Here is a 230,686-nt window from a genome sequence, read left to right on the forward strand (position 1 = left end):
AAAATAAAAAAACCAACGGCCAATATATTAAAGCCGCTGTTTGTTTTGTATTATTTAAGCTACTCGGGTCGCCTCCGATAAAAAGTTTTAGTGGCGGTGGGACTGGCCCCGCTATTGCGCGGGGTAAAGATTCTTACCTTATTTATTCCCAGAGCGGAGAGGACTAGCCCGCCTGCGGCGGATTTTCGAGACTCTCACTTTAAAAGTAATGGCGGTGGGACTGGGATTCGAACCCAGGATACCCGTAAAGGTATACATGCACTCCAAGCATGCGCCTTCGACCACTCGGCCATCCCACCTCAATAAGCGATAAACCAACAGCCATAAGCGACAAGCCATAAGCTAACAATATTATACCATAGCAAATTAAAGGCAAAAAGAAAAGCCTTTTTTGCTTTTTAAAAAAGACTTTTCTTGAATTTTTTATTTTTTGTTTTTAAGCTTTTTTTCTGTTTTCAATATATCCAAGGTTGTTTTAATCACTGTATCCGGATTCAGCGACATCGAGTCAATACCTTCCTTGACTAAAAAACGAGCAAATTCGGGGTAGTCTGAAGGCGCCTGGCCACAGATACCAATTTTACACTTATTCTTCTTGGCTATTTTAATTACCTGACTAACCATTCTTTTGACGGCTTCGTTTCTTTCATCATAAATATGAGCCACTAAGGATGAGTCACGGTCTACTCCTAAAGTCAATTGAGTTAAATCATTAGAGCCGATAGAAAAGCCGTCAAATATCTTAGCAAACTCTTCAGCCATAATTACATTAGAAGGGATTTCGCACATGACATAAACTTCTAAACCATCTTGACCTTGTTTCAGGCCATATTTTTTCATAATCTTAATCACATTTTTTCCCTCTTCCACTGTCCGGCAAAAGGGCACCATAACTTTGAGATTTTTCAGCCCCATCTCTTTTCTTACTTTTTTTAAGGCCTGGCACTCCAGTTTAAAAGCGGCTTCATAATTTTTATCGTAATAACGTGAAGCACCGCGCCAGCCGATCATGGGATTGGACTCTTCCGGCTCAAATTCTGAGCCGCCGATTAAGTTAGCGTATTCATTGGATTTAAAGTCAGACAAACGGACAATTACGTCCTTGGGATAAAAAGCGGCCGCAATCATAGCCACACCCATAGCTAATTTGTCTATAAAAAATTCACTTTTATTTTTATAGTCCCGGGTAATTTTTTCAATTTCCTTCTTAGCCTTTTTATCTTTTAATTTTTTATAATTCAGCAAAGCCAAGGGATGAATTTGAATAAACGAATTAATAATAAATTCTTCCCGGGCTAGCCCGACACCATCGTTAGGAATAAAAGAAGAGTCAAAAGCAATATCCGGACTACCAATATTCATCATAATTTTGGTTTTTGGTCTTTTTATTTTTTTAAGCCTAGTTTTTTTAACTTTAAAATCAGCCCGACCTTGATAAACAAAGCCTTTCTCGCCTTCAGCACAGGAAACAGTCACCGTCTGGCCGTTTTTTATTTTTTTAGTGGCTCGACCAGCCCCAACAATACAGGGAATACCCAATTCTCGGGAAACAATAGCCGCGTGACAGGTACGTCCGCCCTGATCAGTAACAATAGCACTGGCTATTTTCATAATTGGCTCCCAGTCCGGATCAGTCATATCAGTGACCAGAATTTGGCCTTTTTTAAAGCTGTGAATATCCTTAGTATTTAAAATTACATTAGCCTCACCTGAAGCAACTTTAGTACCGACCGGTGCTCCCTCAATAATTTTTTTACCTTTTTTCTTAATTACATAAGTTTCCAGAATATTTTTGTCTTTTTGTGACTGCACTGTTTCCGGCCGAGCCTGGACTATAAAAAGTTCATTAGTCTGGCCGTCTTTAGCCCACTCAATATCCATTGGTTTTTGATAATGTTTTTCAATAGCCACAGTCCATTTAGCTAAAGTTAATATTTCTTGATCTTCTATAGAATATTTTCTTCTCTTAGCCGTGCTCACATTAACATTTTTAGTGGATTTGCCCTGACCAGAGGTATAAATCATTTTTAAGGCCTTGGTGCCCCGCTGGCGAGAAATAATAGCCTTATAGCCTTGCTCTAAAGTTGGTTTAAAAACATAAAATTCATCCGGATTAACATTACCCTGGACTACATTTTCTCCCAAACCATAAGCACTGGTAATATAAACCGCGTTTTCAAAACCACTTTCAGTATCAATACTAAATATCACTCCCGAAGAAGCTTTGTCCGAGCGCACCATTTTCTGGACGCCAATAGATAAAGCAATTTCAAAATGGTCAAAGCCTTTGTCTTCACGGTAGGAAATGGCTCGGTTGGTAAAAAGAGAAGCAATACATTTTTTACAATATTTTAATAAATCTTTTTGGCCCCGGATATTTAAATAAGTGTCCTGCTGACCGGCAAAAGAGGCGTCTGGCAGATCTTCAGCTGTAGCTGATGAACGCACGGCCACGTCAACATTCTTTTTATATTCTTTTTCCATTTTTTTATAGGCTTTGATAATAGCCTCGTTAAGCTCGGCTGGAAAATCAGACTTTAGAATTAATTGGCGCACTTTTTTACCCCGAGCCATTAAGTTTCTCACATTATGAGTATTTAAATCAGACAGAATCTCTTTTATCTCATCTCTAATACCGCTTTCTTTAAGAAAAAAGCGATAGGCTTCAGCCGTGACCGCAAAACCATTAGGCACATTAATGCCCCTCTTAGTTAGAGTGGCGTACATCTCCCCTAAAGAAGCGTTTTTACCACCCACCAAAGGTACGTCCTTATTACGCAAATCTTTAAACCATAAAATTAACTCTTTATTTTTCTTTTTTTTCATAAAATTTGATAATTATAATATTTAATTTGCTAAAACCAATCCTATAACTTTACGAGCAGCTATAACAAAACCCTATACCCGACAATAATCATATACAACATCAGTACCCCTTTCTTATAAAAAGAAAAGAGTACCTTGTACTATATACAATGATTGGATTTAAAAGTTTATTTTTTGGGCAATACCATGCACTAAAGGCACTCGCCAGTATTCTCCGGACAAAGCCTTAATAAAGCCAAGCACCACCACTACAATAATCAAAAGATTTAACAACCAGCCGAGAATTGGAATAAACAAGAAAATAACAGAGGCAATAAAAATAATAAATCCTTGCTTAGCATGAAACTGGACAAACTTGCTGTCTTTTTTTACTACCAAAATAATTATACTGATAATCCAGAGATAGGAAACAGCTGCTAGCAGTTTATTTTCTTGGCTTTCCCCCATTTTTGGTTTCTCTTCCATCAGATCCACCTCCTTTCTTTTTATTTAATTTAAAGGGTAAAATACTATGATTTTTATAGTCTTTAGTTATAATCATAAAAGTAGCGGCTGAGATTAAAACTCCGAAGAAAAGTGTAATAAATGATTCAGTAATTAGATTAAAAATAAGATAACCTTTTCGAGTCCAAATTAATTTAAACAGAGCCATTAAAAATCCTAGGATAAATCCGGACAATCCGTTCAAAACTACTATATGGGCTAGTCTAACCTTATAGATATATTTAATCCATAAAGTTAATCCGACAAAAAATATTAAGTTTACAAACCAAAGGTAAATTAACTTCTGATCTAAAACAATAAGGACAATTTCAACTAACAAAACTCCTAAAAGCGGCCAGCGGAAAATTTTAAAGTAAAAATTAAATGTTTGACCAGCCAAATCACTGGAAACGCTTTTATTTTCTTGAATTTCTTGACTCGGCCCCTTCTCTTTCATAGTATTTATTATACTAAAATTTAGCTTTCCTGACAAACAAAAAGCCCCTTGCCAAGCAAGGAGCTTTTTTATATTTGGTTATAATCGATAAACTATAAATAACAAGCGATAAGCCAAAAACTACATACCCATGGGCATACCGCCAGGCATACCGCCAGGAGCCCCACCCGGAGCTGGAACTTTTTTATCGTTTTCTTCCGGCTTATCAGCAATAGCCGTTTCAGTGGTCAAAAGCATAGCTGCCACTGAAGCAGCGTTTTGCAAAGCACTACGCGTAACTTTAGTCGGATCAACAATACCAGCTTCCACTAAATCTTCAAATTTATCTTCTTCCGCATTATAGCCGTGACTCTCTTTTGACTCTTTTACTTTATTTAATATTACTTCTCCGGACTGACCGGCATTTTTAGCAATTTGTTCCAAAGGAGTTTCCACAGCTCTCCTTAATATATTAAGACCGGTTTTTTCGATATTATTTTTTACCTCAAGACTATCTAGAACCTCTGAAGCTCTGATTAAAGCAATACCACCGCCCGGGACAATACCTTCTTCCATAGCCGCTCGGGTGGCTTCTTTAGCGTCTTCCACACGGTGTTTCTTTTCTTTCATTTCAGTTTCAGTAGCTGCTCCGACTTTTATGACAGCTACGCCGCCGGCTAATTTAGCCAGTCTTTCCTGAAGTTTTTCCTGATCAAAATCTGAATCAGAATTTTCTAATTCGGTTCTAATTTGCTTAACTCGATCTTTAATAGCCGGCTCTTCACCTTTACCTTCAACAATAGTAGTTTCTTCTTTGGTAGCAATAACTTTATGGGCCTGGCCCAGGTCAGCCACTTCAGTGTTTTCCAGTTTCAAGCCCACTTCTTCAGAAATAACCTTACCACCGGTCAAGACCGCGATATCATGCAACATTTCTTTCCGTCGGTCACCAAAGCCTGGAGCCTTTACCCCCAGAACATTAAAGGTACCTTTCAGCTTATTAACCACAAAAGTAGCCAAGGCTTCACCTTCAATTTCTTCAGCAATAATAACTAATTCTTTTTTGCCAGACTGGGCCAACTTTTCCAAAAGAGGTAAAACTTCCTGAAGCGAAGAAATCTTTTTATCAGTAATTAAAATATTAGGATCCTCAAATTCAGCTTTCATATGTTCAGAATCAGTAATCATATAAGGAGAAATATAGCCGTTATCAAACTGCATACCTTCAACTATGTCTAGTTCCAAGCCAAAAGATTGTGATTCTTCTACAGTAATCACTCCATCTTTCTTCACTTTATCATAAGCTTTAGCTATAACCTGTCCAATTTCTTTATCGTTAGCTGAAATTGAGGCTACCTGGGCAATTTCCTCATTGGTTTTAACTGGCTTGGAAATTTCTTTGAGTTTTTCGACCACTGCTTTGGCCGCTATATCAATACCTCTTTTTAATATCATCGGGTTAGCCCCGGCCGCTACATTTTTTAAACCCTCATTAACCATGTTCTGAGTTAAAATAGTAGCCGTGGTAGTACCGTCACCAGCCACATCATTAGTTTTGGAAGCTACTTCTTTAATTAGTTCAGCTCCCATGTTTTCGAATTTATCTTCCAATTCAATTTCTTTGGCGATAGTTACTCCGTCATTAGTAATAGTCGGAGCGCCAAAACCTTTGTCCAAAACAACATTCCGTCCTTTAGGACCTAAGGTTACACGTACTGCGTCTGCTAATTTATTGACGCCTTCGTTTAAAGAAGTGCGTGCTTCTTCATTAAATAAAATTTGTTTAGCCATAAGTATAGTTAATTAGTTTATTAGTTAAATAGTTAATTATTTTTTAATCCATTTCAGCACCTTCAACATTTTCAGCACTTTCAACGCTTTAAACGTTTACTCAATTACCGCCACAATATCTTCTTCAGAAACCACTAAAAAATCCTCGCCATCAACTTTGACTTCATCTGGACTGTATTTTTTGAATAAAACTTTTTGTCCGGTCTTTATAGAGATCGGCGCGTGCCGGCCGTTATCTAAGATTTTGCCGGGACCAACCGCTATTACTTCACCTTTTTCTGGTTTTTCTTTTTCCGCTGTGTCCGGTAGAACAATACCAGACTGGGTTACTTCCTCCTCTTCTAAGGGTTTGATAATGACTTTGTCACCTAAGGGTTTAAGATTCATATTTTTTTTGCTTAATTATTAGCAGTATTTAATGATATCTAATTAGCACTCATTCGTCAAGAGTGCTAATTATTATCTTGTTAGCTTATTTTAAGGCAATTTTTAGTCTTTGTCAAGGAAATTCAAGTTATCCACAATTATTCAAATAAACCTTTAATTTTGTCATAAAATCGTTTTCGATACTCCTCTCTTCTATCATTTTCATGAAATTTTAAAACTGAATCAGAAATAACTACCTTATTATTATCTTGATACATCACGCTATTTTTATTTTTTTCCATTTTTTTTCTTTGGCCATCCCTAATAAAATTATTCAGCCAGGGGCCTAAGTTAGGAATTAAAAATAAAGTTTCAAAGACACTCTTAACTAACGAGGTAAGACTGTCTTTTTTAATTATTTTTTTATTTTCAGATAAAAAAGCATTAGGCAAAAATTCTTTTACCCATTTGTTTTCTTTTTGGATTTTTTTATGAAAATTAGCAGCATCGTAAAGAGGTGTTAATTGATCAACCCAAAAAGTAAAATAGGGGTCTTTATCTTGCAAAAGCAAAGGTTTAAAATCAAGGGCTTCACTACTTAGATAAAAACTCAAACAAATCTTGTTTTTTATTTTATCTTTATACCGTCTTAAGCCCAACATATGAACCAACCAAGTAACAAAAAAACGGGCTGTAAACAGATGGCCAGGTTCAGTGACTATAAAAAAATCAATATCACTTTCTTTTTTGGCGTTATCAAGAGCTAAATTATTGCAAACCGCTATATAATTAACAAAAGGGGCCATTTTTAAATAATTAACCGCTGTTTTGGCTTTTTCCCATTTCTTTTTATCATAATCCCTTCTCTCTTTCCTGGTCTCTACAATCTCTCTTCGTCCTTTTAGAAAATAATAGCCTTCATCTTCTTCAATTATATTTTTCAATTTTTCACTCATTTCCAAAACTTCAAGAACATCATTTAAATCTTTTTTAAAATCTTTTTCCTCTTTGTCAATATAAAGCCACCGCCAAATTTCTTCAGCGGTCAAAGGATAATCAAAAATATCATACCAACAGATAGTTTTGAGAATAGATTTTTCTATTTGACTAAATTTGTTATCTTCCATATTATTATCCTTAAATAAGCACCTTTGATTGACTAGTACCTTTTATTATACTTTTTCTGCTCTCAAAACACAAAAAAGGAGGTTTTTATGAGTAATAGAAAAGCGGCAGCAAAAAATTCAATAAAAATAATAGAGTTAATAGACGAACATCTGGATCAAGAAAAAGCAAAAATTTTTATTGAACGCAGAAATTTATTTACTGAAAAACAAGTAAATCACATAAATAATTGTTCTATCTGCCAAGAAAGAATAAAAAGAGCCAAAGAAGATATTGCTTGGCACGAAAAATAAATTATTTTTTCAAACTTTAATCAGCGCTGGTTTAACCTCCAGCGCTATTTTTTTTATTTAAATATTTTTTTAAATACTGCCCCGTGTAGCTTTTTTTATTTTTAGCTACTTGTTTAGGTGTACCAATGGCTACAATTTCACCGCCCTGGTCACCGCCCTCAGGCCCTAAATCTACAATCCAATCAGCTGACTTAATAACATCCAGGTTATGTTCAATAATTAAGACCGTATTGCCTTTATCAACCAGTTTATTAATTACTCCTAATAATCTCTTAATATCATCAAAGTGAAGGCCGGTAGTCGGCTCATCTAAAATATAAAGAGTCTTGCCAGTAGCCCTTCTGGAGAGTTCAGTAGCCAGTTTCACCCGCTGGGCTTCACCACCGGACAAAGTAGTGGCTGACTGACCCAAGTGAATATAGCCCAAACCAACATCAAATAAAGTTTTCAGTTTTTTCTTGATAGCTGGTATTTTATTAAAAAATTCCAGAGCCTCTTCCACAGTCATATCCAAAACATCAGCAATATTCTGGCCATGATAATGAATTTCCAGAGCCTGCTGATTATAACGCCGGCCCTTGCATTCCTCACACTCAACATAAACATCCGGCAAAAAATTCATCTCAATCTTTTTCATGCCGTCACCCTGGCAAGCTTCACAGCGACCACCTTTAACATTAAAACTAAACCGACCTGGAGTATAACCTCTTATTTTAGCTTCCGGTAATTTAGAAAAAAGATCTCTAATATAGGTAAAAACACCGGTATAAGTGGCCGGATTAGAGCGTGGCGTCCGGCCGATCGGCGACTGATCAATATGGATAACTTTGTTAAGATGGCCCAATCCCTTGATCTCTTTATACTTACCAGGTAGATCCTTAGCTCTATAAAAATGCTGAGATAAAGCCTTAGCTAAAATATCAATCATTAGAGTTGATTTACCTGAACCAGAAACACCGGTAATACAGACAAATTTACCCAGCGGTATGTCCACATCTATTTCTTTTAAATTAAACTCCTCGGCTCCTTTGATAGTAATTTTCTTGCCATTGCCTTGATGGTATTTCTTAGGAATTTTAATTTCTTTTTTGCCGGATAAATACTGCCCCGTTAAAGACTTAGCTGATTTTTTTATTTGAGCCGGCGTACCACTACCTACAATTTTTCCGCCGTGATCACCAGCCCCGGGGCCAATATCAACTAAATGGTCCGCTTCCAGCATGGTAGTTTCATCATGCTCAACAATAATCACGGTATTTCCGAGGTCTCTTAATTTTTTTAGAGTTTTAATTAACTTTTTATTATCCCGCTGATGTAAGCCAATAGAAGGCTCATCTAATATATAAATAACCCCGACCAAAGAAGAGCCAATTTGAGTGGCTAGTCTGATACGTTGAGCTTCCCCACCAGCTAGAGTCGATGAAGAACGATCTAGAGTCAAATAATCCAAACCAACATTATGTAAAAAGGCCAGTCTTTCTCTTATTTCTTTTAATATTTGTTTGGCAATTTTATTTTGTTTTTTACTTAATTTTAATTCTTTATTTTTGACTCCCTTTTTACCTAACTTATCAAAAAACTTCCGGCTCTTTTCAATAGGCATGGAAACAATATCATAAATATTCTTGCCACCAACACTCACCGCTAAACTGGCTGGTTTAAGGCGTTTACCCTGACAAGTGGGACAGGGATAGATACGCATATACTTTTCAATTTCCCGACGCACATAATCAGAATCTGTTTCTTTGTGCCGGCGCATCAGATTGGGTATCACACCCTCATAAGTAGTATAATAGTCACCGTCAAAACGTCTAGAAGAATAACTAGACTTGTATTTTTTATCACCCGTGCCGGATAAAATTATATCCAGCTGTTTTTTGGTTAAATCCTGCACCGGAGTATCAGTGGAAAAATTATTTTCCTCAGCTACTGTTCTTAAAATTTGAGTGTACCAACCCTTGTTGGAAGCCGTTCTGGACCAGGGACGAATAGCTCCCTGACTAATAGTTAGTCTTTTATTGGGAATAACCAGCTCCGAGTCAACCACCAGCTTAGTACCCAATCCGGTACACTCCGGGCAAGCCCCGTGGGGACTGTTAAAAGAGAAATTCCTCGGCTCTAAATCTTTTAAATTTATATTACAGTGGGGACAAGCCAGATGTTCAGAAAAAATTATATCTTCATTTTCTTCCACTTTATGAATAATAACTAGACCCTCACCTAAATCCAGAGCTGTTTCTAAAGAATCGGCCATTCTTAATTTGGTTTCTTTTTCATCTTCAATTTTTTCCTCGCCTTCTTTTACTTTAAGCCGGTCAACCACTACTTCTAAATTATGTTTTTTATTCTTATCAACCTCTAGATCTTCTGCTTCTTCAATTGGATAAATATCTCCGTCAAAACGCACCCGCACATATCCGGATTTTCTGATATCTTTCATTATATTTTTATGCTCTCCTTTTTTATCCTGAATCAAGGGAGCTAAAATCATTATCTTAGTTTCTTTAGGTAATTCAAATATTTTTTCAACTATCTGATCAATAGTCTGTTGGGTAACCACCCGGCCACATTGAGGGCAATGAGGAATACCGACTCGGGCAAATAAAAGACGGAGATAATCATAAATCTCCGTGACCGTACCGACAGTAGAGCGAGGGTTATGGGAAGATGATTTCTGATCAATAGAAATAGCCGGCGACAAACCTTCAATCTGGTCAACATCAGGTTTATCCATTAATTCTAAAAACTGCCGGGCGTAAGCTGATAATGACTCAACATATCTTCTTTGACCTTCGGCATAAATAGTATCAAAAGCCAGAGAAGATTTACCAGAACCAGATATACCAGTAATCACTACCATTTTATCCCGAGGCAGCTCTAAACTGACATTTTTAAGGTTGTGAACCCGGGCTCCCCTGATTGTAATTTTATCAGACATTATTTTTCCACAAAATTATGATATAAGGCTTTTGCCATTATACACCATGTGTCAATATAGGTCAAGACAACTAAACAACAACCTCAAAATAAACTAAATCAGTAAACACTAATATTCAGCCGAGTCCTGTTCCGCCTTAGCTTCGAGCAGCAAGGCGAGGAGCCATGGCGGGTCAATATAGGTCAAGATAACTATACATAAACCTAAAGATAATAAAAAACAGGGTTGGTTTACAAAAGTAAACCAACCCTTATCTTAAGAACTTTTTATTACCTCCCCTTTCCATTATACTTGTCTGCCAGATTTTTAAGCTTGGCTTTCATATTAATCATGGTTTCACTCAAGGGCAGATCCTTGATTTTTTTAATAAAAGGTACCCAATTGAAATTTGGGTGGTACTGAAGAGCTAGCTTAACAGCTTCTTCAATCCGAGCTAAGGGAACACCAGTTGGATCAACCGGCATATTTCTAGTGCCATTAAATATCCACCCCGGCCTGGTATCATACTGCCAGCCATGATGAAAACCATTACAAATTAGGTTTGGTAAATAATCATCAGGCTCTGAAATACCATTGGCCTTCTGTTCATTAAACCGATTAATGGCAGCTGCAACGCCGAGATTAACTCGTACCTTGTTAAAAAATTTTCTGTTTCTGCAAGGAAAACGAAAAATCTGTACGTTACCGCTAGTGCGTCGGCAAATTATCACTTCTGCTTTGTATAGATAATTAGCTAACCGATGTATATCTTCATCATCACAGCCATTAATCGTTATTACAGGAATCTTCTCTTTTCCCTTTTCAACTACCCAGACTCGACTCTTTTCTTTTAAAGCTCTTTTCTTCGCTTCAGAAAAAAACTCTTTTTGTGCCTCAATCAGTAAATCTATGTGTACTTTTAGCCAAGATAAAGCTTTTTCTAATTTATCTTTATCACTAATATCCATAAATCTTAATGTCTCAGCTAGTACGCCATATTCACCTCCACCATTAAGGTCGTTGGAGCGAATCCTTTTGAGAAGCATCTGATATTCAGGTTTATCATAAATATCCAGAAATACGACTACTTGGTCAGCCGTACAGATCTCCGGATATTTTTTTGGTGGATGATGATTAAAGGGTCCATCACCGCCACAACCCAAAATATAAGTGCCTTCATTAAGATGTTGCCAACCATCTTTTCCTTCAAAAGGAACATTTACATTATCGGTTTGAAAAATTATTGGCAATTCATTAACCTTGGTTTCAGGAAATAATCTTTTTAGTTCCTGGCGGAGAATGTCGATCGACCAAAGCTCATCAATGTGAGGACCAAGATGTGTAACAAAACGCTTTGGTCTTACTGGTTTTTTATTCTCCAATCTGGAATAAACTTCCTTTCTTCTTTTTCTTTTTTGGGCCTCAATTCTATTTCTATTATTTTTACTACCGCTGCTTCTTTTATTCCTCTGTCTTTTCATAAGGAAAACCTCCTTCTTAAGGGACACTAGATCCAACAAATTAAAAGTAAATAAATTCTTAAGTTGTCAAAAGTACAAACAAAGTAAAGTGTCAATGAACAAATTTTTACCCCTGAATTTATCACAAATTTACATTTATGTCAAGCTTAAAAAAACTTTGAAAAGCTCAGCCACGGTCTCCGCGCCTGCGCTGAGGCAAGAATATTAATAAGTTTATAAATCCTCCAATACTGCTATAATAAAACTATGGCTAATTTAAAGAAAAAATTAAACAATTTACCCCAAAAACCCGGTTGTTATCTTTTTAAGCACAGCCGGGAGATTATTTACGTGGGCAAAGCCAAAAATTTGAAAAAAAGAGTGGCTTCATATTTTAGTAAAAAAACCAGCCATAAACCAATCATGGTTAATAAAATAACCAATTTAGAATACATTATCACCTCCAGTGAAAAAGAAGCACTTTTCTTGGAAGTTAATCTGATAAAAAAACACCAACCTAAATATAATGTCACTTTAAAAGGCGGCCAAAAATTTGTTTATATAAAAATAACCCAAGAAGATTTTCCCCGTTTAACAGTTACCAGACACAAAATAAAGGACAAAGCCAGATATTTTGGTCCTTATTTGTCAGCTAAAAACGCCAAAAGTGTTTTAAAAACTTTAAGAAAAATTATCCCTTTTCGTATCTGCCGCCGACTGCCTAAAAAGCCTTGCTTGATCTATCATTTAGGTTATTGCCCGGCTCCCTGTGATAACAAAATTTCTAAAAAAGAATACCAGAAAAACATTAAAAAAATTATTAAATTTTTGCGGGGAAATCTGGAAGAAGTTTTAAGTCAATTAAAAAAAGAAATGCTTAAGTTTTCCCAAGAGCAAAAGTTTGAAGCGGCCGGCAAAATTAGAGATAAAATATATGGACTGGAAAATATCATCGAGAGACAAAAAATTGTCTATCCCCAAGATATCAATCAAGATATTATCAGCTTGTCCGGCACCAAGCAAAAAGCTGTTAACATATTTATAATCAGAAAAGGTAAAATCACTGGCAAAAAGAATTTTATATTAAAAAATACTGAAAACCAGAAAAATAAAGACATACTTTATTCCTTTATTAACCAGTATTATTCAGAAATTTCTGAAAAACCAAAAGCAGTTATTACCAGTGAAAAGATTTCAGACCAGAAAATCTTAGAAAAAGTTTATGGCTTTAAAATAAAAAAAGCTCAAAGAGGCAAAAAATTTCACTTAGTAAAACTGGGCCGGATTAATGCTAAAGAATTTTTGAAAAATATTTCTATTAAAGATAAAACTCGGCAAGAAAAGAAAAAACTCTTAAAAAAACTTAAGATAAAATTAAATCTACCCCAAATCCCCCAGAGAATCGAAGCCTATGACATTTCTAATATTCAAGGAATTAGCCCAGTCGGTTCAATGATCGTTTTTGAAAAAGGAAAGTCAAAAAAATCAGACTATCGCAAATTTAAAATAAAAACTGTTAAAGGCATTAATGATCCGGCCATGATCAATGAAATACTAAGTAGAAGACTAAAAAATAAAAACTGGCCAAAACCAGATTTGATTATTATTGACGGCGGGCGAGCCCAGCTTAACGCGGCTTTAAAAGTCTTGAAAAAAATTAATAAAAAAATTCCCATTATTTCCCTGGCCAAAAGACTGGAAGAAATATATCAACCTGATAAAAAAAGAACCTTAATACTAAAAAAAGATTCACCTCTACTCTATCTTTTACAAAATATTCGTGACGAAGCTCATCGCTTCGCTATAAATTACTTTCGAAAAAAGCATCAAAAGAAAAACTACCGTTCTTTATTGGATGAAATTCCGGGTCTTGGTCCAAAAACAAAAAAGAAGCTCCTACAAAAATTTGGCTCGGTTAAAAAAATGCGTCAAGCTAAAAAGAAAAATATTGCCAAATTAATTGGCTCTCACAAGACAAATATTTTATTAAAATACTTATGAAAAATTACCAAGATCTGGAAAAAGAAGTAGAAGAAAAGACTAAAAAAAGAGCCAAGAAAAGAAAGAAAAATATGAAAGTCAGCGGCAAAAGTGTTTTTGAAATTCAAAAAATTCTAGCCAAAAAAAAAGAAGGAACATAAAAAGAATTGACAAATAACAATATTGCTGTTATAATTGAATTCAGTTTATTAATTTTCTTAACTTTTAGAATTTATGGAATTTGCCCTAAAAATTATACAAATGGTGCTTTCGGTTATTTTAATTACTCTTGTCTTGCTGCAAAATCGCGGCAGTGGTCTGGGTGGTATATTTGGCGGCGAAGGCAATGTTTACCGCACCAAGCGAGGCTTTGATAAGTTTTTATTTATTGGCACTATTATAACAGCCGCTCTCTTTTTAGGAGTAGCGCTATTTAATTTTATATATTAATAAAAAAAGAGTTAAAATTGAAACTTTCTTTTGCTAAAATTTTAGATAAGCTAAAATCCCTTTTTAGTTTTAAAAAGAGTAAGACTAAGCTTCACGTTCATGATTACCAAGGTCGAAAAGAGCTGGATAAAAAGCTTGTTTTTGGCATGGCTAAATCTCGCATCCCCTCCTGGCAACAGTGGAAATATTTAAGAAAATCATTCACTGAAAAAGAATCTTTTATTTTTAATACAGCGGTTATACTTTTGGTGCTTTCTCTTTTGTTTCTAGGCGTAAGGCTCTATCAAGAGCATGTTTACCTAGTGCCCAAAGAAGGTGGTCAATATGTCGAAGCGGCTATTGGTGCTCCTAAATATATTAATCCTATTTTTTCCCAGACTAATGATGTTGATGGCGATCTTTCCCAGCTTATTTATTCCAGTCTTATTAAATACAACAAAGAAAGCGAAATAGCTTACGATCTTTTAGAGGATTATGAATTGTCAGAAGACCAAAAAGTTTATACTTTTCACATTAAAAAGAATATTAAATGGCATGACGGAGAGGAATTAACTGTTAATGATATACTCTTTACTATTGAGCTGGCCCAAAACGCAGAAATAGGCAGCCCTCTCTATCTTAATCTAGCTGGCGTAGAAACCGAAAAAGTAGATGATTATACTTTTAAACTTACTTTGAGTGAACCTTTTGCTCCTTTTCTTTCTACTTTAAATTTTGGTATCCTACCTCAACATCTTTATAAAGATGTACCTTATGAAAATATTCGTTTGGTTGAATATAATTTAAAACCAATTGGTTCCGGACCTTTTAAATTTAAAACTTTAACCCGAGGCAGTTTTGGAGAGATTAAAAAATTTACTATGGAAAAAAACGAGAATTATTACGCTAAAAAGCCTTATCTTGACAAAATCGTCTTTCGCTTTTACCCGGATCTACCTAGTGCTGTTGGGGCTTTAAAAAACAAAAATGTTGAAGGTATTAGCTATATTTCTAAAGAGTATGAGGAAGAATTACCACAGAAATTAAATATTAATTATTATCACTTAAATTTACCGCAATATACAGCTGTTTTTTATAACACAAAAAATGAAATCTTAGAAAATAAAAAAATCAGAGAAGCCCTTTCCTTTGCTACTAACAAAAATGAAATTATTAATGACGTTCTAAACGGCATTGGAGAAACGGTTCACGGGCCCATTCTAAAAGGTTTCTTTGGCTATACCGAAGAGGTAAAAGATTTTATTTACAATCCTGGGGAAGCCCAAAATCTTCTAGATGATGCCGGCTGGACTATGGATGAAGAAAAGGGTGTGCGCACTAAAGATGATAAAGAGCTAAAATTTAATCTCACTACCCTTAATCAGCCGGAATATATGAAAGTAGCCGAAAAATTAAAGGAATACTGGAATAAAATCGGTTGTCAGGTGGAAACTATTTTTGTAGAGAGCGATCGTATTGAGCAAGCTGTTATTAAAAACCGCGAATATGACTCAATACTTTATGGAGAAATTATCGGTTATGATCCTGATCCTTATCCTTTTTGGCATTCTTCTCAACAGCAGCATCCAGGCCTCAATCTTTCTATTTATTATAATAAGAAGATTGATAAAATACTGGAGGAAGCCAGAAAAATTCCTGACCCCCAAAAAAGAGCCGAGAAATACGCTGAATTTTCTAAAATTATAGCAGAAGAACAACCAGCCCTTTTCCTTTACAGTCCTTACTATACCTATGGACTCTCAAAAAACGTTAAAGGCTTTGACTTAAGCAGAATTGTCAGCCCTCAGGACCGGTTTAACCAAATTCAAGAGTGGTATATCAATACCAAAAGAGCCTGGCAATAGACCAGCTCTTACTTTTAGTTAAATATTGACCTAAAATAACCCGTTATACAGCGGGGCCAGCACACTGATTATAAAATTAATCAACTAAATATAAATAGGCCGGAGTGGCGGAATTAGTAGACCGGCCCGCCTCTGCCTTTGCCGAGATGGCGGAACTGGTAGACGCGCACGGTTCAGGACCGTGTGGGGAAACCCGTGGGAGTTCAACTCTCCCTCTCGGCAGAGGTAATGGCGGGCGCGCATGGTTTTAGGAACTTGTGGTTCAAGACTCGCCTTCGGCACCATTAAATAAAAAATTATGAATAAAAAACAAAAGAAAAAATCTCCTTCGGCCTCGAGCTCAGAGCCGAAAGGCAAAACAAATCCTAAACAAAATTTTTCTTCTCAAAAAAAACTACGGATTATACCGCTGGGCGGACAGGAAGAAGTCGGTCGCAATATGAATGTTTTTGAATACAATCAGGACATCGTCATTATTGATATGGGTATGCAATTTCCAGAAGAAGAAATGCCTGGTATTGATTATATTATACCCAATATAAAATATTTAAAAGGTCAAGAAAAAAATATCCGGGGGGTAATTTTTACCCATGGACATCTTGATCATATTGGCGCCGCCCCGATACTACTAGAAAAGCTGGGTTACCCGCCGGTTATCGGCCGCCCTTTAACCCTAGCTATGATTAAAAGTCGGCTGGAAGATTATAAAAAGGGCTCCAGCAAAAGACTAAAAACTATTGAAATAAAAAATATTAAGCAAAAAATAAAACTGGCTTCTTTTGAAGCTTCCTTTTTTCCAGTTGACCATTCTACTATGGACGCTATGGGTATTGTTTTAAAAACTCCTCAAGCAAACATTATTCATCCAGGCGACTGGACTTATGAAGAAAATCCGGTAAAAAGAAAATCTATAAATTACCATCATCTTTCGCGTCTTAAAAAACCAACCGTACTTATGCTAGAAAGCCTAGCTTCAACCAGTAATAGGCCCCGTGTACCAGAAAAAACTATGTACCAAAATATTGAAAAACTAATTAAGGAAGCTTCCGGTCGTATTATTCTGGCTACCTTTTCCTCACAAATTGAAAGAATAAAAAATATTATTCCCCTGGCTGAAAAATTTGGCCGCAAAGTAGCTTTTGACGGTTACAGCATGCGTTTGAATATGGAGATTGCTAAAAAACTGGGTTATATAAAATTCAAAAAATCAAATATAATCCCTATCAAAAAAATTAATAAATATCCGGATAATAAAGTTCTCATTTTCTGCACCGGCGCTCAGGGTGAACCCAGAGCCGTACTTTCCCGTATGGTTGAAGGTAGTCATAAATACGTTCAGATAAAAAAGAAGGATACCGTCATCTTTTCTTCTTCAGTTATCCCGGGTAACGAAAGATCAATCCAAAAATTGAAAGATTCTCTCTACCGTTTGTCTGATAATGTTATACATAACGATATTATGGACGTACACAGCTCTGGTCACGCTACCGCTCAAGATATGATTAAAGTAGTCAGACAAATTAAGCCCACCTATTTTATGCCCGTTTACGCTCATTACTACTTTTTAAAAGAAGCTGAAAAATTAATCGCTCGTGATAACTTTGCCAAGAAAAATATTTTTGTTCTGGAAAATGGACAAACCCTAGAATTTAAAAATAAAAAACCCAGGAAAATAAAAAAGAAAGTCCCCACTAACTATATTATGGTCGACGGACTGGGCGTCGGTGATGTCGGTGAAATAGTACTACGTGATCGTAATGTTTTAGCTAAGGACGGTATGGTAGTTATAATATTAAAAGTAGATGACAAAAATAAAAAAATAATTGGCGAGCCTGATATAATCTCACGAGGTTTTGTCTATATGAAAAAATCAAATAAACTAATCAAAGATACTAAGCAAAAGGTAAAAGATATATTTAACTCCGCTCCCAGAAGAAAAACAAACTACTGGGATCCCCTTAAATCAAAAATAAGGGATGATATTGGCCAGTATCTTTTTAATAAAACCGAGAGAAGGCCGATGATCCTGCCAGTTTTGATTGAAGTCTGATTGCTTATAACCAGTTGCGAATCGCCAATCATAGTATAGACGACAAGTAACAAACGATTAACGATTTGCTAACAACAACTACAATATTTTTGACTTACATGTTAAAATAAAAACATGAATAAAATCGTATTATCGGGTTATCAACCGACTGGAAAAGTTCACATTGGTAATTACCTGGGCTCACTTAAAAATTTCGTCCAACTACAACATAAATACCAATGTTTCTTTTTTATTGCTGATTATCACTCGATCACTGAAAATTATAAGATTGAAGAAAAACAAAAACAGATTATTAATACGGCTAAATCATTTTTGGCCGCCGGTCTTGATCCTAAAAAATGCACTATTTACGTTCAGTCACATATTCCAGAAGTTTTTGAATTAACCTGGATATTTAATTGTTTGACTTCATTTTCTGAACTAAAAAGAATGACCCAGTTTAAAGATAAATCTTCTAGACAGCCCGAGAATATTAATATCGGCCTTTTTGATTATCCGGTTTTGCAAGCGGCTGATATTCTTCTTTATAAAACTAATCTGGTACCAGTGGGCGAAGATCAGGTACAGCATCTGGAGTTGACCCGAAAAATAGCCCGTAATTTTAACCAGCGCTTTGGCCAGTATTTTGAAGAGCCCAACGAACTTTTGACAAAAACTGCCCGTGTTATGAGCTTAAACAAACCTCAGGAAAAAATGAGTAAAAGTCTGGGTGAAAAAAGTTATATTGCCTTAACTGACAGTCCGGAAATTGTAAAGAAAAAAATATCCTCGGCGATCACAGCCACTTCTGGCGGAGAAAAATCTCCCGGAGTAAAAAATCTTTTTACTTTACTCAATGAGTTTTCTGAAAAAAATATCTATAAAGAATTTAAAAAAGAAGAGAAACAAGGTACTATTAAATATTCAAAATTAAAAGAAAAGCTCTCAAAAAATATAGCTGATTATTTTGAAGATTTTAGAAATAAATTTAATTCTCTAAAAGATAAAGAAGTCCTTAAAATCCTTGACCAAGGCGCTAAAAAAGCCCGTCCCCTGGCTCAAAAAACCTTAAAAGAAGTCAAAGAAAAAATGGGATTAATATAAAATTATTAAAAAATCTTAAAATTCTGTTAAGTTAACCCATTTAATAATAAAGATTAAAATGACTAAATGGATTATAATAATTATATTAATAATAATTGCTTGGTTTATACTCTTATTACTTGGTTCCTTATTTAATTGGCATACTTTAGACTTTGATATTAAGCAAAAAGATGTTTTGACTAGATTAACTAAAAATAAAAAATACTTTCTCATCAATAATAAAGATATAAACTCTAGGGCTAAGCCAGATAAAAAAATTTCTCTAAATTATTAGTAAAAATTAATAAAAAAATATCTTGAATTAAAAGATAAAAATAAATATCAAAGATTAGAATTAAAAAATATTTTAATCTAAGAAATAAGGAAATATTCTAAATATTCAATTAAAATAGGATTAATCTAATATATATGTTTGAAAATCAAAACCAACCAAAAAAACCTCAAAGCCCGCCTGCTAGTTTACCTAACCAAGGCCAGCCAGACAATAAGCCAAAATCTAATCTACAAAAACCGGCTGATCTAAAACAGTCTCAAAGCCATACAAAGTCAGAAAAAAACAGCCAAAACACTGATAATAGTGATATATCGGCCAAAATTGCTGAATTAAATAAAATAAGCCACGGCGGAAAAAAGAAAATAACTATTATTACTGTAGCTATAATAGTTATTATTGGTTTAATCATTGGTGCTATTTATCTTTTTCAAAACTTAAACAGTCCAGAAAAGGAAGAAATAGTGGTTACAGGCTCCAATAATATTAATAATAATGGTAATTTAAGTGTTAATAAAGACCTTAATCTAAATACCAACGCTAATACCAATAATAATTCAAATAATACTAACACTTATATCAACACTAGCAATCCCAATAGCGACTCAGATAACGACGGCCTTATAAACAAAAAAGAATTATATTATGGCACCTCACCAACAAAAAAAGACACTGACGGAGATGGCTACAGCGATTTAAATGAAATAGAAAATAAATTTAATCCTTTGGGAAGCGGTAAATTAACGGCCGAAGATTTTTATATTTATTGTGTTAATAATTTAAATGATAATTTAGAAGAAAAATACCAGGACTTAATCGGCAGGAATAATATCAATACTTTTTGTCAGGCCGGACAGGAGCTTATTTCTGAATATGGCTTAGGTAAAAATACTATCAGCCATACCGCTTATTTAACCAAGTGCCAGGAAAAATTTACTGAAGAGAATTCTAACACCAGTAATTCCATTTTAATCAATAACTGCCAGAATGAATTAAGTCCGATAATTATTGATTTTTTAAGCCCGGGTAATTAATATAAATATAAAAAAATAAGGTGTACCTATTGTTGATACACCTTTTTTTATAAGATAAGTTCAAGATAAGATACCCGCCAATTTATTGCGCGAGATTTGATAGCCAAGGAAAAGTAAACAAACAAAGACGAATACAATGTTGACTATCGGGGCTAGAAAAACGTGTTTTATTATTAAGATTAGTAAATTATCTTCCATATCAATATCTCCTTTCCTATTCTAATTTATCCAGTTATTGCCTAAATTAAATTCTCGCAAATAAATAAACCTGATTATTAATGATATAGTGCAATAAAAAATAATCCATTTTAGCCAAGCCATAGTTTCAAAGCCATAATACATACTTAAAAGCCATATACCCCCGGTTAGAAAAATCAATATAATTTTTATCCGGGTGAAAGCAATTAGTAATGCTGCTAAACAAAAAATAAAAAAGCAGATGATTAATAAAAAGATAAGAACCGGCGAAATGGCTAAAAGATCATCATCAATATTCTGATCATCTTCACAAATTACATTATTACTCACAATAAAACCTCCTTAAAATTCAAAATTTAAAGAACAATCTTTTCTAAATTCCTATATTACTTTATACTACATAGATCTAATTGTGTCAATAAAAAATAAGGCCTCTTACAAGGGTAAGAAGCCTTTTATTTTCGCTGATAATCATTATAATTATTCTTAAAAGGAACTAAGGTTCTTAAAAAAGCAGTAATAAAAATGCCTAACAAGAGTCCTAAAATAAAAATTCTGCCGAAAATAAAAATAAGTATAATAATGATCAGAGTCATCAGACCCAATGCCTTGGGGCCAAGAGTAAAAATAAATAAAACTAAAAGAACTAAAAAAGCTAATAATTTTCTGATTATTTTAAAAGGGCTGTTTTTCATAAACCCTCCTTCCCTCTTCTATATAAAGAAAATACTTTAGCTCAAATTATAATACTCTAACTTGACTTTATTGTCAAACCATTTGCTGACTAAGCCTTGAGCTTGCGGCGTTAAATCAGAAACAAAAAACTGGTGTTTTTGAGATTTAATTTTTTTAAATATTTCCGGATTAGCTTCTAAATATTTTTTAATTTCTTTAACTATCTCGCTAGCTGAATCAATCAAGGCCACGTTTTTACCCGTTTTTTGCTTAATAATATTTTTCAAAAAAGGATAATGAGTACAGCCTAAAATTAAAGTATCAACTTGCTTTTGCTTTAAGGGCCATAAATATTTTTTTAGTATTTTTTTGGTTTCCGGTCTTTTCAGCCAATTCTCTTCCACTAGAGGGACTAACAAGGGCGCTGGCTGGGAAAAAACTTTAATTTCATTATCTTTTGATTTAATTAATTTTTTATAGATACCGCTATTAATAGTAGCCCGAGTGCCAATAACGCCAATTCTTTTATTTTTAGTTTTTTTTACGGCCGCTTTAACCGCCGGGCTAATAACTTCAAAAATTGGTAAAGAGGGATATTTTTTTTTCAAACCCGGAAAAGCCACGGCTGAAGCAGTATTGCAAGCAATAACAATTATATCCGCTCCCTGATTAATTAAAAAACGAGTGTCTTCATGCGCATACCCTTCTATTATTTCCGGCCCCTTGTTACCGTAAGGTGTACGAGCCGTGTCACCAAAATAAACAATACCGGCTTGAGGCAATTGTTTAAAAAATTCATGAATCACTGTAAGCCCCCCTAAGCCTGAATCAAATATGCCAATCATTTGTTTTGCTTGATAAAATTTACTAATTCCTCCCTTTTTTCCTCCATAATTTCTTTAGTGTCAGCTTCCACGGTAATTCTCAGTAAGGGTTCAGTATTTGAAGGCCGGACATTAAACCACCAATCTTTATATTCCACAGTAATACCGTCTAAATCATCTTGGCGGCCGTCTTGATATTTTTCTTTTATTTTATTAATTATTTCTTCAGCATTTTCTATCTCTACATTTGTCTCCGGACTTTTTACATATTTGGCAAATGGTTTAATAATTTCAGATAATGGTTGATTATGTTTCGATAAAACTTCCAATAAAATAAGAAATGAAATAAAACCCGAGTCAGCAAAAGCATTTCTCCGAAAAGAATAATGAGCCGAAAGCTCGCCACCCATTATGCCTTTTTCTTCCCGCATCTTTTTGGAAATATTAACGTAGCCGGTTTTTGCGCGAATCGGCCGCCCCCCCCATTTTTTAATATATTCCGGCACTGAGCGAGAGCAAATTAAATTGTAAACAATACCGGCTCCTTTTTCTTTTTCCAGAAAAAACTTAGCCAGGATTAATAAAGTAATATCAGCGGCAATAAAATTACCTTTCTCATCAACAAAGAAAAGCCGGTCGGTATCGCCGTCAAAAATAGCGCCAAAATCTGCCTCTTCTTTTTTAACTGCTTCGGTAATCTGTTTTTGGCTTTCCGGCATCAAAGGATTAGAGGGATGAGCCGGAAAATTACCATCTAGTTTAAAATTTAAAGGCCTGACTTTAATTGGTAATTCTTTTTCTAATTCCGGAATAATACGGCCGGCTAAACCATTGCCGGCATCAACCACTACTTTAAAAGGTTTTATTTTATCTTTATCCACAAAACTCATGACATGGTTAATATATTTATCCATAATATCTTCCTGCCTGACTTGTCCTTTATTTTTGGCTGTTTGTTCCGGTAAATTTTTAACATCCTCCAGAAGCTCTTCACCTCTGATCCACTTCATATCTTTCAATACCATTTTAAAGCCATTATATTCAGATGGATTATGAGAAGCAGTAATCATAATACCAGCCTGATCACCAAAAATACCAACCGAGGCATAAACCGCGTCAATGGGCATCAATCCTATATCCTTAACATTTACCCCTTCATCAATAATGCCTTTGATTAAAGCTTTTTTCAGAGCTGGTCCGGATAATCTCATATCATGCCCTAAAGTCACTTCTTCGGCTTTTGACCGACAAGCAAAAGCCCGGCCAATCAAATAAGCTATTTCCTCATTAAGCTGGTCCGGATAAGTCCCTCGAATATCATAGGACTTAAATATTTTTTCATTTATTTTCGGCATTTATTTTTTTGTTATTTTTTTAAGCCCCTCTTTTTTTTGGCCAAAGTAAAACATAGCTCCTAAAGCCCAAACTAAAGTGACAAATTTAACCAAACCACTAAAAATTCCCAAAAAAGAACCTGACCACAAAATTAAGTCAACAATAACCGTATAAATTAATAAACCTAAAATTAAAGACCAGAAAAGTGAAACTTCTTCTATTTTTTTCTTTTGTAAATAAGATAAAATCTTACGACCCAAAACAACACCAATAAAAGCCGTGCTAATATAAATAGCTATACCATAAAGTAAAAGCATAATTATACCCAAAGGCAAGCCAATTATAGTAATCATTAATATTATAGAAACAATAGGAGTAATAATTAAAATAGCTAGGCCATAAAGCATAGACTGGCCTGGTTTTATTAGCATACGTTTTGACACTTTTTTCACTTTATCTTCAAAAATCCAGATTAGAATCAAACCGACAATTATCAGGCCAAAAAAGCTGGTTAGGTTAGTAAACCACCAAAATGAATTAATAAACTTTCTGGTTGTTTTACCGACACCGGTTGGCTCATGTCTGGTTACCTCTCCGCTAATACTGGCTTCGTCATCAATCTGGGCTTTGCGCTGACTGTAGTAATCCAAATTGCCACCAATACTAGCTCCGGAAACAATGGTTAAAGTCGGCGCATTTTTACCTTCTCCGTCAAAACGCAGCTCAACATTTTCCCCTATTTGTCCGCTGACCGCTACACTACCGGCTCCGCCGTGCAAGTCGCCATCAATTTTTCCTTTGATATTACCAGTGCCACTGTAAAGACTAACATCGCCTAAAACATGGCTGTCCAAACCAAAATCAGCACTGCCAGCAAAAATATTCACGTTCCCCTTTACTAAACCGTCAATAAGGACTGTGCCGCCGGCTACTCGTACGTCACCAGTCACTTCACCGCTGATTTTAATCGAACTGGCTGCGGCCAAAACATCGCCTGAGACCTGGCCTGAAATATCAATACTGGCTCCAGCAATAATAACATCACCTTTAATCTTCCCTCGAATATCAAAAGTATTAGCCCCGCGCACAAAATTATCATCAATAGTCTGGTTAGCCGGAATATAAACATTTAATACTTTCTGGCTACTGCCGGCTCCCTGAGCTGTTACTGGCAATAATAGTAAAGTCAAAAAACTTAAAGTCAATAGTAATTTTTTCATATTTTTTCCTTCTTAACTATTAAGTAAATCGTTTTTTATATTAGCATTTTAAAGCCATAAAATCAATTTTTTTTGGCTACAGTTATTATATTATAGCCTTCTTTTTTATTAGTTTTTTTACCCCGAAAAGAAAAATAATTTTCTAGCATTTTGAAACCATTTTCTCTTAATAATTTTTCAATCTCTTTTAACTTATAAGCATGGAGATAACGCAAAGCTAAAATGTCCTGATCCGGAGATTTCCAGGGTTTTAAAATATCATTAAAATCCATCTTATTAAGACCGAATATTTTTTTTAGATTATACTCAAATCTTAATAAACGAAATCTGGGCTGCCAGAGATTCCAATTGGTCATTATGAAAATTCCTTCTTTTTTTAAAACACGGTTAATTTCCCTAAGTGATTTTTCCCGAAAATCTTTGGCCGGAATATGCTGCCAAACAGCTACAGCTAAAACTACGTCAAAAATATTGTCACCAAAAGGCATATTCATAATATCGCCAACCACAAATTTTTCATCAGGATGACGCTGTCGAGCCAGTTTAATCAAGGCCAATGAAGAGTCAAGACCAGTGTAATTAATTCCGCTTTCAATATTATTTTTCTTGGAATTTTTAGCCGGGTTAACCTTGATTTTTTGCAAAAATTCCGATAACCTACCATTACCGCAGCCAGCGTCTAAAACTTTGTCGTCTGATTTAATATATTTTTTAAAAAATTTAAAATCCTCCCAGAGATAATTCCTGGTTTCCGAAAAATGACCGGCAATCAGATTATAATCATGGCGGCCTTTATTAATTAATTCTCTGGCTAGTTTCTTTTTCATATGAAAGATATTAAAATTGCTCAAAAATTAATCAGAAAGCTGATCAGAAAAAAATATTATTCTCCCAAAAAGCTTTCGCTTTTAAAACGGGAATTTTCCAAAAAATACGGCTGTTCCCTTCTTTCTAATATTACCTTAATTAAAGCTTACCGGCAACTTTTAAAAAATAAAAAAATAACTAAAAATCACAAGGTTTTAAAATTACTAAGAAGAAGAGATGTGCGTACTCTTTCTGGAGTCAGTATTATTACGGTTTTAACCAAGCCCTATCAGTGCCCGGGTAATTGCATTTACTGCCCGAGTGAAAAAGATATGCCTAAAAGTTATCTAAAAAAAGAGCCGGCCGCTCAAAGAGCTTATCTTAATAAATTTGACCCTTATAAACAGGTTCAAACTCGTATTAAATCTTTAATTCTGACCGGCCATCCAGTGGATAAAATAGAAATGATTGTTCTGGGCGGTTCCTGGACCGCTTATCCCAAAAAATACAAAACTTGGTTTATTAAGAGATGTTTTGACGCTTGTAATCATTCGACTAGTAAAACCTTAGAGCAAGCGCAAAAGAAAAACGAAAAAGCCAAGCACCGTATCATCGGACTGTCTTTGGAAACTCGGCCGGATTTAATTGATGAAAAAGAAGCTCTGGCTATGAGAAAACTTGGCTGTACCCGAGTGGAGCTAGGCGTGCAAACTATTTATCCAAAAATATTAAAAAAAATAAATCGCCAGGCTACTGTCGAAGACACGGTTAAGGCTACAAAAATTCTCAAAGATTTTGGTTTTAAAATTGTTTATCACCTAATGCCTAACTTACCCGGCTCCACTCCGGTTAAGGATTTAAAAATATTTAAAACTATCTTTTCTGATCCTCGCTTTCAACCAGATATGCTCAAGATTTACCCCTGTGTGGTTTTGAAAACGGCTAAGCTTTACCAACAATGGCAAAAGAAATTATATAAACCTTATTCTCAAAAAACTCTTAATAAATTACTGATCAATATAAAAAAAACCATTCCTCCTTACGTCCGTATTAATCGCCTTATCCGTGACATACCCTCTGACTGCATTGAAGCCGGCAATAAAGTAACTAATCTGCGTCAGATTATCCAAAAAGAATATTCGCATTGCCAGTGTATCCGTTGCCGCGAAGCCCGTGAAAAACCGGTTGAAAAAGATATAAAATTTATTAAAAGAGTATATCAGGCTTCCAAGGCAACCGAATATTTTTTAAGTTTTGAATCAAAAGATAAAAAAACCCTTTACGCTTTTCTGCGTTTACGCTTGCCAAACTCTTTATCCGCGCAGACTGGAAAGTCTGCGCGGGCCAGTCATATTGCTATGATTCGTGAACTACATACCTATGGCCAATCCCTATCCCTCCCAAAAAGATCTTCCCAAAGAAGCTCGGCTGTTCAAACCCGACTAAAAGCTGTCCAGCATTTGGGGTTGGGTAAAAAATTGATGAAAAAAGCCGAGAAAATAGCTAAGCAAAAAAGTTTTCAAAAAATTGCCGTTATCTCTGGTATTGGCGTACGCCAATATTATCGTAAACTAGACTACCGTTTAAGTCAGACTTATATGGTTAAGAAAATTAAATAAATATCTCATTCTCCCCAAGGCATTAAATAGTCTTTAAAATTATAGGGTAATTTGCTATCGCCCGGTACTTTTTTAGTTATTAAAGATATGCTAAAATAACCACACCTATGAAATATTTAAACAAAACTGATAATAAAGTGGCTCGGGCTATTGCCCAGGAGATAAAAAGACAGCAGACTGGACTGGAATTAATCCCTTCAGAAAACTTTGTTTCTATGTCAGTCCTGGAAGCCTTGGGTAGTGTTTTAACTAATAAGTATTCAGAAGGCTACCCCGGTAAGCGATATTACGGCGGTACCCAGAATGTTGATACTACCGAGCAACTAGCTATTGACCGAGCTAAAAAACTTTTCGGGGCCGAGCATGTTAATGTCCAGCCTTTGTCTGGCGCTCCGGCCAATGTAGCTGTTTATTTTGCCTTGCTTGAGCCAGGTGATACAGTTCTAGGCATGGATCTCTCGCACGGCGGGCATCTCACTCACGGCCATCCGGTTACTTATATGTCTAAGCTTTATAACTTTGTCAGATATAAAACTACTCCGGCCGGCGAAATTGATTATCAGGAAGTAGAAAAACTGGCTAAAGAACACAAGCCAAAAATAATTCTCTGCGGCTATTCAGCTTACTCTCGGGAAATTGATTATCAAAAATTTAAATATATTGCTGATCAGGTTAATGCTATTACCATGGCTGATATCGCTCATATCGCCGGCTTGATCGCGGCTGGCCAGATGAATAATCCAGTACCTCTTTTTGATATAGTAACCACTACCACTCATAAAACTCTGCGTGGCCCCCGCGGCGGTATGATTATGTGCCAGGAAAAATGGGCTGAGAAAATTGATAAGGCAGTTTTTCCCGGTTTCCAGGGCGGGCCGCATGAGCATAATATTGCCGCCAAAGCGGTCGCTTTTGGTGAAGCTTTATTGCCCTCTTTCAAAGAATACGCCCGGCAAATTAAGAAAAATGCTAAAGTGCTTTGCCAAACTCTTAAAAACGAGGGGTTAAAAATTTGTTTTAACAAAACTGAAAATCACCTTATTTTATCGGACCTGACTCCCCTTGGCCTAGCCGGTAAAGAAGCACAAAATGTTTTGGACGAAGTTAAGATTACCTTGAATAAAAATATGATTCCGGATGACCCCAGAAAACCCATGGACCCCTCTGGCATCCGTTTGGGTACGCCGGCTCTGACTACCCGCGGTTTTAAAGAAAAAGACATGAAAATTGTCGGCGAAACTTTAGCCCAAGTGCTTAAAAATCCAAAAAGCGATTCCATTAAAAAACAAGCCTTAACCGTAGTGGCTGATTTAACTAAAAAGCACCCGCTTTATCCAGAACTATAAAAGCCGATTGTTAATTTTTGATAAATAATATTATGCCCAATAAAATAATTGACGGTCAAGCCTTAGCTGAAAAAATTAAGAAAAATTTAAAAAATAAAATATCAAAAACTTCCTTCACACCGGGTTTAGCCGTTATTTTAGTCGGTGATGATAAAGCTTCGCATCTTTATGTCAGTTTAAAAGAAAAAGCCTGTCAAAAAGTAGGCTTTCATTTTGAAAAACATCTTTTTAACGCTCAAACCCAGGAAAAAGAAATTATTGAAAAAGTAGAAAACCTAAATAAAAATTCTAGTATAGCCGGCATTATCGTTCAATTGCCTCTGCCGCGCCACTTGGACCAGGATAAAATAATCAAGAAAATAGACTGGCGTAAAGACGTAGACGGTTTTCATCCTTTTAATATTAAAAAAATTCTAGAAGGACAGGATGTTATTTTACCTGGTTTGATTAAGAGTGTCTTAGCTTTGTTAAAAAAAGCCCGGGTTTCACCGAAAAAAAAGAAAATCGCTCTTTTAGCCAATAGTGATGTTTTAATTAAACCGCTTAAATATATTCTGGAAAAAAGAGGCGGGCAAGTAGAAATTAAAAAACAGGGTGATTACTTTCAAGATACTACCCGCCAATCTGATATTATAATTATCGCCTATGGCCGGCCTAATTTGATAAAAGAGAGTATGATTAAAGAAGGGGCCACTATTATTGACATTGGTTTTAACCGTCTTGATGATAAAAAATCAGTCGGTGATGTTGATTTTGAAGATGTCAAGGATAAAGTTAAAAAAATCTCGCCGGTACCCGGCGGGGTCGGGCCTTTAACCGTGGCCTTTTTACTGGAAAACACTTACTTATCGGCTCAATATCTTAATAAAGTAAAATAAAATACTATGAAGAATATAAAACAACTGGGCTTAGCTTTAACTACTATTATTTTAATTATTAGCTGCGTTCTAGCTATGAGTACATTAACTTATATTTTTATTCAAAGAATTAACAATTCTAACCAATCGGTTTCTTTAAGCAATATAGCTAACCAGTTCAGAGAAGATTGGCGCGGAGTTTTAAAAGTGTCAGCTTTTGAAGCAGATCCCTTAGAACAATATCTTTATAATTTAAAAATTGAGAAAAAAACAAATTCTAACGCAAACATAAAAAATAATATTAACACAAATATCTCTAATAATAACTCTAATACTAATGAAGAAATAAATATTAATAGCAATAATAAAAATGTGAATAATAATATAAATTATAATAGCAACGCAAATATTAATTCAAATAATAATCTTAATCAAAATATTAATAATAATACTAACTTAAATCAGAATCTAAATACAAACACCAACCAAAATATAAATGCTAACATTAACTATAATGTAAATGTTAATAGTAATAATAATATTAATCTAAACCAAAACTTAAACATAAATACTAATCAGAATACAAATCTAAACCAAAATGTAAATTTTAATAATAATGTAAATATAAATCTTAATTCTAATTTTAATCAAAACATAAATAAAAACAATAATATAAACTCTAATCTTAATAATAATATTAATAAAAATTTAAACAATAATATAAATACAAATCTTAATGAAAATACCAACAAATCAGAAACGCCAGAAAGGCCAAATTCAATTACTAAAAAAGAGTGGTATAAAAATGTGAAAAATGGTACTTTAGTCTTTCAAGTCAATTGGTATTGCTCAGCTGCTGGTATGAAAATTTATTTTGATCAATCAATAAATCAAAATAGGGATATTGGTCTTTATCATGGCGATTGCACAAATCCTAGTGTTCAGGTAAAAGGTAATTTTAAGCCAGTTAAATTAGAAGAGTATAAAAAAGGAAAACAAATTTCTTTCCGCTTAGAAAGCGATTTATACTCAACCAACAAAACTGTTCATACAAACATTGAGGATAAATGTCATATTGACTATTTTCCTTTTTCCGGAAGAAAAGATGTCCCAGCTATCCAATTTACCTGCGACGACGGATATAATATGGGCCTTTGGGATGATATACAATTTACTGTATATGTTTTTCCTAAAGGTAAAAAAATTGATATCCCAGAAGTTATCACTCAAAAAGATATAGATACTGACGGAGATGGAATAACAGACTTAGAAGAGATTAAAATCGGCACTAAAAGAAGTCATTTTGATACTGATAATGATGGTTATTCAGATAAAACGGAAATAGATAAAGGTTATAGCCCCTTAATTCCAGCTACTAAACCAAATCCAAACCCCGAAACATATGAAAAAAAATATTACGACGAAATCCCTGAAACAGAAATAAAAAGAGATGATATGGATTTAAAATATCCAAAAAAAGCTACTCCTACCACCCTTTATACAATAGAAGATCTATAAAATAATACTTATTAAAAATAAAAATGTATAAATATTGCCCTCAGTGTAAAACTAAATTAGTCAAGAAAAATTTGCATACCAGCGATCCGGTCAGACTTTGCTGCCCTAGGTGCGGCTATGTTCAATACAATAATCCGGCTCCCACAGTCACCGGTCTTTTTAAAAAAGATAATAAATACTTATTTAGTCAGAGAGCTATTGAACCCTTAAAAAATTATTGGGATTTCCCAGGCGGTTTTATTGAGTCTTTTGAACCCCCTAAAAAGGCTCTAAAAAGAGAAATGAAAGAAGAATTAACCGTGGCCATAACTAAGGCTGATTTTTTCGGAGTTTATATAGATAAATATTTTTATAACGAAAAAGACCAATCAACACTTAACCTTTATTATTTAGTAAAATATCAGGGCCACTTAAAACCCAAAGACGACGTTAAAGCCATTGAATGGTTTACTTTAGATAATCTGCCAGAAAAAATCGCTTTTAAACATATCTATCAAGTAATTAAGGATTTAAAAAAATATGAATCAAAAACAATCAAAAAAAATAACTGATTTCTTTTTTGAGCTTGGTATGCTCAAAAGGCAAAAACATTGTGGTTTTGCTTTAGCCGGCGTTAGTAACAATCTGCGTAGTTTAGCTGATCATACAGCTCGAGCAGCGGTCATGGCTTATATCTTGGCTGAACTGGAAGGAGTTAACCCAGAAAAAACAGCCACTATCTGCCTTATCCATGATTTTCCGGAAATGAGAATTGGTGACCATCATAAAATAGCTTCCCGCTACCTAAAAACTAAACCAGCCGAAAAACAAGCTTTTCTGGAACAGACCAAAGATTTACCGGAAAAGGTAAAAAAAACCTGGCGAAAATACCATCAGGAACTGGAAAAAAGAAACACACTAGAAGGAGTAGTGGCTAAAGACGCTGACTGGCTGGAGCAGGCTGTTTCAGCCCGTGAATACATAGCCGAAGGCCACAAAGCCGCCCAAAACTGGATTGATAACGTCAGAAAAGCCTTGGAAACCCAATCAGCTAAAAAATTGCTTAAAGAAATTGAAAAAATCGATCCGAGTAATTGGTGGCAAGGACTAAAAAAGATGACTTATAAAAAGTTAAAGAAACGTTGAAGTCGTTGAAATTATATAGCACTAGCAAAGCCATAGAATTTATTAGAAAAAATAAAAAAATATTGAATCAAAATTTAAGATTAATAATTTTTCTGAAATTAAAAAAAATCTCAGAAAAAATAAAACAGCCAAAAAATTAAATCAGGTTGACACTTATTTTATAGTCAAAAAGGGTCTTTTAAAAATTAGGGAAATTAATAAAAAATTTTTTGAATTAATTTTTTACCGACGCCCCGACAAAAAAATGGCTAAAACATCAAATTATAAAGTTATTAGCCTAAATAAAAATCAGGCTTAGAAATTAAAAAAATCTTAAAATTTAGTCTGGGAATTAAAAATATTATTAAAAAAATACGTTTTCTTTATCTTTATAAATATACCCGAATTCACTTAGATAATGTTACTGGCTTAGGAAAATTTATAGAACTGGAAACCGTGATAAAAAATATAACCGGCCAAAAGGCGAAAACTGAACATAAAGAAATAACAAAAATTCTAGAATTAAACCAAGAAAAAAGAATCAGCAAATCTTACTGCGAATTAAAAAAATAATACCATCCTTAAAAAAATTACTAACTCAATTAACTAATCAACTTCCGCCAAAGCTTTGCCTCGCGGCCTAGTAAGCGGATCGCCCTCTGGGCGAAATTAACCAATCAACTAATTTGTCTTTTTCCATCGGTATTGTCGGCCTGCCCAATGTCGGTAAATCAACCCTTTTCAAGGCGCTGACTGAACAAACCATTGATATCCAAAACTATCCCTTTTGCACCATTGATCCCAATGTTGGTATTGTTAGCGTCCCTGATAAAAGGCTTAATAAATTAGCCCATATATACAAACCAGAAAAAGTTATTCCGGCTGTGGTTGAATTTGTCGATATTGCCGGTTTGGTTAAAGGGGCTTCCAAAGGAGAAGGGCTGGGCAATAAATTTTTAGAAAACATCCGCCAAGTCAGAGTCATCGCCCATGTGATCCGCTGTTTTGAAAATGATGATATTGTCCATGTCAGCGGCAAAATTGATCCAAAGGAAGATATTGAAATTATCGAAACTGAGCTGGCCTTGGCTGATTTAGAAACCGTGCAAAAAAGAAAAGAATCTCTGGAAAAACAAATCAAATCTCAAGATAAAGAATTAGTTAAAAAGGTAAAAATTCTTGCTCCTTTGCTTGAGCGCCTGGAAAAAAGCCTTAGTCAGGGAGAACCAGCCAGAAGCATAACTTTTGATAAAGAGGCGGAAGAAGCGCTTCAAGAGCTTCAACTAATTACCCAAAAGAAACAGCTTTATTGCTGTAATGTTGATGAAAATAATATTCAAGAAGAAAATGAATATGTAAAAATCGTGAGAAAATTAGCCAAAAAAAATGACTCTGAAGTCATAATTATTTCAGCTAAACTAGAAGCCGAAATCGCTGATTTATCATCAGAAAAAGAAAAAATTGATTTTCTTAAACAACTAGGAATTAATGAATCCGGCCTCGATAAGCTAATTAAAACCGGTTATCATCTGCTTAATTTCAGAACCTTTCTAACTGGCGGAGAAAAAGAAGTAAGAGCCTGGACATTTAAAAAAGGCTCTACGGCTCCACAAGCAGCCGGTATTATTCATACTGATTTTCAAACCGGTTTTATTAAGGCCGAAGTTATAAGTTATCAGGATTTAATATCAGTCGGCTCTGAACTCAAGGCCAAAGAAAAGGGATTAATAAAAATAGTCGGCAAAGAGTACGAGGTTCAGGACGGCGACGTGATGCATTTTCTTTTTCAATAAAATTATCTTGACTTAATAAATACAATTTTATATATTTAACCTTGGTGGCTTTTAAAAAAGCCGCTTTTTTTATTTGTTTTTGAAAAAATCACAAGATCGCACGCTTTCGCGTGGACACCACTTACTATTATTAAATCTACAGCTCAGATAAAAAAAGGTTTGCGGAGCCCAGACGAAAGTCTGGCTATTAAATAATCAATTTTATGTTAATATCTTACCAAAATCGACCCCCACATATTTATTCGGATAATTCATTTTATTTTTTAACTGCCAGAACTTTAAAAGGAATATATTTTTTTAATACTGATAGCAAGAAAAAAATACTACTAAATGTAATTAGAAAAGCTCTTGAAAGATATAATTGTGATTTATACGCCTGGGTAATTCTTTCAAATCATTATCATCTTTTATTAAAAATTAAATTAGGTAAAGAATTATCAAGCTTAATTAAAAATATCCATGCTAACAGTTCTCGTATATTAAATATATATCAAGCTTGTCCGAGTAGAAAGATTTGGTGGAATTATTGGGATAAATGCATTGAAACACCAAAAAGTTATTACACTCATCTTAATTATATCCACCATAATCCAGTCAAACACGGCTATACAAAAAATATGAAAGATTATAAATTTTCCAGTTACAGACATTATTTAAAAACCCAAGGTAAGGAATGGCTTGAGGATTCATTTTGTGCTTACCCAGTTATTACAAAAAATTGAATAATAAATCTATAAATGCTAACATAAAATTACTTGAACCTTTTAACTCTCAAGGGAGGTGAAGTTTATTGGTTAGACCACGTCACGCTCTGCAAAGGCTCTGGTGGCGCCGGATAATCGCTATCAAAGCCAGATACGGCTGGAAATAAAGGAGGCAAAATGACATTTATTACTGAAGTAATCAAAAAATGCCCATTCTTTAGAATAGATCTACCGCCCCCTCTTCATATCTAAAGCCCTTCCGGTTCCCTGCCCTTCTTTGCGGCAGGGATTTTTTTATTATAACTCTATAGCCTACAGCTTTACGGCTCCTAGGGCTTTTATGGCTTTCTACTCAAAATAACAGTTGCTTCCTCAAGTCCCATATTACTTAAAATTTCCTTGGACTCTTCCTGACTGGCCCAATCCGGCTGGTTATAATCGTAAATATGAACTGGTTTAAATTCTAAAGATTTTAATTTATTTTCTGAAATAATAGCCTTAACCACCGCCCCTTGCTGAGTCTCTTCTGACCACATTTGGTCAAAAACTAAATTACCTAAGCTATAAATAATATAACCGTCATTATATTTCTCGGTGGTTTGTACTACATGCGGATGATGACCAACTACTAAATCTGCTCCGGCCTCAATAGCCGTGTGAGCAAAATTAATTTGAAAACGGCCTGGGTTATGCGTATACTCAGCCCCGGCGTGCATGGAAACAATAATAATATCAGCTGAATTATTTAACTGGGTAAGATCTTTTTTCATCTGGTCTATTTCCATATTAGCGACGCCCGGTGAATTTTCTGTGGCTACATATAAACTTTCCGGATAGGCATAAGCGAAAAATCCGATCTTTATGCCTTTTACTGCTATAATTTTACTCTCGTGCGCTTGTTCAAAATTATTACCGGCCCCGCAATATTCGATCTCGTTATTAGTCAAGTGTTCAAAAGTAAACTTTTCTCCGGCTACACCCTGGTTACCAAAATGATTATTGGCCAGAGAGACAATATCAATACCGGCTAATTTTAAACCTTCAATAGTTTCAGACAAGGCCCGAAAAACCACGCTGCCGTTGGGTGTGGCCGAGCCACCGTCAAAAAAAGGAGATTCTAAATTTATAAAAGTTAAGTCAGCTTCTTTAAATTCATCGGCAATTTTTTGAAAAGGCAAACTGTAATCATTGGCGGCTAATATTTTTTGTTCCACAGTTCTAGCCAGCATGACATCACCACCAAAGATAAGAGTAGTTTCTGTTTGAGCCTTGGCCTGTTTGACAATAAAATTTTCATTAATTTCAGTCTCTCGATCTATAGCTACTGCTCCCTGATAAGCCACTATTAAAATACTTAGTGTAGAAACAAAAATAGCCGTAAATACCCAGATGTATTCTATTTTTTTGTTTAAGATTTTATCAAGCATGACCATTTTTTTTGTTTGTAATTTGTTTATTGTTTACTGATTATTAAAAACAAATATTTCTCTTAAAATGTTTTGGCCTTGGCGTGAGTAAATAACTGAACCACGCCGGGTTATTTCCGAAAAAGATTTATTTTTTAATTCATCCGGTAATATTTTTTCCTGTCTAAATCCCATTTTAATTACTTCTTCTAAAATCGGCAAGTTTTGAAAACCCTTATATGTCTTAAAAACCGGCCAAATAATCACTATCTTACCTCTTTTTCTTAAAACTTTTTTTATTTCTTTAAAAAAGTTACGATAGAGATTAATTAATTGATCAGTAATTTTCCTAGTTTCCTTTTGGTTTAATTTATTTTTTAAAACTGGACCCAAATAAGGTTCAGTAATAACTAGATCAATTAAATTAGACTTTAAATTTTTACCTAAATATGAAATATCTAATTTAAAAATTCTTACTTTTCTGTTTTCAAGATTATATTTATTTTCTAGCCACTTGATATTTTTTTTAGTTTTACTAATGGCCTTAGCACTGACATCAGAGCCAATGACTTCGGCAAAACCTAAAAGCAAGGCTTCCTGTAAAATAGTGCCACAACCACAAAAAGGATCCAGCAAGACATCATTTTTATCGCCTCCGGAAATATTTATCATCATCCGAGCCAGTTTAGGCGGCATCATACCGATATCCATGTCCCGAGCTGGCCTTTTATAATCACGAAAACTATAATCTTCAAAATCCTGCACTGTTTCGGTCCGGCCAAGCATTATCTTAGAACCAAAAATAAAAATATTTATTTCTGAGCCCTGACTCAAAAGCTTATTTTTTTTAACCACTACTGAAGAAAGACGTCGACTGCGTGAAGAAACTACTCGACTTTTAATCTCTCTTTCTTTGAATTTATTTTTAGCTGAAATTAACAAATCTTTTATTTGAGCTTTAGTCTGATTAAAAATTTTATTTTTCTGCACATACAGGCTAAAGCCCACGTAAATCTTTTTATCCGTTTTAGATACAAAATTATTTAATATATTTTCCGGATTGAAGATATTTTTTAAAGTTTCTGATAAATCATGGCCTTTTTCTTCTTCTATTTTTATAGGACCACTTTTGACTATACCACCTAATTTTTTATTTAACTTTTCTAAGTCTATTTTTTTATCACTTTCAATAATTAAAACTCCTTTTTTTAAATGCAAGAGTTTTATTTCGAGCTGCTTTTTTCTAAAATAAGAAAAAATTTCAGCTAAAGACAGAACTTGATGACTACCGAGAATGAAAAAATATTTAGGCATAATTAACTATATTATAAGGTTTTTCTGCTAAAAAATAAAGCTCTTTAATTTTTTTTCTTTTATAAAAATAATTTAAAAATGCCTTGCCAAAGTATAATTTTTATGTTAATATGTCTTTAAGCTTGGATTAGCTTGTTTTTTATCTTTAATGAAGAATAATTAACAAAATGAAACATTACGAACTACTTTATATAGTCTCCGGTAAAATCGCCGAGGATGAGCAAAAAAATATCACCAATCAGGTAGAAAGCCTAATTAAAAAATTAGAGGGAAATTTAACTCTTTCTGAAAGTTTGGGCAAGAAAAAATTAGCCTATCCTATAAAAAAGAATGATCATGGTTCTTATTATGTTAATGAATTTGATATGGAGGAAAATAAATTAAAAGAGTTAGAGAAAAATCTTAAATTAATTAATGAAATCATAAGATTTTTAATAATTGTAAAAGTACCAACAAAAGAAAAAGAGGAAAAAATAAAAGAAGGTAAAAAAGTAGAAAAAAGAGTCTACAAACCAGAAAGCAAACCCGAAATAAAGAAAGAAAGTGATAAGAAAGAGGAAAAAACTAAAAAGGCTTCTTTAGCCAAAAAAACTCCCAAAAAAGAAAAAAAAGAAAAGGTAAGTATTGAAGAGCTTGATAAAAAATTGGATGAAATTTTAGAAGATGATATTACCAATCAATAATAAATAATAATATAATAACTATGGATTTAAACAAAGCTCAAATTATTGGCAACTTAACCCGCGATCCTGAAGTCAGAAGTACTACTTCTGGTCAAAGTGTAGCTTCTTTTGGTGTGGCTACTAATCGTGTCTGGAAAGATAAAGCCAGCGGTGAAAGAAAGTCTTCGGCTGAATTTCATAATATAGTCGCCTGGGGTCGTTTAGCGGAAATATGTCAGCAATATTTAAAAAAAGGCAGTAAAGTTTATTTTGAAGGACGTTTACAAACAAGGTCATGGGAAGACCCATCCGGAGTAAAAAAATATCGCACCGAGATAGTAGCTCAAAATATGATTATGTTAGATAAAAAAGGTGAAGGTCCTTCCGGAGCTGGCGCTAATCAAGGTCAAAATCAAAAAAATAAGCCCGAGGAAGAAGAAATAAATGTTGATGACATACCTTTTTAATTAAACTTATGAGAAAAAGAAAAAGAAAAGCCTGCTATTTTTGCAGGAATCAAATTGAACAAATAGATTACAAAGATGTACAGATTTTACAGCGTCATGTTTCTGGTTACCAAAAAATTGTACCCCGTAAACGCAGTGGTGTTTGTATGAAGCATCAGAGAAAACTAGCCAAGGCCATTAAAAGAGCCCGCTATATGGGCCTTATGCCTTATACCCATTAATTATGCTTGGTATAAATAATTTAAAAATAGGCACCACCTTTAAATATAAGGGGGAGCCTTATGAAATAGTAAAAGCTCAGCACGTTAAGATGGGACGCGGTGGAGCTGTTTTGCAGACCAAAATAAAAAACTTAAAAACCGGTCAGTTACTGGAAAAAAACTTTAAATCTTCAGACAAATTTGAAGAACCAGATCTTTCTCGTTCTCGGGTTAATTTTCTTTATCAAGAAGATGACAAATATTATTTTATGGATGAAAAAAGCTATGAGCAATTTAGTCTGACAAAAGATCAAATTGGAGAAAAAACAAATTTTATCAAAGAAGGAGCTAGTGTTAATTTATTAAATTTTGAAGATAAAGCGATCAATATTGAATTGCCTATTAAAGTTGATCTAAAAGTTAAAGAAACTCCCCCGGGTGTGCGTGGTGACACGGCGCAAGGCTCAGCCACCAAAGAGGCAAAGCTGGAAACTGGCTACAAAATAAAAGTACCGCTTTTTATAAAGACCGACGATATTATCCGTGTTAACACAGAAACTGGCCAATACGTAGAGAGAGTTTAGTATCTATTTTAATATGTTATCTAAATACTCAAATATAGCCTTATTTATCCGGATAACAGAAATTAAAGCTGAATCTAGGCCTGTTATCCCTTTTTTTGACTAACATTATTCTATAATCTTTGACTTAAGAAAGAAGGAGAATTATTGTTTTCAATCTGTTTTCAATCTTTACAGAGCTTACCCGATTGTTCTGTTATATTACAAGCTGGGTCACCCAGAAATTCAAAAAAGAAAAAATCTACTTTAGTATGAAAATTCGTGCTAATCGTTGGCAACAATGGATTCTTTTCATGTAAAAGAGTAGGATCTCGACCAAAGAATAAAATTAAAGAATAAATCTAAAAAATAATTTGTTTGATCCTTAATAGGAATTAGTCTAATTCCTATTTTTTATTTGCGAAAAATATTTTTTGATTATTTTAATAAAAGATCATCATTTGATTTTCTTATCTTGCTAATAAATAATATTTATGCTAAGATAATTTATTGATCTTTGTCATTGTCATTCTTAGTCAACAAAAAAAGGGAGTAATAATGAAATTGATTTACCGAAAGTTGTTTCATATTCTCTGTTCATTAATCGCCTTAGCTATTGTTTATTTTGTTTCCTGGCCGGCCCGCAGTATCATCGCCGGCATTTTCTTTATGGCTATGCTCTGGCTAGATTTTAAGCGTTTATCCGAGCCTCAAAATCAGACTTTCAAGCGAGGAATTTGGAAAAAATGCCTTCGGGAGGTAGAAAAAAGACGATTTTCAGGTTCACTTTGGCTGAGTTTAGGTTTTCTAGTTATCAGCTTTTTTCAAAGTTGGGAAATTATTATCTTGAGTATAATTTATGTTGGTTTTGCCGATCCCATGGCTGAAATATTCGGCCATTTCAGTTTCACCCGTCGTTATTCTGAAAAAAATCAAAAAACAATCGGTGGCAGCTTAGGATTTTTTCTGACAGCCTTAACTCTAAGCTTATCTACACTTTATTACTTTTTTCATGAACCGCATTGGCTAACTATTGGCCTAGCAAGCAGTTTTTTTGCTGCTGTTGTTGAATCCCTTGAAATTGAAATAGAAGGCTACTATCTCAATGATAATTTCCTGATACCAGTAGCTACTGGTTTTTTTCTAAAATGCTTTTTCTTTTAAAACCCGCTATCAACATAAGGCGGGTTTTTCTTTAACTTAAAAATATTTATTAAAAACTCAGCGCAGACTGACAAGTCTGCGCTGGTAAATTTAATTAAAAATTTTTTTTACTACTCTTCTTCACTCTCTTTAACTGCTTTTAGAATTTCTTTTTGAATTTCTTTTAATACTTTTGGATTTTCTTTAAGAAGCTGGCGGCTTTTTTCTCGGCCCACTCCCAACTTAGTCTCGCCAAAACTCAAAGTATTACCTGATTTTTTAACTACTCCGTATTTCAAGCCAGTATCAATAGCATCCGTTTCTTCAGAAATTCCCTCATTATACATAATATCAAATTCTGTTTGTTTAAAAGGAGCCGCCACTTTATTTTTAACTACTTTGGCTCTTGTACGGTTACCAATCACTTGCTCGCCTTTTTTAATTTGACCGATTCTTCTGGTTTCTATCCTAACTGAAGAATAAAATTTTAAAGCCGTACCACCGGTTGTTGTTCTAGGGTTTCCAAAAAAAACACCAATTCTCATACGTGTTTGGTTGATAAAAATTACCATTGTTTTGGTTTTAGCCACAATAGAAGTAAGTTTTCGCAAAGCTTGACTCATTAATCTAGCCTGCAAAGCCATATGTTTATCACCCATTTCTCCTTCAATTTCTGCCTTAGGCGTTAAAGCAGCCACCGAATCAATTACTACTAAATCAATACCTTTTGAACGAACCAGAGTTTCTAAAATCTCCAAGGCTTGTTCTCCGGTATCCGGTTGTGAGATAAGTAGATCATCAACATTTACACCTATTTTTTTAGCATAGGAAGGATCTAAAGCGTGTTCAGCGTCTATAAAAGCAGCAATACCGCCTTTTTTTTGGGCTTCAGCCGCTATATGCTGGGCTAAAGTAGTTTTACCTGAAGCTTCGGGTCCAAATATTTCTACCACACGTCCCCGAGGCAAACCGTCAACTCCTAAGGCAATGTCTAAAGAAAGACAGCCAGTTGGCACCGAAGGGACATCGGTCTTTCGGGTTTCACCAAACTTCATAATAGAGCCGTCACCAAAGCGCTCTTTAATTTGATCAATAGCTTCTTTGGCTGCCTCAGCTCGGCTGTTTTTATTTTTCTTTTTTGATTTTTTTGATTTTTTAACCATATTTTATCCTTTCTTTTCCACCAAAATTTATAAATATTATTATCAATTATTCAACATTTTTAAGCATAACTCTTCTAATCACTTTGTTTTCTTCACCTTGTTTTTTATGAGCTGTAATTTCAATCACATTTACTCCTTCTTTTAATATTATTTCTTCTTTAAAACTGCCGTTTCTCTCTACATCTACCTTCTCACCATTGACTAAAACACTAATTTCTGGTTCAGTTTGACCTTCTAAAAGTAAACTCTTTTCTGTAGTAATAAATTCCTCAGGTGGGTAATTTATTTTCAGCTTGGGGGGAGCTATAATATGAGTTAACTCCCATCCTAAGTATAATAGAATAGCTAAAATAAATAAAATTATTATTAGGTTACGTAAATTCTTAGGATTTAAAAAAGGGAATTTTACCTTGCCCTTAGGCGGCAAATACTGATTACTATCATAGCTGTCAAGTTTCTGATATATCTTTTTTTCATTTTCATAAAGAGCCAATACTTTTTCTTTATTTACTGAAAGAAAATCAGCATATTTTTTTAAGAAACTTTTTATATAAACTTCACCGGGTAATTTTTCATAATGACCCTCTTCTAAATATCGAATATACTTTTCAGAAACATTAATATTTTCTTCTACTTTTTTTTGACTGTAGCCAGATTCTTGGCGAATTTCCCTTAACTTTTCTCCTAGAGTTTTATCAGCAAAATTCCTTTTTCTAAATTCGGCCATTTTCTTCTTCCTCCTCTTCTTCAAAATCTTCTTGATTTTCTTCTTCCTGATTTTCATCAGAGTTCTCTACTGTTTCCTCGCCGGATAAAGTTTTATCTTCCTTGTTTATTAAAACCTCGCGAGGCTTAGATCCATTTTGTGGTCCAATTATTCCTTTTTTCTCCAGAGAATCAAGTATTCGAGCAGCCCGAGCGTAGCCAATACGCAGACGCCTTTGTAAAAGCGAAGCCGAAGCTTTATTAGCCCTTAAAATCACTTCCTGAGCCTGAGGTAAAAGTTCATCATCACCTAAGTCCTCCATACTCGAACCTAAGGGAGCGGCCTGGGGTTTTTCCACTATTTCATCTTTGTAATCAACTTCTTTAATATTTTCTTTAACAAAATCAACTACTTTTTTAACCTCTTTTTCAGAAACATGAGAGCCTTGCAGACGCTTGGGCTGGGAAAGTTCTGAAGAGAGAAAAAGCATGTCCCCTTTACCCAATAATTTCTCAGCTCCAGACATATCAATAATAGTTCGAGAATCCACCCCCGAAGCCACATTAAAAGCAATACGAGCGGTAATATTAGCTTTAATTAAACCGGTCAAAACATTAACTGACGGTCTTTGCGTAGCTAAAACCAGATGAATACCCACCGCTCGGGCCATCTGGGCCAAGCGGATAATAGCCGCTTCTACTTCTGAAGCTGCCACAGCCATCAGATCTGCTAATTCATCAATAATTAAAACTATAAAAGGCATGCCATCATCTACTTCCCGATGATAAACATGAATATCCCGCTTACCGCTTTTGGAAAGGGTTTGAAAACGTTTTTCCATCTCCGCTACTAGCCAACGTAAAGCATTGATAGTTTTTTTAGTATCTGTAATCACAGGGGTTAATAAATAAGGGTTATCGTTATAAACATTTAACTCCACTCTTTTAGGATCGACTAAAATAAGTTTAAGGTCATCAGGAGAATTCTGATACATTAAGCTTAATATAATTGAATTAATACAAACACTCTTGCCTGATCCTGTAGCTCCAGCAATTAAAAGATGAGGCATCGGATCAAGACTAGGAATAACCGGCTTACCGGAAACATCCCGACCTAAAGCAAAACTGAGGTTTGACTTTGATTTTTTGAAATCTTTAGTATCAATTACATCACCCAAATTAACTAGAGCTACCGCCTGGTTAGGTACTTCAATACCAACTAATGATTTACCTGGAATAGGCGCTTCAATTCTAATCGGATGGGCTGCCAAAGCCAAAGCAATGTCATTTTGCAGACTAGTTATCTGCGAAAGTTTAACTCCCTCGGTCGGCTTTAAGGTAAATTGCGTCACTGTCGGACCAACATTTACTTCCGCCATTTCCACTTCAATACCAAAGTTATCCAAAGTTTTTTTAATCTTTGTTTTGTTAAGCTCTATATCACCACTTTTTGGCCGATTTGAAAAATTTTCAAGAAGACTGGTCGGAATTTTAATTTTCTGGCCATATTTTTTAACTTTTTTCTTAAACAACCCACCTTGTTCTTTTTCTTCCTCTTTCTTGTCTGTTTTATCTTTTTCTTTATCATCAGATTCATCAGAAACAGATTCTTTTTCAGATTCCTCTTTGTCTTCTTCATCTTTTAACTTTTTTTTCGAAAAACTAGGATGATCATAAACTTCTTTTTCTTTTTTAAAACGGGAGAAAAATGAATTTAGGCGATAAAACCAGGAGGATAATTTATTTTTTTTCTCTGACAAATTCTTTAAAGAAGTATTAAACATTAAAAGTAAAGAGATAATAAAAGCAGCCAGAAGAACAATTAAGCTGGCCCAAAAACCCATAATTTTTTGTAAAGGATAGCTAAGAAGTAAGCCGGCATAGCCGCCACCAGCGCCCTCTGATATTCTTTCTACAGCCGTTTCAAGATCCAGAAAAATGTGTAAGAGCCCGGAATAGCTTAAAATAAAGAAAAATAAACCTAAATAATTAATACTGCGAATAATATACTTTTCGGGTTTTAAAAGTAAAAATCCTAAAACCAGTAAAATTATGGGAAAGAAGTATTTACCCCAACCAAAAAAGTAACTTAAAACAGTATCAATAAAACCGCCAAAACTCCCGGCCACATTAAATAAACTGAGAATACTTAAAACGGCCACTGTAAATAAAACCACCACTACAATGCCGTGTCTGGCTTCTGGTTTTAAAAAGGAATCTGTCTTTTCTTCCTTTTGTTTTTTTTCTTTTTTCTGGGATTTTTTCTTTTTTCTAGCCATATGGTTCTTATATTTTACCACTTTTTGTCCCTCTTGGCAATAAAAAAAGGTGTGGAAGTCATTTCTTCCACACCAAATTCTTTTGACCAGATCATTGAGTCAAAAGACTAATCACCCCAGTCAAGCGGATCCCAAAGTTCGAAGGCCAACATCATAAGACATTGTGTTGCCAAACCAGGGTTCCAGAGTACATATTTACATGACTCCGGCATTTCGAACGCCTGGGCAATTGGTCGCTTTGTAGCAATTGTAGTAATACTGAGAAGCAAAGCTACAATTACTAACATGAGAATCAACTTTTTCATCGGCTACTCACCTCCTTTGAATTTGAGCGAACATTCACCGGTAAACATTTTAACAACCTTTCCGGTTCATTTCCTTTAAAATCGAATTCAGCAAAAAGTATTGGATTTCCCTTGCTGGTTTTCCAAAGATCAAGAGAAGGATTAGGAATATAAAAATAATTTTCCAAATCCAACCCAAATATTAATTTATTAGGCGACCTAACAGCAAAGAAATATTCATAGCTTCTAGCTTGAAGCGTATCACCATCACAAGTGTATTCTAGTATGACAGCACAGCTTTTATTCCAGTAAGTTACTATACTCGATGGAATAATTAATGAAAATCCATAGAAATTGCTAGGGCCAGAAAAAAATATATATTTCTGATGCTCTGGTATTCGACTATCTGGAATTTTAGAAAGAAGTCCCATACTTTTGATTCTTTCATATTTTTCCACAATTTTTGTACCAGGTAAAGCACTTATTATCTCCCAACCAGAATCATCTACATATAAGGGGCGATTGTCTTCCTTTTTACTCCAAGACCAGGAAAAAGCCATAACTGAAGTGTTAAAAACCATTGCCATAATTATTACTACTATCAAAACACGACTGAACTTCATAACTAAACTCCTTTTCTCAAAAGATGAAAAATGAACTTTTCAAAGAACTAATTTATAAAAAAGCCTCCAAAAGTGAGGCTTTCAATAATAATCCAAATTATGATGTGTCGGTTGCGCTACTTGCTTCTTGTAACCAATACTCTCTTTAGATAAGAAAGAAAAGCGCCCAAATTTTGATTACAATTCAAAGCCTCACTAGCTTTATTCTAACAATTTATTTTATTTCTTTTAAATTATTTTGTCAAATAAAAAGTATCATTAACCTAAAAATAGGGCTAATATTAGCCCTATTTTATATATAAATATATTTTTTATTTAAGTTTTACGATAGCCAGTACCAGCCGGGATTAATTTACCAATAATTACATTTTCTTTCAGGCCTCTGAGTTTATCAACCTTGCCAGTTATAGCTGCGTCAATTAATACCCGAGCTGTTTCCTGAAAAGAGGCTGCTGACAAAAAGCTTTCCGTACTCAAAGAAGCTTTGGTAATACCCAGTAATAAAGGTTTAACTTTTGCTGGTTGTTTATTTTCTTTTTTCTAGCCATATGGTTCTTATATTTTACCACTTTTGTCCCTCTTGGCAATAAAAAAAGGTAATGTGCACAGACATATGGCGGTTTTCTAGGGTAAGTATTACCCTAGATAATATGTGTATAAATATGTTAAAAACAATTAAAGAGAAAAATTAAAACGTCTAAAACCTATTATTAAAAAGTTTAGGAAGATAAATAGCTAATTATTGAAATAGAAGTTAAAAATTTAATAATAATCAAATTAAGTTAATATACTAGAAAAATTAAGATACAAAATTAGCTTATAAAATATATATTATAATAATCTATTACATTATATTTTAAATAAAAAAGTCCTGCTAGCAAATCTAGCAGGACTTATAACTACTACACTTGTTGCTTCTTTTTTATATAAAACAAACAAGTGGAAAAAATGATTAAGGAAAGCAAATAATAAGGTGACAATTGAGAATATGCAAATGTTACCCCAATAGCCACACCTAGAAAAGTAACGATAAATTTTTTGCCAGCTATTCGCTGGCTTATATAGATACCCAATATAATACATACTATTAATAATATAATATTTGGCATCTTATCTCCTTTCTAATTTTAATAAAAAATACTAAAACTATACAGAAAAAATTATTAATCGCCAAATATTATATCATCAGCCGCATGGGAACAGAGGCCACCGACTACTCCGGCAACAATAAGATTACCACCTGTTCCACTACCAGCTGCTGCTCCACTAGCCCCATCAACAACAACAGTAACGGTAAATCTAAGTAATCTCTTACCCCATCCTCTTAATAGATTACGACTATCAATTTTTATATTGGGGATTTCTTCAGCTGAATGACGAGTAAGCCAAAATTCAGCTGAGTGAATACTTATATCACATAAACTGTATAATATTGTGCCTGGCTTAGGAGCTCCATACTTAGCACACATATTTTTGTAGATTAGATCTAAATTTACTGCTGTAGCCTCATTACTAAATCTATCCCACCACTTATACTCTTCTGGAGATAGAATAGATTTTACTAATTCTATAGGGTCTTGTTTGGCCATATTACGTCCTCGCTCAAGAGCTTCTCGCACTTGCTCACGAGTCAAGGGATCCTGATTATACTTATCCGTAATTTTTTTAGCCTCTTGGTAAAGTATCTCCTCCTCCTCTAAGGCTGTGGTCTTCATAAGATTTGAAGAATTTTCATCAAGCTCATTATATACATTGGTAAGAAATTCATTATGAATTTCACCAATACCCCTGTTTGTAACATCAGCTTCCGGAGAAATTACATTTTCTCCTTCACATCCAAAAAGAAAAAATAAACTGAAAATTACAAAAACTAGACTAAGATGTTTCATTTTTTACCTCCATAAAAAATGAATAATTAAACGAATTCATAATTAAGAGATTCTCAGATATAAATCTCTATATCTAGAAAAATTTACCTCCTTCCTTTTTCAAAGTTCAATGTTATAAAAAAGCCTCCAAAAGTGAGACTTTGAGCTGTAGTCAAGTATTTGAACTGGGTGTCGGTTGCGCTACTTGCTTCTTGTAACCAATACTCTCTTTAAATAAGAAAGAAAAGCGCCCAAATTTTGATTACAATTCAAAGCCTCACTAGCTTTATTCTAACAATTTATTATATTCCTCTAAACTAAAATTGTCAAATAGTTAATACACATTAAATAAAAATAGGGCTAATATTAGCCCTATTTTATATATAAATATATTTTTTATTTAAGTTTTACGATAGCCGGTACCAGCCGGAATTAATTTACCAATAATTACATTTTCTTTCAGGCCTCTGAGTTTATCAACCTTGCCAGTTATGGCTGCGTCAATTAATACCCGGGCTGTTTCCTGAAAAGAGGCTGCTGACAAAAAGCTTTCCGTACTCAAAGAAGCTTTGGTAATACCCAGTAATAAAGGTTTAACTTTTGCTGGTTGTTTATTTTCTTTTTCGGCTTTTTCATTTTCTTTACGTACGATATTTAAATCAGTTACTTCGCCAATCAACCGCTCCGTATCACCCGGATCTCTAACCAAAACACGGGAAAACATTTGTTTAACAATTACTTCCACATGTTTATTATTAAGTTTCTGACCTTGAGAAGAATATATATACTGAATTTCTTTCATAATATATTTTTGGGCCGCTTCACTTCCGGAAAGTCTATAATAATCTTTAAGATCAAGACTACCTTCAGTTAACTGCTGTCCTGGAGTAACTAAATCTCCCTCTTTTATCCAAAGACCATGACCAACTGGCGGTACATACTCTTTAACTGAATCTTCTTCATATTGTAAAATTATTTTTTTATCATCTTCAATTTTAATTACTCCATCATGCGAAGACTTTATTTTCTTTTTATTTTTTTCATATATTAAATCTTTAACTTTTACTTTATCACCGTCTTTTACTTTAAGATTATCCTTGTCAATCTTTTTTCTTTTCTTAAGCAATACTTCTTCTTTTTCTTCAGTATAATCAATTTTTATTATTTTATTATCACCTTCCTCAGTTATATGAGCTACTCCTTTAACTTCTGAAATTACGGCCGCCTTTTTCACATGCCTAGCTTCAAATAATTCTTCCACCCGAGGCAGCCCCTGAGTAATATCCTGACCGGCTACACCGCCAGTGTGAAAAGTTCTCATAGTTAGCTGGGTACCTGGTTCACCAATACTTTGTGCCGCTATAATACCGACAGCCGTACCAATTTCAACCAACTTATTATAAGACAAATCATAACCATAGCATTTCTGACAGACACCTCTTTGCGCCTTACAAGTTAGAAGGCTACGAATATGTATTTTTTCGGGATCAGCTTTTTTAATTTTTTCTGCTTCTTTTTCATTAATCAAAGTATTTTTCTTTACTACTACTTTTTTTGTCTTGGGATTTTTAACATCCTTCAGCAAATAACGTCCTAAAGCTCTTTCAGATAAATTTCCTCCCATTTCTTCCGCTTCTTCTTTGGTTATTATTAAACCTTCCTTATCTTTACAATCTTTTTCATTAACCACAATCTCCTGCGCTACATCAATTAAACGACGGGTCAAATAACCCGCATTAGCTGTCCGAAGAGCTGTATCTGATAGTCCCTTCCTAGCCCCATGAGTAGAAATAAAATATTCCAAAACATCAAAGCCCACTTTAAAATTACCCTTAACTGGTAATTCAATAGTTTCACCAGCCGGATTAGTCACCAGACCTTTCATACCCATCATCTGGGTTATCTGCCCCCAGGAACCGCGAGAACCAGATTCAATCATAGCATAAACTGGACCAAATTTATCCAAAGATTCCTTACAAACTTCCTGTATATTTTCTTTGGTTTTAGCCCAATTTTCAATCACTTTTATCTGCCTTTCTCTATCTGTTAAAAGACCAGCTTTATAATGTTCTTCAATGCCTTTGACTTTATCTTCCGCTTCTTCAATCAATTCCTGCTTTTTTTCAGCTTCAACTAAATCATCCATACCCCAAGAAATACCAGAACGAGTAAGATATTCAAAAGAAAACTCTTTAATATTATCTAAAAGCACAACTGTCTTTTCACGACCTAATATAGATATAGCCTCTGAAATTAAATTAGAAAGCTTCTTTTTGTTCATAACTTCATTAATGTATTGAAGTTTTTTCGGCAAAATAGAATTAAATATAACACGACCAACCGTGGTTTCTACTAATTTAGTGTTTATAAGTACTTTGATTGTTTCATGAAAATGAATTTTATCAATTTCATAAGCTAACAAAGCTTCTTCTTTTGAAGAATAATGGTTAATTTTCTTCTTGGCTTTCTTTTTTATAGTAAGATAGTAACAGCCCAAAACAATATCCTGGGAAGGAGTAGTTACTGGTGAGCCAGTAGCCGGTTTTAATAAATTATTAGTAGAGAGCATTATATTTTTTGCTTCCTTTTTGGCTTGTTCGGTTAAAGGCAGATGAACAGCCATTTGATCACCGTCAAAATCAGCATTAAAAGCGGCACAAACTAAAGGATGTATTTGAATAGCTTTACCTTCTATTAATATTGGCTGAAAGGCCTGAATACCTAAACGGTGAAGAGTTGGAGCACGATTTAATAAAACATAAGCATCTTTTATTACTTCTTCTAAAATATCCCAAACCTCCGGACGATCAGCTTCAATAAAGCGTCCAGCTGAACGAACATTATGCACATATTCTCTTTTTATCAATTGAGAAATAACAAAAGGCCTAAATAATTCCAAAGCCATATGCTTGGGAATACCACATTGGTTTAATTTTAAGTGTGGTCCAATAACAATAACAGAACGGCCGGAATAATCAACACGTTTACCTAATAAGTTTTGGCGAAAACGACCTTGCTTACCTTTTAGAACATCGGCAATTGATTTAAGAGTTCTTTTCTGTCCAGTAGAAGCAGTTACCGTTTTACCTTTTCTAGCTCCGTTATCAATCAGAGCATCAACGGCTTCCTGTAGCATTCTTTTTTCGTTACGACGTATCACTTCCGGAGCATTTAATTCAATTAATTTTTTCAGACGATTATTACGATTTATCACCCTTCGATATAAGTCATTTAGGTCAGAAGTAGCAAAGCGACCACCGTCAAGCTGTACCATTGGTCTTAAGTCCGGCGGAATAATGGGAACAACGGTTAATATCATCCATTCTGGTTTTATATTATTTTCTTTTAAATTTTTAAATAATCTTAACCTTCTAGAAATTTTCTTTTTCTTATTTTTAGCTGCTCCTTCAAATTCATCTTCTAACTCTTTTATCAGTTTATCTAAATCTATTTCTTTAAGAAGTTTTTGTAGAGCTTCAGCACCAATACCCGCCTCAAAAACATGGCCATATTTTATAGATAAATCCTGATATTTATTTTCCGAAATTATAAGTTTTGGCTCTAATTCTTTTAATTCTTTTTTCGCTAAATCGACAGTTTCTTCCAAGCTTCTTAATTCTTCTTTTTTGGCTTCAGCGTTAGCCTTTAATTCTTCAGAGGTTTTTTCTTCAAGTTGTTTCTTTTTTTCTTCATCATCCGTTTTTGTAATTTCTTCATTATTAGTTTGTTTAATTTTTTGGCGGCGTCTTTTGAATTCTTCTTCAATTTTCTTAAGCTTGCCCTGATATTCCTTATCAATTTGTTCCAGGGTTTCCTCTCTGGCATTTTCGTCCACAGAAGTAATAATAAAATTAGCAAAATAAACTACTTTTTCCAGATTCTGTATAGAAAGATTAAGGACTAGACCAATCTTTGAAGGTACACCACGTAAAAACCAAATATGTGAAGTCGGAGCCGCTAATTTAATATGACCCATTCTCTCTCTTCTTACTATTGATCGAGTTACTTCCACTCCGCACTTATCACAGACTATACCTTTGTAACGAATTTTTTTATATTTTCCGCAATAACATTGCCAATCTTTGGTTGGTCCAAAAATTCTTTCACAGAAAAGACCGTCTTTTTCTGGTTTTTGAGTCCGGTAATTAATAGTTTCTGGCCGTGTAACTTCCCCATGAGACCAGCCTAAAATTTCTTCTGGTGAAGCCAGTTTTAATCTTATTGCTTTAAAGTTTAAATTTTTTGCTTCCGGTATCATATATTAATCAATTATTTTTTGCTTTTTTTATCGGCTTCTTTTTCATCAGCTTTACCTATCTTTCCTGTTTTTGTCCCTGATCTATTATCTTCTGATTTTCTCTCTTCTTTAATCAATTCAACATCCAAAGCTAGGCCCTTAAGCTCTCTGACTAAAACATTAAATGATTCTGGTACATTAATTTTGTTTATTGATTCACCCTTAATTACTGCCTCATAAGCTTTGGAACGTCCCGGCACATCATCTGATTTAATAGTCAGAATTTCCTGCAAGGTATAAGCGGCCCCATAGGCTTCTAGAGCCCAGACTTCCATTTCCCCAAAGCGCTGACCGCCAAATTGTGCTTTACCGCCAAGAGGTTGTTGGGTGACTAAAGAATAGGGACCAATTGAACGCTGATGAATTTTATCTTCAACCATATGATTTAGTTTCAACATATAAATATAACCAACCATAATATCCTGATCAAATTTTTTGCCAGTACGTCCATCAATAAGCTTTAATTTACCACTTTCAGAATAACCGGCCTTTTTTAATTCTTTTTTGATATATTTTTCCGGAATTCCGTCTAAAGCCGGGCTGGCTACCTTATAACCCAGTTTTTTGGCTGCTAATCCAATATGAGTTTCCAAAACCTGCCCCAAATTCATACGCGAAGCAATACCTAAGGGATTTAAAATAATATCTACGGGCGTGCCATCTTCAAGAAAAGGTAAATCTTCCTGAGCTACCACGCGGGAAATAACACCTTTATTACCGTGGCGGCCGGCCATTTTATCTCCTACTTGAATTTTACGTTGCTGAGCTACTGAAACTTCTATTTGTTTAATCACACCGGCCGGCAGTTTGTCACCTTTATCCCGAGAAAATATTTTTATATTAACAACCTTGCCCTGCTCACCATGTTCCAAATAAAGTGACGAATCCTTAACGTCTTTAGCTTTTTCACCAAAAATTGCTCTTAATAATTTTTCTTCGGCTGACAATTCAGTTTCACCTTTGGGAGTAATTTTACCGACTAGAATATCACCCGAGGAAACTTTAGCCCCGATGCGAATTACCCCTTCTTCATCTAAATCTTTTAGTTTTTCTTCACTGACATTAGGAATATCACGGGTAACTACTTCCGGCCCAATTTTGGTATCACGTACATCTACTGAATAATTTTCTATATGAATAGAAGTATAATAATCTTCACGCACCAAGCGCTCTGATATCAAAATAGCATCCTCATAATTTCCACCTTCCCAAGACATAAAAGCGACCAGTACATTTTGTCCCAGAGATAATTCACCGTTTTCAGTAGCTGCTCCATCAGCAATGATATCTCCTTTTTTTATTTTATCCTTTCGGTTAACTATTGGTTTTTGATTAATACAAGTGGAAGCATTTGATCGGGAAAATTTTCTTAAAGGGTATTCAACTAAATTATCTTTTTCTTCTTCCAAGATAGTAATTTTATCGCCGGTCACATTTTCTACTTTTCCGCTTACCTCACTAACTACCACCTGGCCAGAGTCTTTAGCCGCTCTCATTTCTACTCCAGTGGCCACTACTGGCGCCTTGGGATTAATCAAAGGAACAGCCTGACGTTGCATATTTGAACCCATTAAAGCCCTAACCGCATCATCATTTTCTAAAAAAGGAATTAAAGAAGTGGAGACTGAAACAATCTGTTTGGGCGAAACATCCATTAAATCAATAACATTAACCGAATCCATAACCGGTTTACCGTATTTTCGGACCTCTGCTCTGTCATTAATAAAATAACCATCTTCATCATAAGGGGTAGTAGCCGCCGTAGTCACATAATGTTCTTCCTCAAAAGCATCCAAGCTGACTATTTCATCAGTTACCCGAGATTTAACCGGTATTTTTTTCAAACTAGTTTTGACTATTTCTTTAGCTTTTTCTTGAGTTATTTTATCACCTGATTTTACTATTATTTCCTTAGCTTCAGGATCTTTAATATCTTCTCGGGCTATTTCCCCTTCTATCTCTGTTACTTTATTAATTGGATCATGTTTAACCTTCCTGAAAGAAGTTTCAATAAAGCCAAAATCATTAATATGAGCATAACTGGCTAGATGACCCACCAGACCGATATTGGGACCTTCCGGCGTAGCAATCGGACAAATACGGCCGTAGTGAGTACGATGTACATCGCGCACATCAAAACCAGCTCTTTCCCGAGAAAGACCTCCCGGCCCCATAGCAGACAGACGACGTTTATGTTCTAGTTCAGCCAAAGGATTAGTCTGGTCCATAAACTGTGAAAGCTGAGAAGACATAAAAAATTCTTTGACTACACCAATAATTGGACGAGCGTTAACTAATTGATTGGGCGTTAAACTGCTAATATCTTTGGTGCTCATTCTATCCTTAACTATTCTTTCCATTCTAGCTAAGCCCACCCGGAATTTATTCTGTACCAATTCGCCAATAGCTCTTACCCGACGGTTACCTAAATGATCAATATCATCAGAGCCTTTTTGAGAATTATTCAAACGAATAATTTCTTTTATAATATTTATTAGATCTTTCTTTTTTAAAACACGGTGTTCTTTAGTTAGGGGATATTTAGTATCAAATCTTTGATTTAATTTATAACGTCCAACCTTGGCAAAGTCGTAACGGTCAAAAGAAAAAAACATTTTAAAAATTAAGTCACGGGCGTTATCAACCGTAGCCAAGTCACCCGGGCGTATTCTTTTATAAACTTCTTTCAATCCTTCACTTTCGTTACGTGAAACATCTTTTTCTATAGTCGCTTCAATATATTTATCTGATGGATGATTATCAACATCCTTAAATAAATCTATAATTTCTTCATTAGAAGAATAGCCAAAAGCCCGAAACAAAGCACTAATCGGCACTTTTCTTTTGCGGTCTATTTTTACATTAATTATATTTTTTTTATCCGTTTCAATTTCCAGCCAAGCTCCGCGATTAGGAATTATCTTAGCCCCATAAAAATTTCTTCCCTTTTCAAAGTTAGAAGTAAAAAAAACGCCAGCCGAACGGATAAGCTGACTAACAATGGCTCTTTCAATACCATTAATAATGAAGGTGCCTCGGTTTGTCATTAATGGAAAATCACCCAGAAAAATTTCTTGTTCTTTAATTTCACCAGTTTTCTTATTATGTAGGCGGGTCTGTACACGCAGAGGTGCTTCATAAGTTACATTTTTATTCTTAGCTTTAACTTCATCAAATTTTGGTTCGTCAATATAATAATCAAAAAAATCGAGCTCAAGATCACGGCCAATAAAATCTTTTATTGGCGAAATTTCCTCAAAAAGCTCTTTTAAACCTTCACGAAAAAACCAGTCATAAGATTTTTTTTGGATTTCAATTAGATGAGGCAGCTCTATGGCTTCGTGAAGTTTGGTAAATACTTTTCTTCCTTGATATTTATCTGACATCAGCCAATGTACTTTCTTCCCTCTTTATTATAAAATTTATTATAAAAGAGGTGCCTGGACTTTACTCAAAGTCCTTAAATTTAAAATACCTACACTAAATAGGTTTTTTACTTAAACTTGTTATTTAATTGTCTAAAATAGTATTTAAAACCAGTTTTTTGACAATATTTTAGGTAAAGCTGTTAGATAATATAACTTAATATTACTTAAATGTCAAATTTATTGAGGAAAAAAACCAAAATAATTAATTTTTACTTTTATTTACCTAATATTAGGTATTTTTAACTGAGATAATAAAAACTCATTTATTAAAATAACTCATCTATCACCAGTTTTTCCACAATTTTACCTCTTTTTGGTTAATATTTCTTTAATTACTTTTCTGTCGTCCCATGGTATTTTTTGGCCTTTATCCACACATATAGCCTGCTCAGCCCCTTTCCCCGTAATAATAACTAAATCACCAGCCTGAGCTTTATTGAGCGCTGTTTCTATGGCTTTTTTACGGTTAACAATTTTAAATAAATCAAGATCCTCCTTTTTTCCTGATTTTTCGGCTCCTTTAGCCACCTGATCAATAATTGATTCAGGTTTCTCATCATAAGGGTCTTCATTAGTCACTATCACCAAGCTAGCTTTTTTCCCCGCTATTTGACCTAAAACAGGCCGGCGTGATTTATCTCGGCCACCACCGCAAGAACCAAGAACATGAATAATTCTTTTTTTATCTATTAAATCAATTACTTCATACATCTTTCTTAAAGAAACCGGCTCAGGAGCATAATCCACTATGACTTTAAAATCCTGACCCTCTCTGATAAATTCCATACGACCTGGCAATGTTTCCACTCGTTCCAGGGCGGTTTTAATTTTTTCTAAAGCTATAGACTGACTTAAGCCTACAGCTACTGCTGCTAAAGCATTATAAATATTAAATTTACCTAGAAGTTTTAAATTAAATTCCTTTCCTTTAACAACAAAACGACTGCCTTCCTTTTCTGCTACATAATTTTCTGGAATAACAGAAATATTCTTAGCTGCTTTATTTTCTAAACCATAAACATATTTTTTATCAGCTTCAAAAGAAAGAAAATAGGAAGAAGCTTTATCATCTAAATTAACAATACTTGTTTTTTCTATTTCTTTACCTTTGATATTTTTTTTATAACTTTTACTTAAACTTTTAAATAATTCCCCTTTAGCTTTTTTATAATTTTCAAAAGAACCATGAGACTCAATATGCTCTGGGGTTAAATTAGTAAACACTACCAGGTCATAATCAAGGCCTAAATGACGAAACTGTTTAATCCCTTCTGATGAGGTTTCAATAACAGCGTATTGGCATTTTTCCTGATACATTTTCTGTAATAATTTCTGCAGCTGAAAACGACCAAGCATAGTCATCTTTTTTTTATTGGGCCATTTTTTTTTACCAATTTTAAAATTATAGCTAGAAGTCAAACCGACTAAATAACCTTCCTCCTCTAAAACCCGAGCTATTAAATTAACTACTGTTGATTTGCCGTTAGTGCCGGTTACTCCAATAACAACCATCTTTCTAGAAGGATAATGGTAAAAAAAAGCAGCCAGTTTAGCTAAACTTAAGTGGTAAAGAGATATTAAAAATTCTGGAACAAATTTTTTAATAAAATTTTTCATCGAAATTCCATTACTGCTTTTTTATCCTCGCTGGTTAAGCGATTCAAAGTATAAGTAATATCCTCATTTCTGATTATTTCATAATCATCACCATCCCACTCAAAAGTCGCCCGACCGTAATTTTTAGCAAAAAAGAAAAGCCCTTCTACCCATTCCGGATCAGAATTCTGTAAATATTCAATAGCCGAGATATCACCTTTTATCTGATGTACTCCAATAAGCATCGGTTTTTCAGTTATTTTTTCACGCTTAAAAAATGCCATAAAAATAATAAATTTAGAGTTTTATTTTAACAAAATATTAAATAATAATCTAGTTCTTGCTCTTTGTTTTAAAAAATAGCCAGGCCTTTTTACCAAAAGAGCTGCCTTTAGGCTTTACCAAGACATATTCACCCTTTAATTTATTTCCTTTTAAAATAAATTTAAATTCATTTTTCTTTTTTTCTTCCATTTTGTATCGGCCCTTATCCCATATTTCTACTTGCCCGGCGCCATAATTGCCTTGGGGAATTTCGCCGGCAAAATTAATATAATCAATTGGATGATCCTCAACCTGCATAGCCAGACGTTTGATCCCGGCCTTTTGGGGCGGTTTTTTGGGAATAGCCCAGGATTTTAAAACACCATCCATTTCCAGGCGAAAATCATAATGAAGATTAGTAGCGGCGTGTTTTTGGATAACAAAACGATTTTCTTTTTTCTTCTCCTTTTTACCTTTCGGCTCCGGACTTTGTCTAAAATCCCTTTTTTGCTTGTATTTTTTTAAAGACATCTAATACTTTTATATTTTATAAACAATATAACCTTCTCTTACCGGTTCATCCACTTTCGTACCAACACTATGGCCCTTTTTAGCTGACTCAATTTCTTCATGCTCAACCTGCATTGATTCAACCTTTTGTTCAAACTCCCGATCACCGCCTTGAATGCGTATTTTTTCTCCTTTTTTTAAGCCCTCTTCAGTTAACTCAATCACGGCTACATTAATTTTATTAAAGTAGTGAGTGACTTTGCCAATTAATTCTCCTTTATTATTTTTCTCTTCAGACATTTATTATCACCTCCCTTCTTTATAAAAATATTAAACAAAAAATATAATCCTAGCCTTCTATAATCTTTAAGATCACTCTCCTCTCTGACCTGGGTCCATCTAACTCCACTAAAAATATATCCTGCCAAGTGCCCCGCACCAGCATAGCTTGGGTAATCGGAAAAAATATTTCCGGCCCTAAAATAGAAGCCATAATATGAGCCCGGGCGTTATTATCAATCTGGTCGTGCTTGTACTTAATGTTATCCGGAGCTAAAGCTAAAATTCTTGTTAAAATATCCTCTTTCACTCCTGACTCATTTTCATTGGCTATTAAGGCCGCTGTGGCATGCGGTACAAAAATATAACAAACTCCTTCTTCTATTCCTGAATTTCTAACAAACTCATCCACTTCACTGGAAATATTAACCAGGCCAAATTGTCCCTTGGTTGAAAGTTTTAATTCTTTATATTTTGCCATACTCTTATTTTAGCTAAAATATATTTAATTTTCAAATAAAAATGCCCCGCTTAATTTATCTGCGGGGCAAAAATAATTTTAGCCTGCTTGGGCCGAATAAAGGTCTTCGTATTAAGAAATTTGTTTCAAAGGCAATTTCATACATTCCGGATCATAATAATCTTCAATATCTTTTCTTTTCAGAATAATTATCGGAATTTCTCGTTCCTCGAGCAAAATTCTTGATTTTCTCCTAGCACCTGACATCTTATTTCTTTTAACTTCAATACCAATAATTACCGAGCCATTACAAGGGCCGCCAATCCATCTTTGAGCACAAGCAAAAACAAAATCAGGACGCCAAATTCTCCTAGGTTTACCCTTTTTATTTATAGAGTAAGAAAAAGTTACGTGATGTAAAAAAGGTATATTCATACAAGTAAGCATTTTTGCTATCATTAATTCTTCTATCGTATCATAATAAGTTCTTTTATAATAAAAATCAGTTGTTTTATTTTCTTCTTTTAATGGATAATATTTTTGTCCATTTATTTCAATATATTCATCTTCTTTAAAATTTACTTTTAGCGGTTGCCGACCATTCAAATAAAACATACTTTCTCCTCTCACTCTATCTTTTTAAAGAACAAGTAAACAAAAAAGGCGCCAGGCACGGCGCACTTCCCCCTTTTTAAATCCCCTTATTTTTGCTTGGGAAAAATAATCTCATGTTTTTATGATAGCATATTAGTATAAATTTAACAATTTCTTATCTTAAGCAATTTATAATTTTTTTACCACATTTATCACATATCTTATCAGGGTCATGATTATATTCAATTTTCTTTGATTGAATTACCATAATTAATTATTAAACATTTTTTTATGTCGACCCGATTCTACCAATCTTAAAGAAAAGCCAGCTAGAACATACCACCATATTATTAAATCAAGTTTATCTTTTGAAAACAACTTACCATTTTTTATATTATGTTTTTTAAAAATATCTTTTAACTTAGTAATACTTTTTTCGGCAAGATTAGCTAATGTATTTTGTAATTTATCTCTCATTTCAGATGGATCAGATGCATAAATGCCTGTAATCCACTCTTTACTTAGTTTTTCCTTGGTCATTGTATTGTCAAATTTGGGCTCTTCTTCCATAAGAAAAGAATAACTTAAATAACCTAATAATAAAATATCTTGAATATAAATGTATATTTTATCAATATCTTCTTGAGATAATTTGTAAAATTGGGATCTATAACATGCTCCTAATCGAGGAACAAATGTTGAAGCCCTGCCAATACCTCTCATGCCTTCTGTTTTAAAATCTAATTCCGAATCTATATATTTGTGGATACAATAATTTATTTTTTTAATATCAATATTATTTTTCAATACATTATATTTTTCTTCCATTACTTGTAAAATATCTTGTTGTATTTCACATATTTTAAAATTATCTAATATTTCTTTTTTTATTTTTTCAATTTGATCTAAGTTTAAATCTATCATAGTTTTTAATTATTTATATTCATTAAATTATAAAAGCTTTTTTTCTTTAAATTTATCAATATCTTTTTTCTGTAATAAAACTGATAAATCAGCGTATTTTTGCATACCCAATGAAGGTGCGTGGGAAAAGCCAATGTATTCAAGTTTTTTCTTTTTGTATTTGACATACTTTACAGCAGGAATAAGATCAGTATCTGAACTAATAAGGATAGCTGTGTCATAATAATTATCAATAGCACCTATTATTAGATCAACAGCGATTTTTACATCCGTACCCTTTTCCCTAATTTTGCCTCCATCATACATAACTTTTCCTCTTTTAACAATAAATCCGTCATTTTGTATCTTTGATAAAAATTTCTGCTGACCTTTAACAATTCTTCTACTTTTATCTGAACCATCAATATTTCTAGCAATGCCAACATAATATCTTTTCGATATTAATTTTCTATTTTCTACAATAAAATTAACAAATTTTTTTAAGTCAAATTTGATTCCTCTCGGTAAGGCAATTTCTTTATCCTTAAGATAGCCAAAAAAATTATTACCATCTATATAAACTGATACTCTTTCTTGATTATTTTTATTAGTCATATATACAAATTATAATACTTTTTCCAATAAAAAACTACCCTTGCCCGAAGGCAGAGGTAGTGATCATAGTAATTACATTATACATAATCTAAATTTGATGTCAAGAGATAAATTGTGGATTATTTTAACAAAAATTTGCTAAAAAAAATAATAAATAACTCTACAATTATAACTAGCTTTGACCAAATATAACAACTAATCTCTAATAATAGATTGCACCCACTACATGAAATTCGCCTCTGGTGCAGAACCTTTATCTTGAGCTTGTCTTAACCAAATTCATGCCCCTTAGAGGATTTTTTCCCTACGGGGGATTCGCCTCTGGCGAAGAACCTCTATCTCAAGCTCCGTTAAATTCATATCCCCACGAGGAATTGAACCTCGATCCTAGGTTCCGGAAACCTATGCTTTATCCATTAAGCTATGGGGACAAGAATTTAGAGAAGTTATATCTTGTTGAAAAAATAAACCAAAAAACTAATCATCAAACCATAGACAAACAACAAATAACAATTTACTTCTCCCTAAGATGCTTAGCCAGTTTTTCAATATCCTCGGGCCGGCCAAAATCAAGCCAAAAATCTTCCAGCTCAATTAATTTTACTTTTCTTTCTTCGGCTAAGTAAGTAATTGCTTCTGTTATTTCATATTCTTCCCGTGGTGACAAACCAATCCGGTCAATGGCCCCAAAAATTTCCGGGGTAAATTTATAAAGTGAACAATTAATAATCCTTTCTCCCGGACTAATATTCTCGGGTTTTTCTTTTATATCTTGAAGAAATCCGCGTCCGTCCACCTCTAAATGTCCGAAACGACCGCCATCATTTACTTTAAGCCCGCCGATATAATTCAGTTTATCCTCTTTTTGAGACTTTTTAAGATCGCGTACTGAATAGAGGTTATCACCGGCCACTGATACAAAATTTTCCTGACCAATTAAATTTTTAACCGCTTTAATCGGTATAGCCGTACCATAATCATCACCACACATTTCATGCTGATCTACTATTTTTAGATTAAAAGGATATTTTTTAATAAAATCATTAAAGGCTTCTTTTTTATAACCGACTACCATTATCATTTCCGAAAAACCAGCTGCTTCCAAGCGATGGAGTAAATAATATAAAAATGGCTGGCCGGCTATCTCTAAAAGATGCTTGGGTTTGTCATCGGTTAATTTGCCCATGCGGGTGCCGCGTCCGGCGGCGGAGATAACTACTTTTTTAATCATATTTTTTTGTGCTAAATAAATAATTAAATAAACTATCTAAATTTTTTCCCTAAAGAATATAACTGATAAAGAAAAGGTTTAAAAACTAAGTCATAACCGCCAACATAATTAACTACGTCCTTAGAAAAGCCTTTTTTAAAACGAGTTAAACCAGCCCACTTGTGTTTAGGATCATCTGAGGGAGCAATACCACGTAGGTCATAAAATTTTAGACCTCTTTTTTTAGCTTTTTTAATAGTTTCCCAATGAGCTAAGTGTGGGGCCATAACATTTCTATATTTGTTAGAAGAAGCCCCATGATTATAAACGGCCGTGTCACCATAAAAAATTATCAAGTTCATCACTATTACCTCACCCTTATAAAGCCCCTTAGCCAATAAAATATTATTATCTTTTAAAAAAACCTCAAACATTTTTTTGTAATATTCCAAAGAAAAACTACTAATACCTTCCCTTTGATTAACTACTTTGACTAATTTATAAAATTTTTCAATATCTTTTTGATTAGTGGAAAATTCAACCCTAACTCCTTTGCGAATAGCCAAACGAATATTATAACGAGTTTTGCTGTGCATTTGTTTTAAGATTTCTTCTTCTGATTTTTCTAAATTTAATATAACTGTGTCCGGCGGCTGGACTGATTCTCCACTCGATAAACCTAATTTATCAAAATTTATATTTTCTTCATTTCTTATCAACGGTGGTTCAATTTTTAAAAAAACTGAATTATCTTTTTGAGCCCACTCTTTTATTTTTTCTATAAACTCATCGATTATTTCAGTCTTTTCATCAGGTAACAAATCTTCGGCTAATACTGGTCCCCGGGGACAATATAAATAATTATTACCAAAAGATAATTCTTTTTTTATAACTAAAGCAGCCATTTTTATTTTATTATCTTCAATAAAAATAAAACGCTTGACTACTCGGCCCAAGTTTTTTTTGAATTCTCCCCAGGAAAATGATTGCAAAAATTGGCTTCCTTTTCTGGAAGCCACAAACTCGTCCCAAATCTCTTTGTTATCAATCTCTTTAATGGGCATATTATTTATTCTGTCCTAATATTTTTAAGGCTTCTTTAATTCTTTTTTCAACATCAACTATTTCCTTATCAACCTCCCTTAAAGCTTCCCGAGCTTCAGTAGCTGAGTAACCCAAACCGACCAGAGCGTCAATAGCTGAGTTGTCGCCAATTTCTGAAGGTTTAACTTTAGATTGATCAATATCAGCCACGTCGATTTTATTTTTTAATTCCATAACTACTCGCTCAGCTGTTTTTTTACCCACTCCGGAAACTTTGGTTAAAATATCAGGATCACCATGTATAATTGCCTTTTTAATCGTATCCAAAGAGGCTACATTAAGAATCCCCAAAGCACCCTTGGGGCCAACCTTAGAAATGCCAATCAATTGTTCAAAAAACTCTTTTTCATCATAATTTAAAAAACCATAAAGATCATGAGCGTCCTCCCGAATATAGGTAAAAGTGTATAATTCAAGTTCATCCTCACTCTTTATTTTTTCTAAAGCCGCATTAGTTACATAAACCTGATAACCGACTCCCGCTACATCCAGTATAAGATAGCGGTCATTTTTATATTTAACTTTTCCCCTTAAATAGGCAATCATCTTAACCTTATTATAACATTTATTTAGTATCCCGTCACCCGAATACCATGACCATACAAAGGGTCATAAGCATAGAAAAATTCTTCTTCAGTAAAGGCATTATTCTCAAAATCAAAAACTTTAACTCCAGGCACTCCTTGAGACCAAGTACCAGTAATTATTTCGTCGGCTCCATCCAAATCATAATCCATAGCGGTAACATCAACCCCGCCACGGAAACGGGTGGAAGCAGCAAAAAAATCATTTTTATAATGCCCCTGATGATCAAAAATTCTAATATGCGGTCCGCCACTAGGTCCGGCTCCGGTAATAATTTCCTTAAGACCGTCGTTATCAATATCACCGGTAGCTAGACTAACACCGCCGCGAAAACCAAAAGCATAGGCAAAAAATTGTTTTTTCATAACGAAATTTCTTTTTATTGGACTGTATTCATAAATTCTAATATGTGGCCCGCCCACTGTTCGTGGCGCTACTATAATTTCGGCTAAACCGTTGTTATTTAAATCAGCCCCGGTAATATTCAAGCCCATTCTGAAGTTCTGTGGATAGGCAAAAAATTGTTTATAAACTTCAAATTTGTCTTCTTCCCGGTTATAACTAATTATACGCACATGCGGTCCACCGCCTTCCTGCGGGGCGACAATAATTTCATTTATACCGTTGCCATTAACATCGGCCGTTGCCACTGACAAACCAACGCGAAAATCAGATGAATAAGCATAAAACTGATATTCTAAATTTCCCCGGTTGTCAAAAATCCTGACATGCGGAGCGCTACCCGGTCCGGTACCGGTAATTACTTCTATTTGACCATCACCGTCAATATCCCCCAGAGCGCTGGTTACTCCTTTTCTAAAACTCGTGGCATAAGTAAAAAATTGCGAATAAAGGTTAAGGTTTTGATCATATAATTTTAAATGGGGTCCGCCATGAGCTGAAGGAGTAACCGCTAAATAATGTTCATTACTGGTTTCTTCCAAACCGCCCCCCATACCGCATTCTACTATTTCATCCGGTTTATCTTTTTCGGTACCGCAATTATTTAGATCAAGACAGGAACGGGTTTGTGTGCCGCCTAAACAAGCTGACCAAGCGGTACAGGACCAGTTTTCAATACACTCAATATCCTCTTCCTCATCAGGCAGACTACAGACAATCCTTTCATCCGGTTTATCTTCATTGGTAGTACAATTATTTTTATCAATACAAGTTCGGCTCTTATATCCATCATTACATTCTGACCAGTCCGTACAAGACCAATCCGGCTGGCAAAGATCAGCACTGGCAGTTTTTTTACTGGCCACATTAGAAATTCCTGACCAATTATTATTTTCATCAGCTGTTTTTATAGCAAAATAATAAAGAGTGTTGGCTGAAAGCCCGCTCACTGTAAAATTCTCCCCAGTGCCGGCTATTGACGGTTGAGGTGAATTATTTATTGGTGTAGCTTGGTCCCAATTTTCTTCAGTAATTGACGAGAGAGCGTAACGGATATCATAAGTAGTGGCCTGGCCAATAGCTCCGTCATCACCCGGTGCTGTCCATTTTAGAGTAACCGAGTTCGAACTCTGGCTGACAATATAATTTTGGGTATCGGCCGGTAAAGCCACAAAACCAGCCACATAAAAAATGACTGACGATATTACTGCTATCACTCCGACTGAATAACAAGTGCCCTGAAATATTTTTTGATAAGTCTTTACCTCTAAACCCAGATTGATTTTTATTTTGGTCAATAGTTTTAATGATTTTTGGTTGTCTTTTTCAAAATAAATTGGTTTCATATTTAGGTGGCGTTTAAGTCATTAATATTATCAGGTGGAGTTTCATCGGCTGGCACTTCAGTATTAATATAAATATTATTCTGATACCGTTCAAAATCAATAGAATTATTTTCATTATCCAAAACTGAAGTTACATATGGACCGTAAATTATGGATTCAGCTAAAGCATCACTAATCGTTACTGTTGAGCCATCACTGGCAACACTAATAGATTCAGCATTGGTTTGTACTAAATCAATATCATTAACCAATAAAGAATTACCCTGATAAAGACCAAATTTAGATAAAGTATTATTATTTTTTCTCACTAAAGTAAATTTTCCATTACTAACTATATTATCATAGGAAATATTATTATTGGTATAAAACAAATAATCATCAATATTATTGTCCCAGGTTAATTTCACGCCGTAACCATTATTTACTGGCAGATTAGTAAAATCGGGTGAATCAGAATTAGCTAGATAAGGATACATAATTGTAAAAAATTGAGGATTAACTGTATTATTAGTCACTACCAGCCGCTGATTATCACCATCCTTATTGCCGGTATCATAAACACCCTGCGATAAACTAAGGTTAGAAAAATCAGGATTGGCAAAATAAATATCCAGTTTATTGCCCTTGTATTTACCAGTAATAGTAATTGGGTTTTGGCTGGTATCAATCGTATTATTTAAAGTGGAATGTAATAACCAATCGTATTTATGACTATTAGCATCTTTTTTAATATCATCGAATACTACAAAATATTCTCCGACTTCTGACTTTTTTACCGCTAAAACATAGCGATTGGCTTTTTCCACTGTATTGGGTTCACAACGCCAACCGCTCCAATCAGAATATCCTAGATTACAGTCAGGGCATTCAGCTGGGAAGGGATAGCCATCAGCATTAAACTCGCTGTGTCCATTATAAGCTGGAGAGAGATCAGCTTGGAGATAATCACTAAAAGGGTTAATTAAATGATTGGCGATATTACCATCTGTTCCAAGCGAACTGCCGGCATTATTTTGCCCAACATCGTCAATAGCTATAGTATTGTGGTCTTGCCAATCGCCGGCCCCATAGCCGGAATCAACCACAAAATCTTCGCCTTTTGACCAAAGAGTAAAATTACCTTGATCTTCTTGAGCATGGCCTCCGTAAAACTTACCCGCATAGAGAGAAAAAACTGAATCGTTTGTCTCGGTTTGATTAACTCTCGGCCAGCCAGTACGGTAATAATAAAGACCGCGATGTGAAAAAAGTTTTGAATTTGGCAATATTTGATTGGGATCCGCTGGTTCGATGTCTTGACTCCACAAAACCGTAGCTACATTATCAATGTACGACAACCATAAATTCCGTCCCTGTGAAGCTTCCTTATCCCAAAGCCATTTGGCAAGACTGCTGTTATATCTATATTGCGGCCAGTCCATAATTCCGTTATACAAAGACAAAGGATAAGTTGTCCATAAGGCATCATTAAGATTATTTATTTGTGACCAAGAATTAGGACGAATATTATAAGCTAACCAATTTGACATTTCACTAAGCTGTGGCAAAGTGCTGTAATCATAGCCATCATATTTTTTTCTAGCCTCTACGTAAGGAGCAAAAAATCTCATAGCAAAGCCGGCATAAAGAACACCTTCATTAAAAGCGCCATCCGTGCCAAAAATACTGTTAAGATTAATATTAATTACTGCCTCTGACCAAGCAAGTGCTTTATCTAAAAGTGTATCATCTATGCCCTCTCCTCGGAAAACAATAGAAGCCAGGCCCACAGCACTACCACTCATCACTCCGCCATTATTAACATAAGGGCGATACTTTTTAGCTTCCCAGTCCCAAATCGGCCAATCACCACGATCACTAATATAAGTCAAAAGGCTTTGCATTTCGTTAACCATAATATTTTTTTCTTCCTGACTAGCTCCATCAAAACACATATCAAAACCTAAAGACATGGCAAAAATTCTTTGTGAACAAGCATGGGGGTCCTGACTATTATCATAATTATTAGCTAGATACAAAACTGCTTGTTTGCATTTATCCCGATATTCATATTTATTAGCATTAGATTGACTAGAAAGTTGATAAGCCGTGCCCAGAAGCGGAATATTAATAAAGCCATATTCTAAACCTATCCAGGAATTAGGCGAAGAATAACCAACTATGGTATCCGCCCGGTTAATCAGACGATTATAAGCTGCGTCATCATCGCCTAAACTATCACTAATCTTTTCTCTTAAAGACAGAATTTCTTCTTCCGTAAAAAGTAAGCGTGGATGAAAAGCACCTTCCTGCGCCTTAACTGAAAAGATCCCAGGCTTAACTATTAATCCAGAAATAGTCAAAAAAGCAAGAAATAAGCTTAATATAATTATTTTTTTGTTTCGTTTATTCATTATTTTTATTATAAACCTAAATCAAAATTACTTTAAGTAGCTTTTAAATCATCAATAGTCCCTGGAACAATAGTATCGACTTCCAATAATATGGCTCCCTCCCAGTTTCTCAAAGAAATTTCGGTTATTTTCGGCCCCAAATTTGCATCGGCATCAAGTGATTTGAAAGTACCGGGTAATAAATGAGTGGTTCGTGAATTTTCACTAAGGTTATAACCAACATGAGGCGGTTTAATTAAAACCATCGCTTTTGTAAAATTTCTTGCAAATATTTTATAATTATAATTATTTCCATCTATTCCTTCAGCAAAAACATAATAGTCACCCTCTGGCTGACCAATATCGTAGCCAATGGCATCATACCAAGCATTATAAGGATCAATGTCGAGACTATTAACTACCGGATAAGAAAAAAAGTAAGTATTTTCATTTTTTGAAAGATAGTAGGTAGCTAAACCAGCAATTCTTGAGATGTCAGCAATTGAAGCATTTCCGTCTTCTAATCTATGCTGCCTTAAAACAATATGTCCTTCGTTTGAAGCATCTAAACAAGCTTTGAGTTCATTTTCAAATGAATTAATATTCATGCCTGAATGAATTGATCCTTCGCGGATATAAATATCAACATTATCCTTAAAAGTAAAGGTTGGTTCTTCATAACTATTATCCAAATGTCTCCAAGTATTAGCAGCTAAATATTTACCCAGATAAGTCTCGTGTAATTTATTTTGAATAATTTCTGTTAAATTAGCTAAATAAGTATTATACTCTTCTCTAGAAGAAAATTCTCTTAAATTTTGAAATTCTTCTTCAGTAGAAAAATGAGCATAACCATCCCAGGACAACACATCTAGAAAATAGCCGTCAACATTTTCTTCATATTTTATTATTAGCTGCTCGGTATAATAATCCTGCCAAAAATCAATATAAACCGGTGATTTAATATTAGTATACCAACTAGAAGCATCCCAAGCTCCGGGTACTCTTGAGCGAGTCGGATCAGCCGGATCATAAGGGGTTATGGTAATTTCCGTGGTGCCATAACGATCTTCCCGGCCACCAAAAGTAAAAGTAATTGGATCAGAAGTCTCTGATAGATGCAACCAACAATCTTCAAAAGCTTCATCAACTGAATTAAAACCCCAGCCGTTATAATTATCAAAATTATTTTCTATCCAATTATATAAATCAGTCCACTGACCTTCCCAATAATAAGTATTAGAAGAGTAATCATAAAAACCAGCCCCTGTATTGGCATCACCGCCAAGAATTAATCGGTTTGCTTCTTGTTCTTTATAATCCTGTGGCGAATAGCCAGTAACAATAAGATCGTGCTTACTTAACCAGAAATCTTTAACATCTTCAGCCGAATAATCCGGAAATTTACCTTCCCCATATTCCCCAAATCGAGTATAGGGCATTAAATAATAGCCATAACTTTTCACTGATGAAAGGGGAACTTGATAGTTAGTTTCTTGTCCAACCGCTTCTTTTGTTTTATCTGCCCAGAAACTTATTTTTGATAAATAAAAAATACCCGATAAAACTAAAATTAGTGTAAAAAATCCGTAAGTTAAGTATTTTAAATATTTATTTATCATCATCTTTATTATACCAAGCTGTAAACAATTTGATAAATCCTGTATAATACATCAGCTTTATGAAATTTAAACTACGAACAAAATTTAAACCAACTGGCGATCAGCCGCAGGCTATAAAAAAAATTACCAGGGGTCTTAATAATAGTTTAAAAAACCAAACCTTGCTTGGCGTCACCGGCTCTGGCAAAACTTTTACTATGGCTAACATTATTGAAAAAGTACAAAGGCCAACTTTAATTATTTCACATAATAAAACTTTGGCCGCTCAACTAGCCAGTGAATTTAAACAGTTTTTTCCTAAAAACGCGGTTAATTATTTTGTCTCTTATTATGATTATTACCAACCAGAGGTTTATATTCCCCGCTCAGATACTTATATTGCTAAAGAAACCCAAATTAATCAAGAAATAGACCGCCTGCGTCATGCTTCCACGGCTGATCTTTTAACTAGAAAAGATGTTATTATTGTGGCTTCAGTTTCCTGTATTTATTCGCTAGGCTCGCCAAGTACTTATCAAAAACAAAAAGTAAATATAAAAAAATCTGAAAAAAAATCAAGAACTAAATTATTTAAAGAATTAACCCGTATTCAGTATAAAAGAAATGATATTGATTTCCATCGGGGAGTTTTTCGAGCTAAAGGTGATACGGTTGACATTTATCCCGCTTCGGCCCGGGAGGAAGGTTTTAAAATAGAATTTTTTGGTGATGAAATTGAAAACATAAGCCGTTTTGATCCTTTGACCGGAGAAAGACTGGAAGACTTAAAAAAAATTGATATTTACCCGGCCAGCCATTATTTAACTACTCAAGAAAATCTCGATCATATTTTCCAACAAATTAGAAAAGATTTGCGCCAAAGATTAAAAAATTTGAAAAAACAAAATAAACTTTTGGAAGCCCAAAGACTAGAACAAAGAACTAATTATGACCTGGAAATGATAAAAACCACCGGCTTTTGTTCGGGTATTGAAAATTATTCCCGTTATTTTGACGGCCGTTCGCCAGGAGATCCTGCTTTTACTCTCTTTGATTATTATCCAAATAACTTTCTGGTTTTTATTGATGAATCACACATGACTATTCCGCAAATTGGCGCTATGTATAAAGGCGACCGTTCCCGTAAAAAAACTCTAATTAAGCATGGTTTTCGCCTGCCTTCAGCTCTGGATAACCGACCGCTTAAGTTTAAGGAATACGAAAAAAGGGTTAATCAAGCCGTTTATGTCTCGGCTACTCCCTCTTCTTATGAAAAAAGGGTTTCAGATCAAGTGGTTGAGCAACTGCTTAGACCAACCGGTTTGCTAGACCCGACTATTAAAGTCAAGCCGACCAAAAACCAGATTGATGATCTTATTCACCAAATTAAAGAAAGAATAAAGAAAAAACAAAGAGTTCTGGTAACTACTTTAACCAAAAGAATGGCTGAAGAACTGGCTGAATATTTAAGTGAAGTTAATATCAAAGTTCATTACCTACATTCAGAAATTGATACCCTGAAACGCCTGGAAATACTCAGGGATTTACGAATAGGCACCTATGAAGTATTAGTAGGCATAAATCTTCTTCGCGAGGGTCTAGATTTACCAGAAGTTTCATTAATCATCATACTAGACGCTGATAAAGAGGGTTACTTAAGAACCTCCACCGCTTTAATCCAAACTATGGGCCGGGCCGCTCGGCACCAGGAAGGCCATATTATTATGTACGCGGACAAAATCACTAAATCTATGAAGCAAGCGATTGATGAAACTAAACGCCGCCGCCAATACCAAAAAAAATACAATAAAAAATATAAAATTACTCCGACTTCTATCAAAAAAGCGATACAAAAAGATCGTTTGGCCGGAGTTAAAATAGCTGAAACTGAAATTGAGCATCCTGATATTAAAAAAATACCCAAAGGTGAAATTAACCATCTAATTAAAGACTTAAAAGACCAGATGGAGCTAGCGGCTCAAAATCTTGAATTTGAAAAAGCGGCCGCTTTGCGCGATGAGATTAAAAGTATCAGAAAACAAAGCCAATAAAAAAAGGCTGCCATTTTTTTAAAAATTAGCAGCCTTAGTTAATAATCAGGATGAATGCCTTCTAGAAAACAAGCTCGACTGGGATGTCTTAATTTTTTTAAAGCTTTTTCTTCAATCTGCCGCACTCTTTCACGGGTAACCCCTAAGATTTTACCTACTTCTTCTAAGGTTCTGTCTTGGCCGTCTCCCAGACCAAATCTTAAACGGATCACTTTTTCCTCACGGCGACTGAGAGTAGCCAAAACTTTTTCGGCCTTGTCACTAAGCAGTGAATGCCTGGCTACCTCGGCCGGTGAGACAGCCTTTTTATCTTCAATAAAATTACCAAAAAAAGAATCTTCCTCATCACTGACCTTTTTATCCAGAGATTGGGGATTTTTAGCAAACTCTAAGGCCTTTTCTATTTTTGCTACTGGTAAATTTAATTTATTGGCTATATCTTCTGGCTTTGGTGACCGTTTTATTTCCTGATATAACTCTTGCCTAGCCCGTACTACTTTATTAATAATCTCAACCATATGTACCGGCACTCTGATGGTTCGAGATTGGTCAGCTAAAGCGTGGGTAATAGCATGGCGAATCCACCAGACCGCATAAGTAGAAAACTTATAGCCTTTACAATAATCAAATTTTTCCACGGCTCGTATTAAGCCGGCATTGCCTTCTTGAATAAGATCTAAAAAATCCATTCCTCGGTAAGTGTAACGCTTGGCCACAGCCACCACTAAACGCACATTGGCTTCAGTCATTTCATGCTTGGCTTTTTCTATAATTATTAAGCCTTTTTCTAATTGTTGTCTGACTTCTCCTAAAAAGCGACTATTTAACTCCTCTTCGTCATCACTTTTTATATTCCTAGCTTTTTCAATCAATTTTTTCAAGTATTTAGGCTGAAATCTAAACTTAAGACAAAGATCACTGTATCTCTTTTTCTTCTGATCATACTCTTTTTGCCAGGAATCTACTTTACTCTGATTTTTTTTCAGATAAAATAATTTTCTTCTAAGCAGCAGGATTTCTTCCAGAAGACGAATACATTTTTTGCTATTGGCGGCCCAAGGATTATTGTGATGAAGTTCTCCACGAATTTCAAAAAACTTAATAGGCTTATATTTCTTTTCTTGCAAAACTCTGATAACTTTATGCATTTCTAATGAAATAGGCTCAAGTCTAAACAAAGCTTGATGTGTTTTTTGATAACCCCTTTCTATCTTCCGAAATATTTCAATCTCTTCTTGCCATGTAAGCAGCTGGCTTTTTGATATTTCATGAAGATAGAAGCCCAATGAATTATGTTTTCTTTTTCTTCTCCCTAATGTCTTTTTCTTAGTTTTGACAGAACTGGGAGAAGAAAGTTGAAGACCAAGATTTTTATAAGCCTTTTTGAGAATAGATTTTTTTAAGCCGTTAACTTTAAGCTGTGCAAATATTTTATCCAGATCTCCCTGGTAATTCTGATGAGCTTGACGCAAAGCCTGATCAATGTCCAAGCCAGTCTTTTTTTCAATCCTTCGGCCCAGTTCTGTCTGTGCTGCCATTTATGAATTCACCTCCTTCTTCTAAACAAGTCTACTTTATAACCCAGACTCTGATTTTGAAATCATTGCTTTTATACTTTTATGTTTTTTATATTGATAAAAATCCGCATCGTTTATTTGAAAGCCCGGCTTTGCAGATTTTTCCAGAGCCTTTTTCATTTTTCTTTTCCAGTCTCCTAAGCCTTCTGCTTGGTTAAATGAACGAACTAGAGCTTCCTTTAAGCTCTCACCTTCTTTGTCAGAAAAAGCACGGCGGTACATTTCCGCGTACTCTTTCATCTTACCGGTCATTTCCTTACCTAGGCTGGCAGACTTCTTTTCAGAACTGCTCTTTACTTTAGAATCTTTTTGATCCTCTTCTTCCGCAGGTTCTTCTTCCTGGGAGCTTTCCTCTTCTCCATCCCATTCAATCTCATTACTATAAATCTTAAGAGCCGCGATTACTGCGTGCCTGGCTTTTGTTATCTTTTCAATATTATCTTCTGGAATATCAAAGTCTAAGAGCTTTTCTAGCTCAAGGGGTTTAAGCTCTTTTTCTTTAAAGTCAGTAGCCAAACACATAAGATCAAATTCAGGCGGCAGATGTTCTATCCAGTTTTCATTGATTTCATCCGGGTGTTTGAGTAAAAATTGCAGCCGTCTGAAAAGTACTTCTGAAAATAAAGTTGAATTCATTATTATCCTCCTTTTTTAAGTTTAAAAACTTTAAAACTCCGGCTAATTTAGATCCTGTCCATAAATAATCTCCTTTACTACATAATCCTGATTTAAATAAAAAATAAATGTCAAAGATCAAATACCCTCCACATTTTGATTTATTGTTATACCTTAGCCATATTTGTATAAATTGTCAATTAACAATTTTGTTGATAATTTTTTATTAAAAAAAATAACCCGTAGATGCTAGTCGCGACTAACGCCTACTAGACAATAAAAACCAGTAAATATGCTATTATAAAAAGAGATAAAACTAGAATTTATGAAAAAAGAAAAAAAAGTCCTGGTTTTCGGCACTTTTGACCATCTTCACCCCGGTCACCAGTATTTTTTAAAAAAAGCCAAAAGTTTAGGAAATAGGTTAATGGTAGTATTGGCTCGAGATAAAAATGTCAAGAAAATCAAAGGGCAAAAGCCGAGCCAAAATGAAAAGCAAAGACTAATAAAAATTAAAAATCTTGATTTTGTTGATCAGGTCTTTTTAGGTCAAGATAATTTAAATCATAAATATGATATTATCAAAAAAATTAAGCCGGATATTATTGCTTTAGGTTATGATCAGAAAAATTTTACTCAGGATTTACCAAAATATATAAACAATAAAACAAAAATAATTAGACTTAAGGCATTTGAGCCTGGTAAATATAAATCATCAATTATTAAACAAAGAAAAAACGGCGACTTATAAAATCGCCGTTTGGTTAAAGTTCAAAATTAATAACTAGACCCGAGGCTCAACCTCAGTGGGATATCTATCTGTAAAACAAGCATTACAGAAATTCCTCTCCTGATTAAAAGGTCTGGCAAAATTATCCAAGGTTTCATTTAAACCTTTAATAGAAAGGTAACGAACACTGGCTGCTCCCAGTATCTGGGCTATTTCTTTTTCACTATGATTGGCCGCAATAAGCTCATCATAAGTCGGAGTGTCAATACCGTAATAGCAGGGAGCCTTGATCATGGGAGAGGGAATACGAGTGTGTATTTCTAGGTCCTTTTTTTGACCGCCCAAATTAGACCATTCTTCTATAACCATACTGACCAGAACTTTTAATGTCGTCAACCGCACGATAGAATCATCAACAATAATGATTTTCACTGGGGTTTTAATCTGTCTTGTCTGGATTTTGCCAATCAAAGAAGAGAGGAGAGAGGGCATCAGGCTGTATTTGAGCCGGGATTTACGTTCGCGGTGACCTTCTTTTTCAATAAAAGTTCGGGTTATATAAGGTGTATGTACGAACAAAACTTTATCATTGAGGTTTCCTCCTCGAGCAAAACCTTTAGCGGCCGGGATGCCTGAGTTTGGCACTCCAACTACAATTCCCTCTTCAAGGGGTTGCTCTTGATAAAGTTTTCTTCCCAACTCATAGCGAAAAGCGAAAAACTCTTTTTCGCCTATACCAAAAAGGCGGCTGTCTGGACGAGAAAAATAAATCCATTCAAAGGGACATCTTTGCCCTGGTCGTTTAGGCTCTACTAATTGATGTTTTTTTATTTTACCGTCCAAGGTAAAAATAATCAGCTCTCCCGGCTTTACTTCACCTTCTACTTTAGCTTCTGATTCATGAAAAGCACAACTCTCGGAAGCAAAAACCCAGCTATTTTTCCAATACCCATAGACTAAGGGGCGAAAACCATAAGGATCGCGAAAAAGATAAAGTTTATCATGAAAGGTTAAGGCTGTTGAATAAGCTCCTTTAGTAGTCAGCATAAAATCTCTTATCGCTTTAGTAAAATTCCTTCCATTTTCTTCTGCTAAAAGACTTATTTTTTTGAGAATAATTTCTGCATCATTAGGCATTACTATTTCACCTTGTCGATTGCGGCTACTTAAAAGAAAAACTTCTTTATCTTCTAAACATTTTCTCTCCTGATCAAGCAAAGGTAAATCTCCGTTTGAACAAACAACTCTTCTTCCTTCTAAAAAATCCATCCATTGAGGCTGAGCACAACGCATACTTTTGCTGCCGGCTGTAGCGTAGCGTGTATGTCCAGTGGCAATTAAAGGCTGAAAATCTCTGAAAGATTTCAAAAATTTATCATTAAAAACAGTGCTTACTAAGCCATATCCTTTAATAATATCTTCAATATAATCTCCATTCGAAAAAGCAGCGCCACAGTTTTCCTGTCCCCGGTGCTGCAGGAAAAAACCCATCAAAGCAAAAAAGGACGCCAGTTCTTCATTCCATTTTTTAGCCACATAGCCAAATACTCCACACATCTTACTTCCTCCTTTTCAAAAAATAAAAAATTCAACTTTCAAAGTTCAAAAGAGCTTTTTATTTTATAATCCCTACCCATCCTTGTCAAATACAAAAAGCCATGTTATAATGCTTTTACTTTATCAATCACTAATAAAAATAATTATGCCGATTAAAAAAGCAGCCATTAAAGCCATTAAACAAGACAAGAAAAGAAAAAAAAGAAACCAGAAAGTAAAAAATAATATAAAAGAATTGCGCACAGCTTTTCGCAAAGCCATAGAATCAAAAAATAAAAAAGAATCTGAAAAGATTTCCAAAAAACTCATTAAAGCTTATGATAAAGCCAGTCAGCATAAAAGTATCAAAAAAAATACAGCTGCTCGGAAAAAATCACGGCTAATGAAGAAGTTGAACAAACTTAAATCTTAAATAATAAATATTTATTTAAATAAAAAGTGGGTTATTTAATTATAAGCCACTTTTTAGTTATTGGGCCAAGCGACGAGTAAGAGCGTGATTTTTTGAGCCTAGAATATAAACTAAAACACTGCCCAATGACCATACCAACCGCTCCGCCCGACATCTTTTTAAGGCTAATAGTGCGGCGATTCAAAAACTTTATTCCATTTCGACCCCCTCGACTCTCTCACTTTATTCGTTCGCTCGGGGCAGGCTGAGTGGAGAAATCTCACTAAAATATTCATAAGGATCTCTCCTTTGTATAGTGGCGTAAAGAAAATAAACCGGACTAAAGTCCGTATGAAAATAATATTTTCTTTTTTCTTAGCCACTTCAGATGTGTACTAATAAAATAGAAAATAAGGTTATGCTGACGCTTTCCTCCTTTTACCACTTCGTCCGATCATTAAAGAGTAGATGTCAGTCGCGACTGACATCTACGGATAGCAGGCCGCATGGAGAAATCCTGTTAAATTAACCATAAGGTTCTCTCCACTGCATCGCGCTCAGCGCGACTGCGGTCGAGATGGTTTGAGTGATTATAATAGCGTAGGCTCGCGTCCCTTGCGCCTTGCAAAACTAGACAGCCAAGTCTGCCCTTTTCTTTTTAAATACAAGAACAAACCCTATTAACCTAAGAATTACACACCTTAAAAATAAACAAGTCAAAAAGCACTCTCGGTTCAGCCTGGCTTGTTTTTATTTTCAGGTCAATATCTAGAAGCTGCTGGTAAATATTTTTTAATTCTTTAAATTTAAAATTTCTGGTTTGAACTAAAGATTTTTTAGCTACGAAAGGGTGTAAATTTAAACGATTGGCAATGGTATAATAATTGCTTTCTTCTTGGGAAACTTCTTTAACCTGAACTAAAATTCTAAAAAGACGGCTAAGCATAGCCAGTAGATAAAGCTCATTTTCACCGCTCATAATCTGATCCCTGATTAGTTTTAAAGCTAATTTTTTCTTTTTTTCAGCCAAGGCATCAGTCAATTTAAAAATATCCGTGTCATACTTAGTTTTTACAAATAAACTAACATCATCTTTATTAATAACTTTTCCTTTTTTATAATTAATTAATTTTTCAATTTCATTATTCATCTGCCATAAATCCTGGCCAACTAAAGCCAGTAATAAATCCAGAGCTACTGGTTCAATTCGTCCGCCCCTTTTTCTAATTTCTTTTTCAGTCCAGTTTTTTAGCCTGTACCCTTTGAGTAAACCAAAATCTTCAACTTTAGCTTCTTTAGCCAGATATTTTTGTAGAGGCGAAACTTTCTTACGGCCTCTTTTTTTCTTACCGCGGCCCTGATTTTCGATATCACCTTCCCAAAAAATTAAAACTTCATCCTGGCTTAATTTATTTTCTTTTAAATATTTAACTACTTCTTTTTGTATTTTCTCTTTTTTATTTTTGCCCATCAAATCTTCTATAACCACTAACTTCTTTTTTGAAAGCAGTCCTTTATTGCCTAATTTATTTCTTAAATCTTCCAACTTTAATTTTTCACCGGCTAAAACTTCAATATTAAAACCTTGAGGGTCGTATTTTTTCTTAAACCCTTCTCTGTAAAATTTTAGTTTTTGCCGGGAGCGAAAAGTATCGGCTCCGTAAAGAAAAATTATCATAGGTACTTATTATCTTGACACAATTAATATAATTTGTTAAGTTTCACAGTCTGTATTAGAATGAAAATTAGTTCTTTTAACTAAAAACAAGGAAAGTGAAAAATGAAAAAAAAGTAGAATATTTTTGTACATTTTTTAAATTTAAATTATCGAAAAGTAAATTCTGTAATTTTGCCCAAGTCCTTAAAGCCAAGGAGTTCTTATAAAAGATCTTACCTTAAACTTCTACTAGATTTTAAAAGACTTTCATTTACCACCTAAAAGAAAGGAAAGAAAAATGAATGATAATCTCTTTGATCTAAGGAAAAATCCTAATAAAACCAGTTCTGATGGTAAAACAAACAAGCCTGGAGATTTGTTCGGTTTATCTGCTATTGATCCAAGCTATGATCCCACCAAAGACATTAATCTTCAAGAATATAATGGTGATTTCCAAGAAGAAGATCCAGACGAACCTCAGGATGGTTTTCCTGATAATAAAATTTTCCACGTTTTCTAATTATCCCTACCCCCAGTCTTTTAAGGCTCGGGGGTTTTTTATATTATAAAAGAACGCCTAAAAAAAGACGCCCTATTATATTAATTTTACTATTTTGATAACTGAGCCGTTATTTTATTAGAATAAAAACCGCACTAACATCATTGCTATAATTAAAGCACTTCTCCTTCTTTTATTTCTACCGTATTACTACAGGTAACCTGATAAGCTGTGTCCACCACACAAATAGAATAATAATGTGTACCCTGGGTTAAGTTTACTTCAGTTTTTCTGGCACTGCCGGCCTTTTTGCCTGTATCAACATAACTGACAGTACTGGCATTGGAGATCGCTTGCAAATAATCATCGGCTGGATAGGTAGGAGTAGCCTCGGTTTGTGACCAAACAAGCTTATAGTATTTAAAATCTGATTCAATCGATTTATTCCAAGAGAGAGTGACTCTATCGGCACTAATAGACCCCGAAAGTGTAACCGCGCTAGGAGCATCATTTTCATTGATAGCCGTGATCTGGACCACATTACTACAAATAGTTTCGTCGCCAACGGCGCAAATTCGATAGTAATAGCTAGTACCATTTACAGCTAATTTATCTCGATAACTAGTATTACTTTTGCCTAGGGCCGTTATATATCCGTCATCGGGGTATCTGAGATCAGCATTTGTTTTTGAGCGAACCACTTTGTAATACTTAAATCCGGCCATAGATGAAAGATCAGTCCACCAGAGGCCCACTCCGGTACTTTCCGCTTTAGCCGACATAGTGAGAGAGATTTCGCTGGTTGAAGATGTTTCTGGTGCGGTTACGATAATATCATTAGAATAAACCCCGCATTCAGAACCTAAATACTGGCAAACCCGAAAATGCCAAGTTTTACCATCTTTTAATTCCCATTGGTAGCTTTTATTTTCTCCCTTATTTAAGTAGACATAATACGAGCCCGGGTAAACTGGATTTTCTTCCAGACTTCTCACAACTTTAAATCCGTGACTAACATCTAGCCCCGTAGCTGTCCAAGAAAGACTGACACCATTATCGCTGGCTGAACCGGTTAAAACAATACTACCTGTTTCTTCGGTAGAAGTATTGGTATTTGAATTTGTGTTAGTATCGTCACCCGTATCATCTTCCTCCGCTTTATTATTTTCTTCTTCTTTTTTAAAATCTAAAAATCCCAGTTCTTTTTTTTCTGACTGGTCTTTTTCCTTGTTCCACATGACAAAAGCGTCATTTTTTACTTCCTCTTGATCAATTTCTTTAACTACTTTAACTTCTTCCGGTTTATCTTTTTTTTCAATATAATATTTCTCACCCTCAGCCACCACCGTTTCATTGCCTTCGCCAATAACTTTAACACTGCTCTCAAAAACCTCAACTCCTTTTTCACCTTCATTATTAACCGTGCTAAAAGCCGTGCCTAATGATTGATAGACTACATCCATAGCTTTAATCTGATAGGTTCTCTCAAGCTTGGCTACCCGAGAGTAAATTTCTCCTTTATCATTAGTAATAATAATATTATTCGGATCCATACTAGTCAGAGTAATACCAGCATTACTGTTTAAACGCACAGCACTGCCGTCATCAAGATTAATAATGGCTTTTCCTTCACCGACAATTTCTACTGAATAACTCTCAAATAAGTTATCATTTAAACTAGCTCGAGCCCACTGGCCATTAGGTTCTTTATATTCCACCACTCCTTCTAAATAGGAAAAGGTAGCCCCAATCTCAGTTTTTTCTTCCACTTCTTCGGCCACAGTATTAGTATTAGTCACTTCTTCTTCAGTAAAATAAAGCTGGTAAGCCATGTATCCGCCAATAATTACCAAAATGAAAACTAAAGTTAGAACATAAGGTAAATAACTCGATTTTTTATTTTCTTCACTCATAATTTTTTATTTAATTGATAAAAGGAGATTAATAAATAAACCTCCTTAATTTAATTTTATAACAAATTTATTGATTAAACAAGCTAATCACACTCTCCCCAGCTTTGACCTGATTCAATATCGACCACTATCGGCACCTTTAATTTATGAATATTCTCCATGGTTTCTTTAACAAACTTTGATACTTTTGAAAGCTCTTTTTCCGGCACCTCAAAGACCAGCTCGTCATGAACTTGCATAATCATTTTTGACTTAGAGCTAATCCGGGGTAACTCTTTGTCTATTTTGATCATGGCTAATTTTATAATATCAGCGGCTGTGCCCTGAACCGGATGATTAATAGCCGCTCTTTCGGCCGCTGCTTTTAAACCCTTATTACCGGACTGAATTTCCGGGTAATAACGGCGCCGGCCAAACAGGGTTTCATTATAACCCTCTTCAAAAGCCTGATCCCGACTGGTTTCCAAAAAGTCAGCTACTCCTTCATACAAAGAAAAATATCTTTCAATAAAATCGCGGGCTTTATCTAAAGAAATACCCGCATTGCTTGAAAGCCCATACACTCCCAGACCGTAAATAATACCAAAGTTAGTCGCTTTAGCGGCGTAACGCATTTTTTTCGTCACTTTGTCTAAAGGCACTTCATTAATAATAGCCGCTGTGCGGGTATGAATATCCTCTCCTTTTTTAAACGAATTAATCATTTTCTCGTCCCCAGACAGAGAAGCCACTACTCTTAGCTCTATTTGAGAATAATCAGCCTTTAAAATCTTATATCCTTTTTCCGGTATAAAAGCATTTCTAATCTTGGCTCCAAGCTTGGTGCGAACGGGAATATTCTGTAAATTAGGTTTAGAAGAGGAAAGCCGTCCAGTGGCTACTATAGTCTGATTATAACTAGTGTGTACCCGTCCAGTTTTTTTATTTACTAATTTAGGCAAAGCCTCTAGATAAGTTGATTTTAACTTGCTTAATTCGCGGTGTTCTGAAATAAGATTAATAATCGGGTGACGATCTTTCATTTTTTCCAGTTCAGAAGCAGCTGTGGAAATACCAGTCTTGGTCCGGCTAATACCCTCGGCTGAAATTTTTAATTCTTCAAACAAAATTTTTCTTAATTGAAGCGGTGAATTTATATTAAACTCACACCCTGCTAGTTTATAAATCTCTTTTCTTATTTTAGATAAACGTGCCCTAACTTCCTGGCTCATTTCAGCTAAATAATCACTGTCAATTTTTACTCCCACTTCTTCCATTTCCGCCAAAACTCTGACTAGGGGCATTTCCATTTCATGAAAAAGTTTATCTAAATTCTTTTTATCCAGTTCTGGGTCCAGCTTTTTAGACAATTTAAAAGTAAAGTCAGCGTCTTCGCAGGAATACCAGCTTAATTTTTCCAGGGGAATTTTCTCTATCAGCAATTGGTTTTTCCCTTTCTTTCCGATTAGGGCCGTCATCGGCTGCATTTCATAACCGAGCTCAGAAAAAACCAAACTATCCAAATTATACTGCCTTACTCCCGGGTTAATTAAATAAGCAGCAATCATTGAGTCAAACCAAAGCGGTTTAACCTCCACCCCGGCTTGCTTCATAACAGAATAATCATATTTAATATTATGGGCGTATTTTAATATTTTTTCGTTTTCTAAGATTGGTTTTAACTTTTCTATAGCTTTCGGCAATTTTACAACAGAGACAAAATAAGCCTCATTCCCTTTAAAACTAAAACTAATACCCAAAAGACGGGCCTTTAAGGGCTCAAAGCTGGTGGTCTCAGTATCAAAACAAACTTCTTTTTGTCTTTTTAAAGCCTCAATTAACTTAATTAAATCCTTTTCTTTATCAATTAACTTATATTCCAGCCCCAAATCCTTGGCTTTTTCTTTTCTTTTTTCTTGATTATTTTCGCTACCTAATGGCATTTTACCCTGAAATCCCTTTCCCTTTTCTACTTCCGGCAATCTGTTTAACATACTTTTAAACTCTAGCTTTTGAAAAAGCTCCACCACTTCTCTCCGGTCATAATCATGGATTTTAGCTTTTTTCAAATTAAATTTAAGTGGTACATTACAATTTATAGTAGCCAGCTTTTTGGAAAGCTCGGCTTCTTTTTTATTTTCTTTTAAAAGCTTTTGCCAACGCTCTTTGATTTTGTCGATATTTTTATAAATTTTTTCCAAGCAGCCGTATTCTTTAATCAGCTTAGTGGCTGTTTTCTGGCCCACTCCTTTTACTCCTGGAATATTATCTGAGGGGTCGCCTCGCAGGGCTTTGTAGTCAACCACTTTTTTAGGCCCAAAACCAAATCTTTGTTTAACCGCTTTTTCATCATAAATTACCTCATCACTCACTCCTTTTTTTAAGGTAAAAACCTTGGTACTTTTATTAACTAATTGCAAAGTATCTAAATCACCAGTAACAACAATACTCTCAATTTGTGATTTGTGATTTGTGATTTGTGATACGATTGTGCCGATTAGGTCATCGGCTTCAAAACCTTTTTTTTCAAAAATGGGAATATTAAAAGCCTTAACCACTTCTTTAACCCGCGGAATCTGATCATAAAGCGACTGGTCCGCTTTAACCCGCGTGGCCTTGTATTCTTTATACATCTTGTCGCGAAAAGTCGGGCCGGCTAAATCAAAAGTAGCCGCTACATAGTCAGGCTTTAAGTCATTCAAAACTTTAAGTAAAACCGAGGTAAAACCATAAACAGCGTTAACTAGTTCACCTTTTTTGGTGGTCAAAGTCGGAGGCAAGGCGTGAAAAGCCCGGTGAATCAAAGCATTGCCGTCTATAATTACTAGTTTTTCTTTTTTTGTCATATTCTTATTTTAACAAAAAATAAGCTTTTCGTCTTGCTAAAATTTATACTACTAATTTAAATCTACTAACCTTAATAAAAATATTGACATAATAAAAAACCTATGTTTAAATACCCTGTTATAGTACTTTAAATTTAAGATTTGTTTTTTTTACAAGAAGGGAGTATCAAATGAGTGGTAAAAAGAGAAACAGTATAGAAGATTTAGGTCTAATTAAATGCAAAAATGTGAAAGGATTTTGTTCTATTTGTAAAACTAAATGGAGAGAAGGAAAAGACTGTCCAAATGGTCACAAAAAAGGTGTTACATATTTTGTACAAGAAAGAAAAAGTAATAATCTAAAAAGAAGAAGATTAATTAAATGTAAACTTTTTGGAAATCGATGTAATATTTGTGGCTCATCTGTTGATGAATGCGGGATATGCAATAATCAACATGTCCTGGGTCAATTTTATCCTGTTTAATTTTCTTTTTTCATTTAGAATATATGGGGGAGTAAAAAAATCTTTATCTATTACTTGGCGAATCAATTATGATTCGCCTTTTTTATATCACTTGATTTTTACTTATCTTTTTATATTTACCTAGGTCAAGATCATCAATTTCTAACTTACCAATTCTTACTCTACTTAATTCATCAGTCTTATAACCAATTTCCTCAAACATACGCCGGATTTGTCTTTTCCAGCCCTGATGGATAATAATTTTGTATTTTTTATCATCAATTTTTTTAATTTTATCAAACCTAGCCAAACCTTCCTCTAATTTAACACCTTTTTTCAATTTTAATAAATTTTCTGAAGATAATTTATCACTTAATTCAACTTGATACTCTTTTTCGTGTTTAAACTTGGGATGAGTCAGCCTGTAAATAAAGTCTCCGTCATTGGATAAAATTAAAAGACCTTCGGAATTTTTATCCAGCCGTCCGGCTATTTTTAAATGATGATATTTTTCGGGCAAAAGTTTATAAACTGATTTTTCTCCTTTAAAATCAGCTCGGGTGCAAACATAAGCCCGGGGCTTATTCAAAGCCAGATAAGCATACTCTTTTACCTGGCAAGGTTTATTATTGACTAAAACCTCATCTTTTTCCGGATTAATTTTTATTCCCAACTCTTTAACCACTTGGCTATTTATTTTAACCCGGCCTTGTTTTATTATTTGGTCAGCTTTTCGCCTGGAAGCCACTCCACATAATGATAAATATTTATTCAGTCTCATATTTTTAGTATAACATACTCAAGAATCTAATTTTCTAGCTTTAAACCATTTAATCAATAAGGTGCCCCCGGTAATAATTACGCCAGCTAAACAAACCCACAAATATTTATAAATATTACTTTTATTATCCTCTCCTTCAATCATAATTTCTTTTTCGCTAGTAGCCCCTAAAACTTCACCTTCTTCATCTTCAGCTGCTTCTGATATTTTTTCTTCCCCTAGAACCCGGGCTTCATCTAACACTCTTATATCACTGTTTACTCTTGGCAATAATCTAAACCCCAAATCATTATCATAAGAAATTAAAATACCTAAAACTTCTACTTGGCTGCCTTCTTTATAATCATGGCCATTTATATTAGTGCCTCTTTTATAATAAATTTCAATTTCTTCTGTTTCTTCACTTAAAAGCATTTTTGTTTTTGAGTTTTCTAAAACACTGCCATTAACTATAACCAAACTGCCGAAATAAGTTTCATCAATTTCTCCTAAACTTAACCTGATCGCTTCCGGAAAAATATCTTGATCGCTCAATATCTTAACATCCTCCTCACTGCCAATATTAATTTTCTTTTCCCCGCTACTCTCTGAAATCTTGCCGGTTATTTTTACATAATCACCAATTTTCAAGTCCGGAAAATCTTTTTTATATGAATATATTTTAATACCGTTTTGCCCATCAAAAAGATAAAAGTACTGAACCCCAAAAACAGCCGGTTCCACCGCTACAAAACCTTTGACTATTACTTCCTGGCCTTTTTCTAATTCTTTAGCCCGATTGATTGATACTTCGGATATTTTTGCTGCTTCTGATACTTCTAACTCCTTTACCTCTGCTTCATCCTTTATCCCTAAGACTTTCTCTGAATTTTCCACCTCCTCTAAATCCTCTGTTTCTCTTTTCTTTTTTACATCTCCTAAAATCTCATTTTCACTGCCCGGGCTGACCAAAGAAGTCCAAGCCCAACTATTAGTGCCGGCTTTTCTGGCAAAAGAAGAGCCTTTTATTGCTTCGGGATATTCTACTCCATTAACCACTTTTTGCTTGGGGTCTAAAAGTTGTAAGGTCATACCTGAATTTTTTAGATATATCTTTGTTTGCTGATAACCAAGAACTAGAAAGCTTTCTGTTTCTATTAAAGTATCTTTTTCAAAAGTAAAGTATTTTTTACCATTATAAATCTGCCAGCCTCTTAGATTAACCGGTTGATTGTCTTTATTGATTAATTCAATAAATTCGTTTTCCAGATCACTGCCTTCAGGATTAGGAAAAACTTCATTAATTAAAATTTTATCAGAAAAATCATACTCGATATTTTTGGCTTTATCTTCAGTATTTTCATCTTCTAAATCTAAATTTTCATTTTCTTCCTCCTGATTATCTTCCTCTTCATTTACTTCATCAAAAACAAACTCTTCCTCCTCTTCTTCTTTTTCTTTAACTACTACACTTAAGCTGGCAGTGACTTTATTATAACCGTCACTAATGGTTAAAGTAACACCATAATCACCAACTGTCTGAAAAACATGATGCGGAGTAATGCCTTCTCCCTGCTGGCCATCTCCAAAATCCCAGGAAAAGCTTAATTCATCCTCTTCCGGGTCAAAAGAGTCAGAAGCGTCGAAATAAACTTTTTCACCGACTAATACTTCCCTATCTTCTCCGGCCTCAATCACCGGCGGCTGGTTTGAATTTTCCTGACCCGGGGTACCAAATTCTTGGTCAGTTTTAAAGCCTGTTTTCTGGCTGGCAATATGCCAGGAACTTTCTAAACTTCCCTCTTCAATTTTTGTGTTTCTTTCCATTGACTGCCAGACCTCACCGGAAGAATATTCGCCTGATAAAGGCTGCCCTGAACCATCATCAGCTGTGTCAATTAAATTTCCCTTATCATCATAAAGTTTTATCTCAAGCTGGCTGTTGGACAAAGAGACTGACGTATCCACCAAATTGCTTTCTACATTTAGAGCTGACTTTTCTGATTCTGATGAATAATTAGAAATAATATAAAAATTATCTAACACTTCACCTTCTGGAATCTCTAGCATTAATTTTTCTTCCCCGGAAGATTTCTTGCTTAAATACCAGTTTGATAAATCAACCCGGGAATCAGATAAATTTTTCAGCTCCAACCATTCATCATAAGAAGAAATACTTGACCCCATCCACATCAATTCGTTAATAACTACCATGGGCCTTTCATAAGACTGGACTTTTTTAGCTTTAATAAAAAGACCATTACTCACTAATAAAATAATGAGTAAACTAATAATAATTTTTTTAGTCATTAGTTTAATCCTCGTTAAGCCACCGTATTTATTTTTTAGTTGTGGTTATTGCAGCTAGTAAGGTTTTAGGTTTTAGTTTTTGTAATTCTTTTATTATTAAAATTATCCCAAGCCTTGGCCAAGGTAAATGTTTGCCGAGCAATTTTATCATATTCTTCGATTAAATTATTACATAAATTTTTATCAAAATTATAAAAATCTTTAAGCTGTGATAAGCCAACAATAGTCTCATTAATTTCAGCTAAGGCATCATCAAGATATTTCTGAAAACCGGCCTTTTGGTGTTTTTTAGCATAACCTTCGGCAATAAGACGTGGTATAGCTTTACAAGATCTTCTTAACTGAGATGACAAATCATTTCTCTCTATCGAAGGAATTAATGGCAATATTTTATCAAATACAATAACACAAGTTTTATAACTTGATCTATAAATTTCTAAATCATTGAAACTTTTTATTTTTCTATAAACCATAACTACAACCTTACTAGCCGCCATAACTAAAACTAAATTCAATAAAAAAATTTGGTGACTCCTTTAGCGGAGCCACCAAAATCTGTCTACAAGTATAGAATATATTTTTCGGCTAAATATGTCAAGTTGTAAATCCACAAATTATCAACTTCTATTATAGTATGACCTTAAGCTCCGTCAAAGGACACAAGTTTTGCCCTTATAAAAAAGGGGCTCGTTTGAGCCCCATGGGAATTACCATTTTAAATTGGCCTTCATGGCCTTCAGGCTATCAAGATAACCTTCAAGCTCAAAAAGCTTAGTAATGCTTTTATCATGGTGGAGGTGCCAGATAGCTAAAGCTAAAAGCCTAGAGATAGAAATAACTTCCAGTTTTTCTCCCAGTATTTCCCTGGCTTCCTCAAAAATTGGCAGAGAATCGGTGGTAATAATCTTTTCTATAGGACTATCAGCTAAGCTTCGGCAGACATCCAGATTAGCTAGCACTGGATGGATAAGAATAGCATTAATGCTCTTAGCATTTTTACTCTTGGCTGCCTCAGCCGCTCTGATTATAGTAGCCCCACTTGAAGTCATATCATCAATAAAATAAATGGGCCGATCCTTAAAATCACCAATTAGACTTATCTTGTCTATTCCTTCATCGCTTGATCCAGTTTTATGACCAATACCAAATCTAATATCATCCATTACTTCATTCAATCTTTTGTAAAAAGATTCTACTAGTTTGGCTCCGCCGGCATCAGTAGAAGAAAGAGTGATTTTATTCAGCTTATTTTCAATTATCCAGTCCAAAATAACTGGGCGGGCGTTAAGGTGGTCTACCTTAATTTTATTATCAGCCATTTCTGTCACAGTAGTAATAACCGGATTGTGAAGATTAAGAAAAACTATACGGTCACAACCTGTACCCACTAAATTTCTAATCTTCACTTTCATAGAAATCGGCACTCTTGATTCTCCACGCCTGTCCTGACGAGCATAGCCGAAATAAGGAATTACGGCCGTTACTCTTTCCGCTGATCTTTCCACCGCGTCAATAAGAAGTTCTACTTCCGTTTGATTCCGATCGGGCTGATTAGTTGGTTGGATAATAAAAACATCCATGCCCCGGGTATTACCCAAATCAACAATTTTGGCTTCGCCATCAAGAAACCTACCAACTTCTCCTGATAATAAGTCCTTATGAAGACAAGCGGCGATTTCATGAGCCAAATCACGATGAGCATTACCGGTTAAAAGAGCTAGATTGTTTGTATTTTTATCCATCTCCTTCTCCTCTCGCCAAAAATTTAAAAGAAATTAAAGGTACGTTCATAATTAGCTTTTTATCTTATCAAGACTAATAAATCTGTCAAATTAATAATAACTATTTTTTTCTTTCTTTGTCTGATTTTTTAATATATTTATCCAAGCCTTTGGAAATTTTAGCTAGATTAAACCCGATAACTTGAAAAAGTTTTCTGTTAGTTGGTTCTTTTTTTGGCTCTGGGTGATTCAATTTTTGCCAAATTTTTTCGTTAAATTCATTAAGACTATTTAATTTAAATTCTGCCAGAGAAAAAACCTTATCATCTCTATCTTCAGAAGCCGGTACGGCTACTACCTTAATCCTGGCCGCCCGAGCTGCGATTAGACCGTTTTCTGAATCTTCAAAACAAAAACAATTAACCGAATCAACTTCTAATTCTTTTAAAGTTTTTAAATAAATTTCCGGATGAGGTTTGCCATAATTATCTTCTTCTGATGAATGAATAACCTGGAAATATTTTTTAAGACCAAACTTTTCTAACACAGCCATGACTACTTTTTTATAGGAAGAAGAAGCCAAAGCTATTTTTAGTTCTTTTTTTTCCAAAAAATCCAATATCTTTCTTGCTCCTTTTTTTAATTCTCCTTTTTGTCTTATTCTTTCTACCACTTTATTAACTATTTCTTCTTCAGCTTTTTTTAGAGAAATATTTTTCAAGGGTATAACCTTATGCCAGGAACTAATTACTTCGTCAACCCGTCCGCCTTTAAGTTCCTGCCATAGTTTTTCTTTAAACTGCGATCCATTTTTTTTAACTACCTCTTTTAAGCCTTCCTTCCAAAAAGGCATTGAATTAATTAAGACCCCGTCCATGTCAAATATCACGGCTTTAATTAAATTTTTTTCTTCAGTCATAATATATTTTAAATTAATTATTTTTGGTGTTTAGAACAATAGTAAGTGCCTCGCCCGTTAACTTTTTTAATTCTCAAGATATGATTTTCCTCATCTAACTTTATTCGAATATTTAATCATCTGTTTGGCATTTTTAGGAGCGTATCCTTTTTCGTCATTATCAAAATAACAATAGATTTCTTTTACCCTTTTTTCTTTTTTAATCTTTTTAAAATAACTTGCCCAAGCCCTTAAACTATTTCCATGATAATTACCCTGATAAGGCTTATCACTGGGACCGTGTAAACGAATGTAAGCAAAATCAGCTGTTATTTTTCGCGGCGTTTTAATACCGGCCAGCTGATAAAGGCAGAAGGCAATATTATTTTTCTTAAGCAAATTATAGACATCATCACGCCACCAGGACTGATCCCGAAATTCTATGGCAATTTGTTTTTTCTTCGGCAGTAAATTAACAAAGTTATTTAATCTTTCAATATTCTTATACCAATTAGGCGGCAGCTGAAAAAGGATTGGCCCGAGATTATTATTCAAAAGATTTACTCGTGAAAAAAAGCGTTTTAGACTTTCTTTGGGATTTTTTAGCTTTTTCATGTGGGTGATATACCGGCTGGCTTTGACTGAAAAGATAAATTCTTTTGGCACTTTTTTTCTCCAGCTTTTTATTACTTTTTTTGAAGGCAGGTTATAAAAGGTATTATTTACTTCTACTGTCTGGAAATGATCAGCATAATAATTCAAAAAATTATTAGTCTTAATTTTTTCTGGATACCAAGCTTTTTGCCAGTGTTTATAATTCCAACCAGAGGTACCAATATGAATTGTGTCTTTGCTATTCTTAGCCATTAAAAAATTTGTGGTTTATTTAATACACTTTCAGTATAACATTTATAATTACTTAAACAATTTGATTATTTATAATTTATTTTATTCCCCTTATTATCCCAGCTGTTTTTAACCACCTTTCCGCCGTCTTAACTTTCTGCTAAAATAAATGAGTAAACTATTATCAATTAGATGATTATTTTATATAGTATTCTTTGTTTTTTAGCTATAACTATTTTTCTTTTAGTTATTCTTTTATTTAAGCCGAGGAAAAATAAATTTATTTATGAAAAACAAATAGATAAAATACTTCTTAATAATAGCTTTAGTTCATTTAAGCCCGATGAAATGCATCTTCTTGAAAAAATAGAAAATAACACCGCTTTTTTCCGAATAACTAAACCGGGGCTCTATTCGGCTTATGAAAATAATGTCTACTCTCAATATTATATAGTTCCAAAATTATATAAAAACAATAAAAAAAATATTGGAATTAATGCTTTTTTTATCCGGAAAAAACCAAAAACCTGGTTCGAACAAAGATTCCCCCAAAGATCAACCTTATTCTTTGAATTTTTATTAAATATTCAAATAAATGAAGAAATTATTATATTTAGAGAGTCTTTTAATACTAAGCTCATGAGAAAATTTTTTCCTGATAGCCTTTTAGTTGAGGATGTAGACATTGAAAGTATGCTTTTTAACCATAAATATCAGGTATTCACCAATAATAAAAAAATTGCTTTTAAACTGCTTGATCCTCTAATTGTTGATTTTCTTAATAAAGAAAAATATGTTTCTTTAATTATAAAAGAGAATTCAATAATTTTTAAAATTTGGCCAAAAATTTCTGAAAAAAAATTAAAGCAGTACTTGAATATTGGCGTAAAATTTGTTAAACATATAAAGAGTATCTATAAAAAATAATAAATTTAGCCCAGGTGGCGGAACTGGTAGACGCGCTAGGTTTAGGACCTAGTGGGAGTAATCCCGTGGAGGTTCAAGTCCTCTCCTGGGCACCAGTGCTAACATTTTTATCAAACTATATGACTAATATGAAATATTTATTTACAAGTACTATTATTTGCCTTTTTTTATTAATCCCTTTGGCAGCTCATAGCACTGACGATTGTGAAAACGGTTATGAATATCAGCGTATGAGTGGAGTTGGTTGTGTTCAAATAAATTGTAACGACATCCCTAATGCTCATTATAGTTACACAAAAGATTGTATTTGTGGTTCCTCTGGCAGTATCCATGAAGACCCTTCCGACCCAAATACTGAGTGTTATAGAAAGCCCACTTATAAAGCTTGTCCAAGTTGCTTATACGCCTGTGTTCATGCTGGTGAAGAGTGCCCCGGAGAAGAAAGAGATAATTATGTTGAAGATAGTCAAACAAATACAAACACTAACATAAACAGCAACACTAGTAATCAAAATTCTAACACCAATCAAAGCGTAAATAATAATACTAATTCCAGCAATACAAATATTTCTGTCGCCGGCACTAATATATCTCTTTCCACTTCAGGAAATATTGATTACAACAGTTGTGAATATATCTGCAGTAAATTTACTCGAGGAAATAAATACGCTGTCGTAAATTTAGCTGAAGGAACTCCTCCAAACTGTAAATGTCAGATAGATATAAACGACAAATTAAATCGTCTTAACCAAACCATAAGTGTCAACGGGGACAATGAGACCACATTAACATTTGACCCTAACACTGGTCGGTTAATTAAAAAAACAAAAATCAATAGAAAAGATGAAGTGGAAAAAATTAGAAAAAGATTAGGCTATAAGTACACGCAAGAACAAATAGATAAATTACTAGCCTCTAATAAAATTGATGAATGGTTTAATCAACAGATAAAAAATATTAAAACTTCTACCAGCTTAAAAGATCCGCAGTTTTGGTGGCAACATATGGTCGCCATTTGGGATCATGGATTTGGTGGTAACAGCGCTGACTTTGTTGACACCTATGAATTCGGGCGTTGTGGTGATTCAATGCTTTGGTTGAACCGTAATCTTACTGCTCATTTGGATATAAATGACAACAAAAATACTGCTGGACAAAAACACGAAGCCATCCTTTCAATTACTGGAGAAAAATACGGCAACCTATTAAATCATACCTCCACTCTTATTCGCCCACAGGGTATATCAAACGTCGCTTGGGAGGATTTAGTAAAAACCCTCCAAGATAAATCAGGAGGTGGAGACAAAAATCCCGGTATTAAAAGAAATGATCTAAAAAATATCGCCCCAGAAATAATGGATGCAAAAGTATTAGATCCATACAAAAAAGAAATAACCACCGTTAGAGAATTTATTAAGGGATGGTCTTATATAAGAATTGGTTAATTATAAATATATGAAAAAAAGAAAAATAATTTTTTTGTCTATAATAGCAATAATTTTTTTGATCTTACTTTTTGGTTATTTTATTTTGCGTTGGATACCAAAAGATATTACAGAAGTAACCGAGATAAATTCCGAAGAACATTGGGGAACAATTACCGGCTCGCTGGGTTATCCAAGCGATATTATTCCTGACATGGGAGTTTGTGCCGAAAGCACTGACCAGAATGACTTATTTTGCACCTATGAAATAATTGAGAATGAAGATTTCACTTATGGATTAGGCTATGAAATAAAAGTGCCACCAGATTCATATTACGTTTTTGCTCATCTTATTGATGAAACTAACAAAAATATTGGGTATACAGATGAAGATAAAGCCTACTATTCAAAATTTGTAACCTGTGGCATGGGCCTAGAGTGTACTTCGCACAAACCAATTAAAGTAACTGTGGAAAGATATGAAACCGTTACCAGAATTGATCCAATAGATTGGTATAATTTTTAAAATTTGGCCAAAAATTTCTGAAAAATAATTAAAACAGTACTTGAATATTGGCGTAAAATTTGTTAAACATATACAGAGTATCTATAAAAAATAATAAATTTAGCCCAGGTAGTGGAACTGTCCCGAAGTTGTCAAAATCTTTAATTTTGTGACAACTTCGAGGATCCTCGTTCTCCTTTTGCCAGACGAAAAATTTACTTGCCCGCCTATGCCTGCGCCAGGGTGGTGAAACTGGTAGACACGCAAGGTTTAGAACCTAGTGAGCGCAAGCTCGTGAGAGTTCAAATCTCTCCTCCGGCATAGGCATTGGCGGGCGGGCCTGCCAGGGCTTGGGAGTTCAATTCTCTCTCTCCTAGCACTAACATCGACCTGTGCCAGACGTAGCCTTTGGCGAAGTCATCTCCTGGGCCCCATAAATCAAGCTTTTAGTCTATTTTTCTGGAATTAAAAATATATTTATTAAATTATAAATTTTTGCTAATATGAAAGCATAAAATAACTATAAAAAATCATGCTTTTATTTTGGATTTTAGTCTTTATTGTTTCCTTAGCAGTATTAGTAAAATGCGCTGACTGGTTTTTAATCAGTGCGGAAAAAATAGGCCTATCCCTGGGCTTATCCCCTTTTATTGTCGGCGTGACTATTGTTGCTTTAGGTACTTCTTTTCCTGAACTTATTACTGCTTTAACCGCCTCGTTCAAAGGAGTAACTGAAATTGTGCCAGCTAATGCTATTGGCTCCAACATCGCCAATATACTTTTAGTGGTTGGTTTTGCCGCCATTTTCGCTAAAAAATTAACTGTTACCAAAAGCTTAATTAATCTTGACCTGCCTCTTTTAGCTATTGGCACCGTCCTTCTTTTGGGTATTCTTTGGGATGGGGAAGTTAATATATTGGAAGCAGTACTTTTGCTTTTAACTTATACCACCTATATTTTTTATACTCTAAAACATGAGGAAGAACCTAACTCTTCTGAAGAAAGAGAAATTCTGCCATCGCGCCCCAGCCGCCGTCACCACATTACCCACAAAAAAAAGAAAGGGGGAATTAAACAACAAAAATTAATAAAAAAGGATTTTGTTTTATTAGTTATCGGAGTTTTAGGCTTAATTTTTGGTTCTCGTTATTTAATAAATTCGGTTACTGAGATTTCCGCTATATTAGAAATTGGCGCCGGAGTTATTGCTATCTCGGCCGTGGCTATTGGTACCTCTTTGCCCGAATTAATGGTTACTATTAAGGCCGCTCTAGCTCATAAATCAGAAGTGGCCTTAGGTAATATATTCGGCTCCAATATCTTTAACATGCTAGTGGTAGTTGGTTTACCCGGTATTTTTTCCAACTTAAAAGCTGATGAAAAAACCATTACCCTTGGTCTGCCCGCTTTGGCTCTAACTACTTTAATATTTGTTATCTCCGGTATCTCCAGAAAGATTCATATCTGGGAAGGTTTTTTCTATCTTTCTTTGTATGTTTTATTTATTGGTAAGTTATTTGATTTGTTTTAAAGAAAATAAAAGTTTAATTTTTTAAATTAAAAATAAAATAGGAATAAAACCCTATTTTTTATTTTCTTTAATTAATTTATATGAAAATATAGGCCCAAGAATAAATAAAAAAATTACTTTAACGGCTCTTCCCAGTAAAGCACTAGCCAGTGATACTGTCGGGGATATACCAAAAGCATTTGCAGAAAAAACAATAATTACTTCTTCTATACCTAGATTAGCTGGTGTAATTGATATGAGTAAAGAAAGATTAGTTAAGGAAGAAAGAATTAAAGCTCCTGCAAAATTAATTTCCACTCCAAAAACTTTAAATTGAAGGATCAGCATCAAAGCAATTAATGTAAGCTGAAAAATAGCAAAAAGAGCTACCAAAAAGATAATTTTTTGATTATTTTTAATTAAATTCCAGCCATGGAAAACTTTTGAAATTTTTCCTAACCACCTCCCTTTTAATTTCGGAATGTATCCCGAGAAAAAAATTAATAATAACATTAATAAAATAATAATAAAAAAAATACCTATTATTAACCAATTATAATTTTCTATTATATTAAAAATATATAAAGAAGAAAATAAACCAATAATTCCTGAAACAATAAATATTATTATATACATCCCAGCCAGAGTAGATAAAAAAGTAGTATAACTTAATTTATATTTTTTTTTCAGATAAGCAGCTCTAATCATCATTCCCCCTCTAAAAGGAGTTATTAAATTATAAAAACCCGTAGCCACAGCTAGCATAAAAGATTCACTAACTTTAATAATTATCCCAAAAGGTTTAAGCAATGAGCGAATATAAACCGCTACACAAATATAAGAAACCCCAAATAATATAATAAGGTAAATAATTAAAGCTGGAGAAACTAGAGAAAGTTTTTGAAAACTCGAAATATTATTGAAAATATAATATAAAGCAAAAATTAAAAGTAATAATAGAATTATTAACTTTATTATATTTTTTTTAATTTTATTCATATTATAAAATTATAATTTTTTGGCTATACATAAATACCCTTCAGATAAATCAAACCTATTAAATAATTTGCTAAATTGTATAAAGGAATAAAGCACATACTTGTTGGAAATTAAACTTATTAGAGGTAATTTAACAAAATTAAGTCCACTTTTCTGGCTAAGTTCATATTTGCTTCTAGTTAATATTTTATTTTTCTCTCGTCTTGCAAATATAATTCTAATTAATTTTAATAAATTTAAAAAAGGAAATCCATAAGAATAAAATTTAATTATCTGAAAATTATTCTTTCCTAAAAAATTAATTAATTCTGCTTTTTCATAACGCCTAAAATGACCGACCAATTTATCATCAATACCCCAATATTTTCTACGAGCAGGAACAGAGAAAACAATATAACCGTTGGAATTTAATAAAAAATTTATTTTATCTAAAAAATCTTGGTCATTTTCTATATGTTCAAGAACTTCAAAAAAAGTGATTAATCCAAATTTTTTATTTGTCTTAAATTTTAAAAAATCAATTTGACTAAATTTTAATTCTTTGGATTTTTCCTCTTTAATCCTATTTTTAATTATTTTTGCCGCTTTTTTAGAAAAATCGATAAGATGCCCCATATAATTACTTTTAATTAAACTAAAGGCAAAATCTCCAGAACCACAACCTATATCAAGAAAATATGTTTTTTTAGGTACATAATTTTTAATTAAATCTAAAGCTAATTTTTTTCTAAATAAATAGCGTGGGTATTTTATAAATTTATTTTCTGACATTTTTTTTAATTATCTCTTCCAATGAATTTTTAATTCTCTCCTGCACTGATAAAAATGTATTAAATCCCTTTTCTGAAATTTTCTCTATTAATATTTTATTATTTTCTAATTGGGTTATTGCTTTAACTAAATCTTTTGGATCAGAATTTTTTACCATTAAACAATTATTTTGACTAATAAAAACTTCCTTATTAGCTTCATTCTGACTAACAATGACTGGCTTCTTCATTGCTAAGAACTGATAAACTTTTCCTGGAATCACTCTTTTAGCTTTAGAAATTTTTGAGAAATGACCGCCTAAACAAACATCAGCTTTAGCAATTTCCTCCGGCAATTTTTCATATTTAATCCAATCAATAAATTCTATATTATTTATATTTTTTTCTGCAACAATCTTATTAATCTTATTTTTTTTCGGCCCTCGTCCAATAATTTTAAAAATGATATTTTTTTTATTCTCTAATAACTTGGCAGATTCAACAATATATTCTAAACCATGCAAGGGGCGAAAAGTTGAATAATATAAAACAATAAATTTATTAATTTTTTTTATTTCTTGACGCGGATAAAAAATATTCTTGTCAGCGCCAACATAGACTGAAGAAATTTTATTTTTAGGTATTTTATAAAGTTCCTTAAAGAATTTAACATGAGTCTTTGTATCCAATAAAATATGATCAACAATACCAAGTAGATATTTTTCAAAGTAAAACATCAACTTACCAATTAATGAATAAGGTGAGATAACTTTTCTCTCAAAACAAAGCGTATCATAAAGTGATATAAAAGCGTCAAAAATTATCGGCTTTTTAGTTAATAAGCGCAAAAAAGGTAAAACCTCGTGACCACGAAAACCGACAATAATTACATCTATATCTTTTTTAGAAATAAATAGATATTTCCAGAAAACCTGTAAATATCTAAATAAAGATTTTTTATTTACAACACATTCTATGACATCAATACTTTTAATTTCTTTTAGGCAATTAATGATTACATTTTGTCTGACATAATTATCTAAATAATAAGTGGCAAAGTAAAGAATTTTCATAATTATGATTGATCTTTCTTTACTGTATTATTTCTTTGATAATGTTTTATTTTTTCAAAATATATTATTTTTTCTTGAGTTCTTCTTACCTTATTAATCATATCAGCTACTAAACCAACAATAATTAGTAATAAACCGAAAATATTTAAGGCTAAGCCCATAAAGCCTAAAGTTTTATAGGGAAAAACTGCTCCTAAAATTAGTAATCTTATAAATATAAAAATATCAAAAATAAGACCAAGAATAAAAAAAATAATTCCGGTCCAGCCAAAATATCTTAAAGGCTTATAATCAATAAGAGTTCTAAAAAAAGTATTTAATATTTGATAGCCATAACGCCAAAGATTATGGGCAATTTTTGATTGACCAAAATCTCTTTCGCCCTTTACTTTAATAGGAACTTCTTTAATTAATAAATTTTTAAAAGCTAAATTAAGAATCGTTTCATGGGTGTAAGTATAACGCCCAAAAAGATTAAGGTTCAGTAAGGCCTCTCTAGAATAAGCCCGAAAACCGCAGGAAACATCATAGAATTTTTTCTTTGTTGATAAACTGATTAATCGGCTAATTATAAAATTACCCCCTTTTTTTAGCCGCGGCATTCTAGGAATAATTTTTTTATTTATAAATCTTGAAGCAGTGACTAAAGCCTTTTTTTCCTCTATTATTGGTTTCACTAAATAAGGAATATCTCCGGCATTAAACTGACCATCAGCGTCAATATTAACCATTATATCTGCTTTTCTTTTTAAAGCTTCCTCTACTCCTCTTTGAAAAACTAAACTTAAGCCCTGATTTTCTAAAAAAGAAATAACTTCGGCTCCGGCTCTTAAAGCTTCCCTTTTTGTGGCGTCATCAGAGCCATCATCAATAACTAAAACTTCTATATTATCAATTCCTTTAATTTCTTGGGGGATATCTTTTATAACCGACTTTATTGTCTTTTCTTCGTTATAGGCCGGCAGTAAAACTAATAACTTCATATCTTTTATTTAATCATATAATTAATAATTATTAAAGAAATTAATTTATTTTTATTTTATAAAAATAAAATCCATTTTTTTCAAATAGTAATTTTAAATCTTTATTTTCTTTTATTTTATATAGATTTTTCAAATTTGGTCTAAGATATGGTATTTTTTCATTGTTAAAAATAAGATATTTTATTTCTCTGTTTCTAGCAAATTCAATTATATCTTCATACTCATTGCTTGGCAAAATATAATTTATTCCTTGAGCCCAATAAGCTATTATTCTTGCATTCGTTAATATTTTATGGCCAGAGCCATACTTTTCCTTAAAAAATTGACTCATTTCTTTTATTTCTGTATCTCTGAACAAGGAAAAAAATCTGAATTGATAACCATCTTCTATAGCAATAACAAACTGAAAAGACAAAAAAACTAATAAAATACTCAATATAACTATCCTCTTCTTTTTAAAGGATAAACTTTGATATAATCTCACTATACCTACGGCCACAATCATTAATATAATTGGAGTTAGCGGAAAGTAATAGCGGTAATAGACTTTTCCTGAATAATATATAAAAAGGAAAAAGGGTATCCAGCTACCTAAAAAATAAAGTTTGTGCAAAATATATTTTTTCTTTTTTGAAAAATAAAAAGCAAAAACTATAAAAATTATCTGAAAAATAAAGTAACAGATAACATAGGCTATATTATGAGGTAAATTTCTGAAAAAATTATTAATATAAATAATTATATACGATTTTTTTGGTTTTTCCATTTCTAGCTGGTTACTATTATAATCTGTATTTTCTTCATTCAACCCAAAGAAAATGATATTTTTTTCAAAATAAGAACTTTTGCTAGAAGAAACCGCGTAATCCTGCTGACCGGTAATTACAAACTGGCCTTTTTCTTTATATAAATAAATCAAATAAGGAGAAACAACCATAACCACACCAATTATTAATAAGGTTAAACTAATAAATAATTTCTTTAATCTAATTCTTTTATAATAAATATAATTAATAAAAAGCCATAAGATTATAACCGGCAAAAAACTTAAACCAACAATTCTTACATAATAAGAAAAACCAATTAAAATACCTAAGATCAGATACCAAAAAGTATTTTTCTCTTTATTTAAAAGAAGCCAACTTAAAAGAACAATACTAATAAAGAGAAAAGTAAATAAAGCTTCGGTCCAGGCCGCACCAGAATACCAAATAACATAAGGGTTTAAAATAAATAAAATAATAGATAGAATAGCTATTTTAAAATTAAAAAGTTTTTTAGCCAGAAAATAAATAATAATAATTGATAAAAAAGTACTAATTAAGGAAACAATCTGGCTGGCCAGTTCAATATTATTTAAATAAAAATTATAAACATAAATCATAAAAGGAAAACCAGGCTGTATCAAACTATTTAACCGGGTAGTAGTATTAATCTTTAAACTTTTATCTAGGTTTTCTGCTAATTTGAAATATAAGGCTGAGTCACTACTAGAAACCACTGAAGAAGAAAAAGTAAAAAATAAAACAAGAGCTAATAACAATATACCTCCCACAAAATATATTTCTTTTTTTCTAGACATTATTAAAGCTTTTTTAATTATTTTAAAATTTACCCCGCCCCATTGTTTTTTCTTCGTTATAGGCCGGCAGTAAAACTAATAACTTCATATCTTTTATTTAATCATATAATTAATAATTATTAAAGAAATTAATTTATTTTTATTTTATAAAAATAAAATCCATTTTTTTCAAATAGTAATTTTAAATCTTTATTTTCTTTTATTTTATATAGATTTTCTAATCTAGGCCTTATCCAAGAAATACGATTTTTATCAAAAATAAGATATTTTATTTCTCTGTTTCTAGCAAATTCAATTATATCTTCATACTCATTGCTTGGCAAAATATAATTTATTCCTTGAGCCCAATAAGCTATTATTCTTGCATTCGTTAATATTTTATGGCCAGAGCCATACTTTTCCTTAAAAAATTGACTCATTTCTTTTATTTCTGTATCTCTGAACAAGGAAAAAAATCTGAATTGATAACCATCTTCTATAGCAATAACAAACTGAAAAGACAAAAAAACTAATAAAATACTCAATATAACTATCCTCTTCTTTTTAAAGGATAAACTTTGATATAATCTCACTATACCTACGGCCACAATCATTAATATAATTGGAGTTAGCGGAAAGTAATAGCGGTAATAGACTTTTCCTGAATAATATATAAAAAGGAAAAAGGGTATCCAGCTACCTAAAAAATAAAGTTTGTGCAAAATATATTTTTTCTTTTTTGAAAAATAAAAAGCAAAAACTATAAAAATTATCTGAAAAATAAAGTAACAGATAACATAGGCTATATTATGAGGTAAATTTCTGAAAAAATTATTAATATAAATAATTATATACGATTTTTTTGGTTTTTCCATTTCTAGCTGGTTACTATTATAATCTGTATTTTCTTCATTCAACCCAAAGAAAATGATATTTTTTTCAAAATAAGAACTTTTGCTAGAAGAAACCGCGTAATCCTGCTGACCGGTAATTACAAACTGGCCTTTTTCTTTATATAAATAAATCAAATAAGGAGAAACAACCATAACCACACCAATTATTAATAAGGTTAAACTAATAAATAATTTCTTTAATCTAATTCTTTTATAATAAATATAATTAATAAAAAGCCATAAGATTATAACCGGCAAAAAACTTAAACCAACAATTCTTACATAATAAGAAAAACCAATTAAAATACCTAAAATTAGATACCAAAAAGTATTTTTTTCTTTATTTAAAAGAAGCCAACTTAAAAAAACAATACTAATAAAGAGAAAAGTAAATAAAGCTTCGGTCCAGGCGGCACCAGAACACCAAATAACATAAGGGTTTAAAATAAATAAAATAATAGATAGAATAGCTATTTTAAAATTAAAAAGTTTTTTAGCCAGAAAATAAATAATTATTATTGATAAAAAAGTGCTAATCAAGGAAACAAGCTGGCTGGCCAGTTCAATATTATTTAAATAAAAATTATAAACATAAATCATAAAGGAATAACCAGGTTGTACCAGGCTATGCAAACTAGTAGTAGTATTAATCTTTAAACTTTTATCTAGGTTTTCTGCTAATTTGAAATATAAGGCTGAGTCACTGGTAGAAACTACTGAGGAAGAAAAAGTAAAAAATAAAACAAGAGCTAATAACAATATACCTCCAAGAAAATATATTTCCTTTTTCTTTCCCATCATTAAAACTTTTTTAATTATTTTTAAAATCTGTTCCTCTCTTTATAATAAATAATAATTGAAAAAAAGCAGTTAAGCAAGCCGTTTATCTCTTAAAATAAAAGATGATGGCTCTTTAAATTTTGGAGGAAATAATGTCAGAAGAAAAGATTAAAAAATTAGCCGCTCATGAAATTGGCTGGTGGAGGGCGCATCATAGAAAAGATAAAAAGGAATTCTTAGATCATATGGTTAAACTATATATAATTCAATTTGGAATTAAAGAACAAAAAGCCTGTGAAGCTGTTAAATGGAAAATTGAAGCAGCTGACTGACATGATAAAGCTGAATATTATGAAGATAAAGGAGAACAAGAAAGAGGCAACGATTTTTGGAAAAAAGCTGAGGAATGCTTGCGAGAGCATTTCAAGATTCTGACGAGTTAATATTTTCAGGGCCTCAAATAAGAAGCTCTTTTTCTTTTCTATATATCTTGATCACTCCCCGCCAAAGGCGGGTCCGCCTCTGGCGGAAATATCTTGTTATCTCTCTTATATTTGACAAATCTCAAAAATAGGTTATAATAACCAATACAAGAGAAATAAGGAGTTATCCACAAAAATATGGAACAAAAAAACCTTAATCTTAAACAAAAAAGCGGCTAATTTGCGCCTAATTATTTTTTAAGCGTAAAAGTCGCTTGAAAGCGGCTTTTTTGTTTCTTACATTAACTTCTTTAATAAGAACTTTGACAATTAAATAATGGTAACAATAAAGAGCATCTACTTAAAATCAACTAAAAAATTAACTTAAATTCATATTTTTAAGCGAGTAAATCAGGATCTAAAAAAGAGCATATGGTGGATGCCTCGACATTAAAAGGCGAAGAAGGACGTAGCAGCCTGCGATAAGCCTCGGTCAGGTGGCAAGCAACCTTTGATCCGGGGATTTCCGAATGGGGAAACCCGTCTGTCTTTTTAAGGACAGTCATCTATGTCTGAATCTATAGGACATAAGAAGTGCACCTGGGGAATTGAAACATCTTAGTACCCAGTGGAAAAGAAAAAAAAGGGTTAGCTCATAGCTAATGACGGTTTTTGCCGTCATCTGCTATTTGCTAATATATTCCCAGAGTAGTGGCGAGCGAAATGGGAAAAGTCCAAACTTGTGAAGTTTTTCCGCTTTTGGCGGGAAAGGGGTCATAAGCCCTTATACTTTACGGGGGTAGTGAGATAATTACTTTTAAATCAGCTTATGACTGATTGGGGATAGCGTATGTAGTAGACTTTCCTAAAGTTTATTAGGAAATACTATTACTATTTCCTAGCTAAATCACCTGGAAAGGTGAACCAAAGAAGGTGATAGTCCTGTAAGCAAAAGGAAATAAACTTCCTCGTGATTATTCTCGAGTACCACGAGACTCGTGAAATCCCGTGGGAATCTGGCATGACTATTTTGCCAAGACTAAATACTTTTAATGATCGATAGCGAACTAGTACCGTGAGGGAAAGGTGAAAAGCACCCCGGTGAGGGGAATGAAATAGTATCTGAAACCATATGCTTACAAGCAGTCGGAGTCCCGCCTTTGGTGTGGATGACGGCGTGCCTATTGAAGAATGAGCCAACGACTTAGTTTTATACAGTTTTCGATTAAGCCCTTCAAGGGCGAAATCAAAGTGAAAGCAAGCGTGAAAACGCGACCATTAGTTAATTAGTGGTTAGTTATTTTATATAATTAATTCACTAATTTTCTAAAAGATTGTATGAACTAGACCCGAAGCCAAGTGAGCTATCCATGGCCAGGATGAACTCTTGAGAAATCAAGGGGGAGGTCCGAACCCACTAGCCGTGCAACGCTAGGGGATGAGCTGTGGATAGAGGTGAAATGCTAATCGAACTTGGCAATAGCTGGTTCTCCTCGAAATAGCTTTAGGGCTAGCCTTATAAATACTTATATGGAGGTAGAGCACTGAATGGGTGCGGATGGCGTAAGCCTACCACATCCAACCAAACTCCGAATTCCATGTATTTAATTATAGGAGTCAGACCATGGGGGCTAAGCTCCATCGGTCAAAAGGGAAACAGCCCAGACCACCATCTAAGGTCCCTAAATTTAGGCTAAGTGTAAAGGCAGTATCGCAACTGAAACAACTAGGAGGTTGGCTTAGAAGCAGCCATCCTTTAAAGAAAGCGTAACAGCTCACTAGTCAAGTTACTTTGCGCCAAAAATTTATAGGGGCTCAAGCCTAATACCGAAGATGTGGTCCCCCACTTATTTATAGGTGGGGGAGGTAGAGGAGCATTCCACGTTTACTGAAGTCAATTTGTTAAAATTGATGGAAAACGTGGAAGTGAGAATGTTGGCATAAGTAGCAAAAATCAGGGTGAGAATCCCTGACACCGCAAGCTTAAGGTTTCCTGGGCAACGTGAATCGACCCAGGGTTAGTCGGTCCTAAGGCGAGGCCGAAAGGCGTAGTCGATGGACAGCTGGTTAATATTCCAGCACCGTCTATTTTGCTTGCAACTAATTGACGCATCCTCAAAGTCTGAGCGCATTTTGGCTATATGCGTTCCTTCACTTAATTTAAGTGGGGGAGAAGAAAAAACCTCCGGGTGGATTCGATTCAGGTGGAGCGGGTGCCAAGAAAAGATTAGCCGTGTCTAACTTAATAGATGACCGTACCAAAACCAACACAGGTGAGCGGGCAGTTAATCTGCTAAGGTGTACGAGAGAACCCTCGTTTAGGAACTCGGCAAAACAGTGGCCGTAACTTCGGGATAAGGCCTTCCCCCACTTGCTTGCAAGTGTGGGGACGCAGTTAATGATCTCAAGCGACTGTTTATCAAAAACACAGGTCCCTGCTAAACCGTAAGGTGATGTATAGGGGCTGATGCCTGGCCAGTGTCAGAACGTTAAGGGGATAGGTGCAAGCCTTGAACTGAAGCGCTGATGAACGCCGGCGATAACTATAAGTGACGATTGTAGTTATAAAATTTGGCTATATGCGGGAAACCCTCCTTCATTTGAAGTACTCGCCTTTTACTAAAAGGCAGTAACAATCTTCAAAGGACATAATTGTCAGGAGGCAATCCGCAGGAAAGACTCTTGGTAAGAAAGGATTAAACTATGGTAAAAAATAAATGGTTAAAAAATGTACCAATAAATATTGGTAATTATATTGCTGGATTTGTAGACGGTGAAGGAAGCTTCAATGTTTCATTAAGAAAAAGAAAAGATCATAAAATGAAATGGCAAGTTGTATTAACCTTTAATGTATCTCAAAAAGAAAGAGCTATATTGTCTTTACTTAAACGTTATTTAAGTTGTGGCAGACTACAAACTAGAAAAGATGGAGTATCTTATTATGTAGTTTCAAATCCATTATCTATTAAAGAAAAAATTATTCCTTTTTTTAGTAGATTTCCCTTCTTATCACAAAGAAAAAGAAGAAACTTCTCAATTTTTAAAAGAATTACTAATTTAGTCATTAAAAAGGAGCACTTAAATAGCTCGGGACTAGAAAAAATAATTCAACTCAGAGAAAAATTAAATCCCGGACGTGGAAGAAAAAGAAAATATTCATTAAAAGACTATAAACAAAACCAAGAGAATCCTCAGAGACTATACGCCAAACCGCGATCTTTTCGTAAAGAAAAAAGCGGATGAGATAGTCCGATCTCATAGGTAACTATGAGCTAACAATAAAGAATCGTCCTAAGGTAGCGAAATTCCTTGTCGGGTAAGTTCCGACCTGCACGAATGGCATAACGACTTGAGAACTCTCTCAACGAGGGACTCGGTGAAATTGCATTACGAGTAAAGATGCTCGTTACCCACGGCCGGACGAAAAGACCCCGTGAAGCTTTACTACAACTTGGCATTGAGTTAAGTTTGTGTTTGCTCAGTATAGGTGGGAGACTTTGAAGTCCCAATTTCGGTTGGGACTGAGTCGCCATGTGAAATACCACCCTAACGTAAATTTAGTTCTAATTTTTGACCATGAAACTGGTCAGGAAAACAGTGTCTGGTGGGTAGTTTGACTGGGGCGGTCGCCTCCCAAATTGTAACGGAGGCGCTTACAAAGGTTGGCTAGGCTGGGATGGAAATCCAGCCGATAGTGTAAAGGCATAAGCCAGCTTTACTGCAAGACCTACAAGTCGCGCAGTTACGAAAGTAGAACTTAGTGATCCGACTCTCGATTATAGGATCGGAGAAGCTCATCGGATAAAAGTTACTCCGGGGATAACAGGCTTATCGGTTCCAAGAGTTCATATCGACGAACCGGTTTGGCACCTCGATGTCGGCTCATCGCATCCTGGGGGTGAAGAAGCTCCCAAGGGTTTGGCTGTTCGCCAATTAAAGCGGTACGCGAGCTGGGTTCAGAACGTCGTGAGACAGTAAAATATAAATAACGTTCTGTCTCTTTTCGTCCATAAAATTAAAATGATCGTGCTGTCTATAAATCTGGCTATATGCTGGAAACTCTGGCATCCTCAAATAAGGAGAATAGAGGATTGAAGAATCTCACACTACGTGTTATAATATACGTGAAAATGTGTTGAGTGCAGACAACCAGCAGGGAAGATTTATAGGGAAAAATATGTTAAATCCAAATTACATTTCTGGCTTTGTAGATGGAGAAGGCAGTTTTCATGTCGCCATTTACAAAGATAATCGTATGAAACATAATATAAAAATAATACCGGAATTTCATATTAGTCAACGAAAAGATAGTAAAATGATTCTGGAAAAAATAAAAGATTATCTTCAATGTGGTTATATCAAGAAAAATCATGCTAAAAATAAAAATGATTTGACATATGTTTATGTAGTTAGAAATCGAAAAGACCTTCTAGAAAAAATAATTCCTTTCTTTGAAAAATACACACTAAAAACAGTGAAGAAAAAAGACTATAACATATTCGCTAAAATAGTAGAACTTATGAATAATAATAGACACAGTAAAAAAAGTGGACTTAGAAAAATTATTAAACTTTCTTACTCTATGAATAGAAAAGGTAAATACAGAAGATCAAAAATCTCCCTATAAAAACCCTCAGAGACTATACGCCGGACTCCAACTATAAAATGGAGAAGATATAGTCCGAACTCTATGGCGACATAGAGAGATAAGTAGAAATAACTTATCCCGTAACCATAAACCCATTTTTGAAATTTGAATTTTGGAATTTGGAGTTTGTTGTTACGTAGTAACAATTCTGTCGGTCTCCTATCCGCCGTGGGCGTTTAGAAACTTGAGAAGATTCTTCCCTAGTACGAGAGGACCGGGAAGAACGAACCTCTAGTCTATGAGCTGTTCCGCCAGGAGCATAGTTCAGTAGCTACGTTCGGAAAGGATAAACGCTGAAAGCATATAAGCGTGAAGCCTCCTTCAAGATTAGGTTTCCTTATTTAGTCTCCTTCAAGATAAGAAGGTTAATAGGTGGCCGGTGTAAGATCCGTAAGGATTTGAGCCAAGCCATACTAACAGACAATTATTCCTGATTTACTCACTTAAAAATTATGAATTCATTAAAAAATAAATGAAAAAATACAAAGCCACTTTGAAATTACTCTTAATCTTTATTGTTTTAACCATTTTTTTAGAAATACTACTTTATTTTTCTCCAGCCACTATAGCGGCTAATTAAAATTAAGAGAGGTAGTATCCTGGTGATACTAGCGACTGTGTTACACCCCTTTCCATTCCGAACAGGGCCGTTAAGACAGTCAGCGCCGATGATACTTGGGGTTTATCCCTGAGGGAAAGTAGGTCATCGCCAGGATATTGCCTCTCTTTTTTTATTGGTAAAAATTTAGAATAACTAATACATCAAATAATTAAATAGAAATAGCCTGTCCTGAGCGAGTCCGAGCTTGCCGAGGACGAGTCGAAGGACCAGGATATTGTCTCTCTTTTTTTATACTGAAAAATGGCTAAATCTTAAATTATTGCAAGAAATAATAAAACTCGGATTTTTATCCAAGTTTAATTTTTATCAGTAATTTTATTTCCTCTTAAACTCTTTTTTTAAATAATCAGTAATAATATAAATGACTACTACCGCTCCAGTTATAGTTGGTAATTCTTTTGGTATTAAATAATCATTGGCCTGGCCAAAAAATAAATAATGGCCAACAATTAAAACTAAAGTTAATATCCAAAGGAATACAAAAATCTCTCCCCGGCGAACACCAGTAAGCCCGCCCTTCCATCTCCTAATTTCTTTATCGGAGGCATAAAAAGTAAGTACTATTATATAAATAGTACTTAAAATTGTCGGCAAACAATATCTTCCGCGGCTAACAAATTCAGTCATCAGCCAAAGCCAAATAAATATAGTAAAAACATCCAATAATACTAAAAATATTTTTTGTTTTTGGTTTTTCATATTAAATTTATTATACTATATTTTTTATTAATAAACTATATAAAAGTATTTAGGCTAATATTAGCCTTTTTTTTATCCACAATTAGCTGTTGACTAAATGTTAATAATTTCATACAATGTATGATAAAGTATGATAATATAAATTATTATGGATCGAAAAAGACTGACCATTACTCTTAAAAAAGATCTCTTGCCTAAAGTTGATAAGGTAATTGACGGCGCCAGAATCAGAAATCGTTCACATGCTATTGAATATCTTTTGTCTCAAACCCTCTCCCCTAAAATAAAAAAAGCGGTTATCTTAGCTGGCGGACGCGGTATTAAAATGCGCCCTTTTACTTATGAAATGCCAAAAACCTTAATTCCAGTTAAAGATAAACCGATTTTGGAATATACCATAGAACTTTTAAAAGAAAATCATATTAGGGAAATACAAATTGTTATTGGTTATCTAGGAGATAAAATCAAATCTCATTTTGGCGATGGCTCCAGGTTCGGGGTAAAGATTAGCTACGCTGAAGAAAAAAAAGAAAACGGGACGGCCGCCGCTCTCTTAAAAGCCAAAGATTTTATCAGCCAAAAACCTTTTGTCCTTATTTACGGTGATACCTTAATTGATATTGACTTAACCGATATAATTGATTTTCATTTGACTCATGACGGATTAGCCACTATGGCTTTGACTTCTTATGATAAACCCTATGAATTCGGCGTGGTCCGGCTTCATGGGAACCGCATTGTAAAATTTACGGAAAAACCAGAAAAAGGTAAAAGAATTTCTCATTTAATTAACGCCGGACTTTTTGTTTGTCAGCCGGAGATATTAAATTACATTCCCAAAAAAGGCAAAAGTATGCTGGAAAAAGATGTTTTTCCCAAATTGGTGGAAGAAAATAAACTTTATGGCTACCCCTTTGAAGGCCAGTGGTTTGATGTCTCTACGCCAGAGGTTTATGAAGAAGTTTTGAAGGAGTGGCAACAATAATAAGGAAAAATATGTTTTCAATTGAATTTATTGAAAATGTATAAGTTCCTTTTACTATTTTGCATCAAAACACAAATTACCAAAAAAAACCGGAGGTCAAAAAATGACTAAGAAAAAGGAAAACAGTTTTTTCGGAGAAATTCGTGAAAACATGGAGCTTAAAATTCTGGGAATCCCCTACATTGTGCAGCGCACTTTTCTTGATTCTCACAACAGCTACGTGCTTCAGGCTAAGCATCCCGACGGTACTTCTGAAGTGCTCAAGATTTATTTCGAGAAAAGAAAGCTGACCAAAAGACAAGCGACTATTTTTGTCGGTCATGTTCTTACTTACTGCGACAAACTTCGGGATCTGAAAGTATGCCTCCCTCCTGACAAAGGTATTGTTCTTCTCCCGATTAACGGTCGCCTGGCTGTTATCCATATCAGCCCATTTATGGGAGAAAGCCTGGAAAGAAACATCCGTTTTGCTAAATCCGAAGAGGATATTATCCGTAATATGGATATTACCTTTACTTGCTTAGGCAATCTCATGAAAAACGGCCGCAGCGACCGGATGTCTGTCGGTATTGACCTCATTCCCAGAAATTTCGTCAGTCATGACGGAGAAAAAGCCATTTACGTTGATCTGGTTCCGCCTAAGATAAAGGTGGGGTCTAAATACTTACTGGAAATTCCAGAACCGAAAGATCCTTTGACTCATAAAATAGGCATTTTCCGCCATTATTCAAAACTGGGCGTTATGATCGTCTTTCTGGTTCAGCTTTGCCGACTTAAACCGCAGTATTACGAAGTCTACGAAGACGAAATTATCAAGTATTTGGAAAAAATGAAACTTTCCAAAACTGCTGATAAATTCAGAAAACGTCTGGTTAAAACTTCAATTACAGGTACTACAGCTGATGTTCCTGTTATCAAAAATCTCGAATTTGCCGATATTTATGACCTCAGGGAAATTGCCTGTTATTACTGCTACAAAGATCTGATGACTAGAGAAGAGCTCAGATATTTCTTCTCTGATTCCCACTTTCAGGACAAACCCCTGACAAAAAAAGTGGTGAATGAATTAAAAAACCGGCTGATCAAAGCCGTTTCCTAGTTCTTTTACTTTATCCCGGCGCTTCGCTTGCGAAGCGCCTTTTTTATTTAAATAAAAATTCTAATATTTAACTACTCTTTGCATCAGTTTATAATAAGACTGGTGTTTTTCTTTAAATCGACCCAGAATTGGCTCCATATAATCAAGATATTTCTTTTTAACCTGGCATTTCTCAAAATCAAAATATGTTTTATCTAAAACTTTTTCCTCATCAACAGCTTTATTCAATGGAATGTCAGATATTTGTATAGCGTCAGGCTTTTTGGTCCTTTCAATCCGGGCCATCCGCCCAAATTTATCCTCTTTTAACATATGAACCGAGTAATGACCTAAAGAACAAGCGGTGGTGGCATCAATTTTAATGGGCGAGCCAGTTTGCATAAAATTACCCGGAAAAAGAGCTTTGCAGCTGATATTTAATTCTTCTTTTACTTTTTGCATTAGTCCTAAGGCGATAAAATTTTTTCTTTTTACTTTAAAAGTGTCACATTGATTTTGATCAAAGGCTTTTAATTTATCAAACTTGGCTTCTTCAGAGAGTACTACTGTGGCAAAATTACCATTCTCTTTATATTTTTTTTCTATTAAAAACAGAACTTTCTTTAGTTTTACCTTTTTTTCCGGCGGGATTATCACGTCAGCAGATCCATAAGCGCCGGAAGCAGCCAACCAGCCTGACTGACAGCCTAAAACTTCAATAATAAAAACCCGGGAAAGAGTATAAGCGGCGTCAATTTTTATTTCTTCGCAAAAATTAGCTGTATGGTAAGCCGCACTAGGAAATCCGGGTGACCAATAAGTGCCTTGTAAATCATTATCTATAGTTTTGGGAATACCAACAATCTTAACCTTGCTTTTTTTAAATAATTGATTAGCCGCACCCAGGGTATCATCTCCTCCGATAGCAATGACATAGTCAGCCTTATATTGTTTTAATTTATCCAAGACTACTTCCAGTCCCCCGCTTTCACACATGGGATTGGTCCGGCTGGAGCGCAAAAAAGTGCCGCCAATATCTTTAAGGGGTTTAGGATTAAAGGCCGTTAAATTTATGGACTTACCCTTCTCGGTTAAACAAGCCCAGCCATAAAGTCCGCCCAGAATTTTCATTTTTTGCCTTTGAGCTTCCCGGATTACTCCATAAAGAGTAGGATTAAGAGCTGGAGCCAACCCCCCGCCTGTGAAAACCAATAGTTTTTTACCTTTTAAATTATTCATAGATAATTGTCATTATTTTATCATTTCTGCCTGACCTTGGCAATATTTATTTCCTACTTTAATAATCATTTTGACATAAATATAATAGTATTATAACCTATTCAATAAATAAAGCTCTTTTCACTTTAAAATAATGGAGGTAAAAATGAAGACGGCACGTGAATTTCTGGGTATTCCAGATAACCAAAGTTACGAAGTTCTATTGGCTCCCTCAGTTTGTATCGAAGAAACCAAGCAAGGTCCGATCAGTGGCAAATTTTCCAAAATCCCGGTCACTCTTAAAAGAAGGGTTTCCGGCACTTCCCTTAACATTGCCCTGGCTTTAACCCGGGTCTTTGAAAAAAGTGTTAAGCTTTTAGGCTGTGTCTCAGACAATGCCTATGAGCCACATAATGCTTATCTGCAAACACATGTTTCAAATCTGGGCCTTGACTTTCATCCTTTACCGGTTTACAACGACACATCTGTGGCTACTCTAATTATTGATACCGGTCCGGAAAAAAGTGAAGATAATCTAATGCTCTCCACTAAAGGGAAATTAATTAAACCAGAAATAGCTGCTAAAGAAATTAGAAAGCAGATTCAACTTTGCCGGCCTGATATTATTATGGCTACCGGAGTCACGGATAATGACTATCCGATGGTCAAGGTTCTTTTTGAAAAAGAAGAATCATTCCGTATTCTCAATCCCCGTCCTGAGCTGCTTAGACAAATCTCTCTTGATAAAATTAAAGGCATTGACCTTTTAATTATCAATCACGAGGAGCTTTCCGGCTGTTTAGGCCAGGAAATAAAAGCCAATGAAATTAAGCCAAAAGATGTCCTACCCTGTCATAACTTAGGCATTCCCTTCATTATTGTTACTTTAAACCACCACGGCATGATTTTTTCCGGTTCTGAATTAAACTTTTTCAGACCAGCTATTAATCTGGGTCAAGCTATCAGCTCTACCGGTACTGGTGACGCTTTTACCAGCGCGTTTATCGCTGCTGTGCTTGAAGGACTGGACCTGGAAACATGTCTTTTATGGGCCCGAGTTTTTGCCGGCCTAAAAGTGATTCGTACTGGCGGCTCTAATATTCCAACCGCTAAAGAATTCCGAGTCGCTCTTGAAAAAATTTAAAGTTGTAAATTTAATCGCCGCACAAATCTTTCTGTGCGGCTTTTTTTATTAATTGACAAAAAAACAAATTTAACCTATATTACCATAAATGAATTTAAATATTTTTTTATAATGAAAACTTTCCAAATTGTTCTTCTAGCCGCTGGAAAAGGTAAAAGAATGAAAAGCAAAAATACACCAAAAGTCCTTTTCCCCTTAAAAGATAAGCCCCTTATAAAATATATACTTAGAGAAATAAAAAAATCAGGAATATGTCAAAAACCGGTTATTATTGTTGGTTATAAAAGTCAAATGGTAAAAAAAGTCCTGGGCAAAAATTACACTTACGTTTTACAAAAAAAACAACTGGGCACTGGGCACGCTGTCAACTGTGCTAGAAATTTTTTAGAAAATAAAGCAAAGAACATTCTTATACTCTACGGCGATAAACCTTGCATAAAAGCTGATAGTATATTAAAAATTATAAATCGCCATATAAAAAATAATAATATTCTGACCATGGCTACGATTAAAATCCCCGATTATAAAAATTGGCGTGTTGATTTTAAAAGTTTTGGGCGTGTAATTCGTAATAATAAGGGAGAAATTGAGAAAATTGTCGAAAAAAAAGAAGCCACTCCGCAAGAACTTAAAATAAAAGAGGTGTCACCTAGTATTTTCTGTTTTAAGGCTAACTGGCTTTGGGATAATATCCCAAAAATTAAGTTAAGCCCTCAAAATGAATATTATCTGACTGATTTAATTCAGATTATTAAAAAACAAAAAAATAAAATAGATTATGTTAATATTGATCCGATAGAAGGTCTGGGTATTAACAGTCAAAAACAACTAAAAATAGTTTCTCAATTTATTTAAATAATTCGATCTTTAAAAAATTATTTTGTTTCTGAGGAGGTAATGATGTTTTCAAAAACAGCAGTAATGTTTACGGCCTTTAACGATGGCGAAACTATTGGTGATTTGATTAAAAAAGTGATAGAAATTACCAAAGAGAAATCTGACATTTGGGTGATTAATGACGGGTCGAAAGATAACACTTCAAAAATAGCTAAAAAACTAGACTGCTGTTTAGTGGATCTTCCTGAAAATCAGGGAGTCGGGTCAGCTTATAAGGCTGGTTTTTCTGAAATTATTAAGAAAGGAGAAAAGTATAAATACGTTATTAAAATTGATGCTGATGGTCAGCATCAACCGAAATTTATACCAAAAATCATTAGAAATCTAGAAAATGGATTTCAGCTGGTGGTTTGCTCCCGCTTTCATGAGCGTTCCTGCCAAAACAGCACTCCTAAAGACAGAAGTTTTTTAAACTGGCTTTACGCCCGTGAATTAAGCCAGATAATAGGAAGCCGTGTAACAGACGCCCGTTCCGGATTTTTCGGTATTACTCTACCGGTTCTTAAAAAAATTACTCCTAAACTGATCACACCCGGATACGGTATTCCTATGGAAGTTTTACTTCGCACCTGGCAGTTTATAAAGGAGGTAAAAAAGTGGCCAAATTCTTGGCGAGAAGAGATAATTCACCCGGCTATCTATGATTATGCTATTCATAAGAATACCCGTCGCCATAAGATGTACCAAAGCGAAGAATGGCATCATAAAATTGAAAGATTTTTAACCGCTTATACCGCCCTGGTAACAGTACTTTATGATATGGGTTTTAACACCCATGAAATTACCCAAAGGATCTCAAAACAACTGGCTGAACACACCGAATACCTTATTGGGTAAATTTAATCGCCGCACAAATCTCTCTGTGCGGCTTTTTTTATAATTTATAAAATGATAAAATATAGAATATGAAAGAATTTATTACTGACCTTCATTTTCACTCTAAATATTCCCGGGCTGTCTCGCCTAAGATGGACCTGGAGCATTTTTATCAGTGGGGTCTAAAAAAGGGCCTTAATCTATTAGGTACCAGTGATTTTACTCATCCACAATGGTTTTCTGAACTTAAGAAAAAATTAGTGAGGCAAAAAAACGGTTTTTATAGATTAAAAAATACTGACCAAGAAATATATTTTGTACCAAGCGCCGAAATCAGCTGTATTTATAAGAAGAACGGGCAGGGTCGGCGCATTCATATTCTTATCATCGCTCCGGATTTAGAAACAGTTAAAAAAATTAATGTTCAGTTGGGCTGGATTGGTAATTTAAAATCAGACGGCCGGCCAATCCTGGGCTGTGAAGCCAAAGAAATGGCTAAAATTGCCCTAAAAGCTTCAAAAAAATGCCTAGTCATCCCAGCCCATATTTGGACCCCCTGGTTCTCTTTATTCGGTTCTAGGTCCGGTTTTGACCGCTTAGAAGAATGCTTTGAAGAATATTCAAATAAAATCTATGCTATTGAAACCGGGCTTTCCTCGGACCCGCCCATGAATTGGCGGCTTAAACAACTGGATAAAAAGGCCATTGTTTCTTTTTCAGATGCTCACTCACCCAATAACTTGGGCCGGGAAGCTACTGTTTTTGCATTAAAAAATCCTTCTTACGAAAAATTATTTAAAGCCATTAAAAATAACCAAATTGCTTACACTATTGAATTTTTTCCTCAAGAAGGAAAATATCACTGGGACGGACACAGAAAATGTCAGGTTAGGCTTTCACCCCAAGAAACTAAAAAAAATAAAGGCCTCTGTCCAAAATGTGGCCGTAAAGTTACTGTCGGGGTTATGAACCGAGTAGATGAACTAGCTGATCGAAAGGAAAATTATCAGGCCTTAAGCCGTCCCCCTTTTAAATCTTTAGTGCCTTTAAAACAGATTATTAGTCAAGTTTTAGGTATTGGTCCAAAAACCAAGGGTGTGGCTGACGAATATGAAAATTTAATTAAGCAAGGAAAAAATGAATTTAATGTTTTATTGAATCTTAAAATTGAAAAAATAGAAAAAATCTCCACAAGTAAAATTGCTCAAGGCATAAAAAGAATAAGAGAAAAAAAATTAAATATTAAACCCGGCTTTGATGGCCAGTACGGCAAGGTTAAAGTTTTTGCCGATAAAAAAGAAGCCTCAATCGGCCAGGAAAGCTTATTTTAAAATGATAATAGTTTTTGAATACATTTTTTTATTTTCTGCTTTATTACTAATAGCCGCCGTTCTGATTTTTGTTTCCAATCTTTTTTACAATACTATCAGAGTTAAAGTACCTTATATTAAAACATCCCGCTGGGCTATAAAAACAACTCTAAAAGAAATTAATCCTAAAAAAGAAGACAAGGTGGTTGAGTTGGGTTGTGGTAACGCCCGGGTGATCAGAGCCATTAAGAAAAAATATCCTGAAATTAAAGCCAGGGGTTATGAAGTAGCCTGGTGGCCCTATCTTAAAGCTAAACAAAAAATAAAAAAGGATAATTTAAATATTGACTTAATAAGAAAAAATTTTTATAATGTAGACCTTTCAGACTCTGACATAATATTTTGTTTTTTGATTAGTTCGGTAATGCCACGCTTGGAAAAAAAGCTAAAAAAAGAATTGAAGCCAGGAGCCATTGTTATTTCTTATATTTTCACTTTCCCTCACTGGCCAGCTAAAAAAGTGATTAAAAATCCCAAAAGATCCGGAGCCAGTAGAATAAATATTTATCAGAAAACATAAGGTGAGTTGTGCCGAATTGGCCCCACTTCACAGTGGTTTCGCAGGATAAATAAGGCACCGCTCTCCCTACATCACTTGCAAGGCCAGGTGACATCGTGTAGTCGAATAACAAGGCGAAAAATTATCATAAATTTATGAGTTATATTGTCTATATTCTACTTTTATCCAATAAACAATTATAGACCGGTTTTACTAAAAATTTGAATCAAAGAATTAAACAACATAAAAATGGTGCGGTTAAATCAACGGCAAAAGACAACCAATAAAATTAATTCATTACGAAGTGTATGCCAAAGAATCAGGGGCCAGACAAAGAGAAAAATATTTAAAGACAACAGAAGGTAAAAGACTTTTAAAAATGCGGATTAGAAATTTATCAAAGGAATTACAATAGTAATCCGCAGTGCGGAGGGGTGCCGGAGTGGTTGAACGGGCCGCTCTCGAAAAGCGGTAAGCCCTTACGGGTTTCGTGAGTTCGAATCTCACCCCCTCCGCACTGCGGAAGATATTTTTTGCCTCTGCCAATAAATAAAAAATATGCCTGAATATAATCTAGAAGTTAATAAAAATGACCAAATTATTGGCAAAAGACCAAGAAAAGATTTTTATACTGGTCAATATATTCACCGAGCTTCACATTTGATTCTTTTTAATTCTAAAAATCAAATTCTTCTGCAAAAAAGAGTCAAAACAAAAAAATGGTTTCCCAATCTTTATACTTTCTCGGTAGCCGCCACTGTTTCTGAGGAAAGCTATAAGGATTGTTTAAAAAGAGAAATTCCTGAAGAAATCGGGATTTCTATACCCATAAAATTTTTATTCAAATATCCTTTTTTTGATAAAACAGACAAGGCTTTTCACGCCGTTTTTATTAGCAAAAGTGATAAAAAAATTAAACCAGATAAAAGAGAAATTAGTGAAATTATTTGGCTTACGCCACAAAAGCTTAAACAAGACTTAAAAGCAAATCCTAAAAAGTACACGCCCCCTTTTAGAAAAGGTATGGAAATATTTTTTACTCAGTATTATAAAAAATAATTCTCCTACTCCAGAAGAAAAAAGTTAAATATTTCAGTGCTGAAAAGCCGGAAAGAATAATAAACTACACAAAGAGTAAAATAATTAAATTAGAAAAAGCCTTACCTCAACTAAGAGTTCTTTATGGAAAAGCTCGAAACAGACCGACGGTTAGATTCTATCAAGGCAAACAAGAAATGAAATTAATCCTCCATGAATTATTAAAAGAAGCCAAAAAACTTATTGCTTTTAGTTCGGCAAATGACCTTTTTTCCACCTTACCTAATTTTCCAAAATTCGTGAAAAATGAATAAAGAAAAAAATTCCAGTTAGTGTTATTTTACGGGAGTCACCCAAAGCCAGAGAAAGACAAAAATTAGGCCCCAAACAACTACGCCAAGTAAAAATAATTCATGAATTTTGATTATCATGGTAGTATTTTTACATGGAGGAGAAAAATAGCTATATTTTCATTTAAAAAAGATATGGTTGCCATTGTTATTAAAAGTAAAGAACTGGCCAAAATGCAACAAACACTATTTGAGACATTTTGGAATTCTATAAATAAACAAATTTATTATATTCTGTTATAATTATAATATGCTCACCTTCGAACAAATTGAAAAAGAAATTAATAAAATCAAAGAAAGAAACGCCAAATTAGAAAAAGACAAGGCCTGGGAAACTAGCTGGACTAGAAGAATAATTATTTTTTTATACTATAAGTATTAAAAATTAGAATAATATTTAAAGTTTTATAATTTTGCTTGTAAATTAATGAAAAAAATACATACATCCAAAATTTATATTAGTAAAAAAAAGTTTATAAATAATTATAAATTTATAAAAAGGGTAGTTGGTAAAAATGTTCGTATTTCTTCAGTGGTTAAAGGCGATGCTTACGGACATGGCATGAAACAAATAGTACCTTTAGCTGAAGAACAAGGCATTAATCATTTTGCTGTTTTTGCTGCTTTTGAAGCTAAAAAATTATTAAAAATATGTCGCCAAAGTAGTCAGATAATGATTATGGGTATGATTAGTAATAAACAGTTGCCCTGGGCTATTAAAAATGGTATTGAATTTTTTATTTTTGAATTCAATCGTTTGCAAGCTGCTTGTAAAATGGCAAAAAAAATGAAAAAACCAGCTAAGATTCATATTGAAGTTGAAACTGGCTTAAATCGTACTGGCTTTGATTTTAAAGATTTAGATAAATTATTAAAATTTTTAAAGAAAAATAAAAAACACTTTAATATCATAGGACTTTGTACGCATTATGCTGGTGCTGAAAGCATTATTAATTATTATCGTATAAAGAAACAAATAGCTAAATATAATGTTATTTATAAAAAATTTATTAAAGCCGATATAGATATAAAGTATAGACATACCGCTTGTTCAGCTGCGGCTATTAATTATAAACAAACTAGAATGGATATGGTTAGAGTGGGTATTATTCAATTTGGTTTATGGCCTAGTGATGAAACTTTAATAAATTATTTAAGTAAGCGAAAAAGAAAAATAAATCCCTTGCAACCTATATTAAGTTGGAAAACTAAAATATTAAATACTAAAGTGGTTAAGGCGGGTGATTTTATTGGTTATGGCGATACTTTTATGGCTAATAAAAATATGAAAATAGCCACTATGCCAGTAGGTTATGCTTGTGGTTATAGTTGTTCTTTAAGTAATCGTGGTAATATATTAATCAATGGAAAACGAGCTAATATTATTGGTAAAGTAAATATGAATTTATCAATTGTTAATATTACTCATATTCCTGAGGTTAAAAAAGGCGATGAAGTGGTGTTAATTGGCCAACAGGACAATGATGAAATCCATTTAACTTCTTTTAGAGATATTTATAATAGTTTAAATTACGAATTATTAACTCGACTTCCTTTTGCTATTCCTAGAATAATTATAGATTAACCATATTATATGAAAAAACTATTAAAAGAACATTTACATGGATTAGAAATACCTGCTTAATTAATAATCCAATTTACTTAAATGAGATATTCCCTTATAGATCTATTTCGAACAATCGCTATTGTCTTAGTTTTTTTCTTTCATATCTCTATAGAAATAAATCCAATCTGGGGTCGAGTATTTATTAATTTTGGTAATATCTATCGCTTTAATACAGGTGATCTAGGCATAGCTATATTTATTATTATCTCGGGTCTTTGCCTGACTTTAAGATATAAAAATAAAAAAATAGAATATGTAAAATTTATTACCCAGCGTTTTTTAAAAATATACCCTCCTTTCTTTATAGCCTTAATTATGGGCGTTATTTTTTATTATATTCTACCAGACACCCTACTTCAAGAAGGCTATTATTATTTTCCTCAAATAAATACAGCTGATATTTTTTGTAGTTTAACTGGTTTTTGTAATTTCTTAGGTAGAATCGGTGGTCCATTTTTGGGACCAAGCTGGTTTATTGGTCTAATTATTGTTTTATATCTCCTCTTCCCTTTACTTTTAAAAAAATTTAAAACTAATCCTTACGCTTCACTTTTTATTTTATTTTTAATTTCTTTAATTTTTCGTTATTTATATAATAACTTTCCCCCATTAATCTACAAACTTCAACCCTTTTTTCCTTTAGATTATTTATTTGAATTTGGTTTGGGTATTTATCTTGGTCTGGTAGTAAAAAATAATTTTTGGACCTATTTAAATAAATACAAAAAGCTATCCAGAATATTAATTAGATTAGGACTTTTGTCTTTTCCTTTATTTTTAGTTCACCATCCACTTTTATTTATTGTAAATTCTTTGGAAAAATTGAATGTCAGCTTATTTGTCTCTATTCCCTTATATTTATTAGTCTCAGGTGTTTTTAGTTTCTTGCTCTTTAAAATGATTAAAAAAATTCCAAGGAAAATTTAAGTTTTACAAATCAGCCTAAATTTATTATAATATTAGAGAAGCTTAACCAAAAAAAACAAATGCCAAAGATAACAAAAGCAGTCATACCAGCCGCTGGTTTAGGCAGTCGCTTTCTACCAGTAACTAAAGCCATACCCAAAGAAATGCTGCCTATTGTTGATAAACCTACTATTCAATACGTAGTTGAAGAATTAGCCTCTTCTGGTATTAAAGATATAATAATCGTCACTGACTCTTCTAAAACAGCTATTGAAGATCATTTTGATCATTTAGATTATTTAGAAGAAAAGTTAGCTAAACAGGGCAAAAAAGATAAGGCTAAACAAATCAAAAAAATTGCTGATTTAGGCAATTTTATTTTTATCCGTCAAAAAGGGCCTTATGGCAACGGTACGCCGGCTTTGTGTGCTGAACCACTGGTCAAAAATGAGCCTTTTATTTATATCTGGGGTGATGAATTTATTCACGCTAACCCACCCCGAGTCAAACAAATGCTTGAAGTTTATAAAAAATATAAATGCTCGGTTATTTCTGCCATTAAGGTGGCTAAAAAAGAGGTTTCCCGCTACGGCGTTGCCAAAGTCAAACATATAGAAAAAAATATTCATCAAATAAATGAAATCGTGGAAAAACCGCCTCTTGATAAAGCTCCCTCAAGATTAGCTACTCACGGAGCCTATTTATTGACTCCAACTATATTTAAATTTTTAAAAAAACAAAAAATAGGTCAAGGAGGAGAACTTTGGCTAGTAGACGCTATTAATAAGCTAGCTCAACAAGAAAAAGTTCTGGCTTGTCTTATCAAAAAAGGCCGGTACTACGACATTGGCAATAAACTCGGTTATATTAAAGCTAATATTGAATTTGGTTTGAAACATCCGGAAATTAAAAAAGATTTAAAAAAATACTTAAAAAATATAAAAAGCAATGATTAGTAGAAAATATATAATTCTTGGTATAATCGTTTTAGCTATCCTTGTTCCTATCTTTATTGGCATTTTCTTGAAAGAAGAAGTAAAAATTCCCAAAAGTGTTACTTTAAAATATTGGATTGTTGAAGGCTCAGAAAAAGACTATCAAGATATTGTTAGCGCTTTTAAAAATTATCATCCCTATGTCAAAGTAAGTTTTAGAAAAGTAAAACTGGAAGAATACGAAGACACTTTGATTCAAGCTTGGGCTCGTGATCAAGGTCCGGATATATTTGAGTTGCCTTCAACTTGGTTAAAAAAATATCAGGAATTCATCACTCCCGCACCGGCTGAAATAACTACCGCTTACTATGAAAATAAAAAAGAATTTTTTCGTAATACTGTAGAAATAAAATACCGCACAAAAAGCTCTCCCACTTTAGATAATATAAAAAATAATTATGTTGATATAATTTATGATGATGTAGTTTTAAGCAACAATCGGGGAAAAAGACAAATATACGCCCTGCCTTATAGTATTGATACGTTGGCTGTCTATTATAATAAAGATTTATTAAATAATGCTTATATAGCTCAACCGGCTAAAACTTGGAATGAACTAGTTCAGCAATCTTCAAAGCTAAGTCTCTACGACAATCAAAATAATATTCTCCAGTCCAGTATAGCTTTAGGTCTTTCTTCAAATATTGAGTATCATTATGGAATTCTTTCACTACTAATGATACAAAACGGAGTCAGTATGATTTCTCCCAGCGGAGAAGAAGTTAGTTTTAATAGAAGCCGTGAAACCACCAATTTAGGAGCTTTGGCTTTAGATTTTTACACCAGTTTTACCAATATAAATAAAGAAACTTATTCCTGGAATTCATCACAACCGGAAAGTTTAGATAACTTTACTAGTGGTAAATCAGCTTACTATATTGGTACCCTAGCTGATAAATCAGTAATTGATAAAACAGCTAATTTAAATTATGGTGTAACTGAAATGTTTCATATAAATCCATCTGGTACAGACCGAGTTTTAAATAAAGCCGGTAATCCCGTACAAGTTAATTTTGGCAAATACTGGGTCCATACTGTTGCTAAAAAAACCAAGTCTCTTCAGGAAGCCTGGGATTTAGTCCAGTTTATAGCTCGGGAAAAAAGAAATCGGCAATACCTAGAAAAAACTGGGAAAATTTCCCCCCTAAGAAGTATTCTTAATATACAAAAAGAAGATCCTGATTTAGGGCTTTGGGCCCGCCAAGCTTTAACCGCCAAAAATTGGTATACTGGTTATGATGCTTCAGCTACAAAAAATTATTTTGCTGAAATGATTGAGACTGTAGCTTTAAAAAATAAAAGCAGCAGCCAAGCATTAAATGAAGCTGCTGAAAAAATTGAAAGGACTTTAGAATGAAAAATAATTACAAAATTTTATTTTTAATAATAGGTTTAACTTTTTTAATAACACCTCTCAAGTCAATAGCCTCTCCTTTACCGGATATAATGCCTGATTGTGACATTACCGTTTATGAGGTTGAAGAACACGGCACTCATAATTTTGATGACGCTGAAGCCTTTAAATATAATAAAGCAGAAGAAGGAGGAGAAAAAGAAAGTGATTACGAAAGAGTCTGTAATGGCGACTGTATTGACGCTCGTAATTATGTTCAAATAGGTGACAAAGGGGAAAGCGCTCATGATAAATACGGGGACGTCACCCATGTTATTGATTATAATCCCTGCGGTTTTGATGATTTTATCACCCTATTAATTAATGCCTTTCAATTCGGCTTAACCATGCTGGCTGTGGTGGTTTTATTCTTCTTTATTTGGGGCGGTTTTGGCTTTATTATTGCCGGCGGTCGGACTGAAAAAATCCAGGAAGCAAAAAAGACTATTAAAGGCGCTTTTGTCGGTATGTTAATAGTATTATGTGCCTGGATTACAGTAAATTTTTATATTTTTGCTTTTACTGATGATCCTCAAAGCAAAATATTCGGTGAATTTTGGTGGGGTGGCAGTGAAGAATGCCACGAAGATTTTCCTTTAGAATGCGACAAAAATAATCTTCATCTTGGCTGTGGCGGACCCAAAGATTCAAGTACTGATACTTATATAAAAGACTTACAAAACGCACTTAATAATTTAGAGGGTTGTGAATGTGGCCCAGTAGATGGTTGTTACGGTGATAAAACAGCTGACTGTGTGATTGAATTTCAGTTAAGTAATCAGGATGAGATTGGTAATTTTGAAGTAGGAGTAGTGGGAGAAAATACCTGGAACGCTATAAAAACAGGCTCTGGCAGTTGTCAGGTTGATTATGACACCGAGAAAACTGAAGAGGCTGAATATTGTTGTGGACAAATATCTTTAAAACCCGGTCCTATATGTCTACCTACTTGGGAAGAAAATGGCTGTGATAAATACGGCGAAAACTATATGTTATTGGAGAAGAAAAAATGTTCAGAACTCGTATTTTGTCAAGAGGGTTGTTGTATACCTGATGATTTAAATAAAGATTGTTATAACTGTACAGGTAACGAATGCCTTCCTTATGGTGATACTTTCAATCATGAGGCAAAATGCAAGGAGGAAAGTAATTCTGAAGATTGTCTTTGGCATATTTGTCGCGAAAATTCTACTTCAGTTAATAACTGTTATATCCAAAGAGGGGGTTGTCTCCCTGATGTATCTACTAATGAAGTAGCTTGGAGTAAAGAAGCGGCTCAAGAAAAAATGTCAACTATGGATGTATGTAATATGGGAACCTGTACTATACCTTTTACTGATGCCAGTGGTAATACTTACTATGATTGCTATTGGGAATCCCGCTCAAGATGTGAAGAAATAGAAGGTGAATTTTATTATAAAATTCCTACACCTAGCTCAACAGACGATACTGATAGTGACGGTTATGCCAATCTAAATGGTGGGTCGCTGCCAGATATTGAGTGCCGAGTAGATTAATATTAATTATATAAATATATGAAAAAAAAGATTATAACCTTATTACTCATTATCAATTTTTTCTTTCCCTTAAGTGCTTTAGCCAATGGCACTTCCAATGTATTACCCAACCCTATGGCCTGTACTAACTTGCTTTGTCTTTTTATTCAGGTAATCAGAATTCTTTTAGGGGCTGTTGGCCTTTTTGCTTTATTTGTTTTTATATGGGGCGGTTTTTTAATGTTGACTTCGGCCGGCAACGCTGAAAAAGTTAAACAAGCTAAAGATACTTTGCTATGGGCTTCTTTAGGTATTGTTGTTATCTTAGGCAGTTGGGTGATTATTAGATTTTTAATGGAAACTGTATTGAGTAGTTCTTTTACCTAAAATAAAATTTGACAAAAATCTTATTTTAGGATATAATAGAACAAACATAAAAATTATTATTATTAAAATTAAGAAAATGAAAAAAATATCTCTAATCTTAGCTCTATTTCTACTAATTTTGCCAACGACTGCTTCAGCTGTTGTGACCAGTTATAGTATTGAAGACTTTGGTAGTTCTGTTGGATTAGGCACAGCTGATCTTGTAGACACCGCCATTAACGTTATCCAATGGGTCCTTGGTATTTTAGCTTTAGTAGCTGTAGTTATGATTATTTATGGTGGCATTCTTTGGATGACGGCTGCTGGTAATGAAGAAAAGATTGGAAAAGCCAAGAAAGTTATTTCGGCCGCTGTTATTGGTTTAATTATTGTCTTGATGGCTTGGGCTATTGTCATCTTTGTGGCCGGTACTACTGCTAATGTAGTTTCTGAATAATATCTGTATAATAATTATTAAAATATTTTTAGAAAGGAGGTGAAATAATGAAAAAATTAGCTCTAATTACTTCTTCTGTTTTGTTACTAGCTCTTCCAGTTACTGCTTTAGCTCAAACCTCATACTCCATTGGAGATATTGGTGGTGAAGTCGGTTTAGGCACAGCTGATCTTAGAGATACAGTAGTTAATATTATTCAATGGGTGCTTGGTATTTTAGCTTTAGTAGCTGTAGTTATGATTATTATCGGTGGCTTTCAATGGATGACCGCTGCTGGTAATGAAGAAAGGATTGAAAAAGCTAAGAAAGTTATCTCAGCCGCTGTTATTGGTTTAATTATTGTCTTGCTGGCCTGGGCTATCGTTATCTTTGTGGCTGGTACTACTTCTAACGTTACTCAATAAATTATTTTTATTTGAAATATACAAACATTCCCGCTTTCAAAAGGCGGGATGTTTGTTATCATTAAAAAATTAGGATAAAATAAAGGAAGAGCTTACTCTTAATAAAAATATTGCTTTATCCAATGAATAAAGAAGAAAAAATTAATAATTATTTAAATTATTTAAACGACTATTTACAAAGAAACAGTAAAAAAATTTTAATAGTTATAATTTTAATATACGTTATTATATTTTCTGTTTTATGTTTATACAAATATCTTACCTATAACTATATTGGTATAGATTTGGCTATTTTTAACCAGGTTTTTTATAATTCTAGCCTCGGTGACTTTTTTGAACTAACTATTCATCCCCATCTTTATCTAGGTGATCACTTCGCTTTAATCATCCCCTTGTTAATACCTTTTTATTTTTTACTTAGAAGTCCAGTCACTTTATTAATTATGCAAACACTTTTTTTGGCTTTAGGAGCTTGGCCACTATATTTAATCGCCCGGCAGAAATTAAGCAAAAATTTATCTCTTTTTATAAGCTTTTTTTACCTAAGCCATTTGTTTGTTCATAATATAAATACTTATGAATTTCATATTCTTTCTTTGGCTATACCCTTATTATTTTTCTTATTTTATTTTTATAAAAAAGGAAACTTTGCTCTTTACACACTTTTTCTGGTTCTCTGTCTGAGTATCAGGGAAGATCTGGCTTTAGTTATCTTTATGTTTGGCTTATTAGCCCTTATCGATAGAAAAAAATGGCACTGGAGTCTCTTACCTATAATTTTAAGTATCGGCTGGTTTATTTTTGCCATGAAAATGACTGGGGAAATATCTGGTTACGGGCAATATAAATTTGTTCGTTATTATGGCTGGTTAGGTGATGACATTAAATCAATTATTTTAGGCGCTATTAATCATCCCTGGGTTGTTATAAAACATATTTTTTCCTTTAGTAATATTTCATTTTTAGTCGGACTATTTCTTCCTTTCCTTTTTTTACCGTTATTAAAGCCAAAATATATTTTGCCCAGCACTTTAATAATTTTACAAATACTCTTTTTAACAGCCGCTGGGCCACTAGCTCTGGAAATTCATTATGTAGCCCTTATTATCCCTTTTTTATTTATTAGCCTAGTTTATTCTATAAAAAAAATATATAAAAAAGACTCAAAATACAAAATAACAAGGATATTGAATAGAAATAAAGAAATAATTATTGTTATTCTAATCTTAGCCAGTCTTTATTCTAGTTTAGTTATGGGACCATTATTTTATCTTAGTCAAGATACTCTTAATTACGCCGAGGCAAAAAAAGATATTAATATTAGAAAATATTTTACCAGTCAAATTCCCGAAAAGTCAGCCGTAGCTACTGGTTTTCATTTCTTACCCCAATTATCTTCCCGTAAAAAAATATATTCTCTTCATTATCAATATTTAGGCAAAAAGCAATACTCTAATATTGATTACTCCATTCCATCCGATGTAGAATATCTTCTTTTTGACATGAATGATTTTTTGTATTATCAATTCCTTTATCAGGAAAATGATGAAAATAATATTCCCGGAGCTAGCCGTATTCGTAAACTTATAAAAGAAAATGATTTTCATCTTACAAATTATATTGACAAATACTTCTTATATACAAAAAAGGGTAAAAGCGTGCCTTTACTTTACGAAAAAGAGGTGGATTTACCAAATCAAATTAATTCTATCAATAAAAAATTTGAAGCTATAGAATTAAAGGGCTATACTACTGAGAAAATAAAAAAATATTCAATAAAAGATTATAACTATGAAATATTGCCCTTAACTTTATACTGGCAATGCCTTAATGAAATAGAATTTGATTATCAAATTAAGATTCACTTTACCGGTGAAAACTCTTCCTTTGAAGAAAGTTATCCTTTATCGGCTCTTTACCCCACCCATGATTGGAAAAAAAATGAAATAATTAAAGTAAATTATCAGATTCTTATGCCTGAAGCATTCAAAAATATTAAATACCAAATAGGTTTATCTGTTTATCATGCTCAAGGCAACATGGGTTTAAATAAAAGTAAGATTTTTCGCCCTCAAATCAGCCAAATAGACAAATTTGGGAGGATTAATCTTTTAGGGGTAAATCAAAATTAGGCTTAAATATCTTTACTTCACCTTTTGTAAAAACTAATTTAAATAATTCACTCTGGTCTGGATTATATTTTCCATGCCTTTTTTCAAATGGGCTAAAAAAGATATAATTTATATTTATCTCTTTAATAAACTCTCGGCGCCAGTCATCACTAGTATTTTCTTGCCAAAACTTTTGCATTTTTTCTCTCTTAGCCCAAAAATTTATTGTTTCCACCCAATGACTTAAATAAGTTTTTTTCAAAGCAAATCCTGATATAAAGTGAGAAGGAACATGATCTCCGAAAATTACATCCTGGTCGGACATTTTTTCTTTTAGCCAATTAAAAGTATTTTTATATTCCTTATCTAAATACATATATTCAGGAGGCTCTTTAAATTGAGGATCAGAATAAAAATAAAAATCTTCTGCCAAGACATATAAATTAGAAAAACCAAAAAACAATATTGATAGCATTAATACTACCGGAGCGTAAAATATTTTTGAGAGATTAAATTTTTTATTTAAATAATGATATAAGCTAACAAGACCCACAAAAGCCATTAGACTCAAGGGTATTTGTAATCCCTGAGTAAGACGTCTTTGAAAACCTAAAGGAGCAAAAATCAGAGCTGACTGCACGATTAACCAGGTTATTAAAAATACAAACTTTTCATTTTTTATTTTTTTGATAACTCCCCACAAAGCAAAAGGGGTTAAAAACCCATAACTAATTATTACTACCCAAAAATATGGCGTTAGACAAACATTGCTACTGGCCCGGTCAATAGCCACAGGATTATAAATCAAAATCATAAAGTGATAAAGAACCGGCGGTATAATTAAAAACAGATAGACCAAATATTTTTTAATATAATCCCATTTAATCTGCCAATCTCTAAATGATTTAACAAAAATATAGATTAATAAAACAGCTAAGATAGTTGGCAAATGAAAAGGATGAAAAAACATCAAAGAATTTGCCAGAAATCCAGCCACCAGTAAATAAATCCATTTATTTTTAATAAAAGAATAATAAGCCAAAAATAAAGTGCTGATAATAAGAATAGTGGCCATAATAAAATGGGGGCTATGGTAAAGGGTTAAAAAATTATAGCCTTCGGACACCCATAAATCCATCGGATAATTTTTTAATGTAATTTGATTATTAAATAAATTTCTAATTAAAGGCATGAAATATCCGCCTAATCCCGAAGCCATTATAGAGAAAATAAAGCCGTATTTTCTTGATTTTACTTTTTTAAAAAAATAACTGATAAAAAAGTACAAAACAAAAACAAATAAAAATATGAGTAAAATTCTAGAAATCTGATAAGCGGCTATACTGGATAAATTAAATACACGAGCCAAAAAGCCAATAATCAGCCAAAAGGGATTAAAAATAAAAGGTGAGTGGCTTTCCGAAGTAAAAAGATCCTGAAAAATTAAGTGACCTTCTTTAGCCTGTCCAATATAAGAGTAGTAAACACTAAAATCCCCGGCCGCCATCGAATGTATGCCCGGAAAAAATTTATCGGCTGGCTTTATTAAATAGCCGTAGATTAAGGAACTACTAGTTATAATCACTAAAATAAAACCAACCATTAAAACAAATTTACATTCTTTTTTTGATATATACTTGAATAAATTTTTCATAAGTTAAGTATAATAAAATTAACAATAAAAAAGCAATTATAGAAATTCCATTAGACTAAAAAAGAATTAAATTATTATTTCTTTTTTAATTTACTGTTTTTTTTAAAAAAATATTTGTCTTCAATTAAATAAGCTGATAAAAATATCATTGATAAATAAGAAATATAATTAGTATTTAAATATCTTGAAAAAAATAAAAAGACAAAAACAAAAACTCCATAATTAAAAACAAGTTGCTTTAAATTATTATTAATTTTTTGTTTTCTTACAAAATAGTAAAAAAGTGGTAAACAAAAAATTACTTGCCATATCCAGAATGGATAATAATCCCATTGATCCTTAATTATGCCTATCATATACAAAAAATATGAAATTCCATAACCCACTACTGGTAAAACATGCGCCGATTTACCAGCGGGATATTCAATAATATCTTCAATAAAAGTTCCGTAATTCCAAAATAAAAAGGGAGTTAAAAAAATAATAAAAATTAAAAAAGTTAACCACATTTTCTTAAAAGTAATTAATGCTCTTCTAAAATAATTTTTTATTAAATTTTGACTATAAAATAAATATATAAAATAAAAAGGAAGAAACAACCAAGCTTGATGCTTGGAAACACAGGCTAGCCCTAAAAATAAACTAGACCAAATATATTTTCTTTTTGTCAATAAATAGATAGATAAAATTAGCCAGAAAAAAATAAAAATATCATTATGACCATTAAAAAACCAGGGGAAAAATAAGGGATTAAAGGCAAACAATAACAAGGCTATTAACTTTTTATTTTTATTTTTGGGTATTTTATATATTAAAATAAGACTAAATATAAATATAAAAATATGGACTATTCTTTGATCAAAAAACCCAAAAAAATAGTGAGACACTTTATAAAAAGGCCAGGAAAATAAAAAATAATAGGGCAAATAGACATAATGGTGCCAAACTGGGTTATCGCGTTCTCTCTGGCCATATTTTTCTATAAAATAGCTGAAAGATTCCTTATAATTTTCAACATAAGGATTTTTGCCTTCATCTAAATATTTAATAGCTTGTTCGCTAACTAAAATACCATCATGAACATAAATTGGATCAGCTCCTTTTTTTCTTAGTAAAATCTGATAAACTCCGGTAATAATTATAAAAACAAATATTAGTAAAATAATTATGCATAATTTTATATAATATCTTAAATTATAGTTAATCTTTTTTGATTTAGAAATAATATAATAAAAAATAAACAAAATAAAAAAAGTATAAAAAAAGATAAAATTACGCGGCAATCCAAAATTAATCGGGATAAACTTAATATAGTGCCAATTAGAAACTGTTAAAATAAAGTTTATACCTAAAACAAACAATAAAATCATATCCAGGGAAATTTTATTTTTTATCTCTTTATGCATATAAAAATTTAAATTTATCTATTTTTTCCACCTAATGGTTTTTTCTCTTCTATCAAATAGCCAACTAAAAATATCATTGATAAATATGAAATATAATTATTATTAAAAAATCTTGAAAAAAACCAAAAAACCAAAAGTAAAATTCCGTAAGAAAATATAAGATTAGACAAATTATTATTCTTTTTCTGTTTCTTTATTAAAAAATAAATTAATGGCAAACCTATTAAAGCTTGTATTAAGCCAAAAGGGAAGTAATCAAAAGTACTTTCAACTAAGCCCATTTTATAGACTAAGCTTGAAACCCCGTAGCCAATCATAGGAAAATTTAAAGTAGCCGCCCCGGCCGGATAAAGAAAAATATCCTCTATAAAATCATTAGGCGACCAAATAAGAAAAGGTATAAAAATTAATAAACTTATTATAATAAAAGGTATAAACTTTTTAAAAACTAACCCTATTTTTTGAGTAAATATCTTTACTTTATTTTCAAGAAAATATAGATAACTAAAATAAAATGGTAAAATCAGCCAGGCTGATTGTTTGGAAGCACAGGCCAAAGCTAACAAAGCAGCCGACCAGTAAAATCTTCTTAATTTTAGCAGATAAAGAGAAGCTAAAAGCCAAAAGAAAACAAATATATCATTATAGCCTTGAATAAGATAAGGAAAAAATAAAGGATTAAAAGCAAATATTATTAAGCCGATGAGCTTCATGTTTCTATTCTCTGGTAATTTGTAAATAATAAAAAGACTTAATAAAAATAACAAACCATAAACTATTCTTTGATCATAAAAAGAAAATAAAGCCGATGAAATCTTGTAAAATGGTACGGAAAAAAGAGAGTAAAAAGGTAAATAAACGTGATAATACCAAGCCGGATTAGCCCTTTCTTCCCCACTATAAAAATCGCCAAATACACCAAAAGAAGTATTTTGATAATTAACAGCGTAATGATTTTTACCAAGGCTTAAAAATTTTACTGCCTCTTCGGTCTGTACAGCCCCGTCATGAATATATTTTGGATTATTTGTTTTTTCCCTTAAAACTATTTGATAGGCCAGCATTGAAAAAATGAAAAACAGAATTATCGAAAATAGCAAAATACTCTTATAAAAAAACTTTTTTTCTTTTTTAAAATCAGCCCAGGAAATAAAAAAATAAACCGCCAATAAAATAAAAATTATAAAAGAAAAAATGTAATTTCGGGGTGGCCCTTGCATCGGTATAAAAGTAATTTCATGCCAGCTTTCAATTGTAAAAAGATAATGAGTAAGAAAAATAAAAAGAATAATAAAATCAAGACCTATTCTTTTTTTTATTTTACTTATCATTTAATTAATTAGGTATAAATAAACCTGGTTATCTTCATAAACTAAAGAAAAACCCTTGGTGGAAGAAACATGGTTATACATGCCCGTATGGTCTTTTTCAATCAATATATAGGAAGCTTTAAATTCATTTTTAACCACTGAATACAAATCAGGCACATTTTTACCGGTGGTTAAATTAACCCATTTCCAGTATAAGTCCTTATCATATTCATACATAAAAGTTGGATCCAATCCAACAATATAATAATTATGACTATTGTGATAAAACAAAGTGGGAAAATCATCCCAGTCAGAATGAATAACAATTGAACCTTTTTTTGAATTAAATTTTAACCACTGCGAAACATAATAAAATTTATCAAAACTAATACCACTGCTTAAATCATTTTTAACTGTTTTAAAATCACGCATAACAACAGTTGGAAAAATTATTAGAATATATAAAATTAGTAAGGTAATTATAATTTTAGAAAAAATATTTTTGAAATATATTTCTTTAAACTGATTAAAAAACTTTTTTATATTTACCCCCTTCAGAGAATCACTAATAGAAACCGCCGCAAAAAGCATACCAAAAGGCACATAGTATTCAACATAACGACGTGATTTCAAAGTAAAGGCAAAGAAAAAAATAAAAATTAAAAAAGTAGTAAAAGACAACTTTGATTGTTTTTTAAAGTATATAAAAAATAAAACTAAAGCCACTACTAATATTACAGAAAGGCTAATAGTATTAGAAATAAGTTCTATAAAGCCGTAATTATACCACTCTCCGCCAACCCCAATAATATTTTTATAATTGATAATACCAATTTTAATAAGTTGATTATAATAAAATTTTAAATTCTGAGGAAAGTAAAAATTTATAATTACTCCGCCAGTTACGCCTAAAAAGCTAGCCAGAAAGATTTTCAGATATATTTTTCTATTTTCCAAAAAACGCCGACCCCGACCAACTACTGCGTATAATCTTTCAATTAATTTATGATAATAAAGACGTTTTAAAATACGATGATAAAAAAAGTGAACCAAGAGAAAGCAAAAACTAACAAATAAAATAAGTATAAAACCACCATAAAACCAGACATACAGAAAAGATAAGAGAAAAAGCGACTTATATTTATGGCTGAAGATAAAATAAAGACCCAAAAGTAAAATTATAATAGAAAGACCGGGCGCTTTAGCCAGGGAAATTCGAAAAACAAAAGGATTAATCGTTAAAAGCAACAAAGGGTAAATAAAAGCCCAGCGTACTCTCATACGCCGCAAAAACCAGTAAAAAACCAGAATTAATAAAGTAGCCAAAAAAACCGTAGCCAGCTTAATACCAATTAAGGGCCGGAAAAATGTTACCCAGGGAATAAGGCTAAAATGATATAAAAAATGCTGATTAGTAAAATTTTCTTTAAGAACCGTGTATTGAAGCCAAGGAAATTCTTCCAAAACCCCCTCATCTCTCAACAAAACTGACATCTTGGCGTGATAATATGAATCCGGGTCAGCAAAAGCGGTCGAATACTGCAAATAGGAAAAAATTAAAAAGCAAATTAGAAATAAAATTATATATGAAAACCAGGACCAGTTTTCTTTAAGCCAGTAATAGAGTTTTGTCATAATGTTTATATTATAACATTATTTTTTATATTTAAAAAAGAGCTTTTGCCCAAGCATGGCCGACAAAAGCTCTTAGATTATAAATAAATTATTACTATTTTGAAAGTTGTTTTTTAAAATAATCAACTAAAGGAATTTTTTGCGGGTCTTTCTGGTTTAAAACAGCTAAATAAAAGCTAACAAAACTACCCAAAGTGAGTAGATAAAAGGATTGACTTAAAAAATCTTTTCCTTTTAAATCAACATTAATTGATTTTAAATTTTTTTTGCCTAGAATATTTTTAGTTATTTTAAATCTTTTTTTCAAACGAGAAGGCAGTAAATTTGAAGGCAAAAAAATGAATAAAAATTTCTTTAATAAATCTGGATGCGATAAACCCTCTATTAAGTGATGATTCATTTCCGGTAAGGCATAATAAGCGGCAAAATTCTTGGCGTTTTCCTGTAATTGATTGGCTAAAACGTGAAGGTTGCCTAAAAAATCATTACTGGACAGCAAGACCGGCACCTTCTTGTGAATTTTAGAAGCTAATTTTTTAGCCGGGTTTTTATTAAAATCTTTTTTGGCCTCAAATTTTAAACTTTCTTTTTCAACTAATGATAAAGCTTTATTAATTTCGCTTTTTTTTAGGTCTAAAAATTGAAGACGCCGTAAAATTTGTATTAATCCTCCAATTGAATAACCCAGGCCTAAACGAGGCTGGTTTGACGGATTAAAAGAAGGCTTAAAAATATAAGCCGGTATTTTATTTTTTTTAGCTAGTTTTCCTAATTTACCTCCACTAGTGATTATTAATATTTTTGCCTGACGTTTTATGGCTTTTTTGGTAGTTATAATTACCTCTTCAGTATGGCCTGAATAAGAGGAGGATAAAAATAATGTTTTTTTATCAACAAACCGGGGCAAACGATAGCCAGAGATAATAGTAATCGGTTTTTTCAACTTGTCAGCTAGAGCCTGACGTAAAAGGTCACAGCCAATTTCTGATCCTCCCATACCACTTAAAACTATTTTATCTACTTTTTTATAATGAGCCGGTAGCTTTATCTTTAATACTTCCGACAAGGATTGTTTGACCTGATCAGTTAAGCTTTCAATCGATTCTAAAATCTGGCCTTGGTTGTATTTTTTTATTTGTTTTTGGCTGTTTAATATTTTTTTCATTGATTTTTATTCAAGCGATTATACTTTATCACAAAACTCTTTATAAAGGCAAATTATACTTAAGTTTCTGGTTTACTAAAGACACAAAAAATGTTATAATTTAACTAATAATTGATATTTTTTTATGTCCGGGCATTCAAAATGGTCAAAAATTAAAAGACAAAAGCAAGCTACTGACAAAAAAAAGGGTAAAATCTTTTCTAAATTATCCAAGACTATCTCCATAGCTGTTCGCGAAAAAGGCAAAGATCCGGCAGATAATTCTGATCTGCGCCTAGCTATTGAAAAAGCCAGGGAAGCTAATATGCCTTCCACAAATATTGAAAAGGCTATAAAAAGAGGAGCTGGAGAAATTGAAGGCCGGGAAATTGAACAAGGAATTTATGAAATATACGGCCCCGGAGGCCTGGCTATTATTGTAAAAGTGCTAACTGACAATAATAATCGCACGGTTTCCGAAATTAAAAATATTGTCTCTGAACACGGCGGCAATCTCGGACAATCCGGCTCAGTACTTTATCTTTTTAATCAAATGGGGATAATTGAAATTGAACCTGAAAATTCAGATAAAGAAAAAATGTTTTTAGAAGTGGCCGAATTAGGCGCCGAGGATATTGAAGAAAGTAATGAAGTGATTAAAATTATTACCAAAAAAGAAAACCTGCAAGAAATTCAAAAAGGATTGGAAAAAAAATATAAAATTACTTCCGCTGGTATAGGCATGATTCCGGAAGTTTTGGTAGAAATCGAGAATGAAAAAGAAAAAAATAAATTAAAAAAATTATTAGAAGCTCTGGAAAATCAGGAAGACGTGGAGAAAATCTTCACTAATTTAAAAAAATAAATATGAAAATACTCGGTCTAGACCCAGGATTGGCTTATACTGGTTACGCTATAATTAAAAAAGAAAAAAATAATATTGAAGTTATTAAATACGGCTGTTTAAATACCCAGGCTGGAGAAAAAATAGAAAATCGGCTCAACAATATTTTTAAAAAATTAAATAAAATAATAAACCAATATAACCCTGATAAAATGGCGGCTGAAAATCTATATTTTTGCAAAAATGTTAGTTCCGCCTTTAAAGTTGGTCAGACTAAGGGCATTATTAATTTAGCCGCGGCTAAAAAAAAGATTCCTATTTTTGAATATACCCCCCTTCAGATTAAGCAAGCTATTACCGGTTATGGCCGGGCTAGTAAGAGTCAGGTTCAAAAAATGCTGAAAAGTATTTTAAAACTAAAAAAAATACCTACGCCTGATCACGCCTCAGACGCCCTGGCCGTGGCTTACTGCTGTGCCAGTACTAAAGAATATTTAAAATGAAAAATAAGAAAAAAATTCAAAAACTTATTAAAAGTTCTAAGGCCGTTATTTCAGACTGTGCCTTGGAAAATGGGGCCATTGTCGCCGCTAATACTGATAAATCTTATTATCCTCGAGAAGCCGGAAATTACCGCTATGTCTGGCCTCGGGACGCTTCTTTTATCTGTCTGGCTGGAAAGTATTTAAATCTTTCTTTAGCAGAAAAATTTTTAGTATGGCTTTATAAAAAACCCGAGGACTTTAAAAAAGAAAAGCTGCTTTATGCTAATTATTCAACTAATGGCCGTATAGCTTCTCTTGGTTCTCAATTTGAACCAGATCAAATGGGTATAGTCCTCTGGTTAATACATTTTTTATATAAAGATAACTTAAACAACGCTTTAAAGCACCAAGCTCTTATAAAAAGATTGGCTGAAGGACTTTGTCAAGCTTGGAATAAAACTTATTTTCTCCCTAATACTTTGGATCTCTGGGAGGACGGTTTTAGGAAAACTTCTTCAGTTATGGAAAATAACTTCACTTATTCTCTGGCTGCCTGCGCCCGCGGGCTCCTGTGTGCTCATGAAATTATACCAAACAAAAATTGGGAGAAAACGGCCAAGCAAATGATTTCAGAAATTGAAGAAGCCTACAGTAAAGAATTTGGCTATTTCTTACGTAATTGCGGCCGTATCTGTGACAAAAATATTGACGCCTCTTTAGTCGGGTTGGTCTGGCCTTTTGAAATTATATCCCCAAAAGATGAAAGAATAATTAAGACAATTAAAAAAATTGAGCAGAATATTGTCGTTAGTGGCGGAGTTCACCGTTTTCAGTTTGATTATTTTGATTCAGAAGGTACAGCTTGGGAAGGCGGTGGGGCCTGGCCTGTTTTAAACTTTTGGCTGGCTATATATTGGCACTTGGCCGGCCATAAGAAAAAGGCTGAATCTTATTATCAGTGGGTTATTGAGAGAGTAGATAAATATATCCCTGAACAAATTTTTCAGGATTTTCGCCAAGGTATCTCCCCTCTAGCCTGGAGTCACGCCATGTTTATTATAGCTAGCCATTATTTAGGATATTTAAAATAATGAATAAAAAATTAAAAATTTTAATAGTCAGTCCGGAAATTTCTCCCTATGCTAAAACCGGGGGGCTGGGCGACGTGGCTAACGCCCTACCAAAAGCTTTAGCTAAAATGGAAGAAGACGTTTCTCTAGTTATGCCTTACTATAGCTTCATTAAAAAACAAAAATTAAAAACTAAAAAATTAGCTGAAGAAGAAATAAAAATTGGTAAAAGTAAATATCCTGTTATTTTTTTTAGAACTTGGTTTCAGTCAAAGTGTCCGCTTTATTTAATCTATAATAAAGAATTTTTTGAGCGCCAAAAAATGTACGGAGAAAAAGATGATAACTTAAGGTTTCTCTTCTTTGATAAAGCTGTTTTAAAAATGGTTAAGAGACTTAATCTAGAGCTTGATCTAATACATTGCCATGACTGGCAGAGTGGCCTTATTCCTAATTTTATAAAAAAATCTAAAAATAAAAAACTCTCTAGTATAGCCACTCTCTACACTATTCATAATCTCCCTTTTCAATTCCAACAAGACTGGTGGAGAGTCTCAAAAAAAAATAAAGATCATGGTCGAGGCCGACCTAAAATTCAAGATAAAAGAAAAATAAAATACATTAATTTTGCTCATCGAGCCATTAAAAACTCTGATATTATAAACACTGTCTCCCAGCGCTACGCCAAAGAAATATTAACTCATAAATTTGCTCAGGGACTAGACAAAATTTTAAAAGAGAGAAAAAAAGATATATATGGTATTATTAACGGTATTGATTACACAGTTTTTAACCCAGCCTTTGATAAGAATATAAACTATAATTATGATTGGAATTCCCTGGATAAAAAAAAGAAAAATAAAATAGTATTACAAAAAGAAGTCGGTCTGGAAAAAAAAGCAGAAACTCCTATTATCGGCTTAGTTCACCGCCTGACAGAGCAAAAAGGTTTTGACTTAATCTTACAAATAATTGAATATCTTTTAAAACTTAATTTACAGATCATAGTTGTCGGCTCGGGTAATAAATCTTATATAAAATCCTTTAAAAAATTATCCCGTAAAAAACCGAAAAAAATTGCTATTTACGCTCCTTTCACCGAGAAAATGGCCTCGCGAGTTTATGCTGGCTCTGATATGTTTCTTATGCCTTCACGCTATGAACCCTGCGGTATTTCTCAGCTTATTAGTATGCGTTATGGTTCTATACCCATAGTCCATGAAACCGGTGGGCTTTCTGATACTATTACCAATTATAATCCCCGCACAGCCAAAGGCAATGGTTTTAAATTCTCCCGCTACAGCAAAGAAGATCTTTTAATGGCTATCGTCAGAGCTTTGGAAAATTTTAAACACCGTAAATCATGGGAACATTTAACCTGGCAGGCTATGAGGCTTTCTTTTTCCTGGGAATTACCCGCTAAAAAATATTTAGCTCTTTACCGCAAAGCTGTAGATAAACATAAAAAAATAAAAAAATGATTTGGTCTAACCTGCTTCACATCTATCAGCCACCCAACTGGGATAAAAAAATTATTAAAAAAGTAGCTAAAGAAAGTTATCAGCCAATTTTAAATATATTAGAAAAAAATCCAGCTATTAAAATTACCCTCAATATTAACGCCTCATTAACTGAACAATTAGTTGCCTGCGGTTATAAAAATATTATTAATCAGATCAAAAATTTAGCCCAAAAAGAACAAATTGAATTCACACACAGTGCCAAATTTCATTTAATACTGCCGCTTTATTCCTTAAAAACAATTGAAAGGCAAATTCGTCTTAACCAAAAAACAAATTTAAAATATTTCGGTAAAGTTTATCAGCCTAAAGGTTTTTTCCCGCCGGAAATGGCCTGGCATAATAAGTTAATCCCTATTCTGAAAAAATTTGCTATCGAGTGGGTAGCTCTAGATGAAATTTGCGCTCGGGGAGATCTAGGGAAAATTAGCTTTGACCAGGGTTATCAATCAAAAAAGGAAAATATTAAATTTATCTTCCGCAACCGCAAGATTAGCGACTACTTTATTTTTGAACCAGAGACAAAAAATATAAATAAATTTTTCAGCAATATTAAAAAAGAAAAAAGAGGCCAAAAAATACTAATTTCAGCCATGGACGGTGAAAATCTGGGGCATCATCGGCCTGGAGCTGATAAAATCTGGCAAAAATTAATGACAAATAAAAAAGTTAAATCAATGAATTATACTTCATTACTAAAAGAATACAATCAATTTAAAAAAATAAAATCAGTTCCAGGCAGCTGGTCTTCAGAAGTAAAAGAAATTAAAAATAATATTCCTTATGCTTTATGGAAAAATCATAATAACCCGATACACAAAATACAGTGGCAGTTAAATAATAAGGTAATCTCCTTGTTTAAGTTAGCCAAAAAAAGAAAAGATAAAAATATTCACAAAACTCAAAAAATGCTTGATCGAGCCCTGGCCTCTGATAAATTTTGGTGGGCTTCTATGCGGCCTTGGTGGGACTATGAAATAATTATCAGAGAGTCAAAAGAATTATATAATGTTATTTTAGCTTTAGAAAGTTTGAAGACCGAAGAAAAAAAATCAGCTAAGAAAATATTTAAAGAATTAAAAGAAAACACAACCAAATATGAAAAACAAGGCTTAGCAAAAGAAAATATTAAAAAATATTTAAATAAAATCGGATTTATCCCTAAAATGGGAGGAGAAAAAATAATTTAAAAAACATATGTATTGGGCCAATTTTTTACACATTTATCAACCACCCACTCAAAAACCTTATTGGGTAAAAAAAATCGCTAACGAAGCTTATCGCAAGATTATAGCTGGTTTAAAAGAAAACCCTGAAGCTAAATTAACTCTTAATGTTAGTGCTGTTCTTTTAGAACTTTTTGAAGAAAACAACCTCATGGATATAATCAATGATCTTAGGAAATTAATAAAAAAAGGACAAGTAGAGCTTACCGGCAGTGCTAAATACCATCCTCTTTTACCAAAATTGCCTGAAGATGAAATAATAAGGCAAATAGAAATTAACAAAGAAACTCATAAAAAATATTTTGGAGATTTATTTGAAGCCAAGGGTTTTTTCCCGCCGGAAATGGGTTACTCTGACAAGGTAGCTAAAGTAGCGGAGAAAATGGGTTTTGATTGGGTTATTGTTGATGAACTTTCTTTCCCGGAAAATAAAGGAGAAATTGATTATTCTAAAATATACCAGGTAAAAAATACTAAAGATTTTAAAATATTTTTTCGCGAGAGAAAAATGAGCTGGAAAATTCTTTCTGGACAATATGGCACTGGAAATTTACTAATTAATAGCCTGGGGGAAAGGCTTAAAAAAAATGAATACTTATTAACAGCTATGGACGGCGAAACTTTTGGTCATCACCGGCCCGGTATGGAACACCTTCTTTTTGAAATCTATGAGTCTAAAAAATTAAAAACTGTCTTAATTTCTGAACTACCCCAAATATTTAAAAAACGGGAGAAAATTAAACCCCAGCCTTCCACTTGGGCTTTGATGGAAAAAGATTTGGAAAGAAACGCGCCTTTTTCTCGTTGGGAAGACCCAGGCAATAAAATACACCAAAAACAGTGGCAGCTACAAAACCTAGCCATAGATTCTTTTAAAAAATACTCGGGAGACGACCCGGCCGTAAAAAAAATACGACATCTGCTTGACCGGGCTTTACATTCCGATCAATTCTGGTGGGCTTCAGCCAAGCCTTGGTGGAGCCTGGAAATGATTGAAGCCGGAGCTAAAGAACTTAATGGTGTTGTCCAAAATTTAAATAAAGCCCCTGACAAGATTAAAGAAAAAGCCAAAGAACTCTATCACGAAATAGTTTTTACTGGTTTTGAATGGCAGCGAAACGGAACCGTTGAAAATCTAAGCAAACAAGAAGATGAAGAAATACGTCAGCATACTGATGATGCCCTGCCAAAAATGCCCAAAAAAGAAATTGATAAAATTATCAACAATCTTAAAAAAGAAATAAAAGCGGTAGTAGAAAAAGAAGAATACGAAAGAGCAGCCCAGCTGCGTGATCGTATAAAAGAATTAAAAAATTATGAAAAGAAAAAATAATGAAATATTTTAAACAAACCAAAAATAAAAAAGTAATGCGCCACTTTTTCAATTTAATAACCAAACAATACTATCCACCTGGCTCTAAACTTAAAAAAATAGAAATTCATGATCAAAGTGGCACCTCTTTTAAAAAGGCTTTGAAATATATCCTTAAAATAAAACTGCCTTCTGGAAAAGAGGTAAGGAAAATCATCCGCGGCAATGTACCCTCCCGTGACACCCGGGAAGAAAGTTATATTGCCGACCGCACAAAAAAGATGTTATTTCAAAAAGATTTTGTCTCAGAAACCTGTCAAATTCCTTTTCCTCTAGGCTACTACAAAAAATTAAATTTAGTTCTTTATGAAGAATTTCCCGGAAAACCTTTTGCCTGTTTTATAAATAAAAGAAAAAGAATTAAAGAAATAACCCGAAAATCAGCTTATTGTTTGGCCCGTCTGCATAATATGAGAATAAAAAATAGTAAAAAGAAAAAATTATCAGAAATTAAAGATGAAATTAGTTATTTTAAAGAAGATTATAAAAATAATTACCCGGATGTTTACGCTTTTGGCGCTTCCTTGCTAGACAATCTCTTCCCATTAATCAAAAATGAGATTTTTAAAAACAAAAAGAAATTTATTTTAACTCACGGGGATTTCAACCCTAACAACATTATAGTCTGCGGGAAAAAAACGGCTCTGATTGACTGGGGAAGAAGTAATCTTTTTGACCCCTTGAGTGACATGGGTAATTTTTTTGCCCAGCTCAATATTTTTAACTGGTGTGAGAATATTAGCCAAGAAAAAATAAAAAAAATTAAATTAACTTTCCGACATAAATATTTACAAGAAAGAAATATTACTTATCAAGCAATAAAAAGAAAACTAATAATTCATGAACTTTGGTGGATGATGCAAATTATGGCCTACACCGTTTCTACTCGCGATCCTCATGTTTCTCAGTTATTAGTTAATAAAACCCTAGAAAAAGCCCGCAAATACGCTAATTGGCTAGGCTTGGAAATTAATGAAGACATATTAAAAACAAAAAAATACCACGATTTAAAAAAGATTTTTAAAGACAAAGAGATAATGATGAAACTCTATTGTAAGGGGCGAAGAAAAATATTTCCCCAGGCTAAAAACATTATTGACCTGGAAATTGAACACCCTAAAGCGCTTTCACAAACTAGTTTTTTAACCCGTACTAAAATTACCTATACTAATAAAAAAAATAAGCCCGAAGAAATCACTATTAGAGGTAATACCATTAACAAAAACACTTTTCAAATAATGGAGTACGTTTACAAAAAAAATAAGAAAAATTTAATTTCTCCCCGCCCCCTATATTATTTTCCTGTGGTGCCTTATCTGCTTTACGAAGAGGTTCCGGGAAAACCTTTGAGAAAAATCTCTTTTAATTCAGCTAAATTTGCCAGACTAGTAAAAAAATCCGCTTTGGCCTTAGCTAACCTGCACAAACTTAAACCCCAAGGCATAAAAAAAAGAAATTTAAAAGAAAAAGAATATTTCAAAGAACTAAGAAAAAAAATAAAAAAATACGACCCAAAAAACAAAAAAATTATTTTTAAATACGTCCGCCTCTATCATAAAAAAATCCACCCCTCATTCAGAAAATCAAAAAGAGTCCTCACCCATAATGACTTTCAGGCTTCCAATATTATTGTCACTCCAGAAAATAAAATAGCTATTATTGATTTTACTTTATCTTCAATGTTTTACCCCTCTTTTGATTTGGCCTGCTTCATTACCCATTTGAGAATTATGTTAGCCGATAAAGTTAGCCATAAAAAAATTGAAAAATTGCAAAAAAGTTTTCTTAATACCTATTTAAAAAAAATGTCTAAAGCCCGAGTTAAACAAATTAAAAAAAATCTCGGCTTGGCTCAAGTTCGGGCCGCTTTAGATATTTGGGCTATAACTGCTACTTTGATGGGGAAAAATGACAAAAATCGCCAAAAATATGTTAATATATTAAATAGAATAATAAAAACTAATTTAAAATAATGAAAAAAAGCAAAATTTTACTCACCGCTGCTGAATTAACGCCTATGGCCAAGGTTGGCGGCCTGGCTGATGTTATCGGAGCCTTACCCAAAAATCTCATTCGAAACCATGTAGATACCCGTATTATTATCCCCAAATATGGTATTATCGATGAAAAAGAATACAATCTTAAAAAAATCGCCTCTGATATTAAAGTCCCTTTTGGGAATAAAGAAGAGCTAATCAATATTTGGCAGAGTCATTTGCCGGGCAGCGCTGTTTTGGTTTATTTTATCGATAACCAAAAATACCTGGGACGAAATGGAGTATATTTTGAAAAAGACGCTTCGCCGGGCGGATCATCACCGGAATGCCAGCGTTTTACCTTTTTCTCGCGCAGTATTTTTGAAACCTTTAAACCGCTTAATTTCCACCCGGAGGTTATTCATCTTCATGACTGGCATGTTGGTATTATTCCTTTTTTAAAAAATTACCTCGGACAAAAAAATCCATCTATTAGAAAAATAAAAACTCTCCTGACTATTCATAATCTGGCCTACCAGGGTAATTATAACTATAGAGAGGTTTTAGATTATCTCAACATAAAAAAAGAAGAGGCAAAAAATATGAAATTCATGCCCCTTGATAAAAATAACATTAAATATCTGCGCCAGGCTATTTTACACGCTGATTCCCTTAATACTGTTAGCCCCACTTACGCCCAGGAAATAATGAACGCCGAATATGGCGCCGGATTGGAAAAAGAGCTGCAAAAAAGAAAAGAAGATTTACACGGCATTCTTAACGGAATTGATGTAGAAAGATTTAATCCGGCACTTGATCAAGAAATAATCAAGCAATATTCAATAGACAGATTAGAAAACAAAAAAATCAATAAAAAAAATCTTCAAAAAATTTCCGGGCTAAAGCAGTCTGAAGATACTCCAGTTTTAGGTCTAGTCGGACGCCTGGCAGAACAAAAAGGCATTGATCTTATCTTGCAAATTTTACCCAAGCTAGCTAAAAATAACTGTCAATTAGTTTTATTAGGTACCGGCAATAAGGAGCTGGAAGAAAATTTAAAAAAAGCAGCTAAAAAATATAAAAACTGGCTCTCAGCTACTATAGATTTTGACGCTTCTTTGGCTCAGAAAATATACGCTGGCTCTGATATGTTTCTTATGCCTTCACGCTACGAGCCTTGCGGCCTGGGTCAGATGATCGCTATGCGCTACGGTAATATCCCTATTGTCCGGGCCACCGGGGGACTGGCTGATACTGTACATGAATTTAATCCAGAAAATGAGGTAGGCACTGGTTTTTGCTTTGAAAAATTTGAGGCGAGTGAGTTCTATAAAGCAACAAAAAGAGCCTTAGAAGTCTATAAAAATAAAGAAAAATGGCTGAAATTAATGAAAAATGGTATGAAAAAAGATTTTTCCTGGAATAAATCAGCTAAAAAATATATTGAGCTATATCATCAACTAATATAATCTATATGTCCAGAAAAAAAACGAAAAAAACAAAAAGAAAAAAATCTAAATCTCCTAAAAATACCAAAAAGATTAATAAAAAAAGAGCTGAAATAAGGCAGGATTATATCCATGACCGCGCGATAGTGGTTGCCCCTAGTCGCGGTAAAAGACCGCATCATTTTGAAGAAGAGGGAAAACCTGAAGAACTACCTAAAAAAACTTGTCCTTTTTGTCCCGATAAACAAAAGGGGGTCACGGCGTTGGCTAAAAAAGGGCGAGGCAATAAATGGAAAATCAAAGTAGTCAAAAACATTTTTGCTGCTGTCACTTTGGATAATGCCAAAGCTTATGGTCAGCAAGAAGTAGTTATTGAAACACCAAAACATGATCAGGAAATGGCCGAATTACCGATTAATCATATCCAGGATATTTTAAAAATCTACCAAAAAAGAACCGTTGATATTGCCAAAAATGAAAAAATGCGCTATATCTTAATTTTTAAAAACAACGGTGGCCGAGCCGGTGCTTCGATCACCCACGCCCATTCGCAAATTTTTGCTACCTCTTTTTTACCGCCTCATATTCTTAGTAAATTAACTCGGGCCCAGGAATACAAAATACAAATGGGTCATTGTTATTACTGTGATTTAACTAAAAAAGCGCCAAAAACTCCGCGCTTTGTTTGGGAAGATGAAAATGTTTCCTGCTTTACTCCTTATGCCTCCACCTATAATTATGAAGCCTGGATTTTGCCAAAAAGACACGTGGATAATATTGCCCATCTCAACAAAAAAGAGATTAATTCCATAGCCAAAATACTAAAAAAATTACTTGACAAACTTCATAAACATAAACTACCCTATAATTATTATCTCCATCAGGCTATCCATTATGATGACGAACATTTTTATTTACGAATTTCTCCTCGTAGAAATGTATGGGCCGGGTTGGAGTTGGGTTCGCGTTTAATAGTTAATTCTATGCCGCCGGAAGAAGCAGCCAAGTTTTATCGGAAAAAATAATTTTACTAATATAAAAAGACAGACTCGAAAAGAATCTGTCTTTTATTATTATTTGATTTTTAAAAACTTTCTTTTGCCGACTTTGATAATATCGTTTTTCTTGAAATTTATTTCTTTTTTAGGGTCTTTTATTTTTTTATCATTCATCGAAACCCCACCTTGCTCTATAAGTCGCCTGGCTTCGCTTTTACTCGTGGCTAAATCTGACTCCACTAGTAAGTCAATAATCGGTAATTTATTCTTTGTCGGGGAAAATATCGGAATATCGGAAGGACATTCTTTATTTTTAAAAACTTTTTCAAACTCTTTCTCGGCTGCCTTGGCTTTTTCTTCTGAATGATAAAGACTAACAATTTCACGGGCTAATCTGGCCTTATAATTTCGCGGATTATCGCCGGCTTCAAGGGCTTTTTTTATTTCTTCAACTTCTGATAAAGAAATTCGGGTAGCTAAAGTAAAATAATCAATTATCAATTTATCCGGAATAGACATAACTTTGCCAAACATATCGCCTGGTTCATCCCGTAAAGCAATATAATTATTAAAGGTTTTACTCATTTTCCGTCCGTCAGTGCCCATTAAATAATTAAGGGTCAATATATCCTGCACCGGCTGGTCCAGAGACCCTTGAATAGTCCGGCCCATCAGTAAATTAAATTTTTGTTCAATGGCCCCCAGCTCCAGATCAGCCTTAACCGCCACTGAATCATACCCCTGTAAAAAAGGATAAAGTATTTCATGAGTGGATAAAGGCTGGCCCTTTTCCAAGCGTTTTTTAAAAGTTTCGTGAGATAGTATTTGAGCCAAGGTAGCTTTTGAAGTCAGGTCAATCACCGTCTGTAAATCAAATTCTTCAAACCATTCACTTTGCCATCTGATCTCAGTCTTTTTTTTATCTAATATAATACTAGCTTGTTTAACATAATCCTTGGCATTTTTTTCTACTTGCTTATCAGAAAGCGGCTGTCGGGTTTTATCAAGACCCGAGGGATCACCGATACGAGCGGTGTAATCACCGATAATTAAAACCACCTGGTGCCCTAATTCCTGAAAAGCCTTAAGCTTTAAAAGAGGAGCCGCATGACCAATATGCAAATCATAACCTGTGGGATCAATACCCAGCTTAACTCTCAATTTTTTACCGGCATTAAGCTTTTTCTTTAAAACTTTTTCTTCAATTATCTCAGCTACGCCACGTTTGAGAATGTTTTTAATTATGTCTTTTTTATCCATAAGTATATTGAAAGTATACAATATTTTTGCTATAATGAAAACACTAAAAAAGTATTTATGTCTTATTCTATTGGCCTAGACATTGGCGGCACTAAGATAAATACCGGTATTGTTAAAAATAACCGGGTTTTTAAAAATCACCAAATTAAAAGTCCGAGTAAAAAAGGACCAAAAAAATTACTTCGCGAGATTAAAAAGGCTATTAATTATTACCAGCCTGAAAAGGCCAAAAATATTGCTATTTCCTTTGCCGGACCAGTAGATAAAAAAGGTAAAATTCTACACGCCACTAATTTTTCTTCCACCCTGGAAAACTATAACTTAAAAAAAGCTTTAAGAAAAATCTTTAAAAAAGAAATTTTTATTGAACACGACGGCTTTTGCTTTGTTCTGGCCGAAAGTATATTAGGCGCCGCCAAAAATTATAAATATATTATTGGTTTAACTTTGGGCAGCGGTATTGGCGGCGGTCTAGCAGTAGATAATAAAATTTATACCGGTTATAAAAATTTAGCTGAAATCGGACATTTTAAAATTTTAGAAAAAGGCTTCCAGTGCAGCTGCGGCCGTTTCGGTCATTTTGAAGCCCAGGCTTGCGGCTTTTCTTTAGAAAAATATTATAAAAAAATTACCGGCCAAAATAGATCTGGCAAGGAAATTTACAAATTGTCTAAAAAGGGCGACAAAAAGGCTTTGAAAGCCGCGGAAATAACCGCCAAATACTTGGGCCTTGGCCTAGCCAGCTTAACTAATGTTCTAAGTCCGGAAATAATAGTGCTCGGCGGCGGTCTGTCCAACTTTACAAAAATAATTACTCTCTCTAAAAAAAGCTTTAAACAAGAATTAGTCGACCCTAGACATAAAAAAACAAAAATAGTAAAATCTAAACTCGGACAAAAGGCTCTACTTTTAGGCGCTTACCTGACTACTAAAAAAAGAAATTATAAACTTTAAATTATGCCTATACCCCAGTTAAAACCAAAAAAGAAATTTACCCGCACTTGGCGGCAAAATACCAAACTTAAGAAAAAAAAGAAAAGAAAAAAATGGTTTGATCAGTTTTTAAATAACTGGCTACCAATTTTGGCTATTTTAATAATACTGGGCGGTCTGGCTATGCTGGGGGTATTTGCCTGGTTTTCCCGTGATTTACCCAGTCCAGATAAATTAATTGAGCGGTCCATTGCCCAAAGCACAAAAATCTACGCTCGAGACGCTAAAACTGTTTTGTATGAAATTCATGGTGACGAAAGAAGAACTATGATTAATCTGGAAGAGATTTCAGAAAAGGCCAAATGGGCTCATATAGCTATTGAAGACAAAGATTTCTATGAGCATAAGGGTTTTTCCCTGCCCCGTATTTTTAAAGCTCTCTGGATAGATATTCTTAAAAGAAAAAAAGCACAAGGGGCCTCTACTATTACCCAACAATTTGTTAAAAATGCTATTTTAACCAATGAAAAAAGCTGGACCCGCAAAATAAAAGAAATAGTCTTGGCTTATCAAATAGAGAGAAAATTTTCCAAAGAAGAAATATTAAAAATGTACTTTAATGAAATTCCCTATGGTTCAAATATCTACGGTATTGAAGCAGCGGCCGAAAGTTTTTTCGGGAAAAATGCTAAGGATTTAACTATAGCTGAAGGAGCACTTTTAGCTTCTATTCCCAAGGCTACCACTTATTATTCACCTTACGGCTCACATACCGACACTTTGCTTGATCGTCAAAAACTAGTAATTGATTTGATGGCTAAGCAGGAACAGATTACGGAAAAAGAAGCTCAAGAAGCCAAAAAAGTTGACATATTAAGTCAAGTTAAGCCACGCCAAGAAAATATTTTAGCTCCTCATTTTGTTATGTATGTTCGGGAAATTTTGGCTGAAAAATACGGGGTCCAAGAAATTGAACAGGGAGGGTTAAAGGTTGTTACCACCCTTGATTACGACCTACAAAAAATTGCTGAAGAAGAAATCGATAAAGGCATTAGTAAAATAGAACGTTATGGTGGCTCCAACGCAGCCTTAGTTTCCTTAGAGGTTAAAACCGGCGAAATACTGGCTATGGTTGGTTCTCACGATTATTTTAATACAGATATTGATGGCAATGTTAACGTAACTTTAAGAGAAAGACAGCCCGGTTCTTCTTTTAAACCAATCGTCTACACTCAAGCTCTTGAAGACGGCTATACTCCGGAAACTATGCTTTTTGATCTTGTTACTACCTTTAAAACTAGTACTAAAGATTACATACCTAAAAATTATTCTTTAAACGAACACGGACCAGTTACTATGCGCCAGGCTTTGCAGGCTTCTTTAAATATCCCGGCGGTCAAAACTCTTTATTTGACCGGCGTAGATGATGTTTTAGATTTAGCCGAAGAATTAGGATATACTACTTTATCAGATCGCAGCCGTTTTGGTCTTTCTTTAGTTTTAGGCGGAGGTGAAGTTAAATTAATCGAACATTTAAATGCTTACGCTACTCTAGCCCGGGAAGGCAAGAAAATACCTTATTACCCTATTCTTCGGATTGAAGACAATCAAGGGAAAATTCTTGAAAAACGCACCTCACCTAAAGAAGTTGAGGTTATTGACCAACAAGTAGCCAGGCAGATGAATAAAATTTTGTCTGATAATACCACTCGGGCCAGCTTCTGGGGCTATACCCAGCTGGCTTTAAGCGGTCATCCCGTCTGCGCTAAAACTGGCACTACCAATGATTACCGCGATGCCTGGACTTTGGGCTATACCCCTTCCTTAGCTACCGGAGTCTGGGCTGGTAATAATGATAACTCTGAGATGAAGCGAGGAGCGGCTGGTTTAGTCCTAGCTACCCCCATCTGGAACGGTTTTATGAAAAGAGCTCTGGAAGGCCAAAAAGTAGAATATTTTCCTGACTTTAAGGCTATTGATACTGGCAAAGCCGTTTTAAAGGGTAAGTTGGAAGCTGACCAAACAGTCAAAATAGACAAAATCACCGGTAAAAAAATTCCTAATTCATGTTTAGAAGACTGGCCCGAAGAATTCATAGCCGAAGAAACCGTTAAAAGCGTCCATAACATTCTTCATTATGTTAAAAAAAACGATCCTCGAGGAGATTTTCCTGAGAACCCAAAATCCGATCCTCAATACGAAACTTGGGAAGCTCCGGTACAAACTTGGGCTCAAGAAAACGACTACTTAAACCAAATGCCCCAGGAAGAAAGTTGTTCTTTAAGAGCTGAGAAAAGCCAGCCGGAAATTAATTTCTCTAACCCTGAGGACGATGAGAGTATTACTAATTCTGAGACTACCTTTAAGGTTGAGACTGACGGAAAATATAATATTGTTAAAGTTGAATACTATATAGATGAGAATAAAATCGGCCAATCTAAAAAATCCCCTTTTTCTTATTCTCACAATCTTTCTGGTCTAAGCCAGGGCTATCATGACATTACCGCTAAAGTCTTTGATAAATACGAAAACTCAACTCAAAAAACTATTACTGTAAATATTAATCTCAGTCAAACTTCCAGTTCTCTTTATTTTATTTCCCCGAGCCAAAACTCAACTCATTATACTAAGGATTTACCTCTTTCTATAAATGTTTTTGCTTATGATCCCGAAGATGTTTCTTCAGTTACAATCTATTACCGGGCCAATAGTCAAAATAATCAAATAGAGAAAATAAACACACCAAAAAATAATAATCTTACTTTTTCCTGGGAAGAGCCAGAACCTGGCACTTATAAATTATTTGTTGTAATGACTAATAAAGAAGAAGAGATCACCCAGTCAGATTATTTGACAATAAATATCAAGGAATAATATTTTCTAAAATAAAAACCTTAGTTTCTCTACTAAAGTTTTTTTATATTGGCTATTAATTTCTTCTATAATTTCTTCCTGATGTAGACGTATTTCACTGGCCACTACTGAACTTAAAATCGCTACCACTAAAGTTTTATTTTTTAATGATTTGGCTTGTAATTGTTCTAGTACTTTCTGGCCAAACTTTCTTTCAATAATTTTATGAAAAGTTTTTATTACCTGGCTAGCTTTAACTTGACTTTCAATGCCTTGCCTTTTTAAAGATTTATTTAATAAACTACCAATTGACCAAATCATAAATTATTGCCGAATCGGCATTATTATATAAGTATAATTCTTAGCTTCTTTTGGCTTAATTAATCCGGGATTATTATTATTACTTAATTCTAATATTATTTCTTCACTATCAATACTAGATAAACCATCTAAAAGATAACGGTAGTTAAAAACTATTTTATTATCCTCCCCCTCAATCTTAGCGGCTAGACTGGAAGTATTTTCACCGAGTTGGGAATTAGAGGCTGATACAATTAATTTTTTGTCCTTTATTTCTAAATTAATATCATTAATCCCTAGCTGGCAAAAAAGACTGGTAGTCTTAATAATTTTTACAAATTCCTGATTTGATAAAACTATTTTTGTTTTATAGTCAGAGGGTATAATTTGTTTATAATCCGGGTATTGCCCTTCAATAAGTCGGGAAACTAGCTCAATACCATCAAAAGTAAAAAGAATCTGGTTTTCATTAATATAAAAATTCACACTCTCAATATCTTCGGTTAAAATTCGGTTTAGCTCTTGCAAAGTGCGGGTGGGGATAATTATAGCTGGACCTTCAGGACCTTCCGATTTTTTTATCTTTTTTTCAGCTAGACGGTAGCTATCAGTAGCAGCCAGTATTATTTCTTCTTTCTCTGGTTTTAAATAAACCCCGCTTATTTCCGGTCTTGATTCGTCAGTAGCGGTGGCAAATATCACTTGAGTTATGGCTTTTTTTATTTCAGAGGTTTTAATTTCGTACCCTTTTTTTCTTTCTACTTTTGGAATTAAGGGAAATTCCTCAGTGGAGGAAGCTTTAATTACAGTATGAGCCTTACCACACTCAATATTTAGTTTATTGTCCTTTGCTGTTAGATCCACTCTTTCGTTGGGTAAGGAATTTACATAGTCATTTAAAAGTTTAGCTTGGACAGTAATTTCACCTTCTTTTTCCACCTTACCCCTAATTTGACAATTAATCCCAATTTCCAAATTAGTGGTGGTTAATTTTATGGTGCCTTTTTCAGCTTTTAATAAAACATTATTTAAAATAGGCAAACTAACATTTTTACTAGCAATGTGACTAACATTGTTTAAGCCTTGATTTAAATTTTCTTGAGTACATGAAATTTTCATATTATTAGATCCTTTATATATTTATTTAATTAATAGACGTATTAATAGGGTTATGTGGAAATGTGGATTAATATTTTTAAATAGGGTTTTTTCTCTTTTAAGGAGTAGTAAAGCTATTTAAGAAATTAGTCTTTTGTGAAAAAGTATGTTAGTTTATTGTGAGGTAAGTGTTGATTAAATGAGGATAAATCCACTAGCCATTTTAAGAGGGAAAGTTATTAACAAATTACCATTAGTTTTTTGACAGGTTTATCCCAAGTTTATACCCTAAGAAATTTAAGAATATAATCTCTGTTTAATTAATGTAATATCTTGTTTTGTTTTTTCATCTTCTTCTATCAACTTAGCTATTTTATGGCAGGCATGCATAGCTGTAGTATGATCACGGCCGCCTAAATCTTCGCCAATACTAGGGTAAGAACTTTTCAACTCTTCGCGCAAAAGATACATAGCAATTTGACGGGGATAAACTAATTCTTTTTTACGGCTGCTACCCATTAAGTTATCACTGGAAATATCATAGAATTTCATTACAATATTAATGATATTTTTACTGGTTAGGCCTCCTTTTTTAGGGTTAGCTTTTACTGAAGAAAGTAATTTTTTAGTTGATTCCAAAGTAGGTTCGTGGTTGTTTAGATGATGATAAGCAATAATACGATTTAGGGCTCCTTCTAGTTCTCTAATATTTTTTTCTATATTACTGGCAATGTAATTTATAATTTCAGGTTTTAATTTATAATTTTTTTCCTTACATTTTTTTTCTAAAATGGCGATTCTAGTTTCCAGATCAGGCTGTCCAATATCTGCAATCATACCCCATTCAAATCGCGAAACAAGTCGGTGTTCTAAGGCGGGTATAGATTTAGGTGGCCGATCTGAAGAAACCACAATTTGCTTATTTGTTTGATGTAGAGTGTTAAAAGTATGAAAAAATTCTTCCTGAGTCCTTTCCTTATTAGCTAGAAATTGTATGTCATCAATAAGTAATATATCTACTGAACGATAGGTATTTTTAAAGTCACCGGCGTTTCCCTTAGAAACAGTTTGTATGAATTCATTGGTAAATTTTTCACAAGTAACATAAATAACCTTTTTTTTGGGGTGATTTTTAACAATATCATTGCCTATAGCCTGCATCAGATGAGTTTTACCCAAACCAACCCCGCCATAAAGAAAAAGGGGGTTATAAACAATACCGGGTTTTTCAGCCACGGCACTACAAGCAGCTTGAGCTAATTCATTACCCTTACCCACAATAAAATTACTAAAAGTATATTTAGGGTTTAAGTTGAATTTATTAATGTGATCTTGTTTTTCTTTGGCCTCTTTGTCAGATTTATCTTCATCATTTTCTTGAGTAACTTTTTCTTTTATTTTTGTTTTAGGTTTTCTTGTTTCTACTTTATAGCTTATCTTTTCTATTTTATGGCTGGTGATATTGTGAATAGCCTTGATAATAAAATCATGGTATTTATTTTCCAGCCAGGTTTTAGTAAAAGCATTAGGGACACCAATAACAATTTTATCTTCTGAATATTCAGAGATAAAAGTATTTTTAAACCAAGTGGTAAAATTGGCCTTACTAATAAGTAATTCAAGCTCACCCAGAGTGGCTTGCCATAATTCCTCCTTATTCATAAAAGGATGTCTTTATAATTTTTATTGAGTCTACTACTGAATATAACACAAAATCCACAGATAAAAAATAGCTTAAATTAGCCCTAGTGTTAATAAGCTGTGGAATAAATGGGGAAGACTTTTCTTTTTATTATTTGTTTAATAAAAGGTTTGACTAAAGACTTAAATTCCGGTAAACTTACCAAGTATAAAAAATAAATAAATGCCTAAAAGAACTTATCAACCCAAGAAAAAAAAGAGAAAAAAAACCCACGGTTATCTAGCTCGTAAAAAAACCGCTGGTGGCCGTAAAACAATAAAAAAAAGAAGACGCAAAGGTCGAAAAAAGTTAGGTCAGTAAGGGTTAAACTTTTATGTTGGCTAAAAAATTTCGTCTGTCAAAAGAAAAAGCCTTCAAAAAAGTCTATCAAAAAGGCAAATTTTTTTTCACATCAAATATAAATCTTAGATTTGCCAATAATCAAGCAAAGAATACCAGATTTGGCTTTGTCATTTCCAAGAAAATTAGCAAAAAAGCTACTGTTCGTAATAAAATCAAAAGGCAACTAAGTGAAATAATTAGAAAACATTTAAATTCTATAGTTAAAGAAAAAGATATAATAATAAAGGTAAAAAAACCTTATATTAAAAAAAGTTTTAAAGAAAAAGAACAAATTCTAGTAAAAATTTTCAAAAAAAGTAAATTATGGATAAAATAAGATTAAATATAAAAAGAATATTATTAAAAGTCATACGTTTTTATCAAAATAATTTTTCGCCTGATCATAGTATTTATTCAAAAAAACATTCTCATGGCTATTGCCGCTTTTATCCCACCTGTTCTGAGTATAGTTACCGGGCTATTAATAAATACGGTCCGGGAAAAGGCCTATTAAAGGCTTTGTGGCGTATTTTGCGCTGCCATCCTTTTAGTAAGGGCGGCTATGACCCTGTTTAATAAATAAAAAGCTAAATTATGGAATTTTTTAACACAATATTAGTCCAACCTCTACTTAACGCCCTAATGTTTATATATAAAACAATCCCTGGGCAGGATTTAGGTCTGGCTATTATTATTTTGACTATTATCATTAGGGGCATTTTATACATTCCCTCGCTTTCTTCTATAAAATCCCAGAGAAAAATGCAGGAAATCCAGCCCAAACTAAATGCGTTAAAAAAGAAATATAAAGATGATCGGGAAGAATTAGGGCGCCAGTTGATGCAGTTTTACAAAAAAAATAAAGTTAACCCGCTTTCCTCCTGCCTACCCTTGTTAATACAGTTGCCTATACTTTTTGCTTTGTTTAGAGTATTTTACGCTGGTTTAGCTATTGACCCTGACACCGGTCTTTTGGCTCAGGAAACAGTTAATAATTTATATGAGCCCTTAAAAAATTATTATACGGCTAATGCTGTGAGCACTACTTTTTTAGGTTTTATTGATTTAACCCAAACCGGCAACTGGTTTATGTCTATTTTAGCTGGTGGTTTACAATTTTTACAGTCAAAAATGCTTTTATCTAAAAAACCCAAGAAAAAAATTCCCGGCTCAGAGGACGAAAATATGGCCGCTCAGACTTCTCGCTCTATGACTTATTTTTTCCCTTTAATTATTGTATTTATTGGACTGCGATTGCCGACTGGTCTATTGCTTTATTGGATAGCCGCCACTCTCTTTGCTATTACCCAGCAATTACTTTATTTTAAACGTCATCCTATAAAAAAGGAAAAACCTGAAGTAATAAATCAAGAAAGTCAATGATAATAAAACATAATGATTTAATTGGTCTACCTGTAGAAACAAAAAAAGGACAAAAAGTTGGTTCTGTCTCAGGTTTTGAATTGGAAGCTAATAGCCATGAAATTATTCGTTATCAAATTAAAAAACCCGGACTTTTGCCCGGGATAATGAATAAACATCTTTTAGTGCATAAAAATCAAGTTTTGCAAATAACTCCGGAAAAAATGATTGTTGAAGAAGCCTTGGTTAAAGAGAAAGAAAGAGCTGAAAGCACGGCGGCAGTTTCTGGTTAATTAATTATTATAAAAAGGAATTAACCGGGCTTAAATTATAAGCCTTTTATTTTTTTATCAAAATTTATCGCTCTTTTATTTTTGTCAAGATGATTAAATTTAATAAATTTTGTTTTTTTAGGCAGGTACTTTATAATTTTGTCAGCCCATTCAATCACACAGATAGAATTAGGGTCATAAAAATATTCTTCAAATTCATTATTACTAAAATCTTTACTTGAATCTAAGCGATAAAAGTCAAAATGACATAAATAATTCTTGTTTTTTTTTAGAGGGTAAGTTTTCAACCAAACAAAAGTAGGACTGGTAATTTTGTTTTTTAAGCCAAGGCCTTTGGCTAAGCCTTTAATGAAAGTAGTTTTACCAGAACCTAAATGGCCAATAAAAGCTAAAATATCCCCTTTTTTTAATTTTTTGGCTAATTTGAGGCCTAATTTATGTGTTTCTTGGCTGTTTTTTGTAATTATCTTATTCATTTTCTTATTACTAAATATAGCAAAAAAACAAGCAAAGGTTAATTCTCTTGACAGTTTTTAAAAGCTCTTGTATACTTGAATATTCTGTTTTTAAAAATACTATGAAAGAATTACCCTACAAACAAGCTCAAGATTTAGTCAATAAATCCAGTCAAATTCTGGTAGTTTTGCCGAGCAAACCCTCAACTGACGCTATTGCTTCGGGGCTGGCTTTGTTTTTGGCTTTAGAGAAAATGAAAAAAAAGGTTAAAGTGGTTTGTCATGAGTTTCATCTTTCTCCCTCACATAATTTTTTGCCCAAGAGCCAAGAAATATTTTCCGGTTTAGACAGCTTAAAAAAGTTTATTATATCTTTGAATGTTAGAAAAACTAAAGTAGAAGAGCTTAGCTATGATATTAATGATGATAATTTAAATATTTATATAAAACCAAAGAGCGGTTTTTTTAATGAAAAAGATGTTTCTACTTCTGTTGGCGGGTTTGATTATGATTTGATTTTTGTGCTTGATTCAACGGACTTAGATTCATTGGGTAAACTTTACGATAATAACGCTGAATTTTTCTTCAAAACCCCGATAATCAATATTGACCATGATCCAGCTAACGATTATTACGGCCAAATTAATTTGGTAGACATTACTGCTACTTCTACTTCAGAAATAATTTTTGAGTTTATAAAACAGATGGGAGTAGATATAATGAATGAACAAGTAGCCACTAATTTATTAACTGGTATAATTTCTAAGACTAAAAGTTTTCGCACTAGTTCAGTGACCCCTCGATCTTTGGCCATATCTTCACACTTGGTAGCTTCCGGAGCCAGAAGGGATGAAATTATTAAAAACTTATTTCAAACTAAATCAATCGCCACCTTAAAACTTTGGGGTCGGGTTTTGGCTCGTTTGAAGACTGATCATGACCAGCGCTTTATTTGGTCTTTAATTTCTGGCCAGGATTTTGAGAAAGTTCAAGCCGCTGAAGAGGATCTTTTAGGGGTGATAGATGAATTGATAATTAATACTCCCCAAGCTGAAATAGTGGTTTTAATTTATGAAAGCAAGAATAAAGAAATTGAAGCTATTGTCTATACCGTACATCAGATTGATGGAGTAAGACTTTTCCGTGAGTTTAGACCAGAGGGCACTAAAGATTTTACTAAAATAGTAATTCCAGCTTCTGATATTGATGAAGCGGAAAATAAAATAAAAAATAAAGTTTCTGATTATTACTGTCAGAAAAAAGCCTAAGAAAAAGAAAGCTTGTTTTCTAATCAAGCTTTTTTTGCTATAATGAAAAGTAATTATGGACCAAGCTACTCAAAAACAAAAAAGCAGCGGCTACCAAGTCAGCTCCGACGAGACAAAAGAAAAGTTTGAGGAAAAAATGGATGAAATTAAACTCAAAGAAAAAGAGGAGGCGGTTAAAGCTAAAGCTGAAGAATTAAGCTTAAATTATATCAATTTAGTGGGTTTTCCGATTGGACCAGAAACTCTTTCTATTATTTCTAAAGAAGAGGCTTTAAAATGTAAGACGGTCTGTTTTCTTAAATCAGGCAAAGAGATACGTTTAGGCTGCTTAAAGCCCAATACACCCGAAACCAAAGAATTAATCAAAAAGATAAGAGAAAAATACCAGTCTCATATTGGACTTTATTTGATTTCTGAGCATAGTTTTAAGGAAGCCATCAAGCTTTATGATCGTTTGCCCAAAATTAAAAAAGAGGTAAAAGGAGTAGAAATAGCCCAGGAAGCAATTGAAAAATTTAAAAGAGAAAAGGTTGACTTTAACGAAATAGCCAAAAAAATTCATGAGGTATCCTTAACTGAAACTTTAAACCTACTTATTGCCGGAGCTATTAACTCCAAGGCTTCCGATCTTCATATTGAAGCGGAAGAGGGTGGTATCAAGGTACGCTATCGCATAGACGGTGTACTTCATACAGTAGCCGAATTGCCTAAAGACATCTGGAAACGCATTATTAGTCGTATAAAGCTACTCTCTGGTATGAAAATAAATATCACTAACGCTCCCCAGGACGGCCGCATAAATTTGATACTAGAGGATGGTAAAATTGATGTTCGTGTTTCTACTATTCCCACTTCCTTTGGTGAAAGTGTGGTGATGCGTCTTTTAATGCAGGGAGCCGAAAATTTAACTTTTGATCAGCTGGGACTGCGTGGTAAAGCCTTTGAACAGCTGGAAAAAGAAATTACCCGGCCTAATGGTATGGTGATTACTTCCGGTCCGACTGGCAGTGGCAAAACCACAGCTTTATACGCTATATTGAATAAACTTAATAGCTCTGAGACTAAAACTATTACCTTAGAAGATCCGGTTGAGTATCAATTGCCAGGTATTAGTCAGAGCCAGGTTGAACACGAAGAAGATGAACAACAAGAGCAGGTAGTTACTAAAGGCGGGCAGACTACCGTAAAAAGGGGCCGTAAACGCTATACTTATGCTAATGGTTTGAAATCCATTCTGCGCCAGGATCCGGATATAGTTATGGTGGGGGAGATTAGAGATTTAGAAACCGCTGAAATTTCTATTCAAGCGGCTTTGACTGGTCACTTGCTTTTAACCACCATTCACTCTAATGACGCCGCCGGTGTAATCCCCCGCTTTTTAGCTATGGGCACCAAACCCTTTCTTTTGGCGCCGGCCTTAAACGCTATTATGGCCCAGCGCTTAGTGAGAAAAATTTGCCCCAAATGCAAAACAGAAGATCATCTTGACGATGAAACGCGTGAAAAAGTAAAGAAAGTATTATCTGAAATTCCAGAAAGTTTCGGCAAAAAGCCAAATTTAGATAATATAAAATTTTACCGCGGTGAAGGCTGTGAAGAATGTGGTCAAAGTGGCTTTCAAGGCCGGATTGGTATTTTTGAAATATTTATTATGAACGCTGAAATTGAAAAAATTATATTATCCGGTAAAGTTTCTGAATATGAAATGAAAGACGTGGCTGTAAAAAACGGCATGGTCACTATGGTCCAGGACGGGCTTTTAAAGGCTTTAGACGGTATAACTTCAGTTTCCGAAGTCTTTAGAGTGGCCGAATAATTTTTTATTATAATCAATGACCACTTATAAATTTATTATCCTATTTTAGGTGGTTTTTTTAGTAAAATGTTAAAAAGCAAAGAAAATTTTCAGGAGATATACCAAGAGTATTATAAGAAAGTATATAATTATTTTTATTATCGTACTGGATTAAACGGTCAGATCTCAGAAGACTTAATGCAAGAAACTTTTCTTAAAGCTTATAATAAATGGTCAGAATATCAAGATCGCGGGTACTCTTATTTGACTTATTTATTGAAAATAGCCCATAATCTTTTAGTCAATTACTACCGTGATTTAAGACCGACTGGTCAGCTTCAGGAAATCCCCTTTAATTTTATAGAAAAGCTACAAAATGATTATGATATTAAAATACTCTGGCAGGAAATTAAAAAGTTGTCTTTGATTGAAAAGGAAGTTATGCTTTTGAGATACAGGTCAGAACTTCCGATAAAAAAAATTGCCCAAATATGCCATAAGTCAGAAAATGCCGTCAAATTGATCATCTCAAGAGCGAAAAAGAAATTAAAGCAAAAAAATCTAGAAAAATTTTCAAAATTACCCCAAGTAGATAAAATTAAAACCAAGATAAATTTTAAATGACACCTTTTCTTGTTTTTGGTGTTTTATTATTTGAGGGATGAAAAAGCGCCAATAAGGTTTTTTTATTCTCTGCTTTATTTAGCCTTCTAATCCCTCTTTTAGGGAGTAGACGTCGGCTCCCAATTTAATAAAAAGTATTCTAGAAAAGAAAAAAAATGGCAAAGAAAAAAGGTGGAAAGAAATAGACTCTTTTCATAAGTAAAAAGGCGCCTCTCTTAAGAGAGGCGCCTTTGCTATATTGATTTATTTGATTTTCAGTTTAGAGCGGCTAAGCCATTCAATTACTTTCTTGTTTTTAGATAGTAAGATATTTTTTTTCTTTTTAACTACAAACTCATCAGAGGGCTTTAAGTCTTTTTCTTTTTTCTTATTTCTAATATTATTAACTAGATTTTGTATTTTTTGAAAATCCTGAACCGATTTTTTATTAATTAATTTAGTCTCGACTTTGGGCCACTTGGTAATCATGAGCATTTTCTTTGGATTTAACTTTTGCCAAACCTCTTCAGTAATAAAGGGAATAAACGGATGCCAGAGTTTCAAAATTTCTTCAAGTACATAATAAGTAATGGCATGATTTTTTTCTAGCTTGGAAATTTCCAAATACCAATCAGCAAATTTATGCCAGGTAAATTCATAAAGTTTTTCGGTGGCTTGAGAAAAATGAAATTTTTCAAAATCCTCATCTACTTCCTTAATTAAAGTATTTAGCTCGGAAAGAATCCATTGATCAGTTAAGCTTTTAGCCTTTATTTTTGTTTTTGGCCGTTTATTCATAAAGGTAAAACGGGCGATATTCCAGAGTTTATTGCAAAAATTTCTAGCCCCGGCAATTTTTTGCTCATACATTTTCATATCTTGCCCAGGGGTCGTGCCTAAAATAAGGCTAAGGCGGATAGCGTCGGTGCCGTATTTTTCTGTCATGAGCAGAGGGTCAACCCCAGTGCCTTTAGATTTAGACATTTTCTTACCCTGTTTATCCAAGATTAAGCCATGCAGATAAACCGTTTTAAAGGGGATTTCTTTGAGATGATAAAGGCTCATCATAATCATGCGGGCTACCCAAAAGAAAAGAATATCCCAGCCGGTTTCCATGACGTCGGTCGGATGAAACTTAGCTAAATCGTTTTTTTTTGTTGGCTGGTCGGCCGTAGTTTTAGCAAAGGCGGGCCAACCGAGAGTGGAAAAGGTCCAGAGCGAGGAAGAAAACCAGGTATCCAGAGTATCTGGATCCTGTTTTAAATCAGTAGAACCGCAATAAGGACATTTCTTTGGCTTTTTAATAGAGGCCATAACCTGAGCGCAACCCTTTTCTTCTAAAGGATAGAATTTATAAGTGTAAATATAAGTTTTAGTGCCGGGGCTAACTTTTTTCTTAGAGTAATGTTTTTTAAAAGCTTTAATAAGTTGCTTTACACTCTCGTAGGTAGTGTGATGCTCTTTATCTTTAAGGTCTATGTCAGAAATTTTCTTTTCTTCAATATTAATAATCACGCCCTGGCCAAATATTTTTTTGGTCTGAGAATTTTCAAAGACAAATTTTTCTCCGATTTTCAAGTCATGTTTTCTCAGGCGGTAGGTTTTAGTTTTACCTTTTTTGACTGGGGATACAACCTTAGAAGCAAAGCCCATTCTTTTTTCGTGAGCTAAGTTTTTATCCCCGCAATACCAAACCGGAATTTGATGGCCCCACCAAAGCTGGCGAGAAATGCACCAATCTCTAATGTTTTTTAGAAAGTGAAAATAAACTTTTTTAAAACGCGCCGGAATAATTTTTACCTTTTCTTTTTTAACTACCTCAAGGGCTTCTTTAGCCAGATTATCCATTTTAATAAACCATTGCTTAGTGGCTATCGGCTCAATTACGGCTTGACAGCGCTGGCAATAGGCCATGGATTTTTGGTAATCTTCAGTTTTATAGAGAAAGCCGTGCTGTTTTAATTTAGCTAAAACTTTATGGCGAGCTTCCTTTACTTTAAGCCCAAAAAAACCTTCAGTAGCTTGTTTAGTCATGCGTCCGTCCAGGCCAATGACTCTAATTATGGACAAATCACTTCGTTTAGCAATCTGAAAATCCAAATCATCATGAGCCGGAGTAACCTTAACGGCGCCGGTGCCAAATTCCTGATCCACATTTTTATCAGCCACGATAGGCACTTGTCGGTTTATTAGAGGAATTAATACTTTTTTACCGACTAATTTTTTATAACGCTTATCATGGGGGTTAACCGCCACAGCTGTATCGCCGAGCATAGTCTCGGGCCGGGTGGTGGCTACTTTTATAAACTGGCAAGAGGTGCCGACAATCGGATATTTTATATACCAGAGCTGGCTTTCCTTTTCTTTATAATTTACTTCTAGATTGGAAAGAGCGGTCTGGCAACGGGGACACCAGTTAGTAATGCGTAAATCGCGGTAAATAAGTCTGTCATTAAACATCTCTATAAAAGCGGTTTGTACGGCCTGAGTTAAGTCTTTATCCATAGTAAAGTGCTGCCTAGACCAGTCGCAGGAAGCGCCCATGCTTTTGTATTGCTCTAAAATTTTTCCGCCATATTTTTCTTTCCAGCTCCAGACATGCTCTAAAAATTTTTTCCGGCCAATCTGATGGCGGTTAATGCCCTCTTTTTTTAATAATCTCTCGACCATCACTTGAGTAGAGATACCAGCGTGATCAGTACCCGGCAACCAAAGAGTTTTTTCCTGTTTCAGGCGGTGATAGCGGGTTATAATATCCTGCAGGGTTAAATACCGAGCATGACCAATATGAAGATCACCAGTGACATTAGCCGGCGGCATAGCCATAGAAAATCTTTTTTTGGTTTTAAAAGGCAGTTTATCCGGATTAAAAAAACCGCTCTTTTGCCATAGCTTGTAGATATTTTTTTCTGTTAATTTGGCGTCGTAGACCTTAGGGAGTTCTTTTGACATATTTATTTTATCGTTTTAGGTGATACGGTGTCGATACCCCCGCCATAGGCGGGCAGGCGTATTATTTTGCGTCTGACGTGGTATGGTCCGTATAACGAAAACTGTATGAGGTTACGGGCGTTGAAACCGTAAAACGTATTACTATTAGTTAAAGTTTACCTTTTTTCAGGCATATTTTCAACCTTTAGTTATTCGTATTTAGATAAAATTGACTTATTAGTCTTAAAAGACTAAAATTAATTAGAGACAATTAATAAAAAATTATATGATGGAAAATCAAGAAAAAAACTTACCAGGAGGGGAATTTGATGAAGACGGAAATCTTATTGAAAGAGAGAATATTAAAAAAGAAGCCTTTGAGGAGGAAGACCAGGGCGGATTTTTAATTGAGGGTGAAAGAAAAATTGATCAGGAAACTGGCCACATAATTCATGAACATAAGGTAGCCTATGAAAGCGAAGAAGATAAAAAAGAAGGTAAAATTAAATGGGGTAATGAAAACGATTATAGCTTTGATGAAAAAGGCCGAGTGGTATTTAGCCGTAAGCAAGGCTTTAGTGATCAGGAAAAGTTTAAAGAAGAAGGAGAAATTGACTGGGGCCAGGAAAGAGAATATGAGTATGATGATGATAGCCACAAAATTATTGAGCAGGGTAATAACTTGGAAAATGATACCGCCTGGAAGATTGAAACCCAGCTTGATAATCAGGGTCGTAAAAAATTAACTATTCACGAAACCACCAGTGGTCCGGAAAAGGGCCGAAAACTAGAAACCAAATATTCTTATGAAAAAGGTAAAATTGAACATGACGGTCAAGAATACGAGGGAATGATCAGAACTGAAGACGGTCGGGTTTTAGAACAAGGTGATGATGACACAAAAAAAGCCAAGGGTGAAACCTGGCAGAAAATTGTAGTTTTTGATGAAGAAGATAATTACTTAGCGCACTGGCGGACTAAAGAATAAATAGCAGTTAAAAAATTAATTTACTTAAGCTCCCAGTTGGGATCAGCTTTGATTTTTTCTATTTTGGTAAAGTTTTTTTTCTGAGCCTGAAACCAACCAGCCAGGGCGATCATAGCCGCGTTATCAGTACAAAATTTTAAAGGAGGTATATAGAGCTTAATATTTTTAGTTCTCTTTTTAAACTGTTTAGCCAAGGTTTGATTAGCGGCCACTCCCCCGCTTACCATAATCGTGTTTACTTTATATTCTTTAGCCGCCTTTAAGGTTTTTCCGATTAGAACATCAAAACAGGCTTTTTGAAATGAAGCAGCTAAGTCTTTTTTAAATTTTAAATTAATGTTTTTTTGGTCTTTGACCAAATATAAAACAGCTGTTTTCAAACCCGAGAAACTAAAATCATAGTTTTTTTTATCCATCATTGGGCGGGGTAAATTATATTTATCAGAATTCCCCTCTTTGGCCATTTTTTCAATAATCGGACCGCCCGGATAACCTAAGCCCAATAATTTAGCCACTTTATCAAAAGCCTCGCCAGCCGCGTCATCCAGAGTCTGGCCGATTTTTTTGTAATGATATTCATTTTTCATCAGAATAATTTCAGTATGGCCGCCGGAAATAATTAAACAAATAGCCGGGAATTTAATTTTAGGGAGTTTGAAATTTAAAACGTGTGATTTGTGATTTGCGATTTGCGAATGGCGATCTGAAGGCAGCCAGTTGGCGTAAAGGTGCCCCGCCATATGATTAACAGCCACTAAAGGCTTATTAAGAGCAAAGGCTAGTGTTTTAGCCGTTTCTACGCCAATGATTAAGGAGGTTACAAGACCAGGCCCGGCTGTGACGGCCAGTATATCTATTTTCTTTAAATCTTTAACGGCTTCTTTAATAACGGGAATTATTTTAGTGGTATGCTCTCTGGCCGCCACTTCCGGGACTATACCGCCGGTTTTAGCGTGAAGATCAATTTGTGAAGCCACTATGTTTGAGTGTAATTTAAAATTATTGCCTTTGGCTTCTAATAAAGCGGCCGCGGTTTCATCACATGATGTTTCTATGGCTAAAATTTTCATAGGTTTATTTTAACATATTTTAAAAAATTTTATTTATTAATTTAGTAGATGTCAGCCGCGACTGATGGCTACCGGTTAATTAAAAATTATTCTTGACATTATTTAAATATTTAGCTATTATGCTATTACTTTTTGGAAAATTTAAAAAATAAATTATAAAGAGGTTAAATGATCAAGGCGTGAGTCGTCTAGTTTGGTCTAGCTTTCCGGCGGTCATCCCTACGGGAGATGTCCCGAAGGAACAAAGATCACCCGTAGGGTGAGACACCAGCCTGAATTAAATTTCAATACCTCTTTGATAAAAAGGTTAAATGATTATGGCCCTGTCGTCTAGTTTGGTCTAGCCTCCCTTCGGGAGATCACCCGTCGGGTGAGACACCAGCCTGAATTAAATTTCAATACCTCTTTGATAAAAAGGTTAAATGATTATGGCCCTGTCGTCTAGTTTGGTCTAGGACACCAGGTTTTCATCCTGGCAACAGGGGTTCAAATCCCCTCGGGGTCATTTAACCTTTTTTGATATTAAAGGTTAATATATGGAAAAAGCGGGATTTCCTTTGATAAGTAACCCCGCTTTAAATCCCCTCTTGGCTAGAACCTGATAAGTTCATTGCTTATCACTCCTTCTGATTTAAGATCCGTTAACTTATTGCTTGTTCTTCTGAGTTTTATTTTTTTCCAGCGGCGAAATTTTTTGATTAACCACGGGCCCAGAAAAAGAGTCAAAGTGTAACCTTTAAGAAACTTCTTATTTTTCTTTTTCCAGCGGATGATAATTTTAGCCAAGTTACGACTGGAAAAAACAGTTAAGATATAGATCAGGTTTTCCCAAGCCTTGAAAGGAATTTTATACCTTCCCTGACTAACATAACTGGTTAGCATTAAGATGAGCATAAAAATTATCCAAACAAGAACAAAGAGATGACCTTTTTTGCGTTTTATAATTTTGCCCTTTAATCGGCCAAAGAGATTCTTAATCCAGTAAAAGAGTAAGAGCAGGCCGAATATAAGAGCCCGACTTATAAAACGCTGACCATTTATCTCAACCTTAAAAAACTGAGTAAGAACAAGAGCGAACTGGAAGAAAAACCAAGCCGCACAAACCAGATAAAGAATATCAAGTTCTCTCTTGGCTTTCTTTTTGTCGGGTGAAGCTCGTGAACGTTTCATAACAATCCTCCTTTTAGGGATTTAAAAAGTGAAAAGAACTACATACTTAAAAAAACCAATACATTTTTCTAAACCACCCTCATTAAGCTATATTATCTTGTCAAAGGACAAGTTTTTGCTTTTTGGTTTTGTATTGATTAAAAACTAATTATATTCTTTTTTTAGCTCCTAAGTATATATTTTATGCCCAAGACAGTCAAGGGTATGATTAGTGCATAAAATGTGTATAAATCAATTATTTTCTTAAAATTGCCATAATAAGCAATATAGTCTATAATTAGAGCATTAAACAAAAATATATGGCTAAAAAGAAAAATAATGAAAAAGCAAATAATTCTCAAAACAAGGCTGAAAAGATAGAAATTGAAGAGGAGAAAAATACTGACTGGCTGGGTGAAAATTTTGAAGGACAACTCTCAGTTGATGTTTATCAAACTGAGCAGGAAATTATTGTTAAATCGACCATTGCCGGCGTAAACACAGAAGAATTGGATATCTCGCTGCATAACGATATGTTGACTATAAAGGGCATGCGGCATAAAGACTTTGAAGCGGATGATGATGACTATTTTTACCAGGAGTGTTACTGGGGTGGTTTTTCTCGTTCTATTATTTTGCCGGTTGAGGTTAAAGAAGACGAAATCTCAGCTACTTTAAAAAATGGTATATTAACCATTACTCTACCCAAGGCGGAAAAATCAAAGCTGAAAATTGTCAAAGTAAAAGAAGAAGAATAATGGAAAATAGAGAAAATTCTGTTTTAGCTCGCCTGGCGTCTTTTCAGGAGAAAGAGGCTATTTTTAAGACTAAAGAGGGCCGTAAGTATTTCTGGCCAATTAAAGATTTACCCGAAGACTTGAAAATTGGCGATGAAATAAGACTTTCACTTTCAACAGCTAAGACGGCTGAAGAAGAAAGAGAAAAAATAGCCAAGGAAGTTTTAAACCAGCTGTTAAAATGAAAAAGAAAAAAAAGAAAAAGGCACAAAAACATTTTTATAACAAAAGATGGTGGAAATATTTGATAGCCATCTTTTTTGGGCTAGTGCTTTTATTTTTTGCCTATACTTATATTTATTATATTTATTACGCTGATAAATTTTATCCTGGCTTTGAAATAGGTAATTATAGTCTTGAAGGTCAGAGTTATAACCAAGTCTTATCAAGGCTTAATCAATTTGAAGAAGTAATTAATGAACAAGGCTTAAAATATAAGTACAATGAAAAAGAGATAGCGGTCAGGCCCAATATTTCTTCCACGGAAGATCCTGATTTTGTTTATAAAATAATTGATTTTGAGAATAAAAAAACAGTAAATGAGGTCTACGAATTCGCCCGTGGAGAAAATTATCTTGATAATTTTCTAAAGCATTTAGCGGCCTTTTTTAACGGCCTTGAGATAAAAATAGCTTATGAATTAAATGAAGAGGAGTTAATTAGTATTTTAGAAAATAATTTCTCTGAATTTGAAACACCGGCCCAAAAGGCACAGCTTAAATTAAATGAAGAGGATAGTTTTGAAAAAATACCGGAAAAGGAAGGAGATATTTTTTCTTACTCTTTATTAGTAAAGCAAACCAAAAAATCTATAGAAAATCTTAAAAATGAAATTCACTATCTTTATTTAAAAAAAGATACCCCGGATATAAAGCTTAACCAGACTGACCAGGCTTTTAATGATATAGAAGATGTTTTGAATTTATTCCCGGCTAGTTTAACTTATCAAGATAAAAAATGGGAAATAAAAAAAGAGGATGTAAAAAAGTATCTTGATTTTGATATTAGAGAAGATCAAGTGAAATTAGGTTTAAAAAAAGAGTTTAAAAACTATCTAAAAGATAATATCACTGATGAGGTTAATCAGGCCGTCAAAGAAGGGAAATTTAACATGGAAAACGGTAAGGTGTCAGAATTTCAGGCCAGTCAAAAGGGTTTATCTTTAAATAATGAAAAAACTATTGAAAAAATTGAAAAGGAAATAATTGACAGTCAAAAAAGGCAGACGGCTCTAGTGGTTGATATTACCCGGCCGAAAGTAACTACACAATCTATTAATGATTTAGGTATTACTGAATTAGTGGGAAGAGGCCAGTCAAACTTTGCTGGCAGTCCCCGTAATCGCCGCCATAATATTGCTGTCGGGGCTGATACTCTCCATGGTCTTTTAATTAAGCCCGATGAAGAATTTTCTTTAGTTGGGGCTTTGGGTGAAATTGACGCGGCTCATGGTTATTTACCCGAGCTGGTCATTAAAGGCAATAAAACCGTGCCCGAATACGGCGGCGGTTTATGTCAAATTGGCACCACGGCTTTTAGAGTGGCCTTAAATACCGGTCTGCCCATTACTGAACGCCGGCCTCATTCTTACCGAGTTTCTTATTATGAACCAGCCGGCACTGACGCTACTATTTATAATCCTAGTCCGGATTTAAAATTTATAAACGATACCGGTCATTATCTGCTTTGGCAAACTCATATTGAGGGCAATGATTTAATTTTTGAATTCTACGGCACAGATGACGGCCGGCAAGTAAAAACGACAGAACCGACTTTATCAAATTATATATCACCGCCCCCGACTAAGATTATTGAAACCGAAGACTTAAATCCCGGGACCAGAAAGTGTACGGAAAGAGCTCACACCGGAGCCACCGCTGTTTTTTATCGGACCATTACTAAGCCAGGAGAGGAACCGGAAAAAGAAACCTGGACTTCGGTTTATCAGCCCTGGCAGGAGGTTTGTTTAATCGGAGTAGAATCAGAAGAATAGACTATTTGTCATGAATTATTTATAAAATATATTGTTTATAAAAGTAGCTGTCAGTCGAGACTGACAGCTACGCCTTTAATTTAAATATTTTTTTAAAAAAACAGATGTTATATTTATTTTTAAAAATAAAAACTCCCTCGAAATTTCGAGGGAGTGGCGAGAAGCAAGAAATTAAAAAATTTTATACACCTCGTTTAAATCAAGCCATAGCTCATAAAGAGCTTTTTTTATTGACTTAAAAGGTGTTCTTAAGGCCGGATACTGATGCAGAAGATACCAAGGGCAAACCTTTCTTTGAGCCAGCCTTATCTGATAAATCCCAGAGACCAAGAGTAAAATAGCCAATAAGCCACCGGGAAAGGTGATTGTTAGGCCATCAAACCCGTTACTGGCTATATAATTTATAGCCAAGTAGACTCCGAAGAAAAGAAAAATAATTCCTCGAATAATACGTCTCTGATTTACTTGGTGCACCCTCTCTTTAGTATAAGCCATAGGCAGTCTCATAATTGACTCCTTTCTGCGATTTTATCTTAAAAGAACTTAATTGATTATACCTAATAAAAAAGTGATAATCAATATACTGTGGACAAGAAGACTGATTTAAGGAAAAAGTAAGCTAAAAGCCCACTTAGCCATAAAACAGCCCCCATGCTTGTCGTGTCCACAGAATACTGTTTACCACTCGTTTTCTCCCCTCCTGAATTATTTGTTAAAAAACTTTAAATTTATAACTTTTCAGCCGAACAGGACATATTATCATAGATTTAAAACCTTGTCAAGAGGGGCTTAAAATGATAGAATTTTAATACTTAAAGAATTTAAAAATTATTAATCCAAATATAAAAATGACTATTAATCAGATTTATAAATTAGCGGTAGACCTAGGTATTAAAAATGATCCGCGTGGCCAAAAAACAGTTAAAAAAAGATTAAAAAAAGTTAGACAAGAATACAATAAACTCTCAGAAGAAAAAAAGAAGTGCTTTGATCAGGAGAAATTAAAGAATCCTTATTCTGATACCCGCATTTATTACGGAGATCCCAGAAAAAAAGTAAAAAGAGTTTTAACCGGCATTGATATGGAGACGTCGGAATTATTATTAGCTGAGAAAATTTCCCAAGAAAAACCAATTGATTTAATAATCAGTCATCACCCTCTGGGCATTGGCTTAGCCGCTTTGCACGAGGTAATGAAAATGCAGGCCGAAATACTTTCTTTATACGGCGTGCCCATATCTTCGGCTCAAGGCCTGCTTCATATTAGAATTGATGAAGTTTCGCGCAGTGTGAACTCGGCCAATCATAACCGCACTATTGATGCCGCTCGTATACTTGATTTACCTATTATGTCTACTCACACAGCGGCTGATAATATGGTCGCTAATTTTCTTTCCAAATATATTAAAAGAAACAAAAAAAATATAGAAACTGTTGAGGATTTACTAAAGTCTTTGGAAAAATTACCGGAATATAAAGAGGCTATGAAAAATAAATGCGGCCCCAGACTTTTTGCCGGTAAAAAAAGTAACTTTGCCGGTAAGATTGCCTTGACTGAATTAACCGGCGGCACTGAAGGCTCCAAAGACATCTATGAAAAAATGGCTCAGGCTGGCATTGATACCGTGGTTGGCATGCACATGTCTGAAGAGCATAAAAAAGCGGCCGAAAAAAGCCATCTTAACGTAGTTATTGCCGGTCATATTTCTTCGGACTCGATTGGTATGAATTTATTTTTAGACGAGCTGGAGAAAAAGGGCGTGGAAGTAATACCCTGCTCCGGATTAATTCGAGTAAAGCGTTTTAAAAAGAAAAAATCCCATAAAAGAAAAACTAATAAGAAAAAAAGTAGCCAAAAAAGAGGAAAAAAGAAGTAATTAATTTTTTGATTTTTAAAATATTATGCCCAAAGAAAGAATAATTAATGCTGATGAAAAAGGTGAAGACCGCACTCTTGATTTAACTTTGCGTCCGCATGATATTAAGGAATTTGTCGGTCAAGAAAAGGTTAAAGAAAACCTTAATATTTTTGTTAGTGCAGCCAAGCAAAGAAAAGAACCGATTGAACACGTCTTGTTGCATGGAGCTCCGGGTTTAGGTAAAACCACCTTAGCTCATATTATCGCTCGTGAAATGGGCACTAATTTAAAAGTGACTTCTGGTCCGGCTATTGAAAAAGCGGGGGACTTGGCGGCTATCTTAACTAATTTGGGTGACGGAGACGTGCTTTTTATTGATGAGATTCACCGGCTTAACCGCGTTATTGAAGAAGTTTTATACCCGGCCATGGAGGATTATTTTATTGATATTGTGGTGGGCAAGGGGCCTTCAGCGCGCACGCTTAAACTTGATTTGCCCAAGTTTACTTTAGTCGGAGCCACTACCCGATTAAGTTTATTATCTTCACCTTTACGGGACCGTTTTGGTATGACTTATCGCCTGGGTTTTTATTCAGACGAAGAGATTGGTCAAATAATCAAGCGTTCAGCCAAGATTTTAGGCGTTACTTTAGATAAAGAATCTTCCGAACTGCTAGCTAAAAGAGCTCGCAAAACCCCGCGCGTGGCTAATCGTCTTTTAAAACGGGTCCGAGATTATGCTCAGGTAAAATCTGACGGGAAAATTACCCAGTCATTATGTGAATCGGCTTTAGGTATGCTGGATATTGATGAAATGGGACTGGATGAAACTGATCGTAAAATTTTAGAAATAATTATTGAAAAATTTAAAGGTGGGCCGGTTGGTTTAAACGCCATTGCGGCCGCTATACAGGAAGAAATGGAAACCCTGGAGGATGTTTATGAGCCCTATTTAATGCAAATTGGCTATTTAGTACGCACACCGCGAGGTCGATCAGTGACCGAAGAAGCTTATAAGCATTTAAGTAAAAGACCGCCGAAAGATATTCAGAAGAAGTTGGTATGATGTTTTTAGATATTGAGTGAGCAAGATATTGAGATATTTATGATTGAAATTTGACTAAAAAATAATTTATAAATAAAACATAGTCTAGACAAAAAGGTGGCCGGAAAGGAAAAATATGACTGGCGCTTTTTTTGATTTACGAATTTGGCAAAAAGCACAAAAATTAGCCAAAGAAATTTATAAAATAACAAAGCTATTTTCCAAAGATGAACTTTTTGGATTAACTAATCAACTTAGAAGGTCGGCCGTTTCAGTGGCGGCTAATATTGCGGAAAGCCAGGGAAGATATTATTATAGGGATAAAATCAGAGTTCTTTATATTAGTCGTGGTGAAATATATGAAATACAAAGTCATTTAAGAATTACTTCAAGCCAAAATTATTTACCAAATAAAAAATTAGAAAATCCTTTTATTGCCTAGTTTACCGGACCCCTGCTTAGGCGGGGGTTTTTTCTTTGAGTAAAATAATTTATAATAAAATCTATGAAACTCTCAAAATTTGACTATCATTTACCCAAAGAATTAATCGCTCAAAAGCCAGTGCGCCCGCGGCATAATTCCCGGCTAATGGTTTTGGATAAAAAAAAGAAGACAATTAAGCATGATTATTTTTATAACTTACCAAAATATTTAAAGACTGGTGATGTTTTAGTCTTTAATGACTCAAAGGTTTTTCCGGCTCGTTTGCCGGCTCGCAAGATCACCGGCGGTAAGCTGGAAGTTTTTCTGCTACGCCAAGAAAAGAATCTTTGGCAGTGTTTAATTGGCGGTAAGGTGAGAAGGGAAGGCATGGAGTTTGTTGTGGGAGGTAGGGATATAGGGACAATAGACAAGGGACATAGGGACAAGAAGAAAGAAAAAATATTAAGCGGTAAAATCGTTAAAAAATTAGGAAACGGAATTTGGCTGGTTAAGTTTAATAAAAAAGAAAATGAATTTTGGCATTTAGTCAATCAATACGGCCAAGCACCAACCCCGCCTTATATTAAAAAGAAATCAAACTTAAAAGAATACCAAACCGCTTTTGCCAAAAACAAAGGCTCGGTAGCCGCTCCGACGGCCGGTTTTCATTTTAGCCAAAAATTATTAAACCATTTAAAAAAGAAAGGAATTAAAACAGAATTCATAACTTTACATGTGGGTTATGGTACTTTTCAGCCGGTTAAAGAAGAAAACATTGAAAAACACAAAATGCATTTTGAATACTTAGAAGTTAAAAAATCAGTAATAAAACGTTTGTTGAAATATAAAAAAGAAAATAGAAGAATTATTCCTGTGGGCACTACTTCTGGCCGGGTTCTTGAAGGAGTAGTTTCCCATTATAAAAAAACGCCAAAAAAAGATTTTTTTGGCAAAACAAACTTATTTATTTACCCGGGCTATAAATTTAAGTTTATTAACGGATTAATTACTAATTTTCACTTACCTAAGAGTACTCTTTTAATGCTAGTCAGTGCTTGGGCCGGGTTGCCTTTTATTAAAAAAGCTTATCAAAAAGCGATTAAAAAGAAATACCGCTTTTATTCTTTTGGGGATGGCATGCTGATTGATTAAATAAAAAAGACCCGTGGTAATGAATTTATCACGGGTCAGATTAAAGTAAAAAAAGTGTTTAACTGCAATCACACCATTTTCTAGCATTTTGGAACATCTGGAGCCAGGGAGATGCCTTAAGTTTATATCTCCAGTCTTTGGGCATCCAGGGCCATTGCCACTTAAGAAAAACGCGTTCTGGATGCGGCATCATGGCCAGGTGCCGACCGTCTGGTGAACAGAGAGCCGTGATTCCCTTGGGAGAGCCATTAGGATTTAAGGGATAACTTTCTGTCGCTCTTCCTGTTTCATCGGTATATACTAATGGTGTCAAGTTTTGGAAAACTATATCTTTTAGGATTTCTGAATCAGGACAATGAAGTTGTCCCTCACCATGAGCGACCCAAATTCCTAAAACAGAATTAGCCATGTCGCCCAACATAATGGAAGGACTTGGCATAATTTTAGTAGTTACCCAACGGGATTCAAAGAGCCCCGAAGTGTTTTGGATGAAACGAGGTTGTTTATCTTCATCAATGCCTTTCCAAGGTACCCAACCAAGTAGAGCCATCAACTGACAGCCATTACAGACACCAAGCGAGAAAGTGTCTTCACGCCGGTAAAAACGTTCAAACATTTTTCGCAGTTTGGGATTGAAAAGGATGATTCCGGCCCAACCCTTTGCGCTATCCAGTACGTCAGCGTAGGAGAAGCCACCGACAAATACTATGCCACGACATGAATCAAGATCATATTCACCGTTCAGGAGATCAGTCATGGTCACATCAACCGGAGTGAATCCAGCTGCGAAAAATGCTGAAATCATTTCTCGATCACCATTACTACCTTCTTCGCGGATGATAGCCACTTTGGGCTTGCTAGTTCGGTTCAGAACCTCCGGAGGAGTTGCTTGCGGATTAAAGGATAGCGAGTAAACTGGACTAATACGCGTTCGGTGCCTTTTAGCCTGTTGCCAGGCCAGATCGGGATCAATTTGGTGGAGCTCTAGCTGATCACTAGTAGATTCCCACCATTCAAGCAGTTTGCTCGTTGATTCACCAAAGACTAACTCTTCTTGGTGATAAATGAAAACCATATGTTCCTGGCAGGAATTTCCCAAAGTTAGACACGGTGAAACACCATACTCTTTAAGAATACTGGCAACTTCAAATTCGTTTTTAGGCAGAACCTCAAGTACTAGACCCAGTTCTTCCGAGAACAGGTATTCAAGGGTAGTGACGTTGTCAGGCACCTTCACTTTTATCCCACAGTTGCCGGACATGGACATCTCCACCAGTGTGGTAATAAGCCCGCCATCACTGATGTCGTGGCCAGCCAAGACGAGATCGTGGTCGATCATTGCCTGAATAGCTAAAAAGACATTTTTCAGAAGTTCGGGATTATCGACATCCGGAGATTCGTTACCAATCTGCTTGTTGATCTGAGCTAGAGCCGAGCCACCCAGACGGTGCTTACCCGGCGCCATAGGAATATAAAGCAGAGAGCTATTCCCTGGTTGTTTGATATCCGGAGTTAAGATTTGAGTGATGTCAGGCATAGTAGCGTAGGCCGAAATAACCAACTGCCCTGGTGCTTTGACAGTTTCGTCGCCTACCTTAGCAGCCATGGACAAACTATCCTTACCGCCATCCACGGCGATACCTAATGCAATCATCAGATCTCGCATAGCTAGGGCAGCATCATGCAGTTTAGCCCCTTCACCGGGAAGCTTGGCCGCCCACATCCAGTTAGCTGAACACTTGATGTGTTTCAAGTCACTGATGCGAGCGAAGACCATATTGGTCAAGGCTTCAGCTACGGCCATCCTAGCGCCAGCAGATGAATTGACTAACATCTTGATCGGTTGTTCACCGATAGATATGGCACTGCCTGTCAGTCCGAAATGACTCTGAGCCACTGCGGATACATCAGATACTGGTAGTTGCAGCGGACCACAGCATTGTTGTCTGGCGATTAAACCAGTGACACTTCGGTCTACCTTTCGAACTAGATAACCTTTAGAGCATACTGATGGTAACCGGAAGACTTGACGTAAAGCCTCTTTAACGCTTATGTCAGGTAAATCTAGCGGAGCCAGTTCTTCTGGCACCTCATCAATCTTAAAACTCTTCTGCGGCATATCACAGAGAATCTTACCGAGATCAAGGTCTACAGGATAGGAGTCGTCCTGGTTATCATAAACTACGATACGACCATTACCAGTGATATTTCCCAACACCTCACAGTTGATCTTTTCGCGTCTGCAGATGGCCTTAAATTTTTCTAATTGATTTGGATAAATCAGGAAAGCGTCGCGCTCCTGGTATTCAGCGCCCCAAATCTCGAGAACAGACATAGTGGCATCTCCAACTTGGATTTGCCGTATGTCTATTCTACCGCCAGCCGGTTCCACTAATTCCGTCAGAACATTACACGGTCCGCCAGCTCCTTGGTCATGGATGCTCAAAATAGGATTATTACTCCCCATCTCAATACAGGCACGAATGACACGATTAACTTTCTGTTCCATTTCAGCGTCTCCGCGTTGAACAGCATTGAAGTCCAGCTCAGCCGTGTTAGCCCCTTGAATCATACTGGAGGCAGAACCACCTCCCATACCAATGCGATAGGCAGGACCTCCAACCTGGATAATTACCATGCCGGGTTCAGGAGTTTTCTTTTTGGTGTGTTGATTATCAATCTGACCGACACCACCAGTGAACATGATCGGCTTAATCCATTCGCGTCGCTCACCATTGGGAAGCCTCAGACCGAATGTTCGAACAAAACCCTGTATAATAGGTTCGCCGAACTTGTTGCCGTAGTCGGAAGCACCATTGCTTTCCTCAATCATGATTTTGAGGGGAGTAGCCAGGTTGCCCGGATAAGCAAAATCTGGGTTTTCACCTTTAATGTGCAGAGCACTAGGCATACCGTTGTCAGCAATCAGGAGATTACCAGTGCAATAACCAGCTGTACCAGCAACCACCAGTCCGCCTTGGCCCACTCCTTGTCCGTCACGGATACGCCCACCAGTTCCGGTTTCAGCACCAGGAAAAGGAGCTACTCCGCTGGGGAAGTTGTGTGTTTCGGCATTGAAGGTGATATGATACTCACGTTGCTGGAGAGCAAAAGGTGAACAGATACCAGAATTTTTTGGGATCAAGGTTTGGATCTTGTATCCTGTGATAGCACTGGCATTATCACTGAAAGCAATCAGGCTGTTGGCCGAGTTGATCTGAAGCGGAGTCTGCACGATCTGGAGTAGCGTCTCGGGAAGTACCTGTCCGTTCCGGACAAGTTTTCCCTTGAAGAACCAGTGACGGGAATGCTCACTGTTAGCTTGACCAAGCTGGAAACATTCCACATCTGTGGGATCGCGACCGATCTCGCTGACGAAGAGGTTGTGATAGAAGTTGAGGTCCCAGTCGTCCATTCCTAAGCCCATTTTCTGGTTGATACGCCGAAGCGCTTTTACCCCCTCGTTCATTAGAGGAATAATACGTACGGCTTTCGGTTGGATGCCGGTAGCGAAAGTTTTCAGGGGGCGAGGATAGTGACATTCAGTCATGCGATCATGATGATTAGCTAAAAAAGTATCTATATTATCTTCCTGTGGTAAGACATGTCGTCTGGAAATTTCCAAGCGAGTTATTTTATTTAGTCCACAAGCATGACAAATTGCTACGGCATTAGTTGAAAATGCAGTGGCGAAATTCATGCGTGGTCCAACTTCAATAACAGATTTTTTTTTGGACTGAAACAAGGAATCTTTACTAAAACAATTAGGATCAAAAGTTTCAGCCAGGAGCCAAGTTAATATATTTAACTCCTGAGTAGTTAATGGTTCGGATGTTTCTACATTAAAACAGTATTCAAATGTAGAACTAGCTTCACGGTAAAAATGTAAAACTTTATTAGTATTCATCTCCAAAACCTCCTTTTAGCTTCATTACAAGCTATTTTACAATTAAACTAATATTGATTTAGTTAAACACTATTGTCAAAGGACACAATTTAATTAATAAAAAATAATCCCTCCTATGGATTAGTTTTTTGTATAGAAAGCTTACTATAATACTATATAATTATCAAGAAAGTTTGATTTTTAAAATACCGCTTTTATTCTTTTGAGGATGGCATGTTGATTGATTAAATCTTGACAAAAATTAATGGATATTATAAGCTGTCTAAGCTCATTAAAGACAATATTTGATTTCCTTCCCACCCAATCCCTATCTCTTTCTAGAGATGAACCTTTTATCTATTCTAGGAAATCAGTGTCCCTTCGGGGACATAAGCCTTTTGGCTTGATGTTGTCTTTGGCCGGGAGAATTTTGAAACCCTCCCGGCTTTTTATTTAAAGTTTTTTAATAAAAAAGACATAGGCTAAAAAAGTCTGGGCCTACTTAGAATTTATAAAATTAATTATTAATTAAAACCAGCTACATTAATTCCACCAGAAAAACCGGGAAAAAGATAAAAATTACTGATAAATGATCCGTCCATTTCAAATATTTTTACTTCCGGCTTTAAACCAGATTTTACAGCGGTAATAATTTCATAAGTACCGTCATTATCATAATCACCTGTGGATAGATTAAGGCCACCGCGAAAATCTGAAGAATAAACAAAGAATTGATCCTCTAAATCACCCTGCTCATTAAATATTCTGACATGAGGCCCGCCATTAGATAAGGGAGCCGTAATTATTTCTTCAGAGCCGTCTGAGTCTAAATCGCCGGTGGTCAAATTTACGCCACCGCGAAAATTTTCAGCGTAAGCCATAAACCATTCTTTAACATTTCCCTGATAATCAAATACTTTGACATGGGGCCCGCCGCTTGAACCAGCTCCGGTAATTATTTCAGAGATACCATCTCCGTCTGTATCCCCGCAGGCAATTTGAACCCCACCACGAAAATTTTCCGCGTAAGCAAAGAACTGTGATTTTAAATGGCCTTGATAATCAAAAACTCTTATATGCGGTCCGCCTCCGGGACCAGCGGCCGTAATAATTTCTGTTTGCCCGTCACCATCAACATCGCCGGCGGCCAGATTAACCCCGCCGCGAAATGAATTAAGATAAGCCATAAACCAGGAGATTTCCTGAGCCCGACTGTTTAAAACTCTGACATGAGGACCACCACCTGACCCAGGAGCGGTAATGATTTCTTCAGAGCCGTCATTGTTAATATCAGCCGCTATAATATTAACCCCGCCTTGCAAGGCTGAAGTATAAGGTAAAAAAGCGCCGGTTAATTGATTATCAGAGTCGTAGCCTTGTACTAAAGGCAAATCCCCTTTCTCTTTACCAATAAGAATATTATTTTTTTTATAGGAAAATACAGATCGTTGAATAGTGGTGTTATGTCCGGCACGATCTTTCAGAATAAAAGTTAGGTTATTTTTACCTTTACTTAAAGAAATATTTTCCGAATAATTAGCTGAATCAGTAGAAAAAGACTGATTATTAACACTAAAGTTTAAAACACCGGAAGTTTGGTCAGTAATTTGACCGGAAGAGATTAAAAAACTGCCATTAACTTTCTGATTATTAAAGGGGCGACTTAGACTTAATGAGGGAGCCGTAAGATCAACATAAATATTAGTACTTTTTGTAATTTCTGAATTATTAATATTATCTTTAGCGTAGTATTCAATTAAATGTTTGCCTTCACTTAAAGAAAAAGATGAGGTATAAGTTTGCCAAGAGCCGGAATTAAGACGGTAATATATATTTTTAATGCCGTTTTCGTCACTGGCAGTTAAAGAAATTCTTGGCTGGCTGACATAATAACCGTTTTCGCCGTCTGGCTCAGAAGGCGAAACATTTAAACTGGTAGTTGGTTTACCCGAGTCACTTTGAGCTAAAGCCAAAGCTGCTTCAATATCTAAAAGGCCATAGCCGTAGCTAGTATCATAGCCAGAAGCGCCTAAATCCTGAGTTGAAGAAGTCAGTAGGGCTTTAATTTGATTTGAGCTTGAGCCATAGGAGAATAAAAGCCCGGCTGCGGCGCTAATATGAGGCACGGCCTGCGAAGTGCCCGAAGCAGAGACCAGATTGTGATCTGAACAATTATTGTTACAGTATTCCGCTAAAATATTTGTGCCCGGGGCTACTAAATCTATACCCTGTCCATAGTTGGAAAAAGAAGCCAAGGTATTACTGCTATTACTGGCTCCGATCGCGATAACTTCGGGATAGGCCGCTGGATAATAAATACGGTTAACACCGTCATTGCCGGTTGAGCTAAGCAAAATAACTTCATTATTCTGGGCGTATTTAACGGCATCATAGAGTGTTTCTGAATAAAATTCTTCTTCACCAGTGCCAATACTCATATTAATAATATCAGCTCCGTGATTTACGGCCCATTCAATACCAGAAGCGACATGAATAATACTGCCTTCACCATTACCATCCATCACCTTTACTGGCATAATGGAAACATTAAAAGCAATGCCAGCAATGCCTTTAGCGTTATTAGTGGAAGCGGCAATTATTTCCGTGATATTAGTACCATGACCATTATCATCATTAGCATGATTATCGTTATTAACAAAGTCATAGCCGGAAACAAAATTGGTATTAGCTAAGTCCGGAGCCTGAACATAAGTCTCATAATTTTCATAAGAAACCCCGGTATCTAAAACAGCGATTTTAACCGAAGAATCGCCGCCGTAGGGGTTAGAATCAGAATCATAATCCCAAGCCTCAGGTGTATTGATTTTTGATAAATTCCATTGCTCACTGTAATAAGTGTCGTTAGGAGAAAAAAGATGAGTAGAAAGATGATACTTAGGCTCAGCGTATTCAATATATAAATTATTTTGATATTGTCTGGCCAGGGCTTTAATATCTTTATTATTGGAAAAATTAATTTCATAAGCTCCATAAAGAAGGGAGTTTTTATTATGACTCAAAGCACTAATAGTAGTAACTTGGTTATTTTTGTTAAGCTTGTCCAGGGAATAAAGTTTATTTAGATTAAGATACTGAAATTCTTTTTTTACTTTTATTATTATTGAATCGGCTTTAATTTCTTGGGCCCGAGCTCCATTAACCAAAAAAGCTGTTATTAGACAGCTCATTATAAAAATGTAAGTCAGATATTTTTTCATGCGATAAAATATAATAATCTACCCAATTATTATATCAAAGATTAGTAAATTTTAGTAATCTCAACGTTAGTATAGTAATATTTTAAGATTTGGTTCCACGTGGAACCGTTTTTAGCCATACCGCGAGCACCAGTGCCGGACAGGCCCACGCCATGACCCCAAAGCTCCATACCTTCACAGTGAGGATCATCTTTTGAAACTAGCCACTCTTTTTCGCCACGCCAAACCTCTGACCAGCTGCGAGTACGACCGTCTGAGCGGGAAAAATAAGGAGTGACCACAATTTCATTATTATAAGTGACGGCCTGGCCGGCCGTAGCTTGAGTGGCCTCGGTAATGCCGGGTGAGCGAATTTCCATATTGTACCCGCGATAAACCTGATCATTGGCGGAATCATCCAAAGTAAAATTATCGTCCCGATGTTTGGTATTGACTTCAAGGTTATACAAAGCATAAGTGCGAGCGGCTGTGACTAAGGCCTTTAAATATTCACTATGCTCAGTGCCGGAAGCTTCACCTAGTCCCCTTAAATAACTTTCTAAAGGCAATTCATTAATCACCCAAAGTTTTCGGGAAGCCGTAGAATAACGCACCTCAATATCACCTCGGAATTTATTGTCATTAATAGAAGAGTCCCAAGCTGGGCGGTTTTCAAAAGAGGTAATTTCCATGATAATCTCATTATTTTTAGGCACAAATATGGGATAAAGAGCCGTTGATTGATTTAAATGAGGAGTTTTTATAATGTATTGGCCCTTAACAAATTCAACTGAAGAACTAGTCCCATTTATTTCATCCAATACCTGTCCTTGACTGTTTTTTAAGTAATAAGCGCCGTTGGCCTTAATAGTTACTTTTTCTGAAGTATTATAAAGTCCAATGCGGATATTTGGCTCTTCTGATAGTGTTTCTACGGCTTGAATTTGATTAGGATCAAAAACCGTAATTGGGATGGTTATCTCTCCGCCGGTTATCCATTCCAAGTTTTCGGCTACTAAACCAAAATGTTCGGTAAATTGTCCGGTTTCATTTGGAGCTTGTAAAGCAAATTTAAAACGACCGACTTGCCCGGGTTTAACCTCATTATTCATTAAGCGGCTGGGCCGGTAATAATATTCAGACCAAAACTCATGCTGAAAAGCACTTTCTCTTCCGGCTGGCTTGGCTACATTCAAGGCAATAAAATTTTCACCCGTATTGTACCAAGTTTTAGTGCCCCGGTTTTTAAAATCAACCCAGAAAGTCAGAGATTCACCTTTTTCAATTTCTATTTTTGAAGCCTTGGCCCCAACTAACTCAGCCTGGTATTCCGGTACCACTTCAATGGTTATATCAAATTTCCCGCCAGTAATCCACTCCAAATTTTCGGCTACCAAACCAAAACTTTCTGAATAATTACCCGGTTTTTCCGGAGCTTTTAAAGCAAAAGTAAAACGACCGACTTCTCCGGGCTTAACTTCACTGTTAGAAAGCCGTCCGGGCCGATAATAATATTCAGACCAAAATTCATGCTGAAAAAGGCTCTGCCGGCCGGCTGGATCCGATACATTCAAAGCAATAAAATTTTCTCCTGAATTGTGCCAAGTTTTAGAGCCAGTGTTTTTGAAATCAACCCAGAAAGTTAAAGACTTGCCCGGATAAATTCTAATAGAATCATAAGCTTTATTAATTAATTCGGCTTGATAGTCTTTGCTAGTAGTTTTTAAACCTAAAACCTGGCCATTAGTTAAATAACCTTTTCTAAAATTATAACTAGCCGATTGTAAGGAGTTAGGTTTTTCTTCCTGGGCTTGGACTTCATTTTTATTAATAATTTTTTCTTCAATTAGACGCAAGCCAAAAGCGCTTAAACTAATAATGACAATCATAAAAACCGCCGGAAATAATATTTCCCTGAACTTTATACGGCCGTATTTAATTTTTGTTTTGCTTTTCATAACCAATAAAAAAAATGGCCAAAGCTTTTTGGCACACTTTATATTTATTCACCTAAGTGTTGGCTCTTTATTTCTAATCTAATTGTAGCATAGATTTTACAAAAAGTCAACCCCTCGTCTCCCTAAGGGAGACTTCGGCTTACCAGCAAGCTGATGTTAAAAAAGCAACTGTTAAATAATTTAAAATATTTTTTGTTACTTTTGAAACAATATAATTACATTGACCAGGGACCTTTAAAATGATAATATCAAGAAGTAAAATTAATTTTTTTATACTGGAAAATATGTCATTAACTGGCCGAGTGGCCCGCAATACAATTATACAAGTGATCGGCAAAATACTGGGTACAGTTTTGGGTTTGATCGTAGTTGGCTTGTTAACTCGCTATTTAGGCACCGCTGGATATGGTCACTACACTACCATTATTGCTTATCTTGGTTTTTTCTCAGTCATTGCTGATCTAGGGCTGTATTTAATTGTGGTGCGGGAGATTTCTAAAAAAGAGGCCGACCCTCAAAAAGTTCTGGGCAATGTTTTTAGTATCCGTATAATTTTTGCCGGAGTTATTTTGGCTCTGGCTGCTTTTATAGCTTTCTTTTTGAATTATCCTCTGATTGTTAAACAGGGTATATTACTAGGGACACTTTCCTTTCTCTTTGTCGCCTTAAATCAGGTTATGGTTGGTATTTTCCAAAAAAAATTGGCCATGTATAAAGTGGCTCTAGGTGAATTAATTGGTCGGATAGTGCTACTGGCATTAGTGGCCTGGTTTATTTCTCTTAATTACAGTCTATTATTTATTATATTGGCGGTAGTTTGCGGCAGCTTAGCCAATTTTATAGTAGTTTATATTTTGGCTCAAAAATATGTTAAGATTAAGTTTCGTTTTAATTTTGAATACTGGAAATATATTTTAAAGGAAACCTGGCCTTTAGCTATTTCTGTAGTTTTAAATTTATTATATTTTCGCCTGGATACGGTTTTTTTATCTTTGATAAAACCAGCTTCAGATGTTGGTCTTTATGGCGCTTGTTATAAAATTTTAGAAGTTTTGGTAACTTTACCTAATTTGTTTGTTGGCTTGGTTTTGCCGATATTAAGTTATTGGGCTTTTTTAAATCGTGATAAGTTTATCGAAATATTTCGCCGTTCCTTTGATTTTATTATTTTAATCACCATTCCTTTGGTGACTGGTGGTTTTATTTTAGCCCGGCCATTAATTATTCTTATTGGTGGCCAAGAATTCGCCGCCGCGGCTCCGATATTTCAAATATTAATTTTTGGTGTTGGTTTTCTCTTTTTGGGCAGTCTTTCCGGGCATACTATTGTGGCTATAAATAAACAAAGAAAAATGGTTTGGGGGTATTTATCAGTGGCTGTTTTGGGCATAATATTATATTTAACTTTAATCCCCTTTCTTTCTTATTATGGCGCCGCCATTGGCACGGTCGTGACTGAGTTTAGTATTATGATTATCGGTTATTATATTATTATAAAAACTATGCGCTTTAAACTACCCTGGCGAGTTTTTGTAAAATCTCTGGCGGCCAGTTTTGCTATGGCTGGCTTTCTTTACGCGGCCCGGGATTTTAATTTATTTATTCAGCTAACTGTTGGTTTAGTCATTTACTTGGCTGTTTCTTATTTATTAAAAAGTTTTACCAGAAAAGAGGTTTTGGAGGTAATAAAAATTGGAAAGGAAAAGAAAAATGGCTAAAGATATTTTAGTTTCAGTGATAATACCGACTCTGGAAAGACCGCAAGTGGTCTATAATTTAATTGAAGATTTATTAAAACAATCTTATGAAGATTTTGAGGTTTTAATTATTGACCAGAGCCATGAAGAAAATAAAAAAGTTAAAGATTTAGCCATCGGCTCATCTGACCAAGTAAGGTATTATCGCATTGATACAGAAGGTACTTGTCCGGCTAAAAATTTTGGCATTAATAAAGCCCAGGGCGGAATATTGCTTTTTTTGGATGATGATGTGGAAATAAAAGAAAGAGATTTTCTTAAATACCACGTGGCTAATTATCTGGATCCCAAAATTGGCGGCGTCGGTGGCCGGGTCATTGACCGTAATTTAAAACTTAATAAAGAACAATCCGGACCGGTTTGCCGGGTATCTAAAACTGGCCGAGTCTATCCTAACGCTGATTCAAAGAAAAAGCAGGAAATTAACGCTCCTAGAGGCGGTAATGTCTCCTATAAAAAAGAAATTGTCATGGAAATTGGCGGTTTTGACGAGAGATTCATTGGTAATGCTATGCGTGAAGAAACTGACTTTTCTTTAAGGATTTTTGAAAAAGGCTATAAAATTATATTTGAGCCACGAGCTAAATTAGTGCATCTGGCCTTAGAAAGAGGAGGAACGCGTAGAAAGGGCCGTATTGACTGGTATTTTGATTTTTTCTATAATGAAACACTTTTCTTTTTAAAACATTTTCCCAAGATTTACTTGCCGATTTTATTTTTTAGGAAAACACGGCCAATAATAGCTTGTATGGCTTGGTATGGCCGTTTTAAACCAAAAGCTCTAGCCACACCCTGGCAGGCCTTTCGGGCCGGTTGGCACGCCCATAAAAAAGATATTGATAATTGGCTTTAAAAATGCTGATAAAAAATAAAACTTTATTAATAATAGCTTTAGCTTTTCTTACCTTAGCTAGCGGTTTATTAATTTCATATTTTAATATATTAGCTTTAGGCATAATTTTTGCTTTATGTTTTTTTATTTTTGGAGTTTTGTTAATTTTTAAAAATCCTTTTTACGGAGTTTTATTAATTACCTTTTTTCTGCCCTTTGAGCACCTAGGCACCTTGGAAGTCGGCCGCTTTACTTTGAAAATAAATCATATTTTTGGTCTGATTACTATTTTAGCCTGGACACTGACTATGTTAATTAGGAAAAAAGTAAAATTTGAGAAATTACCCATAGCGGTGCCTTTACTGATTTTTATAGTCATTAATATTTTATCTTTTACTCAAGCGGTTAACTTTTTCCGAGCCGTGACGGTTTTTATTTTTACGCTTTTTAGCCTCTTAATTTCTTTAGCCGTAGTTAATTTAGTCAGAAATCAAAAACATCTGGATAAATTAATCAAGGTTTTGTTTATTAGCGCTTTTATTGTTAGCCTCTTTGGTCTTTTTCAGTTTGTCGGTGATTTAATCGGTCTGCCCGAGTCAATTACTGGTTTAAGAGATTTATATACTAAAGAAGTTTTTGGTTTTCCGCGGGTACATTCCACCGCCTTGGAGCCGCTTTATTTTGCCAATTACTTAATTATTCCGATTATGCTATGTTTGGCTTTCCTATTAAGTAAGAAAAGAAAAATAAAATGGTACTGGCTTTTGATTCTTTTAGTCTTAATGCTGACAAATTTTGTTTTGGCTTTGTCTCGGGCCGCTTATATTGCCTTGGCTTTTGCTTTTATTTTTATTTTAATAATTTATTTTAAAAGATTTTTTTCTTTAAAAAGACTAATTATTATTTTACTAGTTTTGTTGGCGGTTTATGGTATTTTTACCCGAGTTTTTGGTTTGACCGAAGATTTTCCGCTTTATGTCGATCGTTTTGCCACTCAAGCTACTAATTTATTTAGTGGCGCCTCTTTTTCTGATCGCGCCCAAACATTTGAAAAAGCCTGGCAAATGTTTAAAGAGCGTCCCTGGCTGGGAGTAGGTACTGGTAATTTTGGCCCTAATGTGGCTTGGTATCCTTTAGTCACTCCACCTAGAGGTTGGTTGATTGTCAATAATATATTTTTAGAAATAATGGCGGAAACCGGCATATTTGGTTTTCTTAGTTTTATCTCTATTTTAGTTATCTTATTTTTACGCTCAATCAAGGCTTTAGTAAAAACAAAAAACAGCTATTTAAAAGCAATCATGGCCGGTCTTTTAGCCGCTTTTGTCGGGGTGATAGTTCAATACCAGACTTTTTCTATACTTTATATTATTCACATCTGGTTTTTATTTGGCTTAATGATAGCGGTGCAGAATATAATTTTAAAAAATTCACAAAAAAATAAAGAAAGTTTATAATTAAACTATGGATTTAACAATATTAACAGTTATAGCTTTAGTTTTTTTTCTGATGATTAGTTTTAAAAGACTGAATTTTTGTTTGGGCTTTATTTTAATATTTTTACCGACTTATTTAATTAGATTTAAAATTGGCTTTGTTCCTTTTACTTTTTTGGAAATGATGATACTAATTGTCACCGCAGTTTGGTTAATAAAAATTTTAGTAAAAAAAGAGAAAGTTGATTTGGGCGGTTTTTTTCTAGTGAGTGCTTTTTTTATTTTATCGGCTTTAGTGGCTGCTTTAGTTTCCCCGGATATAGAGTCGGCTTTAGGTATATTCAAAGCTTATTTTTTGGAAGCAATTCTGTTTTTTATAGTTATGGTAAATGTGGTGAAAACGCGTAAGCAAATGAAATTTATAATTTTTTCTATGGGTGTTTCTGCTCTTTTTGTGGCTATTTTTGCTGTTTGGCAGTATTTTGGTATATTTCCTGGCCTGGAGCCCTATATTTCTGAGAATCCCCGCCGGGCTACCTCACTTTTTGAATTTCCAACGGCTGTCGGTAAATTTCTTGGGCCGATTTTAAGTTTTTTTCTGGCTTTAATTTTTGTTAAACTACCGCGTGATTACCAAAGGCCTTTGAGTCATAAAATATATCTTTGGGGGGTAGCTTTATTTTCTGTTTTGGGTATATTATTTTCAGTCACTCGCGGGGCTATACTGGGCCTTTTTATCGCTTTGTTATTTATCAGCTTTTTTAGTCGGCACCGCAAAAAAATATGGACTGGGCTTATAGTTTTACTTTTATTTTTTCTAGTTTTACCCCAGGGGCGGCAAGAAATAACCAGTATTGTTTCCGGCCAGGACACTTCCACTGATGTACATATGATTATGTGGCAGGGTACCTGGCGTTTGCTTAAAGATAATCCCATAACCGGAGCTGGCTTAGCTGGCTTTCCGCAAGTTTATAATATTTACCGAGACGCGGCCCATACCGAACTTTTTCCCTATCCAGATAATTTCTTTTTAGCTGTTTGGGTTGAACTGGGTTTAGCCGGTTTGTTTGTTTTCGGCTGGCTTTTTTATAAATATATTAGAAGGTCGGTTATATTATTAAAAAGTAAAATTAGTAATTTTGATCGGCAAGTAGTAGTGGGTTTATTGTCAGTGTTTATTTATATGATGTTTCACGGACTGGTAGATACGCCATATTTTAAAAATGATTTGTCAGTGATGTTCTGGGCCTTTGTTGGTTTGTTGGTTATAACCAGTCGATTAAATTTTAATTTAACTGGACAAAAAGAGAAAAATAGTGTATAATAATAGATAGCTAAACAGTGTTTTTGGGAATTCCAAAGTCAAACGGAATTCCTTTTAAATCACTTTAAAGAATAAAAAGTGAAAACAAAAACAAAAAAAATTAAAATAATTATTAGTTTAGCCATTACTTTTTTGCTAACGGCTTTTTTGTTTATGGATATTGGCCAGGCTGAGGAGCCAATAGAAACAAAAGCGGCTACTTTAAGCTTAAATAATATTAACAGTCAATCAGAATATATTTCTTCGGTTTATCAGCCCTCTTTTGATTTTAATATGCTGGGCTTTAAATGGACTGGCCAAGCTCAAATTCAGGTTAGAGCCTATCAGGACGAATGGTCAGATTGGTATTGGCTGGAAGAAATGGAACCAGGCCGGCCAGAGACAACCAAATGGCATTTTTCTGACCCAATCTTTTTCGACCAGTCAGACTATTTTCAATTTAAAATTACGAAAGCTCAAAATATTGATTTAGAAGTAACCGCTTTAAATACTTTAAAAGAGAAGAAATTAAATTTTTTATCATTATTCTTTAAAAGTGAAAAAGCCAAAGCTGATGATATTAATTTAGACATTATTTCTAGAAGCCAGTGGGAGGAGGCTGACGAGAAATATCGTTTTGAGGGGGATACCGAGGTCTGGCCGGCAGAATATGAAAAGGTAACCAAGTTTATTATCCATCATACCGCTGGTTCAACTGGTGAGGATGACCCCAAGGCGGTAATTCGGGGAATTTATTATTGGCATGCCATTGGCCGCGACTGGGGAGATATTGGCTATAATTATTTAATTGATACTCAGGGTAATATCTACGAAGGCCGCTTTGGCGGCGATGGAGTGATTGCTGGTCATGCTTTGGGGTATAATGATGGCACGGTCGGAATTTCTATTTTAGGGGATTATCAGCATGGGGATGAATTAACTAATGCTTCAAAAGAAGCACTCACAAATTTAATGGCTAAAAAAGCTCAGTTTTTCGGGTTTAATCCTTCTGGCAGCAGCGAATACAAAGGAGAAAAATTAGATAATATTCTCGGCCACCGGGATGTCGGAGCGACTAGCTGTCCGGGTGATAATATTTATAACCAATTTGATGAAATAATTAGCCAAACACAAACTAAATATGATAATCTGCCCAGCTTACCGACTCCTCAAAAGGCCGCTTCCTATCATAATCAAAGTGATGAAAGTATTGAGATTGATGTTGGAGAAGAAAAAGAAGTTTGGGTAGACTTTAAAAACCAAGGCAATACCACCTGGAAAAGCTATGTTGAAGACCAACCAAAATTAATTGTTAAAAATAATCAAGGTTTGCAGGCTTCTGACTGGCTGTCAGACGAAATAGTTACGGCTATGGATACGGCTAATGTGGCTCCGGGCCGTGTCGGGCGCTTTAAATTTAAAATTAAAGGGCCAACAGATACCATTCGGCTGGACCAGACTTTTTATTTAAAGTGGGGTGATAATGAATTAGCTTCGGCTTCAATACATCTGGAAGTCAGAGGTTTTGACTACGCCGCTAATAGTTTTAGCCATAATATTTTACCGGCTACTTTTCCGGGTACTGTGCGCGAAGTAACTTTATTCTATAAAAATATCGGGCTGAAAACTTGGGAGAAAGATGATATTTATTTAAAAATAACTGATGAGAACGGTAATCAAAATCAGTATAATTATAACTGGCCGGATAAAATCAGATTTAATCAGGACACTGTGACTAGTCAGGCTACCGCTAGTTTTACTTTTCAAATGAAAAGCCCTTCGGTCAGCCAGTATCGGCATGTTTTTAAATTATATCGTGAAAACGGAGATTTATTGGCCGGCAGCCGTCATTCAGTCAAAACCCGGGTAGACTCTACTTATCAGGCTGAGATAGTTGATCATAATGTATCGGTAGCCATGCTTAACAGCTGGCACGTGCCAGTCACTTTAAAGTTTAAAAATATTGGTCTTCAAACTTGGGATAAAAATGTGGTTTTAAAGGTCTATGATGGTGACTGGCGCAACAGCGCTTTTTCTCATCAGTCTTGGCCTTCTGACTGGGGAAATTTTAGTTTTCAGGAAAATAGAGTTAGATCCGGGGAAGTAGCCACTTTTAATTTAACTCTCTTCCCGCCGCCTTTAAACGGCACTTATTACACCATTTTTAAACTGGAAAAGAAAAATGACCCGAGTATAGCTATTCAGGGCGAGTTCCGGCCTTTGATCAGAGTTGATGAAAGCGGCTTAAATCTAGATAGTGGCTACAGGGCTGAGTTTCAGTCAGTTTCTGCTCCGCCGGCTTTGCTACAATTACAGAGATTGACCACCGAAGTTAAAATAAAAAATACGGGCACGGTTACCTGGGGCTCAAACGTAGTTTTAAATATTTATGATGCGGATTATCGGGAAACTTATTTCCGCGACCAGACCTGGAATGCTTTTGAAGGGGCCATTCACGCCCAAGAGTCTTATGTTCGTCCCGGAGAAACGGCTACTTTTCGCTTTGTTTACCGAGCGCCCTGGAAAACCGGACTTTACCGCAACCGTTTTAAATTAAGTATTGAAGGCAAGGAGTATTTAGTTATTCCCGGCTCAGAAGATTCAGCTTTGACAAGGGTTGATGTGAGGTAAGTTGACCGAGTTAATTAAAAGAATTAAGTTAATTGAGTTATTAGGTTTTTTTTGTTAATAAGTTATTGAAGTATCAGGTATTGAGCGATCAAGTTATTTAGATATCAGATATCTAGTGATCAAGATATTAAATTCTTTAATATAAAAAGCTAGCCAAATGAAAGGCTAGTTTTTTGGTAGTGTTTGTTGGACGAAATCCGAACATACTTTGAGCAAAACCCGACTAATTAAGCAGAAAATAAAAATTTGACAAATAATTGTATATTATATAACATTGTTATATATGAAGAAAAAAATTATTTTAAAATCAAAGTGTGGTTATCCCGAAAGAAGATGGGTACAATTTTTGCTTTTAAGAGTTATTTATGAAAAACCGTCTTACGGCTACGAGATTATTAAAAAGACTGAAAAAATTACCGATAATTATCATAAAATTAAAACTGGCACAGCGTATACACTTTTACGAAGAATGGAAAAGGAAGGATTGCTAAAATCTGACTGGAAAAAAAATAAACAAGGGCCAAATAAGCGAATTTATACGGTTACCCCTAAAGGAAAAGGACATTTAAAAGCTTGGCTTAAAATGATTATTCAAAGAAAAAAAATGATTAATAAAATGGTTAGCTTTTATAAAAAACATTTTAGAGATAAAAATTAATTAACATTAACCAACAAAACTATGAAAAACTACAATCTAAACGAAAAAATTATTTTCTCCGATGAAAAACCGATTAAAAGGGATTTTCTTAATGCTAAAGGATTTCACGCCGCTTTGATTTGCTTAAAATCAAGCGTGGAAATACCGCCTCATCCGGAAGATTACGGCGTGCTCTTAACCGTTCTTGAAGGTCAGGGAATTTTTACCGACATTAACGGAAAAAAGACCTTAACCAAAAATCAAAGCATTTATATGAAAAAGGACGAAATCAGAGGCATAAAGGCAATGGAAGATTTGGTCGTTTTAGGAATTCAAGACAGGCCAAAAAATTAAAAATTATATTAGGTATTTAATATGAGTGCTAAAAGTAAAAACCAGAAAGCAATCGAAGTTTCTAATCTTACTAAACGATTTGAGAAACTAATAGCTGTTGATCATATCTCTTTTACAGTTGAAAAGGGAGAGATTTTTGGTTTTTTGGGTCCTAACGGGGCCGGTAAAACCACTACAATAAGGATGTTGACCGGTTTGACAAAACCGACTGGCGGCCAAGCAAAAATTTTCGGTTTTGATATTCAAACAGAGACAATTAAGGCAAAAAGAAAAATGGGTATTGTGCCGGAAACCTCCAATGTTTACGATGACTTGTCAGCTTGGGATAATTTGATTTTTACTGCGCAACTTTACGGAATGAGAAGAAACGCGACCAACAAAAAAGCCGAGGAACTCTTAAAAATATTCGGGCTTTTTAATCGCAGAAATTACAAAGTCAAAGATTTTTCCAAGGGAATGAAAAGAAAGTTAACAATTGCCATGGGATTGGTCAATGATCCTCAATTATTGTTTTTAGACGAACCAACTTCAGGATTGGATGTTGAAAGCGCTTTAATAATAAAAAAAACCATTAATGATTTAAGTGAGCAAGGAATTACAATTTTTTTAACCACTCATGATATTGAAGAAGCCAATAAAAATTGTGACCGGGTGGCAATCATCAATCACGGCAGGATTGCGGCTATTGATACACCGGAAAAATTGAAAAACACCATCAAAAGTGTTCAGTCGGTAGAAGCGGCTTTTGACAAAACTATCTCTTTTAGGGATATATCTTCTTTAAAAGAGCTTCCTTTCATTGGTAAAATTGAAAAACTGGGCGATAAATACAAGATTTTCACCGACAAACCCGAAAAGACCTTATCTATTTTATGTGATTGGAGTCGAAAAAATAAATTAGAGATCATTAGCTTAAATACTTTCGGACCTAACTTGGAAGAAGTTTTTATTAAATTGACCAAAAATAAATGAGGAAAAAAAACATTAAAGACAACCTTCTGGTCGCTTGGGCGATAAGTAAAAAGGACATCAAGATATATTATTTTAAGCCCGGGACGTTGATGTTCGGGATAATGTTCCCGCTGTTTATGTTTTTTGCTTTTGCTGTGGGTAGAAGCATGACGCCAGCCATCTTGATCCCAGGGTTACTTTCGTTAACGGTTTTGTTTTCCGCTTCATCAGTTGGACCAGTAGCTATTCCTACCGAGAGACGAGTTAAAACTTTTGAACGGCTTGTTTCAGCTCCAATTTCTTTATATGCCATAATTTTAGGCAAGGCTTTGGGCGGAGTTTTGTTCAGTTTGTTTGTTAGTCTGGTTACCTTATTGGGCGCTTGGGCGTTTTTGGGTGTAGTGATTGCCAATCCTCTAATTTTAGCTTTAGGCTTGGCTTTAGCTTCTTTGTGTTTTTCTTTATTGGGGATTATGTTTGCCATGTTTCCGACAGAAAATCCAGGTAATGTTATGATGGTGCTGAACTTTATTCGTCTCCCCTTGATGTTTATCAGTGGTATTTTTATTCCGATAGAAACCTTGCCTTCTTGGGGTAAGCTGGTCTCTTTTTTATCGCCTTTAACCTACGCAAACGACTTGTTTAGATTTGGAATAGAAGGAAAAGCCCAATTGGATTTAGTCGTTAATTTTATAATTTTGCTTATTTTTGCCGGGATATTTCTTTTTATCGGTATCCGGCTGGACAAAAAATTTCGCCAATAAATTTTTAGTATAAACAATGAAATATCCAAGCCAATAAAAATTTTGTGTATTATAAGTTTTGTCGTGCTTGCCCTTACTTCTATTCCTTTATTAATTGTGTATCTGAAAGGAGGCACTTCAAAATATTCTTTTATCGTGGATTTGCATGTCTGGGTAGGAGTGGTTTTTATTGTTTGCGCTTTAATCAGAATAATACTGAATATGAAAATTCGTTTAAAAAATAAAATATGAAAAAATTTCATTATTTAAATTGAATAATGCGTGCATTTTTTATTATTTTACCGTATCAACATATTTATATAAATCCTTAGTCAGAGCCCACCAGAGAGAGGTTTTAGTTACCGAGGGTTCCAAGCCAGGAGTATCAGCAGGAATGGTTAAGACGCCATTATCAACTTTAGTATAAATATATTTTCCCGAAGAGAATAAAGCCACATAATAGGGAAGATCTGGTTTGAGATTAGACAAAAATTTTATTTGTCCATCCTCTTTGTAAACTTCATTTTGTATTAAAACAGGAGTATAATCACCTTCAGAAATTTCAAAAGGATTACCTTCAGGGGCTAGAGTAGAATAAGTATAGAACTTAAATCCGCTGGCAAAGGCCGGATTAAGATGATAATAAACGCCCAGCAAAATCACGGCAAAACCAATAAAAGCAAAAAAACCAGCCATAATCATAGTTACTTTTTTTACTAATGAGCCTTTTATTTTAGTGAGATACCAAATAATTACTCCGGCGACTATTAATAAAACCGGAAAAATAACCAGCCAGGTGATTAAATTTGTGCCAAGATGTGATTCCATACGTTTTTTATTTAATTTTTAGTATTATCTATTATAGTATATCAAAAAATCTTTAAAAAAAGTAGAGATACTTTTTAAATTATTTTTTCTATAAAATTTTATTTTTTTTGAAAAACATAAAATATTTTTCCAGCGAACATGATTTTTCTATGGGAGACGACCTCCGCAGTGTCCCGATAAAATCAGGTGGACCCAACAGGAGTCGAACCTGCGACCTCCGCAGTGCAAATGCGGCGCTCTAGCCAACTGAGCTATGGGCCCACCTGATTTTATCGCGGATCCACGATGCGCAATTTATTTTTTAATTAATTTTTCAATAGCTTTTCGCTTTTTCCAAGATTTTATTTGTTTTTCTCGTTTTCTTGCCTTTGATAAATATTTAAATGTTTCAGTATAAACTATTTTCCATGGAATATATCTTTTTGTAGATTTTACCTTACCTTTGTTATGCTGGTTTAATCTTTTTGTTAAGTCTTCACAACTGCCAATATAATAAGAATTATTAATAGTTGATTTTAATATATATAAATAATACATTACATAATATTTATTTGTGCGCATCGGGACAAATGCGGCGCTCTAGCCAACTGAGCTATGGGCCCACCTGATTTTATCGCGGATCTTTTAAATTATTGGATTATTGAAGAACAAATGCGGTGCTTTACCAAAATGAGTCCCGACCTTTTAGGTCGTGGATCCTCGACTCGCGCCTAAGGCGGAGTCGGGACTAAGGAGCCCATATTATTTTATCCTAAGGCACTAATATTGAATATTTTTCCTAAAAGTCCTTGTAAAATACCAGTTAGAATTAAGAAAGTTCCAATAATAACAATTAAACCAAGTATTTTAATTAACATTCTAGTACCACCTTCAGCTGATAAATGCTCTTCAGCCCAGGGAATACGACCGGTCCAGTTGAGAAACCACTCGGTTTTAATTAACATAAGAGAGCCGATGATTAAGGCAATAATGCCGACAAAATATTTCATATTTTAAAGTTAATTTATTAGTCGTTATTTACCAAAGTTAAGAATGATACTCTGGCGGATGAAATGGTGGGCGACTGAGGACTCGAACCTCAGACCTTCTCGGTGTAAACGAGACGCTCTAGCCAACTGAGCTAGTCGCCCTTTATGCGGACGGTGGGACTTGAACCCACACGGCCCAAAGGACCCTAGGCCCTCAACCTAGTGCGTATACCAATTCCGCCACGTCCGCTCAATTAAAAGTATTTTTAAGCATAGCCCTTAAGGAAGATTTGCCTTTACTAGTTTTAAAATATCTTTCTCTTTTTTTAGCGTCTATTTTATTATTAAAAACTTCGTAAAAAATAAGTTTTAGGGGTAAATAACTTTTTGTAAATGGGCTTTTTCCTTGTTTATGCTCTTTAATCCTTCTACTAATATTAGTTGTAAAGCCGGTGTATAATTTCTTATTTGAGAGTAATAGGATATAAACATAATACATAAATTGTTCGTTATATACCATTCTGTACCACTAAAGGGTACAGGATTAGCCGCGAACCCTTTAGTGGTTCACGGCAGTTCCACCACGTTTGCTTATTTTAAAATGATATATTACTAAGCTGGTTTTTTAGGTTGAAGATTTTCTTTAATTTTAATTTTTTCTTTAAGCTTTTTGGCTCTTCTATTCCGAAGATAATAACCTTTTGATTTTCTGATGTTAAATTTTTTGACTATTTCAATTTTTTCAATAGTCGGCGAATAAATAGGAAATATTTTTTCGACCCCCACGCCTTCTGATATTTTTCTAACCGTAATAGTTTTAGTTTGTCCGCGTCCTTTAATTTTTAACACGATACCTTCAAAAATTTGAATTCTTTCTTTATCTCCTTCTTTAATTTTTTGGTGAATACGCACCTTATAGCCAGCTTTTAAATTTTTGGCTTTATTTTTTTTTGATTCTTTTTTTTCTTTTGCTTCGGTCATATTTTTAATTTTATTAATAAAAAGGTGTATGAATTATAAGTGGAAAAAGTCTAAAAGTCAAGACTTTAAATTGTTGAGTGGGTTTTGAAAATTTTGAGGGGGTTTAACCTCATACTCTTGCCATTTGTTATTTAAATTATAAAAGCCGATTTTTTGAGCATGTAACATAAGTCTTGGCCAAGATTGATTATCAAATTTTTTTATATTATATTTTTTATCACCAATAACTGGATGGCCCAAAGCTTTAAAGTGAACTCTGATTTGATTAGTTCTTCCAGTGAGTGTATTTATTTTTATTAAGGAATATTTTTTTATTTTCTCTATTAATTTATATCTAGTGATAGCTTTCCTCCCTTTTTTATTTTTTGGTTTAGAAACTATTATTCCTTTTTTTGAACGAGCGATGGGAAAATTTATCTCTCCTTCATATTTTTCTAAAAGTCCGTGAACCAGCGCCAAATATTCTTTTTTTATCTGGTGGTCTTTAAATTGATTTTTTAAATTTTCAAACATGGCTTGATTTTTAGCCACGATCATAATTCCGGAAACATTTTTATCTAGACGATGAACAATACCTGGTCTTAGATTATCTTCTCCTACTTTTTTAATGGTTGAATTATAATTAATTAGTCGGCCAGCCAAAGTATCTTTTTCACTTTTTAAAGTGGGGTGAACCAACAAACCAACCGGTTTATTTATAATTAAGTAATTTTTTTCTTCTTTGAAAAGTGGCAGCTTTTTTTCTGATAATTTTAATTCTGGCTCGGGTGGTCTTTTGTAATCAATTTTAATAATATCATCTTTTTTTAAAAAATAATGAACAGAAATTAGCTTCTTATTAACTTTTACTCGGCCCTGTTTAATCAATTTTTGAATATAAGAGCGCGAGCAATTTGGGAATTCTTGAGCTAAAAATTTATCCAGTCTTTCTTTTTCTGCTTTCTGATTTACTTTTATTTTTTTTAGCATAAAGATAATTTTTTAAAAATTCGAGAGCTTGCTTCTTATTTTTAATTTGTGAATTAAGTTGCTGTTCTCTGGCTATGGATAAAAGTTCGCCAATTAAAGGACCTCTTTTTATATTAAGATTTTTTATAATATCATGCCCGTTTATCAAAGGTTTGGGTAGTGCTTTTCTTTTTTTGTCCATATTCTTCATTTCCTTAATCCGTTTAAGCATTTTTTCTAAACTTTTTGTATTTGCTTTACCCTTAGCTGGTAAGCTGCCCAATGTATCAGCCAGTATAATTTTCAATAATTTTTCTCCCGGTACTCTAGGGTTAAAAAATATTTTTTCTACTGTGCTAGCTCTTAAATTATAAGGGTCATCAACAATAAGAAGCATATGTCTTTTTACCAACCAGATAATATTTTCTTTTTTCACTTTACCCGTACTTTCCAGCTTCAATCTATCAATAATATCACTGGTCATTTCTGCTCCAATAGTATCATGAGCGTCAAAACGAATTCGATTAGTGCCATCTTTTTTGGGAGTCCTGATAGTTTTAGCTTTACCGATATCATGAAAAATAATAGCTAATATTACTTCCGGGTCTTTAGTTCTTCCGGGCATTATTTTTTTATAAAGAGGTGAATTTAATTTTTCTAGAGCTAAGCGGGTATGCACAAAAACATCTCCTTCAGAATGGTATCTAACAGGTTGCGGTACACCTTTTAGATTTTCAATTTCCGGAATTAAGTGCTTAAAAATATTCATCTCATCAAAAATATCAAAAGCTCTTAAAGGATTAGCTTCAAAAGTATTAAGCAGTTCTTTAGCCATAACTTCCCGAGCCAAGCTTTTACTTTTTAATTTCAGTGAGAAATTTTTGATGGCCTTGGCTGTTTTTTCTTCCAGTTCAAAGCTAAGCTGGCAGCAAAAGCGCAAAGCCCTTAAGATTCTAGTATAATCTTCTTTAAATCTTTTTTCAGCCTGGCCGACAGCCCGGATTTGTTTACTAGCCAAATCAGATAAGCCATTAAATTTATCAATTAATTTTTTATTTTTTATATCATAAGCCAAGGCATTGATAGTAAAATCTCTTCTTTTTAAGTCTTTTTCAATGGGTAGCCGAGCCTTTGACTGAACTTTAAAATCCCGATAACCTCCGGTCATTTTTAAGGAATGTTCTGTTCTTGGCAAAGCTATATCAATAGCTTCAATTTTTGAATTTTTAGGGACAAACTTAAAAACACCAAAAGATTTACCAACCAGGTTTACTTTACCCGATTTTTTTAAAAAGTTTTCTAATTTTTTAGCTGATAAATTACGAACCACAAAATCAAAATCTTTAGTTTTTCTTTTCAATATTATATCACGGACAGCACCACCGACTAGGTAGATTTCAGCCTGGGAGAATTTTTTTAATACTTTGTTAATAAATGATAAAGCCGGCTCTGTTTTAAGAGCCTTTTGGAATATTTTGATATTTATATCTTTCTTCTTCATTAGTTATAATTTTACCATAAATAAAAAAATCTTGAAAAAGATTAATGGTGGGCGGTAGAAGAGTTGAACTTCTGACCTCTTGCGTGTCGAGCAAGCGCTCTAACCAACTGAGCTAACCGCCCATAGACATAAAAAGTTTAACGAAAATATTAATATTAGTCAACTTTAATAAAAAAAAGAGCCCGCTCTATTTAAGAGCGGGCAATGCTTTAGCAAAATACGCTTCCTTTATGAAAACACATGTGGGCTGGAGAGCTGAATTTAGCCGGACTAATTTTTTCTTCATATCCACAATTACAAGTAGCTAGGTAATAAAAACCTAGCATTTCTTTATCTGAAGGCTGGTATTTTATTTCCATTTGACATTTACATTCTGGACATTTCATATTTAACCTCCTTTTTACTATTAAAGAGCAAAAAATTTAAAAACTGACTATTTAGCTAGCCAGTTTTTATTTATCATTCTTAAAAGAATAAACAAAAATCAGCTAGCTAAAGCTAGATTTTTGCCACCAATTATTTTTTAAGATTATTTGATGCATAAGTTTAAAATTTAGGGAGATCAAAAAGATCTCCCCTTTTTAATTTAATCTTTTTGCCCACAAAGAGGACAAACAAGTTCATAAGGAGGTTCGCCACAACTTGGGATTAATCCCTCTTTTTTCAGCCTGATTTCTAAAGGAATACCATGTTTAGGGCAAACTTCTTTTTTTCTTTTCACTGCTTGGCTAGTCATCTCAAACCTCCTTGTTTAAGGTACAAAAAAAAGCTGATCCTTTTTGGAATCAGTCTCTTATTTTAAGCTAATTTATACTAATTTTTAAGCTATTATATCAAAAAAAGACTGATCCGAATCAGTAAAATACCAAAAATAAGCAAAAAATTGGTGGCTATTATCGGCTGAATTGTGGTCGCGCTGAGCGCGATGATCAATCTTTTTCATAAACTTATTAACAGTTTATATTATAGATAAATACTTGTCAAATTTTATAATGTAGACAGAATATATTATTAGTTTTTAAATATTTATTATTTCTTGGCGTTCACACGCCCCCCGCCTTCTTCTTCAATGTAACTCAATAATTAAGAGGGTAAACTTCGCCCCTACCTCCTAATAGCTTATCTGCCGTAGTCCACTAGGATGCAGGCAGGAAGGCGTAGTGCGCCCGACCCCTCCACATTTTATCTCTCCGCTAAACTAAGCGTTTAGTTATTATTTTTAAATGATTGTTTTTCAATGCGCCTGGTCTCCCTGCGGGAGACGACCCCCATTTTACCGGTCCGCTAAACTAAAGGTTTAGTCATTATTTTTAAGTGATTGTTTTTCAATGCGCCTGGATGGACTTGAACCATCGACCCCCACTTTATAAGAGTGGTGCTCTAACCACTGAGCTACAGGCGCGAGATATTATTTACTTATTAATTTATTAATATAATTTCTCTTCTTTCTTGATTTGAAGTATTTTTCTCTTTTTATGGATTTTATAAAAAATATAAACAAAAAAACTAAACCAAGTCAAAAATTAGTTTAGCAGAGATTTTTCCTAAAATCAAATTAGTTTACTCTGATATTTCTTTAGGTTTTTTTCTTTGGAAGATTCTCAGTATTTTTGATAAACCCTCGCCTTTAGAAATCGATTCAAAAAGATAAGTCCAAACGCTGAAGCGGAAAGTAGCAATTAAAGAGCCAACAAAAATTATAATAGCCATGAAAATAGCGTAGCCCCAAGCAGTAAAAGGCAGGCTTAAAAAGGTGAGAACAGAAACTATAACAAAAGTAATAACAAAATTTATCACATAAAGCAGTATGGCATTTTCTAAAGTAATGAGCCAGTTTTTACGAAAGAGATGAAAACTTGTTTTAATAGAAGCTTTAATTTTTTCTCCGTTTAAAATCACATTAATAGTGGCGTATCTGACCAAAAATGAGATAAAAATATTTAAGGGTATAAGAATAATAAAAGCAAATACACTTAAGGTGGTGAGAGTACCTGTGCTTCCGGAATTAACGTAAGAAATAGCCAAAGGAATGCCAATAACTAAGAGTAATCCGTAGATTATAGCTTTGGCAATAAGATTTATAATTAATATAGGCCAGAATTTTTTTGTGCCGATAAAAAATCCGTCTAAAAAAGCGACACTCTTTTTCTTTTTAAAACGATGAGCCGCACTGATTATAGCTACTTGTGAAATAGTTATTAAATAAACCGCAGCCGCAGCAATAATTATACCAACTAGTACAACCAAAATAGAAGAAAAAACATTTTTAGTAAAAAAAGTGTTTAAATTTTCCGAAACTATCGAAAAAACACCCTCATTTAAAGTGTTACGCAGATTTTTGATAACTCTTTCTAAATTAGTTACTGTATCAATATTTCTGATAATAATATCATACTCTTCTCCATTAGCGGTTAAAGAGGCAAAAATACCAAAAAACCAAAGAAACTTCAGCTTTTTAGTTGTTGTCCAGGCTTTTTTTATTATTTCACGGTAAAAAATTTTCATCTAATTTTCCCTCCGATTATTATGCTGTTATTATACAATAGTTATTTTTTTGAAGCAAGTTCCTTTTTTCTTTTTTTATCTTTGAAAAAAAATTCAAATTTTTTCTTTTCGATAGTTTCTTTTTCTAATAATTCCTTTACAATTTTATTAAGAGTCTTTTTTTCTTTACTTATAATTTTCCTGGCCTTTTTATAAGCCTCAGCAATAATTTTTGAAACTTCATTATCTATTTTTTCAGCAATTTTTTCTGAATAATCCTTTTGGTCGTGAATTTCTTTGCCTAAAAAAACCAATTCGTCTTTTTTACCAAAAGTGCGGGGCCCTAAGGCTTCACTCATACCAAATTGAGTGACTAATTTTTTGGCTAATTCAGTAGCTTTTTTTAAGTCATTACTGGCCCCGGTAGTAATTTCGTTAAAAGTTTCTTTTTCGCAGGTAAAACCAGCTAAAAGGACAGTAATATCTTCAATAAATTCAGAACGACTGTGTAAATTTTTATCCTCTAGAGGTAGTTTTAAAGTATAGCCAGCAGCTCGGCCTCTGGAAATGATCGAAATTTTGTGAACGGGATCTGTATTTGGCAATAAATGGGCCACTAAAGCATGGCCAGCTTCGTGATAAGCAGTAATTTTTTTCTCTTTTTTAGACAAAATACGGCTTTTTCTTTCTGGCCCAAGCATTACCTTTTCAATGGATTCAAGACAATCTTCCATACTTATCTTTTTCTTATTTTTTTTAGCCGCTAAAATAGCAGATTCGTTTAAGAGATTAGCTAAATCAGCTCCGGAAAAACCAGGGGTCCTTTGGGCAATTTTTTTAAAGTCAACACTATCATCAAAGGGTTTTTTCTTAATGTGTACTTTAAGAATAGCTTCACGACCTTTAATATCCGGCATATCAATAATTACCCGTCGATCAAAGCGACCCGGACGCAAAAGAGCTGGATCCAAAACATCAGGTCTATTGGTAGCCGCAATAACAATAACATTATCACCGGTTTCAAAACCGTCCATTTCTACTAAAATTTGATTTAAGGTTTGTTCTCTTTCATCATGTGATCCACCTAAGCCAGCTCCTCTTTGGCGGCCAACAGCGTCCATTTCGTCAATAAATATTATACAAGGAGAGTTTTTTTTGGCTTTTTTAAAAAGGTCTCGCACTCTTGAGGCTCCGACGCCAACAAACATTTCTACAAATTCAGAACCTGATATATTAAAGAAAGGCACATTAGCTTCACCGGCTACCGCTTTAGCTAAAAGAGTTTTACCCGTGCCGGGTGGCCCGACAATAAGCATACCCTTGGGAATACTAGCTCCAATAGTTAAAAACTTTTTGGGATGTTTCAAAAAATCAACGATTTCTTCCAATTCATCCTTAGCTTCTTTGACGCCAGCTACATCCTTGAAAGTAGTTTTCTTTTTTTTATTTTTTAAATTTGCTTCGCGAGCAGTGCTTTTGCCAAAAGAAAGGGCTCTGTTATTGCCACCCTGTACTTTACGCATAGTAAACCAAATAAAGCCAACAATAAGCAAAAAAGGCAGTAAAAAAGGCAATAAAGTAGCCAGCCAAAAAGAGAGACCAGATTCATCTTTAATAGTCAATTTTATTTTTTCAAGCTTAGATTGTTCAACACCGAAATTTTGCATTAGTTCTGAAAATGATTCAGTAGTTTCTTTTTGACTAGTATATTTTTTATCTTCCATAGTAGTAATTTCCAATTTGTTGCCACCGCTAACTACTATTTCTTTAACTCTCTCATTTTTTATTATTTCAACTAACTTTGAAATATCTATTTTTTCAGACTGGTCAAGACCTGGATTAAAAAGACTTAAGACAGCAGCAAAGGCCAGGAAAATAAAGATAAATATTATTATTTTTTTACCAATGTCTTTCATTTATTTTATTTATTACTTAATTTATTATAAATTTTTAAACTAGCTTAAGCAAGTCTTTTATTTATTTTATTTTTTTACTTTTTTCTTTCTTTGTCCTAGAGGATGATTTGCTTTTAGTGGATTTTTTTTCATCCTTTTTTCTTTTACTTTCTGTTTTTTCTTCTTTTTTCTCTTCCTCTTTTTTAGAAACCTTCTTTTTCTTCTGGTTTTTTTTCTTTGGTTTATCGCCAGCTGCTTTAAGAGAAAGACCGAGCCGGTGATTTTCCGGTTCAATAGAAAGTATTTTTAATTTATATTCTTCATTTTCTTTAACTACTTCAGAAGGATGGTTGATTTTCTTTTCTGATAATTCAGAAATATGAACTAATCCATGAATATCCTTATCTAGCTCGATAAAAGCGCCAAAAGGATTTATTTTTAATACTTTACCTTTAACAATATCACCAACTTTGTATTTTTCGACCACTTCTTTCCAGGGGTCTTCTTCTAATTTTTTTATAGAAAGAGATATTTTTGTATCTTCAATACTAATAATTTTTGCTTTAATTTTATCGCTCACCTCAAATTTATTTCTTGGATTTTCTATTCTTTGCCAGGCTAGTTCTGATATATGAATTAAGCCTTCTAAACCATCGCCGAATTCTATAAATATACCAAAGTCAACTACGCCAGTTATTTTACCCTCTATTATATCGCCGACATTGTATTTTGATATTACTTTTTTTCTCTCTTTTTTCCAGGCTGCTTTTTCTGATAAAATGAGTTTGCTTTCTGATTCGTCAACATCAATAATTTTAGCTTTGATTTTTTGGCCGACAAACTCTTTTAGCTTATTTAATATTTTATTTTTATCACCGCCTTCAACTCTTGGGTAGTGTTCAGGTATAAGTTGTGAAACAGGCATAAATCCCTCTATTTTTCCTACTTTAACCATTAAGCCGCCACGATTAGCGTCGGTAATGCTGGTATCAATTATTTCTTCTTTTTCCATCATTTTTTGAAGATTATTCCAAGCTTTTTGATGCCCAGCTGCCCGGAATGATAGCTCTATTTCCCCGTTTTCATTTTCTAATTCAAGTACAGTGGCTTGTACTTTATCTCCGGACTTAACATCAGAAAATTCTCCTGATTCATCAATAATTTCTTTACCTCGAACCACTCCAGTAGCAATACCGTCAATATCTAAATAAACAGCGCCCCGGGAAATATATATTACCTTGGCTTTTATTAAATCACCAACCTTAGGTAGGATGGGTTGGTCTTCTTTTTGTAAAAGCTTCTCCATTTTAGAAGCTTTTTGGCTAGTGTCAGTCATATTTGTTTTTTTTAACCAATCTCTGAAAGAGAGTTTAGTCCCTGTTTGTCCTTTATTAAAAAACAGGGTTATTTATTACTTAAGAGGACAAGTATAAGCATTATAAGGGAATATGCTATTTTTGACAAGGCTTATTAAGCTTATGTAAAAAAAATGATATAATAAAGGCAGGCAATAATATAATAAACTTAAATTTATGGCTCAACGAATTAACATATCAAGAGCTAAAAAACATCTCTCGGGTCTGGTTACCCGTGGGGGGCGAGGTATTGGTGATAAAAGATTTGGACAAATATTAAAATCAAATAAAAATATTAAGTCTAATCCAACTTTAAGAAAAGCAGCTGATGAAATCGCCCGAAATAAAAGTAAAAAATCTACGGTTAGCCGAAATACTTTTAAACGTTTAAGTAAGGCTATTGTTAAACACGGAAGAGAGGGATTTGAGGGCTCAGGAGTGAAAAGAGCGAGCTTATCAAAAAAAGGCCGTGAAGTAACTAAAGCACATAAATCATTTATTAAAAAAGTGGTTAATGAACAAAAAGAAGCAGAAAAACCACAAGGGCCGACTCCGCAAGAACTGGAAAAACAGAAAAAAAGAGAACAAGCTTTAAAAAACCTTAATATTTATCGCCAGCGTAAGGAAATTGAAAAAGAACAGGGGAGATTTAATCCCCGAAAAAGCGGACAAAGTTCAAATGAAGAAAAACAAGAAGAAAATAAAGAAAATACTATAGACCAGCCCTCTAGCGTTCCTCTTTCTTCTGGCGGCATACCACAGCCAAATGAAATTTCTACTGAAAATAGAGAATATTTTTCACCCGACACAAACGATGAAAATTTAGGAAATACAGATAAAAAATCCGATAAAATAAGTTCTTTAGAAGAAAAAAGGAAGAGCTTTTCGGATAGTGATGATGATTCAGATGAGAATCTGGAAGAACCACCAGATGAAGGGCTTTTTGCTGCTTAATATTAAGCTAATATTAGTTTAATAATCAACTATGAAAATAGGGAATAAAAAGCTTTACTTTTCCCCTATATTTTGCTAAAATCAAGGGAGAAATCCTTATTTTTTTATATTATGAAAATAAAATGGTATGGTCTTTCTTGCTTTAATGTGAAGACCAAAAAAGCAAATATTTTAATTGATCCCTTTAATTCAAAGGTGGGACTTAAACCGCCTCGTCTTAAAGTAGATTTACTTTTAATTAGCCGGGATGACAAGGAGCATAATAATAAAAAGTCAGCTACAGGTAAGCCTTATGTTATTGATTCTCCAGGAGAATATGAATTACACAATGTTTTCGTTTTTGGTATTAGAGGCTTTACAGATGAAAAGAAAAAAAGTAAGCAACCTTTGACTATGTTTTTAATTCAAAGTGAAGGAATAACTATTGGACATTTATCCAATATAAATTGTGTACCTTCAGAAAAATATCTTGAACGTCTGGAAAATGTGGATATTTTATTTGTACCGGTAGGAGGAAAAAATACTTTAGAAGCGGAGCAGGCTACTAAAATTATTTCAGAAATAGAGCCCAGAATTGTAGTGCCAATGTATTACAAAACACCAAAATTAAAAGTTGATCTAGAAAGTGCTGATAAATTTGTTCGTGAAATGGGATTAAAAGAAAGAGAAGTTATTGACAGCTTAAATATTAAGAAAAAAGATTTACCTCAGGAAGAAACAAAAGTATTTTTACTAAAACCTTAATATTTAAATGAAATGCCTGAGAAAAAATCAGAAAAATTGAAAGTTAGAGTAACTAAAGACAAAAAAAAGAAAAAACCTAAAAAAAGTTTTATACCGCAAAAGAAAAAGAAAAAATCTAGAGAAAGTAATAATCAGAAGAACGAAAAAAAGAAGTTGATGATTATTGTTGGTGTGATAATGTTAGTAATATTTATTGTTTGGCTTTCTTTTTTAGGGACTAGCTTAGAAAGAGTAGAAAATCGAGGAAGATCTTTTTTTAGTAATGTCTTGAGTGGCTTAAAAAATGACTTTTCAGATATAAAAAAAGAATTCAATAATGCTAAGGATGATATTTCCGGGGCTTTGGATAAAACAAAAGAAGAGCAATTAGAAAATAATATTTTTCCAGAAACTAAATAAAATTATGCCAAGAAAAAAAAGCAAGAAAAAGTCCGCAAAAAATAAACCAGGCGGCCAAAAGAAAAAAACTAGTAAAAAAAATACTCAAAATAAGAAAAAGAAAAAAAGCCTCCCAGAAGAAAAGATTAATCAAATCGGTAAATTAAAAGAACAGTCAATTGTTGAAGAGATGCAGACTTGTTATTTAGATTATGCTATGTCGGTTATTGTAGCCAGGGCCTTGCCAGATGTACGCGACGGTTTAAAACCGGTTCACCGCCGTATTTTATACGCTATGTGGAAAATCGGTTTACACGCTGGAGCAAAGTTTAGAAAATCAGCCACTGTGGTCGGTGAAGTTTTAGGTAAATATCATCCTCATGGTGATGTGGCTGTTTATGATACTTTAGTGCGTCTGGCCCAGCCTTTTTCTATGAGATATCCTTTGGTAAACGGCCAGGGTAATTTTGGTTCAATTGACGGAGATAATGCGGCTGCTATGCGTTATACAGAGTCAAAACTGCAGAAGATAGCGGGAAAAATGTTGGTTGACATTGAAAAAGAAACAGTGGATTTTGTCCCTAATTATGACGGTACTCATAAAGAACCGGTAGTTTTACCGGCTAAGCTGCCTAATTTTTTATTAAATGGCACTATTGGTATCGCCGTGGGTATGGCTACTAATGTACCACCGCATAATTTAACAGAAATAATTAATGCTACTATTCATCTTATTGAAAAGCCAAAAGCAGATGTAGAAGACTTAATGGAATTTGTTAAAGGACCGGATTTTCCCACTGGCGGTATTATTTATAACTTTGAAGATATTAAACAGACCTATGCGACTGGTAAGGGCGGAATTGTAGTCAGAGCCAAGGCTGAAATTGTTGAGGATAAAATAAATAAATTTAAAATAATAGTAACAGAAATCCCCTACCAAGTTAATAAATCTACTTTGTTGGAAAAAATAGCTGATTTAGTTAAGGACAAAAAGCTAGGGGGTATTAGCGATTTGCGTGATGAATCTGATAAAGACGGCATCCGTATTGTAATAGAGTTGAAAAAAGATGCTTATCCCAAAAAGGTTTTGAACCAACTTTTTAAACAAACTCAGCTTCAAACTAAGTTCCATGTTAATATGTTAGCCTTAGTTGATCGGATACAACCGAGAGTGCTGAGCCTGAAAATGGTTTTAGAAGAGTATATTAAACATCGCCGAGAAATAGTAAAAAGACGAACTGAATATGAATTAAAGCAGGCCAAGGCACGAGCTCATATTTTAGAAGGTTTAAAAATTTGTCTGGCTAAAATTGACGCTGTTATTAAATTAATTAAAAAATCAAAAGACAAAGAAAAAGCGGCCAAAGCTCTGATTAAAAAGTATAAACTAACTGAAATTCAAGCTAATGCTATTTTAGAAATGAAACTGCAGCAATTATCCGGACTGGAAAGAAAAAAGATTCTGGACGAATTAAAAGAAAAGAAAAAATTAATTAAAGACTTAAAAGGTATTCTAACTTCCAAAAATAAAAAAATGAATATCATTAAGAAAGAATTGGAAGAAGTTAAGGAAAAATATGGTGATGAGAGAAAAACTAAGGTTGTCTCCAGTGCTATTGATAAATTTAGCCAGGAAGATCTTATTCCTAAAGAAGCTATCATGGTTATGGCTACTCGTGACGGGTATATTAAAAGAATTGCTCCCACTTCTTTTAAAAAACAGAGCCGGGGCGGCAAAGGAGTAATTGGTTTGACTACCAAAGAAAAGGATACAGTTTCAACATTTTTTTCCACTAATACTCACGCTGACCTCCTCTTCTTTACCAGTAAAGGAAAGGTTTTTCAGCTCAAAGCTTATGACTTACCAGTAGCCTCTCGCCAAGCTAAAGGTCAATCTATAGTTAATTTTTTACAACTAGATTCAACTGAAAAAGTATCATCTATTTTACCCTTGGATGAATTACAAGGTTATAAATATTTAATGATGGCTACAAGAAAAGGAGTAATTAAAAAAGTTAATATTGAATCCTTTGCTAAAATACGACGTTCTGGTCTTATTGCTATTCGATTGAAAGAAAAAGACCAACTAGAGTGGGTCAAGCCTTCAACTGGCAAAGATGAAATAATTTTGGCCAGTGAAAAAGGCCAAGCTATAAGATTTAAAGAAAAAGATGTGCGTGCCATGGGCCGTTCAGCGGCTGGTGTTAGAGCTATTAAATTAAAAGAAGAAGATGAAGTTTCCGGCATGGATATGATTAATCAAAAAAGTAAAGTTACTGATTTGCAGTTGATTACAGTTATGGGTAAGGGTTATGGCAAGCGTACTAATTTAAGCAGTTATAAAGTGCAAAGACGAGGTGGAGTGGGTATAAAAACATCTAAGGTAAGTGATAAAACCGGTAAAATTATTGCTGCTTTTATAGTTGATAAAAATTTGGAAAAAGAAGATTTGATTATAGTCTCTGAAAAAGGGCAGGTTATTCGCCTGGCTTTAAAAGAAGTGCCAGCACTTAACCGAGCCACCCAAGGGGTTAAGTTAATGCGTTTTTCAGACCAAAGCGACCGGGTGGCTTCAGTTACTTTTATTTAATAAATAATTATAATAATATGTCTGTTCCGAAAAAAAGAAAATCAAAAAGTTCAGTTAGAAAAAAAAGAAGCCACCAGGCTTTAAAAAGCAAACAATTAATAGTTTGCTCACACTGTAATAAAAAGATTATGCCTCACCAAATTTGTCCTTACTGTGGCTATTATAAAGGCAAAGAGGTCATCAATATAAAGCTAAAAAAAGAAAGAAAAGAAAAAAGGAAGAAAAAAAGAGAATCTAAATAATTAATTATTTAGTTTTTTGAAAAATTTATTGAAAGTTAATCAAAAAATACTCTATTTTTTACTTTTTTTTCTGACTTTGGCATTTTTACTGATAAATTTAGATAATTTTGCTGGTATTGATTATAGTTACTGGTCCAAGCAGATATTTGGTTATTATAAGCAAATAAAGACCGGTCAGATTTTTCCTGCTTTTTTTCTTTCTCATCCGGCGGCTACAGTTTTACATATTGGTAGTTTCTCAATTTTTATCCAGTCATGGTTCAAAAATGTAAAATTAGATCAAATATATCTGGCTATTAAAATTCCCTTTGTATTAATAGTCAGTTTTTTTATCCCCTTAATTTACTATTTATTAAAAAAAATAAATTTTTCTAAAAAAGTTAGTTTCTTAACTGCTTTATTAATTTCTCTGAATACTTTGATTTGGCGTAGTAATCCGGCTGATATTCTTTTTGGTATTTTTTCAACTACCTCTATTTTAATTTTTATAATTTATCTTAAAGAAAAGAAGAATTCTTTTTTATATTTATCGGCTTTTTTATGTGGTCTAAGTATTCTCAGTAGATTTAGTGGAGTTTTGATTTTACCGGTAATACTTTTTTTAATTATAGTTTTTAAGCATAGATATGACGTCAATTATAGAAATATTTTTAAAAAATTATTAATTTATATTCTAATAATTTTAATTATATTTTTAATTTTTTGGCCTAATTTATGGTTTTCGGGTATTGATCCCTTAATTAATAAGTGGCAGGGCAATCAAAATGCTCTGATAATCCAAACAAACCATACTAACAGCAAAGCTATCAATATTATAAATAATTTCTGCGACACAATTGAAGCTTTGCCAGGCCTGGAACTTATTTTTTCTTCTTTATTTTTATTATTTTCTATAAACTTTTTTCTAAAAAAGAAAAGAACTGTCCAGGAATTTTTAAGCATAATTTTATTTATAATAGTTATATTTTTCTTTACGGCTGCTTTATTTATAAAACCAAAAATTTGGTCTATTCGTTATTCAATACCGGCTTTAATAATTCTTGATATTATTGTTAGTTATACAATATTTAGGGGCTATAAATGGTTAAAACAAAAAATGTCAAAAAAGATAGTAATTATTCCTTATATTTTAATAATTATTATTTTATATATTTTTTCTAACCTGGAAACTTTTATTCAATTCAAAGTATTTAGGTTTTTGTTGAAAATCTTTTAAAAATATTGTATTCTTTAAGTACTAAATAATATTTATTTATGTCCAATCGACACTTATCCAGAACTATTGCCTTACAGACTTTATATGAATGGGATTTTAATGAAAAAGATGAGAAAAATTTACTGAAAAATTTAAAAACAAATGCCCATGAATTTGCGCCTGATTTTAATGATAAAGGTTTTTCTCAGTCAATAGTTAGGGAAGTAATCAAAAAATCAGAGGAGATTGATAAGATTATTGAAAAATACGCTCCGGACTGGCCTATAGACCAAATAACCATAGTTGACCGGAATGTCTTGCGTATGGGTATTTATGAACTTAAATACAATCCTGAAATTCCGCCTAAAGTGGCTATAAATGAAGCTATTGAACTGGCCAAGGGTTTTGGTGGCCAATCCTCAGGCAAGTTTGTTAATGGGGTTTTAGGGGCTGTTTTTAGAGATATGAATAAAAGCCAAGACAGTAAAAATAAAAAATAGATGAGAAATTTTGCCAAGCTTGAAAAAAAAATAGATTATAGATTTAAAAATAAAGAGCTTCTTAAACAGGCTCTTGTTCACCGCTCTTATCTTAATGAAAATCCAGACTTTCCTCTACCTCATAATGAACGTCTGGAATTTTTAGGTGATGCGGTTATTGAATTAGTGGTCACTGTTTTTTTATTTAAAAATTATCCCAATCCTGAGGGAGATTTAACCAACTTTAGAGCTAGTTTAGTTAATACCAAAATGCTGGCCCAGAGAGCTCGGGAGCTTGATCTGGAAAAATATCTTTATTTAAGTAAGGGTGAAGCCAAAGACAAAAATCAAAAAGCCCGTCAGAGTATTTTAGCCAATACTTTTGAATCAATGGTCGGAGCTATTTATCTCGATCAGGGGTTTAAAAAGGCTAATAAATTTATTACCGAAAATTTATTACAAGAATTTCCTAATATCTTAAAGGAAAGATTATATATTGATGCTAAGAGCCGATTACAAGAAATTGTTCAGGATAAGGTGGGAGTGACCCCGGAATATAAAGTTTTAAAGGAATGGGGTCCGGATCATAGCCGAAAATTTAATATTGGCGTGTTTTTTGGTAAGGAATTAGTAGCTGAAGGAGTGGGCAGCTCGAAACAGGAGGGCCAGATGAAAGCCGCTGAAAAAGCTTTAATTAAAAAAGGATGGCAATAAGGATATGGACTATGGCCTGATCATAGTAACTATTATTTGTTTGGCTATTATGCTGGCCGGTCTGATCAGTATAATTTTTCCCTTTTTACCGAGTATTCCTTTTATCTGGCTCGGTATTTTTTTATACGCTGTTGCTACTCATTTTGCTAAAGTAGACGAAAAATTTATTCTTATTATCACTATTATGCTTTTGGCAGTGATATTAATGGATTATATGACCGAGTTTTGGGGCCTGAAAAAATGGCGCTTTAGTTTTTGGGCTGTTTTCGGCGCGATTTTAGGGGGTATTATTGGTTCCTTTTTTAATCTAGTTTTAGGCTTGCTTCTAGGAGCCTTAGTCGGGGCTTTAATCGCTGAAGTACTTTCTGGCCAAGATATAACCTTTGCTATTAAAACCAAAAAATATACTATTATTTGTTATGTGGCTGGCACTATTATTAAATTAGCCGTCGGGGTTTCTATGATTGGCATGTTTATTTATAAACTTATTCAATAGTTTATAATTTTTACCAAAAAGAAACCCCCATTTTAATAAAAAAGGGGGTGTTTAGGTTATTAATATTTTATTAATTTTTTCTTTGAGGAGCTTCTCTATTCTCTGGCCAAAATTATTAAAAAGAATTAAACAGCCAGCCAAAATTTCCTTATCGGAATACCCCCTTTTTCTTAGTATTTGCTCACATTCAACCATAGGAATATCAGGTCGGTTTTCAGCCAGGCAACGAAGTTGATGGTAAACTTCTTCAGCACGGTTAATATTCATTAATTACCTCCATTTTAAAAAAAGAACAACAAGGTATATTAGTTTTTTAAATATTATTTGTCAAGTTTGTTATTTCCTGATAAGATTACACACTTTGTACATTACATAAAAAAGAGGTGAAAATCATGAAATCTAAATTCAAAGAAAGGGTTAGTATTTGGAAAATTCTAATCTGGGCTCGTTGGTTAGTTTTTAAAGAGACAGTTAAATACTGGTTTCGCTGGCTTAAAAGGAGGTTGTCTAGAAAGATTTGGACTTGGCAGTTAAAAGGTAAATTCAAAAAATCGGATAAAGATGACTACACTCATTATATTATTCGGTAGAAAGGAAAAATGAAAATGAATGAAGGAAGAATTATTTTGGCTTTAGATAACAAGAACAGGGATGAAATAATGGATCTCGTTGAGAAATTAAAAAGCGTTGTCTATGGCTTTAAGTTTAACGATGCTCTGGATAAGGAGGCAAAAAAAGTAATAGGCTTTGTTCGGGAAAATGCTCCTGATTGTATTATTATGGCTGATCCTAAACTTCACGATATTCCGAATACAGTGGGTAACAGAGCGGCTAATTTTGAAGAAATGGGAGTAAACTGGCTGACAGTTCATGCTTCAGGTGGGATAAAGATGATGGAAAAAGCAGTTGAACGGGCGCCCACCGTTCGCATTTTAGGCGTTACCATTCTTACCTCGCTTTCCAATCAGGACTGTAATTTAACTTATGGTCTGCCAGCCATGGAAAAAGTTATTCAGTTTGCTCGCTGGTCTAAATCAGCCGGCTGTAGTGGAATAGTCTGTTCGGCAAAAGAATTGCTTTTTCTCGGAAAATATGATGATGAGTTTGATGACTTGATGAAAGTAGTTCCTGGTATCCGGCCAAAAGGGTATGGCCAGTCAGATGATCAAAAAAGAAAAATGACGCCTGGTGAAGCTATTAAAACCGGAGCTGACTATCTAGTTATTGGCCGGCCAATAACTACCGCCGATGATCCGGTTGAAGCGGCTGAAAGAATTAACCGAGAAATTAAAGAAGCCCTGTAAGTTATGCTGAAAGCTAAAAAGAGGTGAAAAGATATGTCAGATTTATCTTCAAAAGAAGTCTTGAAAATTTTTCAGGAATGCCAAGCACTGATAAATAATACTCATGTAGTATTAACCCGTAAACCCCATCCAGAAAAACCTGATAAATTAGCCTGGTTTCATTCTTCAGAGTATGTCAATAAAGACGCTTTATTTACCAATCCCCATGCTTTGATGAAATTATGCAAAGCCATTGCTGATTATTGGTGGGGGGAAGATGTAGAAGTTATAGCTTCTCCGGCCATAGGCGCTGTTTCTTTGGCTCTTCTTACAGCTTATTGGTATCGGCCTAATGAAACTATAGCGAAAGTAGGGCCGGTAATTCCAGTTTATGCGGAAAAAGAAGGGGATGTCTTTGTTTTCAAACGTGGCTTTGATAAATTTATTCCGGATAAAAGAGTGTTAGTGGTTGAAGATATTGCTTCTTCTGGTGGTTCAGCCAAGAGAGTAGTGGAAGCGGTTAGAAAACTAGGAGGAGAAGTTTTAGGTGTTAGTCTGCTTTGGAACCGCGGTAATATTACCGCTGAAGATCTTGGAGTGCCTCAACTTCATTCTCTTATTCAATCCAAAATACATATGTATTTAGCGGAGAAAGATAATCAGTGCTCTCTTTGTCAGAAAAGAATTCCTATTAATAAGGAGGTCGGCAAGTGGCGGGAATTCTTAGAAGAGAAAGCCGAGGGGAATACCGATTTTGCTACTTGGTGTATCTCCCAACTGGATCAAGCTCTTTTTTGATTCTTATAACCCCTCAATCACGAGGGGTTTTTTTATTGTGAAAAAAGTCAATAAATTGTAAACTAATATAAAAGAAGTCTTTATGAGCCAAGATTATAATAGTTACACTTATAATGATCCCAATCCCATAAAAAGGCATTTACATCGCCAGCGTTTTGATTATGCTTTAAAATTATTGAATTTAAATAAAAGAAAAAATATTCTGGATTATGGCTGTGGTGATGGTCATTTTTTGTATTTATCATATAAAAACTATCCTGATAATTACTATTTTGGCTATGAACCTTATCCAGGCATGTATCAGCAAGCAGAAAAAAAATTAGTTAGCACGCCAGTTAAAATTTATTCAGATTTAAATGATTTAAAAGAAAAAAAATATGATAAAATAACTTGTTTAGAAACGGCTGAACATCTGGATAAAAAAGATTTAGACATACTTTTTAATAATATTATTTTATTACTAAAAGAAAAGGGTCAGGTAATTATTTCAGTTCCCATAGAAACCGGTCTGCCGGCTCTTTTTAAAAATTTATATCGTTTTTTAAAAAATAAAAAATATGAAGGGTTAAATTTTATAAATTTTATTAAATCAATATTGGGTTTGATTATTAAAAGAAAAAAAATCGAAATATCGCCGGGAATTGAATATTATTTTTCCCATATTGGCTTTAATCATCGAAAATTCGAGAATTTATTAAAAAAATATTTTAAAATAACTAAGAAAAAATATTTACCCTGTAATTTTTTTAAAGGATTATTAAATAATACCGTCTATTTTCTTGTTCAGAAAAAATAATTTAATTTATTATTTACATCAGGTCTAAAAATATGTATAATAAAGGTGGATTTAAGCCATTTTTTTATATTAAATGAATAAAAAAGGATTTACTTTAATAGAACTTTTAGTAGTTATTGCCATTATTGGTGTTCTTTCTTCAATTGGACTGGTAGCTTTAAACGGAGCTCGGGAAAAGGCTCGGGATGCTAAAAGAAAGAATGATTTAACCCAATACAGAAATGCTTTAATGATGTATATAAATAATGAAACTATGAAGTACCCTCCTTTGCCTTCAGGTACTGATGACAGTACTAATGTTTGTATTAATGATAAAGGGAATAAATTTAATTTTGATGGCAGTAACTTTGATTCTGACACAAATGATAGTATTTTTGTAGAAAACGGTGAAATAATTTCTGAATATTTAGCTATTCCTCTTTTGCCACCAGAGTCAAGTGATAATAGTACGGGAGCCGCTTATTACTGTTATGACACTAATGGTGATTCTGATAGTGAAGATTGTAATAATTTTATATTATATACTCAACTGGAAAGCGGCGAGGGTCAATGGTATTGGATAGACGGAGAAGCTAATGTCGGCACTTCAAGTGCCCCACATACTTTATCTAATTGCACTCATGGGTCAGACTGCGAGTGGTAAGATTTTAAGTTAATATGTATTTAAAAAAAATAGAAATTCAGGGCTTTAAGTCATTTGCCCGCAAATCAACCTTAGAATTCAACCCTGGTATTACCTGTGTGGTTGGACCCAATGGTTCTGGCAAATCAAACGTGGCTGACGCGGTGCGCTGGGTGATGGGTGAGCAGAGTATGAAAGCTTTGCGCAGTAAAAAGTCAGAAGATATTATTTTTGCCGGTTCAGATAAGAAAACTCAGCTAGGCAGTGCTGAAGTTTCTTTGTATATCGATAATCAGGACGGAGCCATGCCCATTGATTATTCCGAAGTAGTTATTACTCGTCGGGTTTATCGCAATGGCGAGGGGGTATATTTTATTAATAAAAATTCAGTCCGCCTGCAGGATATACAAATGCTCTTGGCCCGTTCAAATTTTGGCCAGCGCACTTATTCAGTGATTGCCCAGGGCATGATTGACTCTTTTATTATGGCTTCGCCTAAAGAACGCAAGGAACTTTTTGATGAAGCCGCCGGGGTCAGGCAATACCAAATGAAAAGGGACCAGTCTGTTTTAAAACTGGAGAGAACCAAGGAAAATTTAGGGCAAGTTGAAGTTCTTTTGCAGGAAATTGCTCCTCGTTTGCGCTCACTTACTCGCCAGGTTAAGCGCTGGGAAAGACGGGAAGAAGTGGAAAAAAAATTGAGAGAAAAGCAAACTCACTATTATTCTTACATTTATCAGGATATTTATCAAAAACATCAAGATTCATTTCAGGAGTTTAAGAAATTCGAAGAAAAAAGAAATATGATTCAAAAAGAAATTGATAATCTTCAAAAAAACCTGGAAGATATGGAAAAAGAAAGTTCTCGTGGCGAAATATTTAGTCAGTTACAAAAGAAACATCAGGAATTTTTAGACATAAAAAACAGTCTTTTGCAGGAGAAGGTAGTATTAGAGGGTCGAATGCAAGCAGACCAGGTAGCTAATGGCCAGAGTGATTTAACTTATATTAATAACAAAAAAAAGAGCTTAGAACACAAACTTCAAGAAATTAATAAAAGCACAGAAAATTTAAAAAATGAAATAAATAATAAAGAAAAAGAATTATCAGACAAAACTGAAAAACAAAAAGATATATTAGATGAATACGAAAAAATTGAAAACCAGCTGGAAATAACCCGGCAAAAATTAGAAACAAAAGAACCTTTAGAATTCGAGGAAATAAAAAAAGAAGTAGGCCAGCTTTATACCCTTCAAGATGAGTTTATCGAAAAAATATCACAGGTAAAAGAAGTGAATGAAATAAAACTTATAAAAAAAGAAGCTAATAAGATTAAAGATAGGTTAGCTGTTTTCTTAGATAAGGTAAAATCTTCAGCTTCAACTTCACCCAAAGAAATTTTTTCTCTGCAGAAAAATTTAAAAGAAATTATTGAAAAACGAGACTACTCAGTTAACACCATAAATGAAGTAAAAACGGATCTTAGCTTAAAAACAGAAAGACTTGAGTATTTTTTGGAAAATAAAAATAATATTGAACAAGAATTAGAACAGATAAAACGGCAAATAGAAAGAGCGTCTACTGGTTCAAAACAGGAAGTTGAAAGTAAGCTAAAAAAACAAAAAGAGGAACTAGAAAACAAGATAGAAAAGACAGAAAAGGAATTAGAAGAAACACAAAATAGAATAGAAAGCTTTAATGAAGAAGAACAAGTCAAAAAAGAGAGTCTTTTTTCTATTCAAAAACAATTTCGTCAGACCCAAGATAAACTTAATCTGATTAATAATAAAATTAATAATATAAAAGTTAAACTGGCTAAACTGGAAACAAAAAAAGAAGATTTAGAGCATGAGGTTAAAGAGGAAATGCCAGAAAAATTTTGGTCAGAAATATTTAAAGAAAAAGAAGAGAGGCCTGAGCCTTTAAATAAAGAAGAGGTTTCAAATGAAATACTAAAATTAAAACACAAGATTGACTTAATCGGTGGTATTGATGAAAATACTAGAAAAGAGTATGAAGAAACCAAAGAAAGGCATGATTTTCTTTCGGAACAATCAGAGGACTTAAATAAAAGTATTAGAGATTTGGAAAAAGTTATTGAGAATCTAGATAAAACAATTGAGACTAAATTTAATAAATCATTTAAGAAAATAGACAAGCAATTTTCTAAATATTTTAAAATGTTATTTAATGGTGGCCAGGCCAGACTAAAATTAGTTCGCGAAGAAGAAAAAACAGAAAAAAATGACGAGGAGAATGAAGAAGAAAAAGAAGAGGCAGAAGAAAATAAAACTACTAAAAAATTTATTGCCGGTGTTGAAATAAAAGCTACTCCGCCCGGGAAAAAATTAAAAAATATAAATATGCTTTCCGGAGGGGAAAGAGCTCTTTCCTCTATAGCTTTGGTCTGTGCTATTTTAGCTAATAATCCCTCTCCTTTTGTAGTTTTAGACGAAGTAGACGCTGCTTTAGATGAAGCTAATTCCCTAAAATTTTCCAGTATATTAGAAGAATTAAGTCAAAAAAGTCAGTTTATTGTTATAACCCATAACCGCACTACTATGGAAAAAGCACAAATCTTATATGGAGTAACTATGGGTGAGGATAGTATTTCTAAAGTTATTTCAGTTAAAATGGATGAAGCAGAAGAAGTAATAAAACAACACGGCAATCGTCAGTAGACTTGACAAGATTAAATATTTCAGTTAATATCTATTTAAATAATTAATTAATTTTATAGAATGTTAGTTATTCGTTTATCACGTCGAGGCAAGAAAAAACAGCCGATTTTTCGGTTTATTATTTCAGAAAAAACTAAAGATACTCAAGCCGATTATCTGGAAGCTTTAGGTTTTTATAATCCTCATTCTAAAGAAATAAAGCTTAAGGAAGAAAGAATCAAATATTGGATAGATAAAGGAGCCACTCTTTCAGACAGTGTCAATAATCTTTTGATTAAAGAAGGAGTTATTAAAGGAAAAAAAAGAGTCAAGGGAACTCGAAAGAAAAAAGAAATAAAATCTGAATCTGATTCTGCTAAAGCAACACCTGATAAAGATGATAAAGCGAAATCCTCTAGTCCTGATAATAAAGAAAAAACTGAGCAAGAAGATAAAGAAAAAGAAAAATCAAAGGAAGCAAAAGAGGAAGAAAAAAAGAAAGAAAAAAAACCAGAAGAAAAAGAAGGCAACAAAGAAAAGAATAAAGAAGATAAATCAGGCCAAGAAGAAAAAAAAGATAGATAAAATTTTCAGGCTTGACAGAAAAAATAGTATTATTTACATTAAAGATATAGTTTAACAGGTCCAGGACTGGATTTATTCAAAAATGAAGAAAGGTCGACAGTACTGGCATAACCAAAAAGGAATGAAAAAGAATCATGGCACAAGAAAAAGATCAAGAATTTGTTGAATACGTCGTCAAGGCTCTCGTTGATAACCCTAAAGATGTTAAAACCGAGAGAACTGTCGACGAAATGGGTGTTTTAATCACCCTGCACGTTAATCAGGAAGATTTAGGTCAGGTTATTGGTCGTCAGGGCCAAACTGCCAAATCTATCCGAACACTTTTGCGTGTAGTGGGAGCTAAAAATCAAGCTCGGGTCAATCTAAAAATTCATGAACCCGAAGGCAATCGTAAAAGCTCTCGCCGATCTTCAGCTGACACTTCAGCTGTTGATGACTTAAAACTGTAAAGTTACAAATAAAAAGACAAAAACCGTGATTCATGTTAAAATATGATTGCGGTTTTTGTTTTTTATACTTATTTTTTTTCTGTATTAAATAAATATGCGTTTTGATATTCTAACAATTTTTCCGGGTCTTTTTAAATCATTTTTAAAAGAAAGTCTTATAGCTAAGGCTATTAAAAATGATAAAATATCTCTGAATATACATAATATCAGAGATTTTTCTCGGGATAAACATAATACTGTAGATGATAAGCCTTACGGTGGAGGCCCGGGTATGGTTTTAATGGTTGAGCCGATTTATAAATGTTTAAAATCTATTAAAAGATTAAAAGAGAGTAAGACAATAATACTAACTCCTAAAGGCAGAAATTATAAGCAAAAAACAGCTTTTAAATACAGTCAATTAGACCAATTAATACTAATTTGTGGCCGTTATGAAGGCTTTGATGAGAGAATAAAAGAATTTGTTGATGGAGAACTTTCTATTGGAAATTATATAACCATGGGTGGAGAAATTCCTTCCATGGTTATTGTTGAATCAGTAGCCAGATTAATTCCCGGTGTTTTGGGGGATAAAGAGTCAGTAATTGAAGAAAGTTTTGCCCAGAAAAAAGATTACTTAGAATATCCCCAATACACTCGACCGGCTGAATACAAAGGCTTAAAAGTACCGAAAATTCTACTTAGTGGGGATCATAAAAAAATTAGAATATGGCGCCAGAATAACTCAAGAACAAAAAAATGAAAATACCAACTAGTTTTTCTAATATATTAAAAAACAGAAATTTTTTGAAACTTTGGGTTTCTCAAATTTTTTCTATGTCAGCTACTAATATGCTGACTTTTTTGTTAGCTATAAGAATATACCAATTAACCGGCAATAATTTTATAGTTAGTGTCTATGTAGCTTTAATGAGTATTCCGCCGGTTTTATTCTCTATTATTGCTGGTGCTTTTGCTGATAATAACAATAGAAAAAAAATACTAACTACTTCGAATATTTTAAGGATGAGTATTTTAGTAATTTTTCTTTTTGTTAATGAAAATCCATATATTCTTATGGTTTTAGCTTTTTTTGTCAGTACTATATCGCAATTCTTTGGACCAGCCCAAAGCGCTAGCATTCCTAATCTGGTTAGCCGCAAACAGCTTTTTCTGGCTAATTCCATGTTTATGTTTACCACCTATACAGCCTTTTTAATCGGATATTCCCTGGCTGGCCCCCTACTTTTTTATTTAAATGATCGGCCTGTATTTATAATTTTATTAATAATGTATTCGATAGCTATGATCGCTAATATTTTTCTGCCAAATTTAAAACATCACTTAAAAATAGGAGAAAAAACTATTGAATACAGTAATGCTCTTAAAAAATTATTTCATGACATATTAGTGGGTTGGAAAGCTATTAAAAATAATAAACCAGTACTTTATTCTATTCTACAAATGACTATTGTTCTAGCGGCTGAAAGAGGAGTGATCGCTTTATTGCCAGCTTTAGCTGATCGATTTTTTAAATATAGCACTGATGAAATGAGCTATTACTTATTAATCCCGGTTGGTTTAGGGGCCTTTATTGGGGCTATTTTGATTAATAAAGTAAAAAAATATCTTCCCAAACGTAAAATAATTTACTGGTCATTAATTGTTGATGGTTTTGTTTTACTAGCCATTCCTTTTTATTATGTAGTTTTGCCTTGGGGAAAAGTTTGGCTAAAAATGGCTACCTCTTTAATGGCATTTGCTTCAGGTATGGCCGATGTTTTTATTGTCATAACTGCTCAAACATTAATTCATGAAACTTCAGCTGATGAAAACCGTGGGCGTATTTTTGGCAACTTAATGGCCTTTGTTAATATTGTCAGTTTACCTTTGATTCTAATTGTCGGATATTTAGCTAATATTTTTGTACCGACTGAAATTATCGGTGTTATGGGGGTGGTAGTCACTGTTTTTGGCCTTATCAGCCGCTTTTTTTATAAAAGAAGCCTAGTAAAAGTCTAAGGTCTATAAAAAGCACTTGACAAGATATCCTGACTAGTTTATTATATATACACTAGTTTAAATAGGTCGAAATTAGACTAAAATTAAATAAAAAGGAACAAAAAATTCATCAAATTTAACCAAGTACATTTAAACAAATAGGAGAAAAAACAGTGATCTCTAAGTTGTATTTGGAGCTCTCTGTTTTTTCTTCAAATTTTAAAAGGAAAAAAAGAACTTTGACAACTAAAATGTGACAGAAAAATGGGTTTTTTGAAATTCCTTTTTAGGAAAAGTAAGTGGTGGAAATTAAGAGGATAAGATTAGGATCAAATATAATCTTAAATATAGATTTTTTTTGATGCATCTTGTTTTAGCCTTTCAATTTCCACCACTTGCCAACAAAAAAATATTTTTTTCGAGGATTTATTTTAAAATCCTCAATCCAATTATGAGAGTTCGATCCTGGCTCAGGATGAACGCTGGCGGCGTGTCTAAGGCATGCAAGTCGAACGCCCCCCACCTTTGATGCAATTTAAGAAATAATTTATTTATTTCTCGTCAAAGGTGGGGGGAGTGGCAAACGGGAGAGTAACACATTGGTAACCTGCCCCCTTCTCAAACATAACTTGTCGAAAGACGAGCTAATATTTGATGGTCTTGCTTTTCTAAAGAAAAGCAAGTAAAAAATATCTTTTAGATATTTGGAAGGAGAGGGGCCTATGGCTCATCAGCTTGTTGGTAAGGTAATGGCTTACCAAGGCTATGACGAGTAGCGGGTGTGAGAGCATGACCCGTCTCACTGGGACTGAGACACTGCCCAGACTCCTACGGGAGGCTGCAGTCAAGAATCTTCCTCAATGGGCGAAAGCCTGAAGGAGCGACGTCGCGTGATTGAAGAAGCCCTTCGGGGTGTAAAGATCTTTTCTTAGGGAAAAACTACGGTGATGGTACCTAAGGAATAAGAGGCTGCTAACTTCGTGCCAGCAGCAGCGGTAATACGAAGGCCTCAAGCGTTATCCGGATTTATTGGGTGTAAAGAGCTCACAGGCGGCTTTAAAAGTCTTTAGTTAAATCTTAATGCTTAACATTAAGCCTGCTAAAGAAACTTTAAAGCTAGAGGCTAGAAAAGGCAAGCGGAATGGCCGGTGTAGTAGTAAAATGCGTTAATATCGGCTAGAACACCAAAGGCGAAGGCAGCTTGCTAGTATACGCCTGACGCTATATGAGCGAAAGCGTGGGTAGCGAATGGGATTAGATACCCCAGTAGTCCACGCTGTTAATGATGAATGCTAAGCATTGGGAGTATCGACCCTCCCAGTGTTGTTCAAGTTAACACGTTAAGCATTCCACCTGGGGAGTACGGCCGCAAGGCTAAAACTCAAAGGAATTGACGGGAACCCGCACAAGCGGTGGAGCATGTGGTTCAATTCGACAATAAGCGAGGAACCTTACCAGGGCTTGAAATCTAGCTGCACGTCTCCTGAAAGGGAGAAAGCCTTCGAGGGTGCTAGACAGGTACTGCATGGTTGTCGTCAGCTCGTGTCGTGAGATGTCGGGTTAAGTCCTTTAACGAGCGCAACCCCCATCAGATGTTAAAATGTTCATCTGAAACCGCTGTCTTCAAGGCAGAGGAAGAAGGGGACGACGTCAAATCAGCATGGTCCTCTGACGCCCTGGGCCACACACATGCTACAATGGCCAGTAACAATGGGCTTGCCAAGCCGAAAGGCGGAGCTAATCCCATTCAAACCTGGTCTCAGTTCGGATTGAGGGCTGCAACTCGCCCTCATGAAGTTGGAATCGCTAGTAACCGCGAATCAGCCTCGTCGCGGTGAATACGTTCTCGGGTTTTGTACACACCGCCCGTCACGCCAAGAGAGCCGGTAATACCCAAAGCTCCCCCACCTAAGATTTTAATAGTTTTTAAAATTTTAGGTGGGGGAACGAAGGTAGGATCGGTGATAGGGGCGAAGTCGTAACAAGGCACGCGTAGCGGAAGCTGTGCGTAGATCACCTCCTTTCTAGGGAGTAAAATTATTGGGCTTAAAAACCCAAAATTAAGTCGGACCCATTATATTCTGTCACTTTTTAGTTGTTAAAGGTATAAAATCACGGCCGGACTTGAAAAATCCGGTCTTTTTTGGTAAATTATATTATATTATTAGCTAAAAATAGACGGCTATTTCCGATGTTTTGACAAAGTCAAATATCGTAACTCAACACTTATTAACAATCAAAAATTTTTTAAAAGTAAATAATAATATAATAAAATTTTGGGCGGCTAGTCCCGTTCCGTCGCTTGGCGACAGAACGCGGATCCTCGACCCATAGGGTCGGGACTCAGCTCTTGTAAAACCAAATATCTTTTTAAAAGTAAATAATAATATAATAAAATTTTGGGCGGCTAGCTAAGCTGGTTAGAGCGTCTCACTGACCCGCCTGCCAAAGTACGAAACCTTATAAATTCTTGTTCTTATTTATATAATTACATAGCATTATTTTCCTTTGATGGTGGGCGGCTAGCTCAGCTGGTTAGAGCGTCTCACTGATAATGAGGAGGTCGAAGGTTCGAGTCCTTCGCCGCCCACCATCAGTTGATAATTAAAAAATACTTAGTACGGCGGGTAGATAATGAGGAGGTCGTCTCCAGAAGGGAGACCGTGCCACCAAGTCGTTTCCGAGTAACCTGGCTCACCAATATTTTAAAAATATCGCAAAGGACATTACATATTTATTTTCCCAGTTGCCGAGACCTAAAAAAGCCGAGATAGCTCCCCGTCATTCCACGGGGTAAGCAGTGGTAGACCTGCCCGCAATGCCGAGCAAATATAAAGTATATTAAAATATAAAGATAGAGTCTGTCTCTGGGGCCTGGGTAGCTCAGTGGTAGAGCGAAGGACTGAAAATCCTTGCGTCACCAGTTCGATTCTGGTCCCAGGCACCAGAGGCAGATTATATTGTTAATTGTTTAAGCGTTGCTTGGCGGGTGGAGCGAAGGACTGAAAATTTTACCCCGCCCTTGAGTGAAAACGAATAGTGCGAGGCCTTGCGTCACCAGTTCTGCGACTTTGGCTGAGGTTAGTTTAGTCCCGGATGTAGCTCAGTCGGCTAGAGCGCTTGCTTTGGCCCGCCTGCCTTGACTGACGGGGTATAGCGAAGTTGGCTATCGCGCCTGCTTTGGGAGCAGGAGATCGTCGGTTCAAGTCCGACTACCCCGATAGCTAAGGCAGTCGGGCGGGGAGCAGGAAATCGCGAGTTTGAGTCTCACATTCCCGACTTAGAGAGAAAAGGTTGTCTCCCAAAGGGAGACGGCCACGACCAAGCGGGTATAGTATAGTGGATTATTATACTACTAAATATTTCTTAACGAGTAAGCGGGCGTCGTATAGTGGCTATTATGCTACCCTTCCAAGGTAGAAACGCCGGTTCGATTCCGGTCGCCCGCTTATTCGTTAAGAAGCCAATAAATAAATTTGTAGATATTAAGAAAAGGTTCTGCGCCCAAGGTGCATTTGTCTCTGACGGAGACTCCGGTCGCCCGCTCCAAATTTTATTTAGAAGTAGGCTATTAAATACTAACTTTAATAAAGTATATTAAAAATTAAAGCCGGGATGGCGGAATTGGTATACGCGCTGGACTTAAAATCCAGTGGTGCTCATACACCTTGTGGGTTCGAGTCCCACTCCCGGCACCATTTCTTCGCTCCTCTAGAACTTCGGAGGGTAAACGGCTAACTTGTTCTACGTAGTCTTGGCCCAGTAAGATTACCGGCATCAAATAATTTTAAAAAATAAAATATAAAAATGAAAAAAATAATAAAAGGTATTTTATTTTCTAGCCTTTTTTTTCTTATTCTACCCAAAGTTAGTTTAGCTTATTTAGACGCTGGCTCTGGTAGTTATGTAATTCAGATAGTAATTGCTATTTTGGCCGGTGGCGCTTTTGCTATAAAAATATTTTTTCGTCAGATAAAAAGATTTTTTACTAAAGTTTTTTCTCGGAAGGATAAAAATGATAAATAAGGAAAATAAAATAAAAATAGCCACTAGTTCATTTCGTGACCCTAGTGGTTTTGTTTTTTTTGAGGATAAAAAAGTTTATCGTCAAGTAAATCAGTCATATAAAAATATTTATGACTCTATCAAAGAATCGGGGTTATATGAAGAGTTAATAAAAGAAAATTTATTAATAAATTTTCAAGAAGTTGATGGACCAGTAGCTGAAAAATCACCAGTTTATAAAATTCTTAAAGTAAACAAAGTTCCCTTTATTTCCTATCCTTATGAATGGTGCTTTAGCCAATTAAAAGAAGCCGCTTTATTAACCTTAAAAATACAAAAAAAAGCTTTAAAGCAGGGTTTTTCTTTAAAGGATGCTAGCGCTTACAATATCCAGTTTTATCAAGGGAGGCCCATTTTTATTGATATTCTGTCTTTTGAAAAATATGAAGAAAAACCCTGGATAGCCTACAGACAATTTTGTCAGCACTTTCTAGCTCCTCTTTCTTTAATGTCTTTAAAAGATCATCGGCTAAATTTTTTAACCAAGGAATTTATTGATGGTATTCCTTTAGATTTGGCTAGTTCAATTTTACCCAAAAAAAGTTACTTTAAATTTTTACTATTAAGTCATATTCACTTTCATGCTCGTGGCCAAAAATATTATGCTGACAAAGAAATTAAAAATCAGCAGAGGAAAATGAGTAAAAAATCATTAATGAACCTATTAAAGAGTTTAGAATCAGCGGTTACTTCGTTAAATTGGAAGAATCAAGATACGGAATGGGCTGCTTATTATAAGAATACTAATTATACAAAAAAAGCCTTTGACCATAAGAAAGAAATTGTAAAAGAATTTATTAAAAAAATAAACCCAAAAAATATCTGGGATTTAGGCGCTAATAACGGTATTTTTAGTTTATTGGCTTCGAAAAATAATGTCTATACAATAGCTATTGATAATGACGCAGCCGCCATTGAAAGTGCTTATAATTATATAAAAAAGAAAAATATTAACAATATTTTGCCCTTAGTTATTGATTTAACTAATCCTAGCAGCAGTATCGGCTGGCAAAACAAAGAAAGACAAACTTTGATCGAAAGGGGGCCATCTGATTTAATTATGGCTTTAGCTTTAGTTCATCACTTAGCTATATCTAACAATACTCCTTTTATTATGATAGCCCAATTTTTTAGTTCTATGGGGAAAAATTTAATTGTGGAATTTGTGCCGAAAAAAGACACAAAAGTCAAAAAATTATTAAGTACTAGAAAAGATATTTTTTCTGAATATAATCAAGATAAATTTGAAGAATCTTTTAAAAAATATTTTTCTATTATACAAAAAGATAAAGTGAAAGAATCGGAAAGAATACTTTATTTAATGAAAAGAATATGAATTTAAAGAAAATAATCCCCTGGCATACAATTCTGTTTTCTTTTTACCCAGTTATTTACTTATATGAAAGAAATATACAGGAGACTTTTTTAAGAGAAATTATTTTTTTACCATTAGTAGTTATGATATTAGCTTTAATATTCTTTTTTATTATAAACTTTATAATTGAAAATATATATAAAAGTGGTTTAATTGTTACGGTTTTATTATTTTTTACTTTTTCTTATGGTCCTTTATATTATACTGGTTTTAAAAATATATTTAATAAAAGCATCTTTTTAATTATATGGCTATTTTTTATGTTATTGGTAATAGGCTTGATTTTTTGTATAAAAAAAGATTTTATTAAAATAAATAAAATAATAAATTTTTCCGTAATAATTTTGCTTTTGATTAGTCTGAGTAATATATTTATTTATAATATAAAGAATCAAAATATAGGGCATGCATTGGTATCAAATAAAGATTTTGAAAAGTTTGAAATAGATAATAGGGAATTGCCAGATATTTATTATTTAATTTTTGATCGCTATGGGCGAGATGATGTTTTAGAAGATTATTTTAATTTTGATAATAATTATTTTACTACTACTCTTGAAAAAAGAGGCTTTTATATAGCCGATAAAAGTCATTCAAATTATTTAAAAACAGCCCATTCTCTTAACTCTTCTCTAAATATGAAATATCTTAATGAAATGGCTAAGAAAGTTAGCAAAGAAAAAAGTGATTGGATGCCTCTTTATTTAAGCTTACGGGGTGAATCAGAAGTTTCAAAAAGATTGAAAAATAATAATTATTATTATATACATTCTGGATCCTGGTGGGGGGCTACTGCCATTAATGAAACAGCTGATAAAAATATAAATAACCTAAAAAAAGGCCCAATTTTTTTTGCCAGACAGCTTTATGATATGACTATTTTTTCTACCTTAAATAAAAAATTAAGCATCAAATTTCCTTTTTTAAACCGTTTTGATTTTTATTATAAAAACACTTTAGAACAGTTTAATAACCTTAACAAAATCCCTAATATCAAACAACCGACTTATTCATTTTTTCATTTTCTTCTTCCTCATGACCCTTATGTTTTTGATGAAAAAGGAAATTATGTTTCAAAAGATGAATCATCAAAAAATTCTGAAAGAGAAAATTATATTAAACAATTAAAATTTACTAATAGTCAGATATTGAAATTTATAGAAAAGGCTCTTTCAAAAGAAGGTCAAAAGCCAATAATAATTTTACAAGCTGATGAAGGCCCTTATCCTGAAAGATGGTGGCCTGAAGATTCATATAAAAAAATGAGTTGGGAAACAGCTAGTAATAAAGAATTTAAAGTAAAAAATAGTATATTAAATGCTTATTATTTACCCAATGTTGACACTAGCGATTTATATCCGGAAATTACTCCGGTTAATACCTTTCGTTATATTTTTAATAAATATTTTAATACGGATTATGAATATTTACCTGATAAATTATACTCCCATACTGATTGGTATCATCCTTATGATTTTTTTGAAATAACAGAAAGAATAAAGTAAAATAGCGGATATATTAGAGACAAAATTAGATTGTATTATTCATCTAAATGTTAATAATTAATAAATTTTTACCAGCCAAGAGAAATTAAAATTGCAGCTAAGGGAAATAAAATCCAGTAAAAGGTAGGTAAGCCCAAAAACCAGCTTTGATGCCACCAAAGCTTTTTATTTTTTTTATTAAAGTTTTTTAAACCAAAATGAGGATTAAAAATAAACCAGAGAAAATCCTCCAAACTCCAAACAAAAATCCAGGAGCCAATAATCAATAATTCTTTTTCTAAACTCCAGCTTGTAAAAAATAAAGGAAAATGAATTAATAAAAAGGTAAAACTAAGAAAATAAATATGGTAGCCAGTAATCGGTTTTAAACCGATTTTTTGCTTTAATTTAAAAGTTGGTAGTTTTTTAGCCCAGCCGTACTGGCCCTCAATTTGAATTTCCAGCAGAGCCAAAATAAAAGCACAAATGATAAGATAGAATAAATATAATGGTAGTTTCATAATTTATATTTTAATTTTTTTATAAGTTATTATCCACTAACTTAGCTTTAACGGCTTTTAACAGACTAAAATGAGATTCTACGGTTTTAATAATTTCGAAACCTTTATTTTGTAATATTTCTTCCAAGTTTGTCATTTTAATTTGGTTGACATGAGTATTATTCCAAACTTTACCTCTTCCCAATTTTGTCCAAAAAAACCAAATTATTTCAAAAAGAAGATTTTCGTTCGGTACTAATATAATTAATTCTCCTTCCTTTTTTAAACATCTTTGCATTTCGCCAATTACTTTTTTTGGATTAATAACGTGTTCAATAACCTCAAAACAAGTAATAAAATCAAAAAAATTATTTTTATAAGGGAGATTATGGCAGTCAGCCACTTGGGTTTTAAAATGAGGATATTTCTTTTTAGCATATTCTATACTTGGCTTTGATATATCAACGCCGTAAGCTTCTACATTTCCCATTTTTTTCGCCACTTTTTCCATAAAGAGACAGCCATTACAGCCGACATCTAAGTAACGTTTTCCCTTAAAATTTTTCGGTATCATGTCTAATATTAATTTAAATCTTTTATTGTGCCACCAGCGTTGATACCGATTCTTTTTTATACTTTTTTCATAGTAGTGAGGCGGAACTTCTGAATGTATTTTATCAATTTTATTTCTACTAATCATTTTTTATTATTTTATTTGGTAATAAATTAAAATTTAGTTATATATTTTTTTGTTGTAACTTTATTTTCTCCAAAAGTCCAAGCTAACACTAAAAGTAAACTAAATAATCCGATAAAACTATCATTAAAAAAACGAGAAAAAACAAAGAAAGTAAAGGTAAATAAAGTATAAAACAAAGTAATATTTTTTACAGTATTATTACATTTTAATTTTTTTATAAGCCATAAAAATAAAGGCAAGCTAATAAGTATTTGTAAAATATAAGTTATAGAAAAACCGTGCATTGATTTAATTATACCCGACTTAACTAAAATTCCTCCCCAACCAACACCAGAAGCAGGAAAGCTAGTTTTTAATCCACCAATACCAAATAAGAAAACATCTTTGATAAAATTAGAGGCAGACCAAAATAAAAATGGACTAATAAAAATAATAAAAACAATTAATCCAGGTAGTAGTTTTTTAAAGGAATATTTTATTCTGGGCCAATTTTTTTTATTTTTAGGTATGTAATAAAAATGGAAAAAATAGAATAAGGTTAAAAACCAGGCATATTGTTTAGAAGCACAAGCTAAACCAAGGAAAATAATAGACCAAAAATCTTTATTTTTATTAAGAAAAAATAATGAAATTAAAATTAGAAAAAAAGTAAATATATCATTTTGCCCGTGAATAAGACTAATTAAAAAATAAGGATTTAAGGCGGCAATTAATATAATACTAAGCTTTTTTTCCTTATTTTTGGGAATTAAATATAATAAAATTAAACTTAAAAAATAAAAAATAATCAATATTATTAAAGAATCAGCAAAACCGAAGTAATGATAAGTAATTATTTGAACAAAAGTATTGGATAATAAAAAGAATGGCAGATAAACATAATGCATAAATTCACCTTCATATCTTTTACTATATTTATTAGAATATATATGACCAAAAGGAGTAGAGGAAAAATTAACGGCATAGGGATTTTTGCCTCTGATAAGAAGATTGGAGGCATTTAAAGTTTTGGCGCCACTGTCATTCAAATTATATTCTGGATAGGTTTCTTGTCTAAGTTGAATTCTTGGTAGAGTTGCTGTTAGTAAAATGGTTAATATAGTTATAGAAATTATTATTAATTTTGTATAATGATATGATTTATTTTTGGATTTTTTAATATCAAAGATAATCAAAAAAATAAGGCCGATAAAAGTCATAAGATAAAAAACAGAATTATCAAAAAGTACTTTTCCCCCACTAATATAAGTATTGACATATCTTACAACAAAAGGCGCTAGTATAGCGTAGAGAACAGTGCTTAGTGAAATTTTTTTCATATACTAATTTTACCACAAAAAAAGAAAGCCTTAAATATCAGCCTTCTTTTTTAATATAATTTTGATTTAATTACAATATTTCCATTTTCAAAATTTTTACGCCCCAGTTTTTAGCTTCCTGCTTGGAGGGCATCCAGATGTCAGCAATGTATTTACCTTTGTAAGAAGCCATGCGATCGGTAACTGTAAAAATTTTATCACCATAAGCCTCCGGGAATCTGACCTTAGTGCCAAAAGGGAGATAATTGTAAGCTAGAGTCCCGTCTTCGACTCTCTGACCGGAAGCAGTGATAAAAGGATCGCCAGAACATTCATCCGGACTGGAAGAATAAGCGGTGATGGTTAGGTGAATCTGACTTCTGGCCGGTCTGTTTTTAACTTTTGGCAAACCTGGCATTTTTTGAATTTGCTCAAAAGTAGCGTAATTTTGGTATTGATCTTTGGTTAAAAAGTTATTTTCAATTACTTGTTTAGCTGAAGTTTGGGGAATACCTAAATTTATCAAACTTAAAATGGAGATAAAAGTAATAATATTTTGTTTAGAAAAGACCTTTCTGGTCTTCATAAGTTTTATAAATTAATGATAATCTATTAAAAAACTGCTAATATTAGCTAAATAAAGCAGTTTTCACTTGATAGATTACCTTAGCATAATGACAATCTTTGTCAAGGGGATATTTTGTGTAAAAAAACCCTGTTTCAAAAAATGAAACAGGGAATAAGAACTCTACTTAAGAGTAATATACATTTTGTCAGAGTATCCGTCCCACTTAATTAACACAAGAATATTTACCCCCTCATCATAATAGCGAGTGAAAGAGTCTTCACCGTGATGACCAAGATTTAAGGTGTTGCCCCTTCTTTTATTTACTTGTATTTACTTGTGAATCATTTATAATGAAACGAAAAGAGCCTCCGCTAGAATTGGAATTTTTTGCTGTCATAGTATGAGTATTCCAGTCCCAAGTAAATTTTACACCCTCATATTCAAAATGAATTTTGCCTTCAGAATCAGGCTCAAAAACATTCTTTGAGCAAGAAATGAAAATAAAAAGAATTAATATAGTTACGATGACTGGATAAAACCTCTTCATTTTCAATCACCTCTTTTGTAAAAAAGATTAAAAAGAACAATAAATTACTTATTTGGGAAGCACTTAAATTTATCAGATAATTATTTTTTTGTCAAGGGAAAAAATAAAAAACCTCTCTTTGAAAGTAAAGAAAGGCTAATTAAAGGGTAAATAATGGATTACTCTTTTTAATTATTTCATTTTTAAGACGTCACTATCTATTAGCCTTAAAGCTTATTAAAAAAGTTAAATTCTGTCAATTTTAAAAATAACCCAAATAAAACCAGGTTATTTTGTTTGAAGCGGCAGATATTTATTGGGAAGACGACCCTTTTTTCCGCCGGCCGGAGCCGCTATGATATGTATTTATTGCGCTAATATTATATTTTGGAGCGAGAGAGGGGACTCGAACCCCCGACCTTCTCCTTGGCAAG

At 34.0% G+C, this 230,686-nt stretch carries 201 protein-coding genes, 18 tRNA genes, 3 rRNA genes and 1 pseudogene (1 of these 223 cut by a window edge); 122 read left to right on the forward strand and 101 right to left on the reverse strand.

What is annotated here, in order from left to right; translation table 11 throughout:
• Positions 1–209: 209 nt before the first annotated feature.
• The 7 genes from U5L76_03805 to U5L76_03835 form a co-directional block, all read right to left on the reverse strand.
• Positions 210–299, reverse strand: a tRNA-Ser gene (locus U5L76_03805).
• 124 nt (positions 300–423) lie between these two features.
• The gene (ppsA, locus tag U5L76_03810) at positions 424–2,826 is read right to left on the reverse strand and encodes a phosphoenolpyruvate synthase (protein ID MDZ7798713.1); all 2,403 of its coding nucleotides are present in this window, start codon (positions 2,824–2,826) and stop codon (positions 424–426) included.
• 159 nt (positions 2,827–2,985) lie between these two features.
• Positions 2,986–3,291 carry a hypothetical protein gene (locus U5L76_03815; GenBank protein MDZ7798714.1) on the reverse strand — a complete coding sequence of 102 codons (306 nt, stop codon included), beginning with the start codon at positions 3,289–3,291 and terminating at the stop codon, positions 2,986–2,988.
• Positions 3,251–3,766 (reverse strand): hypothetical protein, encoded by a 516-nt coding sequence (locus U5L76_03820; protein MDZ7798715.1) that lies wholly within the window; start codon positions 3,764–3,766, stop codon positions 3,251–3,253. The genes U5L76_03815 and U5L76_03820 overlap by 41 nt, the downstream gene beginning before the upstream one ends.
• A 120-nt stretch (positions 3,767–3,886) precedes the next feature.
• A complete protein-coding gene (gene groL / locus U5L76_03825) occupies positions 3,887–5,536 on the reverse strand; it encodes a chaperonin GroEL (protein ID MDZ7798716.1) in 1,650 nt (549 codons plus the stop codon).
• Positions 5,537–5,632: 96 nt separating this feature from the next.
• On the reverse strand, positions 5,633–5,923 hold the full coding sequence (gene groES / locus U5L76_03830) for a co-chaperone GroES (GenBank protein MDZ7798717.1): 291 nt from the start codon (positions 5,921–5,923) through the stop codon (positions 5,633–5,635).
• 137 nt (positions 5,924–6,060) lie between these two features.
• Positions 6,061–7,029 (reverse strand): hypothetical protein, encoded by a 969-nt coding sequence (locus U5L76_03835; GenBank protein MDZ7798718.1) that lies wholly within the window; start codon positions 7,027–7,029, stop codon positions 6,061–6,063.
• 87 nt (positions 7,030–7,116) lie between these two features.
• On the opposite strand from U5L76_03835, the gene U5L76_03840 reads away from it, so the two are divergent.
• Positions 7,117–7,320, forward strand: a complete 204-nt coding sequence (locus U5L76_03840; protein ID MDZ7798719.1) for a hypothetical protein — start codon at positions 7,117–7,119, stop codon at positions 7,318–7,320.
• A 31-nt stretch (positions 7,321–7,351) separates the two neighbouring features.
• On the opposite strand, the gene uvrA is transcribed toward U5L76_03840, so the two are convergent.
• Together uvrA and U5L76_03850 are read right to left on the reverse strand one after the other, a co-directional pair.
• Positions 7,352–10,261 (reverse strand): excinuclease ABC subunit UvrA, encoded by a 2,910-nt coding sequence (uvrA, locus tag U5L76_03845; GenBank protein MDZ7798720.1) that lies wholly within the window; start codon positions 10,259–10,261, stop codon positions 7,352–7,354.
• Positions 10,262–10,527: 266 nt separating this feature from the next.
• Positions 10,528–11,718 (reverse strand): hypothetical protein, encoded by a 1,191-nt coding sequence (locus U5L76_03850; protein ID MDZ7798721.1) that lies wholly within the window; start codon positions 11,716–11,718, stop codon positions 10,528–10,530.
• 246 nt (positions 11,719–11,964) lie between these two features.
• Here U5L76_03850 and uvrC point away from each other — a divergent pair, with 246 nt between their 5' ends.
• The 9 genes from uvrC to U5L76_03895 all read left to right on the forward strand — a co-directional run bounded on the left by uvrC (position 11,965) and on the right by U5L76_03895 (position 20,409).
• Complete coding sequence (gene uvrC, locus U5L76_03855; protein ID MDZ7798722.1) at positions 11,965–13,698, forward strand: excinuclease ABC subunit UvrC; 1,734 nt, start codon at positions 11,965–11,967, stop codon at positions 13,696–13,698.
• Positions 13,695–13,838: a hypothetical protein gene (locus U5L76_03860; GenBank protein MDZ7798723.1), complete on the forward strand. Its 144-nt coding sequence runs from the start codon at positions 13,695–13,697 to the stop codon at positions 13,836–13,838. The genes uvrC and U5L76_03860 overlap by 4 nt, the downstream gene beginning before the upstream one ends.
• Before the next feature lie 73 nt (positions 13,839–13,911).
• Positions 13,912–14,127, forward strand: coding sequence for a preprotein translocase subunit SecG (gene secG / locus U5L76_03865; protein MDZ7798724.1), 216 nt, complete (start codon positions 13,912–13,914; stop codon positions 14,125–14,127).
• A 17-nt stretch (positions 14,128–14,144) separates the two neighbouring features.
• Entirely contained in the window at positions 14,145–15,971 is a 1,827-nt protein-coding gene (locus U5L76_03870) for an ABC transporter substrate-binding protein (GenBank protein ID MDZ7798725.1), read from the forward strand.
• A gap of 140 nt (positions 15,972–16,111) precedes the next feature.
• Positions 16,112–16,193 (forward strand) — tRNA-Leu (locus tag U5L76_03875).
• 76 nt (positions 16,194–16,269) lie between these two features.
• Positions 16,270–18,021 carry a ribonuclease J gene (locus U5L76_03880; protein ID MDZ7798726.1) on the forward strand — a complete coding sequence of 584 codons (1,752 nt, stop codon included), beginning with the start codon at positions 16,270–16,272 and terminating at the stop codon, positions 18,019–18,021.
• A 114-nt stretch (positions 18,022–18,135) separates the two neighbouring features.
• Positions 18,136–19,104: a tryptophan--tRNA ligase gene (gene trpS / locus U5L76_03885; protein MDZ7798727.1), complete on the forward strand. Its 969-nt coding sequence runs from the start codon at positions 18,136–18,138 to the stop codon at positions 19,102–19,104.
• A 58-nt stretch (positions 19,105–19,162) separates the two neighbouring features.
• Positions 19,163–19,378, forward strand: coding sequence for a hypothetical protein (locus U5L76_03890; GenBank protein MDZ7798728.1), 216 nt, complete (start codon positions 19,163–19,165; stop codon positions 19,376–19,378).
• Between the two features lie 134 nt (positions 19,379–19,512).
• Entirely contained in the window at positions 19,513–20,409 is an 897-nt protein-coding gene (locus U5L76_03895; protein ID MDZ7798729.1) for a hypothetical protein, read from the forward strand.
• 219 nt (positions 20,410–20,628) lie between these two features.
• Here U5L76_03895 and U5L76_03900 read toward each other — a convergent pair whose 3' ends face one another.
• The 6 genes from U5L76_03900 to U5L76_03925 form a co-directional block, all read right to left on the reverse strand.
• The gene (locus U5L76_03900) at positions 20,629–20,937 is read right to left on the reverse strand and encodes a hypothetical protein (GenBank protein MDZ7798730.1); all 309 of its coding nucleotides are present in this window, start codon (positions 20,935–20,937) and stop codon (positions 20,629–20,631) included.
• A gap of 125 nt (positions 20,938–21,062) precedes the next feature.
• A complete protein-coding gene (locus U5L76_03905; protein ID MDZ7798731.1) occupies positions 21,063–21,302 on the reverse strand; it encodes a hypothetical protein in 240 nt (79 codons plus the stop codon).
• A 36-nt stretch (positions 21,303–21,338) separates the two neighbouring features.
• Positions 21,339–22,127, reverse strand: coding sequence for a glutamate racemase (murI, locus tag U5L76_03910; GenBank protein MDZ7798732.1), 789 nt, complete (start codon positions 22,125–22,127; stop codon positions 21,339–21,341).
• Positions 22,124–23,461 carry a phosphomannomutase/phosphoglucomutase gene (locus U5L76_03915; protein MDZ7798733.1) on the reverse strand — a complete coding sequence of 446 codons (1,338 nt, stop codon included), beginning with the start codon at positions 23,459–23,461 and terminating at the stop codon, positions 22,124–22,126. The genes murI and U5L76_03915 overlap by 4 nt, the downstream gene beginning before the upstream one ends.
• Positions 23,462–24,661, reverse strand: coding sequence for a hypothetical protein (locus U5L76_03920; GenBank protein ID MDZ7798734.1), 1,200 nt, complete (start codon positions 24,659–24,661; stop codon positions 23,462–23,464).
• Between the two features lie 62 nt (positions 24,662–24,723).
• Entirely contained in the window at positions 24,724–25,488 is a 765-nt protein-coding gene (locus tag U5L76_03925; protein MDZ7798735.1) for a class I SAM-dependent methyltransferase, read from the reverse strand.
• Here U5L76_03925 and U5L76_03930 point away from each other — a divergent pair, their 5' ends adjacent.
• The 8 genes from U5L76_03930 to U5L76_03965 all read left to right on the forward strand — a co-directional run bounded on the left by U5L76_03930 (position 25,489) and on the right by U5L76_03965 (position 34,427).
• Positions 25,489–27,087 (forward strand): tRNA uridine(34) 5-carboxymethylaminomethyl modification radical SAM/GNAT enzyme Elp3, encoded by a 1,599-nt coding sequence (locus tag U5L76_03930; GenBank protein ID MDZ7798736.1) that lies wholly within the window; start codon positions 25,489–25,491, stop codon positions 27,085–27,087.
• A 107-nt stretch (positions 27,088–27,194) separates the two neighbouring features.
• Positions 27,195–28,433, forward strand: a complete 1,239-nt coding sequence (gene glyA, locus U5L76_03935) for a serine hydroxymethyltransferase (protein MDZ7798737.1) — start codon at positions 27,195–27,197, stop codon at positions 28,431–28,433.
• Positions 28,434–28,465: 32 nt separating this feature from the next.
• Positions 28,466–29,311, forward strand: a complete 846-nt coding sequence (locus tag U5L76_03940) for a bifunctional 5,10-methylenetetrahydrofolate dehydrogenase/5,10-methenyltetrahydrofolate cyclohydrolase (GenBank protein MDZ7798738.1) — start codon at positions 28,466–28,468, stop codon at positions 29,309–29,311.
• A gap of 6 nt (positions 29,312–29,317) precedes the next feature.
• Positions 29,318–30,808: a thrombospondin type 3 repeat-containing protein gene (locus tag U5L76_03945; protein ID MDZ7798739.1), complete on the forward strand. Its 1,491-nt coding sequence runs from the start codon at positions 29,318–29,320 to the stop codon at positions 30,806–30,808.
• A 23-nt stretch (positions 30,809–30,831) separates the two neighbouring features.
• The gene (locus U5L76_03950) at positions 30,832–31,359 is read left to right on the forward strand and encodes an NUDIX domain-containing protein (GenBank protein ID MDZ7798740.1); all 528 of its coding nucleotides are present in this window, start codon (positions 30,832–30,834) and stop codon (positions 31,357–31,359) included.
• Positions 31,328–31,933, forward strand: a complete 606-nt coding sequence (locus U5L76_03955; protein ID MDZ7798741.1) for an HD domain-containing protein — start codon at positions 31,328–31,330, stop codon at positions 31,931–31,933. The genes U5L76_03950 and U5L76_03955 overlap by 32 nt, the downstream gene beginning before the upstream one ends.
• 665 nt (positions 31,934–32,598) lie before the next feature.
• Positions 32,599–33,705, forward strand: coding sequence for a redox-regulated ATPase YchF (gene ychF, locus U5L76_03960; protein ID MDZ7798742.1), 1,107 nt, complete (start codon positions 32,599–32,601; stop codon positions 33,703–33,705).
• Between the two features lie 203 nt (positions 33,706–33,908).
• Entirely contained in the window at positions 33,909–34,427 is a 519-nt protein-coding gene (locus U5L76_03965) for a transposase (GenBank protein ID MDZ7798743.1), read from the forward strand.
• A 320-nt stretch (positions 34,428–34,747) separates the two neighbouring features.
• Here U5L76_03965 and U5L76_03970 read toward each other — a convergent pair whose 3' ends face one another.
• A complete protein-coding gene (locus U5L76_03970) occupies positions 34,748–35,836 on the reverse strand; it encodes a CapA family protein (protein MDZ7798744.1) in 1,089 nt (362 codons plus the stop codon).
• Positions 35,837–35,869: 33 nt separating this feature from the next.
• Positions 35,870–37,129, reverse strand: a complete 1,260-nt coding sequence (locus U5L76_03975; GenBank protein ID MDZ7798745.1) for a methyltransferase domain-containing protein — start codon at positions 37,127–37,129, stop codon at positions 35,870–35,872.
• A 167-nt stretch (positions 37,130–37,296) separates the two neighbouring features.
• Here U5L76_03975 and rpsF point away from each other — a divergent pair, with 167 nt between their 5' ends.
• From rpsF to U5L76_04000, 5 genes are all read left to right on the forward strand, one after another.
• On the forward strand, positions 37,297–37,812 hold the full coding sequence (rpsF, locus tag U5L76_03980; GenBank protein ID MDZ7798746.1) for a 30S ribosomal protein S6: 516 nt from the start codon (positions 37,297–37,299) through the stop codon (positions 37,810–37,812).
• 20 nt (positions 37,813–37,832) lie between these two features.
• The gene (locus U5L76_03985) at positions 37,833–38,258 is read left to right on the forward strand and encodes a single-stranded DNA-binding protein (protein MDZ7798747.1); all 426 of its coding nucleotides are present in this window, start codon (positions 37,833–37,835) and stop codon (positions 38,256–38,258) included.
• Positions 38,259–38,266: 8 nt separating this feature from the next.
• On the forward strand, positions 38,267–38,479 hold the full coding sequence (gene rpsR / locus U5L76_03990) for a 30S ribosomal protein S18 (protein ID MDZ7798748.1): 213 nt from the start codon (positions 38,267–38,269) through the stop codon (positions 38,477–38,479).
• Between the two features lie 2 nt (positions 38,480–38,481).
• Positions 38,482–39,042, forward strand: coding sequence for an elongation factor P (gene efp, locus U5L76_03995; GenBank protein MDZ7798749.1), 561 nt, complete (start codon positions 38,482–38,484; stop codon positions 39,040–39,042).
• Positions 39,043–39,576: 534 nt separating this feature from the next.
• Positions 39,577–40,182, forward strand: a complete 606-nt coding sequence (locus tag U5L76_04000) for a hypothetical protein (protein MDZ7798750.1) — start codon at positions 39,577–39,579, stop codon at positions 40,180–40,182.
• Between the two features lie 110 nt (positions 40,183–40,292).
• Here U5L76_04000 and recA read toward each other — a convergent pair whose 3' ends face one another.
• From recA to U5L76_04115, 23 genes and pseudogenes are all read right to left on the reverse strand, one after another.
• On the reverse strand, positions 40,293–41,324 hold the full coding sequence (gene recA / locus U5L76_04005) for a recombinase RecA (protein MDZ7798751.1): 1,032 nt from the start codon (positions 41,322–41,324) through the stop codon (positions 40,293–40,295).
• Between the two features lie 46 nt (positions 41,325–41,370).
• Positions 41,371–42,051, reverse strand: coding sequence for a helix-turn-helix domain-containing protein (locus U5L76_04010; protein MDZ7798752.1), 681 nt, complete (start codon positions 42,049–42,051; stop codon positions 41,371–41,373).
• Positions 42,038–44,308, reverse strand: coding sequence for a DNA translocase FtsK 4TM domain-containing protein (locus U5L76_04015; GenBank protein MDZ7798753.1), 2,271 nt, complete (start codon positions 44,306–44,308; stop codon positions 42,038–42,040). The genes U5L76_04010 and U5L76_04015 overlap by 14 nt, the downstream gene beginning before the upstream one ends.
• 301 nt (positions 44,309–44,609) lie before the next feature.
• On the reverse strand, positions 44,610–45,215 hold the full coding sequence (locus U5L76_04020) for a hypothetical protein (GenBank protein ID MDZ7798754.1): 606 nt from the start codon (positions 45,213–45,215) through the stop codon (positions 44,610–44,612).
• A gap of 315 nt (positions 45,216–45,530) precedes the next feature.
• Positions 45,531–45,752 (reverse strand): annotated as a pseudogene (locus U5L76_04025) (hypothetical protein).
• Positions 45,753–46,378: 626 nt separating this feature from the next.
• Positions 46,379–47,104 carry a hypothetical protein gene (locus tag U5L76_04030; protein ID MDZ7798755.1) on the reverse strand — a complete coding sequence of 242 codons (726 nt, stop codon included), beginning with the start codon at positions 47,102–47,104 and terminating at the stop codon, positions 46,379–46,381.
• 379 nt (positions 47,105–47,483) lie between these two features.
• Positions 47,484–51,341 carry a DNA-directed RNA polymerase subunit beta' gene (gene rpoC, locus U5L76_04035; protein ID MDZ7798756.1) on the reverse strand — a complete coding sequence of 1,286 codons (3,858 nt, stop codon included), beginning with the start codon at positions 51,339–51,341 and terminating at the stop codon, positions 47,484–47,486.
• An 11-nt stretch (positions 51,342–51,352) separates the two neighbouring features.
• Positions 51,353–54,766, reverse strand: a complete 3,414-nt coding sequence (locus U5L76_04040) for a DNA-directed RNA polymerase subunit beta (protein ID MDZ7798757.1) — start codon at positions 54,764–54,766, stop codon at positions 51,353–51,355.
• 345 nt (positions 54,767–55,111) lie between these two features.
• Entirely contained in the window at positions 55,112–56,425 is a 1,314-nt protein-coding gene (locus U5L76_04045) for a UDP-N-acetylmuramoyl-L-alanyl-D-glutamate--2,6-diaminopimelate ligase (GenBank protein ID MDZ7798758.1), read from the reverse strand.
• Positions 56,422–56,688 carry a hypothetical protein gene (locus U5L76_04050; GenBank protein MDZ7798759.1) on the reverse strand — a complete coding sequence of 89 codons (267 nt, stop codon included), beginning with the start codon at positions 56,686–56,688 and terminating at the stop codon, positions 56,422–56,424. The genes U5L76_04045 and U5L76_04050 overlap by 4 nt, the downstream gene beginning before the upstream one ends.
• A gap of 49 nt (positions 56,689–56,737) precedes the next feature.
• Positions 56,738–57,199 carry a DNA polymerase ligase N-terminal domain-containing protein gene (locus U5L76_04055; GenBank protein MDZ7798760.1) on the reverse strand — a complete coding sequence of 154 codons (462 nt, stop codon included), beginning with the start codon at positions 57,197–57,199 and terminating at the stop codon, positions 56,738–56,740.
• Between the two features lie 9 nt (positions 57,200–57,208).
• Positions 57,209–57,478 carry a hypothetical protein gene (locus U5L76_04060; GenBank protein MDZ7798761.1) on the reverse strand — a complete coding sequence of 90 codons (270 nt, stop codon included), beginning with the start codon at positions 57,476–57,478 and terminating at the stop codon, positions 57,209–57,211.
• 49 nt (positions 57,479–57,527) lie between these two features.
• Entirely contained in the window at positions 57,528–57,938 is a 411-nt protein-coding gene (locus tag U5L76_04065) for a secondary thiamine-phosphate synthase enzyme YjbQ (GenBank protein MDZ7798762.1), read from the reverse strand.
• Between the two features lie 111 nt (positions 57,939–58,049).
• Complete coding sequence (locus U5L76_04070) at positions 58,050–58,532, reverse strand: hypothetical protein (GenBank protein ID MDZ7798763.1); 483 nt, start codon at positions 58,530–58,532, stop codon at positions 58,050–58,052.
• A 249-nt stretch (positions 58,533–58,781) separates the two neighbouring features.
• The gene (locus tag U5L76_04075; protein ID MDZ7798764.1) at positions 58,782–59,435 is read right to left on the reverse strand and encodes a hypothetical protein; all 654 of its coding nucleotides are present in this window, start codon (positions 59,433–59,435) and stop codon (positions 58,782–58,784) included.
• Between the two features lie 27 nt (positions 59,436–59,462).
• Positions 59,463–60,029 carry an NYN domain-containing protein gene (locus U5L76_04080; GenBank protein MDZ7798765.1) on the reverse strand — a complete coding sequence of 189 codons (567 nt, stop codon included), beginning with the start codon at positions 60,027–60,029 and terminating at the stop codon, positions 59,463–59,465.
• Positions 60,030–60,388: 359 nt separating this feature from the next.
• Positions 60,389–60,460 (reverse strand) — tRNA-Arg (locus U5L76_04085).
• Positions 60,461–60,543: 83 nt separating this feature from the next.
• Complete coding sequence (locus U5L76_04090) at positions 60,544–61,260, reverse strand: sugar phosphate nucleotidyltransferase (protein ID MDZ7798766.1); 717 nt, start codon at positions 61,258–61,260, stop codon at positions 60,544–60,546.
• A gap of 32 nt (positions 61,261–61,292) precedes the next feature.
• Positions 61,293–62,303 carry a peptidoglycan bridge formation glycyltransferase FemA/FemB family protein gene (locus U5L76_04095; protein MDZ7798767.1) on the reverse strand — a complete coding sequence of 337 codons (1,011 nt, stop codon included), beginning with the start codon at positions 62,301–62,303 and terminating at the stop codon, positions 61,293–61,295.
• A gap of 1 nt (position 62,304) precedes the next feature.
• Positions 62,305–62,889: a Holliday junction branch migration protein RuvA gene (ruvA, locus tag U5L76_04100; protein MDZ7798768.1), complete on the reverse strand. Its 585-nt coding sequence runs from the start codon at positions 62,887–62,889 to the stop codon at positions 62,305–62,307.
• A gap of 23 nt (positions 62,890–62,912) precedes the next feature.
• Positions 62,913–64,676: an FG-GAP-like repeat-containing protein gene (locus U5L76_04105; GenBank protein ID MDZ7798769.1), complete on the reverse strand. Its 1,764-nt coding sequence runs from the start codon at positions 64,674–64,676 to the stop codon at positions 62,913–62,915.
• A gap of 2 nt (positions 64,677–64,678) precedes the next feature.
• Positions 64,679–67,069 carry a heparinase II/III family protein gene (locus U5L76_04110; GenBank protein ID MDZ7798770.1) on the reverse strand — a complete coding sequence of 797 codons (2,391 nt, stop codon included), beginning with the start codon at positions 67,067–67,069 and terminating at the stop codon, positions 64,679–64,681.
• A 32-nt stretch (positions 67,070–67,101) separates the two neighbouring features.
• Positions 67,102–68,670 carry a hypothetical protein gene (locus tag U5L76_04115; protein MDZ7798771.1) on the reverse strand — a complete coding sequence of 523 codons (1,569 nt, stop codon included), beginning with the start codon at positions 68,668–68,670 and terminating at the stop codon, positions 67,102–67,104.
• Positions 68,671–68,729: 59 nt separating this feature from the next.
• On the opposite strand from U5L76_04115, the gene uvrB reads away from it, so the two are divergent.
• Entirely contained in the window at positions 68,730–70,700 is a 1,971-nt protein-coding gene (uvrB, locus tag U5L76_04120; GenBank protein MDZ7798772.1) for an excinuclease ABC subunit UvrB, read from the forward strand.
• 38 nt (positions 70,701–70,738) lie between these two features.
• On the opposite strand, the gene U5L76_04125 is transcribed toward uvrB, so the two are convergent.
• Entirely contained in the window at positions 70,739–72,238 is a 1,500-nt protein-coding gene (locus U5L76_04125) for a sigma-70 family RNA polymerase sigma factor (protein MDZ7798773.1), read from the reverse strand.
• Positions 72,239–72,274: 36 nt separating this feature from the next.
• Positions 72,275–72,913: a hypothetical protein gene (locus U5L76_04130; GenBank protein MDZ7798774.1), complete on the reverse strand. Its 639-nt coding sequence runs from the start codon at positions 72,911–72,913 to the stop codon at positions 72,275–72,277.
• Between the two features lie 304 nt (positions 72,914–73,217).
• On the opposite strand from U5L76_04130, the gene U5L76_04135 reads away from it, so the two are divergent.
• Positions 73,218–73,643, forward strand: coding sequence for an adenylyltransferase/cytidyltransferase family protein (locus U5L76_04135; protein MDZ7798775.1), 426 nt, complete (start codon positions 73,218–73,220; stop codon positions 73,641–73,643).
• A 33-nt stretch (positions 73,644–73,676) separates the two neighbouring features.
• On the opposite strand, the gene U5L76_04140 is transcribed toward U5L76_04135, so the two are convergent.
• Complete coding sequence (locus U5L76_04140) at positions 73,677–75,179, reverse strand: amidophosphoribosyltransferase (protein MDZ7798776.1); 1,503 nt, start codon at positions 75,177–75,179, stop codon at positions 73,677–73,679.
• A gap of 145 nt (positions 75,180–75,324) precedes the next feature.
• Between U5L76_04140 and rpsT the strand changes: the two genes are divergently transcribed.
• Positions 75,325–75,591, forward strand: coding sequence for a 30S ribosomal protein S20 (rpsT, locus tag U5L76_04145; protein ID MDZ7798777.1), 267 nt, complete (start codon positions 75,325–75,327; stop codon positions 75,589–75,591).
• Between the two features lie 664 nt (positions 75,592–76,255).
• Here the strand turns inward: rpsT and holA are convergent.
• Positions 76,256–77,248, reverse strand: a complete 993-nt coding sequence (holA, locus tag U5L76_04150) for a DNA polymerase III subunit delta (GenBank protein ID MDZ7798778.1) — start codon at positions 77,246–77,248, stop codon at positions 76,256–76,258.
• Between the two features lie 277 nt (positions 77,249–77,525).
• Between holA and U5L76_04155 the strand changes: the two genes are divergently transcribed.
• Positions 77,526–77,747 (forward strand): hypothetical protein, encoded by a 222-nt coding sequence (locus U5L76_04155; GenBank protein MDZ7798779.1) that lies wholly within the window; start codon positions 77,526–77,528, stop codon positions 77,745–77,747.
• 152 nt (positions 77,748–77,899) lie between these two features.
• Here the strand turns inward: U5L76_04155 and U5L76_04160 are convergent, their stop codons facing one another.
• Together U5L76_04160 and polA are read right to left on the reverse strand one after the other, a co-directional pair.
• On the reverse strand, positions 77,900–79,639 hold the full coding sequence (locus tag U5L76_04160) for a FecR family protein (protein ID MDZ7798780.1): 1,740 nt from the start codon (positions 79,637–79,639) through the stop codon (positions 77,900–77,902).
• Between the two features lie 83 nt (positions 79,640–79,722).
• Entirely contained in the window at positions 79,723–82,464 is a 2,742-nt protein-coding gene (gene polA, locus U5L76_04165; protein MDZ7798781.1) for a DNA polymerase I, read from the reverse strand.
• Between the two features lie 170 nt (positions 82,465–82,634).
• Between polA and U5L76_04170 the strand changes: the two genes are divergently transcribed.
• Positions 82,635–82,928, forward strand: a complete 294-nt coding sequence (locus U5L76_04170; GenBank protein ID MDZ7798782.1) for a hypothetical protein — start codon at positions 82,635–82,637, stop codon at positions 82,926–82,928.
• 82 nt (positions 82,929–83,010) lie between these two features.
• Here U5L76_04170 and U5L76_04175 read toward each other — a convergent pair whose 3' ends face one another.
• From U5L76_04175 to U5L76_04200, 6 genes are all read right to left on the reverse strand, one after another.
• Positions 83,011–83,688 (reverse strand): pseudouridine synthase, encoded by a 678-nt coding sequence (locus U5L76_04175; protein MDZ7798783.1) that lies wholly within the window; start codon positions 83,686–83,688, stop codon positions 83,011–83,013.
• An 18-nt stretch (positions 83,689–83,706) separates the two neighbouring features.
• Positions 83,707–85,977, reverse strand: a complete 2,271-nt coding sequence (locus U5L76_04180) for a lamin tail domain-containing protein (protein ID MDZ7798784.1) — start codon at positions 85,975–85,977, stop codon at positions 83,707–83,709.
• Positions 85,978–86,042: 65 nt separating this feature from the next.
• Positions 86,043–86,450 (reverse strand): four helix bundle protein, encoded by a 408-nt coding sequence (locus tag U5L76_04185; GenBank protein ID MDZ7798785.1) that lies wholly within the window; start codon positions 86,448–86,450, stop codon positions 86,043–86,045.
• A gap of 234 nt (positions 86,451–86,684) precedes the next feature.
• On the reverse strand, positions 86,685–87,719 hold the full coding sequence (gene prs / locus U5L76_04190) for a ribose-phosphate diphosphokinase (protein MDZ7798786.1): 1,035 nt from the start codon (positions 87,717–87,719) through the stop codon (positions 86,685–86,687).
• 100 nt (positions 87,720–87,819) lie between these two features.
• Positions 87,820–88,617: a hexitol phosphatase HxpB gene (gene hxpB, locus U5L76_04195; protein ID MDZ7798787.1), complete on the reverse strand. Its 798-nt coding sequence runs from the start codon at positions 88,615–88,617 to the stop codon at positions 87,820–87,822.
• 90 nt (positions 88,618–88,707) lie between these two features.
• Positions 88,708–89,463 carry a DUF72 domain-containing protein gene (locus U5L76_04200; GenBank protein MDZ7798788.1) on the reverse strand — a complete coding sequence of 252 codons (756 nt, stop codon included), beginning with the start codon at positions 89,461–89,463 and terminating at the stop codon, positions 88,708–88,710.
• 171 nt (positions 89,464–89,634) lie between these two features.
• On the opposite strand from U5L76_04200, the gene U5L76_04205 reads away from it, so the two are divergent.
• The 6 genes from U5L76_04205 to U5L76_04230 all read left to right on the forward strand — a co-directional run bounded on the left by U5L76_04205 (position 89,635) and on the right by U5L76_04230 (position 93,829).
• Positions 89,635–90,369: a hypothetical protein gene (locus U5L76_04205; protein MDZ7798789.1), complete on the forward strand. Its 735-nt coding sequence runs from the start codon at positions 89,635–89,637 to the stop codon at positions 90,367–90,369.
• An 8-nt stretch (positions 90,370–90,377) separates the two neighbouring features.
• Positions 90,378–90,464: transfer RNA gene (locus U5L76_04210), tRNA-Leu, on the forward strand.
• Between the two features lie 24 nt (positions 90,465–90,488).
• Positions 90,489–91,814 carry a hypothetical protein gene (locus tag U5L76_04215; GenBank protein MDZ7798790.1) on the forward strand — a complete coding sequence of 442 codons (1,326 nt, stop codon included), beginning with the start codon at positions 90,489–90,491 and terminating at the stop codon, positions 91,812–91,814.
• Positions 91,815–91,824: 10 nt separating this feature from the next.
• Positions 91,825–92,319: a hypothetical protein gene (locus U5L76_04220; protein ID MDZ7798791.1), complete on the forward strand. Its 495-nt coding sequence runs from the start codon at positions 91,825–91,827 to the stop codon at positions 92,317–92,319.
• Positions 92,320–92,535: 216 nt separating this feature from the next.
• Positions 92,536–92,619, forward strand: a tRNA-Leu gene (locus tag U5L76_04225).
• 211 nt (positions 92,620–92,830) lie between these two features.
• On the forward strand, positions 92,831–93,829 hold the full coding sequence (locus tag U5L76_04230; GenBank protein ID MDZ7798792.1) for a calcium/sodium antiporter: 999 nt from the start codon (positions 92,831–92,833) through the stop codon (positions 93,827–93,829).
• A gap of 51 nt (positions 93,830–93,880) precedes the next feature.
• Here U5L76_04230 and U5L76_04235 read toward each other — a convergent pair whose 3' ends face one another.
• The 6 genes from U5L76_04235 to U5L76_04260 all read right to left on the reverse strand — a co-directional run bounded on the left by U5L76_04235 (position 93,881) and on the right by U5L76_04260 (position 100,867).
• Positions 93,881–94,807 (reverse strand): lysylphosphatidylglycerol synthase transmembrane domain-containing protein, encoded by a 927-nt coding sequence (locus tag U5L76_04235; protein MDZ7798793.1) that lies wholly within the window; start codon positions 94,805–94,807, stop codon positions 93,881–93,883.
• 9 nt (positions 94,808–94,816) lie between these two features.
• Positions 94,817–95,578, reverse strand: coding sequence for a class I SAM-dependent methyltransferase (locus U5L76_04240; protein MDZ7798794.1), 762 nt, complete (start codon positions 95,576–95,578; stop codon positions 94,817–94,819).
• Positions 95,565–96,629 carry a glycosyltransferase gene (locus tag U5L76_04245; protein MDZ7798795.1) on the reverse strand — a complete coding sequence of 355 codons (1,065 nt, stop codon included), beginning with the start codon at positions 96,627–96,629 and terminating at the stop codon, positions 95,565–95,567. Before U5L76_04245 ends, U5L76_04240 begins: the two co-directional genes overlap by 14 nt.
• Before the next feature lie 2 nt (positions 96,630–96,631).
• Positions 96,632–97,612, reverse strand: coding sequence for a glycosyltransferase family 2 protein (locus tag U5L76_04250; protein ID MDZ7798796.1), 981 nt, complete (start codon positions 97,610–97,612; stop codon positions 96,632–96,634).
• Positions 97,613–97,652: 40 nt separating this feature from the next.
• On the reverse strand, positions 97,653–99,194 hold the full coding sequence (locus tag U5L76_04255) for a glycosyltransferase family 39 protein (GenBank protein ID MDZ7798797.1): 1,542 nt from the start codon (positions 99,192–99,194) through the stop codon (positions 97,653–97,655).
• 128 nt (positions 99,195–99,322) lie between these two features.
• Complete coding sequence (locus U5L76_04260) at positions 99,323–100,867, reverse strand: glycosyltransferase family 39 protein (protein MDZ7798798.1); 1,545 nt, start codon at positions 100,865–100,867, stop codon at positions 99,323–99,325.
• A 131-nt stretch (positions 100,868–100,998) separates the two neighbouring features.
• On the opposite strand from U5L76_04260, the gene U5L76_04265 reads away from it, so the two are divergent.
• The 3 genes from U5L76_04265 (at position 100,999) to rrf (ending at position 106,631) form a co-directional block, all read left to right on the forward strand.
• Complete coding sequence (locus U5L76_04265) at positions 100,999–101,178, forward strand: hypothetical protein (protein ID MDZ7798799.1); 180 nt, start codon at positions 100,999–101,001, stop codon at positions 101,176–101,178.
• A gap of 499 nt (positions 101,179–101,677) precedes the next feature.
• Positions 101,678–106,354 (forward strand): 23S ribosomal RNA (locus U5L76_04270).
• 160 nt (positions 106,355–106,514) lie between these two features.
• A 5S ribosomal RNA gene (gene rrf, locus U5L76_04275) occupies positions 106,515–106,631 on the forward strand.
• A 222-nt stretch (positions 106,632–106,853) separates the two neighbouring features.
• Here rrf and U5L76_04280 read toward each other — a convergent pair.
• Positions 106,854–107,237 carry a hypothetical protein gene (locus U5L76_04280; protein ID MDZ7798800.1) on the reverse strand — a complete coding sequence of 128 codons (384 nt, stop codon included), beginning with the start codon at positions 107,235–107,237 and terminating at the stop codon, positions 106,854–106,856.
• Positions 107,238–107,385: 148 nt separating this feature from the next.
• On the opposite strand from U5L76_04280, the gene U5L76_04285 reads away from it, so the two are divergent.
• Positions 107,386–108,222, forward strand: a complete 837-nt coding sequence (locus U5L76_04285) for a sugar phosphate nucleotidyltransferase (protein ID MDZ7798801.1) — start codon at positions 107,386–107,388, stop codon at positions 108,220–108,222.
• Positions 108,223–108,325: 103 nt separating this feature from the next.
• The gene (locus tag U5L76_04290) at positions 108,326–109,321 is read left to right on the forward strand and encodes a hypothetical protein (GenBank protein MDZ7798802.1); all 996 of its coding nucleotides are present in this window, start codon (positions 108,326–108,328) and stop codon (positions 109,319–109,321) included.
• A gap of 60 nt (positions 109,322–109,381) precedes the next feature.
• Here the strand turns inward: U5L76_04290 and U5L76_04295 are convergent, their stop codons facing one another.
• Positions 109,382–110,539 (reverse strand): 6-phosphofructokinase, encoded by a 1,158-nt coding sequence (locus tag U5L76_04295; GenBank protein MDZ7798803.1) that lies wholly within the window; start codon positions 110,537–110,539, stop codon positions 109,382–109,384.
• A 145-nt stretch (positions 110,540–110,684) separates the two neighbouring features.
• On the opposite strand from U5L76_04295, the gene U5L76_04300 reads away from it, so the two are divergent.
• From U5L76_04300 to U5L76_04385, 18 genes are all read left to right on the forward strand, one after another.
• On the forward strand, positions 110,685–111,662 hold the full coding sequence (locus tag U5L76_04300) for a PfkB family carbohydrate kinase (protein MDZ7798804.1): 978 nt from the start codon (positions 110,685–110,687) through the stop codon (positions 111,660–111,662).
• Positions 111,663–111,773: 111 nt separating this feature from the next.
• Complete coding sequence (locus tag U5L76_04305) at positions 111,774–112,517, forward strand: sugar phosphate nucleotidyltransferase (protein MDZ7798805.1); 744 nt, start codon at positions 111,774–111,776, stop codon at positions 112,515–112,517.
• 42 nt (positions 112,518–112,559) lie between these two features.
• Complete coding sequence (locus U5L76_04310) at positions 112,560–113,396, forward strand: glycosyltransferase family 2 protein (protein MDZ7798806.1); 837 nt, start codon at positions 112,560–112,562, stop codon at positions 113,394–113,396.
• A 68-nt stretch (positions 113,397–113,464) separates the two neighbouring features.
• The gene (locus U5L76_04315; GenBank protein ID MDZ7798807.1) at positions 113,465–114,706 is read left to right on the forward strand and encodes an endonuclease Q family protein; all 1,242 of its coding nucleotides are present in this window, start codon (positions 113,465–113,467) and stop codon (positions 114,704–114,706) included.
• 1 nt (position 114,707) lies between these two features.
• Complete coding sequence (locus tag U5L76_04320) at positions 114,708–115,265, forward strand: class I SAM-dependent methyltransferase (GenBank protein ID MDZ7798808.1); 558 nt, start codon at positions 114,708–114,710, stop codon at positions 115,263–115,265.
• Between the two features lie 407 nt (positions 115,266–115,672).
• A tRNA-Ser gene (locus U5L76_04325) sits at positions 115,673–115,759 on the forward strand.
• Between the two features lie 43 nt (positions 115,760–115,802).
• Entirely contained in the window at positions 115,803–116,303 is a 501-nt protein-coding gene (locus U5L76_04330; GenBank protein ID MDZ7798809.1) for an NUDIX domain-containing protein, read from the forward strand.
• Between the two features lie 392 nt (positions 116,304–116,695).
• Entirely contained in the window at positions 116,696–116,875 is a 180-nt protein-coding gene (locus tag U5L76_04335) for a hypothetical protein (protein MDZ7798810.1), read from the forward strand.
• A gap of 7 nt (positions 116,876–116,882) precedes the next feature.
• Positions 116,883–117,014: a hypothetical protein gene (locus U5L76_04340; GenBank protein MDZ7798811.1), complete on the forward strand. Its 132-nt coding sequence runs from the start codon at positions 116,883–116,885 to the stop codon at positions 117,012–117,014.
• 45 nt (positions 117,015–117,059) lie between these two features.
• Positions 117,060–118,217 (forward strand): alanine racemase, encoded by a 1,158-nt coding sequence (alr, locus tag U5L76_04345; protein ID MDZ7798812.1) that lies wholly within the window; start codon positions 117,060–117,062, stop codon positions 118,215–118,217.
• Between the two features lie 81 nt (positions 118,218–118,298).
• Positions 118,299–119,186 (forward strand): acyltransferase family protein, encoded by an 888-nt coding sequence (locus tag U5L76_04350; GenBank protein MDZ7798813.1) that lies wholly within the window; start codon positions 118,299–118,301, stop codon positions 119,184–119,186.
• A gap of 59 nt (positions 119,187–119,245) precedes the next feature.
• A complete protein-coding gene (locus tag U5L76_04355) occupies positions 119,246–120,121 on the forward strand; it encodes a UTP--glucose-1-phosphate uridylyltransferase (GenBank protein MDZ7798814.1) in 876 nt (291 codons plus the stop codon).
• Positions 120,114–121,517, forward strand: a complete 1,404-nt coding sequence (locus U5L76_04360; GenBank protein MDZ7798815.1) for an extracellular solute-binding protein — start codon at positions 120,114–120,116, stop codon at positions 121,515–121,517. Before U5L76_04355 ends, U5L76_04360 begins: the two co-directional genes overlap by 8 nt.
• Positions 121,514–123,070, forward strand: a complete 1,557-nt coding sequence (locus U5L76_04365; GenBank protein ID MDZ7798816.1) for a hypothetical protein — start codon at positions 121,514–121,516, stop codon at positions 123,068–123,070. Before U5L76_04360 ends, U5L76_04365 begins: the two co-directional genes overlap by 4 nt.
• 18 nt (positions 123,071–123,088) lie before the next feature.
• A complete protein-coding gene (locus U5L76_04370; GenBank protein MDZ7798817.1) occupies positions 123,089–123,436 on the forward strand; it encodes a hypothetical protein in 348 nt (115 codons plus the stop codon).
• A gap of 76 nt (positions 123,437–123,512) precedes the next feature.
• Positions 123,513–123,872, forward strand: coding sequence for a pilin (locus U5L76_04375; protein ID MDZ7798818.1), 360 nt, complete (start codon positions 123,513–123,515; stop codon positions 123,870–123,872).
• Positions 123,873–123,919: 47 nt separating this feature from the next.
• Positions 123,920–124,276 (forward strand): pilin, encoded by a 357-nt coding sequence (locus tag U5L76_04380; protein ID MDZ7798819.1) that lies wholly within the window; start codon positions 123,920–123,922, stop codon positions 124,274–124,276.
• Between the two features lie 122 nt (positions 124,277–124,398).
• A complete protein-coding gene (locus U5L76_04385) occupies positions 124,399–126,408 on the forward strand; it encodes a DUF2079 domain-containing protein (GenBank protein ID MDZ7798820.1) in 2,010 nt (669 codons plus the stop codon).
• On the opposite strand, the gene U5L76_04390 is transcribed toward U5L76_04385, so the two are convergent.
• The 5 genes from U5L76_04390 to U5L76_04410 all read right to left on the reverse strand — a co-directional run bounded on the left by U5L76_04390 (position 126,380) and on the right by U5L76_04410 (position 133,557).
• A complete protein-coding gene (locus tag U5L76_04390; protein MDZ7798821.1) occupies positions 126,380–128,041 on the reverse strand; it encodes a hypothetical protein in 1,662 nt (553 codons plus the stop codon). The genes U5L76_04385 and U5L76_04390 overlap by 29 nt on opposite strands.
• A gap of 74 nt (positions 128,042–128,115) precedes the next feature.
• A complete protein-coding gene (locus U5L76_04395) occupies positions 128,116–129,447 on the reverse strand; it encodes a hypothetical protein (protein MDZ7798822.1) in 1,332 nt (443 codons plus the stop codon).
• A gap of 14 nt (positions 129,448–129,461) precedes the next feature.
• A complete protein-coding gene (locus U5L76_04400) occupies positions 129,462–130,778 on the reverse strand; it encodes a hypothetical protein (GenBank protein ID MDZ7798823.1) in 1,317 nt (438 codons plus the stop codon).
• Positions 130,779–132,392 (reverse strand): hypothetical protein, encoded by a 1,614-nt coding sequence (locus tag U5L76_04405; GenBank protein MDZ7798824.1) that lies wholly within the window; start codon positions 132,390–132,392, stop codon positions 130,779–130,781.
• Between the two features lie 94 nt (positions 132,393–132,486).
• Positions 132,487–133,557, reverse strand: a complete 1,071-nt coding sequence (locus tag U5L76_04410; protein MDZ7798825.1) for a bifunctional phosphoglucose/phosphomannose isomerase — start codon at positions 133,555–133,557, stop codon at positions 132,487–132,489.
• Between the two features lie 124 nt (positions 133,558–133,681).
• Here U5L76_04410 and U5L76_04415 point away from each other — a divergent pair, with 124 nt between their 5' ends.
• From U5L76_04415 to galT, 9 genes are read left to right on the forward strand one after another with little or no spacing between them, the layout of a single operon-like run.
• Positions 133,682–134,401, forward strand: a complete 720-nt coding sequence (locus U5L76_04415) for a YebC/PmpR family DNA-binding transcriptional regulator (GenBank protein ID MDZ7798826.1) — start codon at positions 133,682–133,684, stop codon at positions 134,399–134,401.
• A gap of 2 nt (positions 134,402–134,403) precedes the next feature.
• Positions 134,404–134,883, forward strand: coding sequence for a crossover junction endodeoxyribonuclease RuvC (ruvC, locus tag U5L76_04420; protein ID MDZ7798827.1), 480 nt, complete (start codon positions 134,404–134,406; stop codon positions 134,881–134,883).
• A complete protein-coding gene (locus tag U5L76_04425; protein ID MDZ7798828.1) occupies positions 134,880–135,956 on the forward strand; it encodes a glycoside hydrolase family 15 protein in 1,077 nt (358 codons plus the stop codon). The genes ruvC and U5L76_04425 overlap by 4 nt, the downstream gene beginning before the upstream one ends.
• The gene (locus U5L76_04430; protein MDZ7798829.1) at positions 135,956–137,416 is read left to right on the forward strand and encodes a glycogen/starch synthase; all 1,461 of its coding nucleotides are present in this window, start codon (positions 135,956–135,958) and stop codon (positions 137,414–137,416) included. The genes U5L76_04425 and U5L76_04430 overlap by 1 nt, the downstream gene beginning before the upstream one ends.
• A complete protein-coding gene (locus U5L76_04435; GenBank protein ID MDZ7798830.1) occupies positions 137,413–138,645 on the forward strand; it encodes a hypothetical protein in 1,233 nt (410 codons plus the stop codon). The genes U5L76_04430 and U5L76_04435 overlap by 4 nt, the downstream gene beginning before the upstream one ends.
• A gap of 7 nt (positions 138,646–138,652) precedes the next feature.
• Positions 138,653–140,014, forward strand: a complete 1,362-nt coding sequence (locus U5L76_04440; protein ID MDZ7798831.1) for a UvrB/UvrC motif-containing protein — start codon at positions 138,653–138,655, stop codon at positions 140,012–140,014.
• Entirely contained in the window at positions 140,014–142,026 is a 2,013-nt protein-coding gene (locus U5L76_04445) for a phosphotransferase (protein MDZ7798832.1), read from the forward strand. The genes U5L76_04440 and U5L76_04445 overlap by 1 nt, the downstream gene beginning before the upstream one ends.
• A complete protein-coding gene (locus U5L76_04450) occupies positions 142,026–143,498 on the forward strand; it encodes a glycogen/starch synthase (GenBank protein ID MDZ7798833.1) in 1,473 nt (490 codons plus the stop codon). The genes U5L76_04445 and U5L76_04450 overlap by 1 nt, the downstream gene beginning before the upstream one ends.
• A 5-nt stretch (positions 143,499–143,503) precedes the next feature.
• A complete protein-coding gene (galT, locus tag U5L76_04455) occupies positions 143,504–144,502 on the forward strand; it encodes a galactose-1-phosphate uridylyltransferase (protein ID MDZ7798834.1) in 999 nt (332 codons plus the stop codon).
• 48 nt (positions 144,503–144,550) lie between these two features.
• Here galT and tyrS read toward each other — a convergent pair whose 3' ends face one another.
• The gene (gene tyrS, locus U5L76_04460) at positions 144,551–145,735 is read right to left on the reverse strand and encodes a tyrosine--tRNA ligase (protein MDZ7798835.1); all 1,185 of its coding nucleotides are present in this window, start codon (positions 145,733–145,735) and stop codon (positions 144,551–144,553) included.
• 57 nt (positions 145,736–145,792) lie between these two features.
• Here tyrS and U5L76_04465 point away from each other — a divergent pair, with 57 nt between their 5' ends.
• Positions 145,793–146,689: an ROK family protein gene (locus U5L76_04465; GenBank protein ID MDZ7798836.1), complete on the forward strand. Its 897-nt coding sequence runs from the start codon at positions 145,793–145,795 to the stop codon at positions 146,687–146,689.
• 3 nt (positions 146,690–146,692) lie between these two features.
• Positions 146,693–149,542 carry a penicillin-binding protein gene (locus U5L76_04470; protein MDZ7798837.1) on the forward strand — a complete coding sequence of 950 codons (2,850 nt, stop codon included), beginning with the start codon at positions 146,693–146,695 and terminating at the stop codon, positions 149,540–149,542.
• Between the two features lie 6 nt (positions 149,543–149,548).
• Here the strand turns inward: U5L76_04470 and U5L76_04475 are convergent, their stop codons facing one another.
• The 3 genes from U5L76_04475 to dnaA all read right to left on the reverse strand — a co-directional run bounded on the left by U5L76_04475 (position 149,549) and on the right by dnaA (position 152,581).
• A complete protein-coding gene (locus U5L76_04475) occupies positions 149,549–149,842 on the reverse strand; it encodes a DciA family protein (protein MDZ7798838.1) in 294 nt (97 codons plus the stop codon).
• A gap of 3 nt (positions 149,843–149,845) precedes the next feature.
• Positions 149,846–150,940: a DNA polymerase III subunit beta gene (gene dnaN, locus U5L76_04480; protein MDZ7798839.1), complete on the reverse strand. Its 1,095-nt coding sequence runs from the start codon at positions 150,938–150,940 to the stop codon at positions 149,846–149,848.
• A gap of 276 nt (positions 150,941–151,216) precedes the next feature.
• Positions 151,217–152,581: a chromosomal replication initiator protein DnaA gene (gene dnaA / locus U5L76_04485; protein ID MDZ7798840.1), complete on the reverse strand. Its 1,365-nt coding sequence runs from the start codon at positions 152,579–152,581 to the stop codon at positions 151,217–151,219.
• A gap of 202 nt (positions 152,582–152,783) precedes the next feature.
• Between dnaA and rpmH the strand changes: the two genes are divergently transcribed.
• From rpmH to U5L76_04510, 5 genes are all read left to right on the forward strand, one after another.
• On the forward strand, positions 152,784–152,921 hold the full coding sequence (rpmH, locus tag U5L76_04490) for a 50S ribosomal protein L34 (protein ID MDZ7798841.1): 138 nt from the start codon (positions 152,784–152,786) through the stop codon (positions 152,919–152,921).
• A 13-nt stretch (positions 152,922–152,934) separates the two neighbouring features.
• Positions 152,935–153,279 (forward strand): ribonuclease P protein component, encoded by a 345-nt coding sequence (gene rnpA, locus U5L76_04495; GenBank protein MDZ7798842.1) that lies wholly within the window; start codon positions 152,935–152,937, stop codon positions 153,277–153,279.
• Positions 153,267–153,518: a membrane protein insertion efficiency factor YidD gene (yidD, locus tag U5L76_04500; GenBank protein MDZ7798843.1), complete on the forward strand. Its 252-nt coding sequence runs from the start codon at positions 153,267–153,269 to the stop codon at positions 153,516–153,518. The genes rnpA and yidD overlap by 13 nt, the downstream gene beginning before the upstream one ends.
• A gap of 66 nt (positions 153,519–153,584) precedes the next feature.
• Positions 153,585–154,325: a YidC/Oxa1 family membrane protein insertase gene (locus tag U5L76_04505; protein ID MDZ7798844.1), complete on the forward strand. Its 741-nt coding sequence runs from the start codon at positions 153,585–153,587 to the stop codon at positions 154,323–154,325.
• Positions 154,322–154,597 carry a PRC-barrel domain-containing protein gene (locus U5L76_04510; GenBank protein ID MDZ7798845.1) on the forward strand — a complete coding sequence of 92 codons (276 nt, stop codon included), beginning with the start codon at positions 154,322–154,324 and terminating at the stop codon, positions 154,595–154,597. The genes U5L76_04505 and U5L76_04510 overlap by 4 nt, the downstream gene beginning before the upstream one ends.
• Before the next feature lie 35 nt (positions 154,598–154,632).
• Here the strand turns inward: U5L76_04510 and tsaE are convergent, their stop codons facing one another.
• Positions 154,633–155,073: a tRNA (adenosine(37)-N6)-threonylcarbamoyltransferase complex ATPase subunit type 1 TsaE gene (gene tsaE, locus U5L76_04515; GenBank protein MDZ7798846.1), complete on the reverse strand. Its 441-nt coding sequence runs from the start codon at positions 155,071–155,073 to the stop codon at positions 154,633–154,635.
• A 101-nt stretch (positions 155,074–155,174) separates the two neighbouring features.
• On the opposite strand from tsaE, the gene U5L76_04520 reads away from it, so the two are divergent.
• From U5L76_04520 to U5L76_04530, 3 genes are all read left to right on the forward strand, one after another.
• Entirely contained in the window at positions 155,175–156,320 is a 1,146-nt protein-coding gene (locus U5L76_04520; protein ID MDZ7798847.1) for a DHH family phosphoesterase, read from the forward strand.
• Positions 156,321–156,375: 55 nt separating this feature from the next.
• The gene (locus U5L76_04525; protein ID MDZ7798848.1) at positions 156,376–158,136 is read left to right on the forward strand and encodes a GspE/PulE family protein; all 1,761 of its coding nucleotides are present in this window, start codon (positions 156,376–156,378) and stop codon (positions 158,134–158,136) included.
• 66 nt (positions 158,137–158,202) lie between these two features.
• A complete protein-coding gene (locus U5L76_04530) occupies positions 158,203–158,739 on the forward strand; it encodes a sigma-70 family RNA polymerase sigma factor (protein MDZ7798849.1) in 537 nt (178 codons plus the stop codon).
• 243 nt (positions 158,740–158,982) lie between these two features.
• Here U5L76_04530 and U5L76_04535 read toward each other — a convergent pair whose 3' ends face one another.
• Positions 158,983–161,670, reverse strand: a complete 2,688-nt coding sequence (locus tag U5L76_04535; protein MDZ7798850.1) for a valine--tRNA ligase — start codon at positions 161,668–161,670, stop codon at positions 158,983–158,985.
• Positions 161,671–161,935: 265 nt separating this feature from the next.
• Between U5L76_04535 and U5L76_04540 the strand changes: the two genes are divergently transcribed.
• Positions 161,936–162,637 carry a hypothetical protein gene (locus U5L76_04540; GenBank protein MDZ7798851.1) on the forward strand — a complete coding sequence of 234 codons (702 nt, stop codon included), beginning with the start codon at positions 161,936–161,938 and terminating at the stop codon, positions 162,635–162,637.
• Between the two features lie 20 nt (positions 162,638–162,657).
• On the opposite strand, the gene tsaD is transcribed toward U5L76_04540, so the two are convergent.
• On the reverse strand, positions 162,658–163,707 hold the full coding sequence (tsaD, locus tag U5L76_04545) for a tRNA (adenosine(37)-N6)-threonylcarbamoyltransferase complex transferase subunit TsaD (GenBank protein ID MDZ7798852.1): 1,050 nt from the start codon (positions 163,705–163,707) through the stop codon (positions 162,658–162,660).
• Between the two features lie 430 nt (positions 163,708–164,137).
• Between tsaD and U5L76_04550 the strand changes: the two genes are divergently transcribed.
• A tRNA-Glu gene (locus U5L76_04550) sits at positions 164,138–164,212 on the forward strand.
• 86 nt (positions 164,213–164,298) lie between these two features.
• Here U5L76_04550 and U5L76_04555 read toward each other — a convergent pair.
• Positions 164,299–164,877, reverse strand: a complete 579-nt coding sequence (locus U5L76_04555; GenBank protein MDZ7798853.1) for a hypothetical protein — start codon at positions 164,875–164,877, stop codon at positions 164,299–164,301.
• A gap of 299 nt (positions 164,878–165,176) precedes the next feature.
• Between U5L76_04555 and U5L76_04560 the strand changes: the two genes are divergently transcribed.
• Genes U5L76_04560 through U5L76_04570 form a run of 3 tightly spaced genes read left to right on the forward strand, consistent with a single transcriptional unit; the run spans position 165,177 to position 167,646 of the window.
• The gene (locus U5L76_04560) at positions 165,177–165,614 is read left to right on the forward strand and encodes an Hsp20/alpha crystallin family protein (protein ID MDZ7798854.1); all 438 of its coding nucleotides are present in this window, start codon (positions 165,177–165,179) and stop codon (positions 165,612–165,614) included.
• Complete coding sequence (locus tag U5L76_04565; GenBank protein ID MDZ7798855.1) at positions 165,614–165,838, forward strand: hypothetical protein; 225 nt, start codon at positions 165,614–165,616, stop codon at positions 165,836–165,838. The genes U5L76_04560 and U5L76_04565 overlap by 1 nt, the downstream gene beginning before the upstream one ends.
• Positions 165,835–167,646: a VanW family protein gene (locus U5L76_04570; GenBank protein MDZ7798856.1), complete on the forward strand. Its 1,812-nt coding sequence runs from the start codon at positions 165,835–165,837 to the stop codon at positions 167,644–167,646. The genes U5L76_04565 and U5L76_04570 overlap by 4 nt, the downstream gene beginning before the upstream one ends.
• 171 nt (positions 167,647–167,817) lie before the next feature.
• Here the strand turns inward: U5L76_04570 and U5L76_04575 are convergent, their stop codons facing one another.
• Positions 167,818–168,153, reverse strand: a complete 336-nt coding sequence (locus tag U5L76_04575) for a hypothetical protein (GenBank protein MDZ7798857.1) — start codon at positions 168,151–168,153, stop codon at positions 167,818–167,820.
• A gap of 341 nt (positions 168,154–168,494) precedes the next feature.
• On the opposite strand from U5L76_04575, the gene U5L76_04580 reads away from it, so the two are divergent.
• From U5L76_04580 to queA, 4 genes are all read left to right on the forward strand, one after another.
• The gene (locus tag U5L76_04580; protein ID MDZ7798858.1) at positions 168,495–169,523 is read left to right on the forward strand and encodes a Nif3-like dinuclear metal center hexameric protein; all 1,029 of its coding nucleotides are present in this window, start codon (positions 168,495–168,497) and stop codon (positions 169,521–169,523) included.
• A 25-nt stretch (positions 169,524–169,548) separates the two neighbouring features.
• The gene (gene ruvB, locus U5L76_04585; protein MDZ7798859.1) at positions 169,549–170,571 is read left to right on the forward strand and encodes a Holliday junction branch migration DNA helicase RuvB; all 1,023 of its coding nucleotides are present in this window, start codon (positions 169,549–169,551) and stop codon (positions 170,569–170,571) included.
• 115 nt (positions 170,572–170,686) lie between these two features.
• Positions 170,687–170,992: a four helix bundle protein gene (locus U5L76_04590; protein MDZ7798860.1), complete on the forward strand. Its 306-nt coding sequence runs from the start codon at positions 170,687–170,689 to the stop codon at positions 170,990–170,992.
• Between the two features lie 63 nt (positions 170,993–171,055).
• Positions 171,056–172,126 (forward strand): tRNA preQ1(34) S-adenosylmethionine ribosyltransferase-isomerase QueA, encoded by a 1,071-nt coding sequence (gene queA / locus U5L76_04595; GenBank protein ID MDZ7798861.1) that lies wholly within the window; start codon positions 171,056–171,058, stop codon positions 172,124–172,126.
• Between the two features lie 58 nt (positions 172,127–172,184).
• Here the strand turns inward: queA and purL are convergent, their stop codons facing one another.
• The 3 genes from purL to U5L76_04610 form a co-directional block, all read right to left on the reverse strand.
• Positions 172,185–176,033, reverse strand: coding sequence for a phosphoribosylformylglycinamidine synthase (gene purL, locus U5L76_04600; protein MDZ7798862.1), 3,849 nt, complete (start codon positions 176,031–176,033; stop codon positions 172,185–172,187).
• Positions 176,034–176,536: 503 nt separating this feature from the next.
• Positions 176,537–179,230 carry a S8 family serine peptidase gene (locus U5L76_04605; protein MDZ7798863.1) on the reverse strand — a complete coding sequence of 898 codons (2,694 nt, stop codon included), beginning with the start codon at positions 179,228–179,230 and terminating at the stop codon, positions 176,537–176,539.
• Positions 179,231–179,271: 41 nt separating this feature from the next.
• Positions 179,272–181,167: a SpoIID/LytB domain-containing protein gene (locus U5L76_04610; protein ID MDZ7798864.1), complete on the reverse strand. Its 1,896-nt coding sequence runs from the start codon at positions 181,165–181,167 to the stop codon at positions 179,272–179,274.
• Positions 181,168–181,406: 239 nt separating this feature from the next.
• Between U5L76_04610 and U5L76_04615 the strand changes: the two genes are divergently transcribed.
• From U5L76_04615 to U5L76_04655, 9 genes are all read left to right on the forward strand, one after another.
• A complete protein-coding gene (locus tag U5L76_04615) occupies positions 181,407–182,885 on the forward strand; it encodes a flippase (protein ID MDZ7798865.1) in 1,479 nt (492 codons plus the stop codon).
• Positions 182,878–183,777: a glycosyltransferase gene (locus tag U5L76_04620; GenBank protein ID MDZ7798866.1), complete on the forward strand. Its 900-nt coding sequence runs from the start codon at positions 182,878–182,880 to the stop codon at positions 183,775–183,777. The genes U5L76_04615 and U5L76_04620 overlap by 8 nt, the downstream gene beginning before the upstream one ends.
• Positions 183,778–183,779: 2 nt before the next feature.
• On the forward strand, positions 183,780–185,213 hold the full coding sequence (locus tag U5L76_04625) for an O-antigen ligase family protein (GenBank protein MDZ7798867.1): 1,434 nt from the start codon (positions 183,780–183,782) through the stop codon (positions 185,211–185,213).
• A 7-nt stretch (positions 185,214–185,220) separates the two neighbouring features.
• The gene (locus U5L76_04630) at positions 185,221–186,516 is read left to right on the forward strand and encodes an O-antigen ligase family protein (protein MDZ7798868.1); all 1,296 of its coding nucleotides are present in this window, start codon (positions 185,221–185,223) and stop codon (positions 186,514–186,516) included.
• Positions 186,517–186,594: 78 nt separating this feature from the next.
• A complete protein-coding gene (locus U5L76_04635) occupies positions 186,595–189,126 on the forward strand; it encodes an N-acetylmuramoyl-L-alanine amidase (protein ID MDZ7798869.1) in 2,532 nt (843 codons plus the stop codon).
• Positions 189,127–189,409: 283 nt separating this feature from the next.
• On the forward strand, positions 189,410–189,784 hold the full coding sequence (locus tag U5L76_04640; GenBank protein MDZ7798870.1) for a PadR family transcriptional regulator: 375 nt from the start codon (positions 189,410–189,412) through the stop codon (positions 189,782–189,784).
• Between the two features lie 21 nt (positions 189,785–189,805).
• Positions 189,806–190,117 (forward strand): hypothetical protein, encoded by a 312-nt coding sequence (locus U5L76_04645; GenBank protein MDZ7798871.1) that lies wholly within the window; start codon positions 189,806–189,808, stop codon positions 190,115–190,117.
• 21 nt (positions 190,118–190,138) lie between these two features.
• Complete coding sequence (locus U5L76_04650) at positions 190,139–191,089, forward strand: ATP-binding cassette domain-containing protein (protein MDZ7798872.1); 951 nt, start codon at positions 190,139–190,141, stop codon at positions 191,087–191,089.
• Positions 191,086–191,832 (forward strand): ABC transporter permease, encoded by a 747-nt coding sequence (locus U5L76_04655; protein ID MDZ7798873.1) that lies wholly within the window; start codon positions 191,086–191,088, stop codon positions 191,830–191,832. The genes U5L76_04650 and U5L76_04655 overlap by 4 nt, the downstream gene beginning before the upstream one ends.
• A gap of 273 nt (positions 191,833–192,105) precedes the next feature.
• Here the strand turns inward: U5L76_04655 and U5L76_04660 are convergent, their stop codons facing one another.
• The 18 genes from U5L76_04660 to U5L76_04745 form a co-directional block, all read right to left on the reverse strand.
• The gene (locus tag U5L76_04660; GenBank protein MDZ7798874.1) at positions 192,106–192,639 is read right to left on the reverse strand and encodes a hypothetical protein; all 534 of its coding nucleotides are present in this window, start codon (positions 192,637–192,639) and stop codon (positions 192,106–192,108) included.
• 187 nt (positions 192,640–192,826) lie between these two features.
• Positions 192,827–192,900: transfer RNA gene (locus U5L76_04665), tRNA-Ala, on the reverse strand.
• A gap of 33 nt (positions 192,901–192,933) precedes the next feature.
• The gene (locus U5L76_04670) at positions 192,934–193,176 is read right to left on the reverse strand and encodes a GIY-YIG nuclease family protein (GenBank protein MDZ7798875.1); all 243 of its coding nucleotides are present in this window, start codon (positions 193,174–193,176) and stop codon (positions 192,934–192,936) included.
• Positions 193,177–193,385: 209 nt separating this feature from the next.
• On the reverse strand, positions 193,386–193,628 hold the full coding sequence (locus tag U5L76_04675; protein ID MDZ7798876.1) for a hypothetical protein: 243 nt from the start codon (positions 193,626–193,628) through the stop codon (positions 193,386–193,388).
• A 64-nt stretch (positions 193,629–193,692) separates the two neighbouring features.
• A tRNA-Val gene (locus U5L76_04680) sits at positions 193,693–193,769 on the reverse strand.
• A 4-nt stretch (positions 193,770–193,773) separates the two neighbouring features.
• Positions 193,774–193,857: transfer RNA gene (locus U5L76_04685), tRNA-Leu, on the reverse strand.
• A complete protein-coding gene (locus tag U5L76_04690; protein ID MDZ7798877.1) occupies positions 193,858–194,127 on the reverse strand; it encodes a GIY-YIG nuclease family protein in 270 nt (89 codons plus the stop codon).
• 92 nt (positions 194,128–194,219) lie between these two features.
• Positions 194,220–194,588 carry a 50S ribosomal protein L19 gene (gene rplS, locus U5L76_04695; protein ID MDZ7798878.1) on the reverse strand — a complete coding sequence of 123 codons (369 nt, stop codon included), beginning with the start codon at positions 194,586–194,588 and terminating at the stop codon, positions 194,220–194,222.
• Between the two features lie 57 nt (positions 194,589–194,645).
• Complete coding sequence (locus U5L76_04700; GenBank protein ID MDZ7798879.1) at positions 194,646–195,557, reverse strand: RluA family pseudouridine synthase; 912 nt, start codon at positions 195,555–195,557, stop codon at positions 194,646–194,648.
• Positions 195,505–197,037 (reverse strand): HD domain-containing protein, encoded by a 1,533-nt coding sequence (locus U5L76_04705; protein MDZ7798880.1) that lies wholly within the window; start codon positions 197,035–197,037, stop codon positions 195,505–195,507. The genes U5L76_04700 and U5L76_04705 overlap by 53 nt, the downstream gene beginning before the upstream one ends.
• Positions 197,038–197,082: 45 nt before the next feature.
• Positions 197,083–197,159, reverse strand: a tRNA-Val gene (locus tag U5L76_04710).
• Between the two features lie 87 nt (positions 197,160–197,246).
• Positions 197,247–197,423 carry a hypothetical protein gene (locus U5L76_04715; protein MDZ7798881.1) on the reverse strand — a complete coding sequence of 59 codons (177 nt, stop codon included), beginning with the start codon at positions 197,421–197,423 and terminating at the stop codon, positions 197,247–197,249.
• A 200-nt stretch (positions 197,424–197,623) separates the two neighbouring features.
• Positions 197,624–197,773, reverse strand: coding sequence for a hypothetical protein (locus U5L76_04720; protein ID MDZ7798882.1), 150 nt, complete (start codon positions 197,771–197,773; stop codon positions 197,624–197,626).
• 84 nt (positions 197,774–197,857) lie between these two features.
• A complete protein-coding gene (locus tag U5L76_04725) occupies positions 197,858–197,980 on the reverse strand; it encodes a hypothetical protein (GenBank protein MDZ7798883.1) in 123 nt (40 codons plus the stop codon).
• 386 nt (positions 197,981–198,366) lie between these two features.
• Positions 198,367–198,439: transfer RNA gene (locus U5L76_04730), tRNA-Ile, on the reverse strand.
• A gap of 158 nt (positions 198,440–198,597) precedes the next feature.
• Entirely contained in the window at positions 198,598–199,542 is a 945-nt protein-coding gene (locus U5L76_04735) for a hypothetical protein (protein MDZ7798884.1), read from the reverse strand.
• 41 nt (positions 199,543–199,583) lie between these two features.
• Positions 199,584–201,437 (reverse strand): ATP-dependent zinc metalloprotease FtsH, encoded by a 1,854-nt coding sequence (gene ftsH / locus U5L76_04740; GenBank protein ID MDZ7798885.1) that lies wholly within the window; start codon positions 201,435–201,437, stop codon positions 199,584–199,586.
• Positions 201,438–201,498: 61 nt separating this feature from the next.
• Positions 201,499–202,752: a S1 RNA-binding domain-containing protein gene (locus tag U5L76_04745; protein MDZ7798886.1), complete on the reverse strand. Its 1,254-nt coding sequence runs from the start codon at positions 202,750–202,752 to the stop codon at positions 201,499–201,501.
• A gap of 196 nt (positions 202,753–202,948) precedes the next feature.
• Here U5L76_04745 and U5L76_04750 point away from each other — a divergent pair, with 196 nt between their 5' ends.
• The 9 genes from U5L76_04750 (at position 202,949) to U5L76_04790 (ending at position 210,563) form a co-directional block, all read left to right on the forward strand.
• Positions 202,949–203,725: a hypothetical protein gene (locus U5L76_04750; GenBank protein ID MDZ7798887.1), complete on the forward strand. Its 777-nt coding sequence runs from the start codon at positions 202,949–202,951 to the stop codon at positions 203,723–203,725.
• A 111-nt stretch (positions 203,726–203,836) separates the two neighbouring features.
• Positions 203,837–204,469: an MBL fold metallo-hydrolase gene (locus U5L76_04755; protein ID MDZ7798888.1), complete on the forward strand. Its 633-nt coding sequence runs from the start codon at positions 203,837–203,839 to the stop codon at positions 204,467–204,469.
• Between the two features lie 12 nt (positions 204,470–204,481).
• Positions 204,482–204,868, forward strand: a complete 387-nt coding sequence (locus U5L76_04760; GenBank protein ID MDZ7798889.1) for a hypothetical protein — start codon at positions 204,482–204,484, stop codon at positions 204,866–204,868.
• A 4-nt stretch (positions 204,869–204,872) separates the two neighbouring features.
• Positions 204,873–207,437 (forward strand): DNA gyrase subunit A, encoded by a 2,565-nt coding sequence (gene gyrA, locus U5L76_04765; protein ID MDZ7798890.1) that lies wholly within the window; start codon positions 204,873–204,875, stop codon positions 207,435–207,437.
• 17 nt (positions 207,438–207,454) lie between these two features.
• Positions 207,455–207,679: a 50S ribosomal protein L32 gene (gene rpmF / locus U5L76_04770; GenBank protein MDZ7798891.1), complete on the forward strand. Its 225-nt coding sequence runs from the start codon at positions 207,455–207,457 to the stop codon at positions 207,677–207,679.
• A 16-nt stretch (positions 207,680–207,695) separates the two neighbouring features.
• The gene (locus tag U5L76_04775; GenBank protein ID MDZ7798892.1) at positions 207,696–208,895 is read left to right on the forward strand and encodes a glycosyltransferase family 39 protein; all 1,200 of its coding nucleotides are present in this window, start codon (positions 207,696–207,698) and stop codon (positions 208,893–208,895) included.
• Positions 208,896–208,933: 38 nt separating this feature from the next.
• Positions 208,934–209,374 carry a transcription antitermination factor NusB gene (nusB, locus tag U5L76_04780; protein MDZ7798893.1) on the forward strand — a complete coding sequence of 147 codons (441 nt, stop codon included), beginning with the start codon at positions 208,934–208,936 and terminating at the stop codon, positions 209,372–209,374.
• Positions 209,375–210,067: a ribonuclease III gene (gene rnc, locus U5L76_04785; GenBank protein MDZ7798894.1), complete on the forward strand. Its 693-nt coding sequence runs from the start codon at positions 209,375–209,377 to the stop codon at positions 210,065–210,067.
• Between the two features lie 4 nt (positions 210,068–210,071).
• On the forward strand, positions 210,072–210,563 hold the full coding sequence (locus tag U5L76_04790; GenBank protein ID MDZ7798895.1) for a DUF456 domain-containing protein: 492 nt from the start codon (positions 210,072–210,074) through the stop codon (positions 210,561–210,563).
• A gap of 51 nt (positions 210,564–210,614) precedes the next feature.
• Here the strand turns inward: U5L76_04790 and U5L76_04795 are convergent, their stop codons facing one another.
• Positions 210,615–210,830: a hypothetical protein gene (locus tag U5L76_04795; protein ID MDZ7798896.1), complete on the reverse strand. Its 216-nt coding sequence runs from the start codon at positions 210,828–210,830 to the stop codon at positions 210,615–210,617.
• Between the two features lie 125 nt (positions 210,831–210,955).
• Between U5L76_04795 and U5L76_04800 the strand changes: the two genes are divergently transcribed.
• From U5L76_04800 to U5L76_04890, 19 genes are all read left to right on the forward strand, one after another.
• Positions 210,956–211,153: a hypothetical protein gene (locus U5L76_04800; GenBank protein MDZ7798897.1), complete on the forward strand. Its 198-nt coding sequence runs from the start codon at positions 210,956–210,958 to the stop codon at positions 211,151–211,153.
• 15 nt (positions 211,154–211,168) lie between these two features.
• A complete protein-coding gene (gene pyrF / locus U5L76_04805; protein ID MDZ7798898.1) occupies positions 211,169–211,867 on the forward strand; it encodes an orotidine-5'-phosphate decarboxylase in 699 nt (232 codons plus the stop codon).
• A 33-nt stretch (positions 211,868–211,900) separates the two neighbouring features.
• Positions 211,901–212,644, forward strand: a complete 744-nt coding sequence (locus tag U5L76_04810; protein MDZ7798899.1) for a phosphoribosyltransferase — start codon at positions 211,901–211,903, stop codon at positions 212,642–212,644.
• A gap of 82 nt (positions 212,645–212,726) precedes the next feature.
• Entirely contained in the window at positions 212,727–213,440 is a 714-nt protein-coding gene (locus U5L76_04815) for a class I SAM-dependent methyltransferase (protein MDZ7798900.1), read from the forward strand.
• A gap of 73 nt (positions 213,441–213,513) precedes the next feature.
• Positions 213,514–214,083, forward strand: coding sequence for a type II secretion system protein (locus U5L76_04820; protein ID MDZ7798901.1), 570 nt, complete (start codon positions 213,514–213,516; stop codon positions 214,081–214,083).
• A gap of 14 nt (positions 214,084–214,097) precedes the next feature.
• Positions 214,098–216,743 carry a chromosome segregation SMC family protein gene (locus U5L76_04825; protein MDZ7798902.1) on the forward strand — a complete coding sequence of 882 codons (2,646 nt, stop codon included), beginning with the start codon at positions 214,098–214,100 and terminating at the stop codon, positions 216,741–216,743.
• A 60-nt stretch (positions 216,744–216,803) separates the two neighbouring features.
• Complete coding sequence (gene rpsP / locus U5L76_04830) at positions 216,804–217,307, forward strand: 30S ribosomal protein S16 (GenBank protein MDZ7798903.1); 504 nt, start codon at positions 216,804–216,806, stop codon at positions 217,305–217,307.
• Between the two features lie 134 nt (positions 217,308–217,441).
• Positions 217,442–217,756, forward strand: coding sequence for a KH domain-containing protein (locus U5L76_04835; GenBank protein ID MDZ7798904.1), 315 nt, complete (start codon positions 217,442–217,444; stop codon positions 217,754–217,756).
• Positions 217,757–217,850: 94 nt separating this feature from the next.
• Positions 217,851–218,498, forward strand: a complete 648-nt coding sequence (trmD, locus tag U5L76_04840) for a tRNA (guanosine(37)-N1)-methyltransferase TrmD (protein MDZ7798905.1) — start codon at positions 217,851–217,853, stop codon at positions 218,496–218,498.
• Entirely contained in the window at positions 218,495–219,757 is a 1,263-nt protein-coding gene (locus tag U5L76_04845) for an MFS transporter (GenBank protein ID MDZ7798906.1), read from the forward strand. The genes trmD and U5L76_04845 overlap by 4 nt, the downstream gene beginning before the upstream one ends.
• 426 nt (positions 219,758–220,183) lie before the next feature.
• Positions 220,184–221,760 (forward strand): 16S ribosomal RNA (locus tag U5L76_04850).
• A gap of 492 nt (positions 221,761–222,252) precedes the next feature.
• Positions 222,253–222,329: transfer RNA gene (locus U5L76_04855), tRNA-Ile, on the forward strand.
• Positions 222,330–222,608: 279 nt separating this feature from the next.
• Positions 222,609–222,683: transfer RNA gene (locus U5L76_04860), tRNA-Phe, on the forward strand.
• A gap of 200 nt (positions 222,684–222,883) precedes the next feature.
• Positions 222,884–222,957: transfer RNA gene (locus tag U5L76_04865), tRNA-Pro, on the forward strand.
• A 156-nt stretch (positions 222,958–223,113) separates the two neighbouring features.
• Positions 223,114–223,185: transfer RNA gene (locus tag U5L76_04870), tRNA-Gly, on the forward strand.
• A 160-nt stretch (positions 223,186–223,345) separates the two neighbouring features.
• Positions 223,346–223,434 (forward strand) — tRNA-Leu (locus U5L76_04875).
• Positions 223,435–223,543: 109 nt separating this feature from the next.
• Positions 223,544–223,762, forward strand: coding sequence for a hypothetical protein (locus tag U5L76_04880; protein MDZ7798907.1), 219 nt, complete (start codon positions 223,544–223,546; stop codon positions 223,760–223,762).
• Complete coding sequence (locus U5L76_04885) at positions 223,752–225,137, forward strand: SAM-dependent methyltransferase (protein MDZ7798908.1); 1,386 nt, start codon at positions 223,752–223,754, stop codon at positions 225,135–225,137. Before U5L76_04880 ends, U5L76_04885 begins: the two co-directional genes overlap by 11 nt.
• Positions 225,134–226,681 carry a hypothetical protein gene (locus U5L76_04890; GenBank protein ID MDZ7798909.1) on the forward strand — a complete coding sequence of 516 codons (1,548 nt, stop codon included), beginning with the start codon at positions 225,134–225,136 and terminating at the stop codon, positions 226,679–226,681. Before U5L76_04885 ends, U5L76_04890 begins: the two co-directional genes overlap by 4 nt.
• Positions 226,682–226,749: 68 nt before the next feature.
• Here the strand turns inward: U5L76_04890 and U5L76_04895 are convergent, their stop codons facing one another.
• The 5 genes from U5L76_04895 to U5L76_04915 form a co-directional block, all read right to left on the reverse strand.
• Positions 226,750–227,181: a hypothetical protein gene (locus tag U5L76_04895; protein ID MDZ7798910.1), complete on the reverse strand. Its 432-nt coding sequence runs from the start codon at positions 227,179–227,181 to the stop codon at positions 226,750–226,752.
• Between the two features lie 19 nt (positions 227,182–227,200).
• Positions 227,201–227,860: a class I SAM-dependent methyltransferase gene (locus tag U5L76_04900; GenBank protein MDZ7798911.1), complete on the reverse strand. Its 660-nt coding sequence runs from the start codon at positions 227,858–227,860 to the stop codon at positions 227,201–227,203.
• Between the two features lie 26 nt (positions 227,861–227,886).
• Positions 227,887–229,179 (reverse strand): glycosyltransferase family 87 protein, encoded by a 1,293-nt coding sequence (locus U5L76_04905; protein MDZ7798912.1) that lies wholly within the window; start codon positions 229,177–229,179, stop codon positions 227,887–227,889.
• Positions 229,180–229,249: 70 nt separating this feature from the next.
• On the reverse strand, positions 229,250–229,744 hold the full coding sequence (locus tag U5L76_04910) for a 3D domain-containing protein (GenBank protein ID MDZ7798913.1): 495 nt from the start codon (positions 229,742–229,744) through the stop codon (positions 229,250–229,252).
• An 896-nt stretch (positions 229,745–230,640) separates the two neighbouring features.
• Positions 230,641–230,686, reverse strand: a tRNA-Gly gene (locus U5L76_04915) (it continues 31 nt past the right edge of the window).

It is taken from the genome of Patescibacteria group bacterium (assembly GCA_034520665.1).
Taxonomy (GTDB): domain Bacteria; phylum Patescibacteriota; class Patescibacteriia; order JAXHNJ01; family JAXHNJ01; genus JAXHNJ01.

Excerpts from the sequence above, each read along its gene's own strand:
- U5L76_03840 (MDZ7798719.1), top strand. The coding sequence starts at position 7,117 with ATGAGTAATAGAAAAGCGGCAGCAAAAAATTCAATAAAAATAATAGAG.
- U5L76_04630 (MDZ7798868.1), top strand. The coding sequence starts at position 185,221 with ATGGATTTAACAATATTAACAGTTATAGCTTTAGTTTTTTTTCTGATG.
- ruvB (MDZ7798859.1), top strand. The coding sequence starts at position 169,549 with ATGCCCAAAGAAAGAATAATTAATGCTGATGAAAAAGGTGAAGACCGC.
- trpS (MDZ7798727.1), top strand. The coding sequence starts at position 18,136 with ATGAATAAAATCGTATTATCGGGTTATCAACCGACTGGAAAAGTTCAC.
- U5L76_04825 (MDZ7798902.1), top strand. The coding sequence starts at position 214,098 with ATGTATTTAAAAAAAATAGAAATTCAGGGCTTTAAGTCATTTGCCCGC.
- efp (MDZ7798749.1), top strand. The coding sequence starts at position 38,482 with ATGCTTGGTATAAATAATTTAAAAATAGGCACCACCTTTAAATATAAG.
- U5L76_04810 (MDZ7798899.1), top strand. The coding sequence starts at position 211,901 with ATGTCAGATTTATCTTCAAAAGAAGTCTTGAAAATTTTTCAGGAATGC.
- U5L76_04310 (MDZ7798806.1), top strand. The coding sequence starts at position 112,560 with ATGATGTTTTCAAAAACAGCAGTAATGTTTACGGCCTTTAACGATGGC.
- U5L76_04400 (MDZ7798823.1), bottom strand. The coding sequence starts at position 130,778 with ATGATAAGTAAAATAAAAAAAAGAATAGGTCTTGATTTTATTATTCTT.
- U5L76_04395 (MDZ7798822.1), bottom strand. The coding sequence starts at position 129,447 with ATGCATAAAGAGATAAAAAATAAAATTTCCCTGGATATGATTTTATTG.
- glyA (MDZ7798737.1), top strand. The coding sequence starts at position 27,195 with ATGAAATATTTAAACAAAACTGATAATAAAGTGGCTCGGGCTATTGCC.
- U5L76_04185 (MDZ7798785.1), bottom strand. The coding sequence starts at position 86,450 with ATGGTTTATAGAAAAATAAAAAGTTTCAATGATTTAGAAATTTATAGA.
- ruvA (MDZ7798768.1), bottom strand. The coding sequence starts at position 62,889 with ATGATTGCCTATTTAAGGGGAAAAGTTAAATATAAAAATGACCGCTAT.
- U5L76_04700 (MDZ7798879.1), bottom strand. The coding sequence starts at position 195,557 with ATGCTAAAAAAAATAAAAGTAAATCAGAAAGCAGAAAAAGAAAGACTG.
- U5L76_03985 (MDZ7798747.1), top strand. The coding sequence starts at position 37,833 with ATGGATTTAAACAAAGCTCAAATTATTGGCAACTTAACCCGCGATCCT.
- U5L76_04845 (MDZ7798906.1), top strand. The coding sequence starts at position 218,495 with ATGAAAATACCAACTAGTTTTTCTAATATATTAAAAAACAGAAATTTT.
- groES (MDZ7798717.1), bottom strand. The coding sequence starts at position 5,923 with ATGAATCTTAAACCCTTAGGTGACAAAGTCATTATCAAACCCTTAGAA.
- U5L76_04290 (MDZ7798802.1), top strand. The coding sequence starts at position 108,326 with ATGACTAAGAAAAAGGAAAACAGTTTTTTCGGAGAAATTCGTGAAAAC.
- U5L76_04130 (MDZ7798774.1), bottom strand. The coding sequence starts at position 72,913 with ATGAATTCAACTTTATTTTCAGAAGTACTTTTCAGACGGCTGCAATTT.
- U5L76_03895 (MDZ7798729.1), top strand. The coding sequence starts at position 19,513 with ATGTTTGAAAATCAAAACCAACCAAAAAAACCTCAAAGCCCGCCTGCT.
- U5L76_04070 (MDZ7798763.1), bottom strand. The coding sequence starts at position 58,532 with ATGTTTTATTTGAATGGTCGGCAACCGCTAAAAGTAAATTTTAAAGAA.
- U5L76_04720 (MDZ7798882.1), bottom strand. The coding sequence starts at position 197,773 with ATGACTAGCCAAGCAGTGAAAAGAAAAAAAGAAGTTTGCCCTAAACAT.
- U5L76_03970 (MDZ7798744.1), bottom strand. The coding sequence starts at position 35,836 with ATGCTTGATAAAATCTTAAACAAAAAAATAGAATACATCTGGGTATTT.
- U5L76_04410 (MDZ7798825.1), bottom strand. The coding sequence starts at position 133,557 with ATGAAAAAAATATTAAACAGCCAAAAACAAATAAAAAAATACAACCAA.
- U5L76_04095 (MDZ7798767.1), bottom strand. The coding sequence starts at position 62,303 with ATGCCCATTAAAGAGATTGATAACAAAGAGATTTGGGACGAGTTTGTG.
- U5L76_03905 (MDZ7798731.1), bottom strand. The coding sequence starts at position 21,302 with ATGAAAAACAGCCCTTTTAAAATAATCAGAAAATTATTAGCTTTTTTA.
- U5L76_04350 (MDZ7798813.1), top strand. The coding sequence starts at position 118,299 with ATGAGATATTCCCTTATAGATCTATTTCGAACAATCGCTATTGTCTTA.
- uvrC (MDZ7798722.1), top strand. The coding sequence starts at position 11,965 with ATGGCTAATTTAAAGAAAAAATTAAACAATTTACCCCAAAAACCCGGT.
- U5L76_04800 (MDZ7798897.1), top strand. The coding sequence starts at position 210,956 with ATGAAATCTAAATTCAAAGAAAGGGTTAGTATTTGGAAAATTCTAATC.
- U5L76_04125 (MDZ7798773.1), bottom strand. The coding sequence starts at position 72,238 with ATGGCAGCACAGACAGAACTGGGCCGAAGGATTGAAAAAAAGACTGGC.
- pyrF (MDZ7798898.1), top strand. The coding sequence starts at position 211,169 with ATGAATGAAGGAAGAATTATTTTGGCTTTAGATAACAAGAACAGGGAT.
- U5L76_04060 (MDZ7798761.1), bottom strand. The coding sequence starts at position 57,478 with ATGTCTGAAGAGAAAAATAATAAAGGAGAATTAATTGGCAAAGTCACT.
- U5L76_04250 (MDZ7798796.1), bottom strand. The coding sequence starts at position 97,612 with ATGAAGTTATTAGTTTTACTGCCGGCCTATAACGAAGAAAAGACAATA.
- nusB (MDZ7798893.1), top strand. The coding sequence starts at position 208,934 with ATGTCCAATCGACACTTATCCAGAACTATTGCCTTACAGACTTTATAT.
- U5L76_04735 (MDZ7798884.1), bottom strand. The coding sequence starts at position 199,542 with ATGAAAATTTTTTACCGTGAAATAATAAAAAAAGCCTGGACAACAACT.
- U5L76_04450 (MDZ7798833.1), top strand. The coding sequence starts at position 142,026 with ATGAAAAAAAGCAAAATTTTACTCACCGCTGCTGAATTAACGCCTATG.
- U5L76_04380 (MDZ7798819.1), top strand. The coding sequence starts at position 123,920 with ATGAAAAAATTAGCTCTAATTACTTCTTCTGTTTTGTTACTAGCTCTT.
- rpsT (MDZ7798777.1), top strand. The coding sequence starts at position 75,325 with ATGCCGATTAAAAAAGCAGCCATTAAAGCCATTAAACAAGACAAGAAA.
- U5L76_04375 (MDZ7798818.1), top strand. The coding sequence starts at position 123,513 with ATGAAAAAAATATCTCTAATCTTAGCTCTATTTCTACTAATTTTGCCA.
- murI (MDZ7798732.1), bottom strand. The coding sequence starts at position 22,127 with ATGATTGGCATATTTGATTCAGGCTTAGGGGGGCTTACAGTGATTCAT.
- U5L76_04015 (MDZ7798753.1), bottom strand. The coding sequence starts at position 44,308 with ATGGCTAGAAAAAAGAAAAAATCCCAGAAAAAAGAAAAAAAACAAAAG.
- U5L76_04905 (MDZ7798912.1), bottom strand. The coding sequence starts at position 229,179 with ATGAAAAAAATTTCACTAAGCACTGTTCTCTACGCTATACTAGCGCCT.
- U5L76_04470 (MDZ7798837.1), top strand. The coding sequence starts at position 146,693 with ATGCCTATACCCCAGTTAAAACCAAAAAAGAAATTTACCCGCACTTGG.
- U5L76_04910 (MDZ7798913.1), bottom strand. The coding sequence starts at position 229,744 with ATGAAGACCAGAAAGGTCTTTTCTAAACAAAATATTATTACTTTTATC.
- U5L76_04520 (MDZ7798847.1), top strand. The coding sequence starts at position 155,175 with ATGAAAGAATTACCCTACAAACAAGCTCAAGATTTAGTCAATAAATCC.
- U5L76_04670 (MDZ7798875.1), bottom strand. The coding sequence starts at position 193,176 with ATGTATTATTTATATATATTAAAATCAACTATTAATAATTCTTATTAT.
- U5L76_04565 (MDZ7798855.1), top strand. The coding sequence starts at position 165,614 with ATGGAAAATAGAGAAAATTCTGTTTTAGCTCGCCTGGCGTCTTTTCAG.
- rpoC (MDZ7798756.1), bottom strand. The coding sequence starts at position 51,341 with ATGATACCGGAAGCAAAAAATTTAAACTTTAAAGCAATAAGATTAAAA.
- U5L76_04020 (MDZ7798754.1), bottom strand. The coding sequence starts at position 45,215 with ATGAAGTTCAGTCGTGTTTTGATAGTAGTAATAATTATGGCAATGGTT.
- U5L76_04105 (MDZ7798769.1), bottom strand. The coding sequence starts at position 64,676 with ATGAAACCAATTTATTTTGAAAAAGACAACCAAAAATCATTAAAACTA.
- trmD (MDZ7798905.1), top strand. The coding sequence starts at position 217,851 with ATGCGTTTTGATATTCTAACAATTTTTCCGGGTCTTTTTAAATCATTT.
- U5L76_03835 (MDZ7798718.1), bottom strand. The coding sequence starts at position 7,029 with ATGGAAGATAACAAATTTAGTCAAATAGAAAAATCTATTCTCAAAACT.
- U5L76_04815 (MDZ7798900.1), top strand. The coding sequence starts at position 212,727 with ATGAGCCAAGATTATAATAGTTACACTTATAATGATCCCAATCCCATA.
- U5L76_04300 (MDZ7798804.1), top strand. The coding sequence starts at position 110,685 with ATGAAGACGGCACGTGAATTTCTGGGTATTCCAGATAACCAAAGTTAC.
- ppsA (MDZ7798713.1), bottom strand. The coding sequence starts at position 2,826 with ATGAAAAAAAAGAAAAATAAAGAGTTAATTTTATGGTTTAAAGATTTG.
- U5L76_04650 (MDZ7798872.1), top strand. The coding sequence starts at position 190,139 with ATGAGTGCTAAAAGTAAAAACCAGAAAGCAATCGAAGTTTCTAATCTT.
- U5L76_04895 (MDZ7798910.1), bottom strand. The coding sequence starts at position 227,181 with ATGAAACTACCATTATATTTATTCTATCTTATCATTTGTGCTTTTATT.
- U5L76_04610 (MDZ7798864.1), bottom strand. The coding sequence starts at position 181,167 with ATGAAAAGCAAAACAAAAATTAAATACGGCCGTATAAAGTTCAGGGAA.
- yidD (MDZ7798843.1), top strand. The coding sequence starts at position 153,267 with ATGGATAAAATAAGATTAAATATAAAAAGAATATTATTAAAAGTCATA.
- U5L76_04340 (MDZ7798811.1), top strand. The coding sequence starts at position 116,883 with ATGCTCACCTTCGAACAAATTGAAAAAGAAATTAATAAAATCAAAGAA.
- U5L76_04335 (MDZ7798810.1), top strand. The coding sequence starts at position 116,696 with ATGAATTTTGATTATCATGGTAGTATTTTTACATGGAGGAGAAAAATA.
- rnc (MDZ7798894.1), top strand. The coding sequence starts at position 209,375 with ATGAGAAATTTTGCCAAGCTTGAAAAAAAAATAGATTATAGATTTAAA.
- U5L76_04705 (MDZ7798880.1), bottom strand. The coding sequence starts at position 197,037 with ATGAAGAAGAAAGATATAAATATCAAAATATTCCAAAAGGCTCTTAAA.
- U5L76_04660 (MDZ7798874.1), bottom strand. The coding sequence starts at position 192,639 with ATGGAATCACATCTTGGCACAAATTTAATCACCTGGCTGGTTATTTTT.
- U5L76_04415 (MDZ7798826.1), top strand. The coding sequence starts at position 133,682 with ATGTCCGGGCATTCAAAATGGTCAAAAATTAAAAGACAAAAGCAAGCT.
- U5L76_04385 (MDZ7798820.1), top strand. The coding sequence starts at position 124,399 with ATGAATAAAGAAGAAAAAATTAATAATTATTTAAATTATTTAAACGAC.
- U5L76_04535 (MDZ7798850.1), bottom strand. The coding sequence starts at position 161,670 with ATGTCAAAAGAACTCCCTAAGGTCTACGACGCCAAATTAACAGAAAAA.
- U5L76_04625 (MDZ7798867.1), top strand. The coding sequence starts at position 183,780 with ATGCTGATAAAAAATAAAACTTTATTAATAATAGCTTTAGCTTTTCTT.
- dnaN (MDZ7798839.1), bottom strand. The coding sequence starts at position 150,940 with ATGAAAATTTCATGTACTCAAGAAAATTTAAATCAAGGCTTAAACAAT.
- U5L76_04260 (MDZ7798798.1), bottom strand. The coding sequence starts at position 100,867 with ATGATGGGAAAGAAAAAGGAAATATATTTTCTTGGAGGTATATTGTTA.
- U5L76_04175 (MDZ7798783.1), bottom strand. The coding sequence starts at position 83,688 with ATGAGACTGAATAAATATTTATCATTATGTGGAGTGGCTTCCAGGCGA.
- U5L76_03965 (MDZ7798743.1), top strand. The coding sequence starts at position 33,909 with ATGTTAATATCTTACCAAAATCGACCCCCACATATTTATTCGGATAAT.
- ftsH (MDZ7798885.1), bottom strand. The coding sequence starts at position 201,437 with ATGAAAGACATTGGTAAAAAAATAATAATATTTATCTTTATTTTCCTG.
- U5L76_04360 (MDZ7798815.1), top strand. The coding sequence starts at position 120,114 with ATGATTAGTAGAAAATATATAATTCTTGGTATAATCGTTTTAGCTATC.
- U5L76_04330 (MDZ7798809.1), top strand. The coding sequence starts at position 115,803 with ATGCCTGAATATAATCTAGAAGTTAATAAAAATGACCAAATTATTGGC.
- U5L76_04115 (MDZ7798771.1), bottom strand. The coding sequence starts at position 68,670 with ATGATAAATAAATATTTAAAATACTTAACTTACGGATTTTTTACACTA.
- U5L76_04645 (MDZ7798871.1), top strand. The coding sequence starts at position 189,806 with ATGAAAAACTACAATCTAAACGAAAAAATTATTTTCTCCGATGAAAAA.
- U5L76_04055 (MDZ7798760.1), bottom strand. The coding sequence starts at position 57,199 with ATGTCTTTAAAAAAATACAAGCAAAAAAGGGATTTTAGACAAAGTCCG.
- U5L76_04790 (MDZ7798895.1), top strand. The coding sequence starts at position 210,072 with ATGGACTATGGCCTGATCATAGTAACTATTATTTGTTTGGCTATTATG.
- U5L76_04355 (MDZ7798814.1), top strand. The coding sequence starts at position 119,246 with ATGCCAAAGATAACAAAAGCAGTCATACCAGCCGCTGGTTTAGGCAGT.
- U5L76_04445 (MDZ7798832.1), top strand. The coding sequence starts at position 140,014 with ATGAAATATTTTAAACAAACCAAAAATAAAAAAGTAATGCGCCACTTT.
- U5L76_04080 (MDZ7798765.1), bottom strand. The coding sequence starts at position 60,029 with ATGACTAATAAAAATAATCAAGAAAGAGTATCAGTTTATATAGATGGT.
- U5L76_04755 (MDZ7798888.1), top strand. The coding sequence starts at position 203,837 with ATGAAAATAAAATGGTATGGTCTTTCTTGCTTTAATGTGAAGACCAAA.
- U5L76_04690 (MDZ7798877.1), bottom strand. The coding sequence starts at position 194,127 with ATGGTATATAACGAACAATTTATGTATTATGTTTATATCCTATTACTC.
- rplS (MDZ7798878.1), bottom strand. The coding sequence starts at position 194,588 with ATGACCGAAGCAAAAGAAAAAAAAGAATCAAAAAAAAATAAAGCCAAA.
- U5L76_04575 (MDZ7798857.1), bottom strand. The coding sequence starts at position 168,153 with ATGAGACTGCCTATGGCTTATACTAAAGAGAGGGTGCACCAAGTAAAT.
- U5L76_04110 (MDZ7798770.1), bottom strand. The coding sequence starts at position 67,069 with ATGAATAAACGAAACAAAAAAATAATTATATTAAGCTTATTTCTTGCT.
- U5L76_04590 (MDZ7798860.1), top strand. The coding sequence starts at position 170,687 with ATGACTGGCGCTTTTTTTGATTTACGAATTTGGCAAAAAGCACAAAAA.
- U5L76_04540 (MDZ7798851.1), top strand. The coding sequence starts at position 161,936 with ATGATGGAAAATCAAGAAAAAAACTTACCAGGAGGGGAATTTGATGAA.
- U5L76_03850 (MDZ7798721.1), bottom strand. The coding sequence starts at position 11,718 with ATGAAAAGACAGAGGAATAAAAGAAGCAGCGGTAGTAAAAATAATAGA.
- U5L76_03920 (MDZ7798734.1), bottom strand. The coding sequence starts at position 24,661 with ATGAAAAAATTACTATTGACTTTAAGTTTTTTGACTTTACTATTATTG.
- galT (MDZ7798834.1), top strand. The coding sequence starts at position 143,504 with ATGTCCAGAAAAAAAACGAAAAAAACAAAAAGAAAAAAATCTAAATCT.
- U5L76_03945 (MDZ7798739.1), top strand. The coding sequence starts at position 29,318 with ATGAAGAATATAAAACAACTGGGCTTAGCTTTAACTACTATTATTTTA.
- U5L76_04835 (MDZ7798904.1), top strand. The coding sequence starts at position 217,442 with ATGGCACAAGAAAAAGATCAAGAATTTGTTGAATACGTCGTCAAGGCT.
- U5L76_03915 (MDZ7798733.1), bottom strand. The coding sequence starts at position 23,461 with ATGCCGAAAATAAATGAAAAAATATTTAAGTCCTATGATATTCGAGGG.
- U5L76_04040 (MDZ7798757.1), bottom strand. The coding sequence starts at position 54,766 with ATGTCAGATAAATATCAAGGAAGAAAAGTATTTACCAAACTTCACGAA.
- rpsP (MDZ7798903.1), top strand. The coding sequence starts at position 216,804 with ATGTTAGTTATTCGTTTATCACGTCGAGGCAAGAAAAAACAGCCGATT.
- U5L76_04525 (MDZ7798848.1), top strand. The coding sequence starts at position 156,376 with ATGGACCAAGCTACTCAAAAACAAAAAAGCAGCGGCTACCAAGTCAGC.
- U5L76_03930 (MDZ7798736.1), top strand. The coding sequence starts at position 25,489 with ATGAAAGATATTAAAATTGCTCAAAAATTAATCAGAAAGCTGATCAGA.
- holA (MDZ7798778.1), bottom strand. The coding sequence starts at position 77,248 with ATGATAATTTTTCTTTACGGAGCCGATACTTTTCGCTCCCGGCAAAAA.
- U5L76_03860 (MDZ7798723.1), top strand. The coding sequence starts at position 13,695 with ATGAAAAATTACCAAGATCTGGAAAAAGAAGTAGAAGAAAAGACTAAA.
- U5L76_04505 (MDZ7798844.1), top strand. The coding sequence starts at position 153,585 with ATGTTTATATATAAAACAATCCCTGGGCAGGATTTAGGTCTGGCTATT.
- rpmH (MDZ7798841.1), top strand. The coding sequence starts at position 152,784 with ATGCCTAAAAGAACTTATCAACCCAAGAAAAAAAAGAGAAAAAAAACC.
- U5L76_04880 (MDZ7798907.1), top strand. The coding sequence starts at position 223,544 with ATGAAAAAAATAATAAAAGGTATTTTATTTTCTAGCCTTTTTTTTCTT.
- rpsR (MDZ7798748.1), top strand. The coding sequence starts at position 38,267 with ATGAGAAAAAGAAAAAGAAAAGCCTGCTATTTTTGCAGGAATCAAATT.
- U5L76_04200 (MDZ7798788.1), bottom strand. The coding sequence starts at position 89,463 with ATGGCTAAGAATAGCAAAGACACAATTCATATTGGTACCTCTGGTTGG.
- U5L76_04795 (MDZ7798896.1), bottom strand. The coding sequence starts at position 210,830 with ATGAATATTAACCGTGCTGAAGAAGTTTACCATCAACTTCGTTGCCTG.
- U5L76_04570 (MDZ7798856.1), top strand. The coding sequence starts at position 165,835 with ATGAAAAAGAAAAAAAAGAAAAAGGCACAAAAACATTTTTATAACAAA.
- U5L76_04640 (MDZ7798870.1), top strand. The coding sequence starts at position 189,410 with ATGAAGAAAAAAATTATTTTAAAATCAAAGTGTGGTTATCCCGAAAGA.
- rnpA (MDZ7798842.1), top strand. The coding sequence starts at position 152,935 with ATGTTGGCTAAAAAATTTCGTCTGTCAAAAGAAAAAGCCTTCAAAAAA.
- ruvC (MDZ7798827.1), top strand. The coding sequence starts at position 134,404 with ATGAAAATACTCGGTCTAGACCCAGGATTGGCTTATACTGGTTACGCT.
- U5L76_04245 (MDZ7798795.1), bottom strand. The coding sequence starts at position 96,629 with ATGAAAATTCTTTACTTTGCCACTTATTATTTAGATAATTATGTCAGA.
- tsaD (MDZ7798852.1), bottom strand. The coding sequence starts at position 163,707 with ATGAAAATTTTAGCCATAGAAACATCATGTGATGAAACCGCGGCCGCT.
- U5L76_04820 (MDZ7798901.1), top strand. The coding sequence starts at position 213,514 with ATGAATAAAAAAGGATTTACTTTAATAGAACTTTTAGTAGTTATTGCC.
- U5L76_04555 (MDZ7798853.1), bottom strand. The coding sequence starts at position 164,877 with ATGAAACGTTCACGAGCTTCACCCGACAAAAAGAAAGCCAAGAGAGAA.
- U5L76_04010 (MDZ7798752.1), bottom strand. The coding sequence starts at position 42,051 with ATGGCCGAATTTAGAAAAAGGAATTTTGCTGATAAAACTCTAGGAGAA.
- U5L76_04000 (MDZ7798750.1), top strand. The coding sequence starts at position 39,577 with ATGAAATTGATTTACCGAAAGTTGTTTCATATTCTCTGTTCATTAATC.
- U5L76_04715 (MDZ7798881.1), bottom strand. The coding sequence starts at position 197,423 with ATGAAATGTCCAGAATGTAAATGTCAAATGGAAATAAAATACCAGCCT.
- U5L76_04235 (MDZ7798793.1), bottom strand. The coding sequence starts at position 94,807 with ATGAATAAAATTAAAAAAAATATAATAAAGTTAATAATTCTATTATTA.
- U5L76_04430 (MDZ7798829.1), top strand. The coding sequence starts at position 135,956 with ATGAATAAAAAATTAAAAATTTTAATAGTCAGTCCGGAAATTTCTCCC.
- U5L76_04155 (MDZ7798779.1), top strand. The coding sequence starts at position 77,526 with ATGAATGATAATCTCTTTGATCTAAGGAAAAATCCTAATAAAACCAGT.
- U5L76_04510 (MDZ7798845.1), top strand. The coding sequence starts at position 154,322 with ATGATAATAAAACATAATGATTTAATTGGTCTACCTGTAGAAACAAAA.
- U5L76_04030 (MDZ7798755.1), bottom strand. The coding sequence starts at position 47,104 with ATGAAACATCTTAGTCTAGTTTTTGTAATTTTCAGTTTATTTTTTCTT.
- U5L76_04750 (MDZ7798887.1), top strand. The coding sequence starts at position 202,949 with ATGGCTCAACGAATTAACATATCAAGAGCTAAAAAACATCTCTCGGGT.
- U5L76_03880 (MDZ7798726.1), top strand. The coding sequence starts at position 16,270 with ATGAATAAAAAACAAAAGAAAAAATCTCCTTCGGCCTCGAGCTCAGAG.
- U5L76_04760 (MDZ7798889.1), top strand. The coding sequence starts at position 204,482 with ATGCCTGAGAAAAAATCAGAAAAATTGAAAGTTAGAGTAACTAAAGAC.
- U5L76_04530 (MDZ7798849.1), top strand. The coding sequence starts at position 158,203 with ATGTTAAAAAGCAAAGAAAATTTTCAGGAGATATACCAAGAGTATTAT.
- queA (MDZ7798861.1), top strand. The coding sequence starts at position 171,056 with ATGAAACTCTCAAAATTTGACTATCATTTACCCAAAGAATTAATCGCT.
- U5L76_04230 (MDZ7798792.1), top strand. The coding sequence starts at position 92,831 with ATGCTTTTATTTTGGATTTTAGTCTTTATTGTTTCCTTAGCAGTATTA.
- U5L76_04090 (MDZ7798766.1), bottom strand. The coding sequence starts at position 61,260 with ATGATTAAAAAAGTAGTTATCTCCGCCGCCGGACGCGGCACCCGCATG.
- U5L76_04900 (MDZ7798911.1), bottom strand. The coding sequence starts at position 227,860 with ATGATTAGTAGAAATAAAATTGATAAAATACATTCAGAAGTTCCGCCT.
- U5L76_04655 (MDZ7798873.1), top strand. The coding sequence starts at position 191,086 with ATGAGGAAAAAAAACATTAAAGACAACCTTCTGGTCGCTTGGGCGATA.
- U5L76_04620 (MDZ7798866.1), top strand. The coding sequence starts at position 182,878 with ATGGCTAAAGATATTTTAGTTTCAGTGATAATACCGACTCTGGAAAGA.
- U5L76_04135 (MDZ7798775.1), top strand. The coding sequence starts at position 73,218 with ATGAAAAAAGAAAAAAAAGTCCTGGTTTTCGGCACTTTTGACCATCTT.
- U5L76_04440 (MDZ7798831.1), top strand. The coding sequence starts at position 138,653 with ATGTATTGGGCCAATTTTTTACACATTTATCAACCACCCACTCAAAAA.
- U5L76_04745 (MDZ7798886.1), bottom strand. The coding sequence starts at position 202,752 with ATGACTGACACTAGCCAAAAAGCTTCTAAAATGGAGAAGCTTTTACAA.
- U5L76_04675 (MDZ7798876.1), bottom strand. The coding sequence starts at position 193,628 with ATGAAATATTTTGTCGGCATTATTGCCTTAATCATCGGCTCTCTTATG.
- U5L76_04425 (MDZ7798828.1), top strand. The coding sequence starts at position 134,880 with ATGAAAAATAAGAAAAAAATTCAAAAACTTATTAAAAGTTCTAAGGCC.
- prs (MDZ7798786.1), bottom strand. The coding sequence starts at position 87,719 with ATGGATAAAAATACAAACAATCTAGCTCTTTTAACCGGTAATGCTCAT.
- U5L76_04170 (MDZ7798782.1), top strand. The coding sequence starts at position 82,635 with ATGAGTGGTAAAAAGAGAAACAGTATAGAAGATTTAGGTCTAATTAAA.
- U5L76_04890 (MDZ7798909.1), top strand. The coding sequence starts at position 225,134 with ATGAATTTAAAGAAAATAATCCCCTGGCATACAATTCTGTTTTCTTTT.
- gyrA (MDZ7798890.1), top strand. The coding sequence starts at position 204,873 with ATGCCAAGAAAAAAAAGCAAGAAAAAGTCCGCAAAAAATAAACCAGGC.
- U5L76_03820 (MDZ7798715.1), bottom strand. The coding sequence starts at position 3,766 with ATGAAAGAGAAGGGGCCGAGTCAAGAAATTCAAGAAAATAAAAGCGTT.
- U5L76_04205 (MDZ7798789.1), top strand. The coding sequence starts at position 89,635 with ATGATTATTTTATATAGTATTCTTTGTTTTTTAGCTATAACTATTTTT.
- U5L76_04560 (MDZ7798854.1), top strand. The coding sequence starts at position 165,177 with ATGGCTAAAAAGAAAAATAATGAAAAAGCAAATAATTCTCAAAACAAG.
- dnaA (MDZ7798840.1), bottom strand. The coding sequence starts at position 152,581 with ATGAATAAGGAGGAATTATGGCAAGCCACTCTGGGTGAGCTTGAATTA.
- U5L76_04885 (MDZ7798908.1), top strand. The coding sequence starts at position 223,752 with ATGATAAATAAGGAAAATAAAATAAAAATAGCCACTAGTTCATTTCGT.
- U5L76_03925 (MDZ7798735.1), bottom strand. The coding sequence starts at position 25,488 with ATGAAAAAGAAACTAGCCAGAGAATTAATTAATAAAGGCCGCCATGAT.
- U5L76_03890 (MDZ7798728.1), top strand. The coding sequence starts at position 19,163 with ATGACTAAATGGATTATAATAATTATATTAATAATAATTGCTTGGTTT.
- U5L76_04255 (MDZ7798797.1), bottom strand. The coding sequence starts at position 99,194 with ATGTCTAGAAAAAAAGAAATATATTTTGTGGGAGGTATATTGTTATTA.
- U5L76_04370 (MDZ7798817.1), top strand. The coding sequence starts at position 123,089 with ATGAAAAAAAAGATTATAACCTTATTACTCATTATCAATTTTTTCTTT.
- rpmF (MDZ7798891.1), top strand. The coding sequence starts at position 207,455 with ATGTCTGTTCCGAAAAAAAGAAAATCAAAAAGTTCAGTTAGAAAAAAA.
- U5L76_04280 (MDZ7798800.1), bottom strand. The coding sequence starts at position 107,237 with ATGAAAAACCAAAAACAAAAAATATTTTTAGTATTATTGGATGTTTTT.
- U5L76_03815 (MDZ7798714.1), bottom strand. The coding sequence starts at position 3,291 with ATGGAAGAGAAACCAAAAATGGGGGAAAGCCAAGAAAATAAACTGCTA.
- U5L76_04320 (MDZ7798808.1), top strand. The coding sequence starts at position 114,708 with ATGATAATAGTTTTTGAATACATTTTTTTATTTTCTGCTTTATTACTA.
- U5L76_04315 (MDZ7798807.1), top strand. The coding sequence starts at position 113,465 with ATGAAAGAATTTATTACTGACCTTCATTTTCACTCTAAATATTCCCGG.
- U5L76_04215 (MDZ7798790.1), top strand. The coding sequence starts at position 90,489 with ATGACTAATATGAAATATTTATTTACAAGTACTATTATTTGCCTTTTT.
- purL (MDZ7798862.1), bottom strand. The coding sequence starts at position 176,033 with ATGAATACTAATAAAGTTTTACATTTTTACCGTGAAGCTAGTTCTACA.
- U5L76_04580 (MDZ7798858.1), top strand. The coding sequence starts at position 168,495 with ATGACTATTAATCAGATTTATAAATTAGCGGTAGACCTAGGTATTAAA.
- U5L76_04075 (MDZ7798764.1), bottom strand. The coding sequence starts at position 59,435 with ATGATAGATTTAAACTTAGATCAAATTGAAAAAATAAAAAAAGAAATA.
- secG (MDZ7798724.1), top strand. The coding sequence starts at position 13,912 with ATGGAATTTGCCCTAAAAATTATACAAATGGTGCTTTCGGTTATTTTA.
- U5L76_04615 (MDZ7798865.1), top strand. The coding sequence starts at position 181,407 with ATGATAATATCAAGAAGTAAAATTAATTTTTTTATACTGGAAAATATG.
- groL (MDZ7798716.1), bottom strand. The coding sequence starts at position 5,536 with ATGGCTAAACAAATTTTATTTAATGAAGAAGCACGCACTTCTTTAAAC.
- hxpB (MDZ7798787.1), bottom strand. The coding sequence starts at position 88,617 with ATGACTGAAGAAAAAAATTTAATTAAAGCCGTGATATTTGACATGGAC.
- recA (MDZ7798751.1), bottom strand. The coding sequence starts at position 41,324 with ATGGTTAAAAAATCAAAAAAATCAAAAAAGAAAAATAAAAACAGCCGA.
- alr (MDZ7798812.1), top strand. The coding sequence starts at position 117,060 with ATGAAAAAAATACATACATCCAAAATTTATATTAGTAAAAAAAAGTTT.
- U5L76_04305 (MDZ7798805.1), top strand. The coding sequence starts at position 111,774 with ATGAAAACTTTCCAAATTGTTCTTCTAGCCGCTGGAAAAGGTAAAAGA.
- U5L76_04295 (MDZ7798803.1), bottom strand. The coding sequence starts at position 110,539 with ATGAATAATTTAAAAGGTAAAAAACTATTGGTTTTCACAGGCGGGGGG.
- uvrB (MDZ7798772.1), top strand. The coding sequence starts at position 68,730 with ATGAAATTTAAACTACGAACAAAATTTAAACCAACTGGCGATCAGCCG.
- U5L76_04065 (MDZ7798762.1), bottom strand. The coding sequence starts at position 57,938 with ATGGCAAAATATAAAGAATTAAAACTTTCAACCAAGGGACAATTTGGC.
- U5L76_04390 (MDZ7798821.1), bottom strand. The coding sequence starts at position 128,041 with ATGAAAAATTTATTCAAGTATATATCAAAAAAAGAATGTAAATTTGTT.
- U5L76_04465 (MDZ7798836.1), top strand. The coding sequence starts at position 145,793 with ATGTCTTATTCTATTGGCCTAGACATTGGCGGCACTAAGATAAATACC.
- U5L76_04475 (MDZ7798838.1), bottom strand. The coding sequence starts at position 149,842 with ATGATTTGGTCAATTGGTAGTTTATTAAATAAATCTTTAAAAAGGCAA.
- U5L76_04240 (MDZ7798794.1), bottom strand. The coding sequence starts at position 95,578 with ATGTCAGAAAATAAATTTATAAAATACCCACGCTATTTATTTAGAAAA.
- U5L76_04050 (MDZ7798759.1), bottom strand. The coding sequence starts at position 56,688 with ATGGCATTTTTTAAGCGTGAAAAAATAACTGAAAAACCGATGCTTATT.
- U5L76_04405 (MDZ7798824.1), bottom strand. The coding sequence starts at position 132,392 with ATGACAAAACTCTATTACTGGCTTAAAGAAAACTGGTCCTGGTTTTCA.
- U5L76_04285 (MDZ7798801.1), top strand. The coding sequence starts at position 107,386 with ATGGATCGAAAAAGACTGACCATTACTCTTAAAAAAGATCTCTTGCCT.
- tsaE (MDZ7798846.1), bottom strand. The coding sequence starts at position 155,073 with ATGAATAAGATAATTACAAAAAACAGCCAAGAAACACATAAATTAGGC.
- U5L76_03975 (MDZ7798745.1), bottom strand. The coding sequence starts at position 37,129 with ATGCCTAAATATTTTTTCATTCTCGGTAGTCATCAAGTTCTGTCTTTA.
- U5L76_04605 (MDZ7798863.1), bottom strand. The coding sequence starts at position 179,230 with ATGAAAAAATATCTGACTTACATTTTTATAATGAGCTGTCTAATAACA.
- U5L76_04725 (MDZ7798883.1), bottom strand. The coding sequence starts at position 197,980 with ATGAAAAAGATTGATCATCGCGCTCAGCGCGACCACAATTCAGCCGAT.
- U5L76_04160 (MDZ7798780.1), bottom strand. The coding sequence starts at position 79,639 with ATGAGTGAAGAAAATAAAAAATCGAGTTATTTACCTTATGTTCTAACT.
- U5L76_04140 (MDZ7798776.1), bottom strand. The coding sequence starts at position 75,179 with ATGTGTGGAGTATTTGGCTATGTGGCTAAAAAATGGAATGAAGAACTG.
- U5L76_04045 (MDZ7798758.1), bottom strand. The coding sequence starts at position 56,425 with ATGAAAAATTTTATTAAAAAATTTGTTCCAGAATTTTTAATATCTCTT.
- U5L76_03955 (MDZ7798741.1), top strand. The coding sequence starts at position 31,328 with ATGAATCAAAAACAATCAAAAAAAATAACTGATTTCTTTTTTGAGCTT.
- U5L76_04365 (MDZ7798816.1), top strand. The coding sequence starts at position 121,514 with ATGAAAAATAATTACAAAATTTTATTTTTAATAATAGGTTTAACTTTT.
- tyrS (MDZ7798835.1), bottom strand. The coding sequence starts at position 145,735 with ATGGATAAAAAAGACATAATTAAAAACATTCTCAAACGTGGCGTAGCT.
- U5L76_03950 (MDZ7798740.1), top strand. The coding sequence starts at position 30,832 with ATGTATAAATATTGCCCTCAGTGTAAAACTAAATTAGTCAAGAAAAAT.
- rpsF (MDZ7798746.1), top strand. The coding sequence starts at position 37,297 with ATGAAACATTACGAACTACTTTATATAGTCTCCGGTAAAATCGCCGAG.
- polA (MDZ7798781.1), bottom strand. The coding sequence starts at position 82,464 with ATGACAAAAAAAGAAAAACTAGTAATTATAGACGGCAATGCTTTGATT.
- U5L76_03940 (MDZ7798738.1), top strand. The coding sequence starts at position 28,466 with ATGCCCAATAAAATAATTGACGGTCAAGCCTTAGCTGAAAAAATTAAG.
- U5L76_04220 (MDZ7798791.1), top strand. The coding sequence starts at position 91,825 with ATGAAAAAAAGAAAAATAATTTTTTTGTCTATAATAGCAATAATTTTT.
- U5L76_04180 (MDZ7798784.1), bottom strand. The coding sequence starts at position 85,977 with ATGACTAAAAAAATTATTATTAGTTTACTCATTATTTTATTAGTGAGT.
- U5L76_04435 (MDZ7798830.1), top strand. The coding sequence starts at position 137,413 with ATGATTTGGTCTAACCTGCTTCACATCTATCAGCCACCCAACTGGGAT.
- U5L76_04265 (MDZ7798799.1), top strand. The coding sequence starts at position 100,999 with ATGTCAGAAGAAAAGATTAAAAAATTAGCCGCTCATGAAATTGGCTGG.